Genomic DNA, 230,686 nt, shown 5'->3' with positions numbered 1-230,686 from the left:
TCGCCCCGCGCCGACCACAGCTCGGCGGCGAGCGTCCACGGGCCCGTGACCTCCACCGTCAGCCGCCCGACGTACCCGTGGGCCGCGACCGCGAGCGCCGTGAGGTCCTCCCGCAGCAGTGCCCGGGCACGGCGCTCGTCCCCGCCCGGCCGGTCCGCGAGCTTCCAGCCGTGCGGACCCAGCTCGATCGACGTCCCGGCCAGCAGGGCCGCGCTGCGGCCGGTCGACACGGCACCCAGACCGCGGCCGGTCAGCTGGGCGAGGAACGGGACGGCGTCGACGCCGGTGGGCAGCTCGGCCAGGTCCCCGATCACCTGGAGCTGCGCCTCCTGCACGTCGCGCTCGCCGCCGGGCCACGGACCGTGGCCGCTCACCGCCGTCATGCCCGGGCCCCCGTGCTCGCCGCGACGGGAGCGTCGCGCCAGGCGCGCGCCACCGTCGCCTGCCCCAGGACCCTCGTGCCCCGGTAGGCCACGACCGACTGTCCCGCGGCCACGCCTCGCAGGTGCTCGCCGAGCCGGATCTCCAGACCGGCCGCGCCGGCGTCGGCTCGCACCTCGGCGGGTACCGCGCGCCCGTGGGCTCGCACCTGGACGCTGCACGCCGTCCACGTGGCAGGCGGGTCGACGAGCCAGACGGCCTCGCCCCCGGAGATCCGGTCGACGCTCAGCAGCTCGGCCGGGCCGACCACCACGGTGTTCGACCCGGTGTCGACGTCCACGACGTAGCGCGCCTGCCCGTCCGGCGCAGGTCGGCCGAGGCCGAGGCCCTTGCGCTGCCCGACCGTGTACGCGTACGCGCCCTGGTGCTCCCCGACGACGTTGCCGTCGGTGTCGCGCACCTCGCCGGGCCGTTCACCGAGCCGGTCGCGCAGGAACCCGCGGGTGTCGCCGTCGGCGACGAAGCAGATGTCGTAGGAGTCCGGCTTCGCGCTGACGGACAGACCCCGGCGCGCGGCCTCGGCGCGCACCTCCTCCTTGCTGGCGAACCCGCCGAGCGGGAAGAGGGACCGGTCGAGCCGTTCGCGCCCCATCACCGCCAGCACGTACGACTGGTCCTTGGCATCGTTCGGGGAGCGGTGCAGCTCGCGCACACCGTCCGGACCGGTCTCGATCCGCGCGTAGTGGCCGGTGGCGACGGCGTCGAAGCCGAGCGCCGTCGCCTTGTCCAGCAGGGCCTCGAACTTGATGTGCTCGTTGCAGCGCACGCACGGGTTCGGTGTGCGCCCCGCCGAGTACTCGGAGAGGAAGTCCGCGACCACCGTCTCCTCGAACGTCTTCGACAGGTCCCACACGTAGTACGGGATACCGAGCACGTCCGCGGCACGCCGCGCGTCCCCGGCGTCCTCGATCGAGCAGCACCCGCGCGACCCCGTGCGGAACTGGTCGCGGTTGCGGCTCAGGGCCATGTGGACACCGACGACGTCGTGGCCCGCCTCGACGGCGAGCGCGGCCGCGACGGCCGAGTCGACCCCGCCGGACATGGCGGCGAGAATCCTCATGGGACGTCCCTCCTGCAGGATGGCTGCGGTACCTCGCTCCGGGCGTTCACGCGGCACCGCCCATCGACGGACGGGCGGCGACGAGACCGGCGGCCCGTGCCCGTTCGGCCACCTGGGGCAGCGCCGTCAGGAGCCGTTCGACGTCGTCGCTCACGGACGTGGCGCCGAGCGAGAAGCGCAGCGCGCCACGGGCGTCCGTCTCGCTGATGCCCATCGCCAGGAGCACGTGACTGGGCTGCGGCACCCCGGCCTGACAGGCCGACCCGGTGGAGGCTTGCACCCCGGCCGAGTCGAGCAGGTACAGCAGGGAGTCGCCCTCGGCGCCGGGGAACGTGAAGTGCGCGTTGGCCGGGAGCCGGGCGGGCAGGCCCTCGGGGGTGGTGGACCCGGGGTCGGGCCCGCGCAGCACGGCGTCGGGGACGGCACGGAGCACCCCGGCGACGAGGTCGTCGCGCAGCGCCGCGAGGGCGCCGGCCCGCTCCTCCCGCGCGCCGACCGCCTCCCCGAGCGCGACGGCGAAGGCGCGGATGGCGGCGACGTCGAGCGTCCCGGAGCGCACGCCGCGCTCCTGCCCGCCGCCGTGGGAGACCGCCTCCAGGGGAAGGTCACGCCGGGCGAGCAGCGCGCCCACCCCGACCGGACCGCCCAGCTTGTGGCCCGTCACCGTCAGGGCGTCGACGCCCGAGGCGGCGAAGTCGACCTCGACCTGGCCCACGGCCTGGACCGCGTCCGTGTGCACGGGGACGCCATGTCGGTGAGCGATCCGGGCCACCTCACGCACCGGCTGGACCGTGCCCACCTCGTTGTTCGCCCACATCACGGAGACCAGCGCGATCTCGTCGCCGTGGGCGGCGAGCTCGGCGCGCAACGCGTCGAGGTCGAGGCGCCCCTCGCCGTCGACCGGGAGCAGCGTGATGTCCGCTCCGGCGTGCCCCGCCAGCCAGAACGCGGGGTCCAGCACGGCGTGGTGCTCGACGGCGGAGACCAGCACACGCCGTCGCCGCGCGTCCTGGGAGCGCCGTCCCCAGAACATGCCCTTGATGGCGAGGTTGTCCGACTCGGTGCCGCCACCGGTGAAGATCACCTCGCTGGGCCGGGCACCGAGCGCGTCCGCGACGGTCTCCCTCGACTCCTCCACCGCGCGCCGGGCGGCCCGTCCGGCGGAGTGCAGCGACGACGCGTTGCCGGTGCGACCCGCCTCGGCGACGAACGCCTCGAGGGCCGCCGACGACATGGGCGTCGTGGCGGCATGATCGAGGTAGGCGCCGGGCGCCTGGGTGGTTGTCACAGTCATCAAGTCTACGAACCACGCCAGGCGCCCGTGTCATCCCGTCGCGCCAACTCCCGGGATCAGCCCCGGAACTGCTCCCCGGCCTCGGGGCGGAACGAGCTGCGGTTCCGTGATCCCCGGCCCTGGCCACCGCGGCCACCGGGGAACGGCCCCGGACCGTCGTGCCGGTCGTCGCGGCCCTTGCCCTTGCCCCGGCCGGGGTGCTCGTCGTCCACGTCGGCGAGGTAGACCTGGATGGTCGACGGCCGCGGGCCGCGCCAGGCACCCGCCGGCACGTCCTCGTCGGCGTCGAGGTAGTCCGGGAAGTAGGACGTCTGGGTGTCCCAGCTCCCGTCGTCGCCCGGGTGCTGGACGTTGACGTAGGCCATCGAGTCCCGGACGTCGAGCACCGGCCCGCAGGTCTCCGCCCGGCGGGGCACGGAGAGGAACTGCTCCACGCGGCCACGCCGGCGCCCGTCGAGGGTGACCTTGAACAGCCCGTCGCACTTCTGGATCGCCGACGGCTGGCCGTCCGTGGAGATCCACAGGTTGCCGTCGGCGTCGAAGGCCAGGTTGTCCGGGCAGGAGATCGGCGACACCTTCTCGGCCGGGTAGCCCGAGAAGTACGTGGAGTCGTTGACCTCGGGGTCGCCGGCGACCAGCAGCAGGTTCCACGTGAACGTGGTGGCCGTCTGGTCGCCGCCGTCCTCGATGATCTCGACGATGTGGCCGTCGCGGTTCGAGCCGCGCGGGTTGGCCTCGTCGGCGGCCGCGTTGGAGCCGACGCCGCGGTTGGAGTTGTTGGTGCAGGCGACGTAGACGCGGCCGGTGAAGGGGTTCGGTTCGACGTCCTCGGGCCGGTCCATCTTGGTGGCGCCGACGGCGTCGCCGGCCAGCCGCGTGAAGACGAGGACCTCCTCGAGAGACATGCCCTCGACCTGCGACTCGCCGTCGAGCACGAGCGGCAGCCACTCGCCGGTGCCGTCGAACGCGCCGTCGGACGGCACCGCGCCGGAACCGTCGATCTCGGAGGCCGGCGAGTCGCCGGTGAACCGTGCGACGTACAGGTCGCCGGAGGACAGCAGCGTCTTGTTGTGCTCGCGCGCCCAGCGGCTGTTGCCGTGGCGCATCCGCCCGGTCGAGACGAACTTGTAGACGTAGTCGAAGCGCTCGTCGTCACCCATGTAGACGACCGCGCGGTCGTCGTCGGACAGGATGACGTTCGCGCCCTCGTGCTTGAACCGGCCGAGCGCGGTGTGCTTGACGGGCGCGGCGTCCGGGTCGTACGGGTCGAGCTCGACGACCCAGCCGAACCGGTGGTTCTCGTTCTCGAAGCCAGGGTTGTTGCCGTCGAACCGCGGCTCGTCGAGCTCCCAGCCGTACCCGGTCGGGGAGTTGCGCAGACCGTAGCGGGCGTCGCGCGGGTCGCTGCCGTCCACCCGCAGGTACCCGTGGAAGTTCTCCTCCCCCGAGACGATCGTGCCCCACGGCGTCGTGCCCCCGGCGCAGTTGTTCAGCGTCCCGAGGACCTTCCGTCCGGTCGGGTCGTCCACGGTCTTCAACAGGTCGTGGCCCGCTGCCGGGCCGTCGACGACGAACTCGGAGCCGATGTGGATCCGGCGGTTGAGCCGGGCGATGCGGTCGTACTCCCACGGAGTCCCGGGGCGGTCGCGGCGCAGCTCGACGACCGACATGCCGTGCGCGGCCCGCTCGATCGCGCGGCGCGTGGCGGCGTCGTAGGACGCGTCGAACATGATCTGCGGGTTGGTGTACTCGTGGTTGGACACCAGCACCCCGCGCTTGCCACGCCGGGTCTCCACCATCGAGGTGATGTGCTTCGGGTCCTCGGGGAGGATGTCGAGGTAGTCGCAGTTGTAGCCGAACTGCCTCGCCTGCTGCTCCGGCGTCTGGCGCGCCGGGTCGAAGGCGCGGCCGCCGGGCAGGATCGGGTCGCCCCAGCGGATGATCGGCGACCACTCGTACCCCTCAGGCACCACGAAGTCGTCGATCGCCATCGGCTGCGGGTCGATGGCACCGAAGGCCAGCCCACGCCCGCGACCCCCGCTGTGCATCGGCGCGGCGGTAGCGGGCTCGGCGCCCAGCACCTCGGCGCCCACCACGACGGCGGCCGCCGCGGCGGCGACACCACCGAGCATGACCCGCCGGCTCAGCGCCCGGGAGGCGACGTCGCGGAAGTACTCGTTGGCGCTGAGGTTCGGCGCGGGGTGCGCGCAGGCGTCGGCACACTTGTAGCGGCAGGTCGCCGCGGCTCGCTTGCCGCGCGCGTAGTGCGGGGCCACCGTGACGGGCAGCTGCGGGCGGGACTCGGGGGCGATCGTCATCGGGCACTCCTGGATCGGGACCGGGGGGTCGCGACCGACGGTAGGAACGGTCCGTGGCGCCCCGGCATCGACCCTCCGACCACCCGGTGAACAGCCGATGACCTGCGGGTGGGAGCGCTCGCGGGATCAGCCGAGCGAGCCCACCCACTCGCTGGAGCCGTCGGTGAAGCCCTGCTCCTTCCAGATCGGCACCTCGGCCTTGAGCTCCTCGACGAGGTCGCTCGCGCAGGTGAACGCGGCCTGCCGGTGCCCGGAGGCGACGGCCACGACGACGGCGACGTCGCCGATCGCGAGGTCGCCCACCCGGTGCGAGGCGGCGACCCGCACGGTGTCGCCGGTGGCCTCGGCCGTCCGGCGGGCCACCCGGTCGGCCACGCGGGCCAGGACGGCGGCGGCGTCCGGATGCGACTCGTAGTGCAGCGCGGTGACTCCGCGGCCCTCGTCGTGGTCGCGGACGTGCCCGACGAAGGTGGCGACCGCTCCGCAGGTGTCGTCGCGGACCTCTTCGGCGAGACGTGCCAGGCCGTCGTCGAGCGAGGTCTCCACGACGTCCGCCCGCAGCACGACGGCATCGCTCAGCGGTGCGGGCGCCTGCGAGGGGGCGGGGTGGTCGCCGCCGCGGAGCTGGTCGACGGCGTGCGTGAGCACGTCGGCCAGCGCGTCGAGGCCGTCGACCACACCCCCGACCGAGCCGGGCAGGTTGACGACCAGCGTCCGGTCGGCCACGCCGGCCGTGCCGCGGGACAGTGCAGCACCGGGGACGGCCTTCTTGCCGGCGTCCGTGGGGGCCAGCGAGCGGGCCCGCACCAGCTCGGCGATCCCCGGCACCTCGCGGTCCAGCACGGCCCGGGTGGCCTCGGGGGTGGTGTCCGACGGCGCGATCCCGGTCCCGCCGGAGGTCACGATGACGTCGGGGGTGTCGTCACCCGTCTCGAGCAGGCCGAGGAGGGCGTCGCGGACGGGTTCGCCGTCCGGCACCACCAGCACGGGCAGCACCTCCCAGCCGCGGGCGGCGAACCACTCCGCCGCGGCTGGACCGGAGCGGTCCGGGTACGTCCCGGCGGCGGCGCGGTCGGAGGCCACGACGACGGCGGCCCTCACGCGCGCTCCTCCCCGCGGACCCAGTCGCCCGACTTCCCGCCGGCCTTCGCCACGACCTCGATGTCGGTGAGCACCGCGGCCTTGTCGACCGCCTTGATCATGTCGTAGAGCGTCAGGCCCGCGACGGTCACGGCGGTGAGCGCCTCCATCTCGACGCCCGTGCGACCGGTGGTGCGCACGGTGGCGGTGATCTCCATGGTGCCCGCCACGTCGCCGGCCGGGGCGATGTCGATCTCGACGCCGGACAGCGGCAGCGGGTGGCACAGGGGCACGAGGTCCGGGGTGCGCTTGGCTCCCATGATCCCGGCGACGCGCGCCGTCGCGACCGCCTCCCCCTTGGGCAGGTCGCCGGACACGATCCGCTCGACGACGTCCGCCCGGGTGCGCAGCACGCCGCGGGCGGTGGCCTCGCGCTTCGTGACGTCCTTGGCGGTGACGTCGACCATGTGGGCGGCACCGTCGTCGCGGTAGTGGGACAGGTCGCTCATCTGATCTCCCAGCAGTCGACGTCGTCGCCCTCCTCGAGGTGGGCGACACCGGGTGGCACGTGCACGAGGAGCGTAGCCGCCGCGAGGTGGGCCAGGAGGTGGGAACCCGGTCCGCCGACCATCTCCACCCGGCCGTCGGCGTCGAGGCGGGCGCGGCGCACCTGGTGCAGGTGCTCGGGTGAGTCGAGAGGCGCGGCCAGCGGCGCCCGTCGCCGGGGCCGGTGGGCCGGGGCGGCGCCCGTCGACGCGGCGAGCACCGGGCGCAGGAACAGCTCGAAGGACACCAGCGCGCTGACGGGGTTGCCCGGGAACGCGACCAGCGGCACCGCCCTGGAGCGGTCGGACCTGGAGTTGTCAGACTCAGGGCGGTCCATGCCCGGCCCTGAGCCTGACAGCTTGCCGAGCGCGATGGTCCCGAGCCCCTGCGGCCCCCCGGGCTGGACGGCCACGTGCCCGAACCAGGCGTCGGTGAGGGTCTGGCGCACCACCTCGTACGCACCGGCGGAGACGCCGCCGCTGGTCACGACGAGGGCGACGTCGTCGGGAGCCTCGGCGAGGACCGCCCGCAGCGCGGCCGGGTCGTCGGGCACGACGCGCTGGGTGACGCGCGCCCCCACCTCCGCGAGCGCCGCCGTGAGCATGGCGCCGTTGGCGTCGTGCACCTGGGCGTCACCGAGGGACCGGCCGGCGGGCACGAGCTCGGAACCGGTGGAGACCAGCAGCACGTGCGAGGGTTCGGCGACCTCGACCTCGGCGACGCCCGCGGCGACGAGCACGCCGAGCTGCGCCGGCCCGAGCGGGGTCCCGGCCGGGACGACGACGTCACCCGCGGCGACGTCGGAGCCGGCGCGGCGCACGAACGTGCCGGGGCGGACAGGCGCGGCGAACCGGACCGTCGCCGGCGTGCCCGGCTCGGGGAAGACCGGCGGCTCAGCGTCCTCGATCCTGACGACGGCGTCCGCGTCGGCCGGGACGGGAGAGCCGGTCATGACGGGCGCCGCCGTGCCGCGTGCCAGCGGTGGCGCCTGCGTGCCGGCCGGGACAGGAGCGACGACGGGCAGCACGACCGGGTCCGACGGCGTCGCCCCGGTCAGGTCGGCGGCGCGGACGGCGTAGCCGTCCATCTGCGAGTTGTCGAATCCCGGCAGGTCCGCGGCCGCGACCGCGTCACCGGCGACGACGCGCGGCAGCGCGCCGCGCCCGGCCTCGCCGAGGAGTGCGGTGAGCGCGTGCGTCCGGCGGCGGGGCCGCGACAGGGCCGGTCCCACGAGCGCGCCGAGCGCCTGCTGATGATCGCCGACCGGTCGCCGCGTCGTCTGGTGGTCCACACCGGGCAGCCTACGACCCGGTCGGGACGTGCTGGTCGTGGACCCGATCAGGCAAGCACCGCGATGAACCCTCATCCGCGGGTCTAGAGTAGTTGGCATGCCGCAGATGAGGATCAGCGAGGCTGCCGTGTACCTCGGCGTCAGCGACGACACCGTCCGCCGCTGGGTCGACCGCGGGCTGCTGACGGCCGACCGGGACGACGCCGGCCGCCAGGTCGTCGACGGGTACGACGTCGCGATGGTCGCCCGCGAGCACGCCACCGCGCCCGGGCTCCCCGACGGGATGAAGAGCTCGGCCCGCAACCGGTTCGTCGGCCTCATCACCGACCTCACCGTCGACACCGTCATGGCGCAGGTCGAGCTGCAGTGCGGGCCGTTCCGGGTGGTGTCGCTCATGAGCAGCGAGGCCGTGCGGGACCTGGGCCTGGAACGCGGTTACGTCGCGGTGGCGACGATCAAGTCGACGAACGTCGTCGTCGAGGCGCCGGACGCAGGCTCGGCATGACGGCGGCGCGCAGACCCGGCCCGCGGGCCCGTGCCGCGCTCCTGGCCGCGAGCGCCGCCGCCGCGCTCACCGGGTGCACCACCGGCGAGTCCGACGACACCACCCTGACCGTCTACGCCGCCGCCTCCCTGTCCGAGGCGTTCGAGCTGATCGCCGCGGACTTCGAGGCCGCGCACGAGGGCGTGGACGTCCGGCTGAACGTCGGGGGCTCGGCCGGCCTCGTGGCCCAGGTCCAGCAGGGCGCCCCGGCCGACGTCCTCGCCACGGCCGACACCCGGACGATGGACGCCCTCGTCGCGGACGACCTGGTCGGCACGCCCCGGGCCTTCGCGACCAACACCCTCCAGATCGCGGTGCCGCCCGGCAACCCCGCCGACGTCATGGGCCTCGCCGACCTCGTCGATCCCGCCCTCCACCTCGTCGTCTGCGCACCCGAGGTCCCGTGCGGCGCCGCGACCACCGCCGTCGCCGCCCGCGCCGGCCTCGTCCTCCGTCCGGCGAGCGAGGAGCAGAGCGTCACGGACGTCCTCGGCAAGGTGTCCAGCGGCGAGGCCGACGCCGGCCTCGTCTACGTCACCGACGTCGCCCGCGCCGGCGACCAGGTCGAGGGCATCGCGTTCCCCGAGGCCGATGCCGCAGTGAACACCTACCCGATCGCCGCCATCGACCGGACCGGCCGGACCGGCCGGACCGGCCGGACCGCCGACCAGGCCGAGCTGGCTCAGGCCTTCGTCGACTCCGTCCTCGCCGACGGCGGCCGGGCGACGCTCGCCGACATCGGGTTCGCCGCACCGTGAGAGCGCCGACCACCCACCGGGCGCCCGCCGGCGTTCGCGCCACCCGCGACCTGGCCGAGGTCCCCGCCGCGGTCCCCCGCTGGGCGTACGTGCCCGCTGTCGTCGGCAGCCTGTTCGTGGTGCTGCCGGTGGCCGCGATGGCCGCCCGGGTCGACTGGTCGAGCTACGCGTCGCTGATCACCAGCGAGTCGGCCCGCGCCGCCCTGCTCCTCAGCCTCCGGACCGCCGCGACGAGCACCGTGGTCTGTCTGGTGCTCGGCATCCCTCTGGCTCTCGTGCTGGCCCGCGGCCGGTTCCCCGGCCAGCGGCTGCTGCGCTCCCTCGTGCTGGTCCCGCTGGTGCTGCCGCCCGTGGTCGGCGGCATCGCGCTGCTGTCCACGTTCGGCCGCCGGGGTCTGCTCGGTGAGTCGTTCGAGATGCTCGGGATCCAGGTCGCGTTCTCCACCACGGCGGTGGTCCTGGCGCAGAGCTTCGTCGCGCTGCCGTTCCTCGTCGTCAGCCTCGAGGGGGCGCTGCGCACCGCCGGCGAGCGGTACGAGGTCGTCGCCGCGGGCCTCGGCGCGAGCCCCACCACGGTGCTGCGCCGCGTCACCCTGCCGCTGGTGCGGCCCGGACTGGTGTCCGGCACGGTGCTGGCGTTCGCGCGGGCCCTCGGCGAGTTCGGTGCCACCATCGCCTTTGCGGGCAGCCTGCAGGGCGTCACCCGGACGCTGCCGCTGGAGATCTACCTGCAGCGTGAGACCGACCCCGACGCCGCCGTGGCACTGTCTCTGCTGCTGGTGGCCGTCGCCGTCGCCGTCATCGCCGCGACGCACCGGCAGGGCGCTCGGGAAGCCTCGCGATGACGTTCACGATGACCGCCACCGTGCCGTCGCGCGAGCTCGACGTCCGCCTCGACGTCGCGGACGGCAGCACGCTCGCGCTGCTCGGCCCCAACGGCGCCGGCAAGTCGACGGCGCTGGGGCTCGCCGCCGGCACGCTGCGTCCGCACGACGGCGAGATCGGCCTCGCGGGGCGGACGCTGGTGCGCGCCCGGTCCGGCCGGACGACCACCTGGGTACCCCCGCACCGACGCCGCGTTTCCCTGCTCGCCCAGGAACCGACCCTGTTCCCGCACCTGACGGTCCGCGACAACATCGCGTTCGGACCGCGGTCCCAGGGACGGTCCCGCCGGGGGGCCGGTGCCGCGGCCGACGAGTGGCTCGACGTGGTCGGCCTCGCCGACCTCGCCCACCGCCGTCCGGCCGCGCTCTCCGGCGGCCAGGCACAACGGGTCGCGATCGCGCGGGCGCTGGCGGCGGCACCGCGGCTGCTGCTCCTCGACGAACCGATGGCGGCCCTCGACGTGGACGTCACCCCCGCGCTGCGCCAGACGCTGCAGCACCTGCTCGCCGAGCAGACCGCCGTCCTCGCCACCCACGACGTGCTGGACGCGCTGCTGCTCGCCGACGAGATCGCCGTCGTCGACGATGGCCGCATCGTCGAACGCGGCCCGACGGCACAGGTCCTGGCACGCCCGCGCAGCGCCTTCGCCGCGTCGATCGCGGGACTCAACCTGCTGTCCGGCACGTGGACCGGGGACGGTGTCGCCACCGCGAGCAGCGGCGTCGTGCACGGCCATGCCGCGCACCCCGAGGTGCCCGTCGGAGCCGCGATGACCGCCGTCTTCCGCCCGGCGGCCGTCGCCCTGCACCTGGCCGACCCGCACGGCTCGCCTCGGAACACCTTCCGCGCCACCGTGCGGTCGGTGGAACCGCACGGCGACCTGGTGCGCGTGCGCACCGAGCACCTGGCGGCGGACGTGACACCGCAGGCCGTGGCCGAGCTGTCCCTGGTGCCCGGTCGCGCCGTGGTCGGGACGGTCAAGGCCGCCGAGGTCGACGTCTACCCGGTGTGACGCGGACTCACTCGACGGCGTGGTCGGCGAACCAGGCCGCCATGTCCTCGAGTGGCATGTGGTCACCGGCTACACCGAGGACGAACGCTTCCGCGTCGTCGATGTCGGCCACGAGCCGCACACCGTTCTTGCGGTAGAAGATGACGACCGCAAGCCAGGAGAGTCGTTTGTTCCCGTCCTGCAGCGGGTGCAGGCGGTTGAACGAGTCCATCAGGGCTGCGGCCTTGGCGTGCAGGTGCGGATAAAGCTCTGTCTCGAACACGACGGCCTGCGGACGCTGTACCACCTGGTCGAGCAGGCCGACGTCACGGACGTCCCACTCCTGGTACTCGATGATGGCGACGACCTCCGCGAGACGGAGGTACGTGACCGCCGTCGTCACGCGAGGCGGTCCAGCAAGGGCTTCCAGCGTGCGGACTCCTCGGCGACCCACCGGTGGATGTCCTCGTCCGGTGCTTCATCGAGAAGGCGCTCGAGAGCCTCGGCCTGGGTGACGTGCTGCCGCAGGGCTCGCTCACGCAACTTGTCACGCACGGCGACCGGAACCTTGATCGTGGTCATCTCTCCGGCGTTCATACCAAGAATCATACTCTCGTCCGCGGCCGGACGACCGGTCAGGACGACACGTCCGCCGTCGTGAACCGGCTCCACGCCAGGGCGCCGAAGACGGCCACCCACGCCGCCTGCACGGCCAGCCCCGCCAGCAGCGTCGAGGCGTCCACCTCCAGCCGGAGGAACTCCCCGAAGCCGAGCCAGTGGTGCGTCAGCAACACCGGGTGGATCGCGGAGAGCTGCGGCAGCGCGTCGAGCACCCCACTGACGATCGCGACGACCACCGTGGCGGCCATCGCCGCCACCGGGACCTCGGTCAGCGTCGACAGGAACAGCCCGACGGCGACCAGCCCTGTCAGGGAGGCGATGACATAGCCGACCACGCCCAGGGTGCGCAGCATCCCCTCGGCGAGCGGGATCGTGTCCCCCGAGAGCAGGATCACGTCACCGACGCCGAAGTAGGCCGCGCCGGCGACCAGCCCGACGACGGCGATCGCGGCCACCGCCGCCCCCGCGTAGGCGAGCGCGGCCACGGCCTTGACGAGCAGCAGGCGGGACCGCGGGACCGGGGTCACCAGCAGGTACCGCAGGGTGCCCGCCGACGCCTCCCCCGCGATCGCGTCACCGGAGACGATCGACACGCACAGGGGCAGGAGGAAGGGCAGGCAGCTCACCAGGGCAGCGAAGACGAGGAACACGCCGTTGCCGGTCACGCGGTCCAGGAACGGCGGCCCCTGCCCCGCCACGGGAGTGTCCTGCGTGACGAACAGCACCGTGCCGATCAGCAGGGGCACGGCTGCCAGACCCGCGAGCAGCACGACGTTGCGCACGCGGCCGAACACCAGGCGCAGCTCGCTGCCCAGCAGGCGTGCCGTCGCGCGCGCGGGTGCGGCCGACGGCCCGGCCGGCGCAGCGTCAACGAGCGACATCGAAGCCCTCCCCCGTCAGGCGGACGAACACGTCCTCGAGCGTGGGCCGGCGGACCTCCAGCCCGAGCAGGTCGATCCCGTCGCCCACCACCGCCTGCGCGACCTTCTCGACCGCCACCCTGCCCAGGGGTGCGGCGACGACCCCGCCGTCGACACGCGCGTCGCTCAGCCCGAGGCCCGCCAGGACCCGCACCACGTGGTCGCGCTGGTCCGGCCGCGTCGCGACCCGCACCTCGGTGGTGCCCTCGTCGGCGATCGCCTCGCGCGGACCCTGCGCGAGCAGCTCGCCCCGGCTCATGATCCCGACGTGCGAGCACACCTGCTCGATCTCGCTGAGCAGGTGGGACGAGACGAGGACGGTGGCGCCCGCGTCGGCGACCTCGCGCACCAGCGCCCGCACCTCGCGCGTGCCCTGCGGATCCAGCCCGTTGGTCGGTTCGTCGAGCAGCAGGAGGTCGCGGGGCCGCAGGAGAGCCGCGGCGAGCCCCAGCCGTTGCTTCATGCCCAGCGAGTACTGGCGGTACGTCTTGCCCGCCGCCGCCGTGAGGCCGACGCGCTCCAGCGCCGCGCCGATCCGACGCGCGCGGGTCGCCGGCGACACGGTCGCGTCCGCGGCGTCGACACGCCGCAGGTTCGCCTCCCCCGACAGGTAGGGGTGAAAGGCCGGGCCCTCGACGAGCGCGCCGACCCGAGGCAGCACCGCCGCGCCGCGCCCGGGCATCGCCTCGCCCAGCAGCTCGACGGAACCGGACGTGGGCGAGACGAGACCGAGGAGCATGCGGATCGTCGTCGTCTTGCCCGACCCGTTCGGGCCGAGGAACCCGTAGACCGCACCGCGCGGGACCAGCAGGTCGATCCCAGCGACACCCACCTGCCCCGAGCGGAACCGCTTCGTCAGGCCCCGGGTACGCACCGCGGAGCCCTCAGCAGCCCCGGCGGCACCGTCGGCACCGCTCATCCGGCGCGCTCCACGAGCGTCGCGGGCGGCACGGACCCCGCGAGCACCCGGCCGTCGTCGGTCACCAGCACGGACAGCAGAGCGGAGCCGAGGAGCCGACCCCCGTCCACCGGGGTCGTGAGCTGCTCGTACAGCGCGCCCGTGTCGAGCTCCGGCATACCCGGCAGCTCGCCGTCCTCGGACTCCGCGAGCTCCTCGAGCAGGTCGTCGGCGCCGCTCGACCCGGTGCTGCCCTCCGGCAGCCGGCCCTCGGCCGTCGCACCGAGGATCGCGTCGACGTCCACGTCCGTCAGCTCGACGACCGTCTCCCACCCGGTACCGGTCACCGCCACGTCCGCGTCCTCGCCGAACGCGTCGCTGCTGGGCTTCTCCATCGTCCCCCGCTCCATCGTGGCCGGGTCCGGGAGCGGGACCTCGACCTCGCGCACGTCGGCTCCCGCCGGGGCGGAGAACTCGAACACGCTGGGGTCGGGCGCCTCGAACGAGACGTCGGTGAAGCCCACCTCGAGCGCCGGCGCCTCGGCGTCCTGGACGCTCCACACCTGGGTGCGCAGCGGCACGGAGGTCTCGGCGTCGACGGCGATCCGCACCTTGTCGACCAGCGTGCCGTCGGTCTGCGGCCGCAGCTCGACCTGGTACGCCGCACGCCCGGCCACCTCCAAGGGCTCGGTGGTCTCGACGTCGGTGGTGACGCGGGCGTGCGCCAGCGCCAGGTCCGCCGCCTCCGCGGGGGTCGGGACGTCACCTTCCACGCTCGGCCCGGCCGCCTCGTCGGCGAGCGCCTCGTACCGTGCCACGTCGTCGGGGTCGACGACGTAGTGGACCGCCTCGTCGTCGGCGCTCGAGTAGGTCCACGCCTCCGCTCCCGAGCGGACCACGGAGTACTCCGAGACGTCGCCCAGCAGCGCGGCGCGGGACGACTCGGCGCCGTCGGACCAGACCCGGACCGTGGTGCTGCCGCCGAGGAGGTCCAGGGGGCCGGCCCCCTGGACCTCCGAGACGGTGACGTCCGGCAGGCCCAGCCGGGCCGTGTAGACGACGGTCCCGGAGACGGGGACCTTCTCGGCGACGGCCAGGCGCTCGACGAGCTCCTCGGCGGTGACGGCGGGGAGCTCGTCGCTCGCCACGGCCCCCACCGCGGCGGGCACGGCGAACGCGGCGGCGACGGCGCCGGCGACGACGGCGGGGACCGCCCACCGGGCCCGGGGCGAGAGACTGCGCGTGGTGTCCATGGGACCACTGTGGCCGAGGCCACCTGAGACGAGGCTGAGAAGGCGAGAGCTGAGGGCGCACGTCGTGCACACGGGTGCCATGCTGCGGTGGTGCGCATCCTGGTGGTGGAGGACGAGACGGTGCTCGCGCGGGCCCTGCGCCGGGGCCTGCAGGCGGAAGGGTTCGCCGTCGACGTCGCGTCCGACGGCGAGACCGGGCTCCGGCTCGCTCTCGAGGGCGACCACGACGTCGTCGTCCTCGACCTCATGCTCCCGCAGCGGTCCGGGATCGACGTGCTGCGCACGATGCGCGACGAGGAGGTCTGGACGCCGGTGCTCGTCCTCAGCGCCAAGGGCACGGACGACGACGTCACCCGCGGCCTGGACGTCGGTGCCGACGACTACCTCCCCAAGCCGTTCGCGTTCACCGTCCTCGTCGCCCGGCTGCGGGCGCTCCTGCGGCGCGGTGCGCCACCGCGGCCCGCCGTCCTGCAGGTCGGGACGTTGACGCTCGACCCGGCCACCCGCGAGGTGCGCCAGGACGGCCGGGACGTCGAGCTGACGACGCGCGAGACGGCACTGCTCGAGCACCTCATGCGCCGGCCCGGCGAGGTGCTCGCCAAGGTCGAGCTGCGTGACCACGTGTGGGACGCCGCCGGCGACGACCTCAACGTCGTGGAGGTCTACGTCGGGTACCTGCGCCGCAAGCTCGGCCGGTCGGCCATCGAGACCGTGCGAGGCGCCGGCTACCGGGTCGTGGGACGGTGACCGGCTGGTCGTTGCGCCTGCGTCTGACCCTCGCGGCGGCCGGTCTGACGGGGATCGCCCTCGTCCTGGGCGCCCTGGCGCTGACCTCCGTCGTCTCGCAGAGCCGGATCGCGGCGACCGACGCCGTCCTGGCGGGCACGGCCGACCAGGTGGCGGCGCTCGTCACCGAGGACCGTCTGCCCGAGGTCCTCGCCGCCGACGAGCCGGGCGAGGTCGTCCAGCTCGTCGACGCCTCGGGCCTCGTCGTCGCCACCTCGCCCAACGCGAGCCGGACGTTGCCGGTCCTCGCGCCCGCCGCGCTGGGCGAGACGCCTGACGGTGCCTCGACCCGCGACGACGTGGCCTACGGCACCGGGTCCGTCCGGGTGCTCGTCGACACCCTGCCCACCGGGCAGCGGGTCGTGGCCGCCCTCCCCCTGGGCACCATCGAGGGCGCGCTCGACGCGCTGCGTCTCTCCCTCGGGCTCGTGGTCCCCCTGCTGACGCTCACGCTGGGGCTGGTGACATGGGTGGTGCTCGGGCGGGCTCTGCGCCCGGTCGAGGAGCTGCGCGCCGGCGCCGCGCGGGTGAGCGACGTCGGGGGCCCCGGCAGCCTCCCGGTGCCGCGCGCCCAGGAGATCGCCGCCCTGGCACGGACCCTCAACGCCATGCTGGACCGTCTGGACGCGTCGGCGCAGCGCCAGCGCCACTTCGTGGCCGACGCCGCCCACGAGCTGCGCTCGCCGATCGCGGCCCTGCGGACGAGCCTCGAGGTGGCGCGTGCCCATCCGGAGGCGTACGAGGACGCCGAGCTGACGGCGGACCTCGAGCACGAGGTGGTCCGCCTGCAGGCGCTCGTCGACGACCTGCTCGTCCTCGCCCGGGTCGGCGCCACCCCGGTGGAGGTGCGAGACGTCGACCTGGCCGCGCTCGCCCGGGCGGTCGCGAGGGACGTCGAGGTGCGCGGGGAGGGCCGGGCGGTCGTCGACCCCTCCGCCGTCGGCCGCGTGGTGCGCAACCTCGTGGACAACGCCCGCCGGTTCGCGCACGACCGGGTCGTGGTCGAGGTGGGCGAGGGCGTCGTGACCGTGGACGACGACGGCCCGGGGATCGCCGCGGCGGACCGCGAACGCGTCTTCGAGCGGTTCACGAGGCTCGGGTCGGCACGCGGCCGCGACTCGGGCGGCACCGGGCTCGGCCTGGCCATCGCGCGCGAGATCGCGCGGGAGCACGGGGGCGACGTCACGCTGGGCGACAGCGAGCTCGGTGGGCTGCGCGCCACGGTCGTGCTGCCCGTCCCGGGGCGGGGCGCCGCCGGCCTCAGTCGTGCGCGAGCTCCAGGCGGTACCCCCGCTTGACGACCGTCTTGATGAGGTCGCGGCGGCCGGCCGCCTCGCGCAGCCGTGCCACGGCGACCTCCACGGCGTGCCCGTCGCGGGAGACGCCGGGCAGCACCTCGAGCACCTGGTCGCGGGAGACGACGTCGCCACCGGCGGACGCCAGCAGCCGCAGCACCTCGACGCCGGTGGGCGACAGCGGCAGCACCTGACCGTCCAGCACGGCGACCCGGGCCCGGATGACCAGCGGACCGGCGACCGTGCCCAGCGCGACGGACTCGATGTGCTCGTAGTGGCCCACCAGCGTCCGGACCAGCGCGCCGAGCCGTCCGCGCTCCGGCTCGAGCGGCGTGATGCCGCGGGCCGCGAGCGGGCGCGTCGTGACCGGCCCGACCGAGGCGACCACCATCTCCCCCGTGGTGCAGCGCGAGACGACCTCGTCCCGCACCCCGGCGGACTCCACCGCCTCCATCCACGCCTCCGCGCCGGGCGCGGACGTGAAGACGACGGCGTCGATCTCCCCGGCCGCCGCCGCCCGGACCGAGTCCTGCACCGCGCGGGGATCAGGTGCGGGCCCCCAGCGGTAGACGACCAGGGGCGAGACCTGGGCCCCGGCCTTCGCGAAGACCTCGTCGAGACCGTCCGCGCCGGCGCCGTGGTGCTGGATCGCCACGTGCAGGCCACCGACGCCCTCGCTGAGCAGCACCTCGGCCACCTCCGCGGACGTCTCGGACTCCGCCACCCAGTCGGCGGCGAGGCCGGCGGCCTGCACCGCGCCACGCGCCTTGGGGCCGCGGGCCACGATGCGGGCCTCGCCGAGGACCCGCAGCAGGTCGTCGGCCAGCCCGTGGGCGTCGGCCGCCTCGATCCAGGCGCGGAAGCCGACGCCCGTGGTGGCGACGACGACGTCGGGCGGGTCCTCGACGAGCGCGGCCGTCGCGGCGACGAGGGCGTCGTCGTCCACGTGCGGGATCATGCTCAGCGCGGGCGCGTGCCGGATCGTGGCACCCCGCCGTTCGAGGGCGGCGGCGAGCTCGCCGGAGCGCCGGTCCGCGGTGACGAGCACGGTGCACCCCGCCATGACCTGTCCCAGGGCAGGCCGCGTCGAGGTCTCAGCCACGCGGGTCCCCCACGTCTCCTCGGTCACTCGTGCCCTCCAACAAGCCGTGCGCCGCCACGTCACCGATCACGATCACCGCCGGCGCCCGCACGCCGAGCTCGTCGGCGCGCTTCGCCGCCAGGTCCAGCCCGACGCGCGTCACCCGCTGGTCCGGCGTCGATCCCCGTTCCACGATCGCCACGGGTGTGTCCGGGGACGCTCCGGCGTCGAGCAACCGGGTCACGATCGCCGGGAGCGCGGACACGCCCATGAGGATCACCAGCGTAGCCGCCCGCTGCGTGACGCAGCCCGCCGCCACGTCGTCGAGCTCCTGCTCACCGGCCCGCGTGTGGGCGGTGACGACGTGGAACGCCGTCGTCGTCCCCCGGTGGGTCACCGGGACGCCGGCGAGCGCCGGCACGGCCAGCGCGGACGAGACGCCGGGCACGACGTCGACGGCGACTCCCGCGGCCACGCAGGCCGCGTACTCCTCGCCGCCGCGCCCGAAGACGAACGGGTCGCCGCCCTTGAGCCGCACCACCCGCCGCCCGGCCCGGGCGTGGCGGACGAGCAGCGCGTTGATGCCGTCCTGCGGGACCTTGTGCCGGCCGGGTGCCTTGCCCACGTCGACCACCTCGACGTGCTCGCCCAGGTCGTCGAGCACCTCCACCGGCACCAGCCGGTCGTGGACGACGACGTCGGCCCGCGCGACGGCGCGCCACGCCCGGTACGTGAGCAGGTCGGCCGCGCCGGGGCCGGCGCCGACGAGGGTGACGTGCCCGCCCGCGGTCATGTCAGGCCGATCCTGCGACGTCGAGGTGCACGACGCCGTCGCGCACCTCGGCGGCGAAGGCTTCGAGGTGGGCGCCGAGCCCGGGCTTCGGCGTCTTGCCGCCCGCCTCGAGGCACTGCCCGGAGGCCAGGGCGAAGACCTGCTTGTAGACGGGCGAGGCCACGGTGGGCTCCTCGCCCCGGCTGCCGACGATGCCGCGGGACATCACGTTCGCCCCGGAGTACGGGTCGAGCTGCTGGACGGCTCGCACGGAGTCGTCCAGGAGCCGGAAGACCGCGACCTGGACGGTCGAGCCGTCGCCGCGCTCCAGCAGGGCGGCGGCCCCGCGCTCGGGCACGAGGTCGTCGAGCCGGCACACGGCGGTCCAGCGGGTGGTGTGCGGGGTGTCGGTCGGGCTGTTGACGACGGTCATGCGCGGACCTCCAGCGTGGAGCCGGCCACGAGGACCGGTCCGGTGAGCGAGGGGTCGACGGGCCCGTCAGGCCCGGCGGCGATCTCCTCGGGGGTGGCGGGACGCTTCTGCCCCCGCTCGGCGACGTACGCGAGGGCGGGGTCCGGCGTCGTCGGCGCGTTGACGAACGACCCGAACCGGGCGAGCTTCTCGGGGTCCTCCAGCACGGCCTTCCACTCGTCCTCGTACCCCTCGACGTGGGCGGCCATGGCGGCGTCGAGGTCGTCGGCGATGCCGAGGGAGTCGGCCAGGATGACCTCGCGGATGGCGTCGAGGCCGCCCTCGTACTCCTCCACCCAGGGCGCGGTGCGCTGCAGGCGGTCCGCGGTGCGAATGTAGAGCATGAGGAACCGGTCGATGGCGCGCAGCATCTCGTCGGACGCAAGGTCCTCGGCCAGGAGCTGGGCGTGCTTCGGCGTCTGACCGCCGTTGCCACCGACGTAGACGTTCCAGCCCTTGTCGGTCGCGATGACGCCGACGTCCTTGCCGCGGGCCTCGGCGCACTCGCGGGCGCAGCCCGAGACACCCATCTTGAGCTTGTGCGGCGAGCGCAGGCCGCGGTACCGCAGCTCCAGCTCGACGGCCATGCCGACGGAGTCCTGCACCCCGTAGCGGCACCACGTGGAGCCCACGCAGGACTTCACGGTGCGCAGGGACTTGCCGTAGGCGTGCCCGGACTCGAAGCCGGCGTCCACCAGGCGCTTCCAGATCTCGGGGAGCTGTTCGACGCGGGCGCCGAACATGTCGATGCGCTGGCCGCCGGTGATCTTCGTGTAGAGGCCGAAGTCCTTCGCGACCTGCCCGACGACGATCAGCCCCTCGGGCGTCACCTCCCCGCCCGGCATCCGCGGCACCACGGAGTACGTGCCGTCCTTCTGCATGTTGGCGAGCATGTGGTCGTTGGTGTCCTGCAGCGCCGCCTGCTCGCCGGACAGGATGTGCCCGTTGCCGAGGCTGGCGAGGATCGAGCCGACCACCGGCTTGCAGATGTCGCAGCCGCGACTGAGGAGTGAGCTTGCGAGCCCCGCAGGATCGCGGCCGTCAGCAGAGCCGCGACTGAGGAGTGAGCTTGCGAGCCCCGCAGGATCGCGGCCGTCAGCAGAGCCGCGACTGAGGAGTGAGCTTGCGAGCCCCGCAGGATCGCGGCCGTCAGCAGAGCCGCGGCCCGGGCTCGCGGACGGCTCGGCGCGCACGCCGAACCGCTCGATGATCTCGCTGAAGGAGTGCAGGCCCGCGACCCGCGCGGCGTCGAAGAGCTGGGCGCGGGACAGCTCGAAGTGCTCGCACAGCGCGCTGGAGACCTCGATGCCCGCCTTGGTCATCTCCGTCTCGGTGATCTTCTTGACCAGCGGCAGGCAGGCGCCGCAGGTGGTGCCCGCCCGCGTGCAGCTCTTGACGTCCCCGACAGAGGTGCAGTCGTGGTCGGTCACCGCACCGCGGATCGTGCCCGCCGAGACGTTGTTGCACGAGCAGACGTTCGCCTCGTCGGGCAGCTCGAGGTCCGGCGCACCGCCGCCCTCGGGCAGGAGGAACGCGGCCGGGTCGCCCGGGAGCTCGGCGCCGAGCATCGGTCGCAGCGAGGCGTACGGCGCGGCGTCGCCGACGAACACACCGCCGAGCAGCGTCCGCGCGTCGTCGGACATGACGAGCTTCTTGTAGACGCCCGCGGTGGGGTCCGCCCACACGATCTCGATGCAGTCCTCGGTGCGGCCGTGCGCGTCGCCGAAGGACGCGACGTCGACGCCGGACAGCTTGAGCTTGGTCGCGGTGTCCGCGCCGGGGAACTCGGCGTCGCCACATAGGAGCCGGTCGACGACGACCTCCGCCATGGTGTTGCCGGGCGCCACCAGACCGAGGCAGCGACCCTCGATGCAGGCGACCTCGCCGATGGCCCACACGTGCGGGTCCTCGGTGCGGCAGGTGAGGTCGACGACGGCGCCGCCGCGCTCGCCGATCGGCAGCCCGGCCTCACGGGCGAGCTCGTCACGGGGCCGCACGCCGGTGGCCATGACGACGACGTCGACGTCGAGCCGCCCGCCGTCGGCGAAGTCCATGCGCCCCACGTGGCCGGTGCGGCGGTGCGGCTTCATCTCCTTCGTGGCGGTCTCGACGCGCACCGCGATGCCCTTGTCGTTGATGAGCCGCTTGAGCGCCTGCCCGCCGCCGAGGTCGACCTGGACGCCCATCAGGTGGGTGCCGAACTCGATGACCGTCGCCTGGGCGCCGAGCGCCTTGAGCGCGCCGGCGGCCTCCAGCCCGAGCAGGCCGCCGCCGATGACGGCGCCCCGCACCGGCTTGTCGACCACGCCGCCGCGGGTCGTGACCTTGTTGGCCTCCCGCTTGGCTTCGACCCAGCCGCGCAGCTCGGCCACGTCGTCGATGGTGCGGTAGACGAACACGCCGGGCAGCTCGTTGCCGGGGATCGGGGGACGCGCCGCGTTCGAGCCGGTGGCCAGCACCAGCTCGTCGTAGGGGTGGACGGTCCCGAGGCGGTCGGTGACGGTCCGGGCCTCGCGGTCGATGGCGACGACCTTGCAGTCGCGGTGCAGGTCCACCAGCGGGTCGTCCCAGAGCGCCGGGTCGCCGAGGGTGAGCTCCTCGGCGTCGCGGACCTCGAAGTAGCGGGTCAGGCCGACACGGTCGTACGGCTTGCGGGGCTCCTCGGCGAAGAGGCTCACGCGCCACTCGCCGGCGGTGTCGCGGGCACGCAGGGCCTCGACGAAGCGCTGCGCGACCATGCCGCCGCCGACGACGACGACGTGGCGCCGGCCGTCGCGCTGGACTGAGGTGGGGGGCTCGCTGGTCATGTCCCGAACCTAGGCAGCCGCGGTGACCGCACCGTCAGGGGGTGGTTACCCCACGGGAACATCTTGCTCACGCGGGGTCCGCGATCCGTGAGAGGAGCCCGACACACCAGCCGTCCGCGTACCCTCGTGCGATGACAGCACCGAAGCATCAGGTCCAGTGGTTCGTGACGGGGCAGGGAGCGGTGCTGCAGGCGTCAGCACCGGTCGACGACCCCGGAGCGCGCACGTACGTGCGCTACGAGGCGAGCCGACCGGTGGACCTGGACACCCTGTACGCGCTCGAGGAACGGTTCGCCACCTTTCGGGCCCGCTCGGACAAGGGCACCGGGGCCCTCCTGGTGCTCCTGGGCGTGGCGGCCGTCGGTGTGGTGGCCGGATGGCTCGTGCTGCCCTGGTTGGGCGTGAGCGACGACGTGGCGGGCACGCTCCTGGTCGCGTCGGCCGTCGTGCTGGCCCTTGCCTTCCTGGCCAGCGCCGTCCTGCCAGGGCTCGTGCGCCGCCACGTCGAGCGGATGTACGTCGACTCCGGACTGGTGTCGGCAGTTCCTCGAGCTCTCCGGCGCACGCAGGCCGAGGAGCTCGTCGCCGCACCGGGCACTGCCGCCGGGCACGTGAGCCTGATGTAGCGGTCGTCCCCGACGAGGCACCCGACGACGTGAGCACGATGACGTGTGCCAGGTGACGCGAGCAGCCGCTTAAACACTTAAGCATCTTCCGCCGTCCGCCGTCGTCGGGCACGGTGACCGTGCCAGGGACCCGACCGGGAGGACCCCACCATGCACCGACACACCCGCACCGTCGCGGGCGTCGCGGCCGCCACGCTCGCCGCCGGAGGCCTCGGCACGCTGGCCGCGCACAGCGCCGCCGCCGACGAGCCACCCGGCATCCACGTCGCCGACGGCCGCATCGTCGAGGCCGACGGCACCGACCTCGTGCTGCGCGGCGTGAACCACCCGCACGCCTGGTACACGCACACCACCGCCCAGGCGCTGGCCGACACCAAGTCCGTCGACGCCAACGCCGTCCGCGTCGTCCTCGCCAGCGGCGACCGCTGGACCCGCACCGACGCCGCCGAGGTGGCGACCATCGTCGACGAGTGCGAGACCGACCGGCTGATCTGCCAGCTCGAGGTGCACGACACCACCGGCTACGGCGAGCAGGCCGGCGCCGCCACGCTCGACCAGGCGGCCGACTACTGGGAGTACCTCTACCCCACCCTCGCCGGCAGCGAGGGCCACGTCATGGTCAACCTCGGCAACGAGCCCTACGGCAACGACGCCGCCACCAACGCCGGCTGGGCGGACGACACCTCCGCCGCCGTCCAGCGGCTGCGAGACGTCGGCTACGAGCAAGCCCTCGTGGTCGACGCCCCGAGCTGGGGCCAGGACTGGGCACACATCATGCGGGACCAGGCCACCGATGTCGCCGCGGCCGACCCCGACGGCAACACGATCTTCTCCGTGCACATGTACGGCGTGTACAGCCAGGGGTCCACGGTCACGCAGTACCTCGAGCACTTCGTGGACGCCGGGCTGCCGCTGATGATCGGCGAGTTCGGGTACACCCACTCCGACGGGTCGGTGGCCTACGACACGATCCTCGCCGAGACCGAACGGCTCGGGATCGGCTGGCTCGCCTGGTCCTGGAGCGGCAACGGCGGCGGCGTCGAGTACCTCGACCTCGTCGAGGGCTTCGACGTGGACTCGCCGTCCTCGTGGGGCGAGCGGATCTTCACCGGCCCGGACGGGCTCTCCGAGACGTCCGTCGAGGCCTCGGTCTTCGGCGGCGCTCCGGACCCGGACCCGACGCCGGACCCCACTCCGGACCCCGACCCCGAGCCGGGTGCCTGCACGGCCGAGCTCACCGTGGCCAACGCCTGGCAGGGCGGCTACCAGGGTCAGGTCACCGTCACCGCGGACGCCGAGGCGATCACCGGCTGGAGCACCACGCTGCCTGCGGTCGACGTCGACCAGCTCTGGGGCGGCACCCTGGCCGACGACGGCGTCACCGTCACCCACGCGCCCTGGAACGGCGCGCTCGCCGCCGGTGCGACGGCGTCGTACGGGTTCATCGGCTCCGGTGCCGCGCCGTCGGACGCCGACGTCGACTGCTCGGCCGGCTGACGGCAGCCGACGTAGCGCTGGTTCACCCTTCACCGGTCGATGGCTGATCGAGAACAGCGCCAGGTACGTGCGGCGTAGCGCTGGTTCACGCTTCACCGGCTGAAGCGTGAACCAGCGCTACGCCGGGCTCGACCGGCGCCCCGCCGTCGCGCGTCGCGGCCAGCCAGTCGGCCAGCCCGCAGACTGCCTCGCGGCAGCTCCCGCAGCCCGTCGTGGCGCGCGTGGCGGTCGCGATGTCGTCCGCCGAGCGGGCGCCGTCGTCCCAGCAGGCCGTGATGTCGTACTTGGTGACGCCGTTGCAGCGGCAGACGGTCGCGTCGTCGGGCATGTGCTCGGGCGACGACGCGGGCTCCGCGCTCGGCATGACCGGGGTCAGGAGCAGGAACGCGGGGTCCACCGGGACCGGGGTGCGCCGGGTGTACGCCGCGGTGAGGTCCGCGGCGACCCGGGGGTCGCCCACGCAGGTGGCCCCCACGAGGATCCCGTCGGCGACGACCGCCTCGACGTAGCGGCCGGCCGCCGGGTCGTGCAGGGTGACGGCCCGGTGCCCGGGCTCCGTCGTGTCCCGGCCCCCGCTGACGCCCATGGCGACGACGCTCAGGGCGCCCGCCTTGACCTTCACCACGTCGGTGCCGCGCGTGTCCACCCCCGCGCCGGTGGGTGTCCGGGTGGCGAGCAGCGTGCCGAGGCGCACCGCCATCGACGGCCGTTCGCCCTCGTGCGGGAAGCGCAGGTGCTCGCGCGGACCGCTCTGCCGCTTGGCGACCTCGGCCCGGAACGCGACCCGCGAGGCCAGGTGCTCCGCCAGCCGCCGCGCCTGGTCCCAGCCTTCGGCCACCAGCCCACGCGAGCCCTGCGGCGGCCGTGCGCAGTCGCCGACGGCGAAGACGCGGGGATCGTCCGGACTGGCCAGGTCGTGCCCGACGACGATCCCGCGGTCGGTGGTCAGCCCGGCGTCGCGGGCGATCTCGGCCTCCGGCACCGTGCCCGTCGCCAGCACGACGAGCCCGGCGCCCACCACCTCGCCGTCGGCCCCGTCCCCATCGGCCGCACCATCGACCGCACCCGCGGGACGGTGCAGGCGGACGCCGACGACGCGCCCGCCCGCCACGAGCACCTCGCTGGGCCGCGCGCCGGTACGCAGCGTGACGCCCGCCTCCCGCAGGCCCGCCGCGAGGACGGAGCCCGCCGCCGTGTCGAGCTGGCGGGACATCGGCGCCGGCGAGGTGTCCACCAGCGTCACCTGCAGCCCCCGGCCCGCCAGCCCGTACGCCGCCTCGACGCCCAGCACCCCGCCGCCGACGACGACCGCCCGCGGCGTGTTGACGCTCGCGGCCACGATCTCGCGCGCGTCGTCGAGGGTGCGCAACGCGTGCGCCCCCGCCGGGAGCCGCACCTCGCCGTCGTCGCCGACCAGCCCCGGCACGGGGAAGACCCGGGGCCGCGAACCGGTCGCGAGGACGAGATGGTCGTAGGCGTGCACGGCCCCGGCGGAGTCCGTGACCGTGCAGGCGTGCCGGTCCACGCGGACCGCGGTGACCCCCCGCAAGGTCGTCACGTGGTCACCCGACGGCTCCGGCATCGTGATCGCCGCGACATCGGTCCGCCCGGCGACCACGTCGCTGAGCAGCACCCGGTTGTACGGCTCGTACGGCTCCGCGCCGAGCACCGTGATGTCGAAGGACTCGGCGCTGCGGCGGACCAGCTCGTCCACCAGGCGCGAGCCGACCATCCCGTGTCCGACGACCACGATCTTCAGCGGCACGTGGAGCGTCATACCGGCACCTCCTGTGCGTCGTGCGTGTCGCGTGCGCCGTCGCCGTGCGACGCCGGCGGGACCGGGACGACGCTGACCGCGCACACCTTGAACTCGGGCATCGAGGAGATCGGGTCGACGGCGTCGCTGGTGATCCGGTTGACGCTGCCCGACCCGCTCCAGTGGAACGGCATGAAGACGGTGTCGGGCCGGACGACGTCGGTCCACCGGGCGGTGGCCTCCACGGCGCCGCGCGCCGAGGTGACCCGGACACGGGCGCCGTCGGCCACTCCCGTGCGCAACCCGAGCTGCGGGTGCAGCTCGACGTACGGCTCGGGCACGATCCGGTCCAGCTCCGGCACCCGGCGGGTCTGCGCACCCGACTGGTAGTGCTGCAGCACCCGGCCCGTGACGAGGTAGGTCGGGGCGTCGGCGCGGACGTCGTCCGTCGGCCCGGCGTGGTCCACCGGGACCATGCGCGCCCGGCCGTCGGGGGTCGCGAAGGCGTCGAGGAACATCCGCGGCGTCCCGGGGTGCTCCGCCTGCCCCGAGCTGTCAGGACCGGCGCTCGCCATACTCCGCCCTGGTCCTGACAGCTCGGGCGAGGGAAGTGCCGGGCACGGCCAGTACAGGCCCGGCTCCCCGGCCTCCTCGGCGGCGTCGAGCCGGTCGTGGGACAGCCCGGAGTAGTCCGCGACCCCACCGGCCGAGGCCCGGGCGAGCTCGTCGAAGACCACGGCCGGGTCCGTGGGGAACGCGACGTCCGAGCCGAGCCGGCGGGCGAGCTCGGCGAACAGCCACAGCTCGGAGCGCGCCTCCCCCGGTGCGTCGACCGCCCGACGACGCCGGATCACCCGACCCTCCAGCGACGTCATCGTGCCCTCCTCCTCGGCCCACTGGGTCACCGGCAGCACGACGTCCGCCAGCCGCGCCGTCTCCGAGGGCACGAAGTCGCACACGACCAGCAGGTCCAGCGCCTCCAGGCGCTCGCGGACCCGGTCGGCGTTGGGCGCCGAGACCAGCACGTTCGAGCCGTGCACGAACAGCGCACGCGGACCTCCGGGGCTGCCGAGCGCGTTGAGCAGCGCGACGGCGGGCAGGCCGGGGCCGGGGATCGTGGCCGGGTCCACGCCCCACACCCGCGCGACGTGCTCGCGGGCGGCCGGGTCGTCGATCTTCCGGTAGCCCGGCAGCTGGTCGTTCTTCTGCCCGTGCTCGCGACCGCCCTGGCCGTTGCCCTGGCCGGTGAGGCAGCCGTAGCCTGCGCCCGGGCGGCCGACCAGTCCGAGCGCCAGGGACAGGTTGATCGCCGCCGTGACGGTCGCGGTCCCCTGGGCGGACTGCTCGACCCCGCGGCCGGTGAGGACGTACGCGCCGCGCCCCCCGCGCGACGGCGCCGCGGCGGCCAGCCGGCGCGCCGTCCTCCGCAGCTCCTCGGCGGGGATGCCGCACACCGTCTCGGCGCGCTCCGGCCACCACGCGGCGACGGACCGCACGACGTCGTCCCACCCGCTGGTGCGCGCCGCCAGGTACTCCCGGTCGGCGAGACCCTCGGCGACGACCACGTGCAGCAGCGCCAGCAGCACCACCATGTCGGTGCCGGGCACCGGCTGCAGGTGGGTCCCCTGACCGTCGTCGGCGAGCCGGGCCGTGGCCGAGCGCCGCGGGTCGACGACCATCAGCCCGCCGCGCTCACGGGCCCCGGCGAGGTGCTGGACGAAGGGCGGCATCGTCTCCGCCGGGTTGGAGCCGAGCAGCAGCACCACCTCGGCACCGCCCAGGTCGGTCAGGGGGAACGGCAGCCCGCGGTCCGCGCCGAAGGCCCGGTTGCCGGCCGCGGCCGCCGAGGACATGCAGAACCGGCCGTTGTAGTCGATGTTCGGCGTCCGCAGCACCGTCCGGGCGAACTTCCCCAGCGCGTACGCCTTCTCGTTGGTCAGACCGCCGCCGCCGAAGATGGCGACCCCCTCGGGTCCGTGCTCGGCCTGGACCGCCCGCACGCGCGACACGACGATCTCGAGCGCCTCGTCCCACGTCGCGGCGGCCAGCTCGCCGTCGTCGCCGCGGACCAGCGGCGTGGTGATCCGGTCCGGCACGCCGAGCACCGTGGCGCTCGTCCACCCCTTCTGGCACAGGCCGCCCGCGTTCGTCGGGAAGTCCCGCGGCGCGACGACCGGCAGGGGCGCGCGCCCGCCGGGGCCCTTCTCCGGCGCGGCGTGCGCGTCCGACGTCGGGGCCCCGGCGGGCGTGAGCGCCATGCCGCACTGCAGGGCGCAGTACGGGCAGTGCGTCAGGGTGGCTGCCGCCGGGGCGGCGCTGCTGCTGCTCATACCCGGGCGGACCCCATCGTGCTCCGACGCCGCCCGTAGACGGCCCAGGTGACCAGCGCCATGACCACGTAAGCACCGATGATCACCCAGAGGGCAGGGACCAGGGACCCGGTCATGGTGTCCGACATCGCGAACCCGCGCGGGATGAGGAACCCGCCGAAGGCACCGACGGCGCCCGCGATCCCGATGCAGCCCGCCGCGGCCTTCGCCGTGGCGGCACCGCCGCCCCCGACCTTCGCGACCCGGAAGGCGGCGGGGATCATCCGGTAGACCGACCCGTTGCCGACCCCTGTCGCCACGAAGAGCAGCATGAACGAGCCGAAGAACAGGGCGAACGAGCCCGTCCCGAGCGCCTGGATCGCTCCCAGCGCGCCGACGATCATCACCACGAAGCTCGCCACGCTGACGACGGCACCGCCGAGACGGTCGGCGACCCAGCCGCCCAGGGGGCGGGTCAGCGACCCGACGAGCGCCCCCATGAACGCCAGCGACAGCGTCACGTCCGGGAACTCGCGGGCGAGCAGCGTGGGGAACGCGCCGGCGAAGCCGACGAAGCTGCCGAAGGTCCCGATGTAGATGAACGAGATGACCCAGGTGTGCTTCTCGCGAGCGGCCGCCCCGAAGGACCGAGGGTCGGCCTTGGCGGTGCCCAGGTTGTCCATGAGCCGCCGCGCCAGGATCACCGCGAGCAGGATGAACGGGACGAACACCAGGCCCGCCCGCTGCAGGGACACGCCGGCCGCGGTCACGATGACGAGCGGCACGACGAACTGCACCGCCGCCGTGCCGATGTTGCCGCCCGCCGCGTTCCAGCCGAGCGCGGCGCCCTTCTCCTTCTCCGGGAAGAAGAACGAGATGTTCGCCATCGAGGAGGCGAAGTTGCCGCCGCCGAAGCCCGCGAGCGCCGCCACGAGGAGCAGCACGCCGAACGAGGTCTCGGGGCGTTGCACCACCCACACCAGCGCGAGCGCCGGGATGAGGAGCAGACCCGCCGAGATCATGGTCCAGTTGCGCCCGCCGAACACCGGGACGGCCAGGGTGTACGGCACGCGCAGTGCGGCGCCGACGAGGGCCGGCAGGCCGATGAGCCAGAACGTCTGGTCGGCGGTCAGGTCGAACCCTGCCGCGGGCAGCTGCGGCACGACGATCGACCAGATCGCCCAGACGCAGAACCCCAGGAACTCGGCGAAGATCGACACGACGAGGTTGCGACGGGCGATCCGACGCCCACCGTTGCGCCAGAAGACCGGGTCCTCGGGGTCCCAGTGGTCGATCCACCGACCCGAGCGGTGCACGGGCCGGCGCGGAGGCGCATCGGCGACGACCGGGCCGGCCGTCTCGGCGGTGGTGGCGGTGCTCTCGGGCACCACCTCGGACGAGGTGGTCCCACTCGTCGGAGCAACCATCGTCGTTCTCCCATCCGTGCTCGTGCCCGGCGACGCCGGGCGGGGCCACGGCTACCGACGGGTGTCGGGTGCCGGACCGGCGCGACGTCGTGCCGGTGAGGACGACAGTAGGAAGCGGGTGTTTCGTCGTGCCGCGCGACGGCGTGAACTCTCGATGAGGCGAATCTCTCAACCGAGCGGGAGCATGTGTGAGGTCTCTGCCGGGGACCTCGTCAACCTCACAGGGCCCGGGATCCTACCGTGAGATCGTCGCTGCACCCCGGACACATCGGCGGCCTACGGTGACGGTATGACCGGTCCGACGCCGCGTACCATCGCCGAGCACGTCACAGCGACGCTCGCCCGCGTCCGCCCGCTCGCGACGGTCGAGACGTCGCTCACGCAGCTCGACGTCCTGGGCCTCGCCCTCGCGCACGACGTCGTCGCGGCGGCCCCCGTGCCAGCCTTCGACAACTCCGCCATGGACGGCTACGCGGTGCGGCGAGCCGATCTGCCCGACGACGGCACGGAGGTCACGCTGCCGGTGCTGGCCGACGTCCGTCCCGGCCACCCGTCCCCTGCTGTGGGTATCGAATCTCCCGCGGCGGACCGGTCCGCCGCGGGAGATTCGATACCCACAGCGTGGCGAGGGGTGGTGCGGATCATGACCGGCGCTCCCCTGCCCGCGGGGTTCGACGCCGTCGTGCCCGTCGAGCGCACCTCGACCGGCCGGTTCGTCGCCGGCCGCCCGACGACGGAACGGACCGTCACGCTCGGTCGCCAGCTGCGCGAGCACGTCCGACGCGCGGGGACCGACGTCGCGGGCGGTGACCTGCTCGCCGCCGCCGGGGACACCGTCACCCCCGGCCTCGTCGCCGTCGCCGCGGCGGCCGGGCTCACCGCCCTGCCGGTGCACCGGCGTCCCCGCGTCGCCGTGCTCTCCACCGGCTCCGAGCTCACCCGCCTCGGCTCGACCGCCCCGGGTACCGTCCCGGACTCGAACTCCCTCATGCTGGCCGCGCTCGCCCGGCAGGCCGGTGCGGACGTCGTGCGCGTCGGCGCGGTCCCCGACGCCGCCGACGCCCTGACGGCCGCCCTCGACCGCGTCGCGGACGTCGACCTGGTCGTGACCTCCGGCGGCGTCTCGGCCGGGGCCGGCGACGTCGTGCGGGAGGTTCTCGCCGGTGGCGCCCCCACCGACGTCGACGTCTCCGCGGTGGCGATGCGGCCCGGCCGCCCGCAGGCGCTGGCCACCTGGCGCGGCGTGCCGTGGATCGCCGTCCCGGGCAACCCCGTCAGCGCCTTCGTGTCGTTCACCCTGTTCGCCGCGCCGGCGCTGCGCCGCCTCGCGGGCCGACCCGACAACGCGCCGCTGCGCACGGCCCGGGCCGCCGCCGCCTGGACGTGCCCGCCCCGCGCGGAGCAGGTGCTCCCCGTCACCACCGGGCCCGACGGCGTCATCCCGGCCGCGCACGACGGGCACCATCTGGCCGCGCTGCCCCGCGCGGACGCCCTCGCCGTCGTCCCGCCCGGCACCGGGCAGGTCGCGGTCGGCGACGAGGTCACGGTCCTCCCGCTCGCCGGGGTGCAGCCATGAGGTACGACGCCGTGATCCTCGCCGGCGGGCGCGCCCGTCGCCTCGGCGGCGCCCCCAAGGAGGGCGTCGTGGTCGGCGACGCCACCCTGCTGGAGCACGCGCTGGCCGCGACCGTCGGGGCGGTGCTGACCGCCGTCGTCGGACCGGAGGACGTGAGGCTGCCGGAGCACATGCGCCGCACCCGCGAGGACCCGCCGTTCGGGGGTCCCGTGGCCGGCATCGACGCCGGCCTGCGGACGCTGGACCGGCCGGACGCGCCGCCGTGGGTGCTGGTGCTCGCGGTCGACGTACCCGGCGCCGGTGCCGCCCTGCCCGCGCTGCGCGCCGCCGTCGCGCAGGGTCACCCGACCGACGGCGCGCACCTGGTGCGCCACGGCCGCGCCCAGTGGCTGGTCGGTCTCTACCGCCGGGACGCCCTCGCGGCGGCGCTGCGCGACATCGACCCGCACGGCGCACCGGTGCGCGCGCTCGTCGCCGCTCTCGACCTGGTCACCGTGCCCGACGACGTCGGGGCGAGCGACGACGTCGATACCTGGGAGGATAGGGACCGGCTCACCGCACGTCAGCAGGTCCACCACACGGCGGACGACGCAGAGGAGGAAGCGCGATGACGCAGGACACCCCGACCGCGGTCGCCCGCTGGGTCGAGGCCGTCGAGGCCGAGCTGGAGCTGCCCGCCGGCAGCATCGACGTCACCGAGGTGCTCGACCTCGCCCGGGACGCCGCGCACCACGTCGCCCGACCGGCCGCACCGGTCACCACCTACCTGGTCGGCTACGCGCGCGGGCTCGCCGCCTCGTCCGGCCGCCCGACGCCCGACGAGCAGGTCGCCGCACGCGTCTCGCGGCTGGCCCTGGGCTGGCAGCCCGACCCCACCTGAGAGGCCCGTGATGTCCGTCGACCTCGGAATCCCCACGCTTCCCACCCGGTGGCGGGACGCCGGGCTGCCCGCCGAAAGACCGGCCGAGCCCGGCCTGGTGGACCGCTACGGTCGGGTCGCCACCGACCTGCGCGTCTCGCTCACCGACCGCTGCAACCTGCGCTGCACCTACTGCATGCCGGCCGAGGGGCTGCCGGCGCTGCCGAAGGACTCGGTGATGACGCGCGCCGAGATCGCCCGGCTCGTCGGGGTCGCGACCCGCGAGCTCGGGGTGCGCCAGGTGCGGTTCACCGGCGGAGAGCCCCTGCTGCGCCGTGACCTCGTGGACGTCGTGCGCGACGTCGCGGCCCTGGACCTGCGTCCGGAGATCAGCCTGACGACGAACGCCGTCGGCCTGGAGTCCCGGGCGGACGCGCTGCGCGACGCCGGCCTCGACCGGGTCAACGTCTCGCTCGACACGCTGGACCCCGACACGTTCGCCACCCTGGCCCGGCGCCCCTTCCTCGAACGGACGCTGGCCGGCATCGACGCCGCCGCCCGCGTGTTCGACCTCGTCAAGATCAACGCCGTGCTGGTGCGCGGCGTCAACCTGGACCACGCCGCCGACCTGCTCGCCTGGTCGCTGGAACGGGGCTTCGAGCTGCGGTTCATCGAGCAGATGCCGCTCGACGCGGACCACTCCTGGGACCGCTCCGCGATGGTCACCGCCGCCGAGGTGCGGAGGCTGCTGGGGCAGCGGTTCGCGCTGGCCCCCGACGTCGAGCCGCGCGACGGTGCACCCGCCGAACGCTTCGAGGTGCGGTCGCCGGCCTCCGGGCAGCGGCTGGGGCGCGTGGGCATCATCGCCTCGGTGACCGAGCCGTTCTGCGGAGACTGCCGGCGCACCCGGCTCACCGCCGAGGGCGGGGTCCGCGACTGCCTGTTCGCCCACACCGAGACGGACCTGCTCGGCCCGCTGCGCGCCGGAGCGTCCGACGACCAGCTCGCCGACCTGTGGCGCACGGCCATGTGGGGCAAGGGCGCCGGGCACGGGATGGACGACCCCTCGTTCCTCCAGCCCGACCGCACGATGAGCGCGATCGGGGGCTGAGATGGTCGAGCTGCGCTACTTCGCGGCGGCCCGGGCGGCGTTGGGCCGGTCCGGCGAGTCGCTGACCGTGCCCGACGGCGCCACCGTCAGCGACGTCGTCGGCCGCGTCACGCAGGGCTCGCCGGGGGCGGCCCCGGTGCTGTCCCGCTGCTCGGTGCTGCTGGACGGCCGCCGGGCCGCGCCCGGCGACGTCGTGCCCGACGGCGCGACGCTCGACCTCCTGCCGCCCTTCGCCGGCGGCTGACCCGACCCGCAGGTCTCACGGACGGTAGGGACCGAACCGGAAGCCTGGCGGCAGCGGTGGCCGGTTTCGGGCGTCTTGTGACGGCCCGTCGTACTCGGGCTGCGCGGCCCGCGGGTCGGTGGGCACGACGTCGATCCCGGGCGTCCGGACCAGTGCGCCGACGGCGCCGGTCGACGCGCCGATGCCCGCCCAGTGCGGGTCGACGTCGCAGGCCATGACCCAGGCACGGTCCTCGGGCCAGACCATGGCCGGCGGCCGACCCCGCCCGGACAGCACCGACCGGCCGGGCTCGAGGTCGTCGGCGTCCCCGGCCAGGAGCGCGCACTCCGGCCGGTCCGGGAGGTCGAGCATCTGACCGGGCGGGACGTCGTCGGACATGCCGTCGCCCAGCCACACCGCGAAGTAGACCCGATGCGGTGTCGTCGTCCAGCGGGTCAGGACCCGCAGCACCCGCGCGCCCCACTCCCCTTCCGACTCCACATGGACGGGCTCGTCGTCGACGTCACCCTCGTGCTGGCCGGGGGCCGTCGGGTCCGGGATGAGGCGCAGCCGGGCGGACGCCTCGAAGACGTCCGGCCCGAAGGTCAGCAGCTGCCAGGTGGGCGTGCTGGACCGGATGATCCAGTCGGCGGCGGACAGGTCGGTGCAGCGCTGCAGGGACATGGCGGCAACCTACCGCCGCACCGACCGCCGTCGCGGCGGGCTACTGGGAGGCCCGGTGGGCGCGGATGACCTCGGCGGCCTGCGGGAGCACGTCGGCCAGGTCACCGACGACCGCGAAGTCGCAGATCTCGAAGATCGGCGCCTCGGGGTCGTTGTTGACCGCGACGATCACCTGGGAGGCCTGCATCCCGCCGCGGTGGTGCGGCGCCCCCGAGATGCCCGCACCGATGTAGAGGCGGGGCGCGACCGTCACGCCGGTCTGCCCGACGTACCGGTCGAACCAGCCCTCGAAGACGGCGTCGCGCGAGGCGCCGACCGCCGCACCCAGGGCGTCGGCGAACTCCTGGACGGGACCGAAGTCGCCGTCGGTGCCCCGCCCGCCGGCCACGACGATCGCCGCCTCCTCGAGCGTGGGACGGTCCGAGTCACGAACGGTCGCCGTCCGGGCCGTGACGGTGGGCAGCGGCGCGCCGACCTCCACCGCGAAACCCTCGACCTCGGTCGCGACCGCGGCATCGGCGGGCTGGGCGACGACGGCGTTGGCGCGGACGGTCAGCACGGCCACGTCGGTGGTCACCCGGCTCGAGGTGTCCCACGTCCCGGCGAAGACCCGCTTGGCGGCCACCACGTGACCGGCGGCGTCCTCGGCGACCCCGGCGGCGTCGATGACGACACCGGCGTCGAGGGCACGCCCCGCCAGGGCGGCGGCCTCCTTGGCGGCGAACGTCGACGGTGCCAGCACGACGTCGGCGTCGGTGAGGCGGACGGCGGCGGCCAGCACCTCGGCGACGACGGCGGACAGGTGGCGGGCGTCGCCGCGCACCTGCGCGGGCAGCTCGGCCTGGTGCACCGTCTCGACGCCGTACGCACCGAGCTGGGCGAGCACCTCGACGCCGGGCGACTCCAGGGTGACCGCCTCGACCCGGCCGAGGGAGCGGCCGATCGTGAGCAGCTCGAGCACGCTGGAGCGCACCTCGGTGGCGGGGTCGAGCAGGACCAGGACGGTTCGGTTGTGCGTGGGCTCAGTCATCGGGGCGGCTCCGTTCACACCAGCTCGTTGCGGATGAGGTACTCGGCCAGGGCCTTGCCGCCCTCGCCCTTGTCCTGGACGAGCTCGACCTCGGGCTTCTCGGGCCGCGGGGCAGCGACCGTCGTCTCGGTGCGAGCTGCGGCCTCCCCCGTGGTGGCCGGGTCCAGGCCGATGTCCGCGGCGGACCACGCCTCGATCTGCTTGGTCCGCGCGGCCATGATCAGCTTGAAGTTGGGGAACCGCGGGGTGTTCGCGGTGTCCGCCACCGACAGCACCGCGGGCAGCGGCGCCGTCAGCGTCTCGGTCGCCTCGTCGGTCACGCGCGAGATCTCCAACGACCCGTCGGCGACCGACACCTGCTTGGCGAAGGTCAGCGCGGGCCGGCCGAGCTCGGCGGCGAGCAGCGCCGGCACCACGGAACCCAGCCCGTCGAGGGCGGCCATGCCGGTGACGACCAGGTCCACCGGACCCTCGGCCTCCAGCCGGCGCACCGCGGCCGCGAGCGCCGCCGTCGTGCCGAAGTAGTCCGACCCGGCGATCGCGGCGTCCGAGACCCGGACGCCGCGGTCGACACCCATCTGGAACGACTTGCGCAGCGCGATGTCGCCCTCCGCCGGAGCGACGGTGAGGGCCACGACCTCGGCGGCCTCGCGCTCGTCGTCCGGCAGCGCCTCGACGATGCGCAGGGCGGCCTCGAGCGCGTTCTCGTCGAGCTCGTTGAGCGTGCCCTCGGCCGGGTCGCGCACGACCCGACAGTCCGCGAGCTTCCGCTCCGCGTTGATGTCCGGCACGTACTTGACGAGAACGACGATGCGCACGGGGAACCTTCCGATCCAGGTGCTCGGCGGATGGACGCTGGCGGCACGGAGCCGCCAGGGGCGAGCCTACTCGGCCCGGGCGTTCGGTCCCGTCGTCGTCCGCATCCTGCGACACGGGCCGTGCTCGGCTCGTCGCTGTCGGCGCCCTGGTCCAGGATGGGCCCATGCAGGCCCGCCCCAAGGTCACCCCGCTGACCCGACCCAACCGGACGCGCAGCCACGTCCCCCCGCTCGGTGTGCGCACCACGCCCGACGGCGGCATCGACGTCGCCGTGCTGGCGTCGCACGCCGCCGGGGTGGAGCTGTGCCTCATCGACGTCGTCGCCCCGGACAAGGACGAGCACGACCCGGCGCGGTACGCCGAGCGTCGCGTCGCGCTGGACGGGCCGACCTACGGCGTCTGGCACGGGCACGTCCCCGACATCGCACCCGGGCAGCGCTACGGGTTCCGGGTGCACGGGACCTGGGACCCGGGCGCCGGGATGCGGCACAACCCCGCCAAGCTCCTGCTCGACCCGTACGCGCGTGGCTACCGGGGCGAGGTCGCCTACGTCCCGGCGACGCTGGGCGGAGGCGCGGCCGACGACGGCGGCCCGGACGACGAGGACTCGCTGCCGTACGTACCGCACGCCGTCGTCGTCGCCGATCTCCCCGAGCCTGCTCCGCTGAGCCGCCCGCGCGTGCCCTGGGCCGACACCGTGGTCTACGAGGCCCACGTGCGCAGCCTGACGAAGCAGCACCCCGAGGTCCCCGAGGAGCTGCGCGGCACGTACGCCGGCGCGGCCCACCCGGCGGTGATCGAGCACCTGCGCTCGCTCGGCGTGACGACCCTGGAGCTGCTGCCGGTCCACGCCTCGACGGCCGAGCCCTGGCTGGCGGGCCGGGGTCTGGCGAACTACTGGGGCTACTCGACGATGGGGTTCTTCGCCCCGCACGCCGCGTACGCGACCCGGGCGGCCCAGGAGGCCGGTCCGGCGGCCGTGCTGGACGAGGTGCGCGGCATGGTCCACCTGCTGCACGAGGCGGGCATCGAGGTGCTGCTCGACGTCGTGTACAACCACACCTGCGAGGGTGGGGACGACGCCCTGTTCCTCTCCTGGCGCGGCCTGGACAACCCCCTGTACTACCTGCACGACGGCAACACCCCGGCGCGGCTGGCCGACGTCACCGGGACGGGCAACACGCTGGACTTCCGGCGCACCCGGGTGGTCCAGCTGGCCCTGGACTCGCTGCGCTACTGGGCCGAGGTCGTCGGCGTGGACGGTTTCCGCTTCGACCTGGCGGTCACGCTGGGACGCGACCACGAGGGGTTCACGCCCGACCACCCGTTCCTCGTCGCGCTGCAGACCGACCCGGTGCTGTCCGGGCTCAAGCTCGTCGCGGAGCCGTGGGACGTGGGCCCCGGCGGCTGGCAGACCGGGCAGTTCCCCGCCCCGACGGCCGAGTGGAACGACCGCTTCCGCAACGCCGCCCGCTCGTTCTGGCTCGAGGCGCCCCGCCAGGGCTCCCAGGGGCAGCCCATGCACGGGATGCGCGAGCTGACGACCCGGCTGGCCGGTTCGGCCGACCTCTTCGGGCGTTCGGACCCGCCGCTGATGCGCGGCCCGGTCGCCTCCGTCAACTACGTCACGGCCCACGACGGCTTCACCCTCGCCGATCTGGTGGCGTTCGACCGCAAGCACAACGACGCCAACGGCGAGGACAACCGTGACGGGACGGACGACAACCGCTCCTGGAACCACGGGGTCGAGGGGCACGCGCCGGACGGCGACCACGACGACGCGACCGAACCGTGGTCCGCCGTCGTCCCGCTGCGGCGCCGGTCCCAGCGCAACCTGCTGGCCACCCTCCTGCTGTCGGCCGGCACCCCCATGCTCACGGCCGGGGACGAGATGGGACGCACCCAGGGCGGCAACAACAACGCCTACACCCAGGACTCCCCGGTGTCCTGGCTCGACTGGGACCTGGACGACGCCGGCCGCGAGCTGCTCGCCACGACCCGATTCCTCACGAACCTGCGGGCGGAGCACGCCGCCCTGCGTGCCGAGTCCTTCTTCCTCGGGTCGCCGCGCCCCGGCGAGGAGGTGCCGGACCTGCTGTGGTTCGACGACGCGGGCACCCCGATGGACCACGAGGCGTGGGCCGTCGACGGACGCCGGGTCATCCAGATGCTGCGTCCGGGCCCGGGTCCGGACGAGGCCGACGTCCTGCTGCTGCTCCACGGCGGCCTCGAGGACGCCGACGTCACGCTTCCCGATCCCTTGGACGGCGCCGGGCCGTGGGAGCGCACCTGGAGCTCCACGTGGGACTCGCCGACGGGGCCGGACGAGGCCGACGACGCGGAAGAGCCCGGCCACGTGACGCTGGAGGCGCTGAGCGTCGAGGTGTTCGTGGCGCGGCGCTGACCCCCTGGGATCCCACCGAGACCTCTGACAGACTGCCCGCATGGCAGACGCAGACGTCATCGTCATCGGAGCCGGCCTGTCCGGCCTGGTCACCGCGACCGAGCTCACCGCGGCCGGGCGCCGCGTGGTCCTGCTCGACCAGGAGCCGGAGGCCTCCCTCGGCGGGCAGGCCTGGTGGTCGTTCGGCGGGCTGTTCCTCGTGGACTCCCCCGAGCAGCGCCGCCTCGGGGTCCACGACTCCGCGGAGCTCGCCTGGTCGGACTGGCTCGGGTCGGCCGGGTTCGCCCCGGGTGCGGAGCACGGTGAGGGCCCCGACCGCCACGGGTACGCCTGGGCCAAGCACTACGTCGAGGCCGCCGCCGGCGACCTGCGCGCCTGGCTGCACGCCAAGGGAGTGCGCTGGTTCCCGCTGGTGCAGTGGGCCGAGCGGGGCGGCTACGCCTTCGGTCCGGGGCAGGGCACCGCGCACGGCAACACCGTGCCGCGCTTCCACGTCACCTGGGGCACCGGACCGGCGGTCATCGCGCCGTTCGTCACCGCTGCCCTGGAGGCGCGGTCGGCCGGTCTCCTCGACCTGCGCTTCCGCCGCCGGGTCACCGACCTGGTCGTCACGGACGGCCGCGTCGCCGGTGTGCGCGCCGAGGTCCTGGCCGACGACGGCGCGGTCCGCGGCGCCCCCTCGTCCCGCGAGGTCGTGGGGACCGAGGAGATCGCCGCGGACGCCGTCGTCGTCGCCTCCGGCGGCATCGGCGCCAACCACGACCTGGCGCGCGAACGCTGGTCTCCCGAGCACGGCGAGCTGCCGGACCGGATGCTGTCCGGGGTACCGGACTCCACGGACGGGCTGGTGCTCGGTCACGCCGCCGACGCCGGGGCCGCGCTCGTGCACGAGGATCGGATGTGGCACTACCCCGAGGGGATCGCCAACCACTCGCCGGTCTGGACGAACCACGGCATCCGCATCCTGCCCGGCCCGTCGTCGCTCTGGCTGGACGCCGACGGCGGACGGCTGCCCGCCCCGCTGTTCCCCGGCTTCGACGCCCTGGGCGCCCTGCAGCACGTCACCGCCCGCGGTGACGACCACTCCTGGTTCGTCCTCAACAAGGCGATCATGGACTCCGAGTTCGCCCTGTCCGGCTCCGAGCAGAACCCGGACCTGACGGGCAAGGACGTGCGGCTGCTCGCCCAGCGGGTGCTGCCCGGCGCCGTCGGGCCGGTGGCGAGGTTCGCCGCGGAGTCCCCCGAGTTCCTGTGGGCCGAGACCCCCGAGGAGCTGGCCGGGAAGATGAACGCGCTCACCGAGGCCACCCCGGGGTCGCGCGGGCGGATCGACCCCGCCGCGCTGACCGCCGTCGTCCGCGCGCGGGACGCCCAGGTCGCCTCCGGGCTCGGCAAGGACCCGCAGGTGGTGGCCACGCGGGCAGCGCGCGACTTCCGGGTCGACAGGCTCATCCGCGTCTCACCGCCCCGGCCGCTCACGACGCCCAAGGACGGACCGCTGCTGGCCGTGCGGCTGTCGGTGCTGACCCGCAAGACGCTGGGCGGGCTCTGGTGCGACCCCTCGGGCCGGGTGCTGCGTCCGGACGGGTCGGTGCTCGACGGGCTGTGGGCGGTCGGCGAGGCGGCCGGGTTCGGTGGCGGCGGGGTGCACGGGCACCGCGCCCTGGAGGGGACCTTCCTCGGTGGCTGCCTGCACACGGGGCGGGTCACGGGTCGGGCGCTGGCCGCGGGAACCTCCTGAGGCGCGTCGGACCTCCTGCTCTCCAGGAGTACCCGCGGCGTCCTCCCGGAGAACAGCAGGTGCTACTTGGCGGCGAGCGGGGTGTTGTCGCGCACAGCGGCGACGCCGTGACTAGCGTGGGGTGCGTGACGTCGCCCCAACCAGCACCGCCCCGACCCGTCGGCCGCATCCCCGTGATCGAGGTGTCCCCCGTGATCGAGGGGGGCCGCTGGCCCGCCAAGGCCACCCCGGGCGAGGTCGTCCCCGTCGAGGCGACGGTCTTCCGCGAGGGCCACGACGCCGTCAACGCCACCGCCGTCCTGTTCGGCCCGGACCGCCGGGTGCACTCGTGGGCGCCCATGGAGGACGTGTCCCCCGGTCTGGACCGGTTCCGCGGGTTCCTCCAGCCGGACGCCACCGGTGAGTGGTCGTTCCGGGTCGAAGGATGGTCGGACCCGTACGCCACCTGGGCGCACGACGCCACCATCAAGGTCGAGGCCGGGCAGGACGTCGACCTCATGCTCGCCGAGGGCGCCCTGCTGTTCGAGCAGATCACGGCGAAGAGCCTGCAGCGCCGCCGCACGCCCGAGGACGCCGAGCTGCTCGCCGACGTGGCCCGGGAGCTCGCCGACACCACTCGACCGGCCGAGGCCCGCCTGGCGATGGCCACCACCCACGCCGTGCGGGACGCCCTGCGCCGGATCCCGCTGCGCCGCATGATGAGCCCGAGCGCGACCTACCCGCTGCGCGTCCACCGCCGGCTGGCGCTCGCCGGCTCCTGGTACGAGATGTTCCCCCGCTCCGAGGGCGCCACGCAGCGGCGCGACGGCACCTGGCGGTCCGGCACGTTCGTCTCGGCGGCGAAGCGGCTCCCCGCCATCGCGGCCATGGGCTTCGACGTCGTCTACCTCACCCCGGTCCATCCCATCGGGACCACGTTCCGCAAGGGCCGCAACAACACCCTCGACGCGCAGCCCGGCGACCCGGGCAGCCCGTACGCGATCGGGTCGCCCGAGGGGGGGCACGACGCCGTCCACCCCGAGCTGGGCACCGAGCGCGGCTTCAAGGCCTTCGTCGCCGAGGCGCACGAGAACGGGCTCGAGGTCGCGCTGGACCTGGCGCTGCAGTGCTCGCCGGACCACCCGTGGGTGACTGAGCACCCCGAGTGGTTCACGGTCCGCGCCGACGGGTCGATCGCGTACGCGGAGAACCCGCCGAAGAAGTACCAGGACATCTACCCGCTGAACTTCGACAACGACCCGGCGGGCATCTACGCCGAGGTCCTGCGGATCGTGCGGCTGTGGATCGACCGGGGCGTCACCCTGTTCCGGGTCGACAACCCGCACACCAAGCCGCTGGACTTCTGGGAGTGGCTGCTCGCCGAGATCCACGCGACCGACCCGGACGTGATCTTCCTGTCGGAGGCGTTCACCAAGCCCGCCATGATGGCCACCCTCGCGCGGATCGGCTTCCACCAGTCGTACACGTACTTCACGTGGCGCAACACCAAGGAGGAGGTCCTCGAGTACCTGCAGGAGGTCTCCGGGGAGTCCGGCGCGGTGCTGCGCCCCGCCTTCTGGCCGACGACGCACGACATCCTGCCGCCGTACCTGCAGCAGGGCGGGGTCGCGGGCTTCGCGATCCGGGCCGTGCTCGCGGCGACCGGGGCCCCCACCTGGGGCATCTACTCGGGCTACGAGCTGGTCGAGAACGTGCCGCGGCCCGGCGTCGAGGAGCAGATCGACAACGAGAAGTACGAGTACCGGCCGCGCGACTGGTCGCGGGCGGACGACCTCGGCATCTCGATGCTGCTGGGACGACTCAACGAGCTCCGGCGCGCGCACCCGGCCCTGCAGCAGCTGCGCAACCTCACGGTCCACCCGACCACCAACGACCAGGTGGTGGCGTTCTCCCGCCGTGTGCGGGCCGAGCACCTGCCCGCTGCCGGGGGGCACGCGGCCTCCTCGCACGCGACGCACGACGACGTGGTCCTGGTCGTGCTCACCCTGGACCCGCACGAGGTCCAGGAGTCGACGGTGCTGCTCGACCTGGAGGGTCTCGGGCTGGCCCGGCCCGAGGGTGTCGAGGACCAGCCGTTCTTCACCGCCCACGACCTGCTGTCCGGGGAGTCCTTCCCCTGGGGGGAGCATCCGTACGTGCGACTCGATCCGAACCAGCAGGTGGCCCACGTCCTGAAGATCGGTCCGGCATGAACGCGTCGGTGAGCGCAGGGGGCGTCGAGGTGCCGCGCCCCATCACGCGTCAGATCCCCGTCCAGGCTCTCCCGCCGCGCCAGCAGCCGGAACCGCCCCCGCTGGCCAAGCCCGGCCTGAGCGACGACCCGGACTGGTACCGCAAGGCGGTCTTCTACGAGGTGATCGTCCGGGCCTTCTCGGACACCGAGGGCGGTGGCACGGGCGACCTGCGCGGCATCGTCGACCGGCTCGACTACCTGCAGTGGCTCGGGGTGGACTGTCTGTGGTTGCCGCCGTTCTACCCGTCGCCCCTGCGCGACGGCGGCTACGACGTCGCCGACTTCACCGCCATCGCCTCCCAGTACGGGACCCTGCAGGACTTCCAGCGCCTCATCGAGGCCGCGCACGCCCGCGGCATCCGGGTGGTCGTCGACCTGGTGATGAACCACACCAGCGACCAGCACCCGTGGTTCCAGGCCTCGCGCGCCGACCCGGAGGGCCCCTACGGCGACTTCTACGTCTGGTCCGACGAGAACACGCGCTACCAGGACGCACGCATCATCTTCGTCGACACCGAGACGTCCAACTGGACGTTCGACCCGGTCCGGCGCCAGTACTTCTGGCACCGGTTCTTCAGCCACCAGCCGGACCTGAACTTCGAGAACCCGAAGGTGACCGAGGCGATGCTGGAGGTCGCGCGGTTCTGGCTGCGCATCGGCGTCGACGGTTTCCGCCTGGACGCCGTGCCGTACCTCTTCGAGGAGGAGGGCACCAACTGCGAGAACCTCCCGCGGACCCACGAGTTCCTGCGCCGGGTGCGCCGGATGATCGACGAGGAGTTCCCGGGCCGGATCATGCTCGCCGAGGCGAACCAGTGGCCGCAGGAGGTCGTGGAGTACTTCGGCACGGCCGAGGACCCCGAGTGCCACATGTGCTTCCACTTCCCGGTGATGCCGCGCATCTACTACGCGCTCAAGGACCAGCGGGCCACCCAGCTCCTGGACATCCTGGCCGACACCCCCGAGATCCCGGCGCCCGGTGGGCAGTGGAGCACGTTCCTGCGCAACCACGACGAGCTCACCCTGGAGATGGTCTCCACGGAGGAGCGTGCCGCGATGTACGGCTGGTACGCGCAGGACCCGCGCATGCGCGCCAACGTGGGCATCCGCCGTCGCCTCGCCCCCCTGCTGGACAACTCGCGCAAGGAGATCGAGCTCGCGCACGCCCTGCTGCTGTCCTTGCCGGGCAGCCCGTGCCTGTACTACGGCGACGAGATCGGCATGGGCGACAACATCTGGCTGCCGGACCGCGACGCCGTGCGCACCCCGATGCAGTGGACGCCGGACCGCAACGCCGGCTTCTCGACGGCGGACCCGGGGCGGCTCTACCTGCCCCTGGTCCAGTCGCTGGTGCACCACTACCAGCAGACCAACGTCGAGGCCCAGCTCGCCCAGCCGTCCTCGCTGCTGCACTGGGTGCACGGCATGCTGGCCGTGCGCCGGCTCCACCCGGCGTTCGGCACCGGCACCTTCACGGCGTGCGAGGCCGACGACGAGGCGGTCCTCGCCTTCACCCGCACCGACGACGAGACCCTCGTGGTGGCGGCGAACCTGTCGGCCACCGCCCGGGCGGCGACGATCGAGCTGCCGGAGCTCGAGGGGTGGTCGCTCACGGACCTGTTCGGGGGCGGGAAGTTCCCGGACGTCGGGCCCGACGGGCGGGTCAGCCTGTCGTGGGGGTCGCGGGACTTCTACTGGCTCGTGGCCACGCCGCCGGACAGCGGCGCCCGCAGGGACGACGGCGGACCGGCATGATCGACGTCGCCGTGCGGTCCGCAGCCGAGGGGCCCGACCCGAGCATCGAGGCCCTCCTGGCCACCTGGCTGCCCACACGGCGCTGGTTCCCCGGGCACGGCGAGGTCCGTGCCGACCCGTGGCTCGCCGTCACGTTCGGGTCCGGCGACGGCGGGGAGAGCACCACGGGGCCCGACGGCGAGCCGTTGGCCGCGACGTCGGAGGACGTCGTGCTGCTGCTCACCCGCCTGACGGGGCCCGCGCTGCCCGGCGGCGCCGTGACGGTGCAGGTCCCGCTGGTGCTGACGGACCCGGGGTCGCCCGGGCCCGGGTTCATCGACACCGTCACCACGTCGTCCGGCGAGATCGCGGTGCACGACGGCGGTGCCCACCCGGTCTGCTGGCTCACCCTGGCCCGCGCGATGGGCGTGGAGGGCCCCGCGGAGAGCGTGACCGAGCGGGGCCGAGTGCTGGCCGGTGAGCAGTCGAACACCTCGGTGATCCTGCCCGGCGTCCCGTCACCCGGCGGCGCGGGTGGCATGCTCAAGATCCTGCGCACGGTGGCCGACGGGCCGCACCCGGACGTCGTGGTCCCGCAGGCCCTGACCGAGGACGGCTGGGACGGGGTACCCCGGTTCCTCGGCGCGCTGGAGATCCACGAGGGCGGCACGGGGTCGGCGCCAGAGCCGACAGGAAGCACGGTGCACCTGGCGATCATGTCGGAGCTGGTGCCCAACGCGGCCGACGGGTTCGAGCTGGCGTGCGACGTCGCGAGCCGGGACGAGTCGTTCGCCGACCACGCGACGGCGCTCGGCCGGCTCGTCGCCGAGCTCCACGAGCGCCTGGGCCGGGTGCTGCCGACCGGACCGCCGCTCGACCCCTCGGCCTTCGTCGCGGGCCTGCGCGTGCGGGCCGCGCGGGCGGTGGCCGGCGCCCCGTCGCTCGCGGACCGTGCCGAGGACGTCACCACCCTGTTCGACGAGCTGCACGACCGGCTCGCCGCCCTGCGGGACCCCGTGGCGACGCAGCACGTCCACGGCGACCTGCACCTGGGCCAGACGCTGTTCGGCGACGGCGCGTGGAAGGTCCTCGACTTCGAGGGGGAGCCGCAACGACCGGTCGCCGAGCGCACACGCCCCGACCTGCCGCTGCGCGACGTCGCGGGGATGCTGCGTTCCTTCGACTACGCGGCCGCCGTCGGCGCGGCGTCGGACCCGACCGCCTGGCAGGCGGAGGCGACCGCGGCCTTCATCGACGGCTATCGCGCGGTCGCCTCGCGCCCGACGGGCTCCCTGGCAGGCCTGGACGACGACACCGCCGAGCTGGTGCTCCGGGCGCTGGTCCTCGACAAGGCCCTGTACGAGGTGGTCTACGAGACGCACCACCGGCCGCAGTGGCTGCCCATCCCGCTCGGCGCCGTCGACCGGGTCTTCACCCGGCCGCGCTGACCCGCAGCAGCACCGCACGGTCGGCGAAGAGCACCGGCATCGCCAGGCCCACCTCGGCCAGCAGGCGGCCTGGCAGCTCCGCTCCCCCGGCCTCGACCCAGGGCGGCGACGCTCCCCAGCGCGCGGCGATCCCGTCGAGGTCGCGGGCTGGCCCGTCGAGCGCCACCCGGTAGGTGCGATCGGGGTCCAGCCCCGGGAGCCGCACCGCCGGTGGGGGCCAGGTGTCCGACGACGCCGTGCACACCCAGGCGTACAGGGCGACCGCGCACCGGAAGTCCAACGGGAGCGCACGGTCCGACGTCGGTGCGACGGGAGCGGACACGTGCGCACCGAGCAGCTCGTACGGCACGAGGAGCGACGTCCAGCGCTGGATCGCCGTCCGCTCGTGCGCGTCGGTGGAGTCCGACGCCCAGACCCGGTCGGTGTGCTGCAGCATCTCCAGGTCGACCCGCCCGCCGCCCGAGGCGCAGGTCTCGATCTCCAGGCCCGGGTGCCGCGAGCGCAGCTCGTCCATCAGCCGGTGGACGGCACGCGTCTGGGCGTGGACGGCACCACGGCCCGACGGCGGCAGCCCGGCGTCGCCGACCTCCCGGTTGTGGTCCCACTTGAGGTACGCGATCGGGTGCTCGGCGAGCAGCGCGTCGAGCTGGCCGAGCACGTGGGCGTACGCCCCGGGGTCGGCCAGGTTCAGCACCTGCTGGTGCCGTGCCTGCCCGACCGGCCTGCCCCCGGCCGCCGTGAGGATCCACTCGGGACGGGACCGGGCGACGTCCGAGTCGGGGTTGACCATCTCGGGCTCGACCCACAGGCCGACGTCCATCCCGAGCCCGCGGACGTGGTCCACCAGCGGTCCCAGCCCGTCCGGGTAGACGTCGCGCGCGACGGTCCAGTCGCCCAGCCCTGCCCGGTCGTCCCGCCGGCGCCGAACCAGCCGTCGTCGAGCACGAGCCGCTCCGCCCCGACCGCGGCGGCGGCGTCCGCGAGCGCCGTGAGCCGGTCGAGGGAGTGGTCGAAGGTGACGGCCTCCCAGGTGTTGACGACGACGGGGCGCGGCGTCGTGGGGTGCCCGGGACGGGCCCGCAGCCAGTCGTGCACGCGCGCGCTCGCGTCGTCGAGCCCCGTGCCGTAGGTGGCATACGTCCACCGAGTTGTCAGAACGTGGCGCGGGTGTACCGCGTCCAGAGTCTGACAACTGCGGGAGCTCCACGTAGTCAGACTCTGGTGGCGGTATACCCGCGCCACGTTCTGACAACTCGGGAAGGAGGGCGGTGAGGGTGGCACGCAGGCGCACCAGCCCCGAGATGGCCTGCTCGATCTCGAGCACGAGGCCCAGCCCGGCGGCGCGGTCGACGGCGCGCACGACGACGCCGGCCGCCCACGGCGCCGCGCGTCCGGCCTGCTCGACGTCGGTGACCACGAACCGGGTCGACGGCGCCGCCCCGGCCCGGTGGCCGCTCACGCCGCGGACCCCGGGCCAGCCGGCCGACGCCTCGGGCAGCACGGAGTCCGGCATCGGGCCGTCGACGGGGTACCCGAACGGCTGCGGCAGGGTCGCGGTCCGCAGGGCGCCCAGCGCGTCCTCCGGCACCTCCCCGAGGTCCGCGCCCCAGTGCACGACCACCGGCAGGCGCCCGTCGCTCACGTCCAGCACGAGGCTCACGCCCCCGGCACGCAGGTGGATCACCGGGCGGCCTCCGCGGCGGCCGGTCGCCGGTACGTCGCGGCGACCACCTCGGCGGCCGGCTTGCCGGACGGGCAGTAGTCGTCGTTCCTGGCGGCGTCCCGCGGGGCGTAGAGCGCGGCGGGCCCGTCCCACAGCACCCACCCCTGGACCCACGGCCGCGCCGCCGTGGCGGTGAGCATGTCGGCGTACCAGCGGGCCTGCTCGTCGCCGTCGGGCGGACCCGCCAGGGTCCAGTCGTTGGGCAGGGCCGCCGACCCGGTGCGGCTCGGGCAGCCGGTCTCCATGAAGAAGAACGGCTTGCGCTCCCGGGCGACCACGGGCTCGATGCGGTCGAGCTGGGCCTCCCACTCCCCCAGCGGGTAGTACCCCGAGGCGCTCATCACGTCGACGGCGTCCCACCAGGTCAGCCGGTCCTCCTGGTACTTGTCGCAGTTGTAGGTCACCAGGCCGACGTACACCTCGCGCACCGCGGCCACCACCGCGCGCCAGGAGTCGGCGTGCTCGTCGGCGCGCACCATCTCGCAGCCCACGCAGAACATCTCCGCGACCTCGTCCGCCGCGACCCGGGCATGGTGCACCACGAACGCCGTGTACGTGGCGAAGCACTCGTCCCAGGTGGGTTCGTTCGGCACGTCGGGGTGGAGGAACCCGATGTGGGCGCGCCAGGTGCCGTCCGCGACGTCGACGACCGGCTTGAGGCACACCTGCTGCCCCCGGGCCTTCGCCGCCCGCACGGCCCAGCGCACCTCGTCGTCGGAGAGCGTCGGCGCGTCGTGGAACAGGATCTGCGTCGACTGGGCGGTCGCCTGCTCGGCGGCATACGTCACGGCCGTCCACGTGGTGGCCAGCTCGGTGACCATCGCGTCCATCGAGTCCTCGGCCCGCGACGTCGCCCACGTGCCCCGCACGCCGGTCCACCCCCAGGTCATGCCGAGGACGGGTCCGCCGGGCAGCGGCACCACCGGGACGTCCGTGCCCGACGCCGGTCGCAGCGTCGCGCTCATCGGGCTCCCGCCACGAGCTGGTTGAGCGAGCGGAGCACCCGCCCGGCCGTCAGCGCGCCGGCCTCCAGGGCGACGCCGTCGGGCACGTGCACCGTCAGGTCCGCGCTCTCGCCGGGCAGCAGGGTGACCATCTGCCGGTCGACGCGGGCGTCCGGGTGGACCTTGTCCGCGAGGAGCGTGAGGTCCCGCACGAGGTTCCCCGCACGCACGGTGACCCGGTACCCGCCGTCGGTGGTGGCGACGGCCGTCTCCAGCGCCGGGGCCTCGAGCGCGGAGTCGCGGGGCTCGGCGAAGAACCACAGCCCCCGCACCCCGTCGACCGTCGCGTGCACGAGCTCGGCCGCGGCGTCGCCGACCGCGGTCACGTCGTCGGGCAGCGTCACGGTCAGGGTGCCGCGCGGCTCGACGTGCACCTGCTCCCGGGCCTTGGCGAGCTCGGTCCCGGCGAGGTCGAGCCGCTGGACGACGACGTCGCCCGTCCACGGCTCGTCGGTGTCGTTGACGAGCACCGCGGCGAGACCCGCCCGTCCGGTGCCCCGCGGCTGGATCGTGACCAGCCGGTCGGCGTGCGCCTGTCCGAGCGCGGAGAGGAGCGGCTTGGGCCGTTCGTCGCCGTCCACGGCGGCCCACGAGGTCACGGGCCAGCAGTCGTTGGGCTGCCAGACGACCGACCCCATGCACCGCGGCCCCCAGGAGCGCAGGTGCTCGACGGCGACCCGGACGGCGGTGGCCTGGTTCCACGACATCGCCCAGTGCCAGTCCTCCGTGTCGTCGGGGACCCGCAGGTGCGCCGCGAGGCCCTGGCTGAGCTTCTTGTTGCCCTCCATCGCCTTCTGGTGCACCTGCATGCCGGGCGACTCGGGCGTCAGGGGGTCGTCGCTGACGGACCGGGTGAGCGTCGCCCAGGTCGGTGGCCCCTGCCAGCCGAACTCCGCCATGAACCGGGGGACGTCGTCGCGGTAGTGCGTCCAGTCGAGGCGGTTCCACACCTCCCAGGAGTGCATCGACCCGTGGGCGACGTCGTTGGGGTGCACGTCGAGCGATCCCGACCACGGGCTCGACGGCGTGTACGGGCGGGTGCCGTCGACCTCCGCCACGACGCGCGGCAGCAGCTCGGTGTAGTAGCCCAGTCCCCAGGTGCGGCCGTCGAGCACCGGCTCCCAGCCCCAGTCGTGGAAGCCCCAGACGTTCTCGTTGGAGCCGTTCCACAGCACCAGCGACGGGTGCGGCGCGAGGCGGGCGACGTTGTCGCGGGCCTCGGCCTCGACCTCGGCGCGCAGCGGCTCCTCCTCCGCGTAGGCGGCGCACGCGAAGGCGAAGTCCTGCCAGGTGAGGATGCCGCGGGCGTCGCACAGGTCGTAGAGGTCGTCGGACTCGTAGATGCCGCCGCCCCAGACCCGCAGCAGGTTGATCCCGGCCGGCTCCGCCTGCGCGACCCGGCGGGCGTACCGGGCACGGTCGACCCGGTGGACGAACGCGTCGTCGGGGATCCAGTTGGCGCCCTTGACCCACACCGGGCGCTCGTTGACGACGAGGACGAACGAGGTCCCGTCGTCGTCGGGCGTCATGTCCAGGCGCACCGTGCGGAACCCGGTGCGCGCGGACCACGTGTCCAGGGGAGCGACCGGTCCGGCCAGGGTCACGTCGACGTCGTAGAGCGGCTGGTCGCCGTACCCGCGCGGCCACCAGAGCTCGGCGTCGGGGACGTCGAGCCGCACCGCCGCGACGTCCTCGCCGGCCGGCAGGGTCACGGTGGCGGTGTGCTCGGCCCCGTGGCCCACGACGCGCACGACGACGGAGAGCGGTCCGTCCGGTGCGCCCGGCGCCCGTTCGACGACGGCCCTCACGTCGAGGTGCCCGACGGCAGGTGCGCCGGGCGCAGGGATCCCGGCGGTGGCGGTGGCGGTCACCGTGCCCAGTCGCGCCGCCGTCCAGGACTCCAGGCGGACCGGGCGCCAGATGCCCGCGGTCGCCACGTCGATCCCCCAGTCCCAGCCGAAGTTGGCCGCCATCTTGCGCATCGCGTTGAACGGGTAGTGGTTCACCTGAGGGCGTTGCCCGAGCGCGAGGCTCTGCGCGTCGGCGAACAGCACCGGGGCGGCGAACCGCACCACGAGCTCGTTGGCACCGTCCCGCAGCAGCTCGGTGACGTCGAACCGGTAGGACCGGTGCTGGTTGGCGGTTCGCGCCACCTCGGTGCCGTTGACCAGCACCGTGGCGACCGTGTCGAGGCCGTCGAAGGCCAGCTCGTGACGGTCGTGGCCGTCGGCGTGGTGGGTGAACGTCGTCGTGTACTCCCAGTCGCTGCGACCGATCCACGTCAGCAGGCGTTCGTTGTCGTCCAGGTACGGGTCGGGGATCAGCTCCGCTGTCAGCAGGTCGGTGTGGACGCTGCCCGGGACACCGGCGGGGACGCCGGGTCCGGCGAGCCGCGCGGCGAGGTGGCCAGGCACCGCTCGGGACGTGCTGCGGACCGTCCAGCCCTCGTGGAGCTCGACGGTGCGGCGGGGGGAAGGCTGGGTTGCCGTCCCACTGGCTCAGCGGCCAGCCGTCGGCGTAGTTGGTGTAGTACGGGACGGCGTCGGTGGTGTCCGCGATGGCCTGCAGGTCGGCCAGGAACTCGTCCGGCGTCGTCGGCAGGTCGGCGATCCCGGCCTCCTCCCAGACCCTCTTGTTGTAGACGACACCCTGTGTGTTGACGGTGATCGAGACGCCGTAGACCTGGTCCTCGTACGCCGCCTCCTCCACCAGACGGTACGTCTGCCCCATCTCGTCCACGGTGCCCAGGGGCTCGAAGAAGGTCGCGTACTGGTCCTTGGTGACGCTGTTCGGGATGAGCAGGACGTCGCCGTAGTCGGCGGTGTTCATCCGCACGGCGATCTCGCCCTCGTAGTCGGTCAGCGCCTCGAAGTTCACGGTGACGTCGGGGTACTCGGCCTCGAACTTCTCCTTGTCGTCCATGAAGACCGTGTCGACGATGTCGGTGCGCTGGGTGATGACGGTGATCTCGCCCGACGGCTCACCGTCGGCGTCGTCCGAGTCCGTGCTCCCGGGGGTCCCGCCACCGCAGGCGGTCAGTGCGAGCGCGGCGGCCACGGTGACGGCCATGCCGGTGATCCTGTGCTTCGTTGCCATGTCTGCTCGGTCCCTGTCGTCGCTGACGGGGTGACGCCTCGCGCGTTAAGCGGTTAAGTGATTCGTGGTCAACCACTCGGTCGCGGCCGAGACCGACCCGTGATGTGTGCCGCGCTCAGGCGGCCGACGGCGCAGGGCCCGTCGAGCCCCGCACCTTCAGCGCGGGCGTCGCGTCGAGAAAGCTCCCGTGCGGCGCGCCCTCCATCCGCTCGAACAGCCGCCGAGCCACGTGCGCGCCGTAGCTGGTGACGTCGTGGCTCAGGGCCGTGAGCTGCGGGAAGGCGGCCTCGCAGAGCGGGGAGTCGTCCCACGCCACGATCGACAGGTCCTGCGGGACCCGGAGACCCAGCTCGTGCGCCACCCCCAGGCCGGCGAGCGCCATGACGTCGTTGTCGAAGACGACCGCCGTGACCGGCTCGGGTGCCGTCAGCAGAGCCCGGGTGGCCGCGGCTCCCGCCTCGGGCGTGAAGTCCGCACGCTCCACGCGGCCCACGAGGTCCGTGCCCCGCATCTCGTCGACGAACGCGAGGTCCCGGATGTGGGTGTGCACGAACTCCTCCGTGCCCCGAGACCCGCCCGATCCGCCGGTGGCCCAGCACCTCGAGGAACCGCACGCACTCGCGCAGCGCGGAGGCGTCGTCCGTCCACACGGCGGTGACTCCGCCGGCCAGCGTCGGGTCGCCCACGACGACGGCGGGCAACGCGTCGGCATCGGTGAGCATCGGCAGCCGGGGGTCGTCCCGGCGAGGGTCCACCACCACCACGCCGTCCACCCGGCGGGCGGCCCGCCAGCGCCCGGTACGCCGTGATCTCCGCGGCGACATCGGGGACCACCTGCGGCAGCAGACCGTACGAGCGCTCGGACAGCACCTGCTCGATGCCCGCGACGAACTGCATGTAGAACGACTCGAAGCCGAGCGTCTCGGGGGCACGGGCGAGGATCAGCCCCACCGTTTCGGCCCGGACAGCGCGCGAGCCGCCTGGCTCGGCTGCCAGCCCATCTCCGCGGCGATCGCCAGGATGCGCTCGCGCGTCGTGGCCGAGACGCCGGGACGGTCGTCCAGCGCGTACGACACGGCTCCGGTCGACACCCCGGCGCGGTCGGCGATGTCGGCGATCGTGATGCGGGCCATTCCTCACCTCTCCTCGCCAGGATCGTACGTGCTCCGCCCGCCGGCACGGCACGCCGCCCGCGGCCGTTCCGCCCGCCGTCGGCCCGCCCCTCCTGACAACTCCTCGTGGCGGTGGAAGGGTGGGGCACATGACACCCGAGCCCCCCGTCGTCGATCCCGAGGTCCTCACCGCCGTCGCGCAGGGCACCACGCACGACCCGCACTCCGTGCTGGGGCCCCATCTGCTCGACCCCGCCGCCGGCGCCTTCGCCGTGGTCCGGGTGCTGCGCCCGCTCGCGGACGAGGTCGTGGTGGTCGTGGCCGGCCCCGACGGCACGACGACCGAGCACGCGGCCCGCCACGAGGCGGCCGGCGTCTGGTCCGCCGTCGTCCCCGTCCCCGTGGACGCCGACGGCGGCCGCCACGCCCCCGACTACCGGGTCCGCTCACGGTACGGCGACCACGTCTCCACGGTCGACGACCCCTACCGGTTCCTGCCCTCGCTGGGCGAGATGGACCTGCACCTCATCGGCGAGGGGCGCCACGAGGCCCTCTGGCAGGTGCTCGGCGCCAACCCGAAGGCCTACCCCGCGGCGGGCGGGGACATCACGGGCACGTCGTTCGCCGTGTGGGCCCCGAACGCCCGCGGCGTCCGGCTCGTGGGCGACCACAACCGCTGGTCGGCGGTGCACCCCATGCGGTCGCTCGGCTCCAGCGGCGTGTGGGAGATCTTCGTCCCCGGCGTCGGAGCCGGCAGCCGCTACAAGTACGAGATCTGCGGCCCGGACGGCACCTGGCGCGCCAAGGCCGACCCCCTGGCCAAGGCGACCGAGACGCCGCCGGCCACGGCTTCCGTCGTCACGCACAGCGGGCACACCTGGGGCGACGACGAGTGGATGGCGCGGCGCGCGTCGACCGACCCGCACGGCGGGCCGATCAGCGCCTACGAGGTGCACCTGGCGTCGTGGCGACCGCACCTCGGCTACCGCGAGCTCGCCGAGGAGCTGACGGCCTACGTCGTCGAGCAGGGTTTCACCCACGTCGAGCTCATGCCGGTGGCCGAGCACCCCTTCGGCGGCTCGTGGGGCTACCAGGTGACCGGGTACTTCGCGCCCACGGCGCGGCTCGGGTCCCCCGACGACTTCCGGTACCTCGTCGACCGGCTGCACCAGGCGGGCATCGGCGTCATCCTCGACTGGGTGCCCGCGCACTTCCCCCGCGACGAGTTCGCCCTCGCCCGGTTCGACGGGACGCCCCTGTACGAGCACCCCGACCCCCGCCGCGGCGAGCAACCGGACTGGGGCACCCTCGTGTTCGACTTCGGCCGGCGCGAGGTGCGCAACTTCCTCGTGGCCAACGCCACCTACTGGTTCGAGGAGTTCCACGCCGACGGCCTGCGCGTGGACGCCGTCGCCTCCATGCTCTACCTCGACTACTCGCGCGAGGCGGGCGGCTGGACGCCCAACGTCCACGGGGGACGCGAGAACCTCGAGGCCATCTCGTTCCTGCAGGAGGCGAACGCCACGGCCTACCGACGCAGCCCCGGCGTCATGATGATCGCCGAGGAGTCCACGGCGTTCCCGGGCGTCACCCGTCCCACCGACTCGGGCGGTCTCGGGTTCGGCCTGAAGTGGAACATGGGCTGGATGAACGACTCCCTGCGGTACATGGCCAAGGACCCGATGTACCGCAGCCACCACCACGGCGAGCTGACCTTCTCGCTCGTCTACGCATTCTCGGAGCAGTACGTCCTGCCGATCAGCCACGACGAGGTGGTGCACGGCAAGGGGTCGCTGCTGCGCAAGATGCCCGGCGACCGCTGGCAGCAGCTCGCCGGCGTGCGCGCCTTCCTCACCTACCAGTGGACGCACCCCGGCAAGCAGCTGCTGTTCATGGGCTCCGAGTTCGCCCAGGAGGCCGAGTGGGACGAGGGCCGGGGCCTCGACTGGTGGCACCTGGACGACGCCGGGCACGCCGGCGTCCAACGAGCGGTCCGAGACCTCAACGCCCTCTACCGCGCCACGCCCGCGCTGTGGCAGCGCGACTTCGACGGCTCCGGCTTCGAGTGGATCGAGGCCGACGACGGCGCCCGCAACGTGCTCGCGTACGTGCGGCGCGCCGCCGACGGCGAACCCGTCGTCGTGGTCGTCAACTTCGCGGGGGTGCCCCACGAGGGCTACCGGATCGGGCTGCCCGACGGCGGCACGTGGGTCGAGGCGTTCTGCTCCGACGCGCTCGGCTACGGCGGCTCCGGCGTGGTCAACACCGGCGAGCTGCACGCCGAGCACACCGCGTGGCACGGTCGCGAGCACTCGCTCGCCGTGCGCGTCCCGCCGCTCGGTGGCCTCGTGCTGCGCCGTGCGTAACCGTCAGTAGAGGTACATCGCCAGGTGCCGACGGGCCTTGCCCACGCGCGGGTCGGAGACACCGACGACCTCGAAGTACTCGACGAGCCGGGTCCGGAGCTTCTCCTTGCCGTCGTCGTCCGCCGCCGGGAGGAGCTCGAGGAGCCGGGCGAAGGCGTCGTCGACCTTGCCACCGAGCATGTCGAGGTCGGCCACGGCGAGCTGCGCGTCGACGTCGGACGGTGCGTCCGCGCCCGCCGTCCGGACCTGCTGCAGGTCAGCCCCACGGGTGCGCTGCATGAGGCCCACCTGGGCGAGGCCCGCGACGGCCTGGGTGTCCTTCGGGTCCTGCTTGAGCGCCTTGGCGTAGGCCGCGGCGGCACCGTCGAGGTCGTCCCGCTCGATCGCGTCGTACGCCTCCTGGTGCAGCGGCGGCAGCGGCTCCTCCGGTTCCTCGACCGGTTCGTCCGCGACCGGCGCCGACCCGTCCTGCGCCGGGGCGCGGCCCGTCACGCCGTTCTGCTCGGCGGCGGCGAGGAGCTGGTCGAGGACACCGCGGACCTGCTCGGCCGGCGCGCCGCCCGCGAAGAGCGGCACCGGCTGCCCCTGCAGGACGGCGACGACGGTGGGCACGCCCTCCGCCTGGAAGGCCGCGGCGATCTGCGGGTGGGCGTCGACGTCGAGGCGGCCCAGGAGGAACTTGCCGGCGAGCTCGTCGGCGATGGTGCCGAGCGTCGTGGCCAGGTCGGCGTTCGTCTGGTCGGTGGGCTTCCACAGCAGGACGACCACGAGGTACTTCGTGGAGTCCTGCACGACCTGCTGGAAGCTCTCCTCCGTGAGGTCGACGACATACCCGCCGGCGGTGGGGGCACCGCCGGGCTCGCCGGGGGGCGGGGACTGCGGGCGGTTCAGCGCGGACAGGTCGACGGCGCCGCGCGGGCTGAAGCTCGGTTCGGGCACGGGGTTGCTCATGCGCTCATCCTACGAAGAAGTGCTGGTGGGTGGGACGGGTCCCGGGAGGTCACTCCTCCTCGGCCTCCTCGCGATCGGTGTTCCGCTCCTTCGGGATCTCGTTCGCCGCGTCGACCATGTCGTGGGCGTAGCCGAGCGGGCGGATCTGCTCCTCGGACTCCGCCGGCGGGATGTAGAGCGCCACCTGGTCGGTGTACTCCATGTACAGCTCGTTGGTCTCGTCCGCACCGTCGAGCAGCGCGGTCTGGGTGTTGGTGAACGCCGGGATGACGCCGTCCTCCTCCACGTCGAGCCGCGCGTTGCCGTCGAGGACGCCCATGACGACGGCACCGCCGTCGGACGTCCGCACCGCGAGCGGCTCCTCGCGCGGGGCGTACGTCAGGCGGTAGCGCCCGTCGGCCTCCTCGAAGTTCTCCGCCCCGCGGACGTTGCGGGCGTCGGCCTGGACCCGCTTGACCAGGTCCTGGCTGTCCTCAGGCAGCGCGAAGGCGTCCGCGTGCTCGGAGTCGTCGGGCCCCTTCTGGACGAGGTCGGCGTACCGGGTGAGCGCCTCGGTGGGCGTCATCACGAGCGAGTCGTCGTCCGGGGCGACCGCCTCGGAACCGATCGCCTCGGGATCGGCGAAGTTCGGCATCGTGGTGCCCGGGATCAGCTGGACCCAGGACCACAGCTTGTAGTTCTCGCGGGCCGACTCCTGCTGGTAGGCGACCATCCGCGGGACCTCGAGGTTCTCCGTCGGCTGGGTGATGGTGTAGCTGACCCGCGGCCACGTCTCGGTGGTCGGCACGATCATCGCCGCGAGGTCTGTGGGGATGTCGGTGATCAGCGAGTCGTCGTCGCGCGCGGCGGCCACCTGAATCTGGCTCTTGCGCACCTCGAACGCCGGTCCGGCGACGCGATCGCGCAGCAGCTTCGGCTCCTCCTCGGCCGCCGCCTCGTCCAGGACGGCCGCGACGTCCTCCACCACGGCCCCCTCCTGCTCGACGGTCAGCACCGGGCCGGTGAACGGGTCGTCCGCCGTGGGCGTCGGCAGCTCCTGGGCACAGCCCGCGAGGAGCGCGGCGGTGGCCGCGACCCCGACGGCGGCGGTCGTGCGACGCACGGCGCGCGGGTTCGTGGCGGTCATCGGGTCCCCTCCTCGTTCGGGTCGTCGTGGGGCGTTTGCTGCCCGGTGGCCGTGGCGTCGAAGCCCCAGGTCTCGCGCCACGCTGCGGCGCGTCGTCCGGGGGTCGCCGGAGGCTCGGCGGTCTCCGGCGGGGCGGCGTCGGCGGGCGACACCACCGGGGTCTGGCCGGTCAGGGCACGCAGCGCGCGGCCCATGCCCGACGGCGCGCTCGCCCGGCGCTCCTCCTCCTGCCGGCGCAGCTCGCGCCGCGTCAGCGGCCGTCCGTCGGGGAGCGTCGGCTGCGAGCCCGTCGCGGTGAGCTCCGTGGCGTCGTGCCCGGGCGCGGCGTCCGGAGACGTCGCCTCCGTCGCCGCGTCGTCGAGCGGCGGTTCCGGTGCCGAGCGGGTACGACGCAGGCGCGAGCGCCGTGAGAAGCGGCCGGCGACGGGCACCGGTGCGGTGCCGGAACCTTCCTGCTCCGTGGCGTCCTCCGAGCTCGATCCCTGCGAGGTGCCGTGCCCGTCGCCGGGCGAGTGCTCGGTCGGGGACGTCGGCGCCGCGTCCGGCGATGCGGTGCCCGGGCTGACGGGCGAGACGGCGGTCCGGGCCGGATCCGGTCGCTCGGCCACCGCCGGCCAGGTCGTCCCGGCAGCCGTCCCGGCCCACGCGGGCCCACCGGTCGCGTCCGCCGCGGGAGCGGCGGGCGTCGCCGGCGAGTCCGGTGCCGCGGGCGAGTCGGGGCTGCTGGGGCTGTCCGCCGCCGCGGCCGCGGCGCCGGGGGCCGACGAGCGGCGATCGCGCCGCGACGTCCGGCGCCGCCGTCCGACGATCAGGAGCACGATGCCCACCAGCAGCAGTACACCACCGAGCCCGACGGCGGGCCACAGCAGCGGCGTGCCGACCTCCCGCTCCCAGGTGAGCTCGAGCGTCGGGGCCACGGCCTCCTCGGCCCCTGCTTCCGCATCGTTGCTCTCGGCGTCGGCGTCCTCGCCGTCCTCCGCGGGCGCGGCACCGGTCCCGGCCGCCAGCAGGACCCATGGTCCGGGACGGTCGTTCCAGCGCAGGCTGACCTCCTCCGCGGCGGAGAGCTCCGTGATCCACATGTCCGAGCCCGCGGGGTCCGCCGGCTCGGCGGGCTCCGCCTCCTCGGTCTCCTCGGCCTCGGCGTCCTCGGTGTCCTCCACGGCCGTCACGGCCGACGTCGAGAGGGTCTCCCAGTCCGCCAGCCCGGTCACCCGTGCGTAGGGGTCGTCCCCGAGCCAGCCGAGCACGTCGACGTCGCGGCCGACGACGACGGTGACCTCCTGGCCCGCCGAGACGGAGGCGGTGACGGTGACGTCGTCGTCGACGAGGTCGAGGACCCCGGGGTCGGTGACGATCATCGTGCCGTCACCGACGGGCCGTGCGGTCGCGACGACCGTGCCCGACTCGCGCAGGACGGTCGCCGTCGCGACCCCGAACGCGATGGCGGCGAGGCCGGCGACGACCAGGACGGCACCGAGAATGCGTTGCAGCACCAAGCTTCCCTTCGACGTGAGACACCTCAGGATAAGGAGGTGTGGCGATCAGCCAGGACCACGAGGGCACCTGGGCCGGATCGGTTCACGAACCCTTCACGAGTCCGGTACCAGCTTCCTCGAGCCTCCCACGGCTGCGGGCCTCACGACCACCGCACCGCCCCTCGCACCCCGGCGATCTATCCGTTTCGCGAGGATCGAACCCCCCGTTCGGGTGTCGGAGGCTCCACGTGACGTCTATCCTGGCCGGAGCCTCGGCACCCACGACAGACGGAGGTCTTCACGTGTCCGACGAGCGCACGCTCTTCCCGATCACCATGCGTGGTTACGACCGCGCCGCGGTCGAGAACCAGATCTCCCGCCTCGAGCAGGCCGTCGAGGAGGCTCGACGCAACGTCGAGGCGACGGACGCCCGCGCCATGCAGCTCTCCTCCGAGCTCGCCGAGGCGCACCGCCAGCTGCGGGAGAACGACAAACCGTCCTATGCCGGTCTCGGCGCCCGTGCCGAACGGCTCCTGCGGTCGGCCGACGAGCAGGCCGCCGAAGTCCTCACGCAGGCCAACCAGCAGGCCTCGGACGTCATGGCACGCGCCAAGCTGGCCGCCGGGCAGGTGCGCCAGCGAGCGGAGACCGAGGCGTCCGAGCTGCTGTCGAGCGCACGACGCGAGGCCGAGGAGATCCGCTCGACCACCGCTTCCGAGGCGGAGGGCACGCTGCAGGGCGCCCAGCGCCGCGCGGAGGAGCTCGTCGGCTCGGCCGAGCGCGAGTCCGCGCTCATCATGAGCACCCTCACCACCGAGGAGAGCGAACGGCGCGCCGGCCTCGAGCGGGAGATCGGCACCCTGCGCTCGACCGCCGAGCGCGAGGTCACCGAGGCGCGGGTCACCGCGGACCGTGAGGTCGCGCAGCTCCGGGCCGAGGCCGCCGCGGAGTCGGCGGCGCTGCGCGAGGAGGCGGAGCGGGAGTCCAACGACCTGCTCGAGCGCACCCGCACCGAGGCCGCGCGCATCGTCGCGGAGGCCAAGCACCAGGCCGCCGAGGCCGCCAACGCCGTCACCGCCGAGCTCGAGGACCTCCGCGAGCGGGCCCGCCGGACGCTCTCGGACGCCGAGCTCGAGGTCGCCCAGAAGCGCGAGCAGGTGGAGACCGAGGCTGCCGAGCGGCACGAGGTCGCCCGGGCGGAGACCGAGCGGCTCGTCAGCGCCGCCGAGGAGCACGCCGCGGAGGCGGAGAAGCGGGTCGCCATCGCCCTGCAGCAGGCCGACCAGGTCCGCAGCGAGTCCGACACGTACGTCAAGGAGCTCGTCGCCGACGCGCGCCGCACCGCCGACGCGATCGTGGCGGAGGCCCGCACGTTCGCCGAGCAGACGGTCTCCGACGCCCAGGCCGAGGCCGAGCAGAGCCGCACGACGGCGGAACGGCAGCTCGAGGACCTCACGCGGCGGCACGACTCGATCAACTCCTACCTCGAGGAGCTCCGCAGCCTCCTCGGGACCGAGAAGGCGTCCGACGAGACCCCCGTGGAGACGATCGCCGCGCCGGCCGGCCTGCGGTCCGTCGAGAGCGCGGAGAGCCCCGCGGCCGAGGGTGCGCTCGACCAGACGCCCGCCCAGCGGGCCCGGGCGGCGTCCGCCCAGTCCGCCGAGGACGACGCCTCGTCCAGCGACGAGACGGCGGCCAGCCGCGCCTGACCCGGCGCGCGGGCGGCGGCGCCGACGTCACGGGCGCTGGGCGCGCTCGTGCAGGTCGGCGAGGGCCTTCGCCACCACGTCCGGCTCCTCCACCGTGCTGAGGTGGGCCGCGTTCGGCACGACGGTGAGCGTCGCTGCCGGTGCGGCGTCGGCCATGTGGTGGGCGTCCTCGAGCGGCGTCACGTGGTCCTCGGCGCCGACCACGACGGCGACCGGCCCGGTGAACGACCGCAGGACGTGCGTCCGGTCCGGGCGGGCAGCCATCGCCCGCTGCGCCCAGGCCACCCCGGCGACCGACTGCGAACGGATCCACGCGTACACCGTCGCGTAGAGCCCCCGTCGCTCCAGCTCGGAGGTCGGCCCGAGGAGCTTGGACGGCATCCCCATCACCGCGTCCAGGGTCTGCGAGCCGGTGACGGCGGCTGCCACCTGCAGCCGTGCGTCGCGAGCCGCGTCGTCGTCGGCGGTGGACTTGGTGTCGACGAGACCGAGACCGTGGACGAAGCCCGGGTGGCGCTCGGCCATCGCGAGCGCGACGTAGCCCCCCATAGACAGCCCGACGACGACGGCGTTGCCCTCGCCCTGCTCGCGCAGCGTGGTGTGCACGAGGTCGGCCGCGGCGTCCAGGCTCGGCGGGAGCTGGCCGAGGTCGCTGTGCCCGTGCCCCGGCAGGTCGACGGCGATGACGCGCACCCCGGGCGGGAGCCGGTCGACCGTGGAGGCCCACATGCGGTGGTCGAGCGGGAAGCCGTGCAGCAGCACCAGCGGCACGCCGGCACCGTCACGCAGCAGGTAGGTCGCCAGGGTCGGGGTCATCGTCCTCATCCTCTCGTCGTGACCGGAGCGACGTCCGAGGCGTGCTGCACCTCGCCGTCGTGGTGCGTGGGCAGCGGGTCGTGGCCCGGCAGCACGTGCTGGACGATCTCGTCGAGCACGCGTCGCACGGCCGGCTCCCCCACCCACAGGTGCTTGGCGCCGTCCACCCCGATCACCTCGGCCTGGGGCACGCGGGCGAACCGCTCCCGCGCCTCGGCGGGCTGCAGGTAGTCGTCGTGCTCGGGAACCAGGACGACGAGCGGCTTGCCGAACTGCGCCCACCGGTCGAGATCGGCCTCGGTCGCCCGGTGCAGCGGCGGGGAGAGCAGGATCGCGCCCTCGATGCTGGGGTCCGCGCCGTGCTTGAGCACCAGCTCGGTGCCGAACGACCAGCCGACCAGCCAGGGGCGCGGCAGCTCGCGGAACTCGGCGAGCTCCAGCGCGGCCGCGACGTCGTAGCGTTCCGCGTCACCGCCGTCGAAATCCCCCTCGGAGGTGCCGCGCGGGGACGACGTGCCGCGCGTGTTGAAGCGCAGGACGGCCAGGTCGGCGAGCTCGGGCAGCCGCCAGGCCGCCTTGCGGTAGACGTGCGAGTCCATGTACCCGCCGTGCGTGGGCAACGGGTGCAGGGTGAGCAGGCTCGCCACCGGTTCCCGTCCCGCCGGCAGGGCGAGCTCACCGACGAGCGTGAGCCCGTCGGCGGTGTGCAGCTCGACGTCCTCGCGCCGGGCGGGCAGCACGGTCATCGAGCGGATCTGGTGGCCGGTGGTGGCGTCGTCGTTCACCCTTCCACCCTAGTTCGGGCTGCGGCTCCCGCCCGCCCAGCACGGTGTGGCCGGCCAGGTCAGCGCAACCGCTCGCGCCGCTCCCAGCAGGCGGAGTGCCAGTGCCGGCGGGCCTCGAGCCCGGCCTGCTCGCCGCCGAGCGCGTCGCGGGCCCATGCGACCACGTGCGGCGTACCGGGCGGGATCTGCTGGTGGCAGGTGGGGCAGACGTAGGCCTTGTCGCTGCCGCGCACCCGGCGCACGGTCCACTCGCCGTCACCGGCGCTGACGTGTCGCACGCCGCCGAGGGCTCGGTCCAGGTCGAGGGGTTGGTGCTCCGCACCCCACGGGCGCTTCCGGGACGGTCGACGCGACGGCATGCCCTCCATTGTCACGCCTCCGCCCGGCGACCCGCACCGGACCTGTGAATCCCGCCCAGGTTCGGCCGCTAGAGTGTCTCGGATCCCACCTTTCGATCGAAGGACACCCTGTGAAGCTCCGTACCTCCGCCGGCGCGACAGGCGTCGTGCTGGCCGCCTCCCTCGCTCTGGCGGGCTGTGCCGACGACGGCGCCGGACCCGAGGAGAACTCGCCGTCGGCCGAGGCCTCCGCCGAAGCCTCGGAGTCGGCTGACGCCGCCCAGCCGTCCGAACCGACCGAGGCGGACATCGCCGCCGTCGAGGCCGTCAAGGTCACCGGTGAGGCGGGCGCCGAGCCCGAGCTCTCCTTCGACTCGATCGAGGTCTCGGTGCCCACCACGGTGACGGTCGACGCCGGCGACGGTGCCGAGCTCGCCGAGGGGATGAAGGTCACCATGCAGTACGTCGCGTACGACGCGGCGGGCGAGCGCGTCGGCTCCACGTGGGAGAACGACTCCCCGGAGAGCTTCACGCTCGGCGACGAGCGCTACTCGGTCCTCACCGAGCCCCTGGTCGGCCAGTCCGTCGGGACCCGGCTCCTCATCGCCAACCCGACCATGGACGCGGAGAACCAGCCGTCCACCGTCGTGAACCTCATCGAGGTCACCGACGCCGTCGAGATCCCGTCCCGCGCCGAGGGCGAGGCCGTGGAGCCCGCCGAGGGCCTGCCCACCGTCACCCTGGGCGAGGACGGCGCACCCTCGATCGAGATCCCGGACGGCTACGAGGCCCCGGACGAGCTCGTCGCCCAGACCCTGATCGAGGGCGACGGCGAGGAGGTCGCCGCCGAGCAGACGGTGATCGCCCACTACACCGGCTGGACCCTGGACGGCGAGGTCTTCGACTCGTCCTGGGAGCGGGGCGAACCGTCGTCGTTCTCCCTGCAGCAGGTCATCCCGGGATGGACCGACGGGATCTCCGGCCAGACCGTGGGCAGCCAGGTGCTGCTGGTGATCCCCGCCGACCAGGCCTACGGTGCCGAGGCGAACGAGAGCAACGAGCTCGCCGGCGAGGACCTGATCTTCGTCGTCGACATCCTCGACGCCGAGTGATCCACCCCGGGCCAAGGCGCCCGGCATGACGAACGGCGGGCCCTCGCTCCACGCGAGGGCCCGCCGTTCATCGTCGTGCGAGTGCAGCCGCCGAGGTAGCGCAGCGCGGCGCGAGATAGCGCAGCCCGGCGCGAGGTAGCGCAGCCCGGCGCGAGGTAGCGAGGTAGCGCCCACGAGAGAGCCGGCACGCCAAGAGGCCCGGCCACCGCAGAGTCTGCGGTGGCCGGGCCTCTGGTCGGCCGAAGCGGGCTGCTGAGCTCCTGAGAGTCTCAGAAGTCCCAGTCGTCGTCCTCGGTCTCGACGGCCTTGCCGATCACGTACGAGGAACCTGACCCGGAGAAGAAGTCGTGGTTCTCGTCGGCGTTCGGGCTCAGCGCAGCGAGGATCGCCGGGTTCACGTCCGTCTCGTCCTTGGGGAACAGCCCCTCGTAGCCCAGGTTCATCAGGGCCTTGTTGGCGTTGTACCGCAGGAACTTCTTGACGTCCTCGGTCAGCCCCAGCTCGCCGTAGAGCGCGTCGGTGTACTCGACCTCGTTCTCGTACAGCTCGAAGAGGAGCTCGAAGGTGTACGCCTTCATCTCGTCCTGCTCGGCCGAGGTGAGCTTGGCCAGGCCCTTCTGGAACTTGTAGCCGATGTAGTACCCGTGGACGGCCTCGTCGCGGATGATGAGCCGGATGAGGTCGGCCGTGTTGGTCAGCTTGGCGCGGCTGGACCAGTACATCGGCGCGTAGAAGCCCGAGTAGAACAGGAAGGACTCGAGCATGGTCGAGGCGACCTTGCGCTTGAGCGGGTCGTCGCCACGGTAGTAGTCGAGGACGATCTCCGCCTTGCGCTGCAGGGCGGGGTTCTCCTCGGACCAGGCGAAGGCCTCGTCGATCTCCTTGGTCGAGATGAGCGTGGAGAAGATCGAGGAGTAGCTCTTGGCGTGCACCGACTCCATGAACGCGATGTTGGTGTACACCGCCTCCTCGTGAGGCGTGATCGCGTCCGGGATGAGGGAGACCGCCCCGACCGTGCCCTGGATCGTGTCCAGCAGCGTCAGGCCGGTGAACACGCGCGTGGTCATCAGCTTCTCGGCCTTCGACAGCGTGTTCCACGACTGGATGTCGTTGGACACCGGCACCTTCTCGGGCAGCCAGAAGTTGCCGACCAGGCGGTCCCAGACCTCGAGGTCCTTCTCGTCCTGGACGCGGTTCCAGTTGATCGCGCTGACGCGGTCGATGAGCTTGAGCTGTCCGGTGGGTGCCATGGCGGGTTCCTTCGTCGTGCGCTACAGGTCAGGGGCGGAGCGGGGTGTCAGAGCATGCAGCTGACGCAACCCTCGATCTCCGTCCCCTCCAGCGCGAGCTGTCGCAGGCGGATGTAGTAGAGCGTCTTGATGCCCTTGCGCCAGGCGTAGATCTGCGCCTTGTTGACGTCCCGGGTGGTCACGGTGTCCGGGAAGAACAGCGTCAGCGACAGACCCTGGTCGACGTGCTGGGTGGCCGCCGCGTAGGTGTCGATGATCTTCTCGTAGCCGATCTCGTACGCGTCCTGGTAGTACTCCAGGTTGTCGTTCGTCATGTACGGCGCCGGGTAGTACGCGCGACCGAGCTTGCCTTCCTTGCGGATCTCGATCTTGGCAGCCACCGGGTGGATCGACGACGTCGAGTTGTTGATGTAGCTGATCGACCCCGTCGGCGGCACCGCCTGCAGGTTCTGGTTGTACAGCCCGTGCTCCACGACCGAGGCCTTGAGCTCGCGCCAGTCGTCCTGGGTCGGGAGGTGCACGCCGGCCTGGGCGAAGAGGTCGGCGACCCGTCCCGTGGCGGGCTTCCACTCGGTCTCGGTGTACTTGTCGAAGTACTCGCCGGAGGCGTACGTGGACTCCTCGAACCCGCCGAACGCGCGCCCCCGCTCCTTCGCGAGCCGGTTGGAGGCCGCGATCGCGTGGTATGCGACGGTGTAGAAGTACATGTTCGTGAAGTCGATGCCCTCGTCGGACCCGTAGTAGATCCGCTCGCGGGCGAGGTAGCCGTGCAGGTTCATCTGCCCGAGGCCGATCGCGTGCCCGAGCTCGTTGGCCTTCTTGATCGACGGCACCGACTCGATGCTCGTCTGGTCGGAGACGGCGGTCAGCGCACGGATCGCGGTGTCGATGGTGTGCCCGAAGTTCGGCGAGTCCATCGTCCTGGCGATGTTCAGCGAGCCGAGGTTGCAGGAGATGTCCCGGCCGACCTCGTCGTAGGACAGGTCCTCGTTGAACGTCGACGCGGTGGAGACCTGCAGGATCTCCGAGCACAGGTTCGAGTGGGTGATGCGCCCGGCGATCGGGTTCGCCCGGTTCACGGTGTCCTCGAACATGACGTACGGGTAGCCGGACTCGAACTGCAGCTCGGCGATCGTCTGGAAGAAGTCGCGGGCCGTGATCGTCGTGGACCGGATCCGGTCGTCGGCGACGAGCTCGTCGTACTTCTCGGTGATCGAGATGTCCGCGAACGGCTTGCCGTAGACGCGTTCGACGTCGTACGGGCTGAACAGGTGCATGTCCTCGTTGCGCTTGGCGAGCTCGAACGTGATGTCCGGGATCACGACGCCGAGCGAGAGCGTCTTGATCCGGATCTTCTCGTCCGCGTTCTCCCGCTTGGTGTCGAGGAACCGCAGGATGTCCGGGTGGTGCGCGTGCAGGTACACCGCGCCGGCACCCTGCCGGGCGCCGAGCTGGTTGGCGTAGGAGAACGAGTCCTCCAGGAGCTTCATCACGGGGATGACGCCGGACGACTGGTTCTCGATGTGCTTGATCGGCGCGCCGTGCTCGCGCACGTTGCTCAGCAGCAGGGCCACGCCGCCACCACGCTTGGAGAGCTGCAGGGCGGAGTTGATGCCGCGCGCGATGGACTCCATGTTGTCCTCGATGCGCAGCAGGAAGCAGGACACGGGCTCGCCGCGCTGCGCCTTGCCGACGTTGAGGAAGGTCGGCGTGGCCGGCTGGAAGCGTCCGGAGATGACCTCGTCGACGATGTCGCGGGCCGTCTGCTCGTCGCCGTCGGCCAGGCCGAGCGCGACCATCGACACGCGGTCCTCGAAACGCTCGAGGTACTTCTTCCCGTCGAACGTCTTGAGCGTGTACGACGTGTAGTACTTGAACGCGCCGAGGAACGACTCGAAGCGGAAGTCCGCGGCGTAGGCGCGCTGGAACAGCTCCTTGACGAACGCGCGCGAGTACTTCGCGAGCACGGTCGGGTCGTAGTACTTGTTGTCGACCAGGTGGTCGAGCTTCTCGTCGAGCGTGTCGAACTCGATGGTGTTCGGCAGCACGTGCTGCCGGAAGTACGCGGAAGCCGCCTCGCGGTCCTTGTCGAACTGGATCGTGCCGTCCGGTCCGTACAGGTTCAGCATCGCGTTGAGCGCGTGGTAGTCGAGCTCCGACTGCTGCAGGGGCACCGCGGCGGGGCCGTCCTGCGCCGGGGCGTCGGCGGAGGTCGTGCTCACGCCGAGATCAGTGACTGTCGTTGCCAAAATCGTCCCAATCCGTCACGGACGCGCTGGGCGTCCTCGGCCGTCCCGAGCAGCTCGAAGGCGTACAGGTACGGCACCTGGCACTTCGCCGAGATGATGTCGCCGGCGATGCAGTAGGCAGCGCCGAAGTTGGTGTTGCCCGCGGCGATGACGCCGCGGATCAACGACCGGTTGTGCGTGTCGCCGAGGAATCGGCGGACCTGGCGCGGCACCGATCCGCCCTCGTTGCCCCCGCCGTAGGTGGGGACCATGAGGACGTACGGTTCGTCGACCGTCAGGAAGCCGTCGGCGGGGCGCAGCGGGATGCGGTGGACCGGCGTCCCGAGCTCCTCGAGCCCGAGACGCTGGACGAACCGGTGCGTGTTCTCCGAGACGCTGGAGAAGTAGACGAGCGACCCCATGTCACCCTCCCCCCGAAGGACGTGCGGTGTGCCTCGTCGGCCACGGACGCCGCAGCCGGGTGTCAGGCCGAGACGGCCTGCTGCGCCGCGACGGCGCTGATCTGGTCGGGGCGGAAGCCCGACCAGTGCGTGTCGCCGGCGACGACGACGGGAGCCTGCAGGTAGCCGAGCCCGCGGACCATCTCGAGCGCCTCGGCGTCCTCGGTGATGTCCACGACGGTGTACTCCACGCCCTTGCGGTCGAGGGCGCGGTAGGTCGCATCGCACTGCACGCAGGCCGGCTTGCTGTAGACCGTGACGCTCATGTCGCACTCCCTGTCTCGCCGCCCGATCGGCGGTCGTCCGGTGTCATGTGTGGTGGTACCCGACGGAGCTCCGCTCCCGCCGCCGCCGGTCCCCCGACGCCCTTGCCGGGAGCCTGTGACCAGTGACGACACCGGTGGAACTACGCCGATGTTGTTCACGCGGAGCCAGTGGCTTCCGCGTCCCACAAACACTACACCTAGTGTTCGCCGACCGCTCGCCCACGACATGTTGTGGTCGCCACGGTCGTACTTACACCTGTGTGATTCGCCCGGAAGGGCCGTCGCGAGCCTTCCCGGAGCATCCGCGAGCATCGTCGCACGAGGGTCCGACAACCCCAGCCGTCCACCGCCCGGTCCACCGGCCGCGCACCGCGGGGAGCGCGCACCGACGCGCGTGGACCGTCGTCGTCCACAGCCCGTGGACGACGACGGTCCACACCTGTGCACGACGCTCGAGCACGGCCGCGGGCGGTCTCGGTCCGCCCCTCGGAAGCGTTCCTCAGATCTTCCTCACACCTGGCGCGCCCGGGCGTGTCGAGCACACCCGGGCGCGCCGCGCCGAACCCGCCACCGGGGGACGGTCAGGCCGTCGGGCCGGCCTCGAACACCCCGGGGATCCGGCCGGTGCGGGTGAGCCGGGCGTACCAGTACGCCGAGTCCTTCCAGGTGCGCTCACCGGTCGGGTAGTCCACGCGCAGCAGGCCGAACCGCTTGGAGTAGCCGTAGGCCCACTCGAAGTTGTCCATGAGCGACCACGCGAAGTAGCCGCGGACGTCGGCACCGGCGTCGATCGCGGCGGCGACGGCGGCCACGTGGTCGCGCAGGTACGCGACCCTCGCGACGTCGTGGACACGGTCGATGCCGAGCGCCGGGTCCTCGACGACCTCGTCCTCGAACGCGGCCCCGTTCTCGGTGACGGCGAGCGCCTGGTCGGGGTACCGCTCGTGCAGGCCGAGCAGCAGCTCGGTCAGCCCGGCGGGCTCGACGTTCCAGCCCATGGCCGTGCGGGGGCCGGGCTGCGCCAGGAACTCGACGTCGTCGGCGGCGACCCACGGCGAGACCGCGGTCGTCTTGTGCCCGTCGGCCCGCACGGGCTCGCCCTCGCCGTCGAACCGGCGCACCCGGGTGGACGAGTAGTAGTTGACGCCCAGCACGTCGAGCGGCTGCCGCACGACGTCGAGGTCTCCCTCGCGCACGAACGACCAGTCCGTGACGCCGGCCGTGTCCGTCAGCACGTCGGCCGGGTAGGCACCCTCGAGCAGCGGCCCGAGGAACACCCGGTTGGCGAGCCCGTCGACCTGGCGCACCCCGTCCGCGTCCGCCGCCGAGTCGGAGTCCGCGCGGAACACGTGCAGGTTGAGGGTGATGGAGCATGCGGCCCCGGGGATCTCCTCGCGGATCGCGCGGACAGCGAGCCCGTGGGCGAGGTTGAGATGGTGCACGGCGGCGAGCGCCGCGGCCGGCTCGGTCCGGCCCGGAGCGTGCACCCCGGAGGCGTAGCCGAGGTAGGCCGAGCACCACGGCTCGTTGAGGGTGGTCCACAGCGCGACCCGGTCGCCGAGCTCGCGGGCCATCGCGCGGGCGTAGTCCGCGAAGGCCTCCGCGGTCTCGCGCACGGCCCAGCCGCCGGCGTCCTCCAGCTCCTGGGGCAGGTCCCAGTGGTAGAGCGTGACGTAGGGGGTGATGCCCCGCTCGCGGAGCGCGTCGAGCAGGTTCCGGTAGAACTCGACGCCCTCGGCGTTGAGGGGACCGCGACCGCCGGGCTGGACCCGCGACCAGGAGATGGACAGCCGGTAGGCGGTGACGCCGAGCCGGGCCAGGTGGTCCACGTCCTCGGCCCACCGGTGGTAGTGGTCGCAGGCGACGTCGCCGGTGTCGCCGCCCTGGACGGCGCCGGGGACGCGGCACAGCGTGTCCCAGATCGACGGCCCGCGCCCGCCCTCGGCCGCTGCCCCCTCGATCTGGTAGGCCGCGGTCGCGGTCCCCCACAGGAAGTCCGGCGGGAACTGGCCGGTGGTGCTGATGCTGCTCACAGGTGGATCCTCACTTCTCCCGGACCGTCTGCCTCGGTCCGCAGGCCACCGACCTGGACCGCCCATCGTGTGGGAGCGTTCCCACTCGAGACGATGACGGCGTCCTCGGTGCGTCGAACACGGAAGGTCGCCGGTGCGCCCTCGCCACCGGGCACACGGACCTCGGAGTCGTGACCGGCTGCCAGCTCCACGCAGTGCAGCGTCACGTCCTCGGCCCAGGCGTAGTCGGGACGGTCGGTGCGGGCCCCGACGGGGAGCACGCTACCCGGTCTGACGAACAGGGGCAGCGACGCGAACCCGTGTGTCTCGTCCACCCTCCGCGGGCCGGTGACGACGGGCCCGTCGAACGCCCCGCCGTCGGCCACCGTGCCGGGGTCTACCCGCGTCCAGCGTCCCTCGGGGACGTAGACGTCGGCGGTGCCGTCCTCGCGCAGCACCGGCGCCACCAGCAGCGAGCCCCCCAGCATGTACTGCGTGTCGACGCCGAAGGTCGACGGGTCACCGGGGAACTCCAGCACCATGGGACGCATCATCGGGGTGCCGGCACCGACCACCTCCTCGGCGAGCGAGGCGAGGTACGGCACGAGGCGCATCTTCAGGTGCGTGAACCGCCGGGCGACGTCCACGGCCTCCTCGTCGAAGGCCCACGGCACGCGGTACGACGACGACCCGGGGAGCCGCGAGTGGCTCGACAGCAGCCCGAAGGCCAGCCACCGCTTGAAGACGCCGGCGTCCGGCGTGCCCTCGAACCCGCCGATGTCGTGGCTCCAGTAGCCGAACCCGGACATCGCCAGCGACAGCCCGCCGCGCAACGACTCGGCCATGGCCGCGTAGGTGGAGTCGCAGTCGCCGCCCCAGTGGACCGGCATCTGCTGGCCGCCGGTGGTGGCCGCGCGTGCGAAGACGACCGCCTCGCCCGTCCCCCGCCGTCGCTCGAGCAGCCCGAAGACCGCCTCGTTGTAGAGCTGTGCGTAGTAGTTGTGCATGCGCTGGGGGTCGGACCCGTCGTGCCAGACGACGTCGTCGACCGGGACGCGCTCGCCGAAGTCCGTCTTGAAGCAGTCGACGCCCTGGTCGAGCAGGCGCTCCAGGTGCCCGACGTACCAGGCGGTCGCCTCCGGGTTGGTGAGGTCCACCAGGCCCATCCCCGCCTGCCACATGTCCCACTGCCAGGTGCCGCCGTCGGCGGTGCGCAGCAGGTAGCCGCGCTCCGCGGCCTCGGCGAACAGCGGCGAGCGCTGCCCGACGTACGGGTTGATCCACGCGCTGACCTTCAGGCCGCGGTCGTGCAGGCGGGCGAGCATGCCCTCCGGGTCCGGGAACGTGCGCGGGTCCCACTCGAAGTCGCACCACTGGTACTCGCGCATCCAGAAGCAGTCGAAGTGGAAGACGCTCAGCGGCAGGTCCCGCTCGGCCATCCCGTCGATGAAGGACATGACGGTCCGCTCGTCGTAGTCCGTGGTGAACGACGTCGTCAGCCACAGCCCGTAGGACCAGGCCGGCGCGCTGTCGAAGCGCTTCGATGAACGAGTATCAGCCAGCCCGCCCTTGTCGTCAAGAGGTCACAGGCCACCCCATTCATCCATCCAGGCGCACGGGGCGAAGCGCTTCGACTACGGTGCGACCATGTTCTCGCGACATCCGCAACCCTCCGCACCGCTGCACCTACCGCGGGGACTACGGTTTGCCTCACCGAGGGTGCCGCGTCGGAACCCCACCACGAGGAGCTGAGGAATGGCCACGATCGAGGACGTCGCCCGCGCGGCCGGAGTATCGGCGTCGACGGTGTCGTACGTGCTGTCGGGCAAGCGCTCCATCAGCCCGCCCACGCGACGCCGCGTGGAGCAGGCGATCGCGGACCTCGGGTACCGCCCGCACATGGGTGCCCGGGCGCTCGCCTCCAACCGGACGAACGTCATCGGGCTCATGGCGCCGCTCCGCTCCGGGGTCGACGTCTCGGTGATCATGCAGTTCGTCACCGGCGTCGTGACCCGCGCCCGCGGCTTCGAGCACGACGTCCTGCTGCTGACGCAGGACGACGTGGGCGGCTTGGAGCGCGTGGCCGCGGGGTCCATGGTCGACGCGATCGTCGTGATGGACGTCGAGGCGGACGACCCGCGTATCCCGGTGCTCGGTGCGTTGCGCCAACCCACGGTGCTCATCGGCCTGCCACGAGACGCTGGCGGGCTGAGCTGCGTCGACCTGGACTTCGAGGCGGTCGGCGTCGTGGGCGCCCGCCACCTGGCGGCGACGGGTCATCGCGAGGTCGCGCTGCTCGGCTCGCCGCCGGAGGTGATGGACCGCCACACGTCGTACGCAGACCGGGTGGTGCACGGCTTCACCACGACGGCGGCTGCCCGCGGCCTCGACGTCACCGTCGAGCCGTGCGAGCCGCACCCGGCAGGCGCCCAACGGGCCGTCGACGCCGTGCTCGACCGTGCTCCGGGCACCACGGGTCTCGTGGTGCACAACGAGCGCGCCCTGCCGCACGTGCTGGCCCGGCTGCGCGAGCGGGGGCGCGTCGTCGGCGGCGACACGTCGGTGATCGCCGTCTGTCCGGAGGACGTCGCCCTCGCGCAGTCGCTGCCCATCACGAGCATCGACATCCCGGCCGCGATGATCGGATCCGTGGCCGTCGAGATGGTGATGGCACGCCTGCGGGGCGAGCAGCCGGCCGAGACGCGGCTGCTCGCCCCGGTCCTCACCGACCGGACCAGCGGGGCGCCCGGCCCGGCAGCAACGGACCTCACCCCCTGACGGCTTCGAGCTCGATGTGCCGGCGACGCGGCGCGGCCGTCAGACCGAGCGCCCGCCCCGGCACACATGCTGCACCCGCAGTGCACGGTCGGTCACGACCAGGTCGGCACGTCGCCCGGCGACGAGCCCGCCGACGTCCGCCAGCCCCAGCACGCCCGCGGGCACCCAGGAGGCGCTGCGCACGGCGGCCACGAGCGGGACCCCGGCGTCGACCGTGGAGCGGACCACGTCGACCAGGTGCGCGGTGCCCCCGGCGATCGCCCCGCCCCCGGGGTGGTCGGGGTCGACCACGCGCGCGACGCCGTCGGTCACCGCGACCGACATCGGGCCCAGGTCGTAGTCGCCGTCCGCCATGCCGGCGGCCGCCATGGCGTCGGTGACCAGCACCACCTGGTCGACGCCGACCGTCTGCACGACGGTGCGCACCACGGCGGGGTCCAGGTGCACCCCGTCCCCGACGAGCTCGACGACGAGCTTGCCACGACGCGCGGCCGCGAGACAGGCGGCGACCGGCCCGGCGTCGCGGTGGTGCAACGGGCGCATGGCGTTGAACAGGTGGGTCGCCGTCATCCGGCGGGTCGGCCGGGCGTCGGCCAGCGCACCGGCCACCTGGGCGATGAGCTCCTCGGCCTGCTCCGTGGAAGCGTCCGTGTGCCCGATGGACGGCACGACACCGGCGCGCACCAGGGCGTCGGCGACGCCACCCGGGCCGCGGACCCCGTCGACGTCGGGTGCGACCGTCATCGTGCGCAGGTGCCCGCGCGAGGCGTCGACGAGCTCACGCACGAGCGAGACGTCACCAGGAAGGAGGTGCGCCGGGTCGTGGGCCCCGCGCCGCGCAGGCGCGAGGAACGGGCCCTCGGCATGGATCCCGGCGATCTCGCCGTCGTCCGCCAGGTCCGCCAGGAGCCCCGCTCTCTCGAGGAGGGTGGCCCGGTCCGCGGTGACCAGCGATGCGAGCAGCGTGGTCGTGCCGTGGCTGCGGTGCTCCAGGACCGCCCGCATGGCCTCGTCCCGGCTCACCGCGTCGGGAAAGCTCGCCCCACCGCCGCCGTGGTCGTGCAGGTCGACCAGCCCGGGCAGCACGTAGGTCCCGGGAGGCGGTTCGGTCGCTTCGCGGACCGCGTCGCCGACGCCGGCGGCGGCGGCGTCCTCCAGAGGACCTACCCAGACGATCCGGTCCCCCGCGACGACGACGGCCCCGTCCGAAACGAGGGCGTCGGGTGTGACGACGTCTCCACGGACGGCGAACACCGCCGGGGCGACGGGCGTCTCCGACGAGTCGGGCGGGGGCACGTGATCAGGGACCATCTGTCCATCCTGCACCACTGCCAGCGGGTTGGATAGCCCGCCTCACAAACCCTGTCGGCTCAGAAGAGGCGGGACTCCGGGTCGTCGACGCCCCGCATGGCGTCGTAGTCGAGCACCAGGCAGCCGATCCCCCGGTCCGTGGCGAGCACCCGCGCCTGCGGCTTGATCTCCTGCGCCGCGAACACCCCGCGTACGGGGGCGAGCAACGGGTCACGGTTGAGCAGCTCGAGGTACCGCGTGAGCTGCTCGACCCCGTCGATGTCTCCGCGCCGCTTGAGCTCGACCGCCACCGTGCCGCCGTCGGCGTCACGGGCCAGGATGTCCACCGGACCGATCGCCGTCATGTACTCCCGGCGCACCAGCGTGTGGCCCGCGCCCAGCAGCTCGATCTGTGCGGCGAGCAGCTCCTGCAGGTGTGCCTCGACGCCGTCCTTCACCAGGCCGGGGTCGATGCCCAGGTCGTGCGAGGAGTCATGGTGGACCTCGTGCAGCTCGATCTCGAGCCGGTCGTCGGACTTCTGGTGCTGGACCGTCCAGACCTCCGTCACGCCGCGCGCGGCCGCCTCGTCACCCGGCGCGGCCGGGGCGAGCGAGCACGGCGGGCTCATCCAGTTCAGCGGCTTGTACGAGCCGCCGTCGGAGTGCAGCAGCACGCTCCCGTCGCTCTTGACGACCAGGAGACGGACGGCGAGCGGAAGGTGCGCGGTGAGCCGGCCGGTGTACCGGGCCGAGCAGCGGGCGACGACGAGACGCACGGTCCCCCTTCGGGTGCAGGATGGTCGGTCAGACGACGAGACCGCGTCGGCCCGGCGGCGCGGCCTCGAGCCAGGACGCCAGGCCGGCGTAGGCGCCGGAGGACATCGTCAGCTCGAAGTCGACGCCGTCGTAGCGACAGCGGACCAGGTACTGGTCGACCTGGCCCGCCTGGTCGAGCGGGGCGCGCCCCGTGACCGTCAGCCGGTCACGGTGCCAGGTGCGGGCCGGACGCGGGGCGAGCGACCAGCAGCGCCACCAGTCGATCCGGCCGACACCGTACTGGGCGATACCGGCGGACCACGGCGCCTGCGGTCGCGCCGGTCTGGCACCGCACTGGAACGAGCCGACGCGGTGCGAGAGGGTCCGCAGCCGCGACGCCCCGAGGACCAGGCCCAGGGCGAGCACCACCGCGACCGCAATGACGACCCCGAGCGCGTACCCCACGTGCGTCCCGCCTCAGGCCAGCGAGCTCTCGCGGCCGGCGACCTCGGTGATCTCGTCGACGACGATCGTCACGACGTCGTCGTCCACCGAGACGAAGCCACCGGTGACCTGTGCCTCGACCGCCACCCGGCCGGGGCCGGTGGAGACCTTGACGGTGCCGGGCCGCAGCACCGCGAGCAGCGGCGTGTGTCCGGCGAGGATGCCGATCTGACCGTCGGCGGACGGTGCGCTGACCTCGCGCGCCGCGCCGGACCAGACCTTGCGGTCGGCCGCGACGAGATCGACGTTCAGCTCTGCCATGTCGGGCTCCAGAGTTCTTCAGTCGAGGGTGGGAAGTCGTCCTGCCGGCCCGTGGCCGGGCCGGCAGGACGACACGGGTGCGTCCGAGGACGAGGGCTCAGGCCCCGTACTCCTTCTGGATGCGCGCCCAGTTCTGCTCGAGGTCCTCGAGCCCACCGATGTTGTAGAAGGCCTGCTCGGCGACGTGGTCGTACTCGCCCTCCGAGATCTTCTTGAAGGCCTCGATGGTCTCGCTCAGCGGCACCGTCGAACCCTCGACACTGGTGAACTTCTTGGCCATGTAGGTGTTCTGGGAGAGGAACTGCTGGATGCGGCGAGCGCGCGCCACCAGCGTCTTGTCCTCCTCCGAGAGCTCGTCGACACCGAGGATCGCGATGATGTCCTGCAGCTCCTTGTTGCGCTGGAGGATCTGCTTGACCGTGGTCGCGACCTCGTAGTGCTCCTGGCCCACGTACCGCGGGTCCAGGATGCGGGACGTCGACGTCAGCGGGTCGATCGCCGGGTACAGACCCTTCGAGGCGATCTCTCGCGAGAGCTCGGTCGTCGCGTCCAGGTGGGCGAACGTCGTCGCCGGAGCCGGGTCGGTGTAGTCGTCGGCCGGCACGTAGATCGCCTGCAGCGAGGTGATCGAGTGGCCACGGGTCGAGGTGATGCGCTCCTGCAGGATGCCCATCTCGTCCGCGAGGTTCGGCTGGTAGCCCACGGCGGACGGCATGCGGCCGAGCAGCGTGGAGACCTCGGAGCCCGCCTGCGTGAAGCGGAAGATGTTGTCGATGAAGAGGAGCACGTCCTGCTTCTTGACGTCGCGGAAGTACTCAGCCATCGTCAGCGCCGACAGCGCCACCCGCAGACGCGTGCCCGGCGGCTCGTCCATCTGGCCGAAGACGAGGGCCGTCTTGTCGAAGACGCCCGCCTCGTCCATCTCGGCGATCAGGTCGTTGCCCTCACGTGTGCGCTCGCCGACACCGGCGAACACCGACACACCGCCGTGGTCCTGGGCGACTCGCTGGATCATCTCCTGGATGAGGACCGTCTTGCCGACGCCCGCACCACCGAAGAGACCGATCTTCCCGCCCTGGACGTACGGCGTCAGCAGGTCGATGGACTTGATGCCGGTCTCGAACATCTGGGTCTTCGACTCGAGCTGGTCGAAGGCCGGGGGCTTGCGGTGGATCGGCCAACGCTCGGTGACCTCGAACTTCTCGCCCTCGGCGAGGTTGAGGACCTCGCCCGTGACGTTGAAGACCCTGCCCTTGGTGATGTCACCGACGGGCACGGAGATCGGCTCGCCGGTGTCCGTGACCACGGCGCCGCGGACCAGGCCGTCGGTCGGCTTGAGCGCGATCGCGCGGATCAGCGAGTCGCCGAGGTGCTGGGCGGTCTCGAGCGTGAGGGTGAACTTGTTCGCCCCCTCGCCCATGCCGGACAGGTCCAGCTCGACGGTCAGTGCGTTGTAGATGTCGGGGATCGAGTCCTCGGGGAACTCGATGTCGACGACAGGGCCGATCACGCGGGCAACACGGCCAGTTGCCGGCTCAGCCGGGGCCGCGCCGCGTGAGTCCACGGTGGTGGCGGTCATTGCTTGCCTCGCTTCGAAAGGTTCGGGTGTGAGTTCGTCGGTCGACGGCGTCGTGCGCGGGTGGTCGTCACGACGCCGCGAGGGCGTCAGCACCCGAGACGATCTCGCTGATCTCCTGGGTGATGTCCGCCTGGCGAGCCTGGTTCGCCAGGCGCGTGTAGGTACGGATCAGGTCCTCGGCGTTGTCCGTCGCCGTGTGCATCGCGCGCTGGCGCGAGGCCAGCTCGGAGGCCGCGGCGTCGAGCATGAAGCTGAAGATCCGGCTGCGCACGTACCGCGGGAGCAGGGCGTCGAGCACCTGCTCGGGCGACGGCTCGAAGTCGTACAGCGGCAGCGCCTCGTTCTCGCCGGGGACGGCGACGCCCTCGACGACCTCCAGCGGCAGCATCCGCACGACGCGCGGGCGCTGGGTCACCATGTTGACGAACTGCGTGTACACGACGTGCAGCTCGCCCACGCCACCCTCGGCCACCGGCGCGAGGAACGCCCCGAGGAGGGTGTCCGCGATCTCCGTGGCCGTGTCCGACTGCGGGTTGTCCGAGCCGTACGACCACTGGGCGGCGAGCTCGCGCCCGCGGTAACGGTAGAACGAGATCGCGCGGCGGCCCGCGGCGTAGACCGTGACGTCCTTGCCCTCGGCCGTGAGCTGGGCGACGAGGCGCTCGGACTCACGGATGATCGACGCCGAGTACGACCCCGCCATGCCGCGGTCCGACGCGATGACGAGCACCGCGGCGCGGTTGGTGTCCGGCCGCTCGTTCGTCAGTGGGTGGTCGGTCGAGGTATGCGTGGCCACGGCCGACACGGCCCGCGTGATCGCCCGCTCGTACGGGGCCGCGGCCACCGTCCGACCGCGCGCCTTGCTGATGCGGGAGGCCGCGATCAGCTCCTGCGCACGGAACATCTTCTTCAGCGACTGCGTCGACTTGATCCGCTGCTTGTAGACGCGCTGGGATCCTCCGGCCATACGATCAGGCCTTCTTCTGCACGACGAGCTGCTCCTGCTCGACGTCCGACTCGCCGGCCGCGTCCTCGCCACCGAGCAGCGGGGTGCCGTCGCCCTTGAGGAAGCCGTTGCGGAAGTCGTCGACGGCGGCCGCGAGAGCGTCCTCGGTGTCCTGCTCCAGCTTGCCGGTCGACACGATGGCGTCGAAGACGTCGGTGTTGCGGCGGAGGTGGTCGAGGAGCTCGGACTCGAACCGCTTGACGTCGGCGACCGGGACGTCGTCGATCCGGCCCTTGGTGCCGGCCCAGATCGACGCGACCTGCTCCTCGACGGGGTACGGGGTGTACTGGGGCTGCTTGAGCAGCTCCATGAGCACCGCACCACGCGCGAGCTGGCCGCGGGACGCCGCGTCGAGGTCCGACGCGAACATCGCGAAGGCCTCGAGCGAGCGGTACTGCGCCAGCTCGAGCTTCAGCGTGCCGGAGACCTTCTTCATGGCCTTGACCTGGGCGTCACCGCCGACTCGGGAGACCGAGATGCCGACGTCGACCGCGGGACGCTGGTCGGCGTTGAACAGGTCGGACTGCAGGAAGATCTGCCCGTCGGTGATCGAGATGACGTTGGTCGGGATGAAGGCCGACACGTCGTTCGCCTTGGTCTCGATGATCGGCAGCCCCGTCATCGAACCGGCGCCGAGCTCGTCCGAGAGCTTCGCGCAACGCTCGAGCAGACGGGAGTGCAGGTAGAAGACGTCACCGGGGTACGCCTCGCGGCCCGGCGGGCGGCGCAGCAGCAGGGAGACGGCGCGGTAGGCGTCGGCCTGCTTCGACAGGTCGTCGAAGATGATCAGGACGTGCTTGCCGTCGTACATCCAGTGCTGGCCGATGGCCGAGCCCGTGTACGGGGCCAGGTACTTGAAACCGGCCGGGTCGGACGCCGGGGCGGCGACGATCGTCGTGTACTCGAGCGCTCCGGCCTCCTCGAGGGCGCCGCGCACCGAGGCGATCGTCGAGCCCTTCTGGCCGATGGCGACGTAGATGCAGCGAACCTGCTTCGTGGGGTCGCCCGACTCCCAGTTGGCCTTCTGGTTGATGATCGTGTCGACCGCGATCGCCGTCTTGCCGGTCTGGCGGTCGCCGATGATGAGCTGCCGCTGGCCGCGGCCCACGGGGATCATCGAGTCGATCGCCTTGATGCCCGTCTGCAGCGGCTCGTGGACCGACTTGCGCTGCATGACGCCGGGCGCCTGCAGCTCGAGCGCACGGCGCCCGTCGGTCTCGATCTCGCCGAGGCCGTCGATCGCGTTGCCCAGCGGGTCGACGACCCGGCCCAGGTAGCCCTCTCCGACCGGGACGGACAGGACCTCGCCCGTACGACGGACCTCCTGGCCCTCCTCGATGCCGGTGAACTCCCCGAGGACCACGACGCCGATCTCGCGCACGTCCAGGTTCAGCGCGAGGCCGAGCGTGCCGTCCTCGAAACGGAGCAGCTCGTTGGCCATCGCGCCGGGCAGACCCTCGACGTTGGCGATGCCGTCGGCGGCGAAAGTGACGCGACCGACCTCCTCGGTCACCGCGCCCTCGGGCTCGTAGGACTTCACGAAGCTGTCCAGAGCGGCGCGGATCTCCTCCGGCCTGATCGTCAGCTCAGCCATTGCTCTTCTCCTGTCGTGGCCGCGTCCGCGACCGAACGTTCATCTGCGCCGACCGGTGGCCGGCTGGGCGTCGAATGGATCAGCCGGCCAGCCGGCGACGGGCGTCAGCCAGGCGGGACAGCACGGTGGAGTCGACGACGTCAGCGCCGACCTGGATACGCAGCCCGCCGACGACGGCCGGGTCGACCGTCACGTTGAGCTGCACGGCACGGCCGTAGGCGCGCTCGAGGATGTCGCCGAGGCGCTTCTCCTGCGTCCCGGTGAGCACCGAGCCGCTCGTCACGGAGGCGACGAGACGCCGGCGGCGCTCGGCCGCCACGTCCCCGTACCACGTCAGCGTCGGCACGAACCGGCGGCCGCGCAGCGTCGTGGTCGCCCGGCGCACCAGCGCCAGGGTGACCTCGTCGACCTTGCCGTCGACCAGCGCGTCGACCAGCGCCGTCCGGCGGGCCGGGTCGGTGGTCTCGTCCGACAGGATCTGCCGCGCCTCGCGCTGACCGACCAGGGCACGCGTCAGGCGGAAGAGCTCGTCCTCCACCGTCTCGAGCGCACCACGCGACTCGGCCGCGGCCAGCAGCGCGTCGACGCCGAGACGCTCGACGGCGTCGACCAGGTCACCGTCGCTCGACCAGCGCGACCGGGCGAGACCCGACACGAGGTCGATCACGCGCTCGTCGAACCCGCCGGCCAGCACGGCCGACACGACGCGCGCCTTGTCCTCGCCGTCCCGCGACGGGTCCGCGAGCGAGCGGCGCAGCGCACCGGACTCGTCGAGCGCGGTCACGACGGCGAACAGCTGCTCGCCGAGCGTGGCCGACTCGCCGGCCGCGGACCGCAGCACCGGCTCGAACCGCTCCTGGGCGGCTGCCAGCGATGCTCCGCTCGTTCCTCGCATCAGACCTCCTTGACGCTCGTCGTCGCCGACTGGTCCGCCTCGAGCTCGTCGAGGAACCGGTCGACCACACGCGACTGGCGGGCGCTGTCCTCGAGGGACTCACCGACGATCTTCGACGCGAGCTCCGTGGCCAGCGTGCCGACCTCGGCCCGCAGCGAGACCGCCGCGGACTGACGCTCGGCCTCGATCTGCCGGTGCGCGGTCTCGACGATGCGCGCCGCCTCCTCGTTGGCCTTCGTCTTCAGCTCCGCGACGATGGCCGTGCCCTCGGCACGCGCCTCCTCGCGGGTCTTCGAAGCCTCGGCGCGGGCCTCGGCCAGCTGCTGGTGGTACTCCGCCAGCGCTGCCGCGGCCTCCTCCTGCGCCTTCTCGGCCTTCGCGAGGCCGCCCTCGATCTTCGCCGTGCGCTCGTCCAGGACGACCTGGAACTTCGGCAGCACGTACTTGTAGAAGACGACGGCGATGACGAGCATGACGACCGACGACCAGATGATGTCGTACCAGGCGGGGATGAAGAGGTCGATGCCCTCCGCGGTCCCCTCCGCCGCCACGATGACCGGGGCGGCGTTCTGCGCCGCCGCCATCACGCGGCCGGGAACAGGAAGCCGGCGACGAGGCCGAGGAGCGCGAGGAGCTCGACGAACGCGACACCGAGGAACATGGTGGCGCGCAGCTGGCCGGCGACCTCGGGCTGGCGAGCCATGCCCTCGATCGTCTTGCCGATGAGGATACCGAGACCGATGCCCGGGCCGACCGCGGCGAGGCCGTAGCCGACAGCGTTGAGGTTACCGGTGACCTCGGCGAGGGTGGTGACGTCCACTGGGTTTCCTTCCGTTGGGCGTCGGACCGGCGGTCCGACGTCGCTGACTTGCGTCTGTGTGGGTGGTGGGCGTGTTCAGTCGGGGAGCCGACCCGCAGGTCAGTGCTCCTCCTCCAGCGAGAGGCTGATGTAGACCGCCGCGAGCAGGGCGAAGATGTACGCCTGCAGCGCCGCGACCAGGAGCTCGAACAACGTGATGGCGAAGCCACCGGCGAGCGTGAGCGCGCCGATCCCCTTGAGGGCCGGAGCCGCCTCGAGGAGGAAGAACTGAGTCGCCGCGAAGCACAGGACGAGCATGATGTGCCCGGCGATCATGTTGGCCGCGAGTCGCAGCGCGAGCGAGAGCGGGCGGACCACGAGGATCTGCAGTGCCTCGATCGGCGTCACGATGAGGTAGATCGGCCACGGGATGCCGGGCGGGAAGAGGTTGTTCTTCAGGTACCCACCGAGGCCGTGCTGCCGGATGCCCACCCACCAGTAGGTGACGAAGACCCACAGGGCGAGCACCAGAGGCAGCCCGATCCGGGCGGTCCCGGCCATGTTGAGGAACGGGATGACGCCCGTGAGGTTGAAGACGAGGATCGCCAGGAAGATCGTCGTCAGCATGGGGACGAAGCGCCGGGCGTTCGCCTTGCCGAGGATCTCCTCCGCGATCTGGACCCGCACGAAGTCGAGGACCATCTCGATCGCACCCTGGAAACGGCCGGGCACGAGCTTGGCCCGCTTGGCGGCGACGACGAAGACCGTCAGCAGCACGACCGCCGCGAGGACACGGATGATCCAGATCCGGTCGATCTGGAAGATCGTGTCCTCGAAGAGGATCGCCGGCGGGAAGAACTCGTCGATGGACGGCACGTGGAAGCCGCCCTCACCCTCGGAGGCGGCGAGCAGCGTGGGGGTCGCTGACGTAAACAGGAGGACTCCCGGAGGTCGAAGGTCGTTCGGCACTCCCACGGTCGTGGGCACGCCGTCGGACCTGGCCGTCATGGATTCGGGTACAGCCTACCGGATGCTGTGCGGTGCTCCGACACATCCGTGGCGAACCGAGGTTGGAATCCTGCGCCTTGTGAACGACCGCACTTTCTCGGCGGTCGACGGGTCGGCGCAGGTCGAGCGTCAGGGCTGCACGTACGGCACGCGCGCGCCCTTGACCGCCTGGTAGTCGAGCAGCGCGGAACCGATCGCCCCGATCGCCAGCACGACGAAGAGGACGTAGGGGTCGTAGAAGTCGGCACCCCGCAGCACGGCCAGGACGATCACCAGCACGACGATCTTCGCCAGCCAGGCACCCATGACCACCCCGGCCATCACCGTCGGGGGCTTGCCCACCGTGCGCTGCATCGACCAGATGGTCGTGGCGCAGAAGAACGCGGCGAGGCCGGCGCCCACGAGGGCGCCCCACAGTCCGGCGGTCCCCGCGACCAGCGCACCCACCGCGGAGCCCAGCACGACGAGCGCGCCGACCAGGACGAGCGTCCACCGCATGGCGCGGCGCAGCATGTCGCGCTCGCCCGCCTGGACCTCGTCGAACGAACGTCCGCCCGGCGCCGGTTCGGCACCGGCAGCGTCGTCAGGGCTGTCCGGGGCGGGAGGCTGTGCGGTCATGGTCCGACTCCTTCGGGTTCGCGGCGGACGGCCGGGCCGTCGTCGCCGTGGGTGCGGTGTGCGCGGCGTGCGCCGTGGGCAGCGCCCCCGAGGCCACGTCGTCGTCGAGGAAGCGCCCCCGCGTCCGCAGGGGGCCCAGCGTGAGCACCAACGCGACCACGACGGCGACGAGCAGCCACGCCAGGACCACCTGCCAGCGCCAGCGGACGAACGCCGCGGCACCGAACGCGAACACCGCCGTCCAGACGTAGAGGATGAGGACCGCACGCCGGTGCGAGTGCCCGAGGGCGAGCATCCGGTGGTGCAGGTGCCTCCGGTCGGGGGCCATGGGCGACTTGCCGGCGGCGAGCCGCCGCACCACCGCCATCGTCATGTCGAGCAGGGGCAGCACCACGACGGCGAGCGGGAGCAGCAGCGGGATGAACAGGGGGGCGCGCTGGGCCCCGGAGAGCGCGTCGGTGATGGTCGGGTCGATCCGCCCGGTCACCGAGATCGCGGCACCGGCGAAGACCAGCCCGAGCACCATCGACCCGGAGTCGCCCATGAAGATGTGGGACGGGTAGAAGTTGTGCGGCAGGAATCCCAGGCAGACGCCCACGAGCACGGCCGTCATCATGGCGGCGAGGCTCGAGAAGTCCGTCGGGCTGGCCTGCGTGGTGAGCGAGTACGTGTACAGGAAGAACGCCGAGCCACCGATCGCCACGATCCCGGCCGCCAGGCCGTCGAGCCCGTCGACGAAGTTCACGGCGTTCATCGCCACGACCACCACGAGCACCGTGACGAACAGTGACAGCCGCGCCGACGGGATCGTCAGACCGCCCGGCGTCGGCAGCGACGTGAGCTGGACCTGGTTGAAGGCCATGAAGCCGGCGGCGAGCACCTGGCCGGCCAGCTTCGTCATCCAGTCGAGGTCCCAGACGTCGTCGGCCCACCCCAGCAGGCACACGATGACCGCTCCTCCGACGATCCCGATCACCTGCGGCTCGCCGGCCGCGTCGTCGAGGAACGGCATCTGACCGGCCAGGAGGACCGCGACGACGATCCCGAGGAGCATCGCCAGCCCGCCGAGGCGCGGCGTCGGGAGCACGTGCACGTCGCGGGCCCGGACCGCCGAGATCGCGTTGGTCCTGGTGGCGACCCACCGGGCGCCGGGGGTGGCCAGGTAGGTCACCGCCGCGGCGACGAGCATGACCAGGAGGTAGGCCCTCACCCGCCGGGCACCTCGCTCGGGTCGTCGGGCCGGTCCTCGGCCTGCTCGTCCACCTGCTCGTCACGGCCGAGCACGGGCGCGACCGCCCGGAGCTCCGCCAGGGACACCGCGCCGTCGCGCACCACCCGCAGGTGCTCCCCCGTCGCGTCGACGATGGTGGAGGCCACGCCGCCGGGCGCTGTCCCGCCGTCGAGGTAGCACCCGACGGCGTCGCCGAGCTGCTCGACGGTGTCGACCACCTCGAGGGCCGCCGGTCGGCCCGTCCGGTTCGCGCTGGAGACGGCGAGCGGACCCGTGCGGCGCAGCAGCGCGAGCGCCGCCTCGTGGTCGGGCATGCGCAGCGCCACGGTCCCGTGCGTCTCGCCCAGGTCCCACTGCAGCGAGGGCTGGGCGCGCAGGATGATGGTGAAGCCGCCGGGCCAGAACTCCTCGACGAGCGCCCGGGCCGCGTCGGGGACCTCGGTGGCCAGGCCGTCGAGGGTGCGCACGTCCGGCACCAGGACCGGGGGCGGCATCTGCCGACCCCTTCCCTTCGCCGCCAGGAGCGCAGCGACCGCGTCGGCGTCGAAGGCGTCGGCCCCGATGCCGTAGACGGTGTCGGTCGGGAGGACCACCAGGCCGCCGCGGGAGATCGTGTTGACCGCCTCGTCGATGCCGGGACCCCAGGTGTTCGCGTCGGTGACGTCGTGCACGCTGCTCACACGCCCCAGTCTGTCACGGTTCGCGGACCGCCCGACGCACCGTCCGGCGTCCGGCCGACCGTCATGCGCGGCCGCCCGGTGAGGTCCGCCCGGGTGCCGACGTCGACGAACCCGGCGTCCGTCACCATCGCGCGGGCCGCCGCGGCCTGCACCTCGGCGTGCTCCATGACGAGCACACCGCCGGGGCGGAGCAGCCGCCGGGCGGCAGCCGTCACCCCGCGGGGCACCTCGAGCCCGTCGCTCCCCAGCCCGTACAGCGCGACGGGTGGGTCGTGGTCCGCGACCTCCGGGTCCTGCGGCACGGCTCCCGGCGGCACGTAGGGCGGGTTGGACACCACGACGTCGACCCTCCCGTCCAGGTCGCCCAGCGCGGTGCGGGCGTCCCCCCGCACGAGGCGTACGACGGCGTCGGCTCCGGCGGGCGAGAGCGCCGCGACGTTGCGGGCGGCCCACCCGTGCGCGGCGGCGTCCAGCTCGACCGCGTGCACGGACGTCCCCGCGACCTCGGTCGCGACGGCCAGCGCGATGGCGCCCGACCCGGTGCAGAGGTCGACGACGACGGCGGTCCCGCGGTCGCGCACAGCGCTCGCGGCCGCGTCGATCGCCACCTGGGCGACCTCCTCGGTCTCGGGCCGGGGCACGAAGACCCCCGGGCCGACCGCGAGCTCCAGGTGCCGGAACGGCGCCACCCCGGTCAGGTGCTGCAGCGGCTCGCGGCGGGCACGTCGGGCCACGAGCCCGCCGAACCGTTCGGCAGCTCCGGCGGCCGCCACCGAACCGTCGTCGGACCCGGCACCGCGGGACGCGTCGAGCGGGGCGTCGAGCAGGACGAGGCGTCGCACCTCGCCCCGGTCGACCCCGAGGGTGTGGGCGAGCAGGATCTCGGCGTCGACCCGTGGCGACGGGACACCGGCGTCGGCGAGCGTGCCCACCGCCGTGCCCAGCACGGCGGACAAGCGCTCCGCGGGGCGCTCAGGCATCGCCGGCGGCGGCGAGCCGGGCTGCCTCGTCGGCGTCGATCGCCGACTGCACCACCGGGTCCAGGTCGCCCGCCAGCACGTGGTCGAGGTTGTACGCCTTGTACCCCGTGCGGTGGTCCGCGATGCGGTTCTCCGGGAAGTTGTAGGTCCGGATGCGTTCGGAGCGGTCCACGGTCCGGATCTGCGAACGGCGGATGTCGGCGGCCGCGGCGGCCGCCTCCTCCTGCTGGGCGGCGAGCAGCCGGGCCCGCAGGACGCGCATCGCCTGCTCCTTGTTCTGCAGCTGCGACTTCTCGTTCTGCATCGACACCACGATCCCGGTGGGCAGGTGCGTGATGCGCACCGCCGAGTCGGTCGTGTTGACGGACTGCCCGCCCGGCCCGGAGGAGCGGTAGACGTCGATGCGCAGGTCGTTCGGCTCGATCGCGACCTCGCCGGGGTCGTCGACCTCGGGAAACACCAGCACGCCCGCGGCCGACGTGTGGATGCGGCCCTGCGACTCGGTGACGGGGACCCGTTGCACGCGGTGGACGCCGCCCTCGTACTTGAGGTGCGCCCACACGCCGTCGGCCGGGTCCTGCGGCACGCCCCGGGACTTCACCGCGACCTGGACGTCCTTGTACCCGCCGAGCTCGGTGCCCGTGGACTCCAGCACCTGCGTCGCCCAGCCGTGGCGCTCGGCGTACCGCAGGTACATCCGCAGCAGGTCCCCGGCGAAGAGGGCCGACTCGTCGCCGCCCTCCCCGGCCTTGATCTCCAGGATGACGTCCCGCCCGTCGTCGGGGTCGCGCGGGACCAGCACCCGGCGCAGGTGCTCCGTGGCCTCGGCGAGCGACTCCTCCATGGCCGGCAGCTCGGCCACGAGCTCCGGTGCGTCGTCACCCGACAGCTCGATGAGCTCGGCCGCCGCGGCGACGTCGTCCCGCGCCGCCGACCAGGACCGGTAGGCGCCGACGACGCGATTGAGCTCCGCGTACCGGCGCCCGAGGGTCCGGGCGCGGGCGGCGTCGGCGTGCACGGCGGGGTCGGCGAGCTCGCGCTCGATGTCGGCGTGCTCGGCGAGCAGCGGCTCGGCCACCGCGAAGGACTCGGTCACGTCGTCTCGTCTCGTGGTCGTCGGGGAGCGTGAGAGGGGTGCGGAGACACGACAGCGCCGGTGGTCCGTCGTCCGACTGCCCCTGGAGAGGTTGTCGGGCGGACCACCGGCGCTGCGTGGGTGCTACTTCTTGCCGTAGCGAGCCTGGAACCGGGCGACGCGGCCACCCGTGTCGAGGATCTTCTGCTTGCCCGTGTAGAACGGGTGGCAGGCGCTGCAGACGTCGGCGGCGATCTTTCCCGACTTCTCGGTGCTGCGCGTGGTGAACGTGTTGCCGCAGGTGCAGGTGACCTCGGTCGCGACGTACTCGGGGTGGATACCGGACTTCATGATGCTCCTTGGTGTGATGCCGCCGGGTCGCCTCGCAGGACCGCGAGCCGTGAACCGGTCGACCGACGAACCATTGTGCCAGAACGCCTGCACTCCCGGGGATGTTCCCGGGTGTGACGTGGGATCAGATCGTCTCGCCCGGGTCGCCGTCCGACAGCCCCGACGGGGTGGTCTTCTGGACGTGCAGGAGGAACTCGACGTTGGTCTTGGACTTCTTGAGCTGGCCGAGCAGGAGCTCGATGGCCTGCTGCTGGTCCAGCGCCCCCATGACGCGGCGCAGCTTGTAGACGATCCCGAGCTCGTCCTTCGACAGCAGGATCTCCTCGCGGCGGGTGCCGGACGCGTTGACGTCCACGGCCGGGAAGATCCGCTTGTCCGCGAGGTTGCGGGACAGGCGCAGCTCCATGTTGCCGGTGCCCTTGAACTCCTCGAAGATCACCTCGTCCATCTTCGAGCCCGTCTCGACGAGCGCGGAGCCGAGGATGGTCAGCGAGCCGCCCTCCTCGATGTTCCGGGCGGCGCCGAAGAACTTCTTCGGCGGGTAGAGCGCCGCGGCGTCCACACCACCGGAGAGGATGCGGCCCGACGCCGGCGCGGCCAGGTTGTAGGCACGCGACAGGCGGGTGATGGAGTCGAGCAGCACGACGACGTCCTGGCCCAGCTCGACGAGACGCTTGGCGCGCTCGATGGCCAGCTCGGCGACGATCGTGTGGTCCGAGGCGGGGCGGTCGAACGTCGAGGCGATGACCTCGCCCTTGACCGTCCGCTCCATGTCGGTGACCTCTTCGGGCCGCTCGTCCACGAGCACCACCATGAGGTGGACCTCGGGGTTGTTGGCCGTGATCGCGTTGGCGATCTGCTGCATGATGATCGTCTTGCCGGCCTTCGGCGGCGAGACGATGAGGCCGCGCTGGCCCTTGCCGATCGGCGCGACGATGTCGATGACTCGCGGCGTGAGCCGCGTCGCCTCGGGGTTCTCGAGACGCAGGCGGTCCTGCGGGTACAGCGGCGTCAGCTTGTTGAACTCGGCACGCTTGCGCGCCTCGTCCGGCGTCATGCCGTTGACCGTGTCCAGGCGCACGAGCGCGGCGAACTTGCTGCGCACGTTCTTGCCGGTCTGGGTGCCACCGCTGGGCGGCTCCTCGCCCTCGCGCGGCTGCCGGATCGCCCCGACGACGGCGTCACCGCGGCGCAGGCCCGACTTGCGGACCTGGTTCAGGGAGACGTACACGTCCTTCGGCCCGGGCAGGTAGCCGCTCGTGCGCACGAAGGCGTAGTTGTCGAGGATGTCGAGGATGCCCGCGACGGGCAGCAGGACGTCGTCCTCGCGGACCTCGACCTCCTCCGGGCCGAGGTCCGGTGCGCCTCCACGGCCGCCACCCTGACCGCCTCGGTTGCGCTTGCGGTCGCGGCCCCGGTCACGACCGCGACGGCGACGCGAACCGTTGCGGTCCTGCTGGTCGCCGCGCTGACGGTCCTGCTGGTCACCGCCGCGCCCGCCCGGCCCGCGGTCGTCGAGGTCGCCACCCTGGTCGGAGCTCTTCGGCGCGTTCTGGTTGCCCTGACCGCCCTGGTTGCCCTGGTTGCCGTTCTGGCCGGGCTGCCGGTCACCACGCTGGCGCTGTCCGCGCTCGCGGGGGGCTGCCACGGCGTCGGCGAGCTCGGCGAGCCGGGCCTCCCGGTCCGCGCCGCTCTCGCCGGGCTGCTCGCCGGCGCCGCCGGTCGGCCGGGTGGCGCGGCGACGCCGCTGGCCGGACTCGGCCGGGGCGTCGGTGCGCACCGTCGGTGCGTCCGTCGCGGCCGCCGCGACCGGAGCGGCGCTCGACGCCTGCTCCACGGTGCGTGCGGCGTCACCCGCCGGGCGCTTCTCGCGCTTCTCGGCGGGCGGCGTCTGCGCGCTGCGCTGCTCGGCGGCCGGGGCTGCCGCGCCACCGCGTCGGGCACGGATGGTCTCGGCCAGGTCTCCCTTGCGCATGCGGCTCGTGCCCTTGACGCCCATCTGGGACGCCAGTGCCTGGAGCTCGGCAAGCTTCATCGAGCTCAGGTTGTCGTTGGTGTTCGTCACGAAGGACCCTTCCCCCTCGTATGCGGACCGACGGTGTGAACCGCTCGGGCCGGGGTGGTGGGCGTCCGGGCGCAGGGGGCGCCTGGACGCGGAACCTCACGTCAGTGGTACGACGACATCGGCTGGCGAGGTTGCTGTCGGCCTTCTGCACGGGACGTCGGTGGCGTTGGAGCTGCCGCCGCGAACTGACACTCCTCGGACTGCGACGACGCGCGCGATGACGCGGTGCAGTGTGGGGTGGGTGCCGTCGAACCCGAATCCGAGCGCGACCCCGAAGGCTTGATTCATGCTATCACTCCTGCGCGACGCTCCGGCACGTCGCCCCGGTCCCGTCGATCGCCAGGTCGGCGACCCGCCACCCCGCTCCTCCGACCCGGTCCGCACCGAGGTCTCCGAGCAGGTCGGACAGCACCGTGTCGAGCGCGGTCCGCTGCTCGGCGACGGCGAGCACGAGCACCGTCGGCCCGGCGCCCGAGACGGTCGCCGCCAGCCCTGCGGCCCGCAGCGCACGCACCAGCTCCGCCGTCGACGCCATCACCTCGGCCCGGTAGTCCTGGTGGAGCCTGTCCTCGGTCGCGTCGAGCAGGAGCTCCGGGCGCCGGGCGAGCGCCTCGACGAGGAGGGCCGCTCGCCCGGCCGTGAACGCGGCGTCGGCGTGCGGCACCTGGTCCGGCAGCACGCCCCGCGCCCGGCTGGTGGCCAGCCGGACGTCCGGCACGAGGACCGTCGCCCGGACCCGGGGGTCGACCTCGAGGTCCACCGCACGCGGCCCCTGCGGCCCCGACCAGGCCAGCGTCGCACCGCCACGCAGCGCGGGGGCGGCGTTGTCGGGGTGCCCCTCGAACGCGGTGGCGATGCCCAGCATGGTCCGGGCGTCCAGGACGTGCGGGTCGGCGAGCAGCCCCCGGGCCGCGACGATCCCGGAGACCACCGCCGCCGCCGAGGAACCCAGGCCGCGCCCGTGCGGGATCCTGTTCGTGCACCGCAGGTGGACCCCGGTCAGCGGCGCCCCGGCCGCCTCCAACGTGTGCTGCAACGCCCGCACCACGAGGTGGTCCGCGCCGTCGGGCACCTCACCGGCACCCTCGCCGACGACCTCGACCGTGACGTCGTCGCTCGCGACGAGCCGGACCTCGATCTCGTCGTGCAGGCCGAGGGCGAGGCCCATCGCGTCGAAGCCGGGGCCGAGGTTCGCGCTCGTGGCGGGGACGGTGACCAGCACGTGGTCGGCGCCGAGCCTCATCTCACTCCAGCCCGAGCGCGTCGGCGACCGACACGACGTCGGCGGTGACGCGGGTCGGGGCGACCTCCCCGCCGTCCGGCGTCCGCAGGGCCCACTGCGGGTCCTTGAGGCCGTGCCCCGTCACCGTGACGACGACCCGGGCGCCGGCCGGCACCAGCCCGCGCTCCGCCCGGGCGAGCAGGCCCGCGACGCCGGCCGCGGAGGCCGGCTCCACGAACACCCCGACGTCGGCCGAGAGCACCCGGTGCGCGGCGAGGATCTCCTCGTCGGTCACCGCCTCGATGACGCCACCGGAGTCGTCGCGCGCCGCCTCGGCCTGCGCCCAGGAGGCCGGGTTGCCGATCCGGATGGCCGTCGCGACGGTCTCCGGGTCCACCGGGTGGCCCTTGACGATGGGCGCGGCACCCGCCGCCTGGAAGCCCCACATCGCCGGGGTGCGGGTCGCCACCGCCTGCGGCGCGGTGCCCGGGCCGTCGTCGCTGGTCGCGATGCCCGCGTACTCGCGGTAGCCCTTCCAGTACGCCGTGATGTTGCCGGCGTTGCCCACCGGCAGGGCGTGGATGTCCGGGGCGTCGCCGAGGGCGTCGACCACCTCGAAGGCACCGGTCTTCTGCCCCTCGATGCGGTCGGGGTTGACCGAGTTGACCAGCTCGACCGGGTAGGCCTCGGCCAGCTTGCGCGCCACCACGAGGCAGTCGTCGAAGTTGCCGTCCACCTGCAGCAGCACGGCGCCGTGCGCGATCGCCTGGCTCAGCTTGCCCATCGCGATCTTGCCGTCCGGCACCAGCACCGCGCAGGTCATGCCCGCCCGGGTGGCGTACGCCGCCGCCGACGCGGAGGTGTTTCCCGTCGAGGCGCACACGACGACCTTCGCTCCGCGGCCGGCGGCCGCCGACATCGCCGTCGTCATGCCCCGGTCCTTGAACGAGCCGGTGGGGTTCATGCCCTCGACCTTGACGTACACCTCGGCACCCGTGCGCTCGGAGAGCACGGGGGCCGCGACGAGCGGGGTGCCGCCCTCCCCCAGGGTGACGATCTTCTCGGCGACGTGGGCCGGCAGGCGGTCGGCGTACTCGGTGATGACACCCCGCCACTGGTGTGCCGGCATTCTCAGACTCCCTCGACTCGCAGGACGGACGTGATCTGACGGACGGGATCGAGCCCGTCCAGGGCCGCGACGGTCGCGGCCAGCGACGCCTCGCGCGCCGCATGGGTGGTGATGACCAGCCGCGCGACGGGCTCGGTCTCCTCGGGCTCGACCTCGGCCGACGGCTCGGACGACGGCTCCGCCTCGAACGACGCCGTGAGCGCCTCGCTCTGGCGCACCGTGTCGATGGAGACGCCGTGGTCGGCGAGCACCCCGGCGACCTGGGCCAGCACGCCGGTACGGTCCGCGACCTCGAGCCGGACCTGGTACCGCGTCACGGCGGCGTCCGCCGAGAGCACCGGCAGCGAGGCGTACGCCGACTCCCGCGGCCCCTTGCCGCCGACGAGCCGGTCGCGGGCGGCGGACACCAGGTCGCCGAGCACGGCGGACGACGTCGGCCGGCCCCCGGCGCCCTGGCCGTAGAACATCAGCGGACCGGCGGACTCGGCCTCCACGAAGATGGCGTTGAACGCGCCCCGGACCGCGGCCAGCGGGTGGTCGGTCGGGACGAGCGCCGGGTGCACCCGCGCCGCGACGCCCTCCGAGGTCCGCTCGGCGATGGCGAGCAGCTTGAGCACGTAGCCGGTCCGGCGCGCCCACTCGACGTCCTCCGTGGTGATCGCCCGGATGCCCTCCCGGGCGACCTGGTGGATCGAGACGCGGGTGTGGAAAGCGAGCGACGCCAGGATCGCAGCCTTGGCCGCGGCGTCGAACCCGTCGACGTCGGCGGTCGGGTCGGCCTCGGCGTATCCGAGCTCCTGAGCCCGCTGGACGACGTCCTCGAGGTCGAGCCCCTGGCTGGTCATCTCGTCGAGGACGTAGTTCGTGGTGCCGTTGACGATGCCCAGGACCCGCTGGACCTGGTCGCCGGCCAGCGACTCGCGCACGGGCCGCACGATCGGGATGGCACCGGCGACGGCCGCCTCGAAGGAGAGGTCGGCCCGAGCGGCGTCCGCCGCCTCGAAGAGCACCGGGCCCTGCTCGGCCAGGAGCTGCTTGTTCGCCGTCACGACGCTCGCGCCCCGGTCGAGGGCCCGCAGGATGAGGGTCCGGGCCGGCTCGATGCCGCCCATCAGCTCGACGACGACGTCCGCCTCGGCCACCAGCGCCTCGGCGTCCTCGGTGAGCAGCTCGGGCGGGATGCCCTCCCGCTGCCGGGACGCGTCGCGGACCGCGATGCCGACCAGCTCGAGGGGCGCCCCGGCACGGGCGGCCAGCTCGGTCGAGTTTTCCAGCAGGCCGCGCGCCACCTCGGTCCCCACCACGCCGCAGCCCAGCAGGACGACGCGCAGGGCGCGATCCTCGGTGCGCGAGGTGCCCGACGGTGCGGGCACGGCGGGCGGGTCAGCTGCAGCAGGCACGAAACCACCTTGGTCGAGGTCGGGGAGGACGTGGCTCAGGATAGCCGTGGCCGACCGGCCGCGGGCCACCGTCCCGGATGGTGAGGACGCTCAGCCCTGGTCGAGCGCGAGCAGGTCCTCGACCGTCTCGCGGCGCACGAGGACCCGGGACGTGCCGTCCGCGACGGCGACCACCGGCGGGCGGGCCAGGGCGTTGTAGTTCGAGGCCATCGAACGCCCGTAGGCACCGGTCGCCGCCACCGCCAGCAGGTCCCCGGCACGCACGTCGCCCGGCAGCATGACCTGGTGGACGACGACGTCGCCGCTCTCGCAGTGCTTGCCCACCACGCGGGCGAGCACGGGGACGGCGTCCGACGTCCGGCCCACGAGCTCGGCGTGGTAGTCGGCGCCGTACAGCGCGGGACGGATGTTGTCGCTCATGCCGCCGTCCACCGAGACGTACAGGCGGGTGAAGGTCCCGGCCGCGTCGTCCGACACCGTGACCGGCTTGACGGTCCCCACCGTGTAGAGGGTCAGCCCGGCCGGCCCCACGATCGCTCGCCCGGGCTCGATCGAGAACCGCGGCAGGGGCGTGCCCAGCTCGCGGGAGATCGCGGCGACGGCCTGAGCCACCGAGACCGCCACCGGCGCCGGCTCGAGCGCCTCCTCGCCCGGCAGGTAGGCGATGCCGTACCCGCCGCCGAGGTCGACCTCGGCCACGAGCACCCCGGTACGGGCCGACAGGTCGGCGCGCAGCTGCAGCACCACGCGCGCCGCCGCCTCGAAGCCCGACGGCTCGAGGATCTGCGAGCCGATGTGCGAGTGGATGCCCAGCAGCTCCAGCTCGGGCCGAGCCACGACGGCATCGAGGGCCGCGAGCGCCGGCGAGGTGCCGCCGTCGGGCCCCGGGTTCACCGAGAGCCCGAACTTCTGGTCCTCGTGGGCCGTCGAGATGTACTCGTGGCCGCCCGCGTGCACGCCCGTGGTGACCCGCACCATGACCGGGGCGACGACGCCGCGCGACGCCGCCAGACCGGCCACGCGCTCGATCTCCACGAGCGAGTCGACGATGATGCGCCCCACGCCGGCGTCGAGCGCGGCGAGGACCTCGGCGTCGGACTTGTTGTTGCCGTGCAGCCCGATCGCGGCACCCGGGACGTCGGCGCGCAGCGCCACCGCGAGCTCGCCGCCCGAGGCGGTGTCGACCCGCAGCCCCTCCTGCGTGGCCCAGCGCGCGACGGCGACCGTCAGGAGCGCCTTGCCCGCGTAGTAGACGTCGACCCCGGCACCCACCGCCGCGAAGGCGGCCTCGAACGCCGACCGGTACGCCCGCGCCCGTGCGCGGAAGTCCGCCTCGTCCAGCACGTACGCCGGGGTGCCGTGCTCGGTCGCCAGCCCGCTCACCGGGACGCCGGCGACCTCGACCTCGCCGTCCGCGCGCCGCCGGACGCCCGAGGACCACGGCGCGCCCGCCGCGCCCGGACCGCCCACCGGGAGCGCCGTGGGCCGCCCGGCCTCCGGCGCGGCGCTCACATCCGCTCCGGCGCGGTCACGCCGAGCAGGTCCAGGCCGTTGGCGAGCACCTGGCGCACCGCGTCGTTGAGCCAGAGGCGGGTGCGGTGGGTGTCCGTGACGTCCTCGTCGGGGTAGGGCAGCACGCGGCGGTCCTTCTGCTGGTACCAGGTGTGGTAGTCGCCCGCGAGCGCCTCGAGGTAGCGCGCGACCCGGTGGGGCTCGCGGAGCTCGGCCGCCTGCGCGACGATCCGCGGGAACTCCGTCAGACGGCCGAGCAGCGCCGCCTCGGTCGCGTGGTCGAGGAGCGACGGGTCGAAGCCGTCCTGGCGGGACACGTCGCGGTCGGCGGCGTTGCGGTCCACCGCGCACGTCCGCGAGTGCGCGTACTGCACGTAGTAGACGGGGTTCTCGTTCGTGGCGCGGGTGAGCAGGTCCAGGTCGAGGTCGATCGTGGAGTCGACCGACGACCGTGCGAGCGAGTAGCGGGCGGCGTCCACACCGACCGCGTCGACCAGGTCCTCGAGCGTGACGACGGTGCCCGCCCGCTTGGACATGCGGACCGGCTGACCGTCCTTGACCAGGTTGACCATCTGGCCGATGAGGAGCTGGAGATTCTTGCCCGGCGTGTCACCGAACGCCGCGCACACCGCCAGCATGCGTCCGACGTACCCGTGGTGGTCCGCGCCGAGCATGATGATGACCTCGTCGAACCCCCGCTCGCGCTTGTCGAGGTAGTAGGCGATGTCACCGGCGATGTAGGCGGCCTCGCCGTCCGACTTGAGGACCACGCGGTCCTTGTCGTCACCGAACTCGGTGGTGCGTAGCCACGTGGCGCCGTCCTTCTCGAACATCCGGCCGGCGTCCCGCAGGCGGTCGACCGCACGGTCCACGGCGCCGGACTCGTGCAGGGAGTCCTCGTGGAAGTAGACGTCGAAGTCGACGCCGAAGTCGTGCAGCGACGCCTTGATCTCGCCGAACATCCGGTCGACGCCGCGGGCACGGAAGACCTCCTGGGCCTCCGCGTCGGGCAGGTCGCGCGGGTCGGGCCCGCCGGCAGCCACCGCGTCGGCGACCACGGCGTCCGCGATCTCGGAGATGTACTGGCCGCCGTACCCGTCCTCGGGCGCCGCCTCGCCGCGGGCACGGGCGAGCAGCGACCGGGCGAAGCGGTCGATCTGCGCGCCGTGGTCGTTGAAGTAGTACTCGCGCGCCACCTCGGCGCCGCTCGCCTCGAGCACCCGCGCCAGCGCATCGCCGACGGCGGCCCACCGCACGCCGCCGATGTGGATCGGCCCCGTGGGGTTCGCCGAGACGAACTCCAGGTTGACCCGCTTGCCGGCCTCCGAGTCGCCACGACCGTAGGCGGCACCCGTCTCGACGATCGTGCGCGCCAGCTCACCGGCCGCGGCGGCGTCGAGCGTGATGTTGAGGAACCCGGGGCCGGCGACCTCGACGGCCTTGATGCCCGGCGTCTCACCGAGGCGGTTCGCGAGCTCCTCGGCGAGGGACCGCGGCGACGTGCCCGCCTTCTTCGCGAGCTGCAGCGCCACGTTGGTCGCCCAGTCACCGTGCTCGCGCTGGCGGGGTCGCTCGACGTGCACCGACGCCGGGAGCGCGTCGGCGGGGAGCGCGAGGGCGCCGTCGGCCACGGCCGAGGCGAGGGCGGTGCTGAGTGCTTGCGAGAGCTCGTCGGGTGTCACCGGGGGATTCTATCGGCCCGGAGGCCGGCGCCGACCTCCGTCCCGCGGTCCTGTTTCCGACCTGCGCACGCGCGGTGATAGTCTCGGTCACCGTGCCGAAGGGTCGCCGTGTGCGAACCGTCCGGTACCCGCGCCTGTAGCTCAGTGGATAGAGCGTCTGCCTCCGGAGCAGAAGGTCGGGGGTTCGAGTCCCTCCAGGCGCACCACAGAGGCCCGTAGCGCGAGATGTCGCGGTACGGGCCTTCGTCATGTCCGGGTGGAGTGCCCGGCGCCGCGGGCCCGACCGCTTGGACGCCGTCGCACCCACACGTTAGGTTCCAAGCAGCAGCCGACGACGACGACGCGTGGTTCCGCTCGACCCTGCGGGACGCACGGCCACCAGCTCCCCGCGACCCGGAGGACCCATGATCGACCACACCGTGCGCACCTACGGACCGGACGAGCCACTGGCCCGCACCGACCAGCTCGCCTGGAAGATCGCGGAGGTCGCTACCGAGCGGAGCGAGCCGACCGACGCGGTGACCGACATGGTGATCAACCGCGTCATCGACAACGCCGCCGTCGCGACGGCGTCGCTCGGGCGGGCACCGATCCTGGCGGCTCGGGCACAGGCGGAGGCTCACCCCGTCTCGCGCGGGGGCACCGGTGCCACGATCGTCGGCAGCCGCGAGCGCACCAGCCCCGAGTGGGCGGCGTGGGCCAACGGGGTGGCCGTGCGCGAGCTCGACTACCACGACACCTTCCTGGCCGCGGACTACTCGCACCCGGGCGACAACGTCCCGCCGATCCTCGCCGTCGCCCAGCACCTCGGGCGCGATGGCGCCGACCTGCTGCACGGCATCGTCACCGGCTACGAGATCCAGGTGGACCTGGTCAAGGGCATCTGCCTGCACGAGCACAAGATCGACCACGTCGCGCACCTCGGTCCCAGCGCCGCGGCGGGCATCGGGACCCTGCTCGGCCTGTCCACCGAGGCCGTCTACCAGGCGGTCGGGCAGGCGTTGCACACCACCACGGCCACGCGTCAGTCCCGCAAGGGCGAGATCTCGACGTGGAAGGCGCACGCGCCGGCGTTCGCCGGGAAGATGGCGATCGAGGCGGTCGACCGGGCGATGCGCGGGCAGACCTCCCCCAGCCCGATCTACGAGGGTTCCGACGGGTTCATCGCCTGGCTGCTCTCCGGACCCGAGGCCCGCTACGCGGTGCCGCTCCCCGAGCAGGGCGAGGCCCGCACCGCGATCCTCGAGACGTACACCAAGGAGCACTCCGCCGAGTACCAGGCGCAAGCCTGGATCGACCTCGCCCGGCGGCTCGGCACCGAACGGCCCGAGCTGCGCGACCCGGGCCAGGTGCGTTCCGTCGTGCTGCACACGTCCCACCACACCCACTTCGTCATCGGCTCCGGCTCCGGCGACCCGCAGAAGTACGACCCCACGGCGAGCCGGGAGACGCTCGACCACTCGATCCCGTACATCTTCACCGTGGCGCTGCAGGACGGCGCCTGGGACCATGCGGCCAGCTACGCGCCGGACCGCGCCGGACGTCCGGACACCATCGAGCTGTGGCGCAAGGTCACCACGGCCGAGGATCCCGAGTGGACCCGCCGGTACCACTCGGCCGACCCGGCCGAGAAGTCGTTCGGCGGACGCGTCGAGATCGAGCTCGTCGACGGCGAGCGCGTCGTCGAGGAGATCGCCGTGGCCGACGCCCACCCGCTCGGTGCGAGACCGTTCGGCCGCGAGCAGTACGTCGCCAAGTTCCGCGCCCTGGCCGACGGCGTGCTCGCCCCCGGGGAGGTCGAGCGCTTCCTCGACGTGGCCCAGCGCCTGCCGGAGCTGACCGCGGACGAGCTCGCCGGGCTCACCGTGACCCCGGCCGACGACCCGGCGGCACGGGCCGCCGTCGTGCCCGGGATCTTCTGATGCTGTACTCGACGCTCAATCCGGCGGCGAAGCGTGCCGCGTTCCGCGAGCGCCTCGGCTCGGGCGAGCTGCTGCAGCTCCCCGGCGCGTTCAACCCGCTCTCCGCCCGGCTGATCGAGGCCAAGCGGTTCGACGGCGTCTACGTCTCGGGTGCCGTCGTCGCGGCGGACCTGGGCCTGCCCGATGTGGGCCTCACCACGCTGAGCGAGGTCGCTGGCCGCGCGGGCCAGATCGCCCGGATGACCGACCTGCCGACGCTCGTCGACGCGGACACCGGGTTCGGCGAGGCGATGAACGTCGCCCGGACCGTCCAGACGATGGAGGACGCCGGCGTCGCGGGCCTGCACATCGAGGACCAGGTCAACCCCAAGCGGTGCGGCCACCTCGACGGCAAGCAGGTGGTCGACGACGCGACGGCACTGCAGCGCGTCCGCGCGGCCGTCACGGCCCGCCGCGACGAGAACCTGCTGATCATGGCCCGCACCGACATCCGGGCCGGCGCCGGGCTGCAGGTCGCGATCGACCGGGCCCGGGCCCTCGTCGACGCCGGGGCCGATGCCGTCTTCCCTGAGGCCATGCGAGACCTCGGCGAGTTCGAGGCGATGGCGTCCGCGCTCGACGTGCCCGTCCTGGCCAACATGACGGAGTTCGGCAAGTCGGAGCTGTTCACGGCCGCGCAGCTTCGCGACGCCGGGGTGGCGCTCGTGATCTACCCGGTCTCCCTGCTGCGCCTGGCGATGGGCGCCGCCGACCGCGCCCTCGACGCGCTGCGCGCCGAGGGGTCGCTCACGTCGCAGGTGCCGCACATGCAGACCCGCGCCGAGCTCTACGAGCTCCTCGACTACCCGGCGTACAGCACGTTCGACGCCGGCGTGTACGACTTCTCCCTGGAGGGCCACCACCACTGAACCGCGAGGCCGACGCCGTACCCCGGCGTCCGGCGTCATGGCGAGCGAAGGAGCACCGATGACCGAGCCCCGTACCGAGTCCGAGGTCCGCAAGGGCCTGGCCGGCGTCGTCGCGGACACCACCGCGATCTCGAAGGTCGATCCCGAGACCAACTCCCTGCTGTACCGCGGGTACCCCGTGCAGGACCTCGCGACGACCCAGCCGTTCGAGGCCGTCGCGCACCTGCTCTGGCACGGCGAGCTGCCCACCCGCTCCGAGCTCGAAGAGCTCGAGGCGCTGGAACGGTCCCTGCGGCCGCTCGACGAGCGCACCCGCCGGGCGATCGACGACCTGCCGCTCGAGGCGCACCCCATGGACGTGCTGCGCACCGCCGTCAGCCAGCTCGGCGGCCTGGACGACACGCTCGGCCGCGAGGACGGCGTCCTCGACCCCGAGCTGAACCGCGGGCGCGCCGTGTACCTGTTCGCCCAGCTCCCCGGGATCGTCGCGTACAGCCAGCGTCGGCGGCACGGCCTGGAGCCCGTCGCCCCGCGCGACGACCTCGACTACACCCGCAACTTCCTGTGGCAGACCTTCGGCGAGGTGCCGGACGACACCGTCGTGGACGCGTTCCGCGTCTCCCTCGTGCTGTACGCCGAGCACTCCTTCAACGCCTCGACGTTCACGGCACGGGTGATCGCCTCGACACTGTCCGACGTGTACTCAGCCGTGACCGGCGCCATCGGCGCCCTCAAGGGCCCGCTGCACGGCGGCGCCAACGAGGCCGTGATGCACGCCTTCACCGAGATCGGCTCCGCGGACCGCGCCGAGGCCTGGCTCGACGAGGCGTTCGCCGCCAAGCGCAAGGTGATGGGGTTCGGCCACCGCGTCTACCGGCACGGGGACTCCCGCGTGCCGTCGATGAAGACCGCGCTGGACTCGCTGGTGGAGCACTACGACCGGCCCGACCTCGGCGAGCTCTACGCCGCGCTCGAGTCGGCGTTCGTCGAGCGCAAGGGCATCTACCCCAACCTCGACTACCCCGCCGGCCCTGCCTACCACCTCATGGGGTTCGACACCCCGACCTTCACGCCGATCTTCGTCGCCGCCCGCGTGACGGGGTGGACGGCGCACGTCGCGGAGCAGCACGGCGCCAACTCCCTCATCCGCCCGTTGTCGCAGTACGTCGGGCCTGACCGTCGCGAGGTGCCGTCCGAGTAGTGTCGGGACCATGTCCACCAGCTACTCCGACTTCGAGTTCGAGCGCCGCTTCCTCGTGCGGCGGCTCCCGGACGTGCTCCGGGACGCCCCGTCCCTCATCGTGCAGTCGTACTACCTGTCCGACGGCGGGTACGCGCTCCGCGTCCGGGTCCAGGCGGGCGGGGTCGAGGCGGGGGTCGACGGCGGGAGCGACCCCCGCGAGGTCCTCGACGCCTACCGGGAGCAGTTCGACTTCGCCGCCGTCACGGTGAAGGGCCCGTCGACGGGCGGCACCCGGTACGAGGCCGAGCGGCAGCTCGACCCGCTGGTCGGCGTGGAGCTGGTCGGGCGCGGCGGCGCACGGATCGCCAAGACCCGCTACGCGGTGTGGCTGGGCGCGGACGGCTGGTCGGTCGACGTCTTCGGCGGTGCCAACCATCCGCTCGTCGTCGCGGAGTGCGAACGCTCGGGACCCGTGACCGGCCTGCAGATCCCGGACTTCTGCGTCACGGAGATCACGGACGACCGCCGGTTCTCCAACGAGTCGCTGGCGGTCGAGCCCTACGGGGAGTGGTCGGCCGCGCACGCGCAGGAGCTCGCGCGGACGGGGCCGCGGTTCCGCGAGGACTTCGGCGAGAACCAGCGGCTGGAGTCGCCGTAACCGGGTACCGCTGCAGCGCGGCCACTCAGCACACTCAGTGCCAGGTCGAGATCTCTTCGACCCCGGCACGGAACTCGAAGTGCCAGGGCTCGTACTTGCCGGAGCCGCCGCGCTGCGCCCACGGCGGGTTCTCCCAGCCGTAGGCGGGGGCGTTGTCCCACAGCCACTTGTAGACCTCGGCGCTGCCGGTCTCCTTGGAGCACAGGTCGATGGCCAGGCCCCAGCCGTGCATCGAGGTCCCCGGCGTCGCCGCGAGGTACCCGCGGCTCGCCTTGACCGAGTACTGCGAGGACAGCGAGCGGTAGCTGTCCACGAGGCACAGGTCCCGGCCGAACCGTGCGCGGAACGCCTCGTTGAGCGCGCTGAGCGACACGGCGGCGTCCGGTCGCAGCTGCTCGCCGCTCTGCCACAGGTCGCACAGGGAGTGGTCGGCGAGCTGTCCGTTGCTGCCCTCGACCGGCGTTGTCGTGTCGCAGTCCGGCAGCGGGTCACGCTCGGTGGACCGGCTGGCGACCTCGACGCTGCGCTCCCGGGGCGCCGCGGCGATGGCGGACGCCGTGCCGGGGGTGTCGGCACCGGACTGCAGCAGCGCCAGGGTCGACGGACCGGTCGGGGGCGCGTCGAGGTCGAACGGGGAGCGCTCGTCCGCGTCGGCCGCGCCCGTCAGGGGGACGGCGATCGTCGCCGCCGCGAGAGAACCGAGGACCGTGGCACGGGTGATCCAGGCGTGGCCCGCGGGTGCCGCGTGGGCGCCTCGCCCGGCCTTGCGCGACGACCCGGTGGAGCGTCGTCGCGTCGTCCGTCCGGTACGGGCCTCGGCCGCTTCACGGATCTCGCGTCGGGACCGGGGGGCGGTGGCGTCGCCCTGCGACGTCGTGTCCACGCCACCTCCGTGCCTCCCGCCGCGCGCTCGCGCGACACCTGTTCAAGCCGCCGATCCGGACCGCCGCGGTGCTCCGCACCACCGGCGTGATCCTTCCGTGACCGCACACTAGCGGTGACGTCGCCCACCGCCAAGTCCCTCCTTGTTCAAGACCTGTTCATCGCAGCCGCTGCATCGCGTCACGCACCTCGCCGACGAGCTCCTCGAGGATGTCCTCGAGGAACACGACGCCGACCGTGCGCGCGCCGTCGTCGACCCGCGCGAGGTGCGCACCCGACCGCTGCATCGCCCGCAGGGCGTCCTCGACCTCGTCGTCCGGCCCCACCTGGGCCGTCGCGCGCACCCGCCACGCGGGCACCGGGCGGTCCCGGTCGCCGTTCGACGCGTAGAGCACGTCCTTGAGGTGCAGGTAGCCGACCATGGCACCCGGCACGCCCGCGTCCGACGGGTCGGCCGACGTCTCGACCACCGGGAAGCGGCTGTATCCGGTGCGTGACACCTCGTGCTCGACGTCGTCGGGCGTCGCGCCCGGCGTGAGCGTGACGAGGGAGTCGAGCGGGACCATCACGTCGCGGGCCGTGCGGGCGGAGAACTCCAGCGCTCCGGACAGGAGACCCTGCTCGTCCGCCAGCACGCCCTCGGCCCGGGAGTGCTCGACGATCGACTGCACCTCCTCGGCCGTGAAGGCCGACGCGACCTCGTCCTTCGGCTCGACACCGAGCGCGCGGATCGCATGGTTCGCGACCCAGTTGAGCGCCACGATGACGGGCTTCACCACGCGCGCGATGAGCACCAGCGGCGGCGCGAACCACAGCGCCGCCGTCTCGGGAGCCGTCACCGCGAGGTTCTTCGGCACCATCTCCCCGAGCACCACGTGCAGGTAGACGACGATGCCCAGGGCGATGACCAGGGCGACCGGGTGCAGGAGCTGCTCCGGGACGCCGAGCGCCGCGAACGGCACCTCCAGCAGGTGCGCGAGCGCCGGCTCGGCGATGATGCCGAGCCCCGTCGAGCACACGGTGATGCCGAGCTGGGCGCACGCGAGCATCAGCGAGACGTGCTCCATCGCCCACAGCACGATCTGGGCGCGCTTCTCCCCCGCCTCGGCCCGCGGCTCGATCGTGCTCCGGCGCACCGACAGCACGGCGAACTCCGCACCCACGAAGAACGCGTTGCCGACGAGCAGCAGCAGTCCGACCCACAGGGCGGTCGCGTTGCTCATGACGCCACCTCCTGCACGCGCAGGCGTTCGACGCGGCGACCGTCGACCAGCTCGACGCGCAGCCGCACGCCCTCCACGTCGACCGTGTCTCCGGCCTCCGGCAGCCGGCCGAGGTGAGCCATCACGAGCCCGCCGAGCGTCTCGTAGGCCGACCCCTCGGGCACGCGCAGCCCGGTCGTCTCGGCCAGCTCGTCCGGTCGCAGCACGCCGGGCACCGTCCACGTCCCGTCGGCGGCCCGGGCGGCACCGCCCCGACGACGGTCGTGCTCGTCCGCGACGTCGCCGACGAGCTCCTCGACGACGTCCTCCAGCGTCACGACCCCGGAGGTCCCGCCGTACTCGTCCACGACGACGGCCATCTGGAGGCCGAGGCCCCGCAGCTCGACGAGCAGCGGCCCCAGGCTCACGGTGTCCGGCACGCGGGGCGCGTCGGTCATCAGCGCCCCGGCGGGCACCTCCCCCCGGCGGGCGAACGGGACGCCGACGGCGCGGCGCAGGTGCACCAGCCCGACGATGTCGTCGCGGTCGTCCCCGATCACCGGGAACCGGGAGTGCCCGGTGCGGTGCGCCAGCGCCAGCACCTCGGCGGCGCTGGTGTCGCGCCGCACGACGGACATCCGCGTGCGGTCGGTCATCACGTCCCGGGCGACCAGGCCGTTCAGCTCGAGCGAATTCGCCAGGAGCGTCGCCGTGCCCTTCTCGAGGGTGCCCTCCTGGGCGGAGCGGCGCACGAGCGAGAGCAGCTCGGTCGCGGACCGCGCCCCCGAGAGCTCCTCGCGCGGCTCGATGCCCATCCGGCGCAGGATGGCGTTCGCCGACCCGTTGAACATGGCGATGAGCGGCCCGCACACGATGGTGAACACCCGCTGCAGCGGCACGACCGCCCGCGCGGTCGGGTGGGGGGCCGACAGGGCGAAGTTCTTGGGGATCAGCTCGCCGAAGAGCATCGAGAAGGCGTTGACGACCACCAGCGCCAGGATCCCGGCCAGCACACCGGCCGCGGTGGCGCCCAGCGGCGTCGCGGCGAGCCCGGCGTCGAACATGCTCAGCAACGCCGGCTGCGCGGTGTACCCGAGCAGGATGGTCGTCACGGTGATGCCCACCTGGGCGGAGCTGAGCTCCGTCGACAGGTGCTTCAGACCCGACCGGACGATGCGGTCACGTCGGTCGGGCGCCCGGCGTCCGGGCCCCGGACTGTCGCCCTCCTCGTCGTCGCCACCGACGACGGCGGGGTCCAGGGTGACGAGCGAGAACTCGCTCGCCACGAAGATCGCGGTCCCTGCGGTCAGCAGGACGCCCACGGCGATCATGATCGTCTCGTTCAGCACGGCAGGCCCCGCAGGCCGGTATCTCGACTCTCGTCCATCGTGGCACCGATGGTATCCCGAGGGGCGGACCGTCGTCGTGCTCCGTCCCGCCACGCCAGCCCATCCCCAGCGAACACCCAGGTCTTGCGTGCAAGATGGGACCATGACCACCACTGCGACCAGTCCGGGCCAGGGCCAGCACAACGCCACGGTCCTCGTCGTCGAGGACGAGCCGGCGATCGCGACGGCGATCGCCCAGCGCCTGTCCGCGGAAGGATGGCGGGTCGAGGTGGCCCGCGACGGGAACTCCGGCGTGGACGCCGCCGCCCGGCTGCACCCCGACGCGGTGGTCCTCGACGTCATGCTCCCGGGCATCGACGGTCTGGAGGTGTGCCGCCGCATCCAGGCGGACCACCCCACACCCATCCTCATGCTGACGGCGCGCGACGACGAGACCGACATGCTCATCGGGCTCGGCGTCGGCGCCGACGACTACATGACGAAGCCGTTCTCGATGCGCGAGCTCATCGCCCGCGTCAAGGCTCTCCTGCGCCGGGTCGAGCGGGCCGCGCAGGCCGCGGCCGCCGCGCCCGCCGACCCGCCGCTCGTCGCCGGGGAAGTCACGATCGACCGCGCCCAGCGCCGGGTCCACCGGGCCGGCGACGAGGTGCACCTCACGCCGACCGAGTTCGAGCTGCTGGTCATGCTGGCCAGCGCCCCCAAGACGGTGCAGACCCGCGAGAAGCTCCTGGCCGAGGTCTGGGACTGGGCCGACGCGAGCGGCACGCGCACGGTCGACTCCCACATCAAGGCGCTGCGTCGCAAGCTCGGTCCGGACCTGATCCGGACGGTGCACGGGGTCGGCTACGCCTTCGAACCCCCGGCCGGCTGACGTGGGCGGTGCGCACGACGACGGCACACGGTGGCGCGACCACCGCCTGCCGGACGTCCGCCCGCTCGACCCGGTCCACTCTCTCAAGGTCAAGCTGGGACTGCTGGTCGTCGCGAGCGTCACGGTGGCCGTCGTCATCACCTGGGTGGGGCTGCGCAACGAGCTCGGCCCCAGCCGGACGTTCCCCCTGGCGATCATCGTCTCCCTGCTCCTGACCCAGGTCCTCGCCCGCGGCATGACGTCGCCGCTGCGGCAGATGACGGCGGCCGCGCAGGTGATGGCCGACGGCGACTACTCCGTCCGGGTGCGCTCCACGAGCCAGGACGAGGTCGGCCAGCTCGCGGAGGCTTTCAACACGATGGCGCGTGACCTGGAGGCCTCCGACCGCATCCGCCGGGACCTCATCGCCAACGTCTCGCACGAGCTGCGCACACCGGTGGCGGCGCTGCAGGCCCAGCTCGAGAACATGGTGGACGGCGTCACCGAGCCGACGGCGTCGTCCCTCGAGCTCTCCCTGGAGCAGACCGAGCGGCTGAGCCGCCTCGTCACCTACCTCCTCGACCTCTCCCGCGTCGAGGCGGGCGCCTCCGCCCTGATGCTGACCGAGTTCTCCGTGGGCGACTTCCTCGAGGAGTGCGCCGAGGCGATGTCGATGGTCGACGCCGCCAAGGGACTGACGTACGTCGTGGACGTCACGCCCGAGGACCTCCCGCTCGAGGCCGACGTCGAACGGCTGCGCCAGGTGGTCACCAACCTGCTGCAGAACGCCATCCGGCACTCTCCCCACGGCGGGACGGTCCGGCTGGACGCCTACCCGGACGGCGAGCACGTGGTCATCGAGGTCGGCGACGAGGGGCCCGGCATCGCTCCCGAGGACCGCGACCGCGTCTTCGAGCGGTTCGCTCGCGGCACCACGGACGTCCGGCCGCAGCCCAGCGCGAGCGGCGGGACCGGCATCGGCCTCGCGATCGTGCGGTGGGCCGTCGACCTGCACGGCGGGCACGTCGAGGTCGCCGACACCGAGTCCGGCGCGACGATGCGCGTCGCCCTGCCGGCCGTCGCGCGCCCGGCACCCGGAGTCACGACGGAGTCGGCCGCGTAGACAGGTGAGATCGATCACACCGGTTGCCCGCGGCTCGGCCTTCGTGAGGCGTGCATGACGCCGGGGGAAGCAACCCCGGCCATCACCTGACTGCCGTATTACCGGGGCACCACGCTGCGGTGAGAGAGGGCTTCCGGAGGCGCCGAACGGCCGAACTCCGGGCTCCGTGAAGGTCGCCGAGGGCATAGGCTGGAACTGCCCGACAACGGGTGCAGAGCCGAAAGAGCAGCTCGACCGAGCTGTTCGACCAAGCAGTCGAGCAACGTGGGAAAGTGGGCGATCCGGGCGTGGTGTCCCCCAAGGCAGGGTCAGAGTCGATCAACGCCGGAAGTGCGTCGTTCGGAGCCAACGAGTGGCTCGTGGACGAGCTCTACGAGCAGTACCTGAAGGACAAGAACGCGGTGGACCCCGCGTGGTGGGACTTCTTCGCCGACTACACGCCGGACGAGTCCACCGACGGGGGGCCCGAGCGCTCTGCCGCGCCCACGGCACCCGCCTCCGAGCCGCCCGCGCGGCAGACCGGCGCCGAGCCGGCGGAGCCCGTCGAAGAGGCCACGACGGCGTCGCCGGCGTCCGGCACGGCGGCCGCCGAGGCCTCGCAGCCGTCCGAGCCCGCCCCGGTCCCGGCCGACCCCGAGGTCTCCCCGGCGGACGCCCCGGTCGCCGAGGCCCTCCCCTCCACCGCGCCGTACGCCGAGGTCGCCCGGTCCGCGCCCAAGGACGACGACGCCGAGGCCACGGACGACGTGCAGAAGCTGCGCGGCCCGGCGGCCCGGGTCGTGACGAACATGGAGGCGTCGATCGCGGTCCCCACCGCGACGTCGGTCCGCGCCGTGCCCGCCAAGCTCATGGTGGACAACCGGATCGTCATCAACAACCACCTCAAGCGTGGTCGCGGCGGCAAGATCTCGTTCACGCACCTCATCGGCTTCGCCCTCGTCGAGGCGCTGGCCGACATGCCCGTGATGAACGCGCACTTCGAGGAGACGGACGGCAAGCCGCACGTCGTGCAGCCGGCCCACGTGGGCTTCGGCCTCGCGATCGACCTGGCCAAGCCCGACGGCTCCCGCCAGCTCCTCGTGCCCAGCATCAAGAAGGCCGACGAGATGGACTTCGCCGGCTTCTGGACGGCGTACGAGGAGCTCGTCCGCAAGGCCCGCGGTGGCAAGCTCGGCATGGACGACTTCGCCGGCACCACGATCTCGCTGACGAACCCCGGCGGGATCGGGACGGTCCACTCCGTCCCGCGCCTCATGCAGGGCCAGGGCACGATCATCGGCGTCGGTGCCATGGACTACCCGGCGGAGTTCGCCGGTGCCTCCGAGGAGCGGCTGGCGCGGCTCGGTGTCTCGAAGGTCATGACGATCACCTCGACCTACGACCACCGCATCATCCAGGGCGCGCAGTCCGGCGAGTTCCTCAAGATCCTGTCCGGCAAGCTCCTCGGCCTCGACGGTTTCTACGACCGCGTCTTCGCGGCTCTGCGCGTGCCGTACGAGCCCGTGCGGTGGGTCCGCGACAACACCGTGGACGCCGAGGTCGAGGCCGCCAAGCCCGCCAAGATCGCCGAGCTCATCCACTCGTACCGCTCGCGCGGTCACCTGATGGCCGACACCGACCCCCTCGCCTACCGTCAGCGCAAGCACCCGGACCTGGACATCCAGAACCACGGGCTCACGCTGTGGGACCTCGACCGGGTGTTCCCCACGGGCGGGTTCGGCGGCACGCCGAAGGCGACCCTGCGGGACACCCTCGGGCTCCTGCGCGACTCGTACTGCCGCTCGATCGGCATCGAGTACATGCACATCGCCGACCCGGCGCAGCGCAAGTGGCTGCAGGACCGGCTCGAGCACGGCTACGCCCGCACGCCGCGCGAGGACCAGCTGCGCATCCTGCGCCGCCTGAACTCCGCCGAGGCGTTCGAGACGTTCCTGCAGACCAAGTACGTGGGCCAGAAGCGCTTCTCGCTCGAGGGCGGCGAGTCGGTGATCCCGCTGCTCGACGCGATCCTGTCGAAGTCCGCGGAGAACGGCCTCGACGAGGTCGGCATCGGCATGGCGCACCGTGGGCGGCTCAACGTGCTCGCGAACATCGCCGGCAAGAGCTACGGCCAGATCTTCAAGGAGTTCGAGGGCCAGATCGACCCGAAGTCCGTCCAGGGCTCCGGCGACGTGAAGTACCACCTCGGCACCGAGGGCACCTTCACCGCCGAGTCCGGCGCGACCACCAAGGTCTACCTGGCGGCGAACCCCTCGCACCTCGAGGCCGTGGACCCGGTCCTCGAGGGGATCGTGCGCGCCAAGCAGGACCGTATCGACCTCGGCGGGGACGGGTTCTCCGTCCTGCCGATCCTCATCCACGGTGACGCCGCGTTCGCCGGGCAGGGTGTCGTGCCGGAGGTGCTCAACCTCGCCCAGCTGCGCGGCTACCGCACCGGCGGCACCATCCACGTGGTCATCAACAACCAGGTGGGCTTCACGACGGGTCCGACGTCGTCGCGCTCGACGACCTACTCCACCGACGTGGCCAAGGGCTACCAGGTGCCGGTCCTGCACGTGAACGGGGACGACCCGGAGGCCTGCGTCCGCGTGGCCGAGCTCGCCTTCGCGTACCGCGAGCAGTTCGACCGCGACGTCATCATCGACCTGGTGTGCTACCGCCGTCGGGGGCACAACGAGGGCGACGACCCGTCGATGACGCAGCCCCTGATGTACAACCTCATCGAGGCCAAGCAGTCGGTGCGCAAGCTGTACACGAAGAACCTCGTGGCGCGCGGCGACATCACGGTCGAGGAGGCCGAGCAGGCGCTCAAGGACTACCAGGCGCAGCTCGAGCGGGTGTTCACCGAGACGAAGGACAGCGGGTACACCGCGCCCGACGGCGCCGAGGAGGTCGCCGGCCTCGAGCGCCCGGAGTCCCAGCGCGAGGACGCCGGCACGATGGTCGGCTGGCAGACCTCGGTGCCGCACTCGGTGCTCGAGCGCGTCGGCGACGTGCACGTCTCCCCGCCCGAGGGCTTCTCGGTCCACCCCAAGCTGGCCAAGCTGCTCGAGCGGCGCCAGCTCATGGCCAAGGAGGGCGGCATCGACTGGGGCTTCGGCGAGCTCGCCGCGTTCGGGTCGCTGCTCATGGAGGGCACCCCGGTGCGCCTCGCCGGGCAGGACTCGCGCCGTGGCACCTTCGTCCAGCGGCACGCCGTCCTGCACGACCGCAACACCGGGGCCGAGTGGACGCCGCTGCTGTACCTGTCGGGCGACCAGGCCAAGTTCTGGGTGTACGACTCCTCGCTGAGCGAGTACGCGGCCCTCGGCTTCGAGTACGGCTACTCGGTGGAGCGGCCCGACGCCCTGGTGCTCTGGGAGGCGCAGTTCGGCGACTTCGTCAACGGCGCACAGACGGTGATCGACGAGTTCATCTCGTCCGCCGAGCAGAAGTGGGCGCAGAACTCCTCGGTGGTCATGCTCCTGCCGCACGGCTACGAGGGGCAGGGGCCGGACCACTCGTCGGCACGCATCGAGCGGTTCCTGCAGCTCGCGGCGGAGGAGAACATGACGGTGGCGCAGCCCTCGACACCGGCGTCCTACTTCCACCTGCTGCGCCGGCAGGCGTACGACCGGCCGCGCCGCCCGCTCGTCGTGCTGACGCCGAAGCAGCTGCTGCGGCTCAAGGCGGCCGCCTCGAGCGTCGAGGACTTCACCTCGGGGACGTTCGAGCCGATCCTGGGTGACACCGCCGTCGGGGCCGGCACGATCTCGCCGTCCGCCGTCGAGCGTGTCGTCCTGTGCACCGGCCGCGTCTACTACGACCTGATCGCCGAGCGCGAGGAGCGGGGCGACACGGCGACGGCGATCATCCGCCTCGAGCAGCTCTACCCGTTCCCGGAGGAGCAGCTGCGCGAGCAGCTCGCCCAGTACCCCGGTGCCGAGGTGGTGTGGGTCCAGGACGAGCCGCGCAACCAGGGCGCCTGGTGGTACCTGCACCTGGCGATGCCCGAGGACATGCCGCGCGTGGGTGTGATCTCCCGCCCGGCGTCCGCGTCGACCGCCGCCGGCACCGCCAAGCGGCACAAGGAGGAGCAGGTCGTGCTCCTGGAGCAGGTCTTCACCCGCTGACGGCGCGGACGACGAAGGCCCCGGTCACGCGCTCGGCGCGGCCGGGGCCTTCGTCGTCAGCAGGACGGGTCTACCACCTGTCGTGGACGTGCTCGCGCACGAGCTCGTCGTACAGCTCCCGCACGCCCGAGACGAACAGCGGGCCGAGCACGCCCGCATCGCCGGCGGCCGCGTTGAGACGCGCCTGCTCCGGGTTGCGGGCCCCGGGGATCACCGTCGAGACGCCCGCCCGCTGCCACACCCACGCCAGTGCGGCCTGCGCCGGGGTGAGGTCCTGCTGGAGCGCGGAGTCCACGAGCTGCGAGAACCGCGTCGCGGCCTCGACCCCCTCCTCGAACGGCACGCCGGAGAACGTCTCGCCGACGTCGAAGGCCTCGCCGGACCGGTTGAACGTCCGGTGGTCGTCCGCCGCGAAGGTGGTGTCCTTGGTGTAGCGGCCCGACAGGAGCCCGGACGCGAGCGGCACGCGAGCGATGATCCCGACGCCGGCCTCGGAGGCTGCCGGCAGGACCTCCTCCAGGGGCTTGTGGCGGAACGCGTTGAGGATGATCTGCACCGTCGCGACCCCCGGCCGGGCGATCGCCGTGAGCGCCTCGTCGACGGTCTCCACCGAGACGCCGTAGGCGGCGATCACGCCCTCGGACACCAGCGTGTCCAGGGCGTCGTACACCTCGTCGTCGGAGTAGACCGCGGTGGGCGGGCAGTGCAGCTGGACGAGGTCGAGCCGCTCGACGCCCAGGTTCCGGCGCGACCGGTCGGTCCACTCCCGGAAGTTCGCCAGCACATAGTTCTCGGGAACCTGGTCCGCGCGACGACCCATCTTGGTCGCCACCGTGATCCCTTCGCCCGGGTGGTCCGCGAGGAACCGTCCCAGGGCCTGCTCGCTGCGGCCGTCACCGTAGACGTCCGCCGTGTCGTAGAAGGTGACACCGGCCTCGAGCGACGCCTCGAGGACGGCACGCGACTCGTCGTCGCCCACCTCGCCCCAGTCGGCGCCGAGCTGCCAGGTCCCCAGTCCCACGACTGACACCATGCGCCGGGTCCGGCCGAGCACCCGCTGATCCATAGAGACTCTCCCCCTCTGACGTGACCACCACACGGTACGCGGGACGCGGCCCCTCGGCGCGGCGACTACGGTGTGATCGTGAACACGACCTCTCTCCCCGCCGCGCCACCGGCGCCGTCGGGCACCCAGCACCGCATCACCGCCGGGCCGCACGCCGCCACGATCACCGAGGTCGGGGCGATGGTGCGCGAGTACACCGTGGGTGGCCGGGACGTCTTCGTCCCGTTCGCCGAGGACGAGCCGGCCCCCGTCTTCAACGCCGCCGTGCTGCTGCCCTGGCCCAACCGCCTGCGGGACGGCCGCTACACGGTCGACGGCGAGACGTACCAGCTCGCGCTCAGCGAGCCCGACCGTGGCACCGCGCTGCACGGTCTGGGCTGCTGGTACCGCTGGACCGCCGTCGAGGTCGCCGAGGACGCCGTCACGCTCGAGCTGGCCCTGCCCGCCCAGAAGGGCTGGCCCTTCCAGCTGACCAGCCAGGTCCGCTACGTCCTCGACGCGGAGCACGGCCTGGAGGTGCGCGTGACGACCCGCAACGTCGGCGTCGGCACCGCGCCGTACGGCGTCGGGTTCCACCCGTGGCTGTCCACGGGCGGCGCGGAGCTCGACGCCTGCACGGTCCGGCTCGACGCGACGGAGCACGTGACGGTCGACGAGCGCCTGCTGCCCACCGGCGTCGAGCCCGTCCACGGCGACCACGACCTGCGCGCGACGCGCTCGCTGGCCGGTCTGGACCTGGACGACGCCTGGGTCGGAGCCACGCGGGACGCCGACGGGATGTCGTGGTGCCTGCTGGGCTGCCCGGACGGCGCGACGCCGGCGATCTGGATGGACGACTCGATGGACTGCTGGCAGGTGTGCTCGGCCGACCACATCGAGGGGCACCGCCGGTTCGGGCTCGCCGCGGAGCCGATGAGCTGCTACGCCGACGCCTTCAACTCGGGCGACCGGCTCGTGCATCTGCCCCCGGGCGGGTCGCACACGGTGCGCTGGGGTGCCACGCTGCGCTGACGGACCCGGCCCGGCGTGGGATCATGCGGTGCCGCGTCCGGGCACGGAACAATGGCGGCGCAACGGCAACACGGCAGGGTGGTGAAGGTTCGTGACGGAGCGCGAGGTGCGCATCTGTGTGGTGGGCGACGAGCTCGGCGTGGGCGTCGGCGACGCCCGCGCCCTGGGCTGGACCGGTCGCGTGCTGGCCCGGACGCGGTTCGACCGGCCCGCGATGTCCTTCGTCCTCGCCGTCCCCGGGGAGACGACGTCGCAGCTCGGCGCCCGCTGGGAGGCCGAGACGGAACCGCGGTTCGGCCCGGAGTCGACCCACGACAACAGGCTCGTCGTCGCGCTGGGCCGGCACGACCTGGCCGCCGGGCTGTCCGTCGCCCGGTCGCGGTTGAACCTGGCGAACATCCTCGACGTCGCGGACACCCGGCGGCTGGCGACGTTCGTCGTCGGGCCTCCGCCGGGGCGCCCGGAGGACGGCGACCGCATCGCCGAGCTGTCGGCGGCGTTCGCGGACGTCGCGAACCGACGCCGGGTGCCGTACGTGGACACGTACACCCCGCTCGCCCAGCACGAGCAGTGGCTGGCCGACCTCGCGACCACGGGGGCTACCTACCCGGGTCAGGCGGGCTACGGCCTCATGGCCTGGCTCGTGCTGCACACCGGATGGCACTCCTGGCTGGGTCTGCCGAACGACTCCGACGGGGCCTGATCCCCCTGATCCCCTCCCCGCCGGCGATGCCAGGCGGTCAGCCGCGCGAGACGATGACGCGCGCCGAGGTGACGTTCGCCGTGAGGTAGGCGACGGCGCCGGCACCCGTCTCCGTGCGGTCCACGGCGAGGGTGCGCGTGGCGGAGGGCTGGACCTCGCCGTCGAGCACCACCTGCCCGGCGGCGCCGCGCACCTTGAGGCTGACGGGCGTGCCCTCGTCGAGACGCAGCGCGACGTCGCCGGAGACCGTCTTGGCGGTGAGCATCGGGGCCGTCCCCCGCGCGGTGACGACCACGGCCCCGGAGACGCTGTTGGCGGAGACCCTGCCGAGCGCCCCGTCGAGCGCGAGCGCGGCGGAGACCACCTGGGCGGAGACGTCGCCGGTGTGCCCGGACGCGGCGACGTCGCCGGAGACGGACCGCACGTACAGCGATCCCGTGGTGTCCGTCGTCCTGATCGTGCCGGTCACGGTCTTGGCGACGGTCCCGGCGGTGCCGACGACGTCGATGTCGGCCTCCGTGGTCCCGACGTCGACGCTCACCCCGGCGGGGACCGTGAGTCGCACGACGGCGCGTTCGGAGTCGCCCAGCGCCTTCACCCGCGCGACGAAGGCCTCGACCTTGGAGCGCTCGTAGCCGATCCGGAGCCGGTCGCCCTCACGCACCACCTGCAACGGCTTCGCCCCGACCTCGAGCACCTCGAGCGTCGTGCGGGTCGCCGCGGCGTCCGCGACGACGTCGGCACGGCCGTCCTGGAGGCGGACGGACACGGCGGACGCCCGGCCCACGTCGAGGGTCTGCGGGGCGGCGACCGCCCAGGACTCGGTGCTCATGCTGCCTCCGTGGGTGCCAGGGTGCCGGACGAGATCGCCCGTATGGGATCATAGAGCGACCCCGTGTCAACCTTCCCCTGAGGAGACAGTCATGAGCAAGCGCGGAAGCAAGCGGCGAGGCCGCAAGAGCAAGGCCGCCAACCACGGCAAGCGCCCCAACGCCTGAGGCGCCACCGGGCACCGCCCGACCCACGCCGTGGGTATGAAGAATGCAGGCTTCCCCGACAGGAGGCCTGCATCTTTCATTCCGCCGGCGCGTCAGCCGGTGGCGAGGATCTGCGCGCGGATGCGCAGCCGCAGCGTCTCGGGCGCCTGCTCGACGCACGAACGCCGGACGAGCTTCTTGACGAGCTCCTCGAGGCTGAGCTCGGCCAGGCAGGGCGAGCAGTGCGCGACGTGCGCACGCATGCGGTGCTCGTCGGCCGCCGTCATCTCCGAGTCGAGGTACTCGTACAGGTGCGTCAGCACGTGCTCGCAGTCGCTCTCCCCCTCGGCGGGCTCGTGCGGCACCGGGGTGATGTCGCCGGTCATGACTCTCCTCCGCGTGCTGCTGTCAGGCCCCGGTCGGCCGCGTAGTCCGCGAGCAGCTCGCGCAGCTGGCGCCGACCTCGGTGCAGGCGGGACATCACGGTCCCGATCGGTGTTCCCATGATCTCGGCGATCTCCTTGTAGGGGAAGCCCTCGACGTCGGCGTAGTAGACCACCATGCGGCGGTCCTCGGGCAGCTCGGCCAGCGCCCGCTTGACGTCGGAGTCGGGCAACCGGTCCAGCGCCTCGACCTCGGCCGACCGCAGCCCCTGCGAGGTGTGCGTCGCCGCCCGGGCGATCTGCCAGTCCTCGATGTCGTCGGTCTGCGACTGCTGGGGCTGCCGCTGTTTCTTGCGGTAGTTGTTGATGAACGTGTTGGTGAGGATCCGGTACAGCCAGGCCTTGAGGTTCGTCCCCGGCCGGTACTGGTGGAAGGCGGCGAACGCCTTCGCGAACGTCTCCTGGACCAGGTCCTCGGCGTCCGCGGGGTTCCGGGTCATGCGCAGCGCGGCGGAGTAGAGCTGGTCGAGGTACTGCAGGGCGTCGCGCTCGAAGCGCGCGGCGCGGTCCGCCGTCGTCTCCTCCGGGGCGCGCTCGGTGTCCTCGCCGATCTCGTCCGCGGTCGGTTGCGCACCCGGAGTGCGCTCGGTGTCGTCGGTCATCACCGCCGAGCCTAGTTCAGGAGGTCCGAGGGCGGTCGGTCGTGCAGGTGCAAGCGTGGCCACGGTCGGTGCAACGACGCGGGGCCGGGTCGCATTCCCCGGGCCCGACGGCGACCGTCCGGCCGCGCTCGCCCGGCTGCCGCCGTCGGGCCCTCACGAGGCGACCGCCGCGAACCGCCGCCGGTACGCCACCGGACTGGTGCCGAGCCGGCGGGCGAAGTGGTGGCGCATGACGGCGGCGCTGCCGAACCCCACGAGGCAGGCGATCTCGTCGACCGGCGCCTCGGTGGACTCCAGGAGCTCCTGGGCGCGGGCGACGCGCTGGCGGGCGAGCCAGGCGGCAGGGGTGGCCCCGGTCTCTTCCCGGAACCGCCGGGCGAAGGTGCGCTCGGAGAGCATGGCGCGCCGGGCCAGCGTGGCGACGGTGTGCGGCAGCGCGAGGTGCTCGCGCATCCAGGCGAGCAGGTCCGACAGGGAGTCGGCCTCGCACGGCAGCGGATCGACGACGAACTGCGCCTGCCCGCCGTCGCGCTGCGGAGGGACGACCATCCGGCGGGCGACCGAGCGCGCGGACTCCCCGCCGAGCTCGGTGCGCACCAGGTGCAGGGCCGCGTCGATGCCGGCGGCGGTACCGGCGCTCGTGATGATGCGGTCGTCGTCGACGAACAGCACGTCGGGGTCGACGTCGGCGTGCGGCGCGGCGGCCGCGAGCCGGTCGGCGAACATCCAGTGGGTGGTGCACCGGCGCCCGTCGAGCAGTCCGGCCGCGGCGAGCACGAAGGCCCCGGAGCACAGCGAGAGGATCCAGGCACCGCGGGCGTGGGCGCGCCGGACGGCGTCGAGATAGGCGGGCAGCACGTCGATCCCGCCCGCGTCGCTGATGACGTCGTAGGCGACCACGACGACGACGTCGGCGTCGTCGGTGGCCTCCAGCCCGGCATCGACCCCGACGGGGAACCCGCCCTTCGTGGCCACCATCCCGGGCTCGGGCGTGCACAGCGTGAAGTCGAAGGTCGGCCCGCCCGTGTCGCGGCGGTCGATCCCGAAGACCTCGTAGGCGATGCCGAGCTCGAACGGCGCGACACCCGGGACGACGACGGCCGCGACCTTCTGGATCATGCCGTCATGCTGCCACGGACGTGGCTGGAAGTCGATGAATCTCGAACATCTGCCGCAACGGTGCGGGGGCGCTCCCGCCCGTCAGGTCGGGCTGATCGCGACGAGCGCGAGGAGCAGCGTCACGAGGCCGCCGAGATCACGGCGGCGAAGCCGGCCCAGGCGGGCAGGAGGAGGAGACCGAGCGTCGCCGCGAGCCAGACGAGCGGAGACCGCCAGCCGTCCGTCCGGTCCGCAGGATCCGGCGAGGCCGGGCCCGGGTCGTGTCGTCGCGCGTCGCGCCACGCCACCCACGCGCGCCCACCGGCGGCGCCACCCACGGCGGCCACCACGGCCGGCGGCGCGGGACCCCGTGCCGGCAGCAGGAGGGCGCCGAGCAGGCCACCGGCCGCGAAGACCACTACGTGGACCGGCACGGGCCGCGCCCCGAGCAGGGCGGTCACGAGGGCGGCGCCGGGAACGCCCACGAGCACCGCCGGGATGCCGGCGCCCCACAGCACGTCCACCGCGGTGGAGCTCTCGAGGCCCGGCCCTGCCGTCAGCGCGGTCAGCCCGACCGCGAGCACCCAGAAGACGAGGAAGCCCGCCCCGCAGGCACGCCAGGCGACCCGCCACGGGCTCGCGACGTGCACGGCGCTGCGCCGGGCACCGCTGCCCTCGACACCACGACGTGGAGTAGTCATGCTCCGCGGCCCAACCGCTCGCACCCGGACAGGTCGAGGACCGATCTCGTGGCAGGATCTCGATGCATCATGGCAAAGCAGCCCCTGGTGGCAGGATCGCGAGGAGCAAAGAATTGCTGCCATGGCCCTTCTCCTGCTGCTCGTGACCACCCTGCTCCTCGCCGCGTGGCTCGTCGCGCTCGTGCGCACCGTCCGCCACGACGGCCTCGGGACCCGTCGACCACCCCGGTCCCACCTCGACTGGTGGGAGGACCCCTCGCCGGGGTGACGACCCGCCGACACGCGACGGCGTCGGCGAGCATGCACCCGCAGCCTCTGCCACAGTGGGCCCATGCTGCTGCGACGACTCGCCCGACCCCTGCTGGCCGCCCCCTTCGTCCATGACGGGCTCTCCGCCGCGCTGCACCCCGCCGATCACACCGGCGCCGCGCGCGAGGGTGCCGACCGGGTCACGAGGGCGCTCGGTGTCGACGAGCTCGACGACACCCAGGTCTCCCTCCTGGTCCGTGCCCACGGCGCCGCCACGGTCGCCGCCGCCCTGCTCCTCGCCGTCGGACGCGCTCCCCGGACCGCCGCTCTGACCCTCGCCGCGCTGACCGCCCCGCTCGCCGTCGTCAACCAGCCGTTCACGTCCCGTGGCGACGAGAAGCGCGAGCGGACCGGCAAGTTCGTCCGGAACCTCGGCGCCGTCGGCGCCGCCGTGATCGCCGGCATCGACCTCGAGGGCCGGCCCGGCGTCGGCTACCGGATCGGACAGAAGCGGGCCGCGGCGTCGAGGTCCGCGAAGCACGTCGCGGAGTCGGTGTCCCAGGACGCCCAGCACGCCGCGTCGTCGGCGTCGAAGTCCGTCAAGCACACCGCCCGGGCCGCGACCAAGGACGCCAGGGCGGCCACCCGGCAGGCCAAGGCGTCCGCCGCGAGGATGAAGGCCAGGGTGTCCTGACCTCCGGACGCCGTCGCCGCCGTCGGGCCCCCGTCAACTAGGCTCGGGGCCATGACGACAGCGCCCGACCAGACCATCGCACCGCTCTGGGACGCCCCCGTGGCCGTGGGCTCCCTGGACGCGACGGTCGAGGTCCCGGGCAGCAAGTCCCTCACGAACCGGTTGCTCGTGCTCGCCGCGCTCGCCGACGGTCCGGGAGTGCTGCACGGTGCGCTGCGCTCGCGCGACGCCGACCTCATGATCGGCGCCCTGCGGTCGCTGGGCACCGCCGTCTCCGAGGGCGAGTCCCCCAGCACCCTGCACGTGACCCCCGGCCGCCTCACCGGCGACACCGACGTCGACTGCGGCCTCGCCGGGACGGTCATGCGGTTCCTGCCGCCCGTCGCCGCGCTGGCCCACGGCGACGTCCGGTTCGACGGCGACCCCGAGGCACGCGTGCGCCCGATGCTCCCGGTGCTCGCCGGGCTGCACAGCCTCGGCGTGCAGGTGACCGGGGACGGCGCGGGCTTCCCGACCCACCTGCCGTTCACCGTGCGCGGGCGCGGCCGCGTCGCCGGCGGTGCAGTCGACGTCGACGCCTCCGGGTCGTCGCAGTTCGTCTCCGCGCTCCTGCTGGCCGCACCGCGCTTCGAGCGGCCGCTGGAGCTGCGCCACATCGGGGCCACCCTGCCGAGCCTGCCGCACATCGAGATGACCGTCGCCACCCTGCGCGACGTCGGCGTCGCGGTCGACGACTCCCGCGACGGCATCTGGCAGGTCACGCCCGGCCCGATCGCCGCCCGCGACGTCCGCGTCGAGCCCGACCTGTCCAACGCCGCGCCGTTCCTCGCCGCCGCCCTCGTCGCCGGCGGCACGGTCCGCGTCCCGGGGTGGCCGGCGCGCACCACGCAGCCCGGCGCGATGGTCCCCGAGCTGCTGGAGCGGATGGGCGGTGCCGCCTCCCTGGAGGGCGACGTCCTCACCGTCACGGGGACCGGGCAGATCCGCGGCGTCGACGTCGACCTGCACGCGGGCGGCGAGCTCGCCCCGACGTTCGCCGTCCTGGCCGCGCTCGCCGACTCCCCGAGCCGCCTGCGGGGCATCGCCCACCTGCGCGGCCACGAGACCGACCGGCTGGCCGCCCTCGCCACGGAGATCACCCGCCTGGGCGGGCGGTGCGAGGAGACGCGCGACGGCCTGGTCATCACCCCGCGCCCGTTGCACGGAGGCGTCTTCCGCACCTACGCCGACCACCGGATGGCGACGTCGGCGGCGTTGCTCGGCCTGCGGGTGCCGGGGGTCCAGGTCGAGGACGTGGCCACCACCGCCAAGACCCTGCCCGGCTTCGACACGATGTGGCTGCGCATGCTGCGCCGGACGGCGCAGGAGGCCTGATGGCGCGCCGGGTCCGCGACGAGCACGCACGGTACGCGCGCCCGTCGAAGCACGGTTCACGGCCCCGCAGCAAGCAACGCCCCGAGCACGCCGACTCCGTGGCCGGGCTGATCGTCGGCGTCGACCGGGGACGGTACACCCTGGTCCTCGACGAGGGCGGCCCGGACGAGCGCGAGATCCTCGCCATGAAGGCGCGCGAGCTCAGCCGCACCCGCGCCGTCGTCGGCGACGTGGTCGACGTGGTCGGCGACACCTCGGGGCGGGAGGGCACGCTCGCCCGCATCGTCCGTATCACCGAGCGCACGTCGGTGCTGCGGCGCACCGCCGACGACAACGACCCCTACGAGCGCATCGTCGTGGCCAACGCCGACCAGCTCGTCGTCGTGGTCGCGCTCGCCCAGCCCGAACCCCGCACCGGCATGATCGACCGGTGCGTCGTCGCCGCCTACGACGCCGGGATGGACGTGCTGCTGTGCCTGACGAAGGCGGACCTCTCCTCCCCCGACGAGCTCCGTGACCTGTACACCCCGCTGGGCGTGGAGGTGGTGGTCGCCCGCCGCGACGCCGCTGACACCGTCGAGGCGGTCCGTGAGCACCTGCTCGGGCGCACCTCGGTGCTGGTAGGGCACTCCGGCGTCGGCAAGTCGACGCTCATCAACGCGCTGGTGCCCGACGCCGCGCGGGCCACAGGCGTCGTCAACGACGTGACCGGCCGCGGGCGGCACACGTCCACCTCCGCCGTCGCGCTCCGTCTCCCCGTCTCCGCCGGATCCACCGGGGGGACCCACGACGGCTGGGTGATCGACACCCCGGGGGTCCGCTCCTTCGGCCTCGCGCACGTCGAGGTCGCCCACCTCCTCGCGGCGTTCGAGGACCTCGACGAGGTGGCCGCGCAGTGCCCGCGCGGCTGCACCCACCTGGCGGACGCCCCGGACTGCGCCCTCGACGAGTGGGTGGACGGGGCACCGGACGAGGTGTCCCGCACGACACGCGCGTCCCGCCTGACGTCGTTCCGCCGCCTGCTGGTCTCCCGGACCGCTACCGTGTGAGTCGTGGCCACCTTTCAGCGAACCTCCAGCCAGCACGGGCACGGACGCACGTACGAGGACGACCTGCGCCTGGCCCACGTGATCGCCGACCAGGTGGACTCGATGACGATGTCCCGGTTCCGCGCGGTGGACCTGCACGTGGAGACCAAGCCCGACCAGACCCCCGTGTCCGACGCCGACCGCGGCGCCGAGGACTTCATCCGCGCCCAGCTCGCCCGGGCCCGGACGCGGGACGCCATCGTGGGCGAGGAGCGGGGCGAGTCCGGCACCGGGGCGCGTCGCTGGATCATCGACCCGATCGACGGCACCAAGAACTTCGTGCGCGGGGTCCCCGTGTGGGCGACGCTCATCGCACTGGCCGACGGTGACGAGGTCGTCATGGGGCTCGTCTCCGCGCCCGCGCTCGGCCGTCGCTGGTGGGCGGCCAAGGGATCGGGGGCCTGGACAGGCAAGTCCATCGCGGCCGCCTCCCGGATGCACGTCTCGGGCGTGTCCTCCCTGGGCGACGCCTCCTTCGCGTACTCGTCCCTGGACGGTTGGGAGGAGCGCGACAAGCTCAACGGGTTCCTCGACCTGACCCGCGAGTGCTGGCGCACGCGCGGCTACGGCGACTTCTGGTCGTACATGCTCGTGGCCGAGGGTGCGGCGGACATCGCCGCGGAACCCGAGCTCGAGCTCTACGACATGGCCGCGCTGGTGCCCATCGTCGTCGAGGCGGGCGGCCGCTTCACCTCCCTCGACGGCGCGGACGGACCGTGGGGCGGCAACGCCCTGGCGACCAACGGCCTGCTGCACGACAAGGCCCTCGTCTACCTCGGCTGATCGTCGCCCGCTGTGGGTATGAGATCTCCCGATCCTGCCGGGCAGGATCGGGAGATCTCATACCCACGGCGAGGGGCTGGCGGGATCAGGTGAGGCGGGGGACGTCCTGGGCCTCGGTCGGGTCGTACCAGAGCAGGTCCCGCTCCGCGACCCGGTCGGTCGCCACCTCCAGCGCCTCGTCGTCACCGGCGTCCACGGCAGCCAGCACCGCTCGCACGTCGCCCGCGGCGGCCGGCTCGTCGACGTGGATCGCCTCGACCTTCGTGCCAGGGACGGCGACGACGTCGACGCCCGAGGGCGCCGTCTCCCCCGCCGCCGGGGTCGCGGCGTCGTCGGGCACGTCCACGGTCACGACCACGCGCAGCGGTACGGCGGTGGCCCGACCGACCACGAGCACGAGCGACGCGTCCGCGGCGGCGAGGAACGCCTCGTACTCCCGGGACTCCTCGTCCTCGTCGGGCAGCGCGGCCGCCAGCTCGGCGGTCACCGCGTGCGCGCCGCGCGCCGGCACGTCCCAGCGGGCGCCGCGCGCCGTCACGGTCAGGGCGTCGAGGTCGTCGAAGGTCGCGGGGACGTAGAGGCGCATGGCCCCAGTGTGCCCTGTCGCGGCGTGTCAGGCCGGCACGTCGGCGCCGGCCCGTTCACGCACGAGCGCAGCCAGTCCGGCGAAGGCCTGCCGGGCCGCCGACGACGGCGCGTGCTCGGCGAGGGTCCGCCCGGCCAGCAGCGCCGCGTCGAGGGCCGGACCGTCGTCCGGGACGGCGTGCATCTCACCGACCCCCGCGTAGCGGGCGAGCGCGTCGCCGACCGCCCGCGCAGGGTCCGGACCCACCGCGGAGGAACGGACCCGGTTGGCGACCACGATCCTGGCCGCCGGGACGGGCACCGGCGCCTCGGCGAGGTCCTCCAGCGCCCGGACGACCCGCTGCACGCCGACAGGGTCGGCGGCACCGACGACCACCACCAGGTCGGCGGCCTGCAGCGCGGCCAGCGTCGCACCGTTGCGCTGCGGGGCGTGCGTGTCGTACATGAGCAGCTCGTCGGCCTCCACCAGCGGACCGCAGTCCACCACCGTCCAGTCCACGAGGGCGCGTGCTCGCTCGAGCACGACCTCCAGCGCGCTCGCGGGCAGCTCCGGCCAGCGCGCCGCCCGGGTGATGCCGGTCAGGACGCGCAGCCGACCCTCGACGACGGGGGCGTGCCGGGACAGGGTGGCCAGGTCCAGGGTGCCGTGCCCCGCCGCCCGCGCGACGGCGGCCAGGCCGGGGGCGTCGTCGAGCAGGCCGAGCCGCGAGGCCACGCACGACCCGTAGGTGTCGGCGTCGACGACGAGCGCGGACGCGGCCGGCCCGGCCGGCGTCTCACGGCGTCCGCGCCGCCGCCCGGAGCGCCGCCCGCCCACGCCGGCCAGCTCGGCGGCCAGCTCGATGGCGGTCGTCGTGCGTCCCGGTGCCCCGACCGGTCCCCAGACGGCGACGACCGCACCGTGCCGCGGCCCCTCGGGGTCGTGGCCGGCGAGCGCCGAGAGGTCGTTCTCGCGGGTGGCGAGCGGGTCGTCCACGCGCGCCGTGTCCCGCACGGCGTCCAGAAGCCTCGGGTCGGCGGGCCCGTCGAGTACCGCCTCGAACCCGAGGGCACGGAGACGCTCGGCCGGGCCGTCGTCCGCCAGCGCGACCACGCGGGCGCCGGCCCCGTGGAGCCTTCCCACCGCCTCCCGGTCCAGGCCCGGCAGGTCCGCGGACACGACGGCGACCTGCCCCGCGCCCGCTGCCGCTGCCGCCAGCAGCTCGGTCAGGTCTCCGCAGCGGCGGGTGACGCTGGTCCCGGTGCCGGGAGCGCCCAGGGCGAGCACCACGTCCGTCTCGGCGGGTCCGCTCACCGCGCAGAGGACGGTGATCTCGGCCGGCATCAGGCGCCGGCCACCGGCACGACGGCGACCTGTCCGTCGGCGCCGAGAGCGGACAGGACGGCGGCCAGGTCCTCGGCACCGACCAGGACGTGCAGCGTCCCGCGGTCGGCGACGACAAGGCCCCCTTCGGTGGCGTCCACCTGCTCGACGACGACCCCGGCGACGAGCGGCTCCGGTTCCGCCGCCTCCTGGGCGCCCTGCGTCGCCGTGGGGACGAACCACAGGTCGACGACGGCACCCTCGCGGATCCGCTCGGAGAGCCCGGACCCGATCGGCACGGCGACCGAGCGCACGTCGACGGATTCGGCGGCCCCGATCGCGGTGACCGCGACGAGCTCGCCGTCCCCCACCACCCGCACGGCGACCTGCCCGTCCGGGAGGCCGGCGTCGGCCCGCAGGTAGCGGTCCGTCTCGACTCCGAGGTTGACGTCGACGGTGCGCAGCCGCGACTCGTCGACGGGCTCGCCGGGGGTCAGGGTGCCGGACGCGGCATAGACGGGCACGGTCCGGTCGGCGCCGGACACGACCCAGGATCCCAGCGCGACGGCGACCGCCACCAGGACGACACCGACGACGAACCGAGGGTCTCGCCAGGTCGGGCGGCGCAGTCGCGGGGCTGCCGGGGCCGGGAGTGCTTCGTTGCTCACGCTGGTCCTTCGGAGTCGGACGGACGCGTCGCTGCGTCCGGTACGGGTGATCGGTCCGTCGGGCGCGACGAACGCTAGCGGCCGCCGGACCCGTGGTGACGACCCGATCCATCATCCGGGACACCACGGCCAACCGAAAGCATCAACCATCATCTGTGGACAACTCGCACGTATCGAGACCGGGTGTGGGAAGATCGACCCATGGCCAGCCGCTTCCTCTCCCTCGCCGAGGTGCAGGAGATCCTCAGCATCTCCGCCGCCCAGGCGTACTCGCTCGTCCGCTCGGGCGAGCTGCCGGCGATCCAGGTGGGCCCCAAGAAGGTCTGGCGCGTGGAGACCGTCAAGCTCGAGGAGTACATCGCCCGGCAGTACGACCGGACCCGCGCCCGCATCGACGCCGGCGACCTGTGACCACCGCGCCGCTCGCCCGGCACGACCGGCGCCGCCGGACCCTCACGCCTCGCTGACCCGGACCAGGGCGGCGAACGGGACGACGCGCGTCCCCGACGTCACCGCATCGAGCTCCGCCACGTCGAGGTGGTCCGCGCCGACCCGGGCGACCCGTCCGAGCAGCACCTGGGCCGAGGTGCGGACCTGCACCCGGGCACGGTCACGCTGCAGACCCCGCAGGACGGTGCCCAGACCGAGCCCGTCCGTGCGGGCGGCCGAAGGCGTCGCGTAGGGCCCCAGTCCGGCGACACCCACGACGGCGGACAGCGGCACCAGGTGCTGCACCCGGCCACCCTGCGCGGTGCGGGCGTCGACCTGCACCCAGGTCGTCGCCACCCGCTCGAGCCTCCCGGCGAGCGACTCGCCGTCGGACAGATCGAGGCGCAGCACCCGGCCCTGCGCCGCCCGCAACCGGTCCACGAGCGGCACCGAGGCCTGCTCGGCACGGGTGAGCTCGGCGACGGCGCCGTCGCGCTCGGCCGCCTCCTCCGCCGCCAGCTGCGCCTCCAGATCGGCGAAGAGCAGCGTCCAGCGCGCCGTCCCTGATGTCGTCACCGGTGATCCTCCCGTCCGTCGGCCCGGGTCGGGCCGCGGCCCAGGATGCCCTGCCCTGGACAGGAGAGCCACAGTGCGGTTCAATATCTGCCACCAGAGCACATCAAATGGCATCAAACGGCATGATCAACGCTGATTCGACGGAAGGTTGCCAGATGAACCACCGGGCGACGCCCCCCGGCCGGGCACGTCACCGCTCCCCCCGGGCGCTGCGCAGCATCCTGGGACTGCTCGCGATGCTCCTGGTGTCCGCGGGCGCCGCGACGCTGCTCGCGTTCCGGGTCCACGCGGTCGCCCCCACGCGCGAGACCGCGCCGATGCTCCGGGTCGACACGTGGGTCGAGCTGGCGGTCCTCGTCGTCGGCCTCGGCGCCACGGCCTGGACCCTGGTGGGGACGGTCGCCGCGCTCGTCGGCGTCGTCGCGGTACGCCGGGGACGGCCCGGTCGCACGGCGGAGACGGTCGTGGGCGGCTGGGCGCCCGCCGTCGTACGCCGGCTCGCCCGCGGTGCGGTCGGCGCCGGCGTCGGTGCAGGCCTGGCCCTGACGCCGGCCGCCGCCCTCGCCGACGACCGGCCCGGACCGGACACCGACCCCGCCGCCGTCCTCGAGCTCGGCTGGGAGAGCACCGCGCAGGACCCGTCGTCCGAGCATGCGCCCGCGGCGGACGCCGACCTGCCGGACGGGCCCGCGCCGTCCCCCGAGGACGAGGACGGCGACGGGTCGCCCGGCGGAGAGCCCGCCGAGCCGTCCGCCGGCCCGACCGACGAGGGACCGGACGACCGAGCGGACGGGCAGCACGACCCCGTCCTCGGCGAGGTCCAGCGGACGTCGAACCAGGTCGACGCCGCGGACGAGACCGTCGTCGTCCGCGGCGACACGCTGTGGGACATCGCCGCGCGCGACCTCCCCCCGGGACGCCACGGACGCGGACGTGCTGCGGGCGGTCACGGCCTGGCACGACGTCAACCGGGACGTCATCGGCGACGACCCCGACACGATCCTCCCCGGCCAGGTGCTGCACGCGCCCTGACCGGTTCCCCGCACCCGGCCCCCACCCGTTGCCCTTACCACCCCCGGAGACCGCATGACCGCCACCGCGTCCGAGAACAACCGCCCGACCGACGCCGCGGCGCGCCGACTGCGCGTCACGGGTGCGCCCCGCGGCCGCCGCCCGGCCGAACCGCCGCGTGCCGCGAGCCGCAGACCTGCACCGTCCCGCCGGGTGCGCCTCGGTGCGGTCCCGGCCGATCCGGTCCCGACACCGGGCCGCCCGTTGCCCCAGCCGCCGGCCCGAGCGTCGCGGCTGCCGGATCCTACGGCGATGTGCGGATCCGTGGTCCGCGCCGCCGTCGAGGTGCTGCGCGGCGAACGCCCGGCCGCCCACCTCGCGCGGTGGGTGACACCCACGGTCCTCGACCAGCTCGTGCACCGGGCGCGGCTCGTCCAGTCGCACCGCGGTGCGGTGCGCGCCGGGGTCCCGGTGACCGTCCGTCGCATCCGCACCGTCCGTCTCGGGGACAGCACGGCCGAGGCGACCGTCGTCCTCGAGGACTCGGGACGTGTCCGCGCCGCCGCCGTCCGCCTGGAGGCCCGACGAGGCCTGTGGCGGGTGGCCGTGCTCGAGCTCGGCTGAGGCGGAGGTGCAGCGCAGGGTGGGGGCCGAGGCACGAGGCACCCGCCCGCAGCGGAACCGCAGACTCAGCCGAGAAGGCACCGCTGAGGCGGAGGCGCGGCTATCCGCGCACCGAGGTCATTCGTTGACGCCGTGGCACATCTTGTACTTCTTGCCCGACCCGCAGGGGCAGTGCGCGTTGCGGGGCGTGCCGGGGAAGGTCCGGCCGTCGGCGTTCGCTGCGGACGCCTCACCGTGCAGGGCACGACGCTCCGCCCGCGAGCCACCGCCGGACGAGGAGGCCGAACCGTCCTCGCTGGGCGCCGTGTACTGCAGGTTCTGCGGGGGCTTGGGGTTCTCGAGCCCCTTGGCGACCAGCACGGGCTCGTCGGTCCCGCCGAACGCGGCGGGCACCTCCGGGCCGTCGGCAACCGTCGTCGCAGGCTCCTCGTCGTCGGGGGCGTCCTCGACGGCGTCGGCACCCGCGACGGCCGGCGCCCCGCCGGCGCCGATCGCCTGCGCCGCCGACGAGCCGGCAGCAGCGACGGCAGCGTCCACCGAGAGGGTCGGCCCGTCGCCCGTCGCCGGGTCGCCCGACCCACCGGCCTGCTTGACCTCGACCTCGAGGTTGAAGAGGTAGCCGACCGACTCCTCCTTGATCGCCTCCGTCATGGCCTGGAAGAGCTGGTAGCCTTCCCGCTGGTACTCGATGAGCGGGTCGCGCTGGGCCATCGCGCGCAGGCCGATGCCCTCCTTGAGGTAGTCCATCTCGTAGAGGTGCTCGCGCCACTTGCGGTCGAGGACGGAGAGCACGACGCGGCGCTCGAGCTGACGCATCGCGGGCGAACCCAGGGACTCCTCGCGGGCCGTGTACGCCACCCGGGCGTCCGACAACAGCTCCTCGAGCAGCATCTCCCGGGTGAGGCGGTCGCGGCCGCCCGCCTCCGAGACGACGTCGTCCACCGTGATCGAGACCGGGTAGACCGACCGCAGGGCGGTCCAGAGCCCGTCGAGGTCCCAGCCCTCGGCGTTGCCGTCGTCGGCCGTGCCCTCCACGTACGCGGTGATGACGTCGGTGACGAAGTGCTGGACCTGCTCGTGCAGGTCCTCGCCCTCCAGGACGCGGTGGCGCTCGTCGTAGATGACGGTGCGCTGACGGGACAGGACGTCGTCGTACTTGAGGACGTTCTTGCGGATCTCGAAGTTGCGGGACTCGACCTGCGACTGCGCGCTCTGGATGCCGCGCGTGACCATCTTCGACTCGAGGGGCATATCGTCCGGGAAACCCGCGCGGCCCATCATGGACTCGGCGAGCCCCGAGTTGAACAGACGCATCAGGTCGTCCTGCATCGACAGGTAGAAGCGCGACTCACCAGGGTCGCCCTGACGACCCGACCGCCCACGCAGCTGGTTGTCGATGCGCCGCGACTCGTGGCGCTCCGTGCCCAGCACGTAGAGGCCGCCGAGCTCGACGACCTCCTCGTGCTCCGCGGCGACGGACTCGGTGGCCTTCTCCAGGACCTCCGGCCAGGCCGCCTCGTAGGCCTCCGGGTCCTCCGTCGAGTCGAAGCCCCGGGCCGCCATCTCGGCGACCGCGGTGAACTCGGCGTTGCCGCCGAGCATGATGTCGGTACCGCGCCCGGCCATGTTCGTCGCGACCGTGACCGCGCCCTTGCGTCCCGCCTGCGCGACGATCGAGGCCTCGCGCTCGTGCTCCTTGGCGTTGAGGACGTCGTGCGGCACGCCGGCCTTCTTCAGCAGCCGGGACAGCAGCTCGGACTTCTCGACGCTCGTGGTGCCCACGAGGACGGGCTGCCCCTTGGCGTGCCGCTCGACGATGTCCGCGACGACGGCGTCGAACTTGCCGTCCTCGTTCTTGTACACGAGGTCGGGCTGGTCCTTGCGGATCATCGGCCGGTTCGTCGGGATCGGCACGACGCCGAGCGAGTAGGTGCCCTGGAACTCGGCCGCCTCGGTCTCGGCGGTACCGGTCATGCCACCGATCTTGTCGTACAGACGGAAGTAGTTCTGGAGGGTGATCGTGGCGAGGGTCTGGTTCTCCGCCTTGATCTGCACGCCCTCCTTGGCCTCGATGGCCTGGTGCATGCCCTCGTTGTAGCGACGGCCGGCGAGGATGCGGCCGGTGTGCTCGTCGACGATCATGACCTCGCCGTTGAGCACGACGTAGTCCTTGTCGCGCTTGAACAGCTCCTTGGCCTTGATGGCGTTGTTGAGGAAGCCGATGAGCGGCGTGTTGAGCGACTCGTACAGGTTGTCGATCCCGAGGTAGTCCTCGATCTTCTCGATGCCCGGCTCGAGCACGCCGACGGTGCGCTTCTTCTCGTCGACCTCGTAGTCCTTCTCGACCTGCAGTCGCTTGACGACCTTGGCGAACTCCACGTACCAGCGGTTCGCGTCGCCCGAGGAGGGACCCGAGATGATGAGCGGGGTCCGGGCCTCGTCGATGAGGATCGAGTCGACCTCGTCGACGATCGCGAAGTGGTGACCGCGCTGGACCAGGTCGTCCGGGGACCACGCCATGTTGTCGCGCAGGTAGTCGAACCCGAACTCGTTGTTCGTGCCGTAGGTGATGTCGGCCGCGTACTGGGCGCGCCGCTCGGCCGGGTTCTGGCCCGACACGATCACGCCCGTCGTCATGCCGAGGAACCGGTAGACGCGGCCCATCAGGTCACCCTGGTAGCGCGCGAGGAAGTCGTTCGTCGTGACGACGTGCACCCCCTTGCCGGTGAGCGCGTTGAGGTAGGCCGCCGTCGTCGCGACCAGCGTCTTGCCCTCCCCGGTCTTCATCTCGGCGATGTTGCCGAGGTGCAGCGCCGCCCCGCCCATGAGCTGGACGTCGAAGTGGCGCTGGCCGAGCGTGCGACGGGAGGCCTCTCGCACCGTCGCGAAGGCCTCGGGGAGCAGGTCGTCGAGCGACGCCCCGTGCTCGAGCCGCTCCCTGAACCGGCCCGTCTCCTCCTGCAGCTCGGTGTCGCTGAGCTCGGTGAAGCTCGACTCGAGCTGGTTCACCTGCTCGGCGAGTCCGGTCAGCTTCTTGAGGATCCGACCTTCGCCCAGACGGAGGATCTTCTCGAGGATCGCAGGCACGCAGTTCTCCCGTGTCGGTGGTGCCCGGGAAGCCTCCCGAGCCCGTTCGGTGGCGGCGACCGGGGCCGGACGACGGCGTCGTCGTCCCGGTCGCACCGCCTGTCATCCTATTCCCCCGCGGCGGAGCTCGGGGCCAGGTTCGCGCCCGACGAACGTCACCGGTCGGTGGCCAGCACCTCCGCGGCACGGTCCGCGAGCTCGGCACCGGCAGCGCCGTACAGGTGGAACACCGCGTCGGCCCCGTGCCGCCGCAGCTCGTCGGCGTCGTCGTCGTAGCGTGCGATCGCGGCGACGAGCCCCTCGAACCCCGCGTCCTGCAACCGGGACAGGGCGATGAGGTTGGCGTTGTGGAAGGGCATCGCCAGCACCGCGAGGCGCACGTGCCCGGCACGCTTGACCCGGGCCCAGAACTCCAGGTCCGTCGCGTCGGCGCGGACGACCTCGAACCCCTCGGACTGCAGCGCGGTCACCCGCTGGTCGTCGTGCTCGACGCCGACCACCCGCAGGCCGTACACGTCACGCAGACGGGCGCACGCCGTGTTCCCGACCCGCCCGAGCCCGAGCACGACGGCGTCGGCGTGCCCGATGTCGACCAGGCGGTCGTCCGGGTGCAGGGACGTCGGCGGCTTCCGCGGCAGGAGGCGCGTGAGCGCCGAGGCGATCTCGACGCCGCGCCGGTTCACCACGGAGGCCAGGACGAAGCTCATGGCCACGGCCAGGGACACGACGATCACCCAGTCCTCGTCGAGCAGGCCGTGCTCCGCGCCCACCACCGCCACGATGATGCCGAACTCGGAGAAGTTGCCGAGCACCAGCCCGACGAGCATCGCCGTCCGCCGTCGCAGTCGCATCATCCACAGCAGCACCGCGAACCCGGCCGCCTGGAGCGGCAGCAGCACGAGCAGACCCGCCGCCGTCCCGAGGTGCTGCAGGGTGGGCGTGCCGTGCAGCCCGATCTCGAGGAAGAACGCCACCAGCATGAGGTCCTTGAACGACATCAGGGACCGCGACATCTCGCCGGCACCGGGGTGGGACGCCAGCAGCATGCCCATGACGAGGGCGCCGAGGTCTCCGGAGAGCCCCAGGTGCTCGAAGAGGTAGAACCCGGGTCCGAGCGCGAGCGCCACCCCGAAGAGGGCCTGGAGCTCGCCGTGCCCGACCCGGTCCCAGACGGCGTGCAGCACGCGTCGTCCCGGGACGAGGAGGACGAGCAGCAGGGCCCACGGGCTCGGGAGCTCCCCGGTCGCGAGCACGAGGAAGACGACCGCGGCGATGTCCTGCAGCACCAGGATGCCCACGGCGATCCGTCCGTACAGGCTGGTCGCGTCCGAGCGGTCCTCGAGGACCTTGACGACGAACACCGTGGAGGAGAAGGACAGGGCGAAGGCGATCAACGCGATCGTCGTCAGTGCCTCGCCACCGAGGAGCGCGGCCCCGGCGACGGCGAGCAGGGCCAGGAACCCGACCCCGACCCCGACCAACGTGCTGATCACCATGTGCGCGACGGTGGTCACCCAGATCTCCGACCGGGCGAGGGTCCGCACGTCGAGCTTGAGTCCGATGGTGAACAGCAGCAGCGAGACGCCGACCTCGGCGATCGTGCCGATGCCGGGCAGCTCGGGCGCCCCGGCGGCGCCCAGGACGAACCCGGCCACCAGGAAACCCACGAGGGGCGGCAGCTTGACGAGGCGGGCCAGCAGCCCACCCGCGAACGCCGCCCCGAGATACAGCGCGATGACCTCCATGGTCAGACGCCCTCCCTGCGGTCGTCCGACACGCCGGACCGGACCGGCTCGCCCCGCGCCCATGCCGTGACCTGTCGAGCGGCGTCGGGGCGGCGTGGGACGACCAGCAGCAGCACGTCCCCGGCCCGGAGCTCGACCGGGTCGTGCGGGAGGAGCGTCTCCTGGTCGCGCACGACGGCGGTGATCCGCCCGCACGGTGGTTCGACGTCCACCGCACGTCGTCCGACGAGCGCCAGGTCCGGCCGGACCGGGACCTCGAACAGCTCCGTGGCGGTGCCCGCGAGCGGTCGGCCCGACGCGACGGGGGCGAGGTCGTGCACGGCGGCGGCGATACCGAGGAACCGGGCGACGCTGCGGATGCTGACGCCCTGGACGGCCGCGGAGGCCAGCACCACGAAGAACACCACGTTGAAGATGAGGGCGCCCTCCGGGTACCCGGCCACCGCGGGGAAGGTCGCCAGCACGATCGGGACCGCTCCACGCAGCCCGACCCACGAGACGAAGGCGATCTCGCGCCAGGTGTACCCGAACCACACCAGGCACAGCCCGACGGCGAGCGGGCGGGCGACGAGCACGAGCACCACCGCCACGAGCACGGCGGTCCCGGCCACCGGTGGGAGCTCGGAGGGGAAGACGAGCATGCCGAGCAGGAGGAAGAGCCCCACCTCCGCCGTGTTGGACAGCCCCTCGTGGAAGGTGCGGATCTCGCGACGGTGCAGCGTGACCCGGGCGCCGACCACCAGCCCGGCGAGGTACACGGCCAGGAACCCCGAGCCGCCGACGAGGGCCGCCGCGCCGTAGGCCAGTCCGGCGACCCCCAGCGCCAGCACGGGGTACACCCCTGTCGGCCCGAGCGCGGCCCGGGACAGCGTCCAGCTCCCGGCCAGCCCGACGACGGCGCCCGCCACGATGCCGCCGACGACCTGCGTCACCCCGAACACGACCCAGTCGGCCGGTTCGGGCGTGCCCGTGAAGGTCGCAACCAGCCCGACGGTGAGCATGATCGCGACCGGGTCGTTCGCCCCCGACTCGACCTCGAGCAGCGCGGACATCCGCCGCGGCAGGGGCGAGCGCCGCAGCACGGCGAAGACGGCGGCGGCGTCGGTCGAGGAGACCACCGCACCGATGAGCATGGCGGTCAGCGGGTCGAGATCGAGCAGCCACCATCCGGCGAGCGCGACGACCGCGGCGGTGACGACGACACCCGCGGTCGCCAGGGCGAGCGCCGGTCCGGCGGCCCGGCGCACGTCACCCGGCTTGGTCGTCAGCCCGCCCTCGAAGAGGATCAGCAGCAGGGCGACGGTGCCGAGCGTCTGGGCCAGCTCCACGTCGGACAGGCGGACGAGGCCGAGACCGTCGTCGGCGACGAGCATCCCCAGCACCAGGAACAGCAGCAGGCCGGGGATGCGGACCTTCCCGGCGAACCCGGCCGCGAGGATCGCTGCGACGAGCAGCGCGCCGGCGGCGAGGATCCAGACGTCCGCGGGAAGGTCTGCTGTCATCCGAACTCCTCCACACGCGCGCCGACCGGGTGGGCAGTCTATCGGCGCGACAGGCCCGCGCCGTTCAGCCGCCTGCCGCCGGCACCCCCGCTGCATGCCCGGCGTGCTGCGTGGCGACCTCGGCCGCCAGCGCGTCGGCCAGGTCTCCGACGGGTGCGACCACCACCTCGTCCAGACCGAGCCAGGACGCCAGGAGCCGCAGCTCGTCCGCGAGCGCGGCGGGCGTCGCGGCGTCGGCGTGCGGGGTCCGGTGCGCTGCGACCACGCGCAGGACGCCGGCCGGCCGGTCCGCCTTGAGATCGACCATCGCGGTGATCGCGTCACCTTGCAGGTACGGCAGCACGTAGTAGCCGAGCCGCCGTCGGGGCGCCGGGACGTAGATCTCGATGCGGTAGAAGACGTCGAACAGCGCTTCCAGGCGGCGCCGCTCCCACACGAGCGGGTCGAACGGGCTGAGCAGCGCACCGCCGGTGGCCCGCCGCGGCACGACGGCGTCGCGGTGCCGGTACGTCGGTTCGGCCCAGCCGTCGACCGTGACGGGCACGAGGACCCCTGCGTCGACCAGCTCGCCCAGCGCCTGCTGCGCCCGCGGGCCGCGCAGCCGGAAGTAGTCCCGGAAGCAGCGCGCCGTGCCGATGCCGTGCGCACGGGCACCGAGCTCGAGGAGCCGGCGGACGGCGTCCTGGTCGGACACGGCGGGCAGGTCGCGCACGGCCGGCGGGAGGACGCGTTCGGGCAGGTCGTAGCATCGCTCGAACGCGCCGTTGCGCCGGGCCGACATCACCTCGCCGGTGAAGAACAGGTACTCGAGGCAGCGTTTCGCCGTGGTCCAGTTCCACCCCCACTCGAGGCGTGCGCGCGGGGCGGTGCGGCCCGCCCGCTCGAGCTCGTCGTGGATCCGGCTGGCCGTCACCGGCCCCTGCTCGACCACCAGCGCGCGCACGAGGTCGAGCTCGCGCGGGTGCGCCTGCGGCACGGCGGAGATGGAGCCCCACGCCTCGCGCTCGTGGGCACGGCGGCGCCAGGCGAGCAGCGGGTACGTCGAGGTGGGGACGTAGGAGGCGACGTGCGCCCAGGTCTCGACCAGTCGCCGTGGCGCGCGCCCCGCCGCCCGGTCCAGCAGCCCCGTGTCGTACGGCCCGAGCCGCGAGAAGAGGGGCACCAGGTGCGCGCGGGCCAGCACGTTCACCGAGTCGATCTGCAGCAGGTTCAGCCGGTCCACGGTGGCGGTGACCTGACGCATCGTGACGGGTCCTGGCCGGCGCGGGCGGTCCAGCCCCTGCGCGCGCAGCGCGACTCGACGGGCCTCGGCGATCGAGAGCGACTCCATGCCCGCATCCTGCCCGTCCCCACCGACACGCCTGCCCGCTCCTGCCGCCAGCGCTGCCGGTGGCTGGCCGAGCAGTCCTGTCGAGAGCGAGGAAGGCCTCCCGCCGCACGGTCGTCCTTCCCGAAGTGGAGGGCGCGCAGCGCCCGTGAACGCGACCGTGCGGCGGGAGGCCTTCCTCGCCCGGACCGGGCCGGCGATCAGCCCAGCTCGGTCACCGGCGCGACCCCGCTGCACTTGGCGTCCAGCTCGATGACGCCGTACGACCAGCCCCGGCGGCGGTACACGGCGGCGGGACGGGCCGACTCCTTGTCGATGAAGAGGAAGAAGTCGTGGCCCACGAGCTCCATGTGCTCCACGGCCTCGTCGGCCGTCATCGGCTCACCCCGGTGGAGCTTCTGCCGGATCACGACGGGCGAGTCGCCGAGCTGGTACTCCACGGCGTCGCCGGGCGTCGAGAGCGACGCCGGTTCCGCCTCGGGCTCCGGCAGGTCGGCCTGGACCTCGTCGTAGGGACGCACGTCCACGGGCGGCATGACGTCCGCTCCGCGACGCCGGTGGTCCTTGCGGCGGTCCCGGGAGCGACGCAGCCGCTCGTTGAGCTTGTCGATCGCGAGGTCGAGGGCCGCGAAGCGGTCGTCCGCGGCCGCCTCCGCCCGGATCACGGGTCCCTTGTCCCGTACGGTCAGCTCCACCCGCTCGCTCATGTCGCTGAGCCGGGGGTTCTTCTCGTGCGTGACCTCGACGTCCACGCGGCGCGCGTTCGGCGCGAGCTGCGAGACCTTGGCGAGCTTGTCCTCCACGTGGTCGCGGAACCGGTCCGTGACCTCCGTGTGCCTGCCGACGACGGCGATCTCCATCGTGTTGCTCCACTTCGTCGTGGGCCACCCTCGCTGCATCCCTCGGGGCGGCCCGTCGTGAGGTCTGGGCACCGCGGTGGGTGCCGGTCGGGGCACCACCTCCCGGTCGCCGGACGTCGTCCGGCCCGCTCGTGAGATGCGACGAACCGTCCGCTGCCGCGGGCTGGTCGCCGTCGGGCTCTCACACTAACCCCAACGTGTCGGCCGGGTGAACCGCAGGCGTCGAACCGGTATGGGGAGATTCCGTGACTGCGTCCGGTGGCGGCGTCGCGGCCAGCACCGACGCGCCGAGGACCACGGCTCCGGCGTCGGTCAGGGCCTGCTCCGCGGCCGCGAGCGTCGCTCCCGTGGTCAGGACGTCGTCGACGAGCACGCACGGGGTGCCGGGGCTCAGGGCGTTCCGGCGGACCGCGAGCGACGCGGCGAGGTTGCGGCCGCGGGCCCGCACACCGAGGCCGACCTGGTCTCGGGTGGCCCGCCGTCGCCGCAGGGCGGGCACGACGTCGGCAGGCACCGAGCGGGCGCCGAGCCCGTCGACGAGCGCCCGCGCCAGCACGGCGACGGGCTCCCGTCCGCGCCGCAGCCGGGCACCCGGGGCCGAGGGCGCCGGCACGACCGCCACCGGTGCCCGCCCGGCCGCCGTCCGGACCGCCGGGGCCACGGTCGTGCCCGCACGACGCAGGGCGGCGGCGAGCAGCCCGTCGAGGTCGGCACGCTCGCGGTCCTTCCACGCCACGACGACGTCGCGCACCGGGCCGGCGTAGTCACCCACGGCCCAGACGGGCAGGGGGCCGCCCTCCTCCAGGCGGTCCAGCCGCGGCGCGCCGTGCTCGACGCGGCGCACCGGCCCGCCGGCGGTCACGGCGGCGCACGCGGAGCAGCAGCGCACGTCGTACGCCCCACAGCCCGGGCAGGAGACGGGGACGACGAGGCGGGCGAGTCGGACGAGCATCCCGCCAGGCTGCCGGAACCGCACGCGCCGCGGCGGCGTTCGCCGCGCGCCTGTGGACGGGGCTCGCGGTGGAAGAGGTCCGGGACCGTCAGCCCGGGTAGGCGACCGCGACCACGTCGCTCGCGATGGCCGGCCAGAGGGCGGCGCTCTGCCGGACCCGGAGCGTCCCGTCGTCGTCGAGGACGAGCGTCGGGCTCGCCCCCACGCCGGTGGCCACCGCCGTCGGCGGCTCGGTCGTCGGCAGCGGACGCGCCAGCCCGTCGTTGGAACCGGCCAGCCCGCCGACGCCCGCGACGGACAGGGTCCGGGGCGCGCCCGGCGGGTCGGACAGCAGGGTCAGCGTCGACTCCTCGGACCAGTCGACGGCCACGACGTCGTCGACCGGGCCCCCGACGCGCACGGGCGTCGACAGGCCGGTCGGGACGTCCTCGGCGTCCCGCTCGATCCCCGCGGACCAGACCTCCGCACCGTCGGGGCCGTCCGTGACGACCGCGACCCGTGCCCCCTCCGGGGAGACCCGCAACGACCGCACCGGCAGCCCGGTCAGCCACTCGGCCCCGACCGGGGCCGCGCCCCCGGTGGGCAGGACGACCCGCAGTCCGCCGCCCGTCGCGGTCCAGACCATGTCGAACCGGTCGACCGACGGCGCCGCGAGCGACCTGCCGACGAGCAGCTCGACCGGCCCTTCGTCCGTGAGCCGGAGCAGCCGGTCGGTGCCGTCACGCACCGCGATCGTCCCGTCGTCGGGCCCGACGCCGACCGCGGTCACGTCGAGCCCTGACGTGTCCACCGGCTCGGCCAGGTCGGTCAGCTCCCGTCCGACCACGCGGCGCAGGACCTGGCCGTCGGCGGTCTCCTGGACGGCGACGGCGTCCCCCACCGTGACCGGGCGTGACGGTTCGGCCGCGGTGGTCGGGGCGAGCGGCGACGTCCCCTCCGACAGCACGACCGTGCGGCCGTCGCCCTCACGCAGCGTGGCCTCGAGCTGGGCCACGAGCAAGGCGCGGTCCTCGGTGGCCGCCTCGGTGATCGCCGAGGTCAGGCTCACGTCGATCGTGCCGTCGTTCGAGACCGTCACGGCGTCGATCGCCAGGGTCGCCCCCTCGGGGACGACGGAGATCGCCGACTGCGACAGGTCCTCGGGCGGGCCGGCCAGGATCGCCTGCGTCGCCGCGGTGCGCCACGACTGCTTGGGGTACCAGCGCACCGCGGGCACCCACCACTCCCGGTCGGACGTCGGGTAGTACAGGGGCGTGCGGTGGAACCCGTCCGTGAGGAACTCCGCGAGCACGAGCAGGCCGTCGTCGAGCCCGCTGATGCGCCACTGCCCGTCGGTGCCCCGCGCCAGCTCGAACGTCACGTCCACGACGCTGGGCTCGGGCAGCTCGGTGTAGACACCGGTCTCGTCGAGGGACGCGACCACGGTCGCCTCGCCGTGCACGGCCGTCGTGGCCGAGGCGTCGTCGTACTCCTCGACCGTCCACTGCGGGTACTCGGAGAGCATCAGCACCTGCGTGTACTGGTCCCACGAGGCACGGGCGACCGGCGTCGTGTACTCCCGGGCTATTTCGAACGTCTGCGACGACGCCGGGCCGAGCTGTGCCGCGCTGACGAACCCCTGCACGATCTGCTGCGGGTCGGCGTCCACCGCGGGGCCCTGGACGTCGAAGGCGATCGGCTGCGCGTCGTCGACCTCGGCGGAGCCCTCCATCACGCTGCTCGTCGTCGGGATGCTCGCGCACGCCGCGACGGATGCCACGAGCACGCCGGCGCACGCGACGGACAGGGCGCGGCGAGCGTTGGGCCGGTTCATCGGGACTCCTCCTCGGGCGGCAGGTCGGGGATGGCGGTCGGGGTGGGGCCGGTCGGCGGGTTGACGACGGGCACCTGCCCGGTGGGGACGTGCTGGCCCCCCGCGCGCGGCGGCCCGTCGACGGGCAGCGGCGGGCGTCCGATCTCGATACCGGCGCGACGCGGCAGCGTGAGCCGGAAGCTCGCCCCGTGGCCGATCCGCCCCCACACGTCCAGGCGGCCACCGTGCAGGCGGGCGTCCTCCTGCGAGATGGCCAGACCGAGGCCCGTCCCGCCCGTGGTGCGGGCGCGCGCCGGGTCACCGCGCCAGAACCGGTCGAAGACCCGGTTGAGCTGGTCGGGCGAGAGCCCGACACCGTGGTCGCGGACCACCACCGCGACCGCCTCGGCGTCCTGGCCGACCGTCACCTCGACCGGCTTGCCCTCCGCGTGCTCGATCGCGTTGACCACGAGGTTGCGCAGGATCCGTTCGACGCGGCGCGGGTCGATGTCCGCCGTCGTGCGGTCCTCCGGCATGTCGACGGACAGGAACACCGAGCGGCGTTCGGCGAGCGGCGCGCACGTGTCCACGACGGCGGTCACCACGCCGCGCACGTCCCGGTGCTCCACGTCGAGCACGGCCGCACCGGCGTCGAACCTGCTGATCTCCAGCAGGTCGGTCAGGAGCTCCTCGAAGCGGTCGAGCTGGGTCTGCAGCAGCTCCGCGGAGCGCCGGGCGGACGGCTCGAGGTCCTCCCGCGCGCCGTGGATGACCTCGCCCGCCATGCGGATCGTCGTCAGCGGCGTCCGCAGCTCGTGCGACACGTCGGAGACGAACCGCCGCTGAGCGGCGGACAGCTCCTCCATCCGGGCGATCTGTTCCTCGAGGTTGTCGGCCATCTCGTTGAAGGTCCGTGCCAGGGTCGCCATCTCGTCGTAGCCCCGCGACCCCGGGACGCGGACGTCCAGGTGCCCCTCGCCGAGACGGGCCGCCGCCGTGGCGGCGCGGCGCACCGGGGCGACCGTCTGACGCGTGACGGTCCACGTGAGCAGCGCGATCATCGCGAGGATGGCGACCGCACCGATCGCCAGGGTGCGCTGCACGAACCGCAGCGTCTCCTGCTCCGGGGCGAGCGAGTACAACGAGTACAGCTCGAACGTCCCGGCCGACGGCAGCTCCACCGTGGCACCGACCACCATGCCCGGCTCCTCCATCCCCGTCCCGGAGGCGTCGGCCGGGATCGGCACCGACTGCAGCACCTGGTCCGTCGTCGCGAGCGTGGCGGTGCGCATCTCGGGCGTGACGACGTCGGTGACGGCCAGGCCCTGGCGCGAGGAGGGGTCGGCGAGCGGGAGCCGCAGGTCCGGCGCCTGCCGCAGGAAGTAGTCCTGGGCGCTGGACCCGCCCGCGCTCAACGACAGGATCTGGTCGCGCAGGAGCGCCTGCTGCTCGCCGGTCTGCGTCGCGGCGGAGCTACCCAGGCGCGACCGGGCCTCCTGGATCACCGCGGCGTTCTCGCGCTCGATCTGGTCCACCCGCTGGTCGAACAGCCCGTCGCGGATCGAGTACGACAGGTAGAGGCCGAGGACGGCCACGGCCAGCACCCCGAGGGCGACCGCCGAGGTGACCACCCGCACCTGCATCGAGGAGCGCCACCGGTGCACGAGCGACCGGGCACCCCGGCCCAGCGCACCGACGGCGCGCCGGTCAGCGCGCGGCACCGGCCTTGTAGCCCACCCCACGCACGGTCTGGACGACCTCGGGGTTCTCCGGGTCGTTCTCGATCTTGGAGCGCAGCCGCTGGACGTGGACGTTCACCAGGCGCGTGTCGGCGCTGTGGCGGTACCCCCAGACCTTCTCCAGGAGCACCTCGCGCGTGAAGACCTGCCACGGCTTGCGGGCCAGCTCGACCAGGAGGTCGAACTCCAGCGGCGTGAGGCTGATGCGCTCACCGTCCCGGGTGACGGTGTGCCCGGTGACGTCGATGTCGACGTCACCGATCTTCAGACGCTCGGGCCCGGGCTCGTCGGACCGGCGCAGCCGGGCACGTACGCGGGCGACGAGCTCCTTGGGCTTGAAGGGCTTGGTGACATAGTCGTCCGCGCCGGACTCCAGCCCGAGCACGACGTCGACCGTGTCGGTCTTCGCCGTGAGCATGATGATCGGCACCCCGGACTCGGCCCGGATCTCGCGGGCGATCTCGATACCGTCCTTCCCGGGGAGCATGAGGTCGAGCAGGACGAGGTCGGGCTGGGTCGACCGGAACATGCCGATGGCGGCATCGCCGTCGGAGCAGAAGCTCAGCTCGAGGCCTTCGGACTCCAGGACGATGCCGATCATCTCGGCGAGGGCAGTGTCGTCGTCGACCACCAGGACGCGGGACTTCATGGCCATAGTCTGCCAGTGTCCACGACCATCCGTCCGGGACGCGCCCGCAGGGCCCCGGAGCCTATAGGGTCGTGGCGGTCACGTCCTCGCCCCGTTCGCCGTGCCCCAGGAGGCAGCATGAGCACGCCCGACCAGCCGACGCCGCCCTCCGGCTGGGGAGACGCCCCGCGGCCGCCCGCGTACGGGCAGTACGGGCCTGGCCAGTACGGTTCCGGGCAGTACGGCAGCGGGCAGGAGCCGGGCCGGTACGGTCCTGGTCGGCCCTCCCCCGGGCCGCAGCAGCCACACCCCTACGGCCCGTCGGCGACCAAGCCCGGCGTCGTCCCGCTGCGCCCGCTGTCCCTCGGCGAGATCTTCGACGGCGCGTTCAGCGCCGTCCGGCACAACCCGGCAGTCATGCTCGGGCTGGTCTCGATCGTGGTGGCCGCCGCCACGCTGCTGGCCGCGCTGCTCGCTCAGTTCGCTGTCCCGGCGCTGACGAGCCTGTTCGCCGAGCCCTTCAGCACCGAGGCCACCGTCGACGGCTTCACGGCGGCGGACCTCGACTGGTTCGCCCAGCTCATGGCCATCTCCGGCGCCCTGTCGCTGACGCTGCTCATCGCACAGCCTGTCACCGAGGGTTTCATCACCGTCTCGGTGAGCCAGTCCGTCATCGGCCGCAAGCTGACGGTGGGTGAGGTCTGGCGGAAGGTGCGCCCGCGCCTCGCCGTCCTCATCGGCTGGATGCTGCTGCGGTCCGTGGTCGTCGGCACCGCACTGACCGTCGCGACGATCGGGCTCGTGCTGCTCGTGACCACCGTGGCCGTCGCGACCGAGTCGGTGACGCTCACGGTCGTCCTCGGGCTGCTGTGCTTCGCCGTGGTCCTGGTGCTGGCCGGCTGGCTCTGGGTCCGGCTCATGCTGGTCGCCCCGGCGCTCGTGCTGGAGGGCAGCGGGCTCGGCCGGACGATCGCCCGCGCCTGGCGTCTCACCCGCGGCGCGTTCTGGCGGGTCCTCGGTACCGTGCTGCTCGCCAGCATCATCGCGAGCGTCGCCGGCCAGGTCGTCGCCTACCCGCTCAGCCTGCTGGGGGTGTTCGTCGACGGCGGCGACGTCGGCTGGGGGCTCATCGTGGCGTCGGTCGCGGCGTCCGTCATCGCGAGCATCGTCTACCTCGTGTTCGTCTCGAGCGTCGTCGCCCTGGTCTACACCGACGTCCGGATGCGCGGCGAGGGCCTCGACGTCCAGCTCGCCGCGGCGGCCGAGCGGGCGGCGAACCAGCCTTCCGACGGGCCTGCCGGCATGCCGGGGACCCAGCCGCCGCCCGGGGGCAGCCCGCAGTGGTGAGCGTCGCGGCGACGGGCCGTGCCCTCCTGCACGCCACCGAGGTGCCCGTGGTGCCGGACCGCGAGACGGCACGCGACTGGCTGGTCGAGGAGCTCGCGAAGCCCGAGTACGCCCAGGACCCCTCGCTCCTGATGCGGCTGCTCGAGTGGATCCTGGACCTCTTCTCCGGGATCGGCGCCGTGGACGTCAGCCCGTGGCGGCTCGCCGTCATCGTCGCGGTCGTGCTGGTGGCGGTCGTGGCGGTCGCGTACTTCGTGGCGGGCCCCGCCCGGCTGCGGCGCCACGCCGCCCGCGGCTCCGCCGTCGTGCACGAGGACGACGCCCGCACCGCCGACCAGATGCGCGCCGCCGCCGACCGGGCCGCCGACAGCCAGGACTGGACCCTCGCCGTGCTCGAACGCTTCCGCGCCGTGGTGCGCGGGCTGGAGGAGCGGGTGGTGCTCGACGAGCGTCCTGGGCGGACCGCCCGGGAGGCCGCAGCCGCCGCGAGCGCCCGGCTCCCGGGCCTGGGCACCGCGCTGCACGACGCGGCCGAGCGGTTCGACGCCGTCTGCTACGGCCACCTGCCCGCCGGCCCGGACGACGACGCGATGATGCGTACGCTCGACGCCCGGGCGACGGAGACCCGGCCGGCGCCGGCCGTCGCGGAGGTGGCACCGTGAGCGCGCCCACGACGTCCCCGACGGGCACCTGGACGTCGGCACCGGTCACCGGCGACGGGACCACCCTCGGCTCGCGGAGCCGACGGCGGTGGCGCGCCGTGCGCTGGGTGGTCTGGGGGATGGCCGCCCTGCTCCTGGCCGCGCTGGTCCTCGCCGTCATGCGGCCCCCGGGGTCGGTCATCCCCTACGACCCGGAGAACTCCCGACCCGACGGCTCCCGGGCGCTCGCCCAGGTCCTCGGGCGGCAGGGCGTCCAGGTGGAGCACGTCGCACGGGTCGCCGACGCCGTGGACGCCGCCGGCGCCGGGACGACGCTCCTCGTCACGCCCGCGCCGTTCCTCCTGCCGGAGCAGGTCGACGCGCTCGCCGCGGCCGAGGCCGACGTCGTCCTCGCAGGTGCCGACGACGGGCTGCTGCGGGCGGTCACCGGGGACCAGGTCCAGCGCACGCCCTGGCGGGAGGCACCGGCCCTCCCGGTCGAGCCCGGCTGCGACGTCCCTGCCGCCGTCGCCGCCGGCCCCTCGGAGCTGCAGCCCGGCCTCGAGGCGGTCGGCCCGGCGGTGACCACGTGCTGGGCCGACGGTCAGGGCGCGTCGGTGCTGGCCGCGCTGGAGCGGTACGGCCGGTCCGTGGTGGCCGTGGACGACGCGGCCCTGCTGCGCAACGACACGGTGCTCACCGAGGGCAACGCCGCGCTCGCGCTGCACCTCCTCGGCGCCCACGAGCGGCTGGTCTGGCTGGTGCCGGACCCCGCCGACTCCACGGTCGAGACCTCCGCACCCGACCCGGCGCCGGCGAGCGTGCTCCCGGACTGGTTCGGCACGGTGCTGTGGTGGGCCGTCCTGGTCGCCCTCGTCGTCATCCTCTGGCGCGGTCGTCGTCTGGGCGGGCTCGTCGCCGAACGGCTCCCCGTGGTGGTGCCGTCCGCGGAGTCCACCCGCGGCCGTGCCCGGCTGTACCGCCGGGCACGCTCGCGCGGGCACGCCGCGGCCGGCCTGCGGGCCGCGACCGCGCAGGCCGTCGCCCAGCGCCTCGGCCTGGCGCGCTCCACGCACCCCGATGCCGTGGTCGACGCCGTCGTGCGCGCCACGGGACGCGACCCCCGCGAGGTCGCCGACCTGATCTACGGACCACCACCCGCCGACGACGCCGCGCTCAGCGAGCTCGCCCGCCGGCTCGACACCCTGGAGAGCGAGGTTCACCGACCGTGACCCCATCCGACGAGAACCAGCAGACGCCGCCCGTCCCCGGCCCGCCGCCACCGAGCGACGCGTCGGCCGCGCCGGCCGCGACACCGGCTGCGCCGGCCGCGGCGCCCGCTGCGCCGGCCGCTCCCCCGGAGCCGCCGCAGCCCTCGCTGGAGCTGCGCCGCGCGCTGGCCGGCGTGCGCACCGAGGTGGGCAAGGCCGTGGTCGGCCAGGACTCGGCCGTGACGAGCCTGCTCATCGCGCTGCTGTGCTCGGGCCACGTGCTGCTCGAGGGTGTGCCCGGGGTGGCCAAGACCCTCCTGGTCCGCTCGCTCGCCGCCTCGCTCGACCTCGACTTCAAGCGGGTCCAGTTCACCCCGGACCTCATGCCGGGCGACGTGACGGGCTCGCTGGTCTACGACGCCCGCAGCGCGGAGTTCTCGTTCCGCCAGGGCCCGGTGTTCACCAACCTGCTGCTCGCCGACGAGATCAACCGCACGCCTCCGAAGACCCAGGCCTCGCTCCTGGAGTCGATGGAGGAGCGTCAGGTGTCCGTGGACGGCGACCCGCGGCCGCTGCCGGAGCCGTTCGTCGTCATCGCGACGCAGAACCCGGTGGAGCACGAGGGCACGTACCCGTTGCCGGAGGCGCAGCTCGACCGGTTCCTGCTCAAGGTGCTGCTGCCGCTGCCCGAGCGGGACGCCGAGGTGGAGGTGCTCGCCCGGCACGCCGGCGGGTTCGACCCCCGCGACCTGGGCGCGGCCGGGGTGCGCGCCGTCGCCGACGCGGACGTGCTCGCCGCGGCGCGGGCGGAGGTCCGCCAGGTGGAGGTCTCCGGCGAGGTCCTCGGCTACGCCGTCGACGTGTGCCGGGCGACCCGTCAGTCGCCGTCGTTGCAGCTCGGCGTCTCGCCCCGCGGTGCGACGGCCCTGCTCGCGGCGGCCCGGGCGTGGGCCTGGCTGTCGGGTCGCATGTACGTCACCCCGGACGACGTCAAGGCGCTCGCCCACCCGACGCTGCGCCACCGCGTCCAGCTCCGCCCCGAGGCGGAGCTCGAGGGCGTGACGGCCGAGTCCGTGCTCGGCACCGTCCTGGCCGCTGTCCCGGTCCCCCGCTGAGATGGCGCTGTCCTGGCGCGCCGTCGTGCTGGCGGCGCTCGGTCTGGTGCCGGTCGCGATCTGGCCGGTGCCCGGGACGGTGCTGCTCTGGGCCGTGGTGGTCGTGGTCGTCTGCCTGGTCGACGCGGCCCTGGCCGTCTCGCCGCGACAGGTCACCCTGCAGCGGACGGTCCCGACCTCGGTCCGCCTGGGCACCCCGACGACGTCCCGGCTCGTCCTGACCAACGCGGCCCGCCGACGGCTGCGTGCGCTGGTACGGGACGCCTGGCCGCCGTCGCTGGCCACGGAACACGACGACGACGGGGGGCTGCGCCCGCACACCGACGCCGCGGAGCCGGCCCGGACGGCACGGCACCGGGTGGACCTGCCCGGCGGGGAGTCGGTGCGGCTGAGCACTCCCCTGCTGCCCACCCGGCGCGGCGACCGGGCCGCCGGTCCGGTGACGATCAGGACGCTCGGCCCGCTCCGGGTGGCGGGCCGGCAGGCGTCGATCGCCGTGGGCGGCCGGATCCGGGTGCTGCCGGAGTTCGCCTCGCGGCGTCACCTGCCGAGCCGTCTGGCGCGCCTGCGCGAGATGGACGGGCGCGCCTCGGTGCAGGTGCGTGGCGAGGGGACCGAGTTCGACTCGCTGCGGGAGTACGTGGTGGGCGACGACGTCCGCTCGATCGACTGGCGGGCCACCGCCCGCGGCGGCGACGTGGTCGTGCGCACGTGGCGTCCGGAGCGGGACCGCCGGGTGGTCGTCGTGCTGGACACCGGCCGGACGTCGGCGGCGCGGATCGGCACGTCGTCGCAGGGGTCGGTGAACAACGGCGGGACGCGGCTGGAGGCGAGCGTCGAGGCGGCCCTGCTGCTGACGGCGCTGGCCGACCGCGCGGGCGACCGCGTCCAGGTGCTCGCCTACGACCGGACGCTGCGGGCGCGGGTCGCGGGGGCGTCGGGGCCGCGGCTGCTGCCCGCCCTGGCCGACGCGCTCTCCGCCGTCGAGCCGGTGCTGCTGGAGACGGACTGGACGGGACTGGTGGGCCAGGTGCGGGCCCGGGTCTCGCAGCGCGCGCTCGTGGTGCTGCTGACCTCGCTCGACCCGGCCGTCGTGGAGACGGGGCTGCTGCCCGTCGTCGACCAGCTCGCCGCCCAGCACCAGGTCGTGGTCGCGGCGGTCACCGACGCCGAAGTGGCGCGGTTGCGGTCCGGCCGCGCGGACGTCGAGGAGGTCTACGACGCCGCCGCGGCGGTGCGGGGGGACCTCGAGCGCTCCGCCGTGGCGGCCGTCCTGCGCCAGCACGGTGCCGAGGTGCTCGAGGCCCTGCCGGACGACCTCGCGCCGCGCCTGGCGGACACCTACCTGGCGCTCAAGGCCGCAGGCCGCCTCTGACCGCCCGTCCCCGAGCCGCTGTGGGTATGAAATCTACGAGTTTGCGCTGCGCAAACTCGTAGATTTCATACCCACAGCGGCTCGGGGGTCAGCCGGCGGTGGGCAGGACGGCGCCCGCGCGGTCGGCGTCGAGGTCCCCGGTCTCCCCGGCCCGCACCGCACGGCGGCCGAGCACCAGGCAGTACGTGAGGAACGCGGCCAGGGCCAGCGCCCCGATGAGGATCTTGAGCCACCACGGCAGGCCGGAGCCGGTGACGAAGCCCTCGACCAGGCCGGACAGCGCCAGCGCCCCGACGAGTCCGACGCCCACCGTGACGAGCGCGCGCCCCTCGGCCGCGAGCGCCGTCGAGCGGGGTCGCGGGCCCGGGTCGACCCACGACCAGAACAGCCGCAGCCCGGCCGCCCCGGCGACGAAGATGCTGGTCAGCTCGAGGAGCCCGTGCGGTGTGATGAGCTGCAGGAAGAGCGTCAGCTCGCCGTGCGCCGCCATCATCCCGCCGATCGAGCCGACGCTCACGGCGTTCTGCAGCAGCACGTACACCGGCCAGATCCCCGTGACGCCGAAGGCCACCATCTGCAGGGCGATCCACGCGTTGTTCGTCCACACCATCGCGGCGAACGACGTGCCGGGGTCGTAGTAGGAGGCGAACGCCTCGTCGACATACTGCTCCTGCTGCGACGGCGACATGAGGGCGGCGAGCGCGTCGGGGTCGGTCGCGACCTGCACGCCGGCGACCAGGGCGACCAGCAGGAAGCCGACGGTCACCCAGAAGCTCCACCACCGGATCCGGTAGAGGGCTGCGGGCACGCTGACCGTGGCGTACCGCACGACCTCCGACCAGGCGGGTTCGTGGGCACCGGCGATCCGGGTGCGCGCCCGGCTCAGGAGCTCGGACAGGCGGGTGACCAGGACGGGGTCGGGGGCCGCGGACCGCACGGTCGACAGGTGGGTCGCGACGGCCTGGTAGAGCCGCACGAGCTCGTCCGCCTCGGCGCCGTCGAGCCGGCGCTGCTTCGCGAGACGGGCGAGGCGGTCCCACTCCGGGCGGTGCACGGCGGTGAAGGCATCCAGGTCCACGACCGCTACCCTGCCACAGGAGACGTTGTCGCGACGACGGCGTCTCCGACAGTCCGACCGAGGAGACGGAGGCACGGTGCAGGACGGAATCCTCATCGGCGAGGGCGTGGTCCTCGACGCCCGACCGGCGTCGTTCGCGACGCGTGCGGGAGGCGCGCTGCTGGACGCGCTGGCGACGGTGGTGCTGTTCGTCGTCACGGCGAGCGTCGTGCTGGGCACCACCGTCGACCGGTTGAACGAGCAGTGGGGCAACACGCTGGCGGTCGTGCTGATGGTGACGTTCCTCGTCGCCCTGCCGGTCGCCGTGGAGACGCTGACCCGCGGGCGCTCGCCGGGCAAGCTGGCGACGGGGTTGCGGGTGGTGCGCGACGACGGCGGCCCGGTGCGACTGCGGCACGCGTTCGTGCGGGCGCTGGTGGGGGTCTTCGAGCTGTGGTTCACCTTCGGGGCGGTCGCGATGATCACGTCGCTCGCCAACGCCCGCGGCAAGCGGCTCGGTGACCTCCTCGCGGGCACCTACGCGGTGCGGGTACGCGGCGCGCGGGGCTGGGAGCGGCCGCTGGTGATGGCCCCGGACCTGGCGGGGTGGGCGCACACCGCCGACATCCGCCGGCTGCCGGACGGGCTGGCGCTGCGGGCGCGGCAGGTGCTCGACCGGGCGGCCCGGCTCGCGCCGTCCTCGCGTGCCCTGCTCACCGACGAGCTCGCCGGCCAGGTGGAGGCCTACGTGGCCCCCGGCCCCCCGCCGGGTACTCCCGCGGAGGCGTTCCTGCACGCCGTCCTGCACGAGCGGCGGGACCGCGAGCTCGTCCGCGGCCGTGCCGAGCGGGAGCGCGCGGCGCAGCGGGCCGAGGTGCTGCACCGGCTGCCGTACGCGATCACGGACCCGCGCGACTGACCGCACGCGACCACCCGATGTCCACCGCCTGGATCGCGAGACGGCCTGGGCAGCTCCTTGGAGCGCCCTCTAGGGTGGCTGTATGCGAACCAACCTTTCCCGGACCACCGCTCTGGCTGCCGCCGGCGTGCTCACCCTCTCGCTGACGGCCTGCGGCGGGTCGGACGAGAGCGCGCAGGCGTTCTGCGACTCCTTCAGCTCGATGGACGAGCTGACGACCGACCTGCAGAACGTCGACCCGAGCGACCCGGAGGCCGCGGTCGCCTCGCTCGAGGAGCTGGCGACCGAGGTCGAGTCGGTCGAGGCCCCGGAGGAGATCGCCGACTCGTACGCGGTCATCACCTCCGCCTTCCGCACCTTCACGGACACGGCCTCCGAGGCGCTGTCCGACATCGAGAACGCCGACCCGACGGCCCTCACCGAGGCCATGGGCGAGTTTTCCAGCGAGGAGTTCACCACGGCGAACGCCGAGATCAACGAGTACACCTCGGAGAACTGCTCCTGACCGTCCCCCTCGACGCCCCGCCCGGTCCGGACCGGGCGGGGCGGGGCGTCGGTGTCTCACCGGCGGGACGCCTCCCGCGCCCCGGTGACGCGAGCCTGCCGGGCCCCGGCCCGCGACGACTCGAACCGTCCGAACAGCGCGACCAGACCGACCAGCACGAGCAGGTAGGCGCCGAACCACACCGGCCGACCCGCCCACCAGTCCGTCGACCACGCCTCGGGCAGCCCCCGGCCCAGCCCGAGGAGCACCGTGCCCACGACGACGAACATCGCCGTCAGGTGCCACAGGTACACGGTCATGGAGCGCCTCGCCATCGCGCTGACGACCGGACGCCCGGCCGCCCACCGGACCAGCACCGGGCGCGCCGCGAGCGCCAGGCACACCATGGCGACGGCGTGCAGCACGACGGGCGCGGTGGGCGGAGCCAGGTTGGAGACCTGGGCCCCCGGCATCCCGACGAGGCTCGCGGGGTAGGGCCCGACGGCGATCAGCAGCGCCGCACCCGCCAGCGCCGCCAGCGCTGCGCCCACCAGGGCGCGGGCGCGTGGACCCGTCCGCCGGCCGTCGCGCCGGTCGGTCGCGTACGCCGCACCGGCGCCGAACGGCACGGCCCACGCCAGGACCACCGTGGTCCAGGCCGCACCGTCCAGGCCGGCACCGAACCGCAGGGCGTCCACCCCCAGCGGCAGGGCGACGACGACCGCCGCGGCCGCCCACCGCCATCGGCGCCAGGCCAGGACCAGCAGCGGAGCGCACGCCAGGAGCACGAGCCACACGCCGAGGAACCACAACGGCTGCGGCACCATCCGTACCAGACGCCACACCGCGCCGTCGGGCACCCCCTCGGCCACCAGCACCAGGGCCGCCACCGTCCAGGCGGCCAGCAGGACGGCGACGGGCCGTGCCGCACCGCGCGCGCTGCCCGCCACGCCCCGCCACCAAGCCACGCGCCGCCACCAAGCCACGCCCGGCGGCACGCCCCGGTAGCCGGCGGCCGCGCCCGCGGCGAAGAAGAGCAGGGGCAGCGGCTGGAGCCAGGTGAGGGTCCAGCCTGCCCCGTGGGCCAGGGCGTTGCCGATGCGCAGCGTCGTCCCGTCCCAGGAGGCGTCCGCCATCAGCCAGTGGAGCGCCACGACCGCCATGACCCCCAGGGCACGGACGACGTCGACGAACCGGTCGCGGTCGGTCGGGACGGGGGCCGGCGCCGACGGCGGCGCCGCGGGGCGGTCGAGCAGCGCCACCGCCGCGGGCGCGGGTGCGGGTGGTGGTGCGCTGTGCGCCGGTGTGGTCGTCGGCATGTCGGGCTCCGCGGTCGAGGGGTCGAGGTACCCCTTCAGCCTGCTGACCTGCGAGGACGATCACCATGGGTGGATCCCCCGGTCTGCGGGCCGCGAACCCCCGGACTTTTCCGGGGGTCACCCCTACTGCCGCGCTACTCGGGGACGCCGAGGTACCGCAGCACGGCGAGGACCCGGCGGTGGTCCGCCGCGTCCTGCGGGAGGTCGAGCTTGGTGAAGATCGACGCGACGTTCTTCTCGACCGCCCCGTACGACAGGAAGAGCAGGTCGGCGATCGCTCCGTTGGAGCGGCCCTGCGCCATGAGGCCGAGCACCTCGCGCTCGCGGTCCGTGAGCCGGGAGAGCCCGTCGTCGTGCGAGGCCCCCATGAGCTGGGAGACCACCTCGGGGTCGAGGACCGTCTGGCCGTCGGCGATCCGCACGAGGGCGTCCAGGAAGTCGCCGACGTCGGCCACGCGGTCCTTGAGGAGGTAGCCGACACCGCGCGAGCTGCCGGCCAGCAGCCGCCCGGCGTACCGGGTCTCCACGTACTGGCTGAACAGCAGCACACCGAGGTCCGGGTGGGCCGCGCGGAGCGCCAGCGCCGACCGCAACCCCTCGTCGGTGAAGGTGGGCGGCATGCGGATGTCGACGACGACGACGTCCGGCGGCTCACCGGCGGCGTACCGCAGCGCGACCTCCTGCTCCAGCGAGACGCCGTCGGCCACGGCCGCGACGACGGTGTGACCGCGCCGTTCGACGAGGGCGGCCAGGCCGTCGCGCAGGACGGCGGAGTCCTCCGCGATCGCCACGCGCAGCGTGCGGTGCGCGGCCCTCCCGCGCCGGTCGTCCGGTGCCGGGGTCTTCGGCGCGGCCGGGCTCATCGGCGCGGCCGGGACGGGGCGGGACGGGCAGAGCGAGGCCTGGCAGGGCGGGGCCGGGCCCGGGTGGGGAGCAGCACGGTGACCACCGTAGGCCCGCCGGCAGGGCTGGACAGGTCGAGCGTGCCGTCGACGGCGCGGATGCGGTCGGTCAGCCCCGCCAGGCCCGTGCGGTGACCGCTGCCGTCCGGCGCGACGACGACGGCGCCGCCCTGACCGTCGTCGCGCACGCGCAGACGCAGCCCGTCGGGCGTCCGCTCGACGAGCACGTACGCCCCGCTGGCGCCGGCGTGCTTGACGGCGTTGGTGACCAGCTCGGCGACCGTGTAGTAGGCGATGGACTCCACCGCCGGGGCGAGCCGACCGCCGGCCTCCACGGCCGGGTCGACGTCGACGGTCACCGGCACCGGAGCCCGCGCCCCGAGCGTCTCGAGCGCGACCGCCAGCCCGCTGTCGAGGGCGGGCGGGTGGATGCCCCGGGCGATCTCGCGCAGCTCGGTGAGCGCCTCCTTGGTGGAGTCGTGCGCGGTGCCGACGAGGTCTCCGGCCAGCACGACGTCACGGCCGCCGGCACCGCCGCCACCGTCGCTGCCGGGGTCCGCGGCGAGCAGGTCCCGGGCCTCGCCGAGCTGCATCGCCACCGCGACGAGACGTGCCTGAGTGCCGTCGTGCAGGTCCCGCTCGATGCGCCGCAGACGGTCGTCCGCGTCCTCGACGACCCCGGCGCGGGTGGCCTCCAGCTCGGCGACGCGCAGGCTCGCCGTCGTCGGGCCGAGCAGCGCACCCGCGAGGAGCCGGAACAGGGCGACGAACAGCGCCTGGACCCGGGGCCAGAGGAGCAGGAGCGCGAACCCGGCGACCACCAGGAGGAGCTGCCGCGGCGGGGTGTCCGCGAACCAGGACCACTCCCCCGCGACGATCGAGAAGCCGCGGTGCATCGACCCGTCCGGGGCCTCCTGCCAGGGCAGGGACCACGACCAGAGCCAGTGCGTCATCCCTCCGAGCGCGACCGCCAGGAACACCGTGCTGACCACGAACGAGACGATCGCGAGCGGGAACGTCGCCACCAGGTAGAGCACGGCACGCCAGCCGGTCGGGTCGGTGACGGTCTTGCCGAGCCGATGCCAGAACCCCTGGTACCGCGCACGAGCGGGCGGGTCGCCGACGTCGGCGCCGAGGAGGCTGCGCGCCATCCGCCGGTACATGCCGCCCCAGGCCCGGGCGCCGACGACGAGCTCACCCGCGGCGATCAGCCCGAGCACGGGCAGCAGGATGCCGACCGTGAACGTGAACACGGTGGTGAAGAGCGCGTAGGCGAAGGCGAAGGGCGCGAGCAGGACCGCGAGCCACAGGAACCCGTAGGCCCGCCAGGTGCTCCGCGTGAAGGGCGCGGCGAGGAGTCCGGGCGCGCGCGTGGTGGTGGTCATGGTGCCCATCCTCGCGAGCGTCGCTCCTGCTGCCCAGGGTGCGTGCCGCCGTCGGGCACGGGGGTTGTCCCCCGTGCCCGACGGCGCGGTGGGTCAGTAGCGGTAGTGCTCCGGCTTGTACGGGCCCTCGACGGGCACGCCGAGGTAGTCCGCCTGCTGCGGGCTCAGCTCGGTCAGGCGCACGCCGAGCGCATCGAGGTGCAGGCGCGCGACCTTCTCGTCGAGCACCTTGGGCAGGCGGTAGACCTGCCGCTCGTACTGGCGGTCGTCGGCCGGGCGGGCCATGTCCGCGAAGAGCTCGAGCTGGCCGATGACCTGGTTGGCGAACGAGTTCGACATGACGAACGAGGGGTGGCCGGTCGCGTTGCCGAGGTTGAGCAGGCGCCCCTCGGAGAGCACGATGATCGACCGCTCTGCACCGTCCGCGCCGGCCGGCCCGCTGCCCGCGGGCAGCGTCCACTCGTGCACCTGCGCCTTGATCTCGGTCTTGACCACGCCCGGCACGTCGGCCAGCCCGGCCATGTCGATCTCGTTGTCGAAGTGGCCGATGTTGCCGACCACGGCCTTGTCCTTCATCGCCAGCATGTGCTCGGCGGTGATGACGCCGAAGTTGCCGGTGGTGGTGATGAAGAAGTCGGCCTCGCCGACGACGTCCTCGATCCGCGCGACCTGGAAGCCGTCCATCGCGGCCTGCAGCGCGCAGATCGGGTCGACCTCGGAGACGACGACGCGCGCGCCCTGACCACGGAAGGCCTCGGCGGCCCCCTTGCCGACGTCGCCGTAGCCTGCCACGAAGGCCACCTTGCCGCCGATGAGGATGTCGGTGGCGCGGTTGATCCCGTCGGGCAGCGAGTGGCGGATGCCGTACTTGTTGTCGAACTTCGACTTGGTGACCGAGTCGTTGACGTTGATCGCCGGGAACAGCAGCTCGCCGGACTCCGCCAGGTGGTACAGGCGGTGCACGCCGGTGGTGGTCTCCTCGGTGACGCCGCCGATCTGCTGGGCGATCCCGGTCCAGCGCAGAGGGTCGGCCTCCAGCGCCCCCCGCAGGACGTCCCGCACGACGTTCATCTCCTGGGTGTGGTCCGGCTCGCCGGGCAGCGTGTTGGGCGGCACGACGCCGGCACGCTCGTACTGCAGCCCGAGGTGGACCAGCATCGTGGCGTCGCCGCCGTCGTCGAGGATGAGGTTGGGGCCCTCGCCCGCCGGCCAGACGAGGATCTGCTCGGTGCAGGCCCAGTACTCCTCGAGCGACTCGCCCTTCCAGGCGAACACCGGCACGCCCCGGGGGTCGTCGGGCGTGCCGTCCTTGCCCACGACGACGGCGGCCGCGGCCTCGTCCTGCGTGCTGAAGATGTTGCAGCTCGCCCACCGCACCTCCGCGCCGAGCGCGGTGAGGGTCTCGATGAGCACGGCGGTCTGGACCGTCATGTGCAGCGAGCCGGCGATCCGCGCGCCAGCCAGCGGCTGCGCCGCGCCGAACTCCTCGCGCAGGGCCATCAGGCCGGGCATCTCGTGCTCGGCGAGCCGGATCTGGTGACGCCCCGCCTCGGCGAGCGCGAGCGAGCGGACCTTGTAGCGGCCCGGCGCCTCGTCGAACCCGGGCGTCGGCTGGGTGGTGGTGGCCTCGGCGGTGTCGCTCATGGGTGCCCTCCTGGGACGTCGATCGGTGCTGTCGCGCGCTGGGGGCTCCCGTCGGCGCTGTGGCACGCCACCGAGGCGTGCACCTCCCAGGGTAGTAGGTGGGTGAGTGCTCTGACCGTTCGCCCGGGCGCCGGTCAGCGTGTGGGCGCCCGGTAGCCTGCGTTCCGCGCGGCGGCCTCGGTGGTGAAGCACTCTTCCGGAGCGGTGCGGCTGTAGTAGGTGCCGCCCGGCGGGTGGTAGATGCCGGACTGGTTGCCCTTCACGGGCGCCCAGTCCGGGCAGCTCCACTTGCTGGCCGGTGCCGTGCGCGCGGGACGCTTGCCCTGCTTGACCACGAGATTCTGCTTCAACGTCCTGGTCTTCGTCGGTCCGTAGACCCGCACGGTGCCCCGGGCGGTGGACTTGAGCGAGTAGCGCTTGAACGTCGCCTTCGTGATCACCCGGTAGGTGCCGGGCTGAGCGAGACGACCTTCTTGTTCTTCGCGACGGTCTTGCCCGACCGCTTGACGGTCAGCGTCTTCGACGTGATCTTGACCTGCCCGGACTTCGTCACGCGGGGCTTGATCGTCGCCTTGCCGCCGTAGGGCGCGGTTCTCGTGCCGATCTTCTTGACGGTGACCTTCCCGGGCTTCTTGGCCGTGGCCACGCCGGTCGACACGGACGTCGCCTGGACGACGCCCGGCACAGCGACGGCGGACGGCGCGGCCGACGCCGCAGGTCCGGTGGCGACGACCGCGCCGGAGGCGAGCAGCGCACCGAGGGCGAGCGAGGCGAGCAACGAGCGCATGAGGGGATCCTTCGCGACGGGCCGGGACGACAGCCGGCGGGTGGGGGCGCTCGATCGTAGGAGCACGCGGCCGGTCGCGCCCTGCCAATGGGCGCGTCGCCCAACTTTTTCACCCGAGCCAGATGCCCCGAGCTAGAATGTTATCTATTCGTGATCTAAGGTCGGCGAGATGACTTCGGCACCCACGACGACGATGCCAGCACCGCGCAAGCACCTGCTCGACGTGTTGCGGTTCGGCGCGGCGTTCGCCGTCGTGGTCTACCACTTCACGGCGACGCCCACGGCGAGCACCTACTGGGGAACCGACGTCACCGCGTTGTTCGACGGCATCAACCAGGTCACCCGCTACGGCTGGCTGGCGGTCGAGGCGTTCTTCGTCATCAGCGGGTTCGCCATCCTCTGGTCGAGCCAGGGCCGCACCGTGGCCCAGTTCACCGGGTCCCGCGCCGGACGCCTCTACCCCGCCCTGTGGGCCTGCGTGCTGGTCACCGCCCTGCTGCAGTCGGTCTGGACGGGCGGACGCGAGCTGAGCGTCGGCGACACCCTCCTCAACCTCACGATGGCCCCTGACGTCTTCGGCGCCGAGCTGTCCCAGGTCGTCTACTGGACGTTGCTCGTCGAGCTGAAGTTCTACGTGCTGGTCGGCCTGCTCATGCTGCTCGGCCCGCTGACCCGTGGCCGCGTCCTGACGCTCGCCCTGGCCTGGCCCGCCGCCGGGATGCTCGTGCGCGGGTTCGGCTACCCCGAGGTCGCCGAGCACCTCGTCGTGCGGCACTCCGTCTACTTCGGCATCGGCATGATCCTGTTCCTGCTCTGGCAGGACGTCTCGGCCCGCCGCGAGGCCGAGCCCGACGGCACCCGCCGCGCGCTCGCCGTCGACGCCGGTGCGCTGGCACTGCTCCTCGTCCTCGCCGGCGACCGGGTCACCACGTCCAGCGAGCACGCGGCCGCGTTGCAGGGCGTGCCCGTCCACGCCGGCGTCGCGGTCGTGGTGCTGCTCGCCGTCGTCGGCGCCGTCTGGCTCGCCGTGCAGCCGGGGGCCACCGTCCGCGAACCTCACCTCGCGGCACTCTGCGTGCTCGCCGGCGCACTGACCTACCCGCTGTACCTGGTGCACACCCAGTTCGGCTGGGCCGTCACCGAGGCGCTGGCCGGGCAGGGCGTCAACGCCTGGGCCGTGCTCGTCGCCGCCACCACCGTCTCCCTGGTGTTGGCCGCGGCGATCCACTACGCCGTGGAACGGCCGTTCTCGACGCGCCTGCGCCGCGCCGTGACCCGCAGGCTGACGCCCGGGCCGACGCGACCTTCCCGGCCCGTGGCCCCGGACGACCGCGCCGCCCAGGGCCACGACGCGCACGCCGTGCGGAGCCAGGACGTGGTCGCCCAGGCCCAGCAGGCTCGCGTCGCCGCCTGACACGTCCCGGGACATCTGGGCCCGGCCCCGACCACGACGAGGCGCCCGCCCCGGCACGTGGCCGGGGCGGGCGCCTCGTCGCTGCGGTGCAGCGTGTCAGATCGTGACGATCAGCCCTCGAACGCCGGGATGACGTCGGGGTTCTCCTCGAGCCACGCCTCGACGCCCGCGGCCGGGTCGTCCGGGAACTCGTTGACGACGGTGTCCTCGAGGGAGCCGTACTGCGCGTCGTCGAGCGTGATCTGACCGATCCAGTCGGCGACCTCGGGGTGCTCCTCCGCGAAGCCGTCGGTGCCGAGGAAGTGCAGGCCCTCGGCCTCGCCGAGCGCACCCTCCGGGTCCTCGAGCGTCTTGACCGGGTAGGAGGCGTTCGCCCAGAACGGCTGCCACAGCGTGACGAGGATGTCCTCCTCGTTCTCCGTGGCCTGCTCCAGCTCGGTGAGCATCGCCGTGGTGGAGGACGTCTGCAGCTCGTAGCCCGCCTCGTCCAGGCCGTAGGTCGGGATGACGTTGTCCTGGACGGCCGCCGTGAGCCCGGCGCCCGGCTCGATGCCCGTGATGGTGCCGTCGAACATCTCGGGGTTGTCCGCGAGCTCGGCGATCGAGTCGATGTCGGTGTACTCCGGCACCGCCATCGTCAGCTTGGCGTTGCCGTAGTAGGTCCCCAGGTCCTCGATGGAGTCGCCGTACTCCTCCATGTACTGCGCGTGGGTCACCTCGGGCCAGGCCGACGGGTACATGTCGACGTCACCCTCGGCGAGCGCGGTGTAGAGCAGGCCGGCCTCCTGGACCTCCTCGTGCTCGACCGTGTAGCCGGCCTCCGAGAGCACGTTGTCCAGCAGGTAGGCGGTGCTCAGCCCGTCGGTCCACGACGGGATGTAGCCCAGGTTGATGGTCATGTCCTCGGCGGCCGTCTCGTCAGCGCCGTCGGAGCCGGCGTCGTCAGACCCGCACGCGGTCAGGGTCAGGCCGAGGGCGGCGGCGGAGACGAGGGCGACGCCCTGGCGGCGGCGCAGGTGCTTGCGATGGGTGCTCATGAGATGAGTTCCTTCCGTGTCGGGGGACGGCGTCCCGATCTGGGACGAGTCCCTGGACGTGGGTTTCCAGACGGGTCGGTCCCCGTCCGGCAGGACTGTGTGCTGCGGTGGCTCAGGCCGCTCCCGCGGTGGCGGCTCGAGCGCCGTCGCCCTTCCGGCTGCTGAGGATGGCGACCAGCGAGCGGCCGGTGGGCTGGCCGATCGCACCGGTGAGCCGGTCGAGGAAGATGGCCAGGATCACGACGGACAGGCCGCCCTCGACCCCGAGCGGGACGTCGAGCGTGGAGATCGAGGAGACGACCCTGCCGCCGAGGCCGCCGGCACCGACGATGCCGGCCACCACGGCCATCGACAGGGCCAGCATGATGACCTGGTTGACGCCGGCCATGATGGTGGGCAGGCCCAGCGGGAGCTGGATACCGCCCAGGATCTGCCGCGGGGTGCCGCCGAACGCCTCACCGGCCTCGACGGTCTCGGAGTCGACCTGACGGATGCCCAGCTCGGTGAGCCGGACCCCGGGCGGCAGGGCGAAGACGATCGTGGCGCAGACGCCGGGCACGACACCGATCCCGAAGAAGACGACTACTGGAACCAGGTAGACGAAGGCCGGCATGGTCTGCATGAAGTCCAGCACGGGCCGGACGAAGGCGCTGACGGTGTCGTTGCGGGCAGCGAGGATCCCCACCGGGACGGCGATGACGACCGCGATGACGGTCGCGACCAGCACGAGGCTGAGCGTCTCCATCGCCGGTTCCCACATCTCCATGCTGATGATGAGCAGCATGCCGACAAGCGTGAAGACCGCGAGCCCCCAGGAGCGCACGAGCAGCGCGAGCAGGGTGAACACCGCGACCATGATCAGCGGCGCGGGGAGCAGCAGCAGCTCGGTGATGCCGTCGATGAGGAAGGACATCACCGCGGTGATGCCGTCCAGCAGCCACTCGAGGTTGTCGTTGATCCAGTCGATCCCGTTGTCGACGGCCTCGCCGATCGGCACCTTCGGGATGGTCGTGCCGTCAGAGGTGGACATCGGTGCCATCACTTCGCTCCTGCGGTGTCGAGGGCGGGCTCACCGTCGGCGGGGCCGTCGCCCGGCTCGGCCGGGCTGAGCGCGCTGTCGGCGCCGGGTACGGCCAGGGCGCTGAGCAGCGTCACCCGCGGGATGACGCCCTGCAGGCGACCGTCCGCCCCGACCACGGCCAGGGGAGCCTGGCTGGTCGCCGCGTCGTGGAACAGGTCGGCCAGCGCCGTGTCCGGGGAGACCTGCGCGACCGGGTCGCTGCTCACCGGGAGCGTGTCCGTGCCCTGCCGCACGGCGTCGGCGACGTCCTTCTCCCACACGATGCCGACGACCTTGCGGTCGCGGGCCGTGACGAGCAGGGAGGAGACCTGGTGCTCACGCATCAGCTTGTGCGCGGCCTTCGGACCCGACTCCGGGCCGACCACGGCGACGGGTCGTTCCATCACGTCGCCGGCGGACAGGACGCGCGAGCGATCCACGTCCGCGACGAACTGGGCGACGTAGTCGTTGGCGGGCTCGTTGAGGATCTGCTCCGACGTGCCGACCTGGACCACACGCCCGTCGCGCATCATCGCGATGCGGTCACCGAGGCGCATGGCCTCGTTGAGGTCGTGGGTGATGAACAGGATGGTCTTGCCGAGCTCTGCCTGGAGCTCGAGGAGCTGGTCCTGCATCTCCTTGCGGATGAGCGGGTCGAGGGCGCTGAACGCCTCGTCCATCAGCATGATGTCGGTGCCGGCGGCGAGCGCGCGGGCGAGGCCGACGCGCTGGCGCATCCCGCCGGAGAGCTCCGACGGCAACGAGCCGCCCCAGCCCTTGAGCCCGACCATCGCGAGGGCCTCCTCGGCCTTGGCCTCGCGCTCGGCCTTGTTCACCCCGCGCAGCTTGAGCGGGTAGGCGGCGTTCTCACCGACGGTGCGGTGCGGCAGCAGGGCGAAGTGCTGGAACACCATGGAGACCTTGGTGCGGCGCACCTCGCGCAGGGCCGTGGCGGACAGGTGCGTGACGTCCTGGCCGTCGATGCGCATGACGCCGTCGGTCGGCTCGAGCAGCCCGTTCACCATGCGGATGAGCGTCGACTTGCCGGAGCCGGACAGGCCCATGACCACGAAGATCTCGCCGGGCGCGACCTCGAAGGTCGCGTCGATGACGGCCGGTGTCAGGCCTTCGCGTCGGAGCTGGGCGCGGTCCGCGCCTTCTTTGAGCATCTTGACGCCGCGTTGTGGCCGGCGTCCGAAGATCTTTGTCAGGCCGTTCGCCTCGATGGCTGGCACAGTTCTCCCGGGTCGGGGACATTGACGTGCCGTCGAACCGCCCGTGGACGTGCCCGAACGGGTCGTCGACCCGCACTCGACGGCCTGCGGGCCATGAGTCGGCATTCACGTTCTTTGCACGAGCGTATGTCACGCTCTGCAAGGCTCCCGTCCATCCCGGGCAATTCGGCGATGATCTTTATCACGATGTGACCAAAGGGGCCTGTTCACCCTGCACTTGGCGTGCAGATGTCCCGTGAAGATCCTCACGCCGTCGCCACGCTCTAGAGTGGCCGACGTGCCTCGCGACCGACTCCACCTGGGCCTCATGCTGGCCCTGACCTTCTCGACGGGGATCGCCGACGCCGTCGGCTACCTCGGCCTCGACCGGGTCTTCACCGGGAACATGACCGGCAACGTGGTCATCCTGGGCATGGCGCTCGCGGGGGCGGACGACCTGCCCGTCGTCGGGCCGCTGCTGGCCTTCGCGACGTTCCTGGCCGGGGCCGCGCTCGGCGGCCTGGTGGTCCGCTCGGAGGACGTCGGCTGGACCGGCCGCACGACGGTGCTGTTCGGCTCCGTCGGCGCGCTGCTGGTGGCGATCGCGGTGACGCTGGCGGTGTTCGACGGCGAGATGCCCTACGGCGTGCAGCTCGCGGTGACGGGCTCGCTGGCCGGGGCCATGGGTCTGCAGGCGGCGACGGCCCGGCACCTCGCCGTCAAGGAGATCACCACCGTCGTGGTGACGAGCGCGATCACGGGGCTGGCGATGGACTCACGGCTGGTGGGCGGACACGGCCTGCTCGTGCGGCGGCGGGTCGCGGCGATCGCGCTGATCGGCGCGGGGGCGTGCGCGGGTGCCCTCCTGCTCCAGGTGCACGTCGCCTGGGGCGTGGCCCTCGCCGCGGCGATCACCCTGGCGGTCACCGTGCTCGGCCACGCCCGCGGACGCACCGGCCCTTCCCCGACTGGCCTCGGCGCCCCGTGAGACGGCCCAGCTGTCACGGCCCGACCCACCGATAGCGGCGCTGAGGGCTCCTCGTCGCACCGAGCGCCTCGACGAGACCTCGCGCGACGAGCGCATTCAGGTGTCGGACGACCGTCGGACGCCGCAGACCGGTGGCGTCCTCGATCTCGCTCGCCCGTACCGCTCGCCCGGACCCGCGCACCGCTGCCGTCACACTGTCGACCGCCGACGCACTTGTCTCCGCCGACGTGGTGGACGGAGAAGGGCTTGCTGTCGCCTGCGGGTCCAGCACGTAGGTCGCGTACCGCCGTCCTCCCTCCTTGACGGCGACGCCACGTTCCACGAGCTGACGCAGGACACGGCTCGCGTCGACGCGGTCCACGCCCCACTGCCGCAGCGCCGCGTTCGACACACTTCCCTGACGCAGCATGGCGAGCGCTACCTCGTGCGCAGAGGTCAGGCCCGGCAGGCGGAGTCCGGCGATCCAGCGCCGGGTCTCGTGCCCCAGGAGCTGTGACCGGTTCATCGTCACGACGAAGGTGCTGACGGCGCTGCGGAACACCGGCCGCGGGAGACCGCCGGCGCGCGCGAGACCGACCATGGTCGGCACCCCCGAGGACCGGTTCTCTGCGACGATCTCCGCGGATCCTGGCATGTAGGCGTCCGACAGCAGACTGGCGAGCACGGCGTTGCGGGACGACGTCACTCCTTCCTCGCCGAGGTCCTCGACCGAGACACCGCCATACAGGCCCCCTGGGCTCCGGATCTCGAGCCGGTCGGGGTGGAGGTCGACCTGCACCTGGGTACCGCGCGTCACGCCGCTGTAGTCGCGATGGAGCAGAGCGTTGACGACCGCCTCGCGCACGGCCAGAAGGGGAAACTCCAGCTGATCGGTCCTGCCTTGATCGCTCATCACCGCACGCGCGGCGAGGTGGCGGCGAAGCAGGTCGAGCGTTCCCTGCACGATTTCCGGGATGGGTCCGCGCATCGCAGCACTGTCGAGGAATCGCACCTCCCCGTCACTCTCGGCGGGGTGGACGACGACGGTCGCCATGAGCTGCGGGAAGCGCTCCTGAGGGTAGGTGCCGAAGGTCAGGAGGCCCGCAAGGGTCAGGGCGGAGCGCGGATCGGCATCAGCGGTCACGCCGATGCGGCGGAGCACGACGTGCTCCTCCGCGCGCGCCAACGCCGTCGAGCTGCGGCGCACCCGCTGCAGGGTGCGCGCCAAGGCGTCTCGGTCGAGGTCGGCGACGGTAGTGCCGGGAACCACCTCGTGGTCATACCGTGGCTGGACGCGGCTGGCGAAGAGCAGGCCGACCTCCGCCTCCGTCATCCTCCTGTCCCCGTCGGACGTCCGGAGGTACGAGCCCGTACTCACTCCCTTGGTCGTGACGTAGACGGGTCGGCGGTCAGCCTCGACCGGCGGCACAGTGACAGCGACGACGAACCGACCCTCCACCTCGACGATCTCACTGGTGACCCGGAGCGCCGGCGTCAGGTCGTCGCGCGCCATGCGTGCGACGCTGTCACGGAGCGCCACTGCGTCCGGCAGCTCGACGACCGCGAAGTCGGCCGCTTCGTCGACGCCGAGGAGGACCGTGCCTCCGTCCGTGTTGGAGAACGCCGAGAGCGTCTCGCGCAGACCGGCGGGCACCCCCTGAGCAGCCCGATTCACCTCGACGCGTTCCGGCTCCCCCCGGATCCTGCGCAACGCTTCAAGAGTCTGGGCTACGTCGGCCTCGCTCACCGGTACTCCACTTGTTCTACTCTGACAGGCAGATGATCTGACGATGTAAGAGTAGAGCAAGTAGTGGAGCAAGTAGTGGAGCCGTCCATGTCGTTCACGCCGCCCGACCCCCACCGCACGCGCCCGGACCTGCAGGGCACCTTCGGCATGGCCGCCACGACGCACTGGCTCGCCACGGCGAGCGCCCAGTCCGTACTGGAGCGCGGTGGCAACGCGTTCGACGCCGCCACGGCGGCCGCGTTCGTGCTCCACGTCGTCGAACCGCACCTCAACGGCCCCGGGGGCGACATGACGGGCGTCCTCGCCACGTCCGACGGCGCCACGAAGGTCCTGTCGGGCCAGGGGCCCGCACCCGCGGGCGCCACGGTCGCGCACTACCGCGACACCGAAGGGCTCGACCTCGTGCCCGGCTCGGGAGCGCTGGCCGCCGCCGTGCCGGGCGCCGTCGACGCCTGGCTCCTGCTGCTGCGCGACCACGGCACCTGGCCGCTGCGCGACGTGCTGGCCTACGCCGTCGGCCACGCCCGCGACGGGCACCCCGTCCTGGGCGCCGTCGTCACCACGATCGAACGGGTCGCGGGACTGTTCTCCCAGCACTGGCCGACGTCTTCCGCCCGCTGGCTGCCGGACGGCCGCGTCCCCCGGGCCGGCGAGATCGTCACCAACCCGGACTACGCCGTCGTCCTGGACCGGCTCGCCGACGCCGCCGACGGCGCGCCCGACCGGGAGGCGGGCGTCGACGCGGCACGCACGGCCTGGCGCGAGATCGTCGGGCCGGCCGTGGAGGCGTTCGTCGCTACTCCGCACCGGCACGCCGACGGCCGCGACCACGCCGGGGTCCTGACCGCCGACGACGTCGGCCGCTTCCGGGCGGGCTACGAGGCGCCGGCGACGGTGGGCTTCCGGGGGCACACGGTGGTCAAGACGGGTGCGTGGGGGCAGGGCCCCGTACTGCTGCAGGCGCTGCGGATCCTCGACGGCTTCGACGGGTCCGACAGCGACCGCCTCGACCCCTCGACCGAGCGCGGCGCGCACACGGTCCTCGAGGTGCTCAAGCTGGCGCTGGCGGACCGGGACACCTGGTACGGCGACGCCGACGTCCCGCTCGAGCACCTGCTGTCCGAGGGGTACGCGGCCGAACGGCGAGCGCTCGTCGGCGAGCGCGCCTCGCACGAGGTGCGCCCCGGCGTCGTCCCCGGACGTGCCGCTCCCTCGCTGCCGCCGCTACGCACGGCGGCGGCAGCGGCGTCGGGCATCTCGGGAGCGGGCGCCGCGTCCTCGCAGGGCGCGGGCGAGCCGACCGTGCGGACGAACGGCTCGACGCGTGGGGACACCTGCCACCTCGACGTCGTGGACCGGTGGGGGAACATGATCAGCGCGACGCCGTCGGGCGGATGGCTGCAGTCCTCGCCCACGGTGCCCGAGCTCGGGTTCTGCCTCGGCACGCGGCTGCAGATGACGTGGCTGGACGAGACGTCGCCGTCCCGGCTCGTGCCCGGAGCACGACCCCGGACCACGCTCTCCCCCACGCTGGTGCTGGACACGGACGGCGCCCCGGTGCTGGCGTGCGGCACGCCGGGGGGCGACCAGCAGGACCAGTGGCAGGTGCCGTTCCTGCTGCGGGTGCTCGTGGGCGGGTACACCCCGCAGCAGGCGATCGACGCCCCCACGCTGCACACCACGTCGATGGTCGACTCGTTCTGGCCGCGGACCTGGACGCCCGGCGGCGCCGTCGTCGAGTCGCGCCTCGGGCCGGACGTGCTGGCCGGTCTCGCCGCGCGCGGGCACGTGCTGACCGAGGCAGGGCCGTGGTCGCTCGGGCGGATCTCCGCGGTGACGCGCGACCCGGCGACCGGGCTGCTCGGCGCGGCGGCGAACTCCCGCGGTACCCAGGGGTACGCGGCGGGGCGGTGAACGGATGGCACCGTAGCAGTACCACCCCACTTCGGGCACTCGAACGAGGGAGGACCCATGCCTCGGACCATCCGCTTCGAGCCGGAGACCGAGCAGGTATTGAAGCAGGTCGCCCGCGACGAGGACGATCTGCTCGCTGCGGCAGCCGCCAACCTCGGTGGGCGCCCTGCTGTCCGCGACGCGGGACTGTTGTCCTCCGCCGTCGGTCGGCCCCGAGCCAGCATGCTGGGCACCGAGGCCTACCCGGGAATCCATCAGAAGGCCGCAGCGCTCCTGGACTCCGTCGTCAAGAACCACGCATTCGTCGATGGGAACAGGCGGGTCGGCTGGGTCGCCGTCAGGCTGTTCTACGCCTACAACGGCCAAGCGCTCCGCATGGACCATGCGGATGCCTACGACCTCGTCGTGGCGATCGCATCCAGCGAGCTGAACGACGTCGCCACCATCGCGACCCGCCTCGCGGCGTGCACGACACCGGCCTGACCGCTCCTGCTGCCCGTTGGTCAGCCGGCGAGCGTCAAGACGTGACGCCGGACCGAGGGTGTCAGCGCGCGCTCGACACTCGCGTCGAGCGTGACCAGCACTCCACGGCGGTGGACGCACCGGGGTCGGCCGCAGGGCTCAGGCAGAGGCGATCAGTCACGCCGCGTCTCCGCGACGGCGTCCGAGTCGTCCTCGTCCAGCAGCTCGGCGACGTCGTCCGTGGTGATCGTCGGGCGGTCCGGGTGGAAGACCAGGAAGTCCTCGTCCTGCGCGGACAGCAGATCCGCCTTCTCGACGAGTCGCGCCACGGTGGCCGCGCGGTTCCCCCGCCACGGCGTTCCCGTCGATGATCGCCGCCAGGCGCGCCGTCTCCGTGAGGTGGATTCGTCGTCGTGTCGCCGCAGACATGGCATCCATGATGTCCGTAGTGGCTGCCGGCTGGAATCCCTCACCGCCGGACCGGATCGTGCGGGATGTCGTGGCGAGGCTCAGCCCTCGGTGCTCCCGGGGCCCTCGGCGGCCACCGGGGCACGGCGCAGGTCGGGTTCGAGGTAGACGACCCGGGCGATGTCGACGGCGCCGCGCACCCGGGACTCGGCGTGGTCGATCGCGCGCGCGACGTCCGCGGCGGTCGAGGCGCCGTCGACCTCGATCTTGGCGGCGACCAGCAGCTCGTCCGGGCCGAGGTGCAGCGTCTTGAGGTGGATGACCGACCGGACACCGTCCCCGACCAGGGCAGACCGGATCGCGGCGACGTGCGCCCGCGTGGCGGACTCCCCCAGCAGCAACGACTTCGTCTCGATCGCCAGGACGATCGCGATGAGCACCAGCAGGACACCGATGCACGCGGTCCCGGCGGCGTCCCACCGACCGTCCCCGGTCAGCAGCGTCAGACTCACCCCGAACAGCGCGAGCACCAGACCGACGAGCGCGCCGATGTCCTCCAGCAGGACCACCGGCAGCTCAGGCTGCTTGGCCCGCCGCACGAACTGCACCCAGGAGACGCGCCCGCGCACGGCGTTCGACTCCTGGACGGCCGTCCGCAGCGAGAACGACTCCATGACGATCGCCGCGATCAGGACGGCGAGCGGCACCCACCACCAGCGGCCCTCGATGGGCTCCGGGTGCTGCCACTTGTGGAAGGCCTCGTAGAGGGCGAACAGGCCACCGACCGAGAACAGGACGATCGAGACCACGAACGCGTAGACGTAGCGCTCGCGCCCGTACCCGAACGGGTGCTCCTCGTCCGCCGCCCGCCTGGCCTTCCGGCCGCCCAGGAGCAGCAGCCCCTGGTTGCCCGAGTCGGCGAGCGAGTGGACGCCCTCCGCGAGCATCGACGACGAACCGGTCAGCGCCCACGCGCCGAACTTGGTCACCGCGATGCCGAGGTTCGCGAACAGTGCAGCGATCACGGCCTTGGTGCCGCCCTGTGCAGACATGTTTCGGATCCTAGTCGCGTCCCTCCGGTACGATGTGTCCGCCTACTCCCAGAACCCGAGAAAGCGCTCCCCTGTGCACCTGCTCCGCGACCTGAAGTCGATGGCTGACGTCGTCGCCAAGACCTTCCGACGACGCCGCGTCCAGGCTGAGTGGGACCACTACGAGGCCACCCGGCCGGCGTTCGACCGCCCGTTCGAAGCGGCGATCTTCTTTGCCGACTCCGAGGTGAACCTCTACCAGGTGCGACAGTGGTACGAGCCGATGCGTCGCCTGGCCGAGCAGCATCCGGTGGCGATCATCGTCCGCAACGTCACCACGGCGAACGCGCTGCGCGCCGAGTGCCCGCTCCCGGTGGTCCACCAGAAGATCATCGCCGAGACCGAGGCGTGGCTGGCGACCCAGCGCGTGGGCGCTGTCTTCTACGTGAACCAGAACATCGTCAACTTCCGCATGATGCGGTTCCGCGAACCTGCACACATCTTCATCAGCCACGGTGAGTCCGACAAGGACTACATGGCGTCCAACCAGCTCAAGGCCTACGACTACACGTTCATCGCCGGCCAGGCCGCCTACGACCGGATCGACAGCCGCCTCGTCGACTTCGATGCGGAGAGGCATCTCGTCCGCATCGGTCGGCCTCAGGTCGACGTCAAGTACCAGGGACCGGACCTGCCCGACGACGGCCGGACGGTCGTGCTCTACGCGCCCACCTGGGAGGGTGACCGGCCGTCCATGACCTACTCGTCGCTGCGGTCGCACGCGCCCGAGATGCTCGCGACGCTGCTCGCGACGGGCGAGCATCGCGTGATCTACAGGCCGCATCCCCGCACCGGCGCCTTCGAGCCTGGTTTCCGGGAGGACCACGACCGGATCGTCGAGCAGATCCACGCGGCCAATGCCGCCGATGCAACAGCAGGCCATGTGGTGGACACAGACTCGGTGTTCGGTTGGCATCTCGCCGCCGCAGACGTCTGCGTCGCCGACATCTCGGCCGTCGCCTTCGACTTCCTGGCCACGGGGAAGCCGCTCCTGCTGACGGAGCCGGCGGCGCCCGACGCCGAGGTCGACGAGAACGGGTTGGCAAGCCTCATCCGGACCTTCAAGGCCTCCGAGGCGACTGAAGTACTCGACGTCATCGAAGACGTCTCCCACGGAGAAGACGGCGCTCGCTACGCCAAGATCGTCGAGCACTACTTCGGCGACACGATCCCAGGTGCCTCGCTAGAGCGCTTCATCGAAGCGAGCGGAGAGATCCTCACGACACGGACCGCCTTGCGGGACTGACCGACGCTCGCGCTTAACCTCTCCGCGACAGAGGCCTATCCCGAGCAGTCCGTCAGGCTCCGGCATGTGCGGCTTTACGCCAGGACTCGTCGGCGGCGGCGAGGCCGCGGCGCAGCTTGGCAACAGGGCCCCGCAACGAGCGGCCGTCGCCGACGGTTTCGGGCTCATAAGCACCCGAGGCCGTGGTGACGGACACGAGCCCCAGGTCGGGCCGGAGGCCGCTGCCAAGGACTCCCAGCAGCGCGATCATCGTCGGTAGCAGATACTTGAGGGTCCCGAAGTGATCGGTGGCCCGCGGAGACACCGCAGAGATGACGTGCAGGTGCGCCAGACGGCGCAACGAACGGGCGTGCGAGACCAATCCGGCGAAGCAATTGCGGTCTCCTGGACCCGTGAGTAGGTAATAGCGCCCATCCCGGTTCACCGCATTCGCAAGCGCATCAGGGACGACCTGGTCGAGCCAGGCCACGGACTCTTCAGTACGGTCACCGGCGATGGTCTCAAGGATCGCTTCGGTGCGACCCGCCAGATAGGCCCCGATGGCGAACTGCGGCACCAGAGACACGACGGTAGCGCCCGGTAGACGCGCACCCACAATAAGCGCGGCTACTCCGCCCTTCGACATTCCTGCTAGGACGACCCGGTCGAGGCCGACACCGCGTTGGCGAGCAAGCTCCCGGACGAACTCCGTGATCGCCCGTGCTACTTGGTCGTCGCGACCGGTGCCAAAGTAGTAGCAGAAAGCTTCTGCGTGGTCGTCGTGGACGAACACCAGCTCCGCACGGTTGTTGGCGAGGTACTTCCCTTCGGGCCCATCGAAGTCCACGTCCATACGCACGTTGCGGATCGAGGTGAAGACGACCACGATCTGGTCGCAGTCCGCTTTGGGGGCACGGCGCACAAAGTTCACCGTCACGCCTTCGTGCTGCCACGAGCCGTCGTCGACATCGTCGACACGTGGGACCTCCGCCGCGAAAATCGCCTCGTGGGCCTGCAGCATCGAACGGAGGACCCGCTCCTCCAGATCATCCTCGTCGACACCTGCCGAAGCAAGTTGCAGCTTGCGGGTGCCCGGTAGAGGGGCGACGAGGTTTGCGCAGGCCTTGCGCACGACGGTCCGAGATTCGTCGTTGCGCGGGGCAATCGCAACGTGCACCACCGTCCCTTCGACCGTGAGATCGAACGCAAACGCGACACCGGAAGGCGCGCGGTAGTCCGCTGCGAGAACGCGATCTTTGTAGATCCAGACTTTGCTTAGTCCGCGGGGCAACGCTGCTTCGATGTCAAGAGTTGACCTGAGCTTAGCCAGCTGGTCGCCGGTCACTTGTTCTCCTCGACGTCGGCTAGTTTCCAAGTCCAGTCATAGAAGGGGTCGGCCACCGACCATGTCGGCCCGTAGCGCTCTTCGAGGAAGGCCGCGGGGCGTGCCGGGCCGAGCATTTCGCGCCCCTTGAAGGTTAGAGGTGCGGGCGGCATCACGATCTCTGTCGCGATGGGGCGAAGACGCATCTTCTCCATGTGGAGTGTGGTCGTCTGGCCGTCCACGAACAGCGGGAACACATCGACATGCAGCTTCGTCTCCGGGTCGTGCAGGTGGAAGTTCGTGTACGCGTTCGGCCGAGTGACCCGCCAGCCGCACTCCTTCAGTGCGGTGCGGAGTGTTGCGAGTTCCGCCTCTCCGTCCTCGCGCCCGGCGGCTGTCAGCGGGACCATCATGTCGACGTCGTCATCGTGCGCCAGGAAGTCGCCCTCGCGCACAGCACCCAGCAACGTCCCGTACGCAAGCATCGCGGGGTATCCCAACGACGCGAGCAACGCGGCCGCGCGCTCGATCGTGTTGACGTACTCGTCCGACCGCTGGCGCAGCACGCCGATGTCAACGATTCCGTGCCGTGTTATGACTGCTCGCGGGGTGCCAAGCACAGACCCCCCACGGTTCACCTCGTCCTGCAGCCGGCGCAGCTCCCGACGCGTCCGCAGCACAAACTGCAGCGACCGCATCGACGTCTGCGTCCGGGGTATCCGCAGACGCTCCGCCGCGAGCAGATGGCCGAGGAGCGTCCACTCGTCGTCCGTCAGCGACTGAGAGGCCCGCAGCCGGTCTGTGCGGACCAGGGCGAAGAGCAGCCGTTGCTCCTCGCTGTCGTGAGTCAGGATGCCGTCGCCCGCGCGCCGCGCCAACGCCCCGAGAACCCGGCGGCGCGCCTGGCGGGCGCTCTCCTTAGACTCGAGAACTGACGCTCCGACCTGCTCTCCGATCAGGCGGGACACCAGCGAAAGCGTCTCGGCGACGACCCGGTCGGACGCGACCGATCGCGCCGCGCGAAACTCTCCCGATCGACCTGCCACTGCCACGCTGAGCCGTCTGGCCCGGCGCCCCCACCCGTCCAGACGGTTGAAAACTCTAACCTCGTCTGCGTCGACCGGCTCATCGAAACGAACGGACCACCAGGCACCTGATTCCCTTTCGGTCCGGATGCCCCCCAGGGCGAAGGGGCCGGGGCGGTCAGTCGAACGGAACCCGTTCGAACTCTGGTCGACTGTCATCGATTCAGGATTTACCGCGACGTTTCGGCCACTGGCGTACAGCTCGAGACCACGGAGATCCACCAGGCCCTCAGTCTCCGGGCCTAGGATCGCGATCGAGGTGACAGAACCGCCGGTGAGAAGCGGAAGGTAGTTGGCGGCGATCCCGCCGAAGTACCCGAGCGTGGGGAGCAGCACGTCCGTACCTGCGAGACCCACCAACATAGCGCCCGGCTCCGGCGCTGGCGCCGACACGGCGCGTTCCGCCACGTCCCCCGATGACGTCGTCCGGGCCGACGGACGACGGCCGTTTGTCTTGCTTACAGCCTGCGCGAGGCGTTTTCGGGCCGTGCGGTACAACGACATTGGAATCTCCCGGGGTCAGGACCGCGGCGAGGCGGGCTCAGGGGGTCGGATCAATAAGGCTGCTCCATCGGCCGAGGACAGGGCATCCAGCACCCGCGCCGCCGCTCCACCGTCGTCGCGCGGCGCGAACTCTGCCAGAAACCGGTCGTGCGCGGGCCGGTACTCGGCCCAGTCGACCCCGTCCAGGGCAATGACGAGCTCTGCGGTGTCGGCGCACAGCGGGCCCGGGGAGATCTCCTCGAGATCCCGGTAGAAGCCTCGGGTCGTGTCTCGGTAAAGGTCAAGGTCGGGCACCAGCAGGTAGATCGGCCGGCGCAGCACCGCATAGTCGAACATGATCGATGAGTAGTCGGTAATCAGGCCGTCCGCGGCGAGCATCAGTTCGTTGACGTCCGGGTAGTGCGTCACGTCGAGCACACCGTGGGGCAGTTCCTTCGACGAAGCTGCCGTGTTGGAGTGGCCCCGGTAGAGCACCACCGTGCCCGGCCCCGTGGCGGCGGCGAGTTCGTCGAAGTCGAGGAACGCGACACGTCCATAGCGGGCGCCTTCCTTGATGTTGTCGCGCCACGTCGGCGCGTACAGCAGCACCCGGATGTCATCCTCGAGCTCGAGCTGTTCCCGGACCACGGCGCGCGTTCGCGCCGCCGTGCCGTCCACGAGCGAGTCATTCCGCGGGTACCCCTCGGTGAGCACAGGGCCCGCGTAGCCGAACGCTTCGGGAAAGATCTGGGCCGCGTACTCGTTCTGCGCGAGCAGCGCGTCCCAAGCTTGAGCCTCTCGCTCCATCAGCCGCCGGTACGTCATCGAGAGGTTGTCACTCGGGACGTGGCGACCGATCTTCTTGAGCGGCGTGCCGTGCCACGTCTGGATGTACCGCTGGCCGTCCCGCTTCGTGAAGTACCAAGGCCAGTTGTTGTTGTTGACCAGCAGCCGCGCCGTGCCCAGGAGCTCGTACCATTCGGTGGAGAACCGGAGCAGCGGAGTCGCCCACTCCGGCACGGGGGTCCGGAGGTCGGCGACCGACCAGTACTGCTCGATGCCCGTGTCGCGGGTCGCGAGCTCCCTACTCAGCGCCAACGGAGAGTCCCCCACCGACCGGCCGTTGAACGCCTCGAAGACCACTGCGTCACGCAGTGGTCTGGCCTCGGACCGGTAGGCGTTCTGCAACTTCTGCTGGAAGCGGCGCCCGCGCTCCTCTTCCCGGAACGGTGCCTTCAACTCCAACCATGCGGCGCCGGCGCCAGGTGTCGCGGTGATCTCGATTCCCAGGTCGCCTCGGATCTGCCTCCCGGGGAGAGAGTCGCACAGGCTGTTGCTCATGCGCGGCCACGTACTCTCGCCGTCCAGGCGCAGACAGATAGCGAGCCCCTTGTCGAGCGGTAGTGGGTTCCCGTGACCGTCCACAAGCGGGACGAGGCAGGTGAATCGGCCATCCTGTCGCGCGTCGAGGTCAACGGGCGCCGGAAGGACCCCGTCCCCGGAGAGCTCGAGCGTCGGAGTGCCTTCCCGCGTCACGCACCATCCCGAGACCCGCAGCCCGTCAGCCACCAGGCTGATGTCGTCTAGCTCAGCCAGGACCGGCCCGGTGTCGAGCACGAGGTTGCCGTACTGCGTCGCCGAGAGCAGCCCGACAGCGGAGCGAGGAAGGTCTGCGCCGTCCTTGCCCGCGGCCCATGCCAGCCGAGGGCCGGTCTTCCGCCCCTTCTCGGGCAGGAAGAACTCCCACTTCCGTGCCACGCCCACCTCGCTCGAGAGGTCGAAGTGCGCGAAGGTCCGACCACTCGCACGAGACGTGCTCGCCACGATCTGCGTCGAACCCGACCGGGCGCGGGGCACCCCGTCGACGGCCTCGGTTCCGAGGTCGAGTCGCAGAGAATTGGCGTCGAGCTCCACCCCGTGAACCGGCCAGCGGTTTCGGCTGATTCGCCTCAGCGCGAGCAGCGACGTGTTCCTCTGGCGCTCCACGCACCAGCGACCCTCCGACGTCAGAGGCCCGTACGCCGGCAACCGCCCCCGGCCGCGATGGACCGGCCGCGGCAGCGAGCCACGACGACACAGCCCGTTGACCTCAACCTCGATGTCCAACGCGTAATAGGGCTCGACCAGGTCCTTGACCGGGAGCTCTACCTCGAAGGCCGCCCGAGCATGCTCGTTCCAGGGGTCTCGCGCGCCGACGTCGACGGTCATGTCGACGTTCGCCACGGACTCGGCGGAGATCTCGGCGCCGGAGCCGCTGACGGCGATAACCTTGATCACCACCCTGTCCGACGCCGTGGTGCTGATATTGGTGAGGTATCCACTGCCGGTGACTCGGACGGACTCCTGCGAGAACTCCACCGAGGTGGTCTGCTGCCGAAGCGCCACGTCTGCATCAAGCGCGGTCAAGACGTCGTCGGCCTCCAGATCGAGGCCGTCGAAGTACTCGTCGCGAACTCTCGCCACACCGTCGCCGATTTCACCAGGGACCTTCCAGGTCTGAGATTCACGCCGACTTACCAGCTCGGAGACGTCATCACGGTGGCCGTGGTAGACCGCTGCGGCGAGGAGGCGATCGGAGACGGGAACCTCCCGCAGCACGTCGTATCCGACCTCGTCGACGAAGTGCCGCACCCTCTGGTGCAGGAACTCCCAGTAGTCGGCCCCGGTGCGGGGAACCTGTTCGTAGTAGGTCCGCATGTCGAACCCGACCGTCTTCACCTGCCACGACCTGAGCAGGTCCGCAGGAGCGTCCTTCATCTCCTCGGCCAGCTCATCGAGCATGTTCCAACGGCCGGTGAGGTCCTTCATGGTCGACTTCTGCTGGGTGATCGACGTTCCGTCGTCGCGGATGCGCCAGTAGCAGACGACGTCCTTGAGGATGTCGAACGTGCCATGGAGATACGCCCGCGCTGCCGGGATCTGGTCCTCATAGAGTCCGTCGGGAAACTCCCGGACGACGCGTCGGAAGAACTCGGTCCGGTACAACTTGGTCCAGGCGAACACGTTCTTGAGGACGTCCGGGTCGTCCTCGAAACGCATTGCCTGGCGGGTGGTCGCGTGGACCTCCTTCGCCCAGTTCGGCATGTGCCGACCGTTCGTCGTGTCCCGGAGCAGGGACCCGACGGCGAAGTCGGAGCCGCTCTGGATCAGCGACCGGAGCATGGTCTCGACGCTGTTGGCCGGGATGGAGTCGTCGGAGTCGACGAAGCAGATCATCTCGCCGCGGGCGTTGGTCACACCGGTGTTGCGGGCGGCACCCAGCCCGGCGTTGGGCTGCCGGATGATGCGGACACGTCGGTCCTTGGACGCGTAAGCACGAGCGATGTCGATCGAACGGTCAGGCGATCCGTCATCCACGACGACGACGTCCAGCCGACGATGGCTCTGGGCGAGGATCGATTCCAGGCACTCGGCTAGGTAATCCTCGACGTTGTACATCGGGACGACGACAGTGACGAGGATGCGTGCACCCCTGGCCTGTCGTTCCGCTCGGGCTGCTCGAAGGCGGGCGGTCGTCAGCCCATCGATTCGGCGTACAGCCTTCCTGATCATGTTCTGCAACCCGCTTCGGTTCTCTCGCATGTTCGCCGACACCACCGCCCGGGTTCCGCGTCAGCGCGAAGCGCAACCGGACGCGCCGAGCGAGAGGCTACCGGAGCGGCACATGTTCACACGAATTTCGCCGTCTGTTGGACGGAGGACCAGAACCAGCGGTCGTCAGTCGGTCTGGCGCAACCGCTCGAGCTCCGCCTCGTGCCGTTGGATGGCGTCCTCGCACGCCCCGATGAAGCGGCCCAGCGACGCCCCCGGCGCCACGTCGCCCAGATAATACTCGACCAACTGCCGCCGGTCGTCACGCCGCGGGTCGTCCGCCGTCTCCCGGGCCAGCAGGGCAGCGATGCCCTCGACGTCCTGCACGCCGAGCCGGGGCGCCACGTCCAGCAGCGGCGTCGAGGCGATCGTGGCCCAGGGGGCGGCGACGTCCGTGACGACGAGCGGCCTCAGGGTCGGCAACCACTCCGTGGCCGCCGCGGAGATGTCGCAGACCAGCACGTCCGCCTCCGCGAAGGTCGCGGCGAGCTCACCCTCGGTGCGCACCGCGTGCCCGGCGTCCGGGTCCGTGGCGACGGCTGCCGCCACGATCTGGCGCACCTCGACGTCGGCAGTGGCGTAGGCCGGAGACCGGACGCCGCTCAAGGGGTGCGGCCGGTACAGCAGGCGCAGGCCCGCGTCCGCGACGACGGCGCGCGCGAGGTCCGGGCCGAGCACGTCGAGGGAGCCGTAGGCGACCGAGGGGTTCGCGCCCTCCCAGGTCGGCGCGTACAGCACCGTGGTGCGCTCCGTCGTCGTCCGCCGCACGGCGGGGTCCGCCCCGAGCGCGTCCAGCTGGGGTCGCCCCACCGTGACGCACCGCGACGCCGCGTCGAGGTACGGGAGGTTCCGGGCGAACCGGTCCACCGCGGCCTGACCTGCCACGAAGACGAGGTCGTACGCCTTGTGCTGGTTGGACACCGAGACCGTCTTGTCCGAGTCACCGTGCAGCAGCGAGACGTGGACCAGCCCGCCGAAGCTCAGCATCGTGAAGTTCTGGGGGCTGTGGTTCACGTAGAGCGCGAGCCGCACGTCGCTCCCGGTGAGGATCTCGTCGAGGGTCGCGTGCTGTGCCACCGTCACGACGCGCAGCGACGACTCGGCGCGGAGCAGACGAGCGGTCCGCGAGTCTCCGGCGACGACCACCAGCGGGACCCGGCGGTTCAGCGCCTCGAAGGCCGTGTACCACTGGCGGATCTGGTACATGCTCTCCGGTGGGTCGCCGAAGAACACCACGGCACGGGCTTGGAGGGTGGTGCCCTGCAGGACCTCGTCCTCGCCCAGGCCGTCCGGCACGCCGCCGGGCAGTAGCCCGAGGCGACGGATGAGCCGGCCGCCCGTGGACCGCACCGCGCGGCGGAGGCCAGCAGCCCGTGCCACGTCAGCCATCTCGTCCCTTCCCATACAGCCGGACACCTCGTCTGAGTCGTCACATCATAGGGGCGCGGTAACTGTCCGGAAGCCTCTTGTGCTCGCAAGACAGTCGCTGCGACCACAGCGGTCGAGGCGCTGGCTCAGTGTCGGAGCAGCCGACGCTTCAAGCGTGAGCCAAGTTCCTCGATGAGTTCACGGCCGCTGAACTGGTCGATAGTTGTCGGAGCGCCCCGCGCCGACGCACGCTTCTTCTCGGCCTTCAGCTGCCTTTGCACCTCGTGGAGTCGCGCCTCCTCCCGTCGCCCGTGACGCATCACACCGAGCAGTGCCTCCGCTGCCGCGTCGATCGGCACGACATCGGCGCTCATCGCTGGTTCGTCCGCCGACGGGACCCGGTCCATCAACAGACCGAGGTCGCCGACGACGCGAACCCCGGAGGCCGCGATCTGGTCGACATAGCGCACAGCTCGTTCATGTGCCCGCTCTGCGGCCCACCTCGGGAGAACGAAGCGAGTGTCATGCTCGCCCGGTGACCGCTCTTTGAGCACGGCATTGGATCCAGTGTTACGGAACCACTTGCAGTACTCGTGCCAAGTCAATTGATCCCGCAGCCTGAAGTTCACCGCGCGCAGCAACTCGGACTCCTCAACCGACATCCCTCGGTTTGAGGATTTGCCATCCAAAGGTGCCGTCGTCAACAGGCCACGTTCGAGACCGAGCATCGCCTCGAACGCATCGAAGAGCAGGTCCGGTGTCGACTTGTCCACGACTACCACCGTGACGCCATCCGGCCCGAAGGCCTCCGCCCATCGAGCCACGATACTTCCCTGGTCATGTCGATCACGGAACGATCGCAGTTCGTCCCCGACCTCGTCCGTGAGTACTCCAGCGAGCCAATGCTCGAACGCCCATCGGTGCCCTTCTTTCATCAATTCCTGCCACATAGACGGCAACAGGGCAGCGTAATTGCGCAGCGTCACGACGACGTGAGCGCGCTCGCCGAGTTCGCTCCGCCAACGTGCCGCCGTCTCGTCGTCGGCGTTCGCACCAAACTCGTGACCGATCCAAATCCTGCACTGGTCGTCAGCGTCGATCTCCGCCTTCAGCTTCTCCCACGCTCCGGCCACCGGAGTAGTTCCCCAGCCCCAGGAGTGGCCCATGAAGTCGTTAACAGCACTCCTGTGGTTGGTGGTTCGTCCGGGATAGCGCACGCCGGCTGCCAGGAGCTCCGGGCGCAGCGCAGCTGCCGCGTTCTGCAGGCTCGTCGTCCCGGTCTTCATCAAACCAATGTGCAGGAGCCGCGCACGTTCGGGGAGTTCCAGGTCGTCGCTGAGATCTGTGTTCGTCGACATTCACTTCCTCGGAGTCAGGCGCAGTCCGTGCCACCTGGATCGAGCGGGCCCGACCAGTCCAGTACCTACGCTGCATCAATCGGCGACCACCATCAAGACGCCATGGACGACTGTAGCGGACCACGCGCACTCGTCCTCGGGCCATCGCCGCGCACGTGATCGAGACTATGAGATGCCGTCACAGGTGTGGCTCACCCGTCCCGGGAGCGTACTGCTGCCTGGGGCGAAGGCGTCGAGGAAGAGTTGACACGGCCGCCCGTGCCGCAAGGCGCGGCAAACTACCTGCCTTCTGTCCCGGGTAAACGACCCGCACCTGGACGAAGTTGTACGGGCTGAACAAGATCACCGCCACCTGCAAGACGAACCTGCAGTTGGCCGTTCTCTCCGATGCCTCCCACACCGACCTCGCGCCGCGCTGCCGTCGAGCGCGCCATCGCCCGCATCATTGAGCACGCGACCGGCCACCGCGGACTCCTGGCCGAACTGCCGACCGTGGTCCATATGATCACCGACCTTGAGCTCTACCGCTTATCCACGTGGCGAACGCGCTCGGCGGGGCCGACGCTCGTTGAGCATCGGCCCCGATCTGCGCGGTTCGTGTGACTTGAGGATCAGACGCTGTGCGGCAGGCCGCCGACCATACCCGCTGCGACCGTCTTGTTCGTGGACTCGTCGACCAGGATGAACGACCCGGTCTCCGGGTTCTGCTGGTAGGGGTCGACGAACAGCGGCTGCGTGACCCGGAGCTGGATGCGACCGATCTCGTTGAGCTTGATCTCGGTGACGTCCTCGTCCCGGTGCAGCGTGTTGACGTCCACCCGGTAGTTGATGTTCTTCACCATCGCACGCGCCCAGCGGGTCGTGTGCTTGATCGCGTACTTCTTGCCCACGGTCAGCGGCGACGTCTCGTCCATCCAGCAGATCTGCGCGTCGATGTTCTGCAGGGCTGCCGGCGTGTTGTTCGGACGGGCGATCATGTCGCCCCGGGAGATGTCGATCTCGTCGGCCAGGCGCACGGTGACCGCCATGGGCGGGTAGGCCTCCTCGACCGGGCCGTCCGCCGTGTCGATCGACTCGATGGTCGTCTCCAGCCCCGCGGGCAGCGCCACCACCTTGTCGCCCGGCTTCATGACGCCGGACGCGACGGTGCCCGCGTAGCCGCGGTAGTCGCGGGCCTCGTGGGACTGCGGCCGGATCACGTACTGCACCGGGAAGCGGACGTCCACCAGGTTGCGGTCCGAGGCGACGTGCAGCCGCTCGAGGTGGCTCAGCAGCGGCGACCCCTCGTACCACGGCGTGTTCTCGGAGCGGTTGACGACGTTGTCGCCCTCCAGCGCGGAGATCGGGATGAACGTCAGGTCCGGCACCCGCAGGCGCGAGGCGAACTCCGTGAAGTCCTTGCGGATGTTCTCGAAGACCTCCTCCGAGTAGTCCACGAGGTCCATCTTGTTGACGCACACCACGATGTGCGGCACGCCGAGCAGCGTCGCGAGGAACGTGTGGCGGCGCGACTGCTCGATGACGCCCTTGCGCGCGTCCACGAGGATCAGCGCGACGTCCGCCGTCGAGGCGCCCGTGACCATGTTCCGCGTGTACTGGATGTGGCCCGGGGTGTCCGCGATGATGAACTTGCGCTTCGGCGTCGCGAAGTAGCGGTAGGCGACGTCGATCGTGATGCCCTGCTCGCGCTCGGCGCGCAGGCCGTCGGTGAGCAGCGAGAGGTCGGTGTAGTCGTTGCCGCGGTCCTTGGAGACGCTCTCCACGGAGTCGAGCTGGTCCTCGAAGATCGTCTTCGAGTCGAACAGCAGACGGCCGATGAGGGTCGACTTGCCGTCGTCGACCGACCCCGCCGTCGCGAAGCGCAGCAGGTCGGTGGAGCCGTCGGTCAGGGCCTCGGCCAGGTTCTCGGTCGTGGTGCTCATGGCTTAGAAGTAGCCCTCTCGCTTGCGGTCCTCCATGGCGGCCTCGCTCACCTTGTCGTCGCCCCGCGTGGCGCCGCGCTCGGTGATGCGCACCGCCGCGGTCTCCTCGACGATGGCGGTCAGGGTGGTGGCCTCGGACTCGACGGCTGCCGTCAGGTTGGCGTCACCCACGGTGCGGTAGCGCACCGAGCGCTTCTCGGACGTCTCGCCGTCCTTGAGCGGCGTGAACTCGTTGACGGCGAACAGCATGCCGTCGCGGTTCACGACCTCGCGCTCCTGGGCGAGGTACAGGTCCGGGATGTCGATGCCCTCGGCGGCGATGTAGGACCAGATGTCCAGCTCGGTCCAGTTCGACAGCGGGAACACGCGGATCGACTCGCCCTGGTGGACCCGGCCGTTGTACAGGCTCCAGATCTCCGGGCGCTGGTTCTTGGGGTCCCACTGGCCGAAGTCGTCGCGGAAGGAGAAGACGCGCTCCTTGGCGCGGGCCTTCTCCTCGTCGCGCCGACCACCGCCGAACGCCGCGTCGAAGCCGTGCTTCTCGACGGCCTCCAGCAGCACGGGCGTCTGGATCCGGTTGCGCGAGCCGTTCGGCTCCTCCTTCACCAGACCGCGGTCGATGGCGTCCTGCACGGACGCGACGACGAGCTGGATGCCGAGCCGCTCGACCCACCGGTCGCGGCAGTCGAGCACCGTCTGGAAGTTGAGGCCCGTGTCGACGTGCATGATCGGGAACGGGATCCGCGCCGGCGCGAACGCCTTGGCCGCCATGTGCAGCATGACGATCGAGTCCTTGCCGCCGGAGAACAGCAGCACGGGCCGCTCCATCTCGGCGACCACCTCGCGGATGATGTGGATGCTCTCCGCCTCGAGGCTGCGGAGCTGGCTCAGGACGTGGGACGTCACGACTGGGCACCTTCCTTGATCGCCACGCCGACTCCCTGGAGCGCCGCGCGCAGGTGCGCGGCCAGGGCCGGGTGGCAGACGAACAGATCGGGGAGCCAGGGATCCTGGCGGTTGTACTCGAGCGGGGTGCCGTCGAGCCTCGTGCAGTCGTACCCGGCGGCGAGCGCGACCGCGACCGGTGCCGCGGAGTCCCACTCGTACTGGCCACCGCCGTGCACGTAGGCGTCGACCGTACCGTCCACGACGGAGACGACCTTCACCCCGGCCGATCCCATCGGGACCAGCTCGACGTCGTCACGCCGGGCCAGCTCGGCGACGAAGGCTGGTGGACGGCTGCGACTCGCCGCGATGCGCAGCGGCCGCTCCCCCGCCAGCACGGCACGCGCCTCGTCATCCCGTGTTGCCGACGACGACGGCGCACCGGTCGTGTGCACGACGCCCCGGGCCGGCAGGGCCACCGCACCGGCCGCGAGGCCGCCCGGGCCCGCGGTGCCGTCGTAGGTCCCCCGGGTCCACAGGGCGACGTGCACGGCGAAGTCATCGCGCCAAGCCGTGGAACCCTCTGCGGAGCGTTCGGCGAACTCGCGGGTGCCGTCCAACGGGTCAATGATCCAAACTCGGTCGACGCCCGTCCGCGCGGCGTCGTCCTTGGCCTCTTCGGAAAGCACCGCGTCGCCAGGACGAGCGTGCGCGAGCGCAGCGGCCAGCCACGACTGGGCGGCGGCGTCACCGGCGTCCTTGAACGCGCGCGGCTCGAACGTGCCACCGGCGGCGTCGGTCTCGGCACGCAGCGCGAGCAGCACGGACCCGGCACCCTCGGCGAGCGCGGCTGCGAGCGCGGCGTCGTCGAGCACCCGCTCCGGGTAGGCGGGGGTGGTCGTGGTCATCGAGCTCCTCGGTGTCTCGGGACGTGGCGCACGTCGGCTCTGAGCCGTCGCTGAGGCTACCATTTCGACCATGCCTGCCACCCTGACCCACCGACTGCCGAGACTCGCGCGAACCGGCGCTGTCCCGTGTTATCGCCGCACAGGCCCCCGCCCCGCCGGTGGTGGCGGCGCGGCATGATCGACATCGACCCCGGCCTGATCGTCGGAGGTCTGCTGGTCGGCTTCATCGTGGGGCTGACCGGGATGGGCGGCGGCGCCCTCATGACCCCCATGCTGATCTTCGTCTTCCGCGTCGACCCGCTCGTCGCCGTCTCCAGCGACATCGTGGCGAGCCTCTTCATGAAGCCCGCGGGCGCGGTCGTGCACCTGCGGCGGCGCACCGTGAACCTCCAGCTCGTGCTGTGGCTGTGCATCGGCTCGGTGCCCGCCGCGTTCTGCGGGGTGTTCATCATCCGGGCGCTGCCGTTCGGGGACTCGCTCGACGAGGCGCTGCAGGTGATCCTCGGCGTCGCCCTGCTCATGGCCGCCACCATGCTGGTCGTCCGCGCGGCCCTCGGCATGGTCCAGCACCGCCGCGCGCTCGGAGAGGGCCCCACCCGGCCCACGAACGCCGAGGTCGTCGTCCGCAAGGTCCCCACGGTGATCCTCGGCGTCGTCGCCGGCCTCATGGTCGGGATGACGTCGGTGGGATCGGGCTCGATCATCATCGTCGCGCTGCTCATGCTCTACCCGGCGCTCAAGGCCTCCAACCTGGTGGGCACCGACCTCGTCCAGGCCGTCCCCCTGGTCGCGGCGGCCTCGCTCGGCCACCTGCTGTACGGAGAGTTCTCGCTCGCGCTGACCACGTCCCTGCTCATCGGTGCGATCCCCGGTGCGTGGTTCGGCGCCCAGGTCTCCAGCCGCGCCCCCGGCGGGCTCATCCGCCGCGCGCTGGCCATCCTGCTGCTCGCCTCCGGCCTGAAGCTCCTCGGCGCCTCCGTCGCCGTCGTCGCCGGCGCCGCGGTCGCCGCCCTGGTGCTCGGCAACCTCGCCTGGGTGGTCGTGCGCGAGCAGCTCAAGAAGCGTCCGCTCCCACCGACGCCCCGCGAACCGGCCACGGCCACCAAGGACGGCACCGAGAGCCCATGAACCTCCCCCCGAGCACCCACGTCCTGACGGCCGACGAGCTCGACCTGCTCGAGCTCCACCTCGGTGGCGGCACCCCGACGATGTCGCTGCCCGGGACCGCCGAGCCCCCGGTCACGCTGACCGACGCCGAGAACACTCCGCTCGCCGTCCTGGACGCGGACGGGCACGCCGTCCCGGTCAAGCCGCTCGCCCGGGCCGCCGGACCGCACTGGGACCCGAGCCTGCGCCGACCGGCCCACGACGTCCGCGACGGCGTCCGCCGCGCCGTGGGCCCCGACGCCGACGTCCTCGCCGTGGTGGTCGAGGAACCGCCCACCCGTGACGAGCTCGCCGCGCTCGCGGACCTCACGGCCGGAGCGGCCGCCGTCGTCGTCCTGGCTCCCGCCGCGCGGCGCCCTCCGCGGCCCGGCACCCTCGGCGGGCCCGGTCTGGCCCGCGCCGCCGTCGTCGTGCGCGACGCGCTGCCCGCCCCGGTGGCGGGACGCAGCACCGCCGCCGTCGTCCCCTGGCCGACGGCGACGCCCGGCGCGACCGAGCCGACCTGGGACCAGGTCGGCGCGGCCTACGGGGCGGACCGGGCGGTCCGCCTCGCCGACCACCGCGCCGCGGCCACGCGCGAACGCCTCGCCCGCCTGGACGGGCTCTGGGCCACCGAGGTGGACGCGCTGTTCCCCGACGCCGTCGCCGCGGAGGTCACCCGTGCCGCACAGGGCGCCCGCCAGGAGGGCACCGTCGTGTTCTTCACGGGCCTGTCCGGCTCCGGCAAGTCGACCGTCGCCCGCGCGCTGGCCGCCGAGCTCGACGACGAGGGCCGGCACACCACGCTGCTCGACGGCGACGAGGTGCGCCAGCACCTGTCCCAGGGGCTCGGGTTCGACAAGGTCTCGCGCGAGCTGAACGTCGAGCGGATCGGCTACGTCGCCTCCCTGGTCGCCTACCACGGCGGCACCGCCGTCGCGGCGCCCATCGCGCCGTTCGCCAGCGGGCGCGCCCGCGTGCGCGAGCTGGCGGAGGCCGCCGGGCGCTTCGTGCTCGTGCACGTGTCCACCCCACTCGAGGTGTGCGAGGCCCGCGACCGCAAGGGCCTCTACGCCAGGGCGCGCGCCGGCGAGATCGCCGAGTTCACCGGGATCTCCTCCCCCTACGAGGAGCCCGACGACGCCGACCTCGTCGTCGACACGTCGGTGACGTCCGTCGAGGACGCCGTCGCCCAGGTGCGCGCGCTCCTCTGACGCGAGTGGCGTGCCCGGCGCGAGCGGGCCGGGCACGCCCTACTTCTTCTTGTCGTCGCCCCCGTTGCGCCGGCGACGCGCGCCGCCGGCGCGACCCCCCGACCGCGCCTGGCGGTGCGCCCGGACGAACTGCCGGTAGGCCGCCGTGACCTCCTCGACCGGCCCGTCCATGACGAGCTTGCCCTGGTGCATCCACAGCACGCGGGTGCACATGGCCTCGATGGTCGTGATCGAGTGGCTCACGAGGAACACCGTGCCCGCCTGCTGGCGGACCTCCTCGATCCGCGCCTTGGACCGCGACTTGAAGGCCGCGTCACCCGTGGCCAGCGCCTCGTCCACCATGAGGATGTCCGGGATCGCGGCCGAGCTGATCGCGAACCGCAGCCGGGCGGCCATGCCCGAGGAGTACGTCTTCATCGGCAGGTCGACGAAGCTGCCGATGTCGGCGAACTCCACCACCTCGTCGAACTTCTCGTCGATCTGCTTCGGCGTCATGCCGAGCGCCAGACCACCGATCTCGATGTTCTTCGCCCCGGTCATCTGCGGCATCAGCGCCGCGTTGACGCCCAGCAGCGCCGGCTCGCCGTCGACGAAGACCGACCCCGAGTGCGGCGGGATGAGCCCCGTCACGGCCCGCAGCAGCGTCGACTTGCCGGAGCCGTTGATCCCGACGATGCCGATGGACTCGCCGTGCCGCGCCGTGAACGACACACCGCGCACCGCGTGCACCTCGCTCACCGCCCCGACGTGCTGGCGCCCTGCGCCGAGCAGCCGCTTGACGAGCGGCTTCTTCTTCGGCGCCGCCGCCTGCACGTGCGCACCGGACTTCTCCGCCCGCTCGCGGCTCTTGCCGCCGAACACGCGGAACACGATGTGCAGGTCGTCCACGACCAGGCACGGGTCGCCCAGCGGGATCGTGCCCGCGTGCTCCCCGGCGTCGTCCTCCTCGACCTCGAGGTCGAAGTCGAGGTGCGCGTCCGCCTCGGTCACGTCGTCAGTCACGTCCGTACCTCTCCTCACCGCGCCAGAAGATGATGAACCCGGCCACGAAGAACACGATCGCCCACACGACGCCGAGGATCCACATGAAGGGGTCCTGCACGAACGCGTCCTCGTCCATCAGGGACGAGCGCCCCAGGTAGAGGTAGACGGCGATCGGCTGATACTCCAGGATCGGGCCCAGCCACACCTGGATCCCGTCCGGCAGCTCCTGGACGTACCGCACCACCGGGAAGATCACGCCCGAGCCGTACATGGCGAACCGCAGGACGAACGAGATGACGTTGTCCAGGTCCGGGGTGATGGCCACCGCCCGGGCCATGACGAAGGCCAGCCCCATGTTGAAGATCCACAGGAGCGCCACGGCCGGGATGAGCAGCAGCCACTCCCACGTGACCGGCACACGGTCGTGGTCACCCATGTAGCCCGAGCTCCACACGATGACGCACATCACGACGAGCGCTGGGAAGAGGGTGGCCAGGTGGGACATGACGTTCGAGATCGGCAGCACCGCCCGCGGGAAGTGCAGCGACCGGATGAGGTTGCTCCGCTTGGCGATCGACTGGGCCCCGCCGTTGACGGACTGCTCGACGAACCGGAACAGGAACACGCCGATCACGATGAACGCGACGACGTTCTCGACACCGCCCCGGGCGATGTCGAGCAGCAGCCCGAAGATGAGCACGTAGACGGTCGCGTTGAGGACCGGGTTGAGGACCGCCCAGAGCTGCCCGAGGTAGGTGTTCTGGTTGCGCGCGTAGGCGGTCGCGGTGCCCAGCACCCGGATGAACGCCCACCGGGAGGCGACGTCCTTGACGTACGGCCACAGCCGAGGGCGCACGCCCATCTTGGTCAGGCCGTATCGTTCGGCCAGAGCAAGGCGCTCGGCCGACGACGTCTCCGGCACGATCGGGTCCGGTGGTTCCGGAGCTGCGGGTCGCTCGCCGCCCGGCGAGGCCGCACCCGCGGCCGGGGTCTTCTCAGAGGTCACGGTGGGTTGCGAACCTGTCCTTCAGGGGGGATCCGACCGCATGATCCTACCCACAAGGTGAGATACTGAGCGCCGCCCGCCCCCGGACGACGGCCCCTGGCCGAGGAAAGACACCGATGCCGAGATCCAGCACCACGTCCCGTCACCCGATCGCGCGTGCCCGCGCCGCTCTCGCGGCTGCGATCCTGGCCGTCGGGTCCCGCCTCAAGCGCACGTTGCGCACCACCGCCGGCAGCGGTCCCCCGTTCGACCTGCCGCTGTCGCAGATGCCGGCGGTGCCCGTCGTGGCGTACTTCGCCGACTCCCCGGCGACGATCTACCAGATCAAGCAGTGGCTGCCCGTCTTCGAGCAGGTGGCCCAGCGCCAGCCGTTCCTCATCGTCACCCGCAAGATGGACACGACGCGAGAGCTGCGCGACCTGACGGACCTGCCGGTGGCGTTCGCCCGGACCATCGACGGCGTGCTCGCCCTCTACGACCAGGTGGGCGTCAAGACCGTCATCTACGTCAACAACGGGATGCGCAACTTCCAGTCGCTGATCTACCAGCAGGCGCTGCACGTGCACGTCAACCACGGCGAGTCCGACAAGGTCTCGATGGTCTCCAACCAGGCCAAGTCCTACGACCGGGTGGTGGTCGCCGGGCAGGCCGCGATCGAGCGGCACCGCCGCGCCCTCATCAACTTCGACGAGGCCCGGCTGGCCGTGTGCGGCCGCCCGCAGCTCGACCTCGACGTCGCCCCGGCGCTGCCACCCGCCCCCGCCGGCGTGCGGACGGTGCTGTACGCCCCCACCTGGTCCGGGGAGAACGACGCCAACAACTACACGTCGCTGGACCGCTACGGCGTCAAGATCGTCCGCGCCGCGCTGGCCCAGGACGGCGTCCGCCTGGTCTACAAGCCGCACCCGCGCGTCATCAACGGCACCGACCCGGCCTGCGGCGCCGCGCACGACGAGATCCTCCACCTCGTCGAGACCGCCAACCACGGTGGCGGCAAGCACCTCATGCCGTTCGACGCCGACCCGCTGGCCGTCTTCAAGGGCGTCGACCTGCTCGTCACCGACATCTCCTCGATCGGGCTCGACTTCCTCTACCTGCACCCCGAGACGCCGATCATCCTCACCGACCGCCGCACGGACCGCACCCGGCTGGTGGCCGAGTCGCCCATCGCCGGAGCGGTCGACGTCGTCGACGGCGACACGGTGGGCACGGTCGCCGACCTCTTGCGGGACAACCTGGCCAAGGACCCGCGCAGCGACGCCCGGAAGGCCGCCCGCCAGCACTACTTCGGCTTCGAGCGCGGCGAGTCGAGCGCCCGGTTCCTCGACTTCGTCGACGAGTGCCTGCTCGAGCGCGACCGGCTCGTGGGTGCGGTCGCGGCGGCCGACGGCGGGAGCTGACCTGGTCCGGCCGCACGGCGGACCGGCCGGACCCGGTACAACGGGTCCGGTCAGTCCGCCGTCGCGGTCGTGGCGGTGCGGTGGCGCCCCTCGGCCCGCGCCGCCGCCGACCGGAACACCTGCGCCCAGCGTGCCACCACGGCGCCGTCGGCGTACTGCTCCGCCGTCGCCCGGGCCGCGTGCCGCATCCGGCGCACGTCGTCCTCGTCGAGGCTGAGCAACCGCTCGAGGCGGTCCGCGATCCCCTCGACGTCGCCGTCCGGCACGAGGAACCCGTCGACGCCGTCGGTGATGAAGTCCGCCGGACCGTAGCGCACGTCGTAGACGATCGGCAGGCACCCGCGCGACATGGCCTCGGCCAGCACCAGGGGCAGCCCCTCGCTGCGGCTGGTCAGGAGCAGGTACGACGCCTTGGCCAGCCGGTCGGCGGCGCGGGGGACGTAGCCGTGCAGACGGACACCGGTGGTCCGGCGTGCCGCCGCCTCCACCTCGGCACGGCGCGGGCCGTCCCCGTAGACGTCGAGGTGCATCCGCGCCCCGGTGCGCTCGGCGGCCAGCGCGTAGCCGGCGACGGCCTGGTCGACCTGCTTGCGGTCGGAGAGCTGGGCGACCACCGCCCCGGCGCCCCGGTCGCGGGCCCGGTCGGGAGCGACCTGCGGGAGGTCGGTGCTGTTCGGCACCACGTGGACGTGGTCGCGCGGACCGACCCGCTGCAGCAGGTCGCGTCGCTGACCCTCGGTGAGCAGCACCACCGCGTCGAAGTCGTCGAGGTGCCGCACGAAGGGCCGGCGGCTGGGCGACAGGGGTCCCAGCGCGTCGTCGGCGCGGCCGCTCAGGTGAGCCCCGTGCACGACGTGCGCGACCGCCGTGTCGGGCCGCTCCAGCCGGGCGAAGGGGCGGACCATCGACTTGCTGTCGACCACCACGTACGCGGGTCCGGGCGGCAGGATCCCGTCCATCCAGTCGGCGTACAGGTGCCAGATCGACGTCCAGCGCCGCCCCGGCCGACCCGCACGGTCGTAGACACGCACCAGGCGTCCGCGCCGGCGCACCTTCTCGACGGCCGCCAGCGTGCCGTCCGGGCGGAAGTGCCACCGCCGGACCAGCGCGCCGTCGTCGTCGACCTCGGAACGGGACCGACGTCCGTCCTCCACGCGGGGATACGTGCGGGGCTCCGCGTCGGGCGCGACACCCAGGGCGTCGTCCGGCCAGGCCGCGAGATCCTCCCACAGGTGGTGGAGGGTGACGCCGCCGTCGAGCTCGCCCGCCGTGCGCAGCCGCGCCCGGGCGCGCGCGGCGTCGAGCGCCGGGTCGAACGTGAGGATCTGCACCGGCTCGCCGGTGTCTCGCGCGAAGGCCCGCGAACGGCGGAGCAACGCCGACGTCATCCCGCCGTAGTCGTCCGGGATCGTCCACGTCACCGCGAGGTGACTGCCGCGGGGCAGCATCGGGTCGGCGGGGGCCGACGGCTTTCCCGTCTCGTGCCCCCGCAGCCTGTCGCGTAGTACACGGAGCAACGACACCCCATGATCGTAGGCAGCCCGGACGCTCTACGCTGGACGGACGCACCGGCTCGATCTGCTGGAGGACACCTTGCTGCGACAGGCCATGCGTCGGCTGGCACGTCTGATCGAACGCCCCGCACCCACCCCGCCCCCCGCGTCGCCGACGCCGACGCCGACGCCGACGCCGTCTTCGACGCAGTCGCCGTCGAAGACGAAGACCCGGCGGTCCCGCCAGGCGAACGACTTCGTCCGGTCCGTACGCCGGGCGCTGCGGGACCAGGACCCGCAGCGGGCCAAGGAGCTCCTGGCGGCCGAGCTGGCCCGCACCGGCGAGTCGAGCGACACGCACCTGGCCGCGGGCCTCGTCGCCCACGACGCCCGTCACTACCGGGCAGCGCTCGCCCACTTCCGCCACGACGAGGAGCGCGCGTTCCGCGTCACGCCCGTCCCCTACGTCGACGCGCTGTTCCGCATCGAGCCGGAGGAGGGGGTGGCCCGCACCGAGCAGTGGCTCGCCGACAGCGCCGACGGCTCCGCCACCCTGCGCGCCCGCACCTGGCACACGGTGCTGCGCCATCTGTTCCCCCTGCATCGCCCCGATCTGCGCCACGCCGTCCACGAGCGGACGCTGGAGGCCTACGAGGGCGACGAGGACCGTTGGCCCGAGGGAGCGGCCGAGATCGCCTGGCTCGAGCGGTGGCGGGGCGCCGGCGAGCACGAGGACGCCCCGGCACCGACCGGGCGAGTGGCCTTCGGGGTGCTCGACTACATGCAGCCCGGCAAGGGCAAGTCCTCGCAGAACATCGGTGACCACGTCCAGACGCTCGCGTCGATGGGGCACCTCGCGCGCCGGACCCGCCTGCGCTTCCACAGCCAGGAGCCCGACCTCGCGTCGTTCGTCACCGGCCTGCAGGAGAACGTCCGCCCGGAGCTGCGCCTCGACGGCGACTACGGGGCGGAGGTCGAGCTCTACCGCGTCGACCGCGACGGGTCCACGTTCCAGCGCTTCCCCGCCGAGACGTGGCTGCTCGAGTTCGGGTGGTTCATGCACGACCTCGCCGGCACCGGCGTCTGGGACTTCCCGCCGCACCGCAACCTGCGCCCCCTGTTCGTCTCGTTCCACTGCAACAAGCGCGGGCTCCTCACCACCGAGGTGCTGGACTACCTGCGCGAGCACGGCCCGATCGGCTGCCGGGACTGGACCACCGTCGACCTGCTGCTCTCGCTCGACGTCCCCGCCTTCTTCTCCGGCTGCCTCACCACCACCGTCAGCACCGTGTTCCCGCCGACGGACGCGCGGCCCGACGACGCGACCGTGTATGTCGACGCCGTGCGCGAGCCGGTGCCGGAGGGCGCGACGAAGGTGCGCCAGAGCTACCGCAAGGTCAAGGACCGCACCTACGTCGAGAACATGCGCGAGGCGTACCGGCTCCTCGACTGGTACCGCACGGACTTCACGCGCGTGGTGACCAAGCGGCTGCACTGCTACCTCCCGACGACGTCGCTCGGGATGGAGGTCGACTTCCAGCCCGCGCACAACGCCGACGTCCGGTTCAACGGTCTGTTCCGGCTGTCCCCGGAGGACTTCGAGGCCATCCGCACCGCCATGCTGGAGCGCCTGCGGCCCGCCCTCGACGCGATCCTCGCCGGCCGCCCCGCGGACGAGGTCTACGCCGTCTGGCGCCGGACCGTCGAACCGGAGGTCGAGGCGGCCCGGCGCCGGCACGCCGCGGACCCCGCTCCCCCGGCGCTGCCCGTCCGTGCGGGGGAGCTGGCCCGCCACCTCACCGTCTCACGACACGAGGGCACCGCGGAGCAGACGGACACCACCGAGGCCGTGACGGACGTCGTCCTGCTGCCCGACCGGTCCGAGCTGGACGCCGTCGACGACGCCGTCCGCTCGATCGAGGCCGCCGCGTCCGGACCGGTCCGCGTCTGGGTCGTCGAGCCGGACGCGTCCGGCGCGCTGGACGACGTGCTCGGCCCCACGACGAAGGGCGGCTCCCACCGGTCCGGGATGCTCCTGCCGGCCGTGCTGCTGCACCTCGACCGCGTGGTCGTCCTGCCGGTCGCCGAGACGGATGAGGACGCCACCGCGCTCGGTGCCGTCGACCTGGCCGGGCGCCCGCTCGCCGTGCGCCCCAGCACCCACTGGGACACCAGCGGGTTCGGGGTGCTGTACCGGGCGGCGCGTGCGCTCGACGACCACCCCGAGGTGGCCTTCGAGCTCTACCGCTCGATCCACGCCCGGCAGGTGTTCGACTTCGACGCGTTCGACGCCCGCGCCCTCGTGCTGGACCTCGACCGGCTGCGCCAGGACGGGTTCTCCGACACCGTGCTCGCCGACCACCGGGCGTTCGGCCTGGGGCTGCACCAGGTGCTGCACCTGTACGCCGGACCGGAGGTCACGACGATCCGGTGAAGCGTGCGGCGGGAAGCGCGGCCTCGTTCATCCGGTGGACACCCACGGGTCGCCCGCACGACGCCCGGGCGTGCTTCCCTGGACCTGTGAGCGCCCTGGTCGAGTCCCCGCTGCAGCTGCTGTGCGCCGTCGAGGCCCACGCCGCGGGCCATCTGCGCACGTCGTCCGACGACCGGACCCGGGTGGTGGCCCGCGCGGACGTCCCGACGCTGGCCACCGCCGTCGGCACCGTCCGTGACCTCGGGCTGCCCGACGGGCTCGACGTGATGGTCGGTCCCGCCGGGCGGTCGCTCGACGGCGCACCTGTCCACCTGGTCGGCGACCCGTTCTCCGGCGTCTTCCAGACCGCGCTGGCCCGCGCCGGCACCGTGGGGCGGATCGTCGTCGTCGACGACGGCCTGGCCACCCTCGACGTGGCGCGCCGTCTCGTGGACGCCGAGCCCATGGTCCGCCTCTCGACCCCCGCCGGTCCGCTGCGGTACACCCTGGGCACGCTCACGACGCGCCGGCTGCGGCGCCTGGCACGGGCCGGGCGGCTGACCCTGTGCACCATGCTCCCGCTCGACGACGACCTCACCGCCGCCCTCACCGCTCTGGGCGTCGACGTGGTCGAGCACTCGTTCGCCTGGCTCTCGTCGCGGCCCGACGACGGCGCCCCCGCCGAGATCGACGAGCCGACCGTCGTCGTCGGCTCCGGGCTGGTCGCCGACCGGCTCGTCCACGCCGACCAGTACGCGGCCTGGCTGACCGGCCTGGCCGCCGACGGGCCCGTGCGCTACATCCCGCACCGCCGCCACGACCCGCTGGTGACCGCCCTGTTCGAACAGCTCCCCGGGGTGCAGGTGGACGCGCCGGGAGCCCCCGTCGAGCTCCGGCTGCGCGGGCTGACCTCCGACCAGCGGGTCGTCTCGCTGCCGTCCACCTCCGCGGTGACGCTCACCCGGCTGCTGACACCACGCGGCGTCGGGGTGCTGCCGCAGGACGTGCCCGAGACGTGGTGGACGCCCCGCGCCACCCCCGCCCTGCGCGAGCACCTCGGGCTGGCCGCGGACCTCGCACGCGCCGCCGACGCCCGCCGCGACGACCGTCGACGCGGCTCGCGATCGGTCGCATGACCCCCGTCCGCGTCCTGGCCGTCGCCGACGCCGACTCCTACCTCAAGTGGGCGGCGTGGAGCCTCGCCCGGTTGCGTGACGACGGCGGCGCACCGACCGTGGACCCGGCCGTCGTCGTCGTCCGCTCCCCCCTGGCCCCGAGCACCGAGCAGGCCCACGCGGCGGTGGCCGGGACGGCTCTGAGCCCGCCCATGATGCTCTCCCCCGGTGCGCTCGCCCGCCTCGTGGCGACCCGGCGTCCGGACGTCGTCCTGGTGGCGGCCACCGGGCCCGTCGCCGAGCTCGTCGCCCGCCGCGTGCTCCGCGCCGTGCGGGGTGGCCGGCGACCTGCCCTCGTCGCCGGCCTGCCCGGCATGGCCCTGCCCGCCACCGAGCGCGGCACCGGGTGGCGCCGCTGGGCCGACGCGTTCGTCGTGCACGGCCGCCGCGAGGCCGCCCCCTACGCCACCGCGTTCGCCGCCCACGGCGCGACCCCGCGGATCGTGCTGTCCCGGCTGCCGTTCCTCGACGCCGCGAGCGGCCCGACCGCCGACGCCGCCATCCCGGCGCCATCGCCCCCCTCCCCGCAGCGCACCTCCAGCATCCCGCACCGCGTGGTGCTCGCGGCCCAGGCCAAGGTGCCGGCCACGCGCGAGGAGCGGGTCCGGCTGCTAGACGGCCTCGCACGCCTCACCGACGACGGCCTCGAGGTCACCGTCAAGCTGCGGGCCCGCGCCGGGGAGCGCCAGACGCACAACGAGCCGTACCCCCTCGACGCCCTCTGGACCGCCGAGCACCGGCGGCTCGGGCGGACCGCCGACGCGTTGAGCTTCGCCGTCGGGCCCCTGGCCGACCACCTCACCCCCGGCACCGCGCTGCTCACCGTCAGCTCGACCGCCGGGCTGGAGTCGCTCGCCCGCGGGCTGCCCACCGTGTTCCTCACCGACTTCGGCGTGGGCCCCGACCAGCTCAACGAGGCCTACGCCGGCTCCGGGTGCCTGCGACGGCTCGACGAGGTGGCCGCCACGCTGCGCACCGGCGGCCCGACGCCGGAGCCCGCCTGGTGCGAGGACGGCTACCTGCACGCCGGGGACGAGCTCGGGCCGGCGGTGCGCGCGCTCGCCGAGCGGTCGCGCGCCGGAACGCTGGAGCCGAGGGCCGTCGTCGGACCCTGGTCGTGGCCGCGGCACCTGTGGTCCGTGGCGCGGTCCGCGCTGCCCGTGGCACTCTCCGCGCGCCTCACCCGCTGACCTCTCCCGACGTCGGTGCCGAGCAGGACGTTGGTCCCGCTTTCGAGCCGCAATGCGGGCTCAACTTCCTGCTCGGCCGCCGAAAGGTCAGGCGCGGTGGTCCGCCGCCGCGCGAGCCGTGAGCCCGCGCACGAACCCGGCTCCCCAGCACACGTGCATCACCACCAGCACGACCGGCAGCACCAGCGCCGCCCGGGCGCGCAGGACCGGACGCCGCGCCGCCGCGTGGGCTGCCGCGGCCAGCACCCCCACCACGTACGCCACCGGCAGCGACAGGCCCGCGCCGACCACGAACGGCGACGCCACCAGCAGCCCGCACACCGTCAGCAGCACCGCGAGCGCCAGCACCAGCACCAGCGCCGGCGGCGCCAGGTAGCGCGGGCTCGCCGTCGACGGGTCCCGGCGGACCACCTCGCGGCGCCACATCCCGGTGCGCCAGAACTGCTTCGCCACCGCCCGCAGCGTGCGGCGCGGGCGGTACTCCACGACCAGCGACGGGTCGAACCACAGCAGCCCGCCCGCCCGTCGCAGGCGCAGGCACAGCTCCCAGTCCTCGGCCCGGAACAGCGTCGGGTCGTACCCGCCGACGGCCCGGACGGCATCGCGGCGGAACGCGCCGAGGTAGACCGTCTCGGTCTCGCCGGGGCGACCACCGGTGTGGAAGGACACCGCCCCGATGCCGGCCGGGTGGCTCATCGCCCGGGCGGCCGCCTCCTGCACCGCCCCGTCGCCCACCGGCGTCATCATCCCGCCCACGCCCACGGCACCCGTGGTCCGCAGCAGCTCGACGCACCGGCGCACGTAGTCCGGCGGCAGCTCGGTGTGCCCGTCCACCCGCACGACGACGGCGTGGTCGCCCGGCGTGCCGTCCTCCTCGTGCTCCATCGCCAGGTTCAGCCCGATCGACCGCGAGCCGGTCGGGTTGTCCACCACGGTGACCCGGTCGTCCTCGGCCAGCCGCGCGGCGATGCCCGCGGTGTCGTCGTGGGACGGACCCACCGCGAGGACCAGGTGCAGGCCACCCGCGTGGTCCTGGGCCAGCACCGAGCGCACGGCGTCCGCCAGGTAGGCCTCCTCGTCACGCACGCACGCGACGACCCGCACACCGCAGTCCCGCGGCAGGTCGCCCGCCAGCCGCAGCATGCCCGCGTCGTCCGGCTCAGCCATCCATCTCGCCCCTCACCGACGCGACGGCGGCCCGGACGTCGTCGCCCGCACCGGCGTACCGCCGCCGGACGAAACGACGCAGGCGACCGCCCAGCAGGCGCCGGTCGACGCCGTCCACCAGCGCGACCACCCGGGCCGAGCGCCACCGCGGCACCGGCAGCCCGCCGGGCAGACCGAGGGCGGTGAGGCGCTTGCGGCGGAACCACAGCCGCAGGGTGCTCTCGTCGAGCCCACCCAGCAGACCGGCCGCCTCCTCACGGAAGCGTGCCAGGAGCTGCGGCTGCTGGCAGTACGACACCGCGCGGACGAGCCGCTGCATCTCGGCCGGGTCCTGCCAGCGTCCGTCCGGCCGCCCGAGGGCGTCCACGACGACGGCCGGCACCCGGTTCGAGTTCGGGTACGGCTCGAGCCGCTCGAGCAGCATGCCGGTGCCGACGTTCAGGGTCGGCACGTCGTACAGGGCGCGGGCCGTGGCCAGCGCCGTCGAGAAGCAGGACACCACGAGCCCCGGCGCCGACTCCCCGTACAGCGACTCGGCGAGCACCGCGGCCGGCGCCACCTCGAGCCGGACGCCCACGCTCCGCGCGTGCTCGACCAGCTCCGCGGTGCCCTGGCGGGGTGCCGACGGGTGCGGCTTGAGCAGCACGTGCGTGAACCCGCGCTCCGCCGCCGCCTCCACCATGCGCCGGTGCAGCGCCGCCTCCTCGGTGTCCGTCACGAGCCCGATCGCCGCCATGTACTGGCCGAGCAGCAGGGCGTACGAGCCGGGTTCCGGCAACCGTTCCGCGAGCGTGCGCGGCACGACGGCGGAGTGCCCGTTGGTCGGTCCCCGCCGCTCGGCCCGGGCCACGTCGGTCGCCACGGCCTGCTCCGTCAGCGCACCGACGACCTTGCGGAACGCCTCCGCCGGCACGACGGCGCCCGGGACGTCCCACTCGGCGAGGAGCGTCGGGCGCACCCCCGGCAGCAGGTCGAGGTGCAGCAGGCGGTCGACGCGCCCGCCGACCTCGTGACGGAGGTCGAACCGCGTCGGGCCGTAGACCATCAGACCGTCGGCGTACACGCTCACCGCGGCCGAGGCGAAGACGGCGACGAGGGCTCCGGTCGGCGGCGTGGCCACCGACTCACCCACGATCTCCAGCGGTCCGTCGCCCAGCTCCCACCGCTCGCGCAGCAGCCGCTGCCACAGCGGGACGTCCGCGGGCCGCGGCTTCCACTCCTTGGGGTGGTGCGGCGTGATGACGTCGTTCCAGGCCACCACGGCGTCGAAGCGGTCGGCGAGCGCCGCGAAGGCCGGCCCCGCCGTGAAGTCGTCCGAGCACTCCGGGGCCGGCACGTTGTGCTGGACCACCAGCACCGTCCGGTCACGTCGGGGCAGGGCGCCCGCGTCCCAGGCCGCCGCCACCGTGGCCGCGCCGAACAGCGTGGACGCCGTGACGATCTGGGTGCGCACGTCGCTCACAGCGCCACCCCCTGCTTGCGGACGGTGCGGACCCGCTCGGGGCCGAGCGCGGCGACCTGCTGGGCGACGACCGACTTGTCGAACCGTCCCACCACCTGCCGGGCCCGCGCCGTCATCGTGTCCCACACGTCGTCCGGGTAGACCTTCCGGCGGGCCGCGTGGTGGTGCAGCACCGCCAGCACGTCCCGCAGCACCTTGGGCTCGTACTGGTCCAGGCCGTCACGGCGGAGCCGCTCCAGCACCGTGTCGTAGGCCTCGAGGAACCCGAGCTGGCGGCCGTCGCCGACGTCGGTGAGCGACCCGGTCACCGCCCGGCGGTAGACGTAGCCGGGCGCGTCCACGACCGCGTAGCGCCGGGTGCCGAGCAGCAGGCGCCAGGCCCACTCGCGGTCCTCCGCCGTCGGCAGGCCCTCGTCGAAGACGGCCAGACCGTCGTCGACCACACGCCGCGACAGGAAGCGCGAGGAGACCTGGACGTAGTTCACCATCGTGGACCGCGAGGTGGGCAGGATGCCGGTGCGCGGGTCGAGCGCCACGTGCCGGCGCGGCTCCGGCGCGCGGACCCTGCGCCGTTCGTTGCCGTACGCCTGCACCTGGTCGCACACCAGGAAGTCGACGTCGTACCGTTCGGCGGCGCCCACCATCGCGGCGAGGTGGCCGGGGAAGAACCAGTCGTCCGGGTCGAGGAACGTGACCCAGCGGCCGCGCGACTCCCGGACCCCCCGGTTGCGGGCTGCCGAGACGCCGTGCGGGGTGCGGTGGTGCACCCAGCGCAGAGCGGGAAGGTGCGCGGAGGCCTCCTCCAGCACCGCGAGGGTGTCGTCCGTCGACCCGTCGTCGACGACCACCACCTCGAGGTCGCACAGGTCGAGGTCCTGCCGCTGCAGGCTGCCCAGGGCGTCGGGCAGGTGCCCGCCGGCGTCCCGGGCGGGGACGACGACGGACACCTGGGGTCGAGAGACGGTCATGCGGTCCTGTCCTTCGTGCAGTGCTCTGGCTCGCGGTCAGGCGCCGACGCGGCGCAGGCGCGACATCGGCGCGAGCTCGCCGGGCATGACCTTCTTCTCGCCGTCGCCCAGGGCGTCCTGGAGGATGCGGATGTCGCGCACGAGGTTGCTGAGCCCCTTCGGCTCCAGCGACGCGGCGTGGTCCGAGCCCCACATCGCGCGGTCGAGGGTGATGTGCCGCTCGACCGCGACCGCGCCGAGGGCCACGGCGGCCAGCGAGATCTGCAGACCGGTCTCGTGACCCGAGTAGCCGACGGGCACGCCGTACCGCTCCTGGAGCGTGTTGATCGTGCGCAGGTTCGCCTCCTCCGGGGGCAGCGGGTACGTCGAGGTGGAGTGCAGGATCACCAGGCCGTCGGTGCCGAGGATCTCCACTGCCTCGTCGATCTGCTCGAGCGTGGACATCCCGGTCGACAGGATGAGCGGCTTGCCGGTGTCGGCGAGCGCCCGCAGCAGCTCGTGGTCGGTCACCGACGCCGAGGCGATCTTGTGCGTCGGCACGCCGAACTCCTCGAGGAACCCGACCGAGGGGACGTCCCACGGCGACGCGAACCACTGGAGACCCTGCGCCTTGGCGTACTGGTCGATCTCGGTGTACTGCTCGTGCTCGAACTCGACCTTGTACTTGTACTCCAGGTAGGTCATCTCGCCCCACGGCGTCTGCCGGATCTTGTCCCGCTGGTCCTTCGGGGTGGAGATCTCCGGCGTGCGCTTCTGGAACTTCACGGCCTGGCAGCCCGCGGCCACCGCGACGTCGATGAGCTGCTTGGCGATCTCGACGTCACCGTTGTGGTTGATGCCGATCTCCCCGATCACGTACACGGGCTCGCCCGTGCCCACGGCGTGCTCGCCGATCTGGACGGGCTGGGCCGGGGCGGTGGAGGTGGCGGTCATGACGGGGTCCTTCCGATGGGTGGTGATGCGGTCGCAGATCTCGCGGACGGCGCCGTGGCCGCCTCGCTCTTCGGTGACGACCCGCGCGGCGGCGAGCACGTCGGGGTGGGCGTCGGCGACGGCGATGGGCCAGCCGACGACGCGCAGGGCAGGGAGGTCGTTGACGTCGTTGCCGACGTAGGCGACCCGGTCGGGGTCGAGCCGGTGCGCGGCGCACCAGTCGCGCAGCGCGGTGGCCTTGTCGTCGATGCCCTGCAGGACGTCGACGCCGAGCTTGCGGGCCCGGGCCGTCACGACCGGGTTGGTCTCCTTGGACAGGATGAGCATCGGGACGCCGGCCGTGCGCAGGTGGCCGACGCCGAGGCCGTCGCCGCGGTGGACGCGCACCTGCTCGACGCCGTCCTGGGAGACGTACACGCCGTCGTCGGTGTGCACGCCGTCGAAGTCGGTCACGAGGGCGTCGACGTCGATCCGTTCCGCCGAGCGCCCGGGCTCGGCACGGTTCGAGGCGGCGGACCGCACCGCACCCGGACGTTCCGCGGGCTGGTCGAGGAGCGTGCGGGCGAGCCACAGGTCCCGGGGCTCGTCGATCTCGACCGCCCACTCCGGCGCCACCGCCTGCAGGCCGACCGAGCCGAAGAACCGGGTGCCGTGCTCGCGCAGGCCGGTCGTGCGCATGACGTAGAAGGCACCGGTCTCGCGGAAGTGGGGTGTCCGGTCCTGGCGGCGGGGGCGATGATCGGTGGTGTGACCCACCGGGACCGGCCCGTCGGCGTCGAGCCGCCACTGGAAGTCGTGCGTCGGCGAGACGGCGACGACGACGTCGTGGCGTCCGTCGAGCACCTGACGGACCGCGGCGTCCAGGTCGGCCGGGTCGACGAACGGGCTCGTCGCCTGCAGCAGCACGGTGACGGCCGGGTCCGGTGCGCCCTGGGCCACCAGCTCGTCGAGGACGTGCAGCACGGCGGACTCGGAGCTGGCGGTGCCTCCGGCCAGGTCAGCGGGACGCTCCACGACCCGGGCGCCGTGCACCGCACCCTCGCGGGCGATCTCGGCGTGGTCGGTCGACACGACGACGTCGGTCACCGCGGGGGCGGCGGCCGCCGAGCGCACCGCACGGGCCACCAGGGAGCTGCCCCCGACCCTCTGCAGGTTCTTCAAGGGCACCCCGGCAGACCCGCCACGGGCAGGCACGACGACGAGCACGGATTCGTTCATGGCGGCGACACTATGAGCCCCAGGAGGCGAAGTCGGCCATATCTCGAGAACTGTCGAAGAACATCATGTGACCCGTCGGTGAACATTGGCGATCTCCTGTCGCCCATTGTGCTCCTGGGCCACCAGGATGTCACTTCTCACCCGTCGGGGGGACTAACGTTCCCACCGTCCGGCACACGGCAAGAAGGAGTCCGAGAGATGCCCGAGGCGAGATCGCCGGTGGCCGTCCACCTGAGCACCCACCGCCCCACGGTGCGCACCGTGCGGGCGTGGTGCGACACGCACCGCGCCGCGCTCGGCGAGCGGGGCGTGACGGCCCGGACGTCCTGGTCCGAGCTGCGCGACGCGGTGCCCGGCCTCGACTGGCGCTCCGACAAGGGCCGCGACCGCCTGCGCGAGCACCTCACCGCCGAGGGGCCCGTGCTGTTCTCCTCCAACGCCCCCCTCGGGCCCGTCTACCTGCCCCGCGGCGGCGCCCTGCACCCGCACGCGCAGGCCGGGGTCGACGCCCTCGCCGCGGCCCTCGCCGGCACGCCGTGGACCGTCGACGTGACGCTCACCGCCCACGCCGACGCCGTCACCTCCGGCTGGGTCGCCTCCGTGCGCCACGGGCACGACATCGGCCTCGACGCGTTCTGGGGCGCTGTCGAGGACCCGAGCTGGGTCCCGCTCGTCGAGTCCTTCGTCGCCGCCGTCGGGCCCGAGCGGGTCCGCGTCCACGACGCGACCACCCTGCGGGGGGCCGACGACCCCGTCGCGGCGACCGCCGCCGTCGGGCGCGCCGTGCTCGCCAGCACGCTCGACCGCCTGACGACGCTCGACGGCATCCCGCTGGACGACGTGCCCGGCACCCCCGACGAGCACTGGACCGACCGGCAGCTCCAGGTCGCCCGCACCGCGCTGCCGCACCTGCGCTCCCACGACGAGCGCCACAGCCTGCGCGCCTTCGTCGACCGCCAGGTGGACACCCACGGCACGCCCGCCCGCCCGCTCTCCCCCGCGCAGGAGGCCGGGCTCGCCGATCGCGACCGTGCCGACCTCGCCCGCCTGCGCGACCTCGTGGAGGTCCGATGAACCTCGTCCAGCGCCTGCGCGACACCGTCGCCGCACGCCGTCCCCTTCCCGCCGGGCACCAGGTCGTGCTGCACCTCGGCTCGCAGAAGACCGGCACCACCGCCGTGCAGTCCTGGTGCCGCGAGCACACCGCCGAGCTCGCCGCTGCCGGCGTCGTCACCCGGACCACGCAGCCCGACATCCGTGCCGCCCTCGACGGCTGGTACGACGTCACCCGCCCGGGCGCCGACGACCGGCTCCGCGCTTTCCTCGAGGACGCCTGGCGCAGCACGCGAGCACCCGGGCTGTTCTACTCCTGCGAGTCGAACACCGGTCCGGCCTTCGCCCGCGACAGCGCGGAGCTGTACCCGCGGATCGCGGAGAACGTCGCCGGGATCGCCCGCGCGACGGACGGCGTCCCGCGACACGTCCAGTTCACCGTGCGCGGGTACGCCGCGTTCCTGGAGTCCGCCTACCAGCAGCAGCTCAAGCACGGCAGGGCCGTCCGGTTCGACGAGCTCGCCGACCGGGTCCAGGCGCGGCTGTCCTGGCGCGGCGTCGTCGAGCAGCTCGCCCGCACCTTCGGTGCCGAGCACGTGACCGTCTACGACTACGACCGGGACCGCGGCGCCGCCCGCCCGCTCGTGGGGCAGATCCTCACCGACGCCCTCGAGCGCCTGGGGGCGACCGGCGTCGAGGTCGGCGACGAGGTCTCCCGACGCACCAACACGCGGTACACGCAGCGCATGGCCGACCTCTCCCTCGAGGTGCTGCCGCTGCTGGACGGCGCCGACGAACGGGCGGCCTTCCACCGGTTCGTGACCGACACGCTCGGCAGGCACCCGGCCCCGGGCGACGTCCCGGCGTCGTTCCTGGCCCCCGACGCCGTCACCGCCCTGGACGAGCGCTACGCCGAGGACCTCGCCTGGATCGGATCGGTCGTGGAGCTGCGATGACCGTCGTCGTACCCGAAGACCTCCGTGAGCAGGCGCTCCCGGGCCGCCACCCGGCGTCGGGCGTCCTCCGGGACCTCGAACCGCGCGTCGTCGTCGAGCCGGCGGCTGGTGTTCAGACGGCGCTGGGCCCGCAGCGCCTCGAGCGCGACGTCCCGCGACGGGCGCCACGCCAGGTCCTCGCGCTGCACCAGCGCCTCGAGGTCCTCTGTCAGCGTCTCGTTGTGCAGGACGACGTCGACGACGGTGTGCTCGCGGTAGCGCGCCACGAAGTCTTCCGGCGACGTCACGCGGCGGATCCAGCGTCTCGCTCGCGGGCTCGACAGCCGCGCCACCCGGTAGGACAGCAGTCCCGCGTGCTCCGCGACGCCCGACCGCTGATAGCTGCGCGGGTTCATCGCCCCGGCGTAGGCGGGGTCGAGCACGACGTCGAGCCACCTGTCGAACCCGGCGGGGGTACCGTCGTAGAGGTGGCCGAGACCCGCAGCGCGGACCGAGCCCGCGAGTCCACCCTTGTGCTGGCAGCCGTAGGAGTACAACGACAGGTAGGACTCCAGCGGGTCACGGACGGAGATGACGTGCAGGCGGCCCGACGGCGGCCGGTCCTCCAGCTCGACGTGCTTGCGAAAGGACACCTCGTCGTCGTCCAGGAAATCGCGCAGAAAACGCGACACGTACGTGGACCCCGACTTCTCGACGTCGAGATAGGCCATGGAATGAAATGCATGCACGAGGTCTCCGGTGGGTCGGTCCCGTCAGGGCGCCTGGATCGAGCGCCGAGTGAATCACATCCGTCTCAGGAAAGTCGATGAACCGCTGATGAACACCATCCCAACAGCATCGGTCGACCTCACTGCCGCGCATCGGCTCGAGAACACCGTCCAACCCTATGACTGGGGCTCCCACCACCACATCCAGGGTCTGCTCGGCCGACCGCGCGACGGGCGACCCGCCGCCGAGCTGTGGCTGGGTGCCCATCCCTCCGCGCCGTCGCGCGTGAGCAACGGGTCCACGCTCGCCGACCTGGTCGCCGCGGCCCCCGTGGAGGTGCTGGGCCGTCGCGTCGCGGACCGGTTCGGACCCCGGCTGCCCTACCTGCTCAAGGTGCTGGCCGCCGAGCGGGCGCTGTCGTTGCAGGTGCACCCCCGGCCGCACCAGGCACGGGCCGGCTACCACCGCGAGAACCGGGCAGGCCTGCCCGCCAGGGCGCCGCACCGGTCCTTCCACGACACCGAGCACAAGCCCGAGATGCTGGTGGCGCTCACGCCGTTCGAGGGGCTGGCCGGGTTCCGCAGCCCGCGAGCCGTCCTCGAGCTGCTCGACGGCCTGGACGGCGGGCTCGTCGGCCGGCTGCGGGACGCGCTGGTCGGCACGCGGTCGTCGGCCGGCCTCCGCGCGGCCATGGAGCTCCTCGTCGCCGCGCGGGACGGCGCCACCTGCGCGGACGACGTCGCCGCCACCGTCGCCTCGGTCCGGGCCCGCGCCCGGTCGGGCTCGCCGTCGGACCGCGCCGACGCGACGGTGCTGCAGCTCGCCGACGAGCACCCCGGGGATCCCGGCGCCGTGGCGTCGCTGCTGCTCAACCGGGTCTCCCTCGAACCCGGCGAGGCCATGTTCATCCCCGCCGGGGAGGTGCACGCCTACCTGTCCGGCCTCGGGGTCGAGATCATGGCCGCCTCGGACAACGTGCTCCGCGCCGGCCTGACGACCAAGCACGTGGACGCCGGGGCGCTCCTGGAGTGCGCGGCGTTCGCTCCCCGCCCGCCGGTGCGGCCGGACACCGTCGTGGCCGGGACGGAGAGCCTGGTCACGAGCTACCGGGCTCCCGTGAGCGAGTTCGCCCTCATGACGGCGGACGTCGACCCCGCGGAGCCGGTGGCTCTCGCCCCGGACGGCCCGCGGATCGTGCTCGTGCTCGACGGCGCGGTGCGGCTGCTCACCGCGACCGGCGAGGTCGAGCTCCGCCGCGGCGAGTCGTGCCTCGTGCCGGATGCCGCCGGGCCGGTGAGCGCGGACGGCTCCGCCCACCTCGTCTGCGCCTGGGTCCCCTGACCCCTCGGGTGCCGAGCAGGAAGCTGGGCCCGCTTTGCCACGCCAAAGCGGGCCCAGCTTCCTGCTCGGCACCCGGTCGTCACCCGAGGAGGAACGTGCGGACCTGGCGGCCGACCACCCCGTCACGCACGTGACGCACGTCGAACCGGAGCACGTCGATACCCGGGACCCCCGCGAACGCGTTGTCACGGTCGCGATCGCGCCGTCCACGGCCGGCGCCCGCCTCGTGCCAGTCGAGACCGTCCATCTCGACGACGAGAGTCCGGCCCGACCTCTGCCGCCACGCCATGTCACCGACACCCAGCAGGGCCCCGTCAGGGCTGCGCACCGGGAGCTGCAGCACGTCGGGCGGCACGTCCGCCTCGATGCACTGCCAGCGTCCGAACGACTCCAGCGGCGACTGAGCCCGCCCGTCCGCCATCTCCCACAGGACGTGCCGCGACGCCACCCCGCGGCGACCCCGCGCCTGGTCGTGCGCCACCTCGAGGCCCCGCGGGTCGACGAGCCCCAGCTGCAGCGCCGAGTCCAGCAGTGCCAGGCCTCGCGCGGGAGGCTGCTCGGGCACCGCTTGCGCAAGCGCCCAGCCGACCGACGCGATCCGAGCCCCCGCGGTCCGGGAGTCCCCGAACCCGACCACCGTCATCCCGTCGTCGAACTGCCGGAGCCGGACACCCGGTCGGTGCGGACGGCGACCGGCGCGGTCCAGCGCCACCTCGGGCACCATCGGCCACGGGAGCCCCTCGACGCCGTGCAGCGCCAGGGCACTGGTCCCGACGGCGATCGAGCCGTGACCATGGGCGAGCAGCCCGGTCCAGGCAGCGCGCCGTCGAAGGTGGTCGAAGAGCCGGTCCGCGTCCGACCGCGGCCGCTGCGCGGCATCGCGGGCCGCCCGCGACCGCGAGCGGGCGGCGGCGCCGTCGCGCAACACCAGCGGCTGGGCCGGTCGCACCGGGACGTCCCGGGCCGTCCGACGGGCCGGCTCCGTCGCGATGGTGTCGACCACCCCGCGGGTCACGGCACGCCACCTCCCGGCCCGCACGAGCCGGGACCGGCGGGACGAACCGACCCCGTGCAGGTCGCACTGGCCGGCGCTGAGCAGTCCCTCCTGAGCCTCGGCGGTCCGCATCAGGCCTGTCGGGAGCTGGGCGAAGGTCCGCATGGGCACAGGACAGCGGCCGGACGCCGTCGCGCGCCGCGCCGTCAGGCGGATCTGTGGGCGACCGCACCTGGGGACGGCCTCCGGCCGGTGCCGAACAGGAGCTTGGGCCCGCTTCGGACGTCCGAAGCGGGCCCAAGCTCCTGTTCGGCACCGAGGGGTCAGGTGAGCTGGTTGTCCACCATCGACAGCGCCGAGCCGATCGCCATGTGCATGTCCAGGTACTGGTACGTGCCCAGGCGGCCCCCGAAGTAGACCTGGGGCTCGTCGCCCATCAGCTCGCGGTAGCGCAGCAGCCGCGCACGGTCCTCCGGGGTGTTCACCGGGTAGTACGGCTCGTCCTGACGGGCGGCGAACCGCGAGAACTCCCGCATGATGACGGTCTTGTCGCGCGGGTAGTCCCGCTCCGGGTGGAAGTGCCGGAACTCGTGGATCCGGGTGTACGGCACCTCGGCGTCGGCGTAGTTCATCACCGTCGTGCCCTGGAAGTCGCCCACGTCGAGCACCTCGGTCTCGAAGTCCAGCGTCCGCCACGACAGCTCGCCCTCGACGTCGTCGAAGTACCGGTCGACCGGCCCCGTGTACACGACCGGCACCTGTCCCACCACGGCGGCCTGGTGCACCGGCTGCGAGGTGTCGAAGAAGTCGGTGGAGAGCCGCACCTCGATGTTCGGGTGGTCGGCCATCCGCTCCAGCCAGGCGGTGTACCCGTCGACGGGCAGCCCCTCGTGCCGGTCGGAGAAGTAGCGGTTGTCGTACGTGTACCGCACGGGCAGCCGGGAGATGACCGACGCCGGCAGCTCGCGCGGGTCGGTCTGCCACTGCTTGGCGGTGTAGTCACGGATGAACGCCTCGTAGAGCGGGCGCCCGATGAGACGCACCCCCTGCTCGTCGAGGTTCTCCGGCTCCTTGTCGCCCAGCTCGGCGGCCTGCTCGCGCACCAGCTCGCGCGCGGCCTCGGGACCGTACGCCGACCGGAAGAACTGGTTGATGGTGCCCAGGTTGATCGGCATCGGGAACACCTCGCCGCGGTGCGTGGTGTACACCCGGTGCTGGTAGCCCGTGAAGTCGGTGAACCGGTTGGCGTACTCCCACACCCGCTCGTTCGAGGTGTGGAACAGGTGCGCCCCGTAGCGGTGCACCTCGATGCCGGTGGTGGGCTCGTCCTCCGAGTAGGCGTTGCCGCCCAGGTGGTCACGGCGGTCGATCATCAGCACGCGGCGGCCGGCGGCGGCCATCCGCTCAGCCACGGTGAGACCGAAGAACCCGGTCCCGACGACGACGAGGTCGGCGTTCATGCACAGCTCCTGGAGGACTAGATGTCGTCGGGGACGTAACCGCCCCGTCGGCGGGTGTAGCGGCGGTAGCCGGCCTGGCGCACGCGCTGCGGCACGAGCCGGTAGCCGGCGCGCACGACGACGTTGCGCACCATCTGCGGCGTCGAGACGAAACCTTCGTCGTGCAGGGTGCGCTGCAGCGCCAGCTCGGAGGCGAGCAGCCGCCGTCCGCCCCGGCGCGCGTACGCCCCGGCGCCGACGCGGTACAGCACGAGCGGGTCGGTGATGTTCTGGGCGTGGGCACCGGCGGCCAGCATCCGGGCGAACAGCAGGTAGTCCTCCATCAGGTCGAGGTGCTGGTAGCCCCCGACGGCCGCGACGGCGGACTTCCGGTAGACGACGGACGGGTGGTTGAACGGGTCGCGGAACCGGGCGGCCTCGGCGATGCCCTCGCCGGTCGGCGGCACGCGCACCATGCCGCGGTCGTCCTCGTCCTCCTCGAACTCCCAGATCGCCGACCCGACGATGTCGTAACCCTTGGCCACGAGCGGCACCTGGACGGCGAACCGTTCGGGCAGGGAGATGTCGTCCGCGTCGGCGCGCGCCACGATCTCGTGGCGGCAGACGGCGAGGCCCTCCTCGAGCGCCCGCGCGAGGCCCAGGTTGTGCGGCAGCGCCACCAGGGTGACCGGTACGTCGGTGATCTCCTCGAGCCGGGACAGGACGGCCGCGATCTCGTCGCCGACCGGCCCGTCACGCACGACGACGACCTCGTCGGGGCGCAGCGTCTGGTCGACCGTCGCCGAGCGGAAGCCTCGCTCGAGGTGCTCGGCGTCGTCGCCGCGGTAGACGGGCAGCAGCACGGAGAACCGCTGGTCGTCCACGGGTTCGCCGGTGCCGAAGCTCCCGCTCGACGCCGCGGTGCGGTTCACGTGCACCGGCGCCGGGAGGGAGGCGCCGGCCTCGAGGCGCGCGACCGTCAGCGCGGCGGGCCCGACGCCGGACAGCACCTCCGTGTCGGGGCGGGGTCCGCGGGTGATCCCGTGCCAGCACCCCCGCCACCCCGCGCCGAGGAGGGTGCGACGGTCGCTCGACCGCAGGACGGTGCGCAGCCACCGCCGCACCGTGGACCCGCCGTAGAGCGCGCGCTCGCGGAACGACAACGCCCCCGACCGGGAGAACATCCAGATCTTGTTGCGCACCTCGTAGTAGAAGCGCGGCCCGGGGTCGGCGTCGGTGGCGCCGAGCTTCTTGGTGCGGTGCTCGACGACGCTACCCGGCACGGACAGCCCGACGCGGTGGCGCAGCAGGCGGGTGGCGTACTCGAAGTCGTCGTTCCAGATGAAGTAGTCGGTGACCGGCAGCCCCGAGCGGCGCACCGCCGCGGCGTCGATCATCATCGACACGAAGGACATCGAGCGCACCGGCATCGCGCCGGCGGCCCGCGCCCGTTCGACCTCGTCGGCGGAGGCTCCCGGCCGACGGCGCGGCGTGTTCATCGGGTGGTCGGTGCCGTCCGTCCACACGACCCGGCTGCACAGCGCGGCGACCTCGCCGTCGTAGGAGTCCCGCGCCGCCAGGAGGGCGGACAGCGCGGTGGGCGTCGGGATGGTGTCGTCGTCCATGACCCACACGAGGTCGGCGCCGAGCTCGGCGACGGCGGTCGCGATCCCCACGGCGAACCCGCCCGCGCCCCCGGTGTTGCGGGCCAGCGGGACGACGTGGGGGGCGCTGGGGTGTGCGCGCGCGACGGCGAGCGCGTCGTCGGTCGAGGCGTTGTCGACGACGACGACGCGGTCCACGGGGCGGCTCTGGTCACCCAGGGCGTCGAGCGCAGCACCGAGCAGCTCGGCTCGGTTGTACGACACGACGACGGCGACAACGACAGGGGCGGGCATCCGGAACATCCTAGTCGGCGTGACCAGGTGCGAAGTCCGCGCGCCAGGTCTCGACGGCGGCCAGGTCGGGCGCCGCGGCGCGCCACGTCCGGGCGAGGGACCGCCAGCGCACGGCCAGGCGGGCGTGCCCGACGACGGCGGCACCCGCCAGGCGCCAGAACGTGCGGCGGTCGCGCCGCAACCACACCCCCGAGGTGGCCTCGGAGTCCAGCACGAGCACCGAGTCGTGGGCGGGCACCTGCCACCACGTCGCGGCGGACCGCGCCAGGACGGTGGTCGGCGCCTCCCGCGCCGCGGGAGGGACCGGTCGCAGGGTGCGTGCCGCCCCGCGCAGCACGAAGCCGGCGAGCCCGAGCACTCCCGTCGGGCGGGAGCCCGGCTCGTGCCTCGCCGTGGGGGCGGGACCCGCGGGCCCGTGCTGCGTCGTCGTGCCCACGGTGGCGTCGAAGGCCGGGTCGCCCGGGCGGTGGCGGACGGTCTCGGGATGCTCGGCACCGACGCCCCGCACCCGTCCGACGACGGTGGCGAGCTCCGGGTGCAGCCGTCCCGGTCCGTCGAGCACCTCGCGCAGCGCGCGCACGTGCAGGTCCACCGGGTAGTAGCGCATCGCCAGCAGCAGCTTGAGGTCGGTGGCGAGCAGGGCGGCCGGCAGCAACCCAGGCCCGTCCGCGTGCAGCAGGGCCGTGATCACCCGGTTGCGCACGTGCAGGTACGCCTGCCACTCGACGCTGTCGTCCTTCTCCGTCCAGGCCATGTGCCACAGGCAGGCGCCCGGCAACGAGACCGTGGGGAACCCGGCCTCGCCCGCTCGCAGGCAGAACTCCGCGTCGTCCCACTTGAGGAAGAGCGGCAGGCTCAGACCCACCTCGCGCAGGACGACGGCGGGGACGAGGCACATCCACCAGCCGTTGAAGTCCGAGTCGGCGCGCCGGTGCAGCCACGGGGTCGCCCGCAGACCACCCGCGAGGTCGTGCCACTGACGGTCCATGACCGGCGGGCCCCAGTTGAAGGTGCGCCGGTGGACGACCTCGCTGAAGGAGTTCAGCACCGTCGGCCGCGCCAGGTCGAGCATGTGCCCGCCGACCACGACCGGCGAGGTCGCGGCCCGGTGCAGCCGGACGGCGCGCAGCAGCGCCTCGGGCTCCACCTCGACGTCGTCGTCGCAGATCAGCACCGCGTCGGCGCCGTCGTCGAGGGTCTCCAGCATCCCGCGCGAGAACCCGCCGGAGCCGCCGAGGTTCGGCTGCTCCACGACCCGGAGCCGGTCCCCGAGCGCGGCCGCGACCTCCGCGAACCCCGGGTGCGCCGCGACCGTGCGGCTGCCCTGGTCCACGACCTGCACGCGAACGTCCTCGGCAGCCAGCTCCGGGGCGGCGGCGAGGGTCACGAGCGTGGCCACGCAGTACTCGGGCTTGTCCATCGTGGTGATCGACACCACGACCTCCCCGGCCCGGCGCGCGGGCGCGTCCACGGACCACTCGCCCCCGGTGACGACGACGCCGTCCGGCACGTCGGGTCCGCCCGGTGCAGCGCCGTCGGCCACGACCTCGCACCACCACCACCCGCCGTCGACGCTCAGCGGCGCCTCCAGCGGCTCCGCGACGGGGCCGGACGCGACCTCGGTGACCCGCCCCTCGGCGTCGGACCGCAGCAGGCGCAGCGTCCCGGCGCCCGTGGCCGCCAGGCGGACCCGCGCGCGCGTGGCGCCGGCCCACCGCGCCCAGTACGCCCCGGGGAACCCGTTCAGGTACGTGCCCATGCCCTGCGTGGCGCCCGACGGGACACGCAGCACGCCGCCGTCGAGGACCCCGGGTCCGTCCTCGACGCACAGGGGGCGCCGCTCGGGCCGGTCGGAGAGGATCAGACGGTGGGCGAGATGCACGACGGCGAGCCTACTGGCTGTCCTCCTCGCGCCGGAGCGCGTCGGCCTCGTACGTCTCGACGTCACCCAAGTTCTCGACGTCGTCGCCGGCGGCCGGACGGTGACCGCCCGTGAGCCGCTGGCGGACACGCTTCGCGAGCGCGACGGCCAGCTCCCGGCCCGAGGCCTTGGCCACCCGAGGGCCGTACGTGCGGCCCGACTCCGCCCCGACGCCCAGGCGCTCGCGGTAGTACTCCGCACGCTCGCGCTCGACCCGCGCCTGGCGGATCGCGCCGATGACCGCCTGGGCGGCGGCGGCGACCGGCACGCTGGTCGGCTCCGTGAGCGGGTCGTCGGTGTGCGGGACCGGCTGGTCGAGCAGCGCGAGGTCCCCGACCACCCTGACCCCGGACTTGCTGATCTCGTCGACGAACCGCGCGGACCGCGCGGCGGCCTTCTCGGCCGCCCACGTCGGCAGGACCAGCCGGGTGTCGTGCTGCCCCGGTGCCCGGCGCGCGAGCATCGTGGCGGCAGCCCCGGTGCGCACCCACCGGCGGTAGTCCGGCCAGGAGAGCTCGTCGCGGAGCTCGGCGTTGATCGCCCGCAGCAGCTCGGCCTCCTCGGCGCTCATCCCCCGGTTCGAGGCGAAGCCGTCCTGCTCGGCCGTGGAGAGGAAGCCCCGCTCGAGCCCCAGCATGTCCTCGAACGCCTCGAACAGCAGGTTCGGCGTGGACTTGTCGACGACGACGACGGTGACGTTCTCCGGACCGAACACCCGCGCCCAGCGCCGGACGACGGCCCCCTGGTCGAGGCGCTCCTGCTCCAGGCGCGTGCGCTGCAGGTTGGGCTTCGCCGACAGGTGGCCGCGCAGCCAGCTCTCGAACGTCCGGTGCCGGCCGCCCTTCATCGTCTGCTGCCACGCCGAGGGCAGCATCGCCGCGTAGTTGCGCAGCGTCACCACCACGTGGGTGTTCTCGCCCAGGCCGGCACGGTACGCCTCGGCGTCGGACTCGCTCGCCTCGGACACGAGCTCGTGCCCCACCCAGACGCGCCGGGACGTCTCGGCGTCGATCTGCTTCCGCAGCCGCTGCCAGGCCTGCGGGTTGGGCTCCGAGTCCCACCCCCAGCCGCGTCCCATGACGGCGGTCAGCGCCGTCCGGTGGTTGAGACCGGTCCCCGGGTACAGCACCCCTCGCTCGAGCAGCCCGTCGCGCAGCGCCGAGGCGGCGTACTGCAGGCTGGTCGTGCCGGTCTTCATCAGACCGATGTGCAGCAGCCGCGCCCCCTCGGGAAGCAGGAGGGGCTCGGGGCTCGGACCGTTCGTCGTCATGGTGCTCCTGACCAGTGTGGCTGAAGATCGCCGAACACCCTAGTCCACGCGCCTGGATGCGTGCGGCAGGCGCTCCGACCGCCTCGAGATGCTGAGGACGGATGCCTGAGGCACAGTGAGCGAGGGGGGTATCCACATGAACCAGCACCACTGGTACCGGCGCACCGTCGCCGTCGTCACCGCACTCTTCGTCGCCGCAGCCGGAGGGGTCGTCGCGAGCGCCCCGGCAGCCGCCGCCGACGTGCCCGACAGGTTCACCGTGACCGGGTCAGGCTACGGGCACGGCGTCGGCATGAGCCAGTACGGCGCGTACGAGCTCGCCCGCCAGGGGAAGTCGGGCGTGAAGATCCTCAAGCACTACTACACCGGGGCGCGAGCGCCGTACACCTCGACGCCGAAGCGCATCCGCGTGCAGGTCCACGGGCCCGACCCGTACGGCTACGCGAGCTACGGCGACTCGGGACGCAACACGTGGGTCACGATCACCGGCGGCGACTGGCGCGTCCGCAAGCCCGGCAAGGGCACCGTGGCCCAGGGATCGGGCACCACGACCATGAAGGTCCGGATCGGCACGAAGGGCGCGGTGCGCGTCAAGGTCGACGGCAAGGTCTACAAGGGCGACAAGATGCGCATCCAGTGGTCCGGCACCACGTTCTGGCGCCCGAACGGCAAGGAGGCCGTCGCCACCGTCGACGGCGCGCACGGCGCCTACCGGCACGGCCGCCTGACCGTGGTGAACAAGGAGGCGACGCCGAACATCACCAACGACGTGCTCCTCAACACCGAATACCTCTACGGCATCGCGGAGATGCCCTCGTCGTGGGGTCTGAACGGCGGTGCCCGCGCGCTGCGCGCCCAGGCCATGACCGCCCGCTCGTACGCGGTGGCCAAGCACGACGGCAAGCCGAAGTGCCGCTGCCACGTGGTCGACGACGTGCGCGACCAGCACTTCACCGGCTGGAAGAAGGAGGACGAGGGCACCGGCGGTCGCTACGGAGCCGTGTGGACCAAGGCGGTCGACGCCACCACCAAGCACGCCACGAGGGCGCGGGTGCTGCAGGTCGGCGGACGACCCGTCACCGCCCACTACTTCTCCTCCAGCGGCGGTCGCACCGCCAACTCCGAGGACGTCTGGTCGTCCGCGCTGTCCTACGAGCGCAGCGTCTCCGACCCGTACAGCCTGCGCGCGCCGGGCAACTCCATGCGGTCCTGGACGCGGACCATCACGCAGCAGGAGGCCCGCGACCTCTTCGGCCTCAAGAACGTCGAGTCGATCAAGGTCACCCGCCAGTGGTCCAGCGGCCAGGTGCGCACGCTGACCGCCACGCAGCCCAACGGGCGCACGGCGAGCATCAGCGGCAAGGCCGACCAGATGCGCTCCTGGGTGGGCCGGGCCACGACCCGCGGGAGCATGCCTGCCTCGTGGGTCACCAAGATCCGGGGGTAGCAGCGTTCACCCGACGTTCACCGACGACCTGGCTGACAGGGTCCTCCCGGCGGCCTAGCGTGGGGCGACAGCCCCGCGCTGGGCACGGCCGACGAGGAGGAGCTCCGGTGGAACGACGTCGCACCTGCGTGCTGCGCATGCACGAGGCGCAGACCCGGCTGAACTGGGGAGGCCGGTCGACGAGCCTCGCGCTGGCGGAGATCCTCGAGGTGCACGCGGACCGCACCATCGTCTCGACGATCGGCGCCCCCCACATCCTCGGACAGCTCGGCGACATCGACGTCCGGTCGGACGGTCACAGCGTGTTCGAGATGGTCGACGACCTCGCCGTCCAGATCGCGGCCCCGCACCCGACGACGGAGAAGCTGGCGGACGTCCGCGCCGCGATCACCGCGGCCGACGAGCTGGTGGTGAACGGCGAGGGCGACTTCATCCTCACCGAGCGGCTCACGCTGGTGCGGACCATGGCGATGATGCGTGCCGCCAAGCTGCTGGGCAAGCCCGTGTACCTGGTGAACAGCATCCTGTCGTACGCCACCGGCCGGTCCGGCGCTGATGCGCTCTCCCACGAGGAGGTGGGCCGCACCCTGGCCCAGTGCGACGCCGTCTGCTACCGGGACCCTGCCAGCCTGACGCTCCACCGGGAGCTCTACCCGGACGTCCCCGCCTCGTGGTTGCCCGACGCGCTCTTCGCGTGGGCGCCGCACGCCGCGACGTCCGTCGCTGACCGGGTGGGATTCTCGCCGCGGTCCGAAGGACTGCCGTTGCCGGTCCAGCGGCTCGTCTCCGGGGACGACCCCTACGTCGTGCTGTCCGGGACCTCCCTCGCGGGCGTCGACCCGCAGACGTTCCGGAGCACCGTCGCAGCACTCGGCGAGCACCTCGCCCACGACGGGACCCGGCTGGTCTTCGCCGGGTCGGACACGCCGGACCGCGCCCTGGCCGAGTCGCTCGCCGGCCTGGACGTCCACGTGGTCGACCCGCGGGTCCCGCTCACGGCGGCGTCACTCCTGCTGTGGAACGCCGCGGCGATGATCTCGGGCCGGTACCACCCGAGCATCCTCGCCTCGCTCGGCGGCACCCCGTTCCTGCTCATGGCGTCGAACTCCCACAAGACCCGCTCGCTGCTGGACGTCGTGGACAGCGGTTGGCGGGGCGCGGAACAGCCGTTCTTCACCGGTGGGCCCGAGCAGGCCGCGGACCTCGCACGCAGCGTGAGCGAGGTCCGCGGCCGTCACGGCGTCCGCAGCCACGTGCGTCGCAGTGCACGGGCCAACGGGACCGCCGTGGCACGCGGCGTCACCGATCTGCTGAGCTGACCGGGTCAGACCAGGGCGAGCAGCTTGCCGAGGGCCTCGTCGTAGCGGCCGCGCAGCACGGCCCGGGCCTCGGCGACCTGGCCGCGGTAGCGCTCCTGGTCACCGAGCACGTCACGGACCAGCTCGGTGAGCCGCTCGGCGAGGTCCGGCTCGTGGATGGACAGCCCCCACTCCGGGTGCTCGACGTCCTCGAGGAAGTACCGCAGCTTGGGGTGCGACACCAGGGAGACGATCGGTGTCCCGACGCCGAACGGGATCATGCCCGCATGGCCGCGCATCCCGACCACGACGGCGGCGTCGGCGTACGCCTGCAGGGCGTCGTCGACGCCCTTGCGGAAGAAGGCGTCGACGGGGATCCGCGTGCCGTGGTGCGCGTAGAGGTCGTGCGCGACGCGCTCGTCCCCCACGGTGTGCGCGGCGACCCGGACGTCGGCGGTGCCGCCCACGGAGCGGACGAAGGAGTCGATCGCGGCGAGGAATGCCGGGTAGTCGTCCTTGAAGCGCAGCGACGAACGGTCGTAGGCGATGTTGACGTAGACGACCGGTGCCGCCCCCTCGTCCACGGCGCGACGGACCCGAGCCCCGGGGCCGTGGTCGAGCAGGCCCAGGAACGTCGTCGGGCACGGCATGTAGACGACCTTCTCGGCGAGCGCCGCAGGAAGGACGGACCGCACCCGGTCGATGGACCCGTGGTTGCGCAGGCCGACCAGCGCCGCGGTGTCGACGGTGAGCCGCAGCGACTCGGCGAAACGGTCGCCGTGGATCTCCTGGCCGTCGAAGAGGTTGTAGCCCACCGCGGTCAGCGCCAGGGGCACCTCCAGCCGGCGCAGGCTCTCGTCCGGCACGTTCCACTGCCAGCCGCTGTTGCCGTTGGGCATGGTGTCCGGCAGGAACAGTCCCCCGCCACCGACGAGCAGGGCGTCCGTCGCGTTGACGCGTTCGACCGCCGCCTCGTCGAAGACCTGGTGCACGTGGACACCGGTCCACGACCCGACCGGGCGCAGAGCGGCGACGCTCTCCCGGACGGCGACGGGCAGGAGCTCGTCGCCGAAGTTGCCGAGCTCGTCGACGTAGAAGGCCGCGTGGGACAACCGCAGCCCCCCGTCCACCAGCGTCGACTCGACGCGCGCGTCGGGGCTCGGCCACGCCAGGCGCCGCTGCAACGAGCGAGCCTTCGCGTGCACCGGCTGGCGGGCCAGCGTGGCACCGACGTGAGCGCTGGCCGCCTTCACGTCCCCTCGGACCCAGGCGGTCTCCGCCTGGAAGTAGCGGCCGTCGACCGCGTCCCCGTCGACGGCGCCGAGGCCGGCGACGGCCATGGCGTCGTCGTACCGCCCCACGGCCCGGAGCGCGGTGGCGTACCGCAGCGGCTGGTCGACCCGACCGGTCTGCACGGCCACGAGCCGGCGCACCGCGACAGCGGCGGCGAAGTCGCCCTGCGCCGACAGCTCGGCCGCGGTCCGCAGCAGCGCCTTCGTGGTGAGGTCCTCCCGCCGGAGCCGCTCGAAGAGCTCCGCCGGCAGGTCGCGGACCAGCTCCGTGCAGTGAGCGAGGAAGGCGTCGTCGACGGCACCGCCCGCGTCGACGTGCGCGCGAGCGGCCTCGACGAACCGGCAGAGGAAGGCGGCGTCCGAGACCGCGAAGCGGTGCCAGGTCTGCTCGAGGGCCGCATAGCCCTGCTCGCCACCGGTCCACGGCTTGAACCGTCCCGTGTAGTGGATGATCCGCGCGTCGGCAGGGGCCTCGTCTCCCGGCCGGGTCGCACGCTTGACCCAGTTGAAGACCCGGTCCAGTCGGGTGTAGTCCCCGTCCAGCGCCGCGGTGAGGACGCCCTGGTCGTGCCGTTCGAGCTCGTACGCCCCGGACTCGCCGATCTCGTCCAGCCGCGCGACGAACTCGTCGCTCATGTGCTCGCGGCCGAAGACCAGCAGACCGCTGTTGAGCTTGCGACCGCCGTCCGAGTCGAAGAGCTGCGGCACCGCGGCGAACGTCGCCGGATGGTCGAAGAGCTCCTCGACGGGCCCGGCGACGATCATGTCGGTATCGAGCGTCACGACCCGGTCGTAGTCACGCAGCCGGAAGGCGTCGAGTATGTAGTACGCCTTGGTGTACAGGTAGTTCGCGTCGTCGCCCTTGCGGTACCTCTCGTACGGTGCCGGGTCGACGCGGACGAACCGCACGTCCGGCCGCAGCACACGGAGCCGCGCCACGTGGGCGGGGTCCAGCCCGTCGTGGAGCACGACCAGCTCCGCGGTGGTTCCCGGCTCGCTCAGGTGCAGGCTCTTGAGCAGCGCGACGAAACCGACGAAGTAGGTGTCGTCGACGAAGGACACGTAGGCACGTCGTCCCGTGGTGGTGGTCATCGCAGGGAGATCCTTCCCGGGGCGGTCTCGACGGTTCGTTCGGCGACCCACTCGCGCTCGACCTCGTACGAGTGGGCCTCCGCGATGGGCAGGTGCATGGCGTCGTCACGCCGGTAGGGGGCCCCGGAGTGGAAGTTGAAGCCGAACAGGTCGATGCGGGTGCTCACGTCGAGGTAGTCGAGCAGGAGGAGCGTGTTGAACCCCGTGGTGGGCACCGTGCACCGTTCGCGCAGGGCGGGGCTCAGCAGGCTGCGACGAGGCCAGCGCAAGGACTCGTCCCCGAGCAGCCTCTGCGCCTCCGGGCGCACGTACCGGCGCACGTTCTCCGCCCAGGGCGCCGGAGCGCCGCCGAACACGATCCGGATGTCGACGGGGACGTCCCAGTTGAAGTCGTGCAGGTGGATGGTGGCGTGCACGTCGGTCTTCACACCGGTGCGGACCGGGTCCGTCGCGAACGAGTTGAACCGGACCACGACGTCGTGGGCGTCGATCTCCTGACCCAGCTCCAGGTCGAGCAGCTCGGCAGAGTTCGCGACGAGGCAGATCGACTTGCCGGCGAGCTCGTCACGAAGTCCGGAGATGTTCACCGTGTCGATATCGACGATCTCGGGCCGCGCCTTTCCCGAGAACTGTTCCGCCGTGGTGTCGAGGATCTCTTGCGACCGACCCAGCGGAAGACCTCCCACGAGCCCGCGAGCGATGCCGGCGTGCAGGGAAGGGATGTAGGCGCGATCGGCACCCGGTTCACCCAGGTAGGCGCGCCGAAGCTCGGGCGCGGTCGCGAGCGCGAGGTCGTCCCCTGCGCGCAACGACTCCTCGACGCCGAACCAGCCGGCGTCGACCGCGCCGGTTCCGGACAGCGTCGAGAGCTTCGAGGCGACCACGTCGGTGGCGGACCGGCGGGCGGCGCGCTTGCGCCACGGCTCCTCCGTCGCGGACCGGACGGCCTGCAACGCCTCCTGCGAGACCTCGCTCGCCTCCGCGTCGTCCGGTCGCGCAGCCAGGAGCAGCGCCGCGATCCGCGCCGTCAGAGCCGCATCGCTGCGGCGCGCACGCCGGGCGACCAGCAGCAGGGCCTCCCACGTCCGCGAGGGGCTCGCGTGCCAGGCTGAGCGACCGAGCGCGAGATCGACGTTGCGCACCTCGTCCCGCTGGTCGGCCGCGTGGGCCGCCTGCAGCTCGACGACGGCCCGGGTGAGCTGGACGTCACGCCAGGCGGCACTCGCCGAGAGCACGGAGGCGAGCCCGCCGAGCTCGGCGACGAGGGCGGCGAACTCCACGTTCTGACGCCGGGTCCGTGGTCCCCCGCGCAGTCGTTCCATCGCGGCTGCACGGAGTCTCCGCTTCACCGCCGACACCGTCCGGCTCATCGATCTCAACTCTCCTCGGGCCACGTGCTGACCGAGGCATCGTAGCGATAAGGAAGTCGAATTCTGACGAGATGAACCCGAGAAGGAGAAGTTCACTCCGAGGCGTCGATGAATTCATCGCGCGTTCATTCTTTGCGGCTTCACAACGGCCGCGCCTCCACCTCCAGCAGGACGGGGATGCCGTCCCGTACCGGGTAGGCCAGCGGCCGGTCGGTGTCCGTCGAGTGCAGCTCCGGTGCCCCGCCGGGCCCCGTCGCGTCGACGAGGTCGGACCCGGTCACCGGGCAGCGGAGCACCGACCGGACCCACGGGTCGATCCAGGGCGTGTCGTCGGTCATACGTTCTCCTCCCGCACGAGCGACAGGACGTCGTCGCGCACCTTGATCATGATGTCCTCGTCGGCCGCCTCGACGTTGAGGCGCAGCAGGGGTTCGGTGTTCGAGGCCCGCAGGTTGAACCACCACTGCGGGTGCAGCCCGTCCCAGTGGGTCACGGTCATGCCGTCGAGGGTGTCCACGACCGCCTCGGGGTAGGCGCGGGTGTAGGCCTCACGGACCCGTTCGACCACCCCGGCCGCGTCGGTCACCGTGGAGTTGATCTCCCCCGAGGCCGAGTAGGGCGTGTACATCTCGGCCAGCGCCGACAGCGGGTGGGACTGGCCGCCCAGCGCGGCCAGGACGTGCAGCGCGGCGAGCATCCCGGTGTCGGCGAACCAGAAGTCACGAAAGTAGTAGTGCGCCGAGTGCTCGCCGCCGAACACCGCGTCCTGCTCGGCCATGGACTGCTTGATGAACGAGTGCCCCACCCGGGTGCGCACCAGTCGCGCCTCGGCGGCACCCAGGAGGTCCGGCACGGCCCGGGAGGTGATGAGGTTGTGGATGATCGTCGCGGTGCGCCCCGCAGCCCGCTCCCGGTCGATCTCGCGCATGCCGACCAGCGCCGTGACCGCTGACGGCGAGACCGCGCCGCCGCGCTCGTCGACCACGAAGCACCGGTCGGCGTCGCCGTCGAACGCGAGCCCGATGTCCGCCTCGTGGGCCACCACCGCGGCCTGCAGGTCGACCAGGTTCGCCGGCTCGAGCGGGTTCGCCTCGTGGTTCGGGAACGTGCCGTCCAGCTCGAAGTACAACGGCACGACCTCCAGCGGCAGCCCGGGCAGGCCGGCCGCGGTGCCCAGGACCGCCGGGACGGTCAGACCCGCCATCCCGTTGCCCGCATCGACCACCACCTTCAGCGGCCGCACCCCCGAGATGTCCACCAGGCCTCGCAGGAACGCCGCGTACTCGCCGAGGACGTCGACGTCGCCGACCTGTCCGGCCTGCCCGGTCTGCGGTGCCCGCGTCGCCTGCCCCGCACCGTCGAGCAGCCCCTCGGCCAGCTCACGTACCTGCGCCAGACCGGTCTCCTGCCCCACCGGTCGCGCCCCCGCACGGCACAGCTTGATCCCGTTGTACCGCGCCGGGTTGTGCGAGGCCGTGAACATCGCCCCCGGAGCATCCAGCGAACCCGAGGCGAAGTAGAGCCCGTCGGTCGAGCACGACCCGATCCGCACCACGTCGACGCCCTGCGAGGTCACCCCCTCGGCGAACGCCTCCACGAGCGCGGGCCCCGAGTCACGCATGTCCTGGCCGACCACCACCCGCGCACCGCCCTCGGGCACCACCACCGCCGCGGCGAACGCCTCCCCGACCGCCCGCGCCACCGCCGGCGAGAGCTCGTCCGGGACGACGCCGCGCACGTCGTAGGCCTTGATGATGTTCGACAGGTCGGGCACGCGGACCAGCCTACGGTGCGGCCGCCTGCGCGTCGTCGGCGTAGAGCCAGGAGGTCTCGGCGCGCAGCCGCTCGTCGAGCAACGGCGCCAGCGAACGGACGTACGTCGCGGACAGGTGTCCCTCGTCGCGGTAGACGAGGACATTGCCGACCACCGCCGGGCACGCGTCCCCGTCGCAGATCCACCGCGTGAGGTCGACGTGCGCGACCGAGCCGGGGACGTCCGGGGCGTGCTCCGCGGGGTCCCGCGGAGCGAGCGCCTCGCGGCGGGACTTCCCGCAGGGCGCGTCGATCCCGTCCTCGCGCAGGCACACCGTCGGCGAACGCTCGAAGCGAGGGTTGTCCCGCACCGTGAGCACCCGGAGCCCGGCGGCGTCGAGGTCCCTCCACCCGGCGACGTGCGACGGGATGACCCGGTCCGGGCCGTCACGACGCGAGACCGCTCCCAGGACCACGACGAGGTCGGGGTCCAGCGCGGCGACCCGCTCGCGAGCACCCTGGTTCCAGTCCCGGCAGCTCGCCTCGGTGCTCTCGTCGGTGTCCATGAAGTGGCACCCGGACTTCGAGACCGTGAGCACCTCCCAGTCGTGCACGGCCCCGAGCGCGGCGAAGGCGGGCTCGTACTGGACCACGTGCGAGGCACCGAGCAGCACGACGGTCGCCGTGGCCTCGGCGGGCACCGCCGGCTCGTGGACCGTGCACACCCGGACCTCGGCATGCCCCGGCCCGGAGTCGACCGCGCAACCGTCCAGGTTGCTCGGCGCCGCGTCCTTGCTGGCGAGCGCGGGCTCGGGTCGCGGAGCGGCCGTCCACGTGCGGGGACCGGCGTACCCGTCCCCCAGCACCGCGGCCCCGGGGTGGTCGGCCGAGGGGCGCGCGAGGCGGCTGAGGTCTCCGCGCTCCTGGACGCCTTCCGCCACCACGACACCGCCGACCACGAGACAGAAGGCGGCGGTGGCGGCCAGGGCGGCCGCGCCACCTCGCCCGGTACCGCGCCTGACCAGCAGGGCGCGACCACGCTGCTCGACCAGGGCGTGCGTCGCCCAGGCCAGCAGGACGGAGACGCCGAGGATGACCGCGGCCCCCCGCCAGCCGACAGCCTCCCGCTCCCGCACCGCCAGGTAGGTGATCAGCAGCGGCCAGTGCCACAGGTACAACGAGTAGGAGATCCGGGCGACGAAGCGCAGCGGAGCGGTCTCGAGCAGCAGGCGCGGGCCGCTCCGTGTCGTGCTGCCGGAGCCGACGATCACGAGGATCGCGCCCCCGACGGGGACGAGCGCCCACGGGCCCGGGTAGTGGGTCGCACCGTCCACGACCAGCCCCGAGGCGACGACGAGTCCGAGCCCGGACCAGGCCAGGACGTCGCGCACCCGCCCGGGGAGCGCCAGGGACGGGAGAAGGACGGCGAGCAGCGCTCCCGCTCCGAGCTCCCAGAACCTCGCGCCGGAGTGGAAGTAGGCCACCTGCTGGTCGACGTCGACCAGCCGGACGGCCCAGAGGAACGAGACCCCCGTGGCGACGCCTGCCGAGGCCAGGACCAGCCGGTCGAGCCGCAGCGCTCGTCGGCGGGCCACTGCCGCCAGCACCAGGACGACGATCGGCCACAGCAGGAAGAACTGCCCCTGCACGGCGAGCGACCAGAAGTGCTGGACCGGGCTCGTCTGCGGACCCGCGGCGTCGTACGTGAGCTGCGAGGAGATGAGCTCCCAGTTCTCGAGATAGAGCGCCGAGGCCACGATCTCCCGGCCGGTCTGCAGCGCCTGCTGCGGCGGGAGGACGGTGTGCGCCGCGACCGCCACGAAGGCCAGGACGACCAGCGCGGGCGGGACGAGCCGGATGGCGAAGCTTCCGTAGCGCTCGGCGAGCGAGAGCCGCCCCTCGTCCGCGCGCCGCAGCAGGGCGACCGTCACGAGGAAGCCGGACACCATGAGGAAGACGTCGACCCCGCCGGAGACCCGTCCGTCGCCGAAGAGGTGGAAGACGACGACGAGCGACAGGGCGAGGCCACGGAGCCCGTGCAGCTCGGCGATGTGCCGCGGACGTCGCGCCACGACGTCCGCGCGGCCCTGCGCCGATGCCGTCACCACCACGTGCTCCTCCTCGCCGGGGGCCGAGAAGGTCGGCCGCGCCCGGCGGACGGTAGCCGGTGCCCGTGGCCGGAAGGCGACCGCGGGGTGAACAGCGAGGTTCGGGCCGAACGGCCGGTCGCGTCAGTCGGACTCGGCGCGCAGGACGCGCAGGTGACCCCGCCGAGCGGTCTCGGTGACGCTGTCCGGCTCGCCGCCCGACGGCGTGCCGGGCCGGGCACCGCGTCCGGCCTCACGCACGGCCTCGGCCAGCGCGGAGAGGTCGTCCTTCGAGGGGGGCGGGACGGCGAACTCCGGCTGCAGACGCACGACCTCCCAGCCGCGCGGTGCGGTCAGCCGTTCGGCGTGCACCGAGCACAGGTCGTAGCTGTGCGGCTCCGCGTGCTGGGCGAGCGGCCCGAGCACCGCGGTGGAGTCCGCGTAGACGTAGGTGAGGGTCGCCACAGCAGCTTCCGTGCATGCCGTGCGCGAGCACTGCCTGGTCGATCTCACGCGGGGAGAATACGTGCCGGCGTGCCTCGCCCGCTCCAGGCGCGCCGGTCGTGGATACCCTCGGACGGTGAGCAGCTTCGACCTGACCCCTCCGGCCGGCGACCACGACGGCGCCGCAGGGCACGGGGCGGAGGCGTCGGTCGTGCCGACCGTCCGCCGCCGGCGCGACCGGCGGGGACGAGGGATCCGCGGCCCGCTGCTGCCTCCCGGATCGCCCGGTCACCGGACGCGCTCCGAGCGGTTCGACGACCTGGTGCTGGACGCCCTCGCACGGGTCGAGCGCACCTGGCCGGCGGTGGGCGGCACGGAGCTCGCCGTGGAGGACGTGCCACCGTCCGACCCGGCCCCGTGGGAGCCCGGTGGGGTCACGCTCGGTCGCCTCTTCCCGGCGGAGGCGGGGCAGCCGGCGCGGATCGTCGTCTACCGGCGGCCGGTCGAGACCCGCAGCCTGGACGCCGACGACCTCGCGGTCCTGGTGCACGACGTCGTCGTGGAGCAGGTGGCCCATCTGCTCGCCCGCACGCCCGAGGAGATCGATCCCGGCTTCGGGACGCGCTGACCGCACGGCTCACCAGGCGTCGACACGCCGCACGGCCACGCCGCCGGGCGCGACGACGGTGGACGCAGGGTCGAGCGTGGCGACCAGGGCGCCGGGCGTCCGGGCGGCGTCGGCGGCGGTGAGCCGGACGGACCAGGCGACCGAGGCGGAGCCGGCGGCGGCATCGACCAGGACGGCGGAGGTCGCCCCGACGGCGGACGCCGGGACCTCGACGGTGCCGCCCACCGGCACGGTGACCTCCTGCGCGTCACCCACCGTGCCGTCGGCGCCCAGACCGCGGACGGTGGCGGTCAGCTCGTCGCCGGCGGGATCGGCCCCCCGCTCGGCGGGAACTCCCGTGAGCACCACGGTCGCGTCGTCCGCACCGCTCGGCAACGCCACCTGGCCCGACGTCGGCTCCTGCGGCGCGGCGATCGCCTGACCGGCGCTCCACGCGACGTCGTAGGGCGTGCCCTCGACGACGTCGTCGTCGGTCAGCTCACCCGGGACGGCGAACCGCGCGGCCCCGGTGACGGGGACGTCCGCGTCCACCACCACGGTGTAGGTCCCGGCCTCGAGACCGCCGAGCGGGACGCCGACGACGCCGCCGGCGGTGAGCGCCACCTGCTCGGCACCGCGGAGGGTCACCTGGCCCTCGGGGCCGAACACCCTCACCTGCGCGGTGCCGTCGCTCTCCGGGGCCAGCAGCCACATGGTGGCGGCGTGGTCGTCGTCGGTTGCTTCGCCCCGGCTGACGACGCCGCTGACGGCGAACGACTCCGCGGGGGCCGCTCCCGGTTCCACGAGGTCGGTCCCGGCGGGCACCAGGCCGTCGATCCCCTGGCTCTGCAGGGAGGTGGTCACGCGGGCGCCGGAGGCCCGCACGTGCACCGCGAGGCGTCGCTGCTCGGGGGCGAGCGAGTCCAGTCGTGTGACGACCTGCTCCCCCGGCGCGACGGTGAACGCGGCCTGGCCACCGACGGCGACCGGCCCCGAGGGGCCGAAGACCTCGAGGGCGACCGACGCCGGCCGCGAGCTGGGGTTCTGCACCGCGAGGAGCGCGCTGGAGCCGACCTCGCTGCTCCCGCCGACCAGCCAGTGCGAGGTGCTGGGCGCGGTGCAGGAGGCGGCGGCGAGTCCCCGCAGGTCCCCCGCCGTCGTGATGGACGCGAGCGCCGCGGCGGACCGCAGGGGGTCGACCGTCGAGGGCTGGGTGTGCAGCACCCGGACCCGGTCGGCCGTGCCGGCGGCCGTCGCGGCGTCGGGTCCGTCGACCAGCGTGTTGTCCTGGGCACCGTCCAGGTCGGTGAGGCGCGGCAGCTCGGCAGCACCGGCGACCATCGCGGCGAGGGCGGACGTCGTCTGCACGGGCGTCGCCCCGAACTGCTCGTCGCCGACGTCGGCCCCGTCCGGCAGCGCGACGGGCGCCGGGCAGGAGGAGACCAGCTCGGCGGGCTCGACGGGCACCTCCCGGGTACCGGCGTCCGACGCCGCCCGGGTGGCGCCCGTCCAGCGCCCGACCCACTGGTCCCCGACGGCGGCGGTGACACCGAGCACCGCGACCACGGCGATCGCCGAGATGGTGGCGACGACCACGCTGACGGCGCGGGCGGCACCCGCGCGGCGGCTCATCGGGCCCTCCGTCGTCCGACGGGCAGCGCCAGCAGCACGTAGACGACGAGCACGAAGCCTGCCAGGAGGTACCACGGCGGTCGGGACGGCGCGTCGTAGGAGACCTCGACGTGCCCGGCCGTCCCGCCGAGCTCGAACGCCTGGCGCCCGTCCAGCTCCACCGCGGGCAGCCGCCGGCCGTCCAGCGTGGCCCGCCAGCCGGGCCCCTCGGTCTCGGCGAGCACGAGCAGGCGGTCCTCGCCGCCGGACCCGACGCCGTCGGACGCCCGGGTCCCGTCCGCGGCGAGCGTGCGCGAGGCGACGCCGCCCGTCCCGTCGTCGGGCGGTGCGGCGAGCACCGAGGCCCAGCCGGGTGGGGGCGCGTCGTCCAGGTCCACGCGCCACAGCAGCACGCCGTCCTCGGTGACCCGGGTCAGGCCCGGCACCAGGTCGAGCGTGGTGGCCAGCTCGGGGTCCCCGTCCGGCGGGAGCTGGACCGCTCCGACGCCCAGCGCGCCGAGCCGCGGGGCGAGGTCAGGTGCCCGGCCGACGGCGACCTGGGCGACGAGCTCGTCGAGCGCGGCCACGTCGTCGCGCGCCGGCCCCGGCAGGAGACCGGCGTCACGGCCCCGCACCACGACGGAGGAGTCGAGGAGGCTGGAGCCGTCGGCGTGCAGCACCGTGTAGTCGACGACGCCGTCGGCCCGGTCGATCTGGAGCACCCGTGCGGCACGCGGCGGCGCCTGCATCTGCTGCCCGACGGCAGGCACGACGGCGGCGTCCGACACGCGCAGGTCGGCGACGACGTCACCGCGGGCGTCGTCGTACCACCACACGGCCAGCCCGGCGACCGGGACGAGGAGCGCGACGGCGGCGAGCACTCCCGCGCCGACCGGGCGCAGTCGCCCCGTCCCCGGTGGCGGGGTGGCGGCCAGGGCCGCGACACCGAGTCCCAGGAGAAGCACCGACAGGCCCGCGCCGGGCCAGCCGTGCACGGCGGTCGCCGTCCCGTCGGCGGCACGGCCGGACGCGACCGTCGTCCCCGCGGCGAGCAGCGCCGCCACGAGGCCCAGGACCGCCAGCGCGACGCCCAGCCGCGAGGCCACGACGCGGCGGCGCACGAGCAGTCCGGCCGTCGCGAGCACGAGCACCCCGGCCCCGAGCAGCCAGGGTCCCGCCGCCAGGAGGAGGCCCACCGGCCCGTCCGACGGCCCCACGCCGGCCAGCCACGCGCCCGGCTCTGTCGGCTGCCCGAGCAGGAGCATGAGCCCGTGCGGCGCCGGGGCCGCCACCGGCACGCCCGGCTCGGCGACGAGGAGACGCCAGCCGCCGTCGGACCAGGTCGCCACCGCGTGCCACCAGAACGGCAGGGGGACGACGACCGCCGGCAGCAGCACGAGCGCCAGACGCCGCCACTGGCGCCACAGGACGACGGTCCCGCCGAGGACCGCGACCACCGCGACGGGCAGCAGGACGGGGGCGGCGCAGACCGCGACGGCCAGGAGCAGACCGGCGGCCGCCGCAGCGCCGAGCGAGCCGCGCCCCACGGGATGCGCCGGCACCACGTCGCGGGCCTGCGCACCGACGGCCCGCGCCGCGGCGACGAGGACCCACGGCAGTGTCAGGTGCGCCACGAGCGCACCGACGCGCCCCGAGCCGAGGCTCTCGACGAAGCCCGGTGCTGCCGCCCAGACGAGGGCGCCGGCCGCGCGCGCCCACACCGAGCGGGTGACCGCTCCGGCCCCGAACCAGCCGCCGAGCGCCGCGAGCGGCACGGCCGCGACCAGCAAGGCGTTGACGGCGGTCTGGGCGCTGCCGCCGGCGAGAGCCGTCAGGAGGGTGACCACCAGCAGCACCGGGTCCGCGGGGGCTCCGGTGCCCAGGCCGTCACGCACCCAGCCGGACGTCGCCGCCCCGGCCGTCTGCCCGAGGTCCGCGGGGGCCGGGAGCAGTGCCCCGCCCACGATCCGGCCCCCGTCGGCCAGCGTCCCCTGCCAGGAACCGAAGGCCGCTGCCGCGACCGCGACGACGGCGACCATCACCAGCACCAGCGCCGTGCGGCGGCGCCGCGCGAGGGCGCGCAGCTCGGCCCGCTCGAGGTCGGTCGGCTGGCGGACTGACCGGTGGGCCTCCGCCCGGGCCAGCCGGGCGTCGCGCCGCTCCGCCGCGACCTGGCGCCAGCCCGCCTGCAGGGGTCGCAGCACCCGGCGCGGGAGCCGGCGTGTCCGGGCGGCCCGCCGTCGGCCCCGGACCAGCGGCACGACCCGCAGGACCGTCACGACCGGGGCGACGATCTCGTCGCGGGCCCGCGCGGGGCGCTTGAGCGCCAGCCGGTACGCCGCCGCGAACGGCGCCCACACGACCATCGCGAGCGCCGCCAGCGGCAGCAGGCCCAGCGGGACCCCGACCAGGCGCGCGTAGAGCTGGCTGCGCCGCCGGGCGTACGCGGAGGACTCGATCCCGCCGTGCGCCCGGTGGCCCCGTATCCCGCGCAACGACGCCTGGACGTGGTGGACGACGGCGTCGGGCACCACGACCACGCGGTGGCCGGCGAGCCGGGCGCGGCGGCACAGGTCGAGGCTGTCGCCGAACCGGCCGAGCTCGGGGTCGGTCCCGCCGAGGTCGCTCCACACGCTGCGCCGCACGAGCGCACCGGCGAGCCCCACGGCCAGCACGTCCTCGCGCGCGTCGTGCTGACCCTGGTCGATCTCGGTGTCGTCCACGCCGGTCGTGCGGCGGCCCAGCGGTGAGACGGTGTAGCCGACCTCGACGAGGAGGCCCGGGTGGTCGGGGTCCGGGACGGAGGCACGCCCGTCCTCGTCCGCCTGCCACCGGCGTTGCTTGCAGCCGGCGACGGCGACCGCCGCGGAGTGCTCCACGGCCCGCAGCAGGTGGCCCAGGGCGTCCGGTGCGGGGAGGGAGTCGTCGTGCAGGACCCACAGCCAGGTGGTCGGCGGCAGGTCGGCGACGGCCAGGGCACGGTCGACGGCCTCGCCGAGGGTGCGGGCGCCGGCGCCGCCCACGAACCGGCGTCCGCCCATGCGCAGGTCCGTGTGACCCGCGGTGGACTCGGTGGTGTCGACGTCGACGACCACCACGTCCTCCGGCGCGCGGTCCTGGGCGGCGACCGCGTCGAGCGTCGCCTGCAGGTAGGGCGTCCGGCCCTGGGTGACGACCACCGTCGTGACGGTGACGGCCACCCGGGCGCCGTGGCTCACGGAGGGCACGACCGACGGGGCCGCGCCGGGCGGCGCGTCCCCGTCGTGCGCGGGTGCCTGGGTCAGGTGCGAAGCAGTCATCCTGTCCGCCATGATGCGGCGAACGAGGCGGACCGCGTGGGATATCCGTCAGACGGCGCGCCGCTTGAGCTTGCGGCGCTCGCGCTCCGACAGCCCGCCCCAGATACCGAAGCGCTCGTCGTTCTCGAGGGCGTAGTCCAAACACTCGGACCGGACCTCGCAGGAGGCGCAGACCTTCTTGGCCTCGCGCGTGGACCCGCCCTTCTCGGGGAAGAAGGCCTCCGGGTCGGTCTGGGCGCACAGCGCTCGTTCCTGCCACCCCAGCAGGGTCTCGTCGTCCTCGACGACCTCCTGCCCGAACAGCGGCAGGACCGGTGCGACCCGGTCCGGCTCGCGCGTCACATCAGACGGGAAGACCTCGTCCCCGTCGAGCAAGTTCCACATGGCGTGCCCCTCCATGCCGTTCTGTCGGAAACTGCATACATGGAATTACACGCGTGTCTTTCCGGGTCGTCAAGCCGAAATGTGCTAGGTCGCCAAACTGCACCGCGTGTTCACAACTGTCTGAGGTCGAGTTGAGGTGGTTCGCCACCGCCGTGACGCACGCGAGGCCTGGTCACGGCCCTGCTCGTAGGCTGAGCCCTGTGAGCACCGCACCCACCACCGTCACCGACCTCCTCGACCGCCTCACGGCCACCGGTGGCCGTCCCGCACTGACCTGGTACGGCGACGACGGCGAGCGCATCGAGCTCTCCGGCGCCGTCCTGGGCAACTGGGTCGCCAAGACCGTGAACCTGCTCGTCGAGGAGTTCGACGCCGGGCCGGGCACCGCCGTCGTCGTCGACCTTCCGGTCGGCTGGCGCCAGACCGTGTGGTCGCTCGCCGCGGCGCGCTGCGGCGCGACGGTGACCCTGGAGGAACCGGGCGGGCCGGAGGCGCCCGACGAGCGGGACACCGCCGACGTCGTCGTCACGTCCCGGCCCGAGACCTGGTCCGGCACCACCGCCGAGCTCGTCGCCGTCGCCCTGCCCGCGCTGGCTCGCCGGTTCGACGGCGATCTCCCGGCCGACGCGATCGACGCGGCCGCGGCCGTCATGACCTACGGCGACGCCATCGGCCTCGACCCGGTCGCCGGGCGCGCACCGTCGCTGACCGTGCTGCCCGTCGTGCCGGCCGGTGACGCCGGGACCAGCGCCGGCGCACCGGGCGGCGGGCGGACGCTCGTCCGCGGCGACCGCGACGTCGCCACGGTGCTCGGCGAGACCCTCGACGTGTGGACGCGCGGCGGCTCCGTCGTCCTGACCTCCGCGGCCACCGCCCGGGAGCTCGCCGCCGACCCGGCGCGCCTCGAGCGCCTCGCCGCCACCGAGCAGATCACCCGACCGTAGCCGCCGGCCGACGTCGGCACTGGCGACCCGTCAGGCGCGGCCCAGCGCCCGGTAGCGCCAGCCGGCGGCCTCCCACGTCGCCCGGTCGAGCGCGTTGCGGCCGTCGAGCACCGTCCGGCCGGCCACGAGCTCGCCCGCCCGCACCGGGTCGAGCGAACGGAACTGCCGCCACTCGGTGAGCACCAGGACGACGTCGGCCCCCGCGAGCGCCACCTCGACGTCCTCGGTGCACGTCAGCTGCGGCGCGCGAGCCCGCGCCGTCGGGACCGCCTGCGGGTCGGTGACGACGACGTCGGCACCCGCGGCGTCGAGCCGGGCGGCGACGTCGAGGGCCGGCGAGTCGCGCACGTCGTCGCTCTCCGGCTTGAACGCCGCACCCAGCACCGCCACGCGACGGCCGGCCACCGACCCGCCGAGCACCTCGGCCGTGAGCTCCACCATCCGCGCGCGACGGCGGTTGTTGATGCGGTCCACCTCGCCCAGGAACGCCACCGCCTCCCCGGCACCCAGCTCGTCCGCGCGGGCGGTGAACGCCCGGATGTCCTTGGGCAGGCAGCCCCCGCCGAACCCCAGCCCGGCGTTGAGGAAGGAGCGCCCGATCCGCGCGTCGTGCCCGATCGCGTCCGCGAGCTGGGTCACGTCCCCACCCGCGACCTCGCACAGCTCCGCCATCGCGTTGATGAACGAGATCTTCGTCGCCAGGAACGAGTTCGCCGCGACCTTCACCAGCTCGGCCGTCGGGTAGTCCGCCAGGATCCGGGGCACGCCCTCGGCCAGCGGGCCCGCGTAGACCTCGTCGAGCAGCGCCGCGGCCCGCTCCCCCGCCTCGCCGGCCGGCACCCCGTACACGATCCGGTCCGGGTGCAGCGTGTCGTCCACCGCGTGCCCCTCGCGGAGGAACTCCGGGTTCCAGGCGAGCACGGCGTGCGGCTCCGCGGCGGTGACGACGGCGGCCAGCCGCTCCGCCGTGCCGACAGGGACCGTCGACTTGCCCACCACGACGTCGCCCGGCGCCAGATGCGGCAGGAGGGAGGCCACGGCCGCGTCCACGAACCGCAGGTCCGCGGCCGGCGAGTCGGCCGACTGCGGGGTGCCCACGCACACGAAGTGCACCGAGCACCCGGCCACCGCGCCCACGTCGGTGCCCACCCGGAGGCGTCCACCCCGCATGACGTCGGCCAGCAGCGCGTCGAACCCGGGCTCGTAGAAGGGCGTCTTGCCGAGCGCCAGTGCCGCGACCTTCTCGGCGTCGACGTCGACGCCCACGACGTCGTGGCCGGACGCCGCGAGCGCCGCGGCGTGGACGGCACCGAGATAGCCCAGCCCGATCACCGAGATCCGCATGCTCGCGAGTCTAGGGACGCCGGACGCCGCCGGGGAGAGCCAGGAGCGAATCCGAGGTGGCCCGGAGATGAAATCTCGCGGCGCGGGCCGCGTGGTCCGACATGCCGCCTGGATCCTGATCCGCCCGTTGTCGCCCTGCGCAACAGCTCGAGCGACCGTAGCGTGCTCGGTGTGACACGCGCCACCCGCTCTCGGAGCCGTACCGTCCTCGCGTCCGGCGTCGCCGGGCTCCTCACGTTCGCCCTGGCCGTCCCGCCGGGCGCCCAGGCCGATCCGCTGGTCGCCGGTGCTCCCGTCCAGCAGGACGCCGCGGCGGTGGCCGCCGTCCAGAAGGCTCCCGAGGAGGCCGACGACCCGACCGACGGTGCCGCCCGGCCCGTCGCGCCCGACGCCGAGGAGGCCGAGTTCGCCCCGGCCGAGGGCGACGCGGCGCGTGTCCAGGAGTCGTCGCCGACCGACGACGCCGACGAGGAAGCTCCCGAGGACGCCGACGGCGAGGAGCCCGAGGACGCCACCCCGCTGGTCACCCCCGGCACCGTGGAGCCGCAGGTTGCGACCGCGGACGCGACCGGGTTCGCCGTCGTGGGCGTCACCTGGAGCGGGGACGTCGCCGAGGACGCCCTCGTCGTCGAGGTGCGCACGAGCGAGGACCCCGACGCACCTGCCGACGCCGACGACGGCTGGGACGCCTGGGAGGAGGTGTCCGCGGAGCCCTCGCCCGACGGGACGCTCGACGGGACCGAACCGGTCGTCGTCGGCGACGTCGCCCGCGTCCAGGCACGGGTCACCGGCTCCGCGCCGGTCCGCGACCTCACGCTGACCGTCGTCGACCCGGGAACCTCCGGCGCCGACGACGACGTGCCCACCCCGCCGCAGGGCACCTCGCCCGGTGGGACCGCCGTCGCGGCCGCCGCCGTGCCGGACCGGCCCACGATCTCCTCGCGCAAGGCCTGGGGCGCCGACGAGTCGATCATGACGTGGACGCCGCGCCAGGGTTCGATCCGCGGGGCCGCCATCCACCACACCGCCGGCACCAACAGCTACTCGAAGTCCGACGTGCCGCGCATCATCCGCGGGATCTACGCGTACCACGCCCAGACCCGGGACTGGGGCGACATCGGCTACAACTTCGTCGTCGACAAGTTCGGCCGCGTCTGGGAGGGCCGGGCCGGGGGCATCACCCGCCAGACGATCGGCGGGCACGCCCGGGGGTACAACACGAACTCCACCGGCATCTCCGTGCTCGGCAACTACGAGACCACCACCGTCTCCAGCGCGGCCGTGACCGCCGTCGTCGAGGTGGCCGCCTGGAAGCTCGCCCTGCACGGTGTGCCCGCCACCGGCTCGACCACCATCAACGGCACCCGCGAGCAGCGCATCTTCGGGCACCGGGACGTCGCCTCGACCGCCTGCCCCGGGCGCACCCTCTACGCGAAGATGGGCGAGATCCGCCGTCGGGCCGACGCCCTGCAGGACCGGGCTGCGGCGTCCCAGGCGCCGAAGGTCGCCGACGGCACGTTCGTCGAGAACCCCAACGGCAACCTCGCGATGGTCGAGAAGGGCCGCAAGCACGTCGCCTACTGCTCCGTGGTCGAGGAGTTCGGGGAAAGCTGCCACCGGGCCACGAAGGTGACCAGGGAGCAGTGGAAGGCGCTCGTGCCCGGAGGCCGTCTGCAACGCACCGTCAAGACGACGGACGGACGGCTGTACCGGATCGTCAACGGCAAGAAGCGCGAAGCGTTCGACATGAGGTCGCTCGAACGGGTGAACAAGAAGACCAAGGTCGTCACCCTGCACGCGAACGCCCTGAGGGACCTGCGCTACGGCAGCCCGATCGTGCGCGCCGGGGTGGTCGTGGTGAACCGCAGCAACGGCAACCACCGGCTCGTGGTGAAGGGGCGCAAGCACGGGTACCTCGGTTCCGCGCTGCGTGAGCGCACGCCCCTGAAGTACGTCGAGCGCGGACGGCTCGACGGCGAGAGCGTGTCCCGCATCCCCAAGGTCACGAAGACGACGGGCGTCATCAAGCGCTCGAACGGCCGGCAGTTCCTGGTGACCACCCGCGGACTGCTGTGGATCGACGACACGGGTCGCCTGCGGTCGTCCGCCAAGACCCAGAGCTGGGGCACGCTGCCCATGGAGGCGCTCCCCCGGATCAAGGGCAAGCCCGACGTCGTGGTCCTCAAGGTGCGCAACAAGAGCCAGCTCTACGTCCTGCGTGACGGGATGCTCCGGCCCGTGTCGAAGGCGCGCGCCCGGCAGATCAACGGCGGCACGACGCCCCGGGTCCATGTCATCCTCAAGCTCACGAAGCAGCAGCTCCCCGTCGGTTCACGGCTCTGACCCTCACAGGACCTCTACCTCATCGGACCCGCGCGACCCTAGGACCGACGGTCGGGGCATCTATGCTCACCTCTTGTGAACCACACGCCAGCCCGCCACGTCGCCCCGCGGCAGGCCCCGACCCGGGGGCCCGCGCACGCGAGGTCGCTGCGACGGCACTCGGTGGTCCGCGCGGTCGGGATGGTGGCGACCGCGGTCGTCGCCTTCGCGGGCGTCGGCGCCGCGACGGCCGCCGTCACGCTCACCGGCAACATCCGGACCGTCGACGCCGACGCCGCGCTCGGGACCGACCGTCCCGAGGTGGTCGCGCCCGAGGACCCGTCCGCCGGCTCACCGCTGAACATCCTGCTGCTGGGCTCGGACTCCCGCGGCGGTGACAACGCCGACGTCGTCGGCGACGGCGTGTCCGGCGCGCGGTCCGACACCACGATGGTCATGCACCTCTCCGCCGACCGCTCGCGCGTCGAGCTGATGTCCATCCCCCGTGACACCACGATCGACGTGCCCGCCTGCCCGACGTCCTCCGGTGGCGAGACCGCGCCGATGTACGGCGTGAAGTTCAACGCCGCCTTCGCGCAGGGCGTCATGACCGGCGGCGACGTCGAGTCGGGCGCGCTGTGCACGATGAAGGCGATCGAGACGATCTCCGACGTGTTCATGGACGGGTTCATCGTCGTGGACTTCGCCGGGTTCGAGAACATGATCGAGTCGCTCGGCGGCGTCGAGATGT

General features: G+C 73.0%; 194 protein-coding genes, 1 tRNA gene and 5 pseudogenes (2 of these 200 running past the window's edge). 68 read left to right on the top strand and 132 right to left on the bottom strand.

What is annotated here, in order from left to right:
* From UQW22_RS11555 to glp (UQW22_RS11525), 7 genes are all read right to left on the bottom strand, one after another.
* Window positions 1-383, bottom strand: partial view of a hypothetical protein gene (locus UQW22_RS11555; RefSeq protein ID WP_407317123.1) — the start only. Its footprint begins 655 nt before the window's first position; 383 of the gene's 1,038 nt are visible here — the first part of the coding sequence; the start codon lies at window positions 381-383; its stop codon lies beyond the left edge, outside the window.
* On the bottom strand, window positions 380-1,501 hold the full coding sequence (gene mnmA, locus UQW22_RS11550) for a tRNA 2-thiouridine(34) synthase MnmA (protein WP_407317122.1): 1,122 nt from the start codon (window positions 1,499-1,501) through the stop codon (window positions 380-382). The genes UQW22_RS11555 and mnmA overlap by 4 nt, the downstream gene beginning before the upstream one ends.
* A 46-nt stretch (window positions 1,502-1,547) precedes the next feature.
* Window positions 1,548-2,795, bottom strand: a complete 1,248-nt coding sequence (locus tag UQW22_RS11545) for a cysteine desulfurase family protein (RefSeq protein ID WP_407317121.1) — start codon at window positions 2,793-2,795, stop codon at window positions 1,548-1,550.
* Between the two features lie 56 nt (window positions 2,796-2,851).
* Window positions 2,852-5,113, bottom strand: a complete 2,262-nt coding sequence (locus UQW22_RS11540) for a PhoX family protein (protein ID WP_407317120.1) — start codon at window positions 5,111-5,113, stop codon at window positions 2,852-2,854.
* A gap of 126 nt (window positions 5,114-5,239) precedes the next feature.
* Complete coding sequence (locus UQW22_RS11535; protein WP_407317119.1) at window positions 5,240-6,214, bottom strand: molybdenum cofactor biosynthesis protein MoaE; 975 nt, start codon at window positions 6,212-6,214, stop codon at window positions 5,240-5,242.
* Window positions 6,211-6,702 (bottom strand): cyclic pyranopterin monophosphate synthase MoaC, encoded by a 492-nt coding sequence (gene moaC / locus UQW22_RS11530; RefSeq protein WP_407317118.1) that lies wholly within the window; start codon window positions 6,700-6,702, stop codon window positions 6,211-6,213. The genes UQW22_RS11535 and moaC overlap by 4 nt, the downstream gene beginning before the upstream one ends.
* The gene (gene glp / locus UQW22_RS11525; protein WP_407317117.1) at window positions 6,699-8,030 is read right to left on the bottom strand and encodes a gephyrin-like molybdotransferase Glp; all 1,332 of its coding nucleotides are present in this window, start codon (window positions 8,028-8,030) and stop codon (window positions 6,699-6,701) included. Before glp (UQW22_RS11525) ends, moaC begins: the two co-directional genes overlap by 4 nt.
* Window positions 8,031-8,127: 97 nt before the next feature.
* Here glp (UQW22_RS11525) and UQW22_RS11520 point away from each other — a divergent pair, with 97 nt between their 5' ends.
* The 4 genes from UQW22_RS11520 to UQW22_RS11505 are packed head-to-tail and all read left to right on the top strand — an operon-like array spanning window position 8,128 to window position 11,229.
* Complete coding sequence (locus tag UQW22_RS11520) at window positions 8,128-8,535, top strand: molybdopterin-binding protein (RefSeq protein ID WP_407317116.1); 408 nt, start codon at window positions 8,128-8,130, stop codon at window positions 8,533-8,535.
* Window positions 8,532-9,332, top strand: a complete 801-nt coding sequence (modA, locus tag UQW22_RS11515) for a molybdate ABC transporter substrate-binding protein (protein WP_407317115.1) — start codon at window positions 8,532-8,534, stop codon at window positions 9,330-9,332. Before UQW22_RS11520 ends, modA begins: the two co-directional genes overlap by 4 nt.
* 50 nt (window positions 9,333-9,382) lie before the next feature.
* Complete coding sequence (locus tag UQW22_RS11510) at window positions 9,383-10,177, top strand: ABC transporter permease (protein WP_407320801.1); 795 nt, start codon at window positions 9,383-9,385, stop codon at window positions 10,175-10,177.
* Entirely contained in the window at window positions 10,174-11,229 is a 1,056-nt protein-coding gene (locus tag UQW22_RS11505; RefSeq protein WP_407317114.1) for a sulfate/molybdate ABC transporter ATP-binding protein, read from the top strand. The genes UQW22_RS11510 and UQW22_RS11505 overlap by 4 nt, the downstream gene beginning before the upstream one ends.
* A gap of 7 nt (window positions 11,230-11,236) precedes the next feature.
* Here the strand turns inward: UQW22_RS11505 and UQW22_RS11500 are convergent, their stop codons facing one another.
* Genes UQW22_RS11500 through UQW22_RS11480 form a run of 5 tightly spaced genes read right to left on the bottom strand, consistent with a single transcriptional unit; the run spans window position 11,237 to window position 14,900 of the window.
* Window positions 11,237-11,611: a type II toxin-antitoxin system death-on-curing family toxin gene (locus UQW22_RS11500; protein ID WP_407317113.1), complete on the bottom strand. Its 375-nt coding sequence runs from the start codon at window positions 11,609-11,611 to the stop codon at window positions 11,237-11,239.
* A complete protein-coding gene (locus UQW22_RS11495; RefSeq protein ID WP_407317112.1) occupies window positions 11,608-11,805 on the bottom strand; it encodes a hypothetical protein in 198 nt (65 codons plus the stop codon). Before UQW22_RS11495 ends, UQW22_RS11500 begins: the two co-directional genes overlap by 4 nt.
* A 38-nt stretch (window positions 11,806-11,843) precedes the next feature.
* Entirely contained in the window at window positions 11,844-12,710 is an 867-nt protein-coding gene (locus tag UQW22_RS11490) for an ABC transporter permease (protein WP_407317111.1), read from the bottom strand.
* Complete coding sequence (locus UQW22_RS11485; protein WP_407317110.1) at window positions 12,697-13,668, bottom strand: ABC transporter ATP-binding protein; 972 nt, start codon at window positions 13,666-13,668, stop codon at window positions 12,697-12,699. Before UQW22_RS11485 ends, UQW22_RS11490 begins: the two co-directional genes overlap by 14 nt.
* Complete coding sequence (locus UQW22_RS11480; RefSeq protein WP_407317109.1) at window positions 13,665-14,900, bottom strand: LolA family protein; 1,236 nt, start codon at window positions 14,898-14,900, stop codon at window positions 13,665-13,667. Before UQW22_RS11480 ends, UQW22_RS11485 begins: the two co-directional genes overlap by 4 nt.
* Before the next feature lie 90 nt (window positions 14,901-14,990).
* Between UQW22_RS11480 and UQW22_RS11475 the strand changes: the two genes are divergently transcribed.
* The gene (locus UQW22_RS11475; protein WP_407320800.1) at window positions 14,991-15,647 is read left to right on the top strand and encodes a response regulator transcription factor; all 657 of its coding nucleotides are present in this window, start codon (window positions 14,991-14,993) and stop codon (window positions 15,645-15,647) included.
* Entirely contained in the window at window positions 15,644-16,984 is a 1,341-nt protein-coding gene (locus tag UQW22_RS11470; protein WP_407317108.1) for an ATP-binding protein, read from the top strand. The genes UQW22_RS11475 and UQW22_RS11470 overlap by 4 nt, the downstream gene beginning before the upstream one ends.
* Here the strand turns inward: UQW22_RS11470 and UQW22_RS11465 are convergent.
* From UQW22_RS11465 to UQW22_RS11450, 4 genes are read right to left on the bottom strand one after another with little or no spacing between them, the layout of a single operon-like run.
* Window positions 16,947-18,044, bottom strand: a complete 1,098-nt coding sequence (locus UQW22_RS11465) for a uroporphyrinogen-III synthase (protein WP_407320799.1) — start codon at window positions 18,042-18,044, stop codon at window positions 16,947-16,949. The two genes, UQW22_RS11470 and UQW22_RS11465, sit on opposite strands and share 38 nt — an antisense overlap.
* A gap of 31 nt (window positions 18,045-18,075) precedes the next feature.
* Window positions 18,076-18,855: a uroporphyrinogen-III C-methyltransferase gene (cobA, locus tag UQW22_RS11460; protein WP_407317107.1), complete on the bottom strand. Its 780-nt coding sequence runs from the start codon at window positions 18,853-18,855 to the stop codon at window positions 18,076-18,078.
* Window position 18,856: 1 nt separating this feature from the next.
* Window positions 18,857-19,267: a nitrite reductase small subunit NirD gene (gene nirD / locus UQW22_RS11455; protein ID WP_407317106.1), complete on the bottom strand. Its 411-nt coding sequence runs from the start codon at window positions 19,265-19,267 to the stop codon at window positions 18,857-18,859.
* A complete protein-coding gene (locus UQW22_RS11450) occupies window positions 19,264-22,113 on the bottom strand; it encodes an FAD-dependent oxidoreductase (protein WP_407317105.1) in 2,850 nt (949 codons plus the stop codon). The genes nirD and UQW22_RS11450 overlap by 4 nt, the downstream gene beginning before the upstream one ends.
* Window positions 22,114-22,244: 131 nt before the next feature.
* Between UQW22_RS11450 and UQW22_RS11445 the strand changes: the two genes are divergently transcribed.
* Both UQW22_RS11445 and UQW22_RS11440 read left to right on the top strand, forming a co-directional pair.
* A complete protein-coding gene (locus UQW22_RS11445; RefSeq protein ID WP_407317104.1) occupies window positions 22,245-22,739 on the top strand; it encodes a hypothetical protein in 495 nt (164 codons plus the stop codon).
* A 150-nt stretch (window positions 22,740-22,889) separates the two neighbouring features.
* Entirely contained in the window at window positions 22,890-24,236 is a 1,347-nt protein-coding gene (locus UQW22_RS11440) for a cellulase family glycosylhydrolase (RefSeq protein ID WP_407317103.1), read from the top strand.
* Window positions 24,237-24,321: 85 nt separating this feature from the next.
* Here UQW22_RS11440 and UQW22_RS11435 read toward each other — a convergent pair whose 3' ends face one another.
* From UQW22_RS11435 to UQW22_RS11425, 3 genes are read right to left on the bottom strand one after another with little or no spacing between them, the layout of a single operon-like run.
* Window positions 24,322-26,013 carry an FAD-dependent oxidoreductase gene (locus tag UQW22_RS11435; RefSeq protein ID WP_407317102.1) on the bottom strand — a complete coding sequence of 564 codons (1,692 nt, stop codon included), beginning with the start codon at window positions 26,011-26,013 and terminating at the stop codon, window positions 24,322-24,324.
* Window positions 26,010-28,322 carry a molybdopterin oxidoreductase family protein gene (locus UQW22_RS11430; protein ID WP_407317101.1) on the bottom strand — a complete coding sequence of 771 codons (2,313 nt, stop codon included), beginning with the start codon at window positions 28,320-28,322 and terminating at the stop codon, window positions 26,010-26,012. The genes UQW22_RS11435 and UQW22_RS11430 overlap by 4 nt, the downstream gene beginning before the upstream one ends.
* Window positions 28,319-29,728, bottom strand: a complete 1,410-nt coding sequence (locus tag UQW22_RS11425) for an MFS transporter (protein WP_407317100.1) — start codon at window positions 29,726-29,728, stop codon at window positions 28,319-28,321. The genes UQW22_RS11430 and UQW22_RS11425 overlap by 4 nt, the downstream gene beginning before the upstream one ends.
* Before the next feature lie 289 nt (window positions 29,729-30,017).
* On the opposite strand from UQW22_RS11425, the gene glp (UQW22_RS11420) reads away from it, so the two are divergent.
* The 5 genes from glp (UQW22_RS11420) to UQW22_RS11400 are packed head-to-tail and all read left to right on the top strand — an operon-like array spanning window position 30,018 to window position 33,518.
* On the top strand, window positions 30,018-31,304 hold the full coding sequence (gene glp / locus UQW22_RS11420; RefSeq protein ID WP_407317099.1) for a gephyrin-like molybdotransferase Glp: 1,287 nt from the start codon (window positions 30,018-30,020) through the stop codon (window positions 31,302-31,304).
* The gene (locus tag UQW22_RS11415) at window positions 31,301-31,915 is read left to right on the top strand and encodes a molybdenum cofactor guanylyltransferase (protein ID WP_407317098.1); all 615 of its coding nucleotides are present in this window, start codon (window positions 31,301-31,303) and stop codon (window positions 31,913-31,915) included. The genes glp (UQW22_RS11420) and UQW22_RS11415 overlap by 4 nt, the downstream gene beginning before the upstream one ends.
* A complete protein-coding gene (locus UQW22_RS11410; protein ID WP_407317097.1) occupies window positions 31,912-32,184 on the top strand; it encodes a DUF6457 domain-containing protein in 273 nt (90 codons plus the stop codon). Before UQW22_RS11415 ends, UQW22_RS11410 begins: the two co-directional genes overlap by 4 nt.
* A gap of 10 nt (window positions 32,185-32,194) precedes the next feature.
* On the top strand, window positions 32,195-33,274 hold the full coding sequence (gene moaA, locus UQW22_RS11405) for a GTP 3',8-cyclase MoaA (RefSeq protein ID WP_407317096.1): 1,080 nt from the start codon (window positions 32,195-32,197) through the stop codon (window positions 33,272-33,274).
* Between the two features lies 1 nt (window position 33,275).
* Window positions 33,276-33,518, top strand: a complete 243-nt coding sequence (locus UQW22_RS11400) for a MoaD/ThiS family protein (RefSeq protein ID WP_407317095.1) — start codon at window positions 33,276-33,278, stop codon at window positions 33,516-33,518.
* 15 nt (window positions 33,519-33,533) lie between these two features.
* Here the strand turns inward: UQW22_RS11400 and UQW22_RS11395 are convergent, their stop codons facing one another.
* From UQW22_RS11395 to UQW22_RS11385, 3 genes are read right to left on the bottom strand one after another with little or no spacing between them, the layout of a single operon-like run.
* On the bottom strand, window positions 33,534-34,181 hold the full coding sequence (locus UQW22_RS11395) for a hypothetical protein (protein WP_407317094.1): 648 nt from the start codon (window positions 34,179-34,181) through the stop codon (window positions 33,534-33,536).
* A gap of 40 nt (window positions 34,182-34,221) precedes the next feature.
* The gene (locus UQW22_RS11390) at window positions 34,222-35,211 is read right to left on the bottom strand and encodes an electron transfer flavoprotein subunit alpha/FixB family protein (RefSeq protein WP_407317093.1); all 990 of its coding nucleotides are present in this window, start codon (window positions 35,209-35,211) and stop codon (window positions 34,222-34,224) included.
* Window positions 35,212-35,225: 14 nt separating this feature from the next.
* Entirely contained in the window at window positions 35,226-36,029 is an 804-nt protein-coding gene (locus UQW22_RS11385) for an electron transfer flavoprotein subunit beta/FixA family protein (RefSeq protein WP_407317092.1), read from the bottom strand.
* Between the two features lie 164 nt (window positions 36,030-36,193).
* Here UQW22_RS11385 and glgX point away from each other — a divergent pair, with 164 nt between their 5' ends.
* From glgX to UQW22_RS11360, 5 genes are all read left to right on the top strand, one after another.
* Window positions 36,194-38,434, top strand: a complete 2,241-nt coding sequence (gene glgX, locus UQW22_RS11380) for a glycogen debranching protein GlgX (protein ID WP_407317091.1) — start codon at window positions 36,194-36,196, stop codon at window positions 38,432-38,434.
* A 40-nt stretch (window positions 38,435-38,474) separates the two neighbouring features.
* Window positions 38,475-40,175, top strand: a complete 1,701-nt coding sequence (locus tag UQW22_RS11375; protein ID WP_407317090.1) for an FAD-binding dehydrogenase — start codon at window positions 38,475-38,477, stop codon at window positions 40,173-40,175.
* A gap of 116 nt (window positions 40,176-40,291) precedes the next feature.
* The gene (locus tag UQW22_RS11370; RefSeq protein ID WP_407320797.1) at window positions 40,292-42,367 is read left to right on the top strand and encodes an alpha-1,4-glucan--maltose-1-phosphate maltosyltransferase; all 2,076 of its coding nucleotides are present in this window, start codon (window positions 40,292-40,294) and stop codon (window positions 42,365-42,367) included.
* Complete coding sequence (treS, locus tag UQW22_RS11365) at window positions 42,364-44,163, top strand: maltose alpha-D-glucosyltransferase (RefSeq protein WP_407317089.1); 1,800 nt, start codon at window positions 42,364-42,366, stop codon at window positions 44,161-44,163. The genes UQW22_RS11370 and treS overlap by 4 nt, the downstream gene beginning before the upstream one ends.
* Complete coding sequence (locus UQW22_RS11360; RefSeq protein WP_407317088.1) at window positions 44,160-45,590, top strand: phosphotransferase; 1,431 nt, start codon at window positions 44,160-44,162, stop codon at window positions 45,588-45,590. Before treS ends, UQW22_RS11360 begins: the two co-directional genes overlap by 4 nt.
* On the opposite strand, the pseudogene UQW22_RS11355 reads toward UQW22_RS11360, so the two are convergent.
* The 5 genes and pseudogenes from UQW22_RS11355 to UQW22_RS11335 all read right to left on the bottom strand — a co-directional run.
* Window positions 45,574-46,685: pseudogene (locus UQW22_RS11355) on the bottom strand (alpha-galactosidase). The gene UQW22_RS11360 and the pseudogene UQW22_RS11355 sit on opposite strands and share 17 nt — an antisense overlap.
* 585 nt (window positions 46,686-47,270) lie before the next feature.
* Window positions 47,271-48,278: a glycoside hydrolase family 113 gene (locus UQW22_RS11350; protein WP_407320796.1), complete on the bottom strand. Its 1,008-nt coding sequence runs from the start codon at window positions 48,276-48,278 to the stop codon at window positions 47,271-47,273.
* Complete coding sequence (locus UQW22_RS11345; protein ID WP_407320794.1) at window positions 48,275-50,059, bottom strand: glycoside hydrolase family 2 protein; 1,785 nt, start codon at window positions 50,057-50,059, stop codon at window positions 48,275-48,277. The genes UQW22_RS11350 and UQW22_RS11345 overlap by 4 nt, the downstream gene beginning before the upstream one ends.
* A 183-nt stretch (window positions 50,060-50,242) precedes the next feature.
* Window positions 50,243-50,746: pseudogene (locus UQW22_RS11340) on the bottom strand (glycosyl hydrolase 2 galactose-binding domain-containing protein); the annotation flags it as partial.
* A 67-nt stretch (window positions 50,747-50,813) separates the two neighbouring features.
* A pseudogene (locus UQW22_RS11335) lies at window positions 50,814-51,239 on the bottom strand (extracellular solute-binding protein); the annotation flags it as partial.
* On the opposite strand from UQW22_RS11335, the gene UQW22_RS11330 reads away from it, so the two are divergent.
* Window positions 51,238-51,447, top strand: a complete 210-nt coding sequence (locus tag UQW22_RS11330; RefSeq protein WP_407317087.1) for a hypothetical protein — start codon at window positions 51,238-51,240, stop codon at window positions 51,445-51,447. The pseudogene UQW22_RS11335 and the gene UQW22_RS11330 sit on opposite strands and share 2 nt — an antisense overlap.
* An 81-nt stretch (window positions 51,448-51,528) precedes the next feature.
* Here UQW22_RS11330 and UQW22_RS11325 read toward each other — a convergent pair whose 3' ends face one another.
* Window positions 51,529-51,963 carry a substrate-binding domain-containing protein gene (locus UQW22_RS11325; RefSeq protein ID WP_407317086.1) on the bottom strand — a complete coding sequence of 145 codons (435 nt, stop codon included), beginning with the start codon at window positions 51,961-51,963 and terminating at the stop codon, window positions 51,529-51,531.
* Between the two features lie 391 nt (window positions 51,964-52,354).
* A complete protein-coding gene (locus tag UQW22_RS11320; protein ID WP_407317085.1) occupies window positions 52,355-52,546 on the bottom strand; it encodes a LacI family DNA-binding transcriptional regulator in 192 nt (63 codons plus the stop codon).
* Between the two features lie 128 nt (window positions 52,547-52,674).
* On the opposite strand from UQW22_RS11320, the gene glgB reads away from it, so the two are divergent.
* Window positions 52,675-54,891: a 1,4-alpha-glucan branching protein GlgB gene (gene glgB, locus UQW22_RS11315; RefSeq protein WP_407317084.1), complete on the top strand. Its 2,217-nt coding sequence runs from the start codon at window positions 52,675-52,677 to the stop codon at window positions 54,889-54,891.
* Between the two features lie 3 nt (window positions 54,892-54,894).
* Here glgB and UQW22_RS11310 read toward each other — a convergent pair whose 3' ends face one another.
* The 3 genes from UQW22_RS11310 to UQW22_RS11300 are packed head-to-tail and all read right to left on the bottom strand — an operon-like array spanning window position 54,895 to window position 58,464.
* A complete protein-coding gene (locus UQW22_RS11310; RefSeq protein WP_407317083.1) occupies window positions 54,895-55,842 on the bottom strand; it encodes a co-chaperone YbbN in 948 nt (315 codons plus the stop codon).
* A gap of 49 nt (window positions 55,843-55,891) precedes the next feature.
* Window positions 55,892-56,968: a hypothetical protein gene (locus tag UQW22_RS11305; RefSeq protein WP_407317082.1), complete on the bottom strand. Its 1,077-nt coding sequence runs from the start codon at window positions 56,966-56,968 to the stop codon at window positions 55,892-55,894.
* Window positions 56,965-58,464 carry a hypothetical protein gene (locus UQW22_RS11300; protein WP_407317081.1) on the bottom strand — a complete coding sequence of 500 codons (1,500 nt, stop codon included), beginning with the start codon at window positions 58,462-58,464 and terminating at the stop codon, window positions 56,965-56,967. The genes UQW22_RS11305 and UQW22_RS11300 overlap by 4 nt, the downstream gene beginning before the upstream one ends.
* A gap of 284 nt (window positions 58,465-58,748) precedes the next feature.
* On the opposite strand from UQW22_RS11300, the gene UQW22_RS11295 reads away from it, so the two are divergent.
* Window positions 58,749-60,155 (top strand): hypothetical protein, encoded by a 1,407-nt coding sequence (locus tag UQW22_RS11295; RefSeq protein ID WP_407317080.1) that lies wholly within the window; start codon window positions 58,749-58,751, stop codon window positions 60,153-60,155.
* Window positions 60,156-60,182: 27 nt separating this feature from the next.
* On the opposite strand, the gene UQW22_RS11290 is transcribed toward UQW22_RS11295, so the two are convergent.
* From UQW22_RS11290 to UQW22_RS11280, 3 genes are all read right to left on the bottom strand, one after another.
* Complete coding sequence (locus UQW22_RS11290; RefSeq protein WP_407317079.1) at window positions 60,183-60,971, bottom strand: alpha/beta fold hydrolase; 789 nt, start codon at window positions 60,969-60,971, stop codon at window positions 60,183-60,185.
* Window positions 60,972-60,976: 5 nt separating this feature from the next.
* A complete protein-coding gene (locus UQW22_RS11285; RefSeq protein ID WP_407320792.1) occupies window positions 60,977-61,717 on the bottom strand; it encodes an alpha/beta hydrolase in 741 nt (246 codons plus the stop codon).
* Between the two features lie 98 nt (window positions 61,718-61,815).
* A complete protein-coding gene (locus UQW22_RS11280) occupies window positions 61,816-62,115 on the bottom strand; it encodes a hypothetical protein (RefSeq protein ID WP_407317078.1) in 300 nt (99 codons plus the stop codon).
* Window positions 62,116-62,225: 110 nt separating this feature from the next.
* Between UQW22_RS11280 and UQW22_RS11275 the strand changes: the two genes are divergently transcribed.
* Window positions 62,226-63,206 carry an FKBP-type peptidyl-prolyl cis-trans isomerase gene (locus UQW22_RS11275; protein ID WP_407317077.1) on the top strand — a complete coding sequence of 327 codons (981 nt, stop codon included), beginning with the start codon at window positions 62,226-62,228 and terminating at the stop codon, window positions 63,204-63,206.
* Between the two features lie 269 nt (window positions 63,207-63,475).
* Here the strand turns inward: UQW22_RS11275 and nrdF are convergent, their stop codons facing one another.
* The 6 genes and pseudogenes from nrdF to yicI form a co-directional block, all read right to left on the bottom strand.
* A complete protein-coding gene (nrdF, locus tag UQW22_RS11270) occupies window positions 63,476-64,456 on the bottom strand; it encodes a class 1b ribonucleoside-diphosphate reductase subunit beta (protein WP_407317076.1) in 981 nt (326 codons plus the stop codon).
* 47 nt (window positions 64,457-64,503) lie between these two features.
* A complete protein-coding gene (gene nrdE, locus UQW22_RS11265) occupies window positions 64,504-66,630 on the bottom strand; it encodes a class 1b ribonucleoside-diphosphate reductase subunit alpha (RefSeq protein WP_407320790.1) in 2,127 nt (708 codons plus the stop codon).
* A 44-nt stretch (window positions 66,631-66,674) separates the two neighbouring features.
* The gene (gene nrdI / locus UQW22_RS11260; RefSeq protein ID WP_407317075.1) at window positions 66,675-67,106 is read right to left on the bottom strand and encodes a class Ib ribonucleoside-diphosphate reductase assembly flavoprotein NrdI; all 432 of its coding nucleotides are present in this window, start codon (window positions 67,104-67,106) and stop codon (window positions 66,675-66,677) included.
* A 62-nt stretch (window positions 67,107-67,168) separates the two neighbouring features.
* Window positions 67,169-67,411, bottom strand: coding sequence for a glutaredoxin-like protein NrdH (nrdH, locus tag UQW22_RS11255; protein WP_106268877.1), 243 nt, complete (start codon window positions 67,409-67,411; stop codon window positions 67,169-67,171).
* A 581-nt stretch (window positions 67,412-67,992) separates the two neighbouring features.
* Window positions 67,993-69,444 (bottom strand): GH1 family beta-glucosidase, encoded by a 1,452-nt coding sequence (locus UQW22_RS11250; RefSeq protein WP_407317074.1) that lies wholly within the window; start codon window positions 69,442-69,444, stop codon window positions 67,993-67,995.
* Window positions 69,441-70,946: pseudogene (gene yicI, locus UQW22_RS11245) on the bottom strand (alpha-xylosidase); the annotation flags it as partial. The pseudogene yicI and the gene UQW22_RS11250, both read right to left, overlap by 4 nt.
* A 232-nt stretch (window positions 70,947-71,178) precedes the next feature.
* Between yicI and UQW22_RS11240 the strand changes: the two are divergent.
* Window positions 71,179-72,201, top strand: coding sequence for a LacI family DNA-binding transcriptional regulator (locus tag UQW22_RS11240; RefSeq protein ID WP_407317073.1), 1,023 nt, complete (start codon window positions 71,179-71,181; stop codon window positions 72,199-72,201).
* Between the two features lie 39 nt (window positions 72,202-72,240).
* On the opposite strand, the gene UQW22_RS11235 is transcribed toward UQW22_RS11240, so the two are convergent.
* The 23 genes from UQW22_RS11235 to argS all read right to left on the bottom strand — a co-directional run bounded on the left by UQW22_RS11235 (window position 72,241) and on the right by argS (window position 95,838).
* Window positions 72,241-73,512 (bottom strand): N-acetylglucosamine-6-phosphate deacetylase, encoded by a 1,272-nt coding sequence (locus tag UQW22_RS11235; RefSeq protein ID WP_407317072.1) that lies wholly within the window; start codon window positions 73,510-73,512, stop codon window positions 72,241-72,243.
* Window positions 73,513-73,571: 59 nt separating this feature from the next.
* Window positions 73,572-74,267, bottom strand: a complete 696-nt coding sequence (gene nucS, locus UQW22_RS11230) for an endonuclease NucS (RefSeq protein WP_407317071.1) — start codon at window positions 74,265-74,267, stop codon at window positions 73,572-73,574.
* Between the two features lie 28 nt (window positions 74,268-74,295).
* Entirely contained in the window at window positions 74,296-74,712 is a 417-nt protein-coding gene (locus tag UQW22_RS11225; protein WP_407317070.1) for a DUF2550 domain-containing protein, read from the bottom strand.
* Between the two features lie 12 nt (window positions 74,713-74,724).
* Window positions 74,725-75,012, bottom strand: coding sequence for a F0F1 ATP synthase subunit epsilon (locus tag UQW22_RS11220; protein WP_407317069.1), 288 nt, complete (start codon window positions 75,010-75,012; stop codon window positions 74,725-74,727).
* A gap of 97 nt (window positions 75,013-75,109) precedes the next feature.
* Window positions 75,110-76,591, bottom strand: a complete 1,482-nt coding sequence (atpD, locus tag UQW22_RS11215) for a F0F1 ATP synthase subunit beta (protein WP_407317068.1) — start codon at window positions 76,589-76,591, stop codon at window positions 75,110-75,112.
* A gap of 67 nt (window positions 76,592-76,658) precedes the next feature.
* Entirely contained in the window at window positions 76,659-77,558 is a 900-nt protein-coding gene (locus UQW22_RS11210) for a F0F1 ATP synthase subunit gamma (protein WP_407317067.1), read from the bottom strand.
* Window positions 77,559-77,562: 4 nt separating this feature from the next.
* Window positions 77,563-79,191 carry a F0F1 ATP synthase subunit alpha gene (atpA, locus tag UQW22_RS11205; RefSeq protein WP_407317066.1) on the bottom strand — a complete coding sequence of 543 codons (1,629 nt, stop codon included), beginning with the start codon at window positions 79,189-79,191 and terminating at the stop codon, window positions 77,563-77,565.
* A 79-nt stretch (window positions 79,192-79,270) separates the two neighbouring features.
* On the bottom strand, window positions 79,271-80,086 hold the full coding sequence (locus UQW22_RS11200; RefSeq protein WP_407317065.1) for a F0F1 ATP synthase subunit delta: 816 nt from the start codon (window positions 80,084-80,086) through the stop codon (window positions 79,271-79,273).
* Window positions 80,086-80,670: a F0F1 ATP synthase subunit B gene (locus UQW22_RS11195; protein WP_407317064.1), complete on the bottom strand. Its 585-nt coding sequence runs from the start codon at window positions 80,668-80,670 to the stop codon at window positions 80,086-80,088. The genes UQW22_RS11200 and UQW22_RS11195 overlap by 1 nt, the downstream gene beginning before the upstream one ends.
* Complete coding sequence (locus UQW22_RS11190) at window positions 80,670-80,906, bottom strand: ATP synthase F0 subunit C (RefSeq protein WP_098464265.1); 237 nt, start codon at window positions 80,904-80,906, stop codon at window positions 80,670-80,672. The genes UQW22_RS11195 and UQW22_RS11190 overlap by 1 nt, the downstream gene beginning before the upstream one ends.
* A 99-nt stretch (window positions 80,907-81,005) precedes the next feature.
* A complete protein-coding gene (atpB, locus tag UQW22_RS11185; RefSeq protein WP_407317063.1) occupies window positions 81,006-81,893 on the bottom strand; it encodes a F0F1 ATP synthase subunit A in 888 nt (295 codons plus the stop codon).
* Window positions 81,894-82,022: 129 nt separating this feature from the next.
* Window positions 82,023-82,511: a hypothetical protein gene (locus tag UQW22_RS11180; protein ID WP_407317062.1), complete on the bottom strand. Its 489-nt coding sequence runs from the start codon at window positions 82,509-82,511 to the stop codon at window positions 82,023-82,025.
* Window positions 82,477-83,721 (bottom strand): glycosyltransferase family 4 protein, encoded by a 1,245-nt coding sequence (locus tag UQW22_RS11175; protein ID WP_407317061.1) that lies wholly within the window; start codon window positions 83,719-83,721, stop codon window positions 82,477-82,479. Before UQW22_RS11175 ends, UQW22_RS11180 begins: the two co-directional genes overlap by 35 nt.
* Window positions 83,718-84,413 carry an L-threonylcarbamoyladenylate synthase gene (locus UQW22_RS11170; RefSeq protein WP_407320788.1) on the bottom strand — a complete coding sequence of 232 codons (696 nt, stop codon included), beginning with the start codon at window positions 84,411-84,413 and terminating at the stop codon, window positions 83,718-83,720. The genes UQW22_RS11175 and UQW22_RS11170 overlap by 4 nt, the downstream gene beginning before the upstream one ends.
* A gap of 5 nt (window positions 84,414-84,418) precedes the next feature.
* On the bottom strand, window positions 84,419-85,402 hold the full coding sequence (gene prmC, locus UQW22_RS11165) for a peptide chain release factor N(5)-glutamine methyltransferase (RefSeq protein ID WP_407317060.1): 984 nt from the start codon (window positions 85,400-85,402) through the stop codon (window positions 84,419-84,421).
* Complete coding sequence (prfA, locus tag UQW22_RS11160; protein ID WP_407317059.1) at window positions 85,395-86,498, bottom strand: peptide chain release factor 1; 1,104 nt, start codon at window positions 86,496-86,498, stop codon at window positions 85,395-85,397. The genes prmC and prfA overlap by 8 nt, the downstream gene beginning before the upstream one ends.
* Window positions 86,499-86,621: 123 nt before the next feature.
* Window positions 86,622-86,828, bottom strand: coding sequence for a 50S ribosomal protein L31 (gene rpmE, locus UQW22_RS11155; protein WP_407317058.1), 207 nt, complete (start codon window positions 86,826-86,828; stop codon window positions 86,622-86,624).
* A gap of 124 nt (window positions 86,829-86,952) precedes the next feature.
* Window positions 86,953-88,863: a transcription termination factor Rho gene (gene rho / locus UQW22_RS11150; protein ID WP_407320786.1), complete on the bottom strand. Its 1,911-nt coding sequence runs from the start codon at window positions 88,861-88,863 to the stop codon at window positions 86,953-86,955.
* 322 nt (window positions 88,864-89,185) lie between these two features.
* On the bottom strand, window positions 89,186-90,136 hold the full coding sequence (gene thrB / locus UQW22_RS11145) for a homoserine kinase (RefSeq protein WP_407317057.1): 951 nt from the start codon (window positions 90,134-90,136) through the stop codon (window positions 89,186-89,188).
* Between the two features lies 1 nt (window position 90,137).
* Window positions 90,138-91,244 carry a threonine synthase gene (gene thrC, locus UQW22_RS11140; protein WP_407317056.1) on the bottom strand — a complete coding sequence of 369 codons (1,107 nt, stop codon included), beginning with the start codon at window positions 91,242-91,244 and terminating at the stop codon, window positions 90,138-90,140.
* Between the two features lie 2 nt (window positions 91,245-91,246).
* A complete protein-coding gene (locus tag UQW22_RS11135) occupies window positions 91,247-92,617 on the bottom strand; it encodes a homoserine dehydrogenase (protein ID WP_407320785.1) in 1,371 nt (456 codons plus the stop codon).
* A 117-nt stretch (window positions 92,618-92,734) separates the two neighbouring features.
* Entirely contained in the window at window positions 92,735-94,156 is a 1,422-nt protein-coding gene (gene lysA / locus UQW22_RS11130; RefSeq protein WP_407317055.1) for a diaminopimelate decarboxylase, read from the bottom strand.
* Window positions 94,153-95,838: an arginine--tRNA ligase gene (argS, locus tag UQW22_RS11125; protein ID WP_407317054.1), complete on the bottom strand. Its 1,686-nt coding sequence runs from the start codon at window positions 95,836-95,838 to the stop codon at window positions 94,153-94,155. Before argS ends, lysA begins: the two co-directional genes overlap by 4 nt.
* A 130-nt stretch (window positions 95,839-95,968) precedes the next feature.
* Here argS and UQW22_RS11120 point away from each other — a divergent pair.
* The 5 genes from UQW22_RS11120 (at window position 95,969) to UQW22_RS11100 (ending at window position 100,509) form a co-directional block, all read left to right on the top strand.
* Window positions 95,969-96,044: transfer RNA gene (locus UQW22_RS11120), tRNA-Arg, on the top strand.
* Window positions 96,045-96,242: 198 nt separating this feature from the next.
* Window positions 96,243-97,760 (top strand): MmgE/PrpD family protein, encoded by a 1,518-nt coding sequence (locus UQW22_RS11115; RefSeq protein WP_407317053.1) that lies wholly within the window; start codon window positions 96,243-96,245, stop codon window positions 97,758-97,760.
* Complete coding sequence (gene prpB / locus UQW22_RS11110; RefSeq protein WP_407317052.1) at window positions 97,760-98,668, top strand: methylisocitrate lyase; 909 nt, start codon at window positions 97,760-97,762, stop codon at window positions 98,666-98,668. The genes UQW22_RS11115 and prpB overlap by 1 nt, the downstream gene beginning before the upstream one ends.
* Before the next feature lie 58 nt (window positions 98,669-98,726).
* Window positions 98,727-99,869, top strand: a complete 1,143-nt coding sequence (locus UQW22_RS11105; RefSeq protein WP_407317051.1) for a bifunctional 2-methylcitrate synthase/citrate synthase — start codon at window positions 98,727-98,729, stop codon at window positions 99,867-99,869.
* A gap of 10 nt (window positions 99,870-99,879) precedes the next feature.
* On the top strand, window positions 99,880-100,509 hold the full coding sequence (locus UQW22_RS11100; RefSeq protein WP_407317050.1) for a CYTH domain-containing protein: 630 nt from the start codon (window positions 99,880-99,882) through the stop codon (window positions 100,507-100,509).
* A gap of 34 nt (window positions 100,510-100,543) precedes the next feature.
* Here UQW22_RS11100 and UQW22_RS11095 read toward each other — a convergent pair whose 3' ends face one another.
* From UQW22_RS11095 to UQW22_RS11085, 3 genes are all read right to left on the bottom strand, one after another.
* Window positions 100,544-101,392, bottom strand: a complete 849-nt coding sequence (locus tag UQW22_RS11095) for a D-alanyl-D-alanine carboxypeptidase family protein (RefSeq protein ID WP_407317049.1) — start codon at window positions 101,390-101,392, stop codon at window positions 100,544-100,546.
* A 157-nt stretch (window positions 101,393-101,549) separates the two neighbouring features.
* On the bottom strand, window positions 101,550-102,614 hold the full coding sequence (locus UQW22_RS11090) for a hemolysin family protein (protein ID WP_407317048.1): 1,065 nt from the start codon (window positions 102,612-102,614) through the stop codon (window positions 101,550-101,552).
* Entirely contained in the window at window positions 102,611-103,924 is a 1,314-nt protein-coding gene (locus tag UQW22_RS11085) for a hemolysin family protein (RefSeq protein WP_407317047.1), read from the bottom strand. Before UQW22_RS11085 ends, UQW22_RS11090 begins: the two co-directional genes overlap by 4 nt.
* 160 nt (window positions 103,925-104,084) lie before the next feature.
* Between UQW22_RS11085 and UQW22_RS11080 the strand changes: the two genes are divergently transcribed.
* The 3 genes from UQW22_RS11080 to UQW22_RS11070 all read left to right on the top strand — a co-directional run bounded on the left by UQW22_RS11080 (window position 104,085) and on the right by UQW22_RS11070 (window position 110,027).
* On the top strand, window positions 104,085-104,813 hold the full coding sequence (locus UQW22_RS11080; protein WP_407317046.1) for a response regulator transcription factor: 729 nt from the start codon (window positions 104,085-104,087) through the stop codon (window positions 104,811-104,813).
* A 1-nt stretch (window position 104,814) separates the two neighbouring features.
* Entirely contained in the window at window positions 104,815-105,915 is a 1,101-nt protein-coding gene (locus UQW22_RS11075; protein WP_407317045.1) for a sensor histidine kinase, read from the top strand.
* A gap of 290 nt (window positions 105,916-106,205) precedes the next feature.
* On the top strand, window positions 106,206-110,027 hold the full coding sequence (locus UQW22_RS11070) for a multifunctional oxoglutarate decarboxylase/oxoglutarate dehydrogenase thiamine pyrophosphate-binding subunit/dihydrolipoyllysine-residue succinyltransferase subunit (RefSeq protein ID WP_407320784.1): 3,822 nt from the start codon (window positions 106,206-106,208) through the stop codon (window positions 110,025-110,027).
* A 70-nt stretch (window positions 110,028-110,097) separates the two neighbouring features.
* On the opposite strand, the gene UQW22_RS11065 is transcribed toward UQW22_RS11070, so the two are convergent.
* Entirely contained in the window at window positions 110,098-111,093 is a 996-nt protein-coding gene (locus UQW22_RS11065; protein ID WP_407317044.1) for an aldo/keto reductase, read from the bottom strand.
* Between the two features lie 78 nt (window positions 111,094-111,171).
* Here UQW22_RS11065 and UQW22_RS11060 point away from each other — a divergent pair, with 78 nt between their 5' ends.
* Entirely contained in the window at window positions 111,172-112,104 is a 933-nt protein-coding gene (locus tag UQW22_RS11060) for an aldose 1-epimerase family protein (RefSeq protein WP_407317043.1), read from the top strand.
* 91 nt (window positions 112,105-112,195) lie between these two features.
* Window positions 112,196-112,807: a GDSL-type esterase/lipase family protein gene (locus tag UQW22_RS11055; protein ID WP_407317042.1), complete on the top strand. Its 612-nt coding sequence runs from the start codon at window positions 112,196-112,198 to the stop codon at window positions 112,805-112,807.
* Window positions 112,808-112,844: 37 nt separating this feature from the next.
* Here UQW22_RS11055 and UQW22_RS11050 read toward each other — a convergent pair whose 3' ends face one another.
* Entirely contained in the window at window positions 112,845-113,639 is a 795-nt protein-coding gene (locus tag UQW22_RS11050) for a DUF4097 family beta strand repeat-containing protein (RefSeq protein WP_407317041.1), read from the bottom strand.
* Between the two features lie 91 nt (window positions 113,640-113,730).
* Here UQW22_RS11050 and UQW22_RS11045 point away from each other — a divergent pair, with 91 nt between their 5' ends.
* Window positions 113,731-113,805 carry a 50S ribosomal protein bL37 gene (locus UQW22_RS11045; protein WP_402375911.1) on the top strand — a complete coding sequence of 25 codons (75 nt, stop codon included), beginning with the start codon at window positions 113,731-113,733 and terminating at the stop codon, window positions 113,803-113,805.
* A 92-nt stretch (window positions 113,806-113,897) separates the two neighbouring features.
* Here UQW22_RS11045 and rsrA read toward each other — a convergent pair whose 3' ends face one another.
* From rsrA to UQW22_RS11025, 4 genes are all read right to left on the bottom strand, one after another.
* Window positions 113,898-114,170 (bottom strand): mycothiol system anti-sigma-R factor, encoded by a 273-nt coding sequence (rsrA, locus tag UQW22_RS11040; RefSeq protein ID WP_407317040.1) that lies wholly within the window; start codon window positions 114,168-114,170, stop codon window positions 113,898-113,900.
* Window positions 114,167-114,892: a sigma-70 family RNA polymerase sigma factor gene (locus UQW22_RS11035; protein WP_407317039.1), complete on the bottom strand. Its 726-nt coding sequence runs from the start codon at window positions 114,890-114,892 to the stop codon at window positions 114,167-114,169. Before UQW22_RS11035 ends, rsrA begins: the two co-directional genes overlap by 4 nt.
* Window positions 114,893-114,982: 90 nt before the next feature.
* A complete protein-coding gene (locus UQW22_RS11030; RefSeq protein ID WP_407317038.1) occupies window positions 114,983-115,948 on the bottom strand; it encodes a helix-turn-helix domain-containing protein in 966 nt (321 codons plus the stop codon).
* A gap of 119 nt (window positions 115,949-116,067) precedes the next feature.
* Complete coding sequence (locus tag UQW22_RS11025; protein ID WP_407317037.1) at window positions 116,068-116,628, bottom strand: hypothetical protein; 561 nt, start codon at window positions 116,626-116,628, stop codon at window positions 116,068-116,070.
* A gap of 121 nt (window positions 116,629-116,749) precedes the next feature.
* Here UQW22_RS11025 and UQW22_RS11020 point away from each other — a divergent pair, with 121 nt between their 5' ends.
* The 5 genes from UQW22_RS11020 (at window position 116,750) to hisN (ending at window position 120,816) form a co-directional block, all read left to right on the top strand.
* On the top strand, window positions 116,750-116,896 hold the full coding sequence (locus UQW22_RS11020; RefSeq protein WP_407317036.1) for a hypothetical protein: 147 nt from the start codon (window positions 116,750-116,752) through the stop codon (window positions 116,894-116,896).
* Window positions 116,897-116,959: 63 nt separating this feature from the next.
* Window positions 116,960-117,571: a DoxX family protein gene (locus tag UQW22_RS11015; protein ID WP_407317035.1), complete on the top strand. Its 612-nt coding sequence runs from the start codon at window positions 116,960-116,962 to the stop codon at window positions 117,569-117,571.
* A gap of 51 nt (window positions 117,572-117,622) precedes the next feature.
* A complete protein-coding gene (gene aroA, locus UQW22_RS11010; RefSeq protein ID WP_407317034.1) occupies window positions 117,623-118,945 on the top strand; it encodes a 3-phosphoshikimate 1-carboxyvinyltransferase in 1,323 nt (440 codons plus the stop codon).
* A complete protein-coding gene (gene rsgA / locus UQW22_RS11005; RefSeq protein WP_407317033.1) occupies window positions 118,945-119,994 on the top strand; it encodes a ribosome small subunit-dependent GTPase A in 1,050 nt (349 codons plus the stop codon). The genes aroA and rsgA overlap by 1 nt, the downstream gene beginning before the upstream one ends.
* A gap of 102 nt (window positions 119,995-120,096) precedes the next feature.
* Window positions 120,097-120,816, top strand: coding sequence for a histidinol-phosphatase (gene hisN / locus UQW22_RS11000; protein WP_407320783.1), 720 nt, complete (start codon window positions 120,097-120,099; stop codon window positions 120,814-120,816).
* A gap of 85 nt (window positions 120,817-120,901) precedes the next feature.
* On the opposite strand, the gene UQW22_RS10995 is transcribed toward hisN, so the two are convergent.
* From UQW22_RS10995 to UQW22_RS10985, 3 genes are read right to left on the bottom strand one after another with little or no spacing between them, the layout of a single operon-like run.
* On the bottom strand, window positions 120,902-121,402 hold the full coding sequence (locus tag UQW22_RS10995) for a DUF6912 family protein (RefSeq protein WP_407317032.1): 501 nt from the start codon (window positions 121,400-121,402) through the stop codon (window positions 120,902-120,904).
* A 27-nt stretch (window positions 121,403-121,429) separates the two neighbouring features.
* Window positions 121,430-122,725, bottom strand: coding sequence for a CpaE family protein (locus UQW22_RS10990; protein WP_407317031.1), 1,296 nt, complete (start codon window positions 122,723-122,725; stop codon window positions 121,430-121,432).
* Window positions 122,725-123,372, bottom strand: a complete 648-nt coding sequence (locus UQW22_RS10985; protein ID WP_407317030.1) for a hypothetical protein — start codon at window positions 123,370-123,372, stop codon at window positions 122,725-122,727. The genes UQW22_RS10990 and UQW22_RS10985 overlap by 1 nt, the downstream gene beginning before the upstream one ends.
* Window positions 123,373-123,573: 201 nt before the next feature.
* Between UQW22_RS10985 and UQW22_RS10980 the strand changes: the two genes are divergently transcribed.
* On the top strand, window positions 123,574-123,783 hold the full coding sequence (locus tag UQW22_RS10980; RefSeq protein ID WP_407317029.1) for a helix-turn-helix domain-containing protein: 210 nt from the start codon (window positions 123,574-123,576) through the stop codon (window positions 123,781-123,783).
* A 42-nt stretch (window positions 123,784-123,825) separates the two neighbouring features.
* On the opposite strand, the gene UQW22_RS10975 is transcribed toward UQW22_RS10980, so the two are convergent.
* Window positions 123,826-124,377, bottom strand: a complete 552-nt coding sequence (locus UQW22_RS10975) for a hypothetical protein (protein WP_407317028.1) — start codon at window positions 124,375-124,377, stop codon at window positions 123,826-123,828.
* A 113-nt stretch (window positions 124,378-124,490) separates the two neighbouring features.
* Entirely contained in the window at window positions 124,491-125,300 is an 810-nt protein-coding gene (locus UQW22_RS10970) for a hypothetical protein (RefSeq protein ID WP_407317027.1), read from the bottom strand.
* 400 nt (window positions 125,301-125,700) lie between these two features.
* Here UQW22_RS10970 and UQW22_RS10965 point away from each other — a divergent pair, with 400 nt between their 5' ends.
* Window positions 125,701-126,012, top strand: a complete 312-nt coding sequence (locus tag UQW22_RS10965) for an Rv3235 family protein (RefSeq protein ID WP_407317025.1) — start codon at window positions 125,701-125,703, stop codon at window positions 126,010-126,012.
* A gap of 117 nt (window positions 126,013-126,129) precedes the next feature.
* Here the strand turns inward: UQW22_RS10965 and secA are convergent, their stop codons facing one another.
* From secA to mtrA, 9 genes are all read right to left on the bottom strand, one after another.
* Window positions 126,130-129,099 (bottom strand): preprotein translocase subunit SecA, encoded by a 2,970-nt coding sequence (gene secA / locus UQW22_RS10960; RefSeq protein WP_407317023.1) that lies wholly within the window; start codon window positions 129,097-129,099, stop codon window positions 126,130-126,132.
* 155 nt (window positions 129,100-129,254) lie between these two features.
* Window positions 129,255-130,844 (bottom strand): cation:proton antiporter, encoded by a 1,590-nt coding sequence (locus tag UQW22_RS10955; protein WP_407317021.1) that lies wholly within the window; start codon window positions 130,842-130,844, stop codon window positions 129,255-129,257.
* 2 nt (window positions 130,845-130,846) lie between these two features.
* The gene (locus UQW22_RS10950; RefSeq protein ID WP_407317019.1) at window positions 130,847-132,346 is read right to left on the bottom strand and encodes a potassium/proton antiporter; all 1,500 of its coding nucleotides are present in this window, start codon (window positions 132,344-132,346) and stop codon (window positions 130,847-130,849) included.
* Window positions 132,347-132,410: 64 nt separating this feature from the next.
* A complete protein-coding gene (locus UQW22_RS10945; RefSeq protein ID WP_407317017.1) occupies window positions 132,411-133,676 on the bottom strand; it encodes a winged helix-turn-helix domain-containing protein in 1,266 nt (421 codons plus the stop codon).
* A gap of 197 nt (window positions 133,677-133,873) precedes the next feature.
* The gene (gene hpf / locus UQW22_RS10940) at window positions 133,874-134,533 is read right to left on the bottom strand and encodes a ribosome hibernation-promoting factor, HPF/YfiA family (RefSeq protein WP_407317015.1); all 660 of its coding nucleotides are present in this window, start codon (window positions 134,531-134,533) and stop codon (window positions 133,874-133,876) included.
* A 181-nt stretch (window positions 134,534-134,714) separates the two neighbouring features.
* The gene (locus UQW22_RS10935; protein WP_407317012.1) at window positions 134,715-135,485 is read right to left on the bottom strand and encodes a ComF family protein; all 771 of its coding nucleotides are present in this window, start codon (window positions 135,483-135,485) and stop codon (window positions 134,715-134,717) included.
* Between the two features lie 88 nt (window positions 135,486-135,573).
* The gene (locus UQW22_RS10930) at window positions 135,574-137,298 is read right to left on the bottom strand and encodes an LpqB family beta-propeller domain-containing protein (protein ID WP_407317010.1); all 1,725 of its coding nucleotides are present in this window, start codon (window positions 137,296-137,298) and stop codon (window positions 135,574-135,576) included.
* Window positions 137,295-138,998 carry an MtrAB system histidine kinase MtrB gene (mtrB, locus tag UQW22_RS10925; protein WP_407317008.1) on the bottom strand — a complete coding sequence of 568 codons (1,704 nt, stop codon included), beginning with the start codon at window positions 138,996-138,998 and terminating at the stop codon, window positions 137,295-137,297. The genes UQW22_RS10930 and mtrB overlap by 4 nt, the downstream gene beginning before the upstream one ends.
* Window positions 138,985-139,665 carry an MtrAB system response regulator MtrA gene (gene mtrA / locus UQW22_RS10920; protein WP_407317006.1) on the bottom strand — a complete coding sequence of 227 codons (681 nt, stop codon included), beginning with the start codon at window positions 139,663-139,665 and terminating at the stop codon, window positions 138,985-138,987. Before mtrA ends, mtrB begins: the two co-directional genes overlap by 14 nt.
* A gap of 117 nt (window positions 139,666-139,782) precedes the next feature.
* On the opposite strand from mtrA, the gene UQW22_RS10915 reads away from it, so the two are divergent.
* The 5 genes from UQW22_RS10915 (at window position 139,783) to UQW22_RS10895 (ending at window position 145,333) form a co-directional block, all read left to right on the top strand.
* Window positions 139,783-140,991 carry a glycerophosphoryl diester phosphodiesterase membrane domain-containing protein gene (locus UQW22_RS10915; protein WP_407317004.1) on the top strand — a complete coding sequence of 403 codons (1,209 nt, stop codon included), beginning with the start codon at window positions 139,783-139,785 and terminating at the stop codon, window positions 140,989-140,991.
* Window positions 140,988-141,653, top strand: a complete 666-nt coding sequence (locus UQW22_RS10910; protein WP_407317002.1) for a DUF4129 domain-containing protein — start codon at window positions 140,988-140,990, stop codon at window positions 141,651-141,653. Before UQW22_RS10915 ends, UQW22_RS10910 begins: the two co-directional genes overlap by 4 nt.
* The gene (locus tag UQW22_RS10905; RefSeq protein ID WP_407317001.1) at window positions 141,650-142,864 is read left to right on the top strand and encodes a DUF4350 domain-containing protein; all 1,215 of its coding nucleotides are present in this window, start codon (window positions 141,650-141,652) and stop codon (window positions 142,862-142,864) included. The genes UQW22_RS10910 and UQW22_RS10905 overlap by 4 nt, the downstream gene beginning before the upstream one ends.
* Window positions 142,865-143,010: 146 nt before the next feature.
* A complete protein-coding gene (locus UQW22_RS10900; protein WP_407320782.1) occupies window positions 143,011-143,958 on the top strand; it encodes an AAA family ATPase in 948 nt (315 codons plus the stop codon).
* A 1-nt stretch (window position 143,959) separates the two neighbouring features.
* Complete coding sequence (locus UQW22_RS10895) at window positions 143,960-145,333, top strand: DUF58 domain-containing protein (RefSeq protein WP_407316999.1); 1,374 nt, start codon at window positions 143,960-143,962, stop codon at window positions 145,331-145,333.
* Window positions 145,334-145,421: 88 nt separating this feature from the next.
* On the opposite strand, the gene UQW22_RS10890 is transcribed toward UQW22_RS10895, so the two are convergent.
* On the bottom strand, window positions 145,422-146,411 hold the full coding sequence (locus UQW22_RS10890) for a stage II sporulation protein M (protein ID WP_407316996.1): 990 nt from the start codon (window positions 146,409-146,411) through the stop codon (window positions 145,422-145,424).
* 76 nt (window positions 146,412-146,487) lie between these two features.
* Here UQW22_RS10890 and UQW22_RS10885 point away from each other — a divergent pair, with 76 nt between their 5' ends.
* Together UQW22_RS10885 and UQW22_RS10880 are read left to right on the top strand one after the other, a co-directional pair.
* A complete protein-coding gene (locus UQW22_RS10885) occupies window positions 146,488-147,309 on the top strand; it encodes an RDD family protein (RefSeq protein ID WP_407316994.1) in 822 nt (273 codons plus the stop codon).
* Between the two features lie 82 nt (window positions 147,310-147,391).
* Window positions 147,392-147,814 (top strand): hypothetical protein, encoded by a 423-nt coding sequence (locus UQW22_RS10880; RefSeq protein ID WP_407316992.1) that lies wholly within the window; start codon window positions 147,392-147,394, stop codon window positions 147,812-147,814.
* A gap of 56 nt (window positions 147,815-147,870) precedes the next feature.
* On the opposite strand, the gene UQW22_RS10875 is transcribed toward UQW22_RS10880, so the two are convergent.
* From UQW22_RS10875 to UQW22_RS10850, 6 genes are all read right to left on the bottom strand, one after another.
* Entirely contained in the window at window positions 147,871-149,112 is a 1,242-nt protein-coding gene (locus UQW22_RS10875) for an acyltransferase family protein (protein ID WP_407316990.1), read from the bottom strand.
* A 134-nt stretch (window positions 149,113-149,246) separates the two neighbouring features.
* Complete coding sequence (locus UQW22_RS10870; protein WP_407320781.1) at window positions 149,247-149,909, bottom strand: LuxR C-terminal-related transcriptional regulator; 663 nt, start codon at window positions 149,907-149,909, stop codon at window positions 149,247-149,249.
* Between the two features lie 62 nt (window positions 149,910-149,971).
* Complete coding sequence (locus UQW22_RS10865) at window positions 149,972-151,399, bottom strand: sensor histidine kinase (protein WP_407316988.1); 1,428 nt, start codon at window positions 151,397-151,399, stop codon at window positions 149,972-149,974.
* Between the two features lie 93 nt (window positions 151,400-151,492).
* On the bottom strand, window positions 151,493-153,043 hold the full coding sequence (gene ahcY, locus UQW22_RS10860) for an adenosylhomocysteinase (protein ID WP_407316986.1): 1,551 nt from the start codon (window positions 153,041-153,043) through the stop codon (window positions 151,493-151,495).
* A 134-nt stretch (window positions 153,044-153,177) separates the two neighbouring features.
* Window positions 153,178-153,483, bottom strand: coding sequence for a hypothetical protein (locus UQW22_RS10855; RefSeq protein WP_407316984.1), 306 nt, complete (start codon window positions 153,481-153,483; stop codon window positions 153,178-153,180).
* Window positions 153,480-153,830, bottom strand: coding sequence for a hypothetical protein (locus UQW22_RS10850; protein ID WP_407316982.1), 351 nt, complete (start codon window positions 153,828-153,830; stop codon window positions 153,480-153,482). The genes UQW22_RS10855 and UQW22_RS10850 overlap by 4 nt, the downstream gene beginning before the upstream one ends.
* Window positions 153,831-153,999: 169 nt before the next feature.
* Between UQW22_RS10850 and UQW22_RS10845 the strand changes: the two genes are divergently transcribed.
* On the top strand, window positions 154,000-155,244 hold the full coding sequence (locus tag UQW22_RS10845; protein ID WP_407316980.1) for an acyltransferase family protein: 1,245 nt from the start codon (window positions 154,000-154,002) through the stop codon (window positions 155,242-155,244).
* Window positions 155,245-155,354: 110 nt separating this feature from the next.
* Here UQW22_RS10845 and UQW22_RS10840 read toward each other — a convergent pair whose 3' ends face one another.
* The 3 genes from UQW22_RS10840 to UQW22_RS10830 form a co-directional block, all read right to left on the bottom strand.
* Window positions 155,355-156,281, bottom strand: coding sequence for a glycine betaine ABC transporter substrate-binding protein (locus tag UQW22_RS10840; RefSeq protein ID WP_407316978.1), 927 nt, complete (start codon window positions 156,279-156,281; stop codon window positions 155,355-155,357).
* Between the two features lie 112 nt (window positions 156,282-156,393).
* Window positions 156,394-157,311, bottom strand: a complete 918-nt coding sequence (locus tag UQW22_RS10835) for an ABC transporter permease (protein WP_407316976.1) — start codon at window positions 157,309-157,311, stop codon at window positions 156,394-156,396.
* A gap of 8 nt (window positions 157,312-157,319) precedes the next feature.
* Window positions 157,320-158,576, bottom strand: a complete 1,257-nt coding sequence (locus tag UQW22_RS10830) for a glycine betaine/L-proline ABC transporter ATP-binding protein (protein WP_407316974.1) — start codon at window positions 158,574-158,576, stop codon at window positions 157,320-157,322.
* Between the two features lie 277 nt (window positions 158,577-158,853).
* On the opposite strand from UQW22_RS10830, the gene UQW22_RS10825 reads away from it, so the two are divergent.
* Window positions 158,854-159,543: a YoaK family protein gene (locus UQW22_RS10825; protein ID WP_407316972.1), complete on the top strand. Its 690-nt coding sequence runs from the start codon at window positions 158,854-158,856 to the stop codon at window positions 159,541-159,543.
* 13 nt (window positions 159,544-159,556) lie between these two features.
* Here UQW22_RS10825 and UQW22_RS10820 read toward each other — a convergent pair whose 3' ends face one another.
* Window positions 159,557-161,329 (bottom strand): ATP-binding protein, encoded by a 1,773-nt coding sequence (locus tag UQW22_RS10820; protein ID WP_407316970.1) that lies wholly within the window; start codon window positions 161,327-161,329, stop codon window positions 159,557-159,559.
* Window positions 161,330-161,356: 27 nt separating this feature from the next.
* On the opposite strand from UQW22_RS10820, the gene UQW22_RS10815 reads away from it, so the two are divergent.
* Together UQW22_RS10815 and UQW22_RS10810 are read left to right on the top strand one after the other, a co-directional pair.
* Complete coding sequence (locus UQW22_RS10815; RefSeq protein WP_407316968.1) at window positions 161,357-163,183, top strand: gamma-glutamyltransferase family protein; 1,827 nt, start codon at window positions 161,357-161,359, stop codon at window positions 163,181-163,183.
* A gap of 57 nt (window positions 163,184-163,240) precedes the next feature.
* Window positions 163,241-163,666 (top strand): type II toxin-antitoxin system death-on-curing family toxin, encoded by a 426-nt coding sequence (locus UQW22_RS10810; protein ID WP_407316966.1) that lies wholly within the window; start codon window positions 163,241-163,243, stop codon window positions 163,664-163,666.
* Window positions 163,667-163,818: 152 nt separating this feature from the next.
* Here UQW22_RS10810 and UQW22_RS10805 read toward each other — a convergent pair whose 3' ends face one another.
* A complete protein-coding gene (locus UQW22_RS10805; protein WP_407316964.1) occupies window positions 163,819-163,974 on the bottom strand; it encodes a hypothetical protein in 156 nt (51 codons plus the stop codon).
* Between the two features lie 180 nt (window positions 163,975-164,154).
* On the bottom strand, window positions 164,155-165,105 hold the full coding sequence (locus tag UQW22_RS10800; protein WP_407316962.1) for a cation diffusion facilitator family transporter: 951 nt from the start codon (window positions 165,103-165,105) through the stop codon (window positions 164,155-164,157).
* Between the two features lie 100 nt (window positions 165,106-165,205).
* On the opposite strand from UQW22_RS10800, the gene UQW22_RS10795 reads away from it, so the two are divergent.
* Window positions 165,206-166,390, top strand: a complete 1,185-nt coding sequence (locus tag UQW22_RS10795; RefSeq protein ID WP_407316960.1) for a CDP-glycerol glycerophosphotransferase family protein — start codon at window positions 165,206-165,208, stop codon at window positions 166,388-166,390.
* A 52-nt stretch (window positions 166,391-166,442) separates the two neighbouring features.
* Here the strand turns inward: UQW22_RS10795 and UQW22_RS10790 are convergent, their stop codons facing one another.
* The 8 genes from UQW22_RS10790 to UQW22_RS10755 form a co-directional block, all read right to left on the bottom strand.
* Window positions 166,443-167,714, bottom strand: a complete 1,272-nt coding sequence (locus UQW22_RS10790; protein WP_407316958.1) for a hypothetical protein — start codon at window positions 167,712-167,714, stop codon at window positions 166,443-166,445.
* On the bottom strand, window positions 167,711-169,114 hold the full coding sequence (locus tag UQW22_RS10785; protein ID WP_407316956.1) for a LicD family protein: 1,404 nt from the start codon (window positions 169,112-169,114) through the stop codon (window positions 167,711-167,713). Before UQW22_RS10785 ends, UQW22_RS10790 begins: the two co-directional genes overlap by 4 nt.
* Window positions 169,115-169,297: 183 nt before the next feature.
* Window positions 169,298-172,813, bottom strand: coding sequence for a CDP-glycerol glycerophosphotransferase family protein (locus tag UQW22_RS10780; RefSeq protein WP_407316954.1), 3,516 nt, complete (start codon window positions 172,811-172,813; stop codon window positions 169,298-169,300).
* 165 nt (window positions 172,814-172,978) lie between these two features.
* Window positions 172,979-174,241: a glycosyl transferase gene (locus tag UQW22_RS10775; protein WP_407316952.1), complete on the bottom strand. Its 1,263-nt coding sequence runs from the start codon at window positions 174,239-174,241 to the stop codon at window positions 172,979-172,981.
* A gap of 125 nt (window positions 174,242-174,366) precedes the next feature.
* Complete coding sequence (locus UQW22_RS10770) at window positions 174,367-175,578, bottom strand: hypothetical protein (RefSeq protein ID WP_407316950.1); 1,212 nt, start codon at window positions 175,576-175,578, stop codon at window positions 174,367-174,369.
* A gap of 611 nt (window positions 175,579-176,189) precedes the next feature.
* Window positions 176,190-177,500, bottom strand: coding sequence for a sulfate adenylyltransferase subunit CysN (gene cysN / locus UQW22_RS10765; protein ID WP_407316948.1), 1,311 nt, complete (start codon window positions 177,498-177,500; stop codon window positions 176,190-176,192).
* Between the two features lie 3 nt (window positions 177,501-177,503).
* Window positions 177,504-178,406 carry a sulfate adenylyltransferase subunit CysD gene (cysD, locus tag UQW22_RS10760; protein ID WP_407316946.1) on the bottom strand — a complete coding sequence of 301 codons (903 nt, stop codon included), beginning with the start codon at window positions 178,404-178,406 and terminating at the stop codon, window positions 177,504-177,506.
* Complete coding sequence (locus UQW22_RS10755; protein WP_407316944.1) at window positions 178,403-179,293, bottom strand: inositol monophosphatase family protein; 891 nt, start codon at window positions 179,291-179,293, stop codon at window positions 178,403-178,405. Before UQW22_RS10755 ends, cysD begins: the two co-directional genes overlap by 4 nt.
* Before the next feature lie 174 nt (window positions 179,294-179,467).
* Here UQW22_RS10755 and UQW22_RS10750 point away from each other — a divergent pair, with 174 nt between their 5' ends.
* Window positions 179,468-180,421: a sulfite exporter TauE/SafE family protein gene (locus UQW22_RS10750; RefSeq protein WP_407316942.1), complete on the top strand. Its 954-nt coding sequence runs from the start codon at window positions 179,468-179,470 to the stop codon at window positions 180,419-180,421.
* Window positions 180,418-181,653: an adenylyl-sulfate kinase gene (gene cysC / locus UQW22_RS10745; RefSeq protein WP_407316940.1), complete on the top strand. Its 1,236-nt coding sequence runs from the start codon at window positions 180,418-180,420 to the stop codon at window positions 181,651-181,653. Before UQW22_RS10750 ends, cysC begins: the two co-directional genes overlap by 4 nt.
* 39 nt (window positions 181,654-181,692) lie before the next feature.
* Here the strand turns inward: cysC and UQW22_RS10740 are convergent, their stop codons facing one another.
* The gene (locus tag UQW22_RS10740; protein WP_407316938.1) at window positions 181,693-182,655 is read right to left on the bottom strand and encodes an ABC transporter ATP-binding protein; all 963 of its coding nucleotides are present in this window, start codon (window positions 182,653-182,655) and stop codon (window positions 181,693-181,695) included.
* Window positions 182,648-183,643, bottom strand: coding sequence for an ABC transporter permease (locus UQW22_RS10735; RefSeq protein WP_407316936.1), 996 nt, complete (start codon window positions 183,641-183,643; stop codon window positions 182,648-182,650). The genes UQW22_RS10740 and UQW22_RS10735 overlap by 8 nt, the downstream gene beginning before the upstream one ends.
* Window positions 183,644-183,759: 116 nt before the next feature.
* Between UQW22_RS10735 and UQW22_RS10730 the strand changes: the two genes are divergently transcribed.
* On the top strand, window positions 183,760-185,043 hold the full coding sequence (locus UQW22_RS10730; RefSeq protein WP_407316934.1) for a CDP-glycerol glycerophosphotransferase family protein: 1,284 nt from the start codon (window positions 183,760-183,762) through the stop codon (window positions 185,041-185,043).
* Between the two features lie 50 nt (window positions 185,044-185,093).
* Here UQW22_RS10730 and UQW22_RS10725 read toward each other — a convergent pair whose 3' ends face one another.
* Window positions 185,094-186,566: a glycosyltransferase gene (locus UQW22_RS10725; RefSeq protein WP_407316932.1), complete on the bottom strand. Its 1,473-nt coding sequence runs from the start codon at window positions 186,564-186,566 to the stop codon at window positions 185,094-185,096.
* A gap of 70 nt (window positions 186,567-186,636) precedes the next feature.
* On the opposite strand from UQW22_RS10725, the gene UQW22_RS10720 reads away from it, so the two are divergent.
* The 3 genes from UQW22_RS10720 to UQW22_RS10710 all read left to right on the top strand — a co-directional run bounded on the left by UQW22_RS10720 (window position 186,637) and on the right by UQW22_RS10710 (window position 191,314).
* Window positions 186,637-188,970: a hypothetical protein gene (locus UQW22_RS10720; protein WP_407316930.1), complete on the top strand. Its 2,334-nt coding sequence runs from the start codon at window positions 186,637-186,639 to the stop codon at window positions 188,968-188,970.
* Between the two features lie 86 nt (window positions 188,971-189,056).
* Complete coding sequence (locus UQW22_RS10715; RefSeq protein WP_407316928.1) at window positions 189,057-190,085, top strand: hypothetical protein; 1,029 nt, start codon at window positions 189,057-189,059, stop codon at window positions 190,083-190,085.
* Window positions 190,082-191,314, top strand: coding sequence for a DUF6716 putative glycosyltransferase (locus UQW22_RS10710; RefSeq protein ID WP_407316926.1), 1,233 nt, complete (start codon window positions 190,082-190,084; stop codon window positions 191,312-191,314). Before UQW22_RS10715 ends, UQW22_RS10710 begins: the two co-directional genes overlap by 4 nt.
* An 87-nt stretch (window positions 191,315-191,401) precedes the next feature.
* Here UQW22_RS10710 and UQW22_RS10705 read toward each other — a convergent pair whose 3' ends face one another.
* The 5 genes and pseudogenes from UQW22_RS10705 to UQW22_RS10685 form a co-directional block, all read right to left on the bottom strand.
* On the bottom strand, window positions 191,402-192,481 hold the full coding sequence (locus UQW22_RS10705) for a glycosyltransferase family 2 protein (RefSeq protein WP_407316924.1): 1,080 nt from the start codon (window positions 192,479-192,481) through the stop codon (window positions 191,402-191,404).
* Complete coding sequence (locus UQW22_RS10700; protein WP_407316922.1) at window positions 192,474-193,943, bottom strand: polysialyltransferase family glycosyltransferase; 1,470 nt, start codon at window positions 193,941-193,943, stop codon at window positions 192,474-192,476. Before UQW22_RS10700 ends, UQW22_RS10705 begins: the two co-directional genes overlap by 8 nt.
* Window positions 193,940-194,911, bottom strand: a complete 972-nt coding sequence (locus UQW22_RS10695; protein WP_407316920.1) for a glycosyltransferase family 2 protein — start codon at window positions 194,909-194,911, stop codon at window positions 193,940-193,942. Before UQW22_RS10695 ends, UQW22_RS10700 begins: the two co-directional genes overlap by 4 nt.
* Window positions 194,912-194,947: 36 nt before the next feature.
* Window positions 194,948-195,844, bottom strand: coding sequence for an N-acetylneuraminate synthase family protein (locus UQW22_RS10690; protein WP_407320780.1), 897 nt, complete (start codon window positions 195,842-195,844; stop codon window positions 194,948-194,950).
* A gap of 111 nt (window positions 195,845-195,955) precedes the next feature.
* Window positions 195,956-197,062, bottom strand: a pseudogene (locus UQW22_RS10685) (cytidylyltransferase domain-containing protein); the annotation flags it as partial.
* Window positions 197,063-197,260: 198 nt separating this feature from the next.
* Between UQW22_RS10685 and UQW22_RS10680 the strand changes: the two are divergent.
* Window positions 197,261-198,136 carry a hypothetical protein gene (locus UQW22_RS10680; protein WP_407316918.1) on the top strand — a complete coding sequence of 292 codons (876 nt, stop codon included), beginning with the start codon at window positions 197,261-197,263 and terminating at the stop codon, window positions 198,134-198,136.
* Window positions 198,133-199,071 (top strand): hypothetical protein, encoded by a 939-nt coding sequence (locus tag UQW22_RS10675; RefSeq protein WP_407316916.1) that lies wholly within the window; start codon window positions 198,133-198,135, stop codon window positions 199,069-199,071. The genes UQW22_RS10680 and UQW22_RS10675 overlap by 4 nt, the downstream gene beginning before the upstream one ends.
* On the opposite strand, the gene UQW22_RS10670 is transcribed toward UQW22_RS10675, so the two are convergent.
* Window positions 199,023-199,781, bottom strand: a complete 759-nt coding sequence (locus tag UQW22_RS10670; protein ID WP_407316914.1) for a hypothetical protein — start codon at window positions 199,779-199,781, stop codon at window positions 199,023-199,025. The genes UQW22_RS10675 and UQW22_RS10670 overlap by 49 nt on opposite strands.
* 106 nt (window positions 199,782-199,887) lie before the next feature.
* Here UQW22_RS10670 and manA point away from each other — a divergent pair, with 106 nt between their 5' ends.
* Window positions 199,888-201,120 (top strand): mannose-6-phosphate isomerase, class I, encoded by a 1,233-nt coding sequence (gene manA / locus UQW22_RS10665; protein WP_407316912.1) that lies wholly within the window; start codon window positions 199,888-199,890, stop codon window positions 201,118-201,120.
* Between the two features lie 79 nt (window positions 201,121-201,199).
* Here the strand turns inward: manA and UQW22_RS10660 are convergent, their stop codons facing one another.
* The 5 genes from UQW22_RS10660 to UQW22_RS10640 form a co-directional block, all read right to left on the bottom strand.
* Window positions 201,200-202,279, bottom strand: a complete 1,080-nt coding sequence (locus tag UQW22_RS10660) for a hypothetical protein (RefSeq protein WP_407316910.1) — start codon at window positions 202,277-202,279, stop codon at window positions 201,200-201,202.
* A gap of 158 nt (window positions 202,280-202,437) precedes the next feature.
* Window positions 202,438-203,574 (bottom strand): UDP-galactopyranose mutase, encoded by a 1,137-nt coding sequence (glf, locus tag UQW22_RS10655; RefSeq protein WP_407316908.1) that lies wholly within the window; start codon window positions 203,572-203,574, stop codon window positions 202,438-202,440.
* Window positions 203,575-203,591: 17 nt separating this feature from the next.
* Window positions 203,592-205,451 (bottom strand): glycosyltransferase, encoded by a 1,860-nt coding sequence (locus UQW22_RS10650; protein ID WP_407316906.1) that lies wholly within the window; start codon window positions 205,449-205,451, stop codon window positions 203,592-203,594.
* A gap of 10 nt (window positions 205,452-205,461) precedes the next feature.
* On the bottom strand, window positions 205,462-207,333 hold the full coding sequence (locus UQW22_RS10645) for a glycosyltransferase (RefSeq protein ID WP_407316904.1): 1,872 nt from the start codon (window positions 207,331-207,333) through the stop codon (window positions 205,462-205,464).
* A 10-nt stretch (window positions 207,334-207,343) separates the two neighbouring features.
* Entirely contained in the window at window positions 207,344-208,642 is a 1,299-nt protein-coding gene (locus UQW22_RS10640) for a hypothetical protein (protein ID WP_407316902.1), read from the bottom strand.
* Between the two features lie 136 nt (window positions 208,643-208,778).
* On the opposite strand from UQW22_RS10640, the gene UQW22_RS10635 reads away from it, so the two are divergent.
* Both UQW22_RS10635 and UQW22_RS10630 read left to right on the top strand, forming a co-directional pair.
* Window positions 208,779-210,089 carry a SpoIID/LytB domain-containing protein gene (locus UQW22_RS10635; protein ID WP_407316900.1) on the top strand — a complete coding sequence of 437 codons (1,311 nt, stop codon included), beginning with the start codon at window positions 208,779-208,781 and terminating at the stop codon, window positions 210,087-210,089.
* 107 nt (window positions 210,090-210,196) lie between these two features.
* On the top strand, window positions 210,197-211,408 hold the full coding sequence (locus UQW22_RS10630; protein WP_407316898.1) for a polysaccharide pyruvyl transferase family protein: 1,212 nt from the start codon (window positions 210,197-210,199) through the stop codon (window positions 211,406-211,408).
* 5 nt (window positions 211,409-211,413) lie between these two features.
* On the opposite strand, the gene UQW22_RS10625 is transcribed toward UQW22_RS10630, so the two are convergent.
* The 6 genes from UQW22_RS10625 to UQW22_RS10600 all read right to left on the bottom strand — a co-directional run bounded on the left by UQW22_RS10625 (window position 211,414) and on the right by UQW22_RS10600 (window position 219,493).
* On the bottom strand, window positions 211,414-213,771 hold the full coding sequence (locus UQW22_RS10625; protein ID WP_407316896.1) for a glycosyltransferase: 2,358 nt from the start codon (window positions 213,769-213,771) through the stop codon (window positions 211,414-211,416).
* Window positions 213,768-215,093 (bottom strand): hypothetical protein, encoded by a 1,326-nt coding sequence (locus UQW22_RS10620; protein WP_407316894.1) that lies wholly within the window; start codon window positions 215,091-215,093, stop codon window positions 213,768-213,770. The genes UQW22_RS10625 and UQW22_RS10620 overlap by 4 nt, the downstream gene beginning before the upstream one ends.
* A gap of 188 nt (window positions 215,094-215,281) precedes the next feature.
* Window positions 215,282-215,479, bottom strand: a complete 198-nt coding sequence (locus UQW22_RS10615; protein ID WP_407316892.1) for a Trm112 family protein — start codon at window positions 215,477-215,479, stop codon at window positions 215,282-215,284.
* Window positions 215,476-216,924 carry a phosphomannomutase/phosphoglucomutase gene (locus UQW22_RS10610; RefSeq protein WP_407320779.1) on the bottom strand — a complete coding sequence of 483 codons (1,449 nt, stop codon included), beginning with the start codon at window positions 216,922-216,924 and terminating at the stop codon, window positions 215,476-215,478. The genes UQW22_RS10615 and UQW22_RS10610 overlap by 4 nt, the downstream gene beginning before the upstream one ends.
* A gap of 1 nt (window position 216,925) precedes the next feature.
* Window positions 216,926-219,004, bottom strand: coding sequence for an acyltransferase family protein (locus UQW22_RS10605; protein ID WP_407316890.1), 2,079 nt, complete (start codon window positions 219,002-219,004; stop codon window positions 216,926-216,928).
* A 120-nt stretch (window positions 219,005-219,124) separates the two neighbouring features.
* A complete protein-coding gene (locus UQW22_RS10600; RefSeq protein WP_407316888.1) occupies window positions 219,125-219,493 on the bottom strand; it encodes a DUF3499 domain-containing protein in 369 nt (122 codons plus the stop codon).
* Between the two features lie 67 nt (window positions 219,494-219,560).
* Between UQW22_RS10600 and UQW22_RS10595 the strand changes: the two genes are divergently transcribed.
* Window positions 219,561-220,052 (top strand): metallopeptidase family protein, encoded by a 492-nt coding sequence (locus tag UQW22_RS10595; RefSeq protein WP_407316886.1) that lies wholly within the window; start codon window positions 219,561-219,563, stop codon window positions 220,050-220,052.
* Between the two features lie 9 nt (window positions 220,053-220,061).
* Here the strand turns inward: UQW22_RS10595 and UQW22_RS10590 are convergent, their stop codons facing one another.
* Genes UQW22_RS10590 through UQW22_RS10580 form a run of 3 tightly spaced genes read right to left on the bottom strand, consistent with a single transcriptional unit; the run spans window position 220,062 to window position 225,325 of the window.
* Entirely contained in the window at window positions 220,062-221,663 is a 1,602-nt protein-coding gene (locus UQW22_RS10590; protein WP_407316884.1) for a DUF5719 family protein, read from the bottom strand.
* Entirely contained in the window at window positions 221,660-224,941 is a 3,282-nt protein-coding gene (locus UQW22_RS10585) for a glycosyltransferase (protein ID WP_407316882.1), read from the bottom strand. Before UQW22_RS10585 ends, UQW22_RS10590 begins: the two co-directional genes overlap by 4 nt.
* Window positions 224,942-224,989: 48 nt before the next feature.
* On the bottom strand, window positions 224,990-225,325 hold the full coding sequence (locus UQW22_RS10580) for a WhiB family transcriptional regulator (RefSeq protein ID WP_407316880.1): 336 nt from the start codon (window positions 225,323-225,325) through the stop codon (window positions 224,990-224,992).
* 200 nt (window positions 225,326-225,525) lie between these two features.
* On the opposite strand from UQW22_RS10580, the gene UQW22_RS10575 reads away from it, so the two are divergent.
* Complete coding sequence (locus UQW22_RS10575) at window positions 225,526-226,269, top strand: TIGR03089 family protein (RefSeq protein ID WP_407316878.1); 744 nt, start codon at window positions 225,526-225,528, stop codon at window positions 226,267-226,269.
* Between the two features lie 30 nt (window positions 226,270-226,299).
* On the opposite strand, the gene UQW22_RS10570 is transcribed toward UQW22_RS10575, so the two are convergent.
* On the bottom strand, window positions 226,300-227,613 hold the full coding sequence (locus tag UQW22_RS10570; protein WP_407316876.1) for a UDP-glucose dehydrogenase family protein: 1,314 nt from the start codon (window positions 227,611-227,613) through the stop codon (window positions 226,300-226,302).
* 171 nt (window positions 227,614-227,784) lie between these two features.
* Here UQW22_RS10570 and UQW22_RS10565 point away from each other — a divergent pair, with 171 nt between their 5' ends.
* Together UQW22_RS10565 and UQW22_RS10560 are read left to right on the top strand one after the other, a co-directional pair.
* Window positions 227,785-229,956 (top strand): N-acetylmuramoyl-L-alanine amidase, encoded by a 2,172-nt coding sequence (locus tag UQW22_RS10565; RefSeq protein ID WP_407316873.1) that lies wholly within the window; start codon window positions 227,785-227,787, stop codon window positions 229,954-229,956.
* Window positions 229,957-230,031: 75 nt separating this feature from the next.
* Window positions 230,032-230,686 carry the 5' end (the start) of an LCP family protein gene (locus UQW22_RS10560; protein ID WP_407316871.1) on the top strand. Its footprint extends 722 nt past the window's final position, so the window shows 655 of its 1,377 coding nt (coding positions 1-655); its start codon is at window positions 230,032-230,034; its stop codon lies off the right edge, out of view.

The sequence above is a fragment of the Isoptericola halotolerans genome, from assembly GCF_045689585.1.
In the GTDB taxonomy this organism is placed as follows: Bacteria; Actinomycetota; Actinomycetes; order Actinomycetales; family Cellulomonadaceae; genus Isoptericola; species Isoptericola halotolerans_B.
This window is presented reverse-complemented; position numbering and strand designations above follow the sequence as displayed.

Coding starts and splice junctions, on each gene's coding strand:
- UQW22_RS11540 (WP_407317120.1), bottom strand. CDS start 5,113: ATGACGATCGCCCCCGAGTCCCGCCCGCAGCTGCCCGTCACGGTGGCC.
- UQW22_RS10590 (WP_407316884.1), bottom strand. CDS start 221,663: ATGAGCCGCCGCGCGGGTGCCGCCCGCGCCGTCAGCGTGGTCGTCGCC.
- UQW22_RS11390 (WP_407317093.1), bottom strand. CDS start 35,211: ATGACTGAGCCCACGCACAACCGAACCGTCCTGGTCCTGCTCGACCCC.
- nirD (WP_407317106.1), bottom strand. CDS start 19,267: ATGACCGTCGTCAACAGCCCGACCGACACCCCGCACACCACCCGCTGG.
- glp (WP_407317099.1), top strand. CDS start 30,018: ATGACCGGTCCGACGCCGCGTACCATCGCCGAGCACGTCACAGCGACG.
- rsgA (WP_407317033.1), top strand. CDS start 118,945: ATGGCGCGCCGGGTCCGCGACGAGCACGCACGGTACGCGCGCCCGTCG.
- UQW22_RS11305 (WP_407317082.1), bottom strand. CDS start 56,968: ATGACCGCCACGAACCCGCGCGCCGTGCGTCGCACGACCGCCGCCGTC.
- UQW22_RS10895 (WP_407316999.1), top strand. CDS start 143,960: ATGGCGCTGTCCTGGCGCGCCGTCGTGCTGGCGGCGCTCGGTCTGGTG.
- UQW22_RS10880 (WP_407316992.1), top strand. CDS start 147,392: ATGCGAACCAACCTTTCCCGGACCACCGCTCTGGCTGCCGCCGGCGTG.
- UQW22_RS10775 (WP_407316952.1), bottom strand. CDS start 174,241: ATGGCTGACGTGGCACGGGCTGCTGGCCTCCGCCGCGCGGTGCGGTCC.
- aroA (WP_407317034.1), top strand. CDS start 117,623: ATGACGACAGCGCCCGACCAGACCATCGCACCGCTCTGGGACGCCCCC.
- UQW22_RS11375 (WP_407317090.1), top strand. CDS start 38,475: ATGGCAGACGCAGACGTCATCGTCATCGGAGCCGGCCTGTCCGGCCTG.
- UQW22_RS10705 (WP_407316924.1), bottom strand. CDS start 192,481: ATGGCTGAGCCGGACGACGCGGGCATGCTGCGGCTGGCGGGCGACCTG.
- UQW22_RS11085 (WP_407317047.1), bottom strand. CDS start 103,924: ATGATCGCCGTGGGCGTCCTGCTGACCGCAGGGACCGCGATCTTCGTG.
- UQW22_RS10570 (WP_407316876.1), bottom strand. CDS start 227,613: ATGCGGATCTCGGTGATCGGGCTGGGCTATCTCGGTGCCGTCCACGCC.
- UQW22_RS11440 (WP_407317103.1), top strand. CDS start 22,890: ATGCACCGACACACCCGCACCGTCGCGGGCGTCGCGGCCGCCACGCTC.
- glgB (WP_407317084.1), top strand. CDS start 52,675: ATGACACCCGAGCCCCCCGTCGTCGATCCCGAGGTCCTCACCGCCGTC.
- manA (WP_407316912.1), top strand. CDS start 199,888: ATGAACACCATCCCAACAGCATCGGTCGACCTCACTGCCGCGCATCGG.
- mtrA (WP_407317006.1), bottom strand. CDS start 139,665: ATGAAGTCCCGCGTCCTGGTGGTCGACGACGACACTGCCCTCGCCGAG.
- nrdF (WP_407317076.1), bottom strand. CDS start 64,456: ATGGCACCCACCGGACAGCTCAAGCTCATCGACCGCGTCAGCGCGATC.
- UQW22_RS10730 (WP_407316934.1), top strand. CDS start 183,760: ATGCCGAGATCCAGCACCACGTCCCGTCACCCGATCGCGCGTGCCCGC.
- UQW22_RS11090 (WP_407317048.1), bottom strand. CDS start 102,614: ATGAGCAACGCGACCGCCCTGTGGGTCGGACTGCTGCTGCTCGTCGGC.
- UQW22_RS11545 (WP_407317121.1), bottom strand. CDS start 2,795: ATGACTGTGACAACCACCCAGGCGCCCGGCGCCTACCTCGATCATGCC.
- UQW22_RS11180 (WP_407317062.1), bottom strand. CDS start 82,511: ATGACCGCACAGCCTCCCGCCCCGGACAGCCCTGACGACGCTGCCGGT.
- UQW22_RS11105 (WP_407317051.1), top strand. CDS start 98,727: ATGACCGAGCCCCGTACCGAGTCCGAGGTCCGCAAGGGCCTGGCCGGC.
- ahcY (WP_407316986.1), bottom strand. CDS start 153,043: ATGAGCGACACCGCCGAGGCCACCACCACCCAGCCGACGCCCGGGTTC.
- UQW22_RS11115 (WP_407317053.1), top strand. CDS start 96,243: ATGATCGACCACACCGTGCGCACCTACGGACCGGACGAGCCACTGGCC.
- UQW22_RS10980 (WP_407317029.1), top strand. CDS start 123,574: ATGGCCAGCCGCTTCCTCTCCCTCGCCGAGGTGCAGGAGATCCTCAGC.
- UQW22_RS10845 (WP_407316980.1), top strand. CDS start 154,000: ATGACTTCGGCACCCACGACGACGATGCCAGCACCGCGCAAGCACCTG.
- UQW22_RS10995 (WP_407317032.1), bottom strand. CDS start 121,402: ATGCGCCTCTACGTCCCCGCGACCTTCGACGACCTCGACGCCCTGACC.
- UQW22_RS10585 (WP_407316882.1), bottom strand. CDS start 224,941: ATGACTGCTTCGCACCTGACCCAGGCACCCGCGCACGACGGGGACGCG.
- UQW22_RS11395 (WP_407317094.1), bottom strand. CDS start 34,181: ATGTCCCTGCAGCGCTGCACCGACCTGTCCGCCGCCGACTGGATCATC.
- UQW22_RS10865 (WP_407316988.1), bottom strand. CDS start 151,399: ATGACCACCACCACGCGCGCGCCCGGACTCCTCGCCGCGCCCTTCACG.
- UQW22_RS10840 (WP_407316978.1), bottom strand. CDS start 156,281: ATGAGCACCCATCGCAAGCACCTGCGCCGCCGCCAGGGCGTCGCCCTC.
- UQW22_RS11030 (WP_407317038.1), bottom strand. CDS start 115,948: ATGATCCAGAAGGTCGCGGCCGTCGTCGTCCCGGGTGTCGCGCCGTTC.
- UQW22_RS10580 (WP_407316880.1), bottom strand. CDS start 225,325: ATGTGGAACTTGCTCGACGGGGACGAGGTCTTCCCGTCTGATGTGACG.
- UQW22_RS11430 (WP_407317101.1), bottom strand. CDS start 28,322: ATGAGCAGCAGCAGCGCCGCCCCGGCGGCAGCCACCCTGACGCACTGC.
- UQW22_RS10815 (WP_407316968.1), top strand. CDS start 161,357: ATGTCGTTCACGCCGCCCGACCCCCACCGCACGCGCCCGGACCTGCAG.
- moaC (WP_407317118.1), bottom strand. CDS start 6,702: ATGAGCGACCTGTCCCACTACCGCGACGACGGTGCCGCCCACATGGTC.
- UQW22_RS11290 (WP_407317079.1), bottom strand. CDS start 60,971: ATGACCCCGACCCTGGCGACCTACCTGCTGCGTGACGGTGCCGGCGTG.
- treS (WP_407317089.1), top strand. CDS start 42,364: ATGAACGCGTCGGTGAGCGCAGGGGGCGTCGAGGTGCCGCGCCCCATC.
- UQW22_RS11220 (WP_407317069.1), bottom strand. CDS start 75,012: ATGGCAGAGCTGAACGTCGATCTCGTCGCGGCCGACCGCAAGGTCTGG.
- UQW22_RS11360 (WP_407317088.1), top strand. CDS start 44,160: ATGATCGACGTCGCCGTGCGGTCCGCAGCCGAGGGGCCCGACCCGAGC.
- rpmE (WP_407317058.1), bottom strand. CDS start 86,828: ATGAAGTCCGGTATCCACCCCGAGTACGTCGCGACCGAGGTCACCTGC.
- UQW22_RS11410 (WP_407317097.1), top strand. CDS start 31,912: ATGACGCAGGACACCCCGACCGCGGTCGCCCGCTGGGTCGAGGCCGTC.
- cobA (WP_407317107.1), bottom strand. CDS start 18,855: ATGACCGCGGGCGGGCACGTCACCCTCGTCGGCGCCGGCCCCGGCGCG.
- UQW22_RS11065 (WP_407317044.1), bottom strand. CDS start 111,093: ATGGATCAGCGGGTGCTCGGCCGGACCCGGCGCATGGTGTCAGTCGTG.
- prpB (WP_407317052.1), top strand. CDS start 97,760: ATGCTGTACTCGACGCTCAATCCGGCGGCGAAGCGTGCCGCGTTCCGC.
- UQW22_RS11425 (WP_407317100.1), bottom strand. CDS start 29,728: ATGGTTGCTCCGACGAGTGGGACCACCTCGTCCGAGGTGGTGCCCGAG.
- UQW22_RS10660 (WP_407316910.1), bottom strand. CDS start 202,279: ATGCGGACCTTCGCCCAGCTCCCGACAGGCCTGATGCGGACCGCCGAG.
- prmC (WP_407317060.1), bottom strand. CDS start 85,402: ATGCCTGAGCGCCCCGCGGAGCGCTTGTCCGCCGTGCTGGGCACGGCG.
- atpB (WP_407317063.1), bottom strand. CDS start 81,893: ATGACGGCCAGGTCCGACGGCGTGCCCACGACCGTGGGAGTGCCGAAC.
- UQW22_RS10850 (WP_407316982.1), bottom strand. CDS start 153,830: ATGCGCTCGTTGCTCGCCTCGCTCGCCCTCGGTGCGCTGCTCGCCTCC.
- thrC (WP_407317056.1), bottom strand. CDS start 91,244: ATGCCGGCACACCAGTGGCGGGGTGTCATCACCGAGTACGCCGACCGC.
- thrB (WP_407317057.1), bottom strand. CDS start 90,136: ATGAGGCTCGGCGCCGACCACGTGCTGGTCACCGTCCCCGCCACGAGC.
- UQW22_RS10690 (WP_407320780.1), bottom strand. CDS start 195,844: ATGACCGCCACCTCCACCGCCCCGGCCCAGCCCGTCCAGATCGGCGAG.
- rho (WP_407320786.1), bottom strand. CDS start 88,863: ATGAAGCTTGCCGAGCTCCAGGCACTGGCGTCCCAGATGGGCGTCAAG.
- atpD (WP_407317068.1), bottom strand. CDS start 76,591: ATGACCGCCACCACCGTGGACTCACGCGGCGCGGCCCCGGCTGAGCCG.
- UQW22_RS10680 (WP_407316918.1), top strand. CDS start 197,261: ATGCCCGAGGCGAGATCGCCGGTGGCCGTCCACCTGAGCACCCACCGC.
- UQW22_RS11350 (WP_407320796.1), bottom strand. CDS start 48,278: ATGAGCGCGACGCTGCGACCGGCGTCGGGCACGGACGTCCCGGTGGTG.
- UQW22_RS10800 (WP_407316962.1), bottom strand. CDS start 165,105: ATGTCTGCACAGGGCGGCACCAAGGCCGTGATCGCTGCACTGTTCGCG.
- UQW22_RS10615 (WP_407316892.1), bottom strand. CDS start 215,479: ATGACCGACGACACGCCCTGGATCGACCCGTGGGTCCGGTCGGTGCTC.
- UQW22_RS10915 (WP_407317004.1), top strand. CDS start 139,783: ATGAGCACGCCCGACCAGCCGACGCCGCCCTCCGGCTGGGGAGACGCC.
- UQW22_RS10875 (WP_407316990.1), bottom strand. CDS start 149,112: ATGCCGACGACCACACCGGCGCACAGCGCACCACCACCCGCACCCGCG.
- UQW22_RS10780 (WP_407316954.1), bottom strand. CDS start 172,813: ATGATCAGGAAGGCTGTACGCCGAATCGATGGGCTGACGACCGCCCGC.
- UQW22_RS10675 (WP_407316916.1), top strand. CDS start 198,133: ATGAACCTCGTCCAGCGCCTGCGCGACACCGTCGCCGCACGCCGTCCC.
- UQW22_RS10930 (WP_407317010.1), bottom strand. CDS start 137,298: ATGAACCGGCCCAACGCTCGCCGCGCCCTGTCCGTCGCGTGCGCCGGC.
- moaA (WP_407317096.1), top strand. CDS start 32,195: ATGTCCGTCGACCTCGGAATCCCCACGCTTCCCACCCGGTGGCGGGAC.
- UQW22_RS11280 (WP_407317078.1), bottom strand. CDS start 62,115: ATGCCGTCGCGTCGACCGTCCCGGAAGCGCCCGTGGGGTGCGGAGCAC.
- UQW22_RS11100 (WP_407317050.1), top strand. CDS start 99,880: ATGTCCACCAGCTACTCCGACTTCGAGTTCGAGCGCCGCTTCCTCGTG.
- UQW22_RS11400 (WP_407317095.1), top strand. CDS start 33,276: ATGGTCGAGCTGCGCTACTTCGCGGCGGCCCGGGCGGCGTTGGGCCGG.
- UQW22_RS10750 (WP_407316942.1), top strand. CDS start 179,468: ATGATCGACATCGACCCCGGCCTGATCGTCGGAGGTCTGCTGGTCGGC.
- UQW22_RS10835 (WP_407316976.1), bottom strand. CDS start 157,311: ATGTCCACCTCTGACGGCACGACCATCCCGAAGGTGCCGATCGGCGAG.
- UQW22_RS10990 (WP_407317031.1), bottom strand. CDS start 122,725: ATGCCGGCCGAGATCACCGTCCTCTGCGCGGTGAGCGGACCCGCCGAG.
- UQW22_RS10935 (WP_407317012.1), bottom strand. CDS start 135,485: ATGCTCGTCCGACTCGCCCGCCTCGTCGTCCCCGTCTCCTGCCCGGGC.
- glf (WP_407316908.1), bottom strand. CDS start 203,574: ATGAACGCCGACCTCGTCGTCGTCGGGACCGGGTTCTTCGGTCTCACC.
- cysN (WP_407316948.1), bottom strand. CDS start 177,500: ATGAGCACCACGACCGAGAACCTGGCCGAGGCCCTGACCGACGGCTCC.
- UQW22_RS10670 (WP_407316914.1), bottom strand. CDS start 199,781: ATGGCCTATCTCGACGTCGAGAAGTCGGGGTCCACGTACGTGTCGCGT.
- UQW22_RS11505 (WP_407317114.1), top strand. CDS start 10,174: ATGACGTTCACGATGACCGCCACCGTGCCGTCGCGCGAGCTCGACGTC.
- UQW22_RS11435 (WP_407317102.1), bottom strand. CDS start 26,013: ATGACGCTCCACGTGCCGCTGAAGATCGTGGTCGTCGGACACGGGATG.
- glgX (WP_407317091.1), top strand. CDS start 36,194: ATGCAGGCCCGCCCCAAGGTCACCCCGCTGACCCGACCCAACCGGACG.
- hisN (WP_407320783.1), top strand. CDS start 120,097: ATGACGATGTCCCGGTTCCGCGCGGTGGACCTGCACGTGGAGACCAAG.
- UQW22_RS10965 (WP_407317025.1), top strand. CDS start 125,701: ATGTGCGGATCCGTGGTCCGCGCCGCCGTCGAGGTGCTGCGCGGCGAA.
- UQW22_RS11195 (WP_407317064.1), bottom strand. CDS start 80,670: ATGGCGGCGGCGCAGAACGCCGCCCCGGTCATCGTGGCGGCGGAGGGG.
- nrdH (WP_106268877.1), bottom strand. CDS start 67,411: ATGAGCGTCACGGTCTACAGCAAGCCGGCCTGCGTGCAGTGCGATGCG.
- UQW22_RS11520 (WP_407317116.1), top strand. CDS start 8,128: ATGCCGCAGATGAGGATCAGCGAGGCTGCCGTGTACCTCGGCGTCAGC.
- hpf (WP_407317015.1), bottom strand. CDS start 134,533: ATGGAGATCGCCGTCGTCGGCAGGCACACGGAGGTCACGGACCGGTTC.
- UQW22_RS10950 (WP_407317019.1), bottom strand. CDS start 132,346: ATGACAGCAGACCTTCCCGCGGACGTCTGGATCCTCGCCGCCGGCGCG.
- UQW22_RS11200 (WP_407317065.1), bottom strand. CDS start 80,086: ATGCGAGGAACGAGCGGAGCATCGCTGGCAGCCGCCCAGGAGCGGTTC.
- UQW22_RS10620 (WP_407316894.1), bottom strand. CDS start 215,093: ATGGAACGACTGCGCGGGGGACCACGGACCCGGCGTCAGAACGTGGAG.
- UQW22_RS11210 (WP_407317067.1), bottom strand. CDS start 77,558: ATGGCCGGAGGATCCCAGCGCGTCTACAAGCAGCGGATCAAGTCGACG.
- UQW22_RS11080 (WP_407317046.1), top strand. CDS start 104,085: ATGACCACCACTGCGACCAGTCCGGGCCAGGGCCAGCACAACGCCACG.
- UQW22_RS10795 (WP_407316960.1), top strand. CDS start 165,206: ATGGCTGACGTCGTCGCCAAGACCTTCCGACGACGCCGCGTCCAGGCT.
- UQW22_RS11480 (WP_407317109.1), bottom strand. CDS start 14,900: ATGGACACCACGCGCAGTCTCTCGCCCCGGGCCCGGTGGGCGGTCCCC.
- UQW22_RS10945 (WP_407317017.1), bottom strand. CDS start 133,676: ATGGAGTCGCTCTCGATCGCCGAGGCCCGTCGAGTCGCGCTGCGCGCG.
- UQW22_RS11050 (WP_407317041.1), bottom strand. CDS start 113,639: ATGAGCACCGAGTCCTGGGCGGTCGCCGCCCCGCAGACCCTCGACGTG.
- mnmA (WP_407317122.1), bottom strand. CDS start 1,501: ATGAGGATTCTCGCCGCCATGTCCGGCGGGGTCGACTCGGCCGTCGCG.
- UQW22_RS10650 (WP_407316906.1), bottom strand. CDS start 205,451: ATGCCCGCCCCTGTCGTTGTCGCCGTCGTCGTGTCGTACAACCGAGCC.
- UQW22_RS10955 (WP_407317021.1), bottom strand. CDS start 130,844: ATGGAGGTCATCGCGCTGTATCTCGGGGCGGCGTTCGCGGGTGGGCTG.
- UQW22_RS11015 (WP_407317035.1), top strand. CDS start 116,960: ATGCTGCTGCGACGACTCGCCCGACCCCTGCTGGCCGCCCCCTTCGTC.
- UQW22_RS11495 (WP_407317112.1), bottom strand. CDS start 11,805: ATGAACGCCGGAGAGATGACCACGATCAAGGTTCCGGTCGCCGTGCGT.
- UQW22_RS11485 (WP_407317110.1), bottom strand. CDS start 13,668: ATGAGCGGTGCCGACGGTGCCGCCGGGGCTGCTGAGGGCTCCGCGGTG.
- UQW22_RS10810 (WP_407316966.1), top strand. CDS start 163,241: ATGCCTCGGACCATCCGCTTCGAGCCGGAGACCGAGCAGGTATTGAAG.
- nrdI (WP_407317075.1), bottom strand. CDS start 67,106: ATGGGGTCGCTCGTCTACTTCTCCAGCGTCTCGGAGAACACGCACCGG.
- UQW22_RS11235 (WP_407317072.1), bottom strand. CDS start 73,512: ATGGTCCCTGATCACGTGCCCCCGCCCGACTCGTCGGAGACGCCCGTC.
- UQW22_RS11240 (WP_407317073.1), top strand. CDS start 71,179: ATGGCCACGATCGAGGACGTCGCCCGCGCGGCCGGAGTATCGGCGTCG.
- UQW22_RS11285 (WP_407320792.1), bottom strand. CDS start 61,717: ATGACCGTGCTGCCCGCCCGGCGCGAGGACGTCGAGCTGCACACCGCC.
- modA (WP_407317115.1), top strand. CDS start 8,532: ATGACGGCGGCGCGCAGACCCGGCCCGCGGGCCCGTGCCGCGCTCCTG.
- cysC (WP_407316940.1), top strand. CDS start 180,418: ATGAACCTCCCCCCGAGCACCCACGTCCTGACGGCCGACGAGCTCGAC.
- UQW22_RS10695 (WP_407316920.1), bottom strand. CDS start 194,911: ATGACCGTCTCTCGACCCCAGGTGTCCGTCGTCGTCCCCGCCCGGGAC.
- UQW22_RS10635 (WP_407316900.1), top strand. CDS start 208,779: ATGAACCAGCACCACTGGTACCGGCGCACCGTCGCCGTCGTCACCGCA.
- UQW22_RS10755 (WP_407316944.1), bottom strand. CDS start 179,293: ATGACCACGACCACCCCCGCCTACCCGGAGCGGGTGCTCGACGACGCC.
- UQW22_RS11020 (WP_407317036.1), top strand. CDS start 116,750: ATGGCCCTTCTCCTGCTGCTCGTGACCACCCTGCTCCTCGCCGCGTGG.
- UQW22_RS10710 (WP_407316926.1), top strand. CDS start 190,082: ATGACCCCCGTCCGCGTCCTGGCCGTCGCCGACGCCGACTCCTACCTC.
- UQW22_RS10625 (WP_407316896.1), bottom strand. CDS start 213,771: ATGACCACCACCACGGGACGACGTGCCTACGTGTCCTTCGTCGACGAC.
- UQW22_RS11490 (WP_407317111.1), bottom strand. CDS start 12,710: ATGTCGCTCGTTGACGCTGCGCCGGCCGGGCCGTCGGCCGCACCCGCG.
- UQW22_RS11320 (WP_407317085.1), bottom strand. CDS start 52,546: ATGGCCCGCATCACGATCGCCGACATCGCCGACCGCGCCGGGGTGTCG.
- atpA (WP_407317066.1), bottom strand. CDS start 79,191: ATGGCTGAGCTGACGATCAGGCCGGAGGAGATCCGCGCCGCTCTGGAC.
- rsrA (WP_407317040.1), bottom strand. CDS start 114,170: ATGACCGGCGACATCACCCCGGTGCCGCACGAGCCCGCCGAGGGGGAG.
- UQW22_RS11450 (WP_407317105.1), bottom strand. CDS start 22,113: ATGACCAGCGAGCCCCCCACCTCAGTCCAGCGCGACGGCCGGCGCCAC.
- UQW22_RS11445 (WP_407317104.1), top strand. CDS start 22,245: ATGACAGCACCGAAGCATCAGGTCCAGTGGTTCGTGACGGGGCAGGGA.
- UQW22_RS10770 (WP_407316950.1), bottom strand. CDS start 175,578: ATGTCGACGAACACAGATCTCAGCGACGACCTGGAACTCCCCGAACGT.
- UQW22_RS11025 (WP_407317037.1), bottom strand. CDS start 116,628: ATGACTACTCCACGTCGTGGTGTCGAGGGCAGCGGTGCCCGGCGCAGC.
- UQW22_RS11465 (WP_407320799.1), bottom strand. CDS start 18,044: ATGGCGGGGTGCACCGTGCTCGTCACCGCGGACCGGCGCTCCGGCGAG.
- UQW22_RS11310 (WP_407317083.1), bottom strand. CDS start 55,842: ATGAGCAACCCCGTGCCCGAACCGAGCTTCAGCCCGCGCGGCGCCGTC.
- UQW22_RS11415 (WP_407317098.1), top strand. CDS start 31,301: ATGAGGTACGACGCCGTGATCCTCGCCGGCGGGCGCGCCCGTCGCCTC.
- UQW22_RS10640 (WP_407316902.1), bottom strand. CDS start 208,642: ATGACGACGAACGGTCCGAGCCCCGAGCCCCTCCTGCTTCCCGAGGGG.
- UQW22_RS11330 (WP_407317087.1), top strand. CDS start 51,238: ATGAAGACCGTGTCGACGATGTCGGTGCGCTGGGTGATGACGGTGATC.